This is a genomic window from Streptomyces sp. NPDC039462, assembly GCF_055639375.1.
The window spans coordinates 227,190-450,990 of record NZ_JBVKAO010000006.1 but is presented as its reverse complement, the minus strand read 5'-3'; the positions used below and the strand labels follow the sequence as shown (position 1 = coordinate 450,990).

At 71.5% G+C, this 223,801-nt stretch carries 208 protein-coding genes and 1 tRNA gene (2 of these 209 only partly in view); 75 read left to right on the top strand and 134 right to left on the bottom strand.

Translation table 11 applies throughout. The features are described from left to right. The 3 genes from ACZ7LU_RS30400 to ACZ7LU_RS30390 all read left to right on the top strand — a co-directional run. On the top strand, window positions 1-743 hold the 3' portion of the coding sequence (locus tag ACZ7LU_RS30400; RefSeq protein WP_468560602.1) for a zinc-dependent alcohol dehydrogenase family protein. Its footprint begins 247 nt before the window's first position; 743 of the gene's 990 nt are visible here — the last part of the coding sequence; its start codon lies beyond the left edge, outside the window; its stop codon occupies window positions 741-743. Between the two features lie 54 nt (window positions 744-797). Beyond that, window positions 798-1,019 carry a hypothetical protein gene (locus tag ACZ7LU_RS30395; protein ID WP_471918555.1) on the top strand — a complete coding sequence of 74 codons (222 nt, stop codon included), beginning with the start codon at window positions 798-800 and terminating at the stop codon, window positions 1,017-1,019. An 86-nt stretch (window positions 1,020-1,105) separates the two neighbouring features. Continuing rightward, window positions 1,106-2,326: a TerD family protein gene (locus ACZ7LU_RS30390; protein WP_471918612.1), complete on the top strand. Its 1,221-nt coding sequence runs from the start codon at window positions 1,106-1,108 to the stop codon at window positions 2,324-2,326. Between the two features lie 108 nt (window positions 2,327-2,434). On the opposite strand, the gene ACZ7LU_RS30385 is transcribed toward ACZ7LU_RS30390, so the two are convergent. Together ACZ7LU_RS30385 and ACZ7LU_RS30380 are read right to left on the bottom strand one after the other, a co-directional pair. Beyond that, window positions 2,435-2,662: a CarD family transcriptional regulator gene (locus ACZ7LU_RS30385; protein WP_030784272.1), complete on the bottom strand. Its 228-nt coding sequence runs from the start codon at window positions 2,660-2,662 to the stop codon at window positions 2,435-2,437. A 160-nt stretch (window positions 2,663-2,822) separates the two neighbouring features. Continuing rightward, on the bottom strand, window positions 2,823-4,406 hold the full coding sequence (locus tag ACZ7LU_RS30380) for a TROVE domain-containing protein (protein WP_471145309.1): 1,584 nt from the start codon (window positions 4,404-4,406) through the stop codon (window positions 2,823-2,825). Between the two features lie 625 nt (window positions 4,407-5,031). Between ACZ7LU_RS30380 and ACZ7LU_RS30375 the strand changes: the two genes are divergently transcribed. Then, window positions 5,032-7,284 carry a protein kinase domain-containing protein gene (locus tag ACZ7LU_RS30375; protein ID WP_471918554.1) on the top strand — a complete coding sequence of 751 codons (2,253 nt, stop codon included), beginning with the start codon at window positions 5,032-5,034 and terminating at the stop codon, window positions 7,282-7,284. An 82-nt stretch (window positions 7,285-7,366) separates the two neighbouring features. After that, a complete protein-coding gene (locus ACZ7LU_RS30370) occupies window positions 7,367-9,802 on the top strand; it encodes a protein kinase domain-containing protein (protein ID WP_471918553.1) in 2,436 nt (811 codons plus the stop codon). 21 nt (window positions 9,803-9,823) lie between these two features. Here ACZ7LU_RS30370 and ACZ7LU_RS30365 read toward each other — a convergent pair whose 3' ends face one another. After that, window positions 9,824-11,278, bottom strand: coding sequence for an alkaline phosphatase PhoX (locus ACZ7LU_RS30365; protein WP_471918552.1), 1,455 nt, complete (start codon window positions 11,276-11,278; stop codon window positions 9,824-9,826). Between the two features lie 257 nt (window positions 11,279-11,535). Here ACZ7LU_RS30365 and ACZ7LU_RS30360 point away from each other — a divergent pair, with 257 nt between their 5' ends. The 3 genes from ACZ7LU_RS30360 (at window position 11,536) to ACZ7LU_RS30350 (ending at window position 13,487) form a co-directional block, all read left to right on the top strand. After that, the gene (locus ACZ7LU_RS30360) at window positions 11,536-11,775 is read left to right on the top strand and encodes a hypothetical protein (protein WP_398307586.1); all 240 of its coding nucleotides are present in this window, start codon (window positions 11,536-11,538) and stop codon (window positions 11,773-11,775) included. Between the two features lie 66 nt (window positions 11,776-11,841). Continuing rightward, a complete protein-coding gene (locus ACZ7LU_RS30355; protein WP_468083853.1) occupies window positions 11,842-13,005 on the top strand; it encodes a chymotrypsin family serine protease in 1,164 nt (387 codons plus the stop codon). 26 nt (window positions 13,006-13,031) lie between these two features. Beyond that, window positions 13,032-13,487, top strand: coding sequence for a hypothetical protein (locus ACZ7LU_RS30350; RefSeq protein WP_471918551.1), 456 nt, complete (start codon window positions 13,032-13,034; stop codon window positions 13,485-13,487). A 102-nt stretch (window positions 13,488-13,589) separates the two neighbouring features. On the opposite strand, the gene ACZ7LU_RS30345 is transcribed toward ACZ7LU_RS30350, so the two are convergent. Further along, complete coding sequence (locus ACZ7LU_RS30345) at window positions 13,590-15,047, bottom strand: hypothetical protein (protein WP_470981208.1); 1,458 nt, start codon at window positions 15,045-15,047, stop codon at window positions 13,590-13,592. 248 nt (window positions 15,048-15,295) lie between these two features. Here ACZ7LU_RS30345 and ACZ7LU_RS30340 point away from each other — a divergent pair, with 248 nt between their 5' ends. Continuing rightward, a complete protein-coding gene (locus tag ACZ7LU_RS30340) occupies window positions 15,296-17,140 on the top strand; it encodes an endonuclease/exonuclease/phosphatase family protein (RefSeq protein WP_471918550.1) in 1,845 nt (614 codons plus the stop codon). A gap of 29 nt (window positions 17,141-17,169) precedes the next feature. Here the strand turns inward: ACZ7LU_RS30340 and ACZ7LU_RS30335 are convergent, their stop codons facing one another. From ACZ7LU_RS30335 to ACZ7LU_RS30285, 11 genes are all read right to left on the bottom strand, one after another. Further along, window positions 17,170-18,069 (bottom strand): SRPBCC family protein, encoded by a 900-nt coding sequence (locus ACZ7LU_RS30335; RefSeq protein ID WP_468083846.1) that lies wholly within the window; start codon window positions 18,067-18,069, stop codon window positions 17,170-17,172. Between the two features lie 71 nt (window positions 18,070-18,140). Continuing rightward, window positions 18,141-18,884: an antibiotic biosynthesis monooxygenase gene (locus ACZ7LU_RS30330; protein WP_398307575.1), complete on the bottom strand. Its 744-nt coding sequence runs from the start codon at window positions 18,882-18,884 to the stop codon at window positions 18,141-18,143. Between the two features lie 104 nt (window positions 18,885-18,988). After that, a complete protein-coding gene (locus tag ACZ7LU_RS30325; protein WP_398307573.1) occupies window positions 18,989-19,789 on the bottom strand; it encodes an SGNH/GDSL hydrolase family protein in 801 nt (266 codons plus the stop codon). A 68-nt stretch (window positions 19,790-19,857) separates the two neighbouring features. Beyond that, window positions 19,858-20,670 carry an SDR family NAD(P)-dependent oxidoreductase gene (locus ACZ7LU_RS30320; RefSeq protein ID WP_471918549.1) on the bottom strand — a complete coding sequence of 271 codons (813 nt, stop codon included), beginning with the start codon at window positions 20,668-20,670 and terminating at the stop codon, window positions 19,858-19,860. A gap of 69 nt (window positions 20,671-20,739) precedes the next feature. After that, a complete protein-coding gene (locus tag ACZ7LU_RS30315) occupies window positions 20,740-21,006 on the bottom strand; it encodes a DUF4235 domain-containing protein (RefSeq protein ID WP_398307569.1) in 267 nt (88 codons plus the stop codon). After that, window positions 21,003-21,572 (bottom strand): DUF3618 domain-containing protein, encoded by a 570-nt coding sequence (locus tag ACZ7LU_RS30310; protein WP_468083839.1) that lies wholly within the window; start codon window positions 21,570-21,572, stop codon window positions 21,003-21,005. The genes ACZ7LU_RS30315 and ACZ7LU_RS30310 overlap by 4 nt, the downstream gene beginning before the upstream one ends. After that, window positions 21,569-21,991 (bottom strand): phage holin family protein, encoded by a 423-nt coding sequence (locus ACZ7LU_RS30305; RefSeq protein ID WP_398307565.1) that lies wholly within the window; start codon window positions 21,989-21,991, stop codon window positions 21,569-21,571. Before ACZ7LU_RS30305 ends, ACZ7LU_RS30310 begins: the two co-directional genes overlap by 4 nt. 86 nt (window positions 21,992-22,077) lie before the next feature. After that, window positions 22,078-23,307: a WD40 repeat domain-containing protein gene (locus ACZ7LU_RS30300; protein WP_471918548.1), complete on the bottom strand. Its 1,230-nt coding sequence runs from the start codon at window positions 23,305-23,307 to the stop codon at window positions 22,078-22,080. Continuing rightward, window positions 23,304-23,864 (bottom strand): SigE family RNA polymerase sigma factor, encoded by a 561-nt coding sequence (locus tag ACZ7LU_RS30295; protein ID WP_398307828.1) that lies wholly within the window; start codon window positions 23,862-23,864, stop codon window positions 23,304-23,306. The genes ACZ7LU_RS30300 and ACZ7LU_RS30295 overlap by 4 nt, the downstream gene beginning before the upstream one ends. Window positions 23,865-24,009: 145 nt before the next feature. Further along, window positions 24,010-24,999 (bottom strand): 2,3,4,5-tetrahydropyridine-2,6-dicarboxylate N-succinyltransferase, encoded by a 990-nt coding sequence (gene dapD, locus ACZ7LU_RS30290; RefSeq protein WP_471918547.1) that lies wholly within the window; start codon window positions 24,997-24,999, stop codon window positions 24,010-24,012. A 9-nt stretch (window positions 25,000-25,008) separates the two neighbouring features. Continuing rightward, on the bottom strand, window positions 25,009-26,280 hold the full coding sequence (locus ACZ7LU_RS30285; RefSeq protein WP_471918546.1) for an MFS transporter: 1,272 nt from the start codon (window positions 26,278-26,280) through the stop codon (window positions 25,009-25,011). A gap of 55 nt (window positions 26,281-26,335) precedes the next feature. Between ACZ7LU_RS30285 and ACZ7LU_RS30280 the strand changes: the two genes are divergently transcribed. Further along, complete coding sequence (locus tag ACZ7LU_RS30280) at window positions 26,336-27,226, top strand: winged helix-turn-helix transcriptional regulator (protein ID WP_471918545.1); 891 nt, start codon at window positions 26,336-26,338, stop codon at window positions 27,224-27,226. A gap of 243 nt (window positions 27,227-27,469) precedes the next feature. Here the strand turns inward: ACZ7LU_RS30280 and ACZ7LU_RS30275 are convergent, their stop codons facing one another. The 3 genes from ACZ7LU_RS30275 to ACZ7LU_RS30265 all read right to left on the bottom strand — a co-directional run bounded on the left by ACZ7LU_RS30275 (window position 27,470) and on the right by ACZ7LU_RS30265 (window position 28,990). Beyond that, window positions 27,470-27,970 carry a hypothetical protein gene (locus tag ACZ7LU_RS30275; RefSeq protein ID WP_471918611.1) on the bottom strand — a complete coding sequence of 167 codons (501 nt, stop codon included), beginning with the start codon at window positions 27,968-27,970 and terminating at the stop codon, window positions 27,470-27,472. 154 nt (window positions 27,971-28,124) lie between these two features. Then, complete coding sequence (locus tag ACZ7LU_RS30270; protein WP_398307555.1) at window positions 28,125-28,670, bottom strand: TetR/AcrR family transcriptional regulator; 546 nt, start codon at window positions 28,668-28,670, stop codon at window positions 28,125-28,127. Next, window positions 28,670-28,990 (bottom strand): DMT family transporter, encoded by a 321-nt coding sequence (locus tag ACZ7LU_RS30265; RefSeq protein WP_398307553.1) that lies wholly within the window; start codon window positions 28,988-28,990, stop codon window positions 28,670-28,672. Before ACZ7LU_RS30265 ends, ACZ7LU_RS30270 begins: the two co-directional genes overlap by 1 nt. Window positions 28,991-29,110: 120 nt before the next feature. Between ACZ7LU_RS30265 and ACZ7LU_RS30260 the strand changes: the two genes are divergently transcribed. The 3 genes from ACZ7LU_RS30260 (at window position 29,111) to ACZ7LU_RS30250 (ending at window position 31,910) form a co-directional block, all read left to right on the top strand. After that, window positions 29,111-29,251 (top strand): hypothetical protein, encoded by a 141-nt coding sequence (locus ACZ7LU_RS30260; protein ID WP_471918544.1) that lies wholly within the window; start codon window positions 29,111-29,113, stop codon window positions 29,249-29,251. Between the two features lie 31 nt (window positions 29,252-29,282). Beyond that, window positions 29,283-31,601 carry a tetratricopeptide repeat protein gene (locus tag ACZ7LU_RS30255; protein ID WP_471918543.1) on the top strand — a complete coding sequence of 773 codons (2,319 nt, stop codon included), beginning with the start codon at window positions 29,283-29,285 and terminating at the stop codon, window positions 31,599-31,601. 150 nt (window positions 31,602-31,751) lie between these two features. Then, window positions 31,752-31,910 carry a hypothetical protein gene (locus ACZ7LU_RS30250; protein WP_470981182.1) on the top strand — a complete coding sequence of 53 codons (159 nt, stop codon included), beginning with the start codon at window positions 31,752-31,754 and terminating at the stop codon, window positions 31,908-31,910. 53 nt (window positions 31,911-31,963) lie between these two features. Here ACZ7LU_RS30250 and ACZ7LU_RS30245 read toward each other — a convergent pair whose 3' ends face one another. From ACZ7LU_RS30245 to ACZ7LU_RS30210, 8 genes are all read right to left on the bottom strand, one after another. Beyond that, window positions 31,964-32,302 carry a metal-sulfur cluster assembly factor gene (locus ACZ7LU_RS30245; protein WP_030358830.1) on the bottom strand — a complete coding sequence of 113 codons (339 nt, stop codon included), beginning with the start codon at window positions 32,300-32,302 and terminating at the stop codon, window positions 31,964-31,966. Further along, entirely contained in the window at window positions 32,299-32,772 is a 474-nt protein-coding gene (gene sufU / locus ACZ7LU_RS30240) for a Fe-S cluster assembly sulfur transfer protein SufU (RefSeq protein WP_398307551.1), read from the bottom strand. The genes ACZ7LU_RS30245 and sufU overlap by 4 nt, the downstream gene beginning before the upstream one ends. A gap of 15 nt (window positions 32,773-32,787) precedes the next feature. Beyond that, on the bottom strand, window positions 32,788-34,056 hold the full coding sequence (locus tag ACZ7LU_RS30235; RefSeq protein ID WP_468311197.1) for a cysteine desulfurase: 1,269 nt from the start codon (window positions 34,054-34,056) through the stop codon (window positions 32,788-32,790). Continuing rightward, entirely contained in the window at window positions 34,053-34,817 is a 765-nt protein-coding gene (gene sufC, locus ACZ7LU_RS30230) for a Fe-S cluster assembly ATPase SufC (RefSeq protein WP_362995453.1), read from the bottom strand. The genes ACZ7LU_RS30235 and sufC overlap by 4 nt, the downstream gene beginning before the upstream one ends. Window positions 34,818-34,824: 7 nt before the next feature. Continuing rightward, on the bottom strand, window positions 34,825-35,142 hold the full coding sequence (locus tag ACZ7LU_RS30225; RefSeq protein ID WP_362995455.1) for a bifunctional 3-phenylpropionate/cinnamic acid dioxygenase ferredoxin subunit: 318 nt from the start codon (window positions 35,140-35,142) through the stop codon (window positions 34,825-34,827). After that, window positions 35,139-36,320, bottom strand: a complete 1,182-nt coding sequence (gene sufD / locus ACZ7LU_RS30220) for a Fe-S cluster assembly protein SufD (protein ID WP_468083828.1) — start codon at window positions 36,318-36,320, stop codon at window positions 35,139-35,141. The genes ACZ7LU_RS30225 and sufD overlap by 4 nt, the downstream gene beginning before the upstream one ends. Window positions 36,321-36,381: 61 nt before the next feature. Then, the gene (sufB, locus tag ACZ7LU_RS30215; RefSeq protein ID WP_471918542.1) at window positions 36,382-37,803 is read right to left on the bottom strand and encodes a Fe-S cluster assembly protein SufB; all 1,422 of its coding nucleotides are present in this window, start codon (window positions 37,801-37,803) and stop codon (window positions 36,382-36,384) included. Continuing rightward, window positions 37,800-38,549, bottom strand: a complete 750-nt coding sequence (locus ACZ7LU_RS30210) for a helix-turn-helix transcriptional regulator (RefSeq protein ID WP_471918541.1) — start codon at window positions 38,547-38,549, stop codon at window positions 37,800-37,802. The genes sufB and ACZ7LU_RS30210 overlap by 4 nt, the downstream gene beginning before the upstream one ends. A gap of 173 nt (window positions 38,550-38,722) precedes the next feature. Here ACZ7LU_RS30210 and ACZ7LU_RS30205 point away from each other — a divergent pair, with 173 nt between their 5' ends. The 3 genes from ACZ7LU_RS30205 (at window position 38,723) to ACZ7LU_RS30195 (ending at window position 41,521) form a co-directional block, all read left to right on the top strand. Beyond that, a complete protein-coding gene (locus ACZ7LU_RS30205; RefSeq protein WP_471918540.1) occupies window positions 38,723-39,646 on the top strand; it encodes an ABC transporter ATP-binding protein in 924 nt (307 codons plus the stop codon). Next, a complete protein-coding gene (locus ACZ7LU_RS30200; protein WP_471918539.1) occupies window positions 39,643-40,413 on the top strand; it encodes an ABC transporter permease in 771 nt (256 codons plus the stop codon). The genes ACZ7LU_RS30205 and ACZ7LU_RS30200 overlap by 4 nt, the downstream gene beginning before the upstream one ends. 79 nt (window positions 40,414-40,492) lie before the next feature. Beyond that, a complete protein-coding gene (locus ACZ7LU_RS30195) occupies window positions 40,493-41,521 on the top strand; it encodes a COX15/CtaA family protein (protein WP_468560631.1) in 1,029 nt (342 codons plus the stop codon). Here ACZ7LU_RS30195 and ACZ7LU_RS30190 read toward each other — a convergent pair. The 3 genes from ACZ7LU_RS30190 to ACZ7LU_RS30180 all read right to left on the bottom strand — a co-directional run bounded on the left by ACZ7LU_RS30190 (window position 41,501) and on the right by ACZ7LU_RS30180 (window position 44,081). After that, window positions 41,501-42,598, bottom strand: coding sequence for an amidohydrolase family protein (locus ACZ7LU_RS30190; protein ID WP_398307536.1), 1,098 nt, complete (start codon window positions 42,596-42,598; stop codon window positions 41,501-41,503). The genes ACZ7LU_RS30195 and ACZ7LU_RS30190 overlap by 21 nt on opposite strands. Window positions 42,599-42,701: 103 nt before the next feature. Beyond that, a complete protein-coding gene (locus tag ACZ7LU_RS30185; protein WP_471918538.1) occupies window positions 42,702-43,049 on the bottom strand; it encodes a hypothetical protein in 348 nt (115 codons plus the stop codon). A 78-nt stretch (window positions 43,050-43,127) separates the two neighbouring features. Beyond that, on the bottom strand, window positions 43,128-44,081 hold the full coding sequence (locus tag ACZ7LU_RS30180; RefSeq protein ID WP_362995607.1) for a heme o synthase: 954 nt from the start codon (window positions 44,079-44,081) through the stop codon (window positions 43,128-43,130). Window positions 44,082-44,500: 419 nt separating this feature from the next. Here ACZ7LU_RS30180 and tkt point away from each other — a divergent pair, with 419 nt between their 5' ends. From tkt to pgl, 5 genes are read left to right on the top strand one after another with little or no spacing between them, the layout of a single operon-like run. Continuing rightward, window positions 44,501-46,588 carry a transketolase gene (gene tkt, locus ACZ7LU_RS30175; RefSeq protein ID WP_471918537.1) on the top strand — a complete coding sequence of 696 codons (2,088 nt, stop codon included), beginning with the start codon at window positions 44,501-44,503 and terminating at the stop codon, window positions 46,586-46,588. 34 nt (window positions 46,589-46,622) lie between these two features. Then, window positions 46,623-47,741, top strand: a complete 1,119-nt coding sequence (gene tal / locus ACZ7LU_RS30170; protein ID WP_398307530.1) for a transaldolase — start codon at window positions 46,623-46,625, stop codon at window positions 47,739-47,741. Between the two features lie 6 nt (window positions 47,742-47,747). Beyond that, window positions 47,748-49,271: a glucose-6-phosphate dehydrogenase gene (gene zwf / locus ACZ7LU_RS30165; RefSeq protein ID WP_398307528.1), complete on the top strand. Its 1,524-nt coding sequence runs from the start codon at window positions 47,748-47,750 to the stop codon at window positions 49,269-49,271. Beyond that, window positions 49,268-50,317: a glucose-6-phosphate dehydrogenase assembly protein OpcA gene (gene opcA / locus ACZ7LU_RS30160; RefSeq protein ID WP_468083818.1), complete on the top strand. Its 1,050-nt coding sequence runs from the start codon at window positions 49,268-49,270 to the stop codon at window positions 50,315-50,317. Before zwf ends, opcA begins: the two co-directional genes overlap by 4 nt. Continuing rightward, window positions 50,314-51,093 carry a 6-phosphogluconolactonase gene (pgl, locus tag ACZ7LU_RS30155; protein WP_471918536.1) on the top strand — a complete coding sequence of 260 codons (780 nt, stop codon included), beginning with the start codon at window positions 50,314-50,316 and terminating at the stop codon, window positions 51,091-51,093. Before opcA ends, pgl begins: the two co-directional genes overlap by 4 nt. A gap of 52 nt (window positions 51,094-51,145) precedes the next feature. On the opposite strand, the gene ACZ7LU_RS30150 is transcribed toward pgl, so the two are convergent. From ACZ7LU_RS30150 to ACZ7LU_RS30085, 14 genes are all read right to left on the bottom strand, one after another. Further along, entirely contained in the window at window positions 51,146-51,634 is a 489-nt protein-coding gene (locus ACZ7LU_RS30150; RefSeq protein WP_398307522.1) for a DUF2087 domain-containing protein, read from the bottom strand. An 88-nt stretch (window positions 51,635-51,722) separates the two neighbouring features. Then, complete coding sequence (gene pgi / locus ACZ7LU_RS30145) at window positions 51,723-53,375, bottom strand: glucose-6-phosphate isomerase (protein ID WP_398307520.1); 1,653 nt, start codon at window positions 53,373-53,375, stop codon at window positions 51,723-51,725. A gap of 169 nt (window positions 53,376-53,544) precedes the next feature. Further along, window positions 53,545-53,880, bottom strand: a complete 336-nt coding sequence (locus ACZ7LU_RS30140; RefSeq protein WP_329389108.1) for an RNA polymerase-binding protein RbpA — start codon at window positions 53,878-53,880, stop codon at window positions 53,545-53,547. 159 nt (window positions 53,881-54,039) lie between these two features. Further along, entirely contained in the window at window positions 54,040-54,270 is a 231-nt protein-coding gene (gene secG / locus ACZ7LU_RS30135) for a preprotein translocase subunit SecG (protein ID WP_055702100.1), read from the bottom strand. 101 nt (window positions 54,271-54,371) lie between these two features. Further along, entirely contained in the window at window positions 54,372-55,148 is a 777-nt protein-coding gene (gene tpiA, locus ACZ7LU_RS30130; protein ID WP_398307518.1) for a triose-phosphate isomerase, read from the bottom strand. Between the two features lie 6 nt (window positions 55,149-55,154). Next, window positions 55,155-56,366 (bottom strand): phosphoglycerate kinase, encoded by a 1,212-nt coding sequence (locus ACZ7LU_RS30125; RefSeq protein WP_398307516.1) that lies wholly within the window; start codon window positions 56,364-56,366, stop codon window positions 55,155-55,157. 106 nt (window positions 56,367-56,472) lie between these two features. Then, entirely contained in the window at window positions 56,473-57,483 is a 1,011-nt protein-coding gene (gap, locus tag ACZ7LU_RS30120) for a type I glyceraldehyde-3-phosphate dehydrogenase (RefSeq protein WP_362995487.1), read from the bottom strand. Window positions 57,484-57,672: 189 nt separating this feature from the next. Continuing rightward, window positions 57,673-60,633, bottom strand: a complete 2,961-nt coding sequence (locus ACZ7LU_RS30115) for a M14 family metallopeptidase (protein ID WP_471918535.1) — start codon at window positions 60,631-60,633, stop codon at window positions 57,673-57,675. Window positions 60,634-60,825: 192 nt separating this feature from the next. Beyond that, window positions 60,826-61,830 carry a DNA-binding protein WhiA gene (whiA, locus tag ACZ7LU_RS30110; protein WP_398307512.1) on the bottom strand — a complete coding sequence of 335 codons (1,005 nt, stop codon included), beginning with the start codon at window positions 61,828-61,830 and terminating at the stop codon, window positions 60,826-60,828. Then, complete coding sequence (locus ACZ7LU_RS30105; protein WP_398307510.1) at window positions 61,821-62,843, bottom strand: uridine diphosphate-N-acetylglucosamine-binding protein YvcK; 1,023 nt, start codon at window positions 62,841-62,843, stop codon at window positions 61,821-61,823. Before ACZ7LU_RS30105 ends, whiA begins: the two co-directional genes overlap by 10 nt. After that, complete coding sequence (rapZ, locus tag ACZ7LU_RS30100) at window positions 62,840-63,778, bottom strand: RNase adapter RapZ (protein WP_398307508.1); 939 nt, start codon at window positions 63,776-63,778, stop codon at window positions 62,840-62,842. The genes ACZ7LU_RS30105 and rapZ overlap by 4 nt, the downstream gene beginning before the upstream one ends. Next, window positions 63,775-65,799 carry an excinuclease ABC subunit UvrC gene (uvrC, locus tag ACZ7LU_RS30095; RefSeq protein WP_398307506.1) on the bottom strand — a complete coding sequence of 675 codons (2,025 nt, stop codon included), beginning with the start codon at window positions 65,797-65,799 and terminating at the stop codon, window positions 63,775-63,777. The genes rapZ and uvrC overlap by 4 nt, the downstream gene beginning before the upstream one ends. 96 nt (window positions 65,800-65,895) lie before the next feature. Then, a complete protein-coding gene (locus ACZ7LU_RS30090; RefSeq protein WP_471918534.1) occupies window positions 65,896-66,774 on the bottom strand; it encodes a hypothetical protein in 879 nt (292 codons plus the stop codon). Between the two features lie 5 nt (window positions 66,775-66,779). After that, window positions 66,780-67,421, bottom strand: coding sequence for a papain-like cysteine protease family protein (locus ACZ7LU_RS30085; protein ID WP_468560646.1), 642 nt, complete (start codon window positions 67,419-67,421; stop codon window positions 66,780-66,782). A 226-nt stretch (window positions 67,422-67,647) separates the two neighbouring features. Here ACZ7LU_RS30085 and ACZ7LU_RS30080 point away from each other — a divergent pair, with 226 nt between their 5' ends. Next, entirely contained in the window at window positions 67,648-68,628 is a 981-nt protein-coding gene (locus ACZ7LU_RS30080) for a hypothetical protein (protein WP_468311175.1), read from the top strand. Between the two features lie 37 nt (window positions 68,629-68,665). Here the strand turns inward: ACZ7LU_RS30080 and ACZ7LU_RS30075 are convergent, their stop codons facing one another. Continuing rightward, complete coding sequence (locus tag ACZ7LU_RS30075) at window positions 68,666-69,091, bottom strand: QcrA and Rieske domain-containing protein (protein ID WP_471918533.1); 426 nt, start codon at window positions 69,089-69,091, stop codon at window positions 68,666-68,668. Window positions 69,092-69,268: 177 nt separating this feature from the next. Between ACZ7LU_RS30075 and ACZ7LU_RS30070 the strand changes: the two genes are divergently transcribed. Beyond that, complete coding sequence (locus tag ACZ7LU_RS30070) at window positions 69,269-70,195, top strand: carbohydrate kinase family protein (protein ID WP_471918532.1); 927 nt, start codon at window positions 69,269-69,271, stop codon at window positions 70,193-70,195. Window positions 70,196-70,251: 56 nt separating this feature from the next. Here the strand turns inward: ACZ7LU_RS30070 and ACZ7LU_RS30065 are convergent, their stop codons facing one another. Together ACZ7LU_RS30065 and uvrA are read right to left on the bottom strand one after the other, a co-directional pair. Continuing rightward, window positions 70,252-71,061, bottom strand: coding sequence for a crotonase/enoyl-CoA hydratase family protein (locus ACZ7LU_RS30065; protein WP_471918531.1), 810 nt, complete (start codon window positions 71,059-71,061; stop codon window positions 70,252-70,254). A gap of 189 nt (window positions 71,062-71,250) precedes the next feature. Beyond that, the gene (gene uvrA / locus ACZ7LU_RS30060) at window positions 71,251-74,340 is read right to left on the bottom strand and encodes an excinuclease ABC subunit UvrA (protein ID WP_398307492.1); all 3,090 of its coding nucleotides are present in this window, start codon (window positions 74,338-74,340) and stop codon (window positions 71,251-71,253) included. Between the two features lie 229 nt (window positions 74,341-74,569). On the opposite strand from uvrA, the gene ACZ7LU_RS30055 reads away from it, so the two are divergent. Next, window positions 74,570-75,253 carry a maleylpyruvate isomerase family mycothiol-dependent enzyme gene (locus ACZ7LU_RS30055; RefSeq protein ID WP_471918530.1) on the top strand — a complete coding sequence of 228 codons (684 nt, stop codon included), beginning with the start codon at window positions 74,570-74,572 and terminating at the stop codon, window positions 75,251-75,253. Window positions 75,254-75,263: 10 nt separating this feature from the next. Then, on the top strand, window positions 75,264-75,920 hold the full coding sequence (locus ACZ7LU_RS30050; RefSeq protein WP_468560658.1) for an MBL fold metallo-hydrolase: 657 nt from the start codon (window positions 75,264-75,266) through the stop codon (window positions 75,918-75,920). A gap of 18 nt (window positions 75,921-75,938) precedes the next feature. Here ACZ7LU_RS30050 and aroQ read toward each other — a convergent pair whose 3' ends face one another. Next, entirely contained in the window at window positions 75,939-76,403 is a 465-nt protein-coding gene (gene aroQ, locus ACZ7LU_RS30045; protein WP_398307486.1) for a type II 3-dehydroquinate dehydratase, read from the bottom strand. Between the two features lie 83 nt (window positions 76,404-76,486). Between aroQ and ACZ7LU_RS30040 the strand changes: the two genes are divergently transcribed. Together ACZ7LU_RS30040 and ACZ7LU_RS30035 are read left to right on the top strand one after the other, a co-directional pair. Further along, window positions 76,487-77,536, top strand: coding sequence for a S66 family peptidase (locus tag ACZ7LU_RS30040; protein WP_471918529.1), 1,050 nt, complete (start codon window positions 76,487-76,489; stop codon window positions 77,534-77,536). A 74-nt stretch (window positions 77,537-77,610) separates the two neighbouring features. After that, window positions 77,611-78,921 (top strand): MFS transporter, encoded by a 1,311-nt coding sequence (locus ACZ7LU_RS30035; protein ID WP_468311163.1) that lies wholly within the window; start codon window positions 77,611-77,613, stop codon window positions 78,919-78,921. On the opposite strand, the gene ACZ7LU_RS30030 is transcribed toward ACZ7LU_RS30035, so the two are convergent. The 6 genes from ACZ7LU_RS30030 to ACZ7LU_RS30005 all read right to left on the bottom strand — a co-directional run bounded on the left by ACZ7LU_RS30030 (window position 78,911) and on the right by ACZ7LU_RS30005 (window position 87,234). Further along, window positions 78,911-80,011, bottom strand: a complete 1,101-nt coding sequence (locus tag ACZ7LU_RS30030; protein ID WP_471918528.1) for a calcium:cation antiporter — start codon at window positions 80,009-80,011, stop codon at window positions 78,911-78,913. The genes ACZ7LU_RS30035 and ACZ7LU_RS30030 overlap by 11 nt on opposite strands. An 87-nt stretch (window positions 80,012-80,098) precedes the next feature. Further along, the gene (locus tag ACZ7LU_RS30025) at window positions 80,099-81,097 is read right to left on the bottom strand and encodes a TerC family protein (protein ID WP_398307478.1); all 999 of its coding nucleotides are present in this window, start codon (window positions 81,095-81,097) and stop codon (window positions 80,099-80,101) included. A gap of 251 nt (window positions 81,098-81,348) precedes the next feature. Then, window positions 81,349-83,307: a TerD family protein gene (locus ACZ7LU_RS30020; RefSeq protein ID WP_471918527.1), complete on the bottom strand. Its 1,959-nt coding sequence runs from the start codon at window positions 83,305-83,307 to the stop codon at window positions 81,349-81,351. Between the two features lie 83 nt (window positions 83,308-83,390). Further along, complete coding sequence (locus tag ACZ7LU_RS30015; RefSeq protein ID WP_398307474.1) at window positions 83,391-83,969, bottom strand: TerD family protein; 579 nt, start codon at window positions 83,967-83,969, stop codon at window positions 83,391-83,393. A gap of 155 nt (window positions 83,970-84,124) precedes the next feature. Next, complete coding sequence (uvrB, locus tag ACZ7LU_RS30010; protein ID WP_398307472.1) at window positions 84,125-86,269, bottom strand: excinuclease ABC subunit UvrB; 2,145 nt, start codon at window positions 86,267-86,269, stop codon at window positions 84,125-84,127. Between the two features lie 83 nt (window positions 86,270-86,352). Beyond that, window positions 86,353-87,234 (bottom strand): MHYT domain-containing protein, encoded by an 882-nt coding sequence (locus ACZ7LU_RS30005; RefSeq protein ID WP_398307471.1) that lies wholly within the window; start codon window positions 87,232-87,234, stop codon window positions 86,353-86,355. Between the two features lie 274 nt (window positions 87,235-87,508). Here ACZ7LU_RS30005 and ACZ7LU_RS30000 point away from each other — a divergent pair, with 274 nt between their 5' ends. The 3 genes from ACZ7LU_RS30000 to ACZ7LU_RS29990 all read left to right on the top strand — a co-directional run bounded on the left by ACZ7LU_RS30000 (window position 87,509) and on the right by ACZ7LU_RS29990 (window position 90,353). Beyond that, entirely contained in the window at window positions 87,509-88,411 is a 903-nt protein-coding gene (locus tag ACZ7LU_RS30000) for a glycerophosphodiester phosphodiesterase (protein ID WP_398307469.1), read from the top strand. Between the two features lie 79 nt (window positions 88,412-88,490). After that, a complete protein-coding gene (locus tag ACZ7LU_RS29995) occupies window positions 88,491-89,045 on the top strand; it encodes a methylated-DNA--[protein]-cysteine S-methyltransferase (RefSeq protein WP_471918526.1) in 555 nt (184 codons plus the stop codon). A 45-nt stretch (window positions 89,046-89,090) separates the two neighbouring features. After that, window positions 89,091-90,353 carry an MFS transporter gene (locus tag ACZ7LU_RS29990; RefSeq protein ID WP_471145257.1) on the top strand — a complete coding sequence of 421 codons (1,263 nt, stop codon included), beginning with the start codon at window positions 89,091-89,093 and terminating at the stop codon, window positions 90,351-90,353. 22 nt (window positions 90,354-90,375) lie between these two features. Here ACZ7LU_RS29990 and ACZ7LU_RS29985 read toward each other — a convergent pair whose 3' ends face one another. Beyond that, on the bottom strand, window positions 90,376-90,741 hold the full coding sequence (locus ACZ7LU_RS29985) for a cupin domain-containing protein (RefSeq protein ID WP_398307464.1): 366 nt from the start codon (window positions 90,739-90,741) through the stop codon (window positions 90,376-90,378). A gap of 108 nt (window positions 90,742-90,849) precedes the next feature. Between ACZ7LU_RS29985 and ACZ7LU_RS29980 the strand changes: the two genes are divergently transcribed. Together ACZ7LU_RS29980 and ACZ7LU_RS29975 are read left to right on the top strand one after the other, a co-directional pair. Continuing rightward, complete coding sequence (locus tag ACZ7LU_RS29980; protein WP_471918525.1) at window positions 90,850-91,761, top strand: pseudouridine-5'-phosphate glycosidase; 912 nt, start codon at window positions 90,850-90,852, stop codon at window positions 91,759-91,761. Window positions 91,762-91,796: 35 nt separating this feature from the next. Further along, entirely contained in the window at window positions 91,797-92,720 is a 924-nt protein-coding gene (locus ACZ7LU_RS29975) for a carbohydrate kinase family protein (protein ID WP_471918524.1), read from the top strand. A 369-nt stretch (window positions 92,721-93,089) separates the two neighbouring features. On the opposite strand, the gene ACZ7LU_RS29970 is transcribed toward ACZ7LU_RS29975, so the two are convergent. Beyond that, window positions 93,090-93,938 (bottom strand): class I SAM-dependent methyltransferase, encoded by an 849-nt coding sequence (locus ACZ7LU_RS29970; RefSeq protein WP_468560681.1) that lies wholly within the window; start codon window positions 93,936-93,938, stop codon window positions 93,090-93,092. Window positions 93,939-94,102: 164 nt separating this feature from the next. Here ACZ7LU_RS29970 and ACZ7LU_RS29965 point away from each other — a divergent pair, with 164 nt between their 5' ends. Next, the gene (locus tag ACZ7LU_RS29965; RefSeq protein ID WP_398307824.1) at window positions 94,103-95,230 is read left to right on the top strand and encodes a magnesium and cobalt transport protein CorA; all 1,128 of its coding nucleotides are present in this window, start codon (window positions 94,103-94,105) and stop codon (window positions 95,228-95,230) included. 18 nt (window positions 95,231-95,248) lie between these two features. On the opposite strand, the gene ACZ7LU_RS29960 is transcribed toward ACZ7LU_RS29965, so the two are convergent. From ACZ7LU_RS29960 to ACZ7LU_RS29950, 3 genes are all read right to left on the bottom strand, one after another. After that, on the bottom strand, window positions 95,249-95,668 hold the full coding sequence (locus ACZ7LU_RS29960; protein ID WP_398307456.1) for a CBS domain-containing protein: 420 nt from the start codon (window positions 95,666-95,668) through the stop codon (window positions 95,249-95,251). Window positions 95,669-95,787: 119 nt separating this feature from the next. After that, complete coding sequence (locus ACZ7LU_RS29955; protein ID WP_471918523.1) at window positions 95,788-96,204, bottom strand: PPOX class F420-dependent oxidoreductase; 417 nt, start codon at window positions 96,202-96,204, stop codon at window positions 95,788-95,790. A gap of 62 nt (window positions 96,205-96,266) precedes the next feature. Then, on the bottom strand, window positions 96,267-96,899 hold the full coding sequence (locus ACZ7LU_RS29950; protein WP_471918522.1) for a nucleoside/nucleotide kinase family protein: 633 nt from the start codon (window positions 96,897-96,899) through the stop codon (window positions 96,267-96,269). Window positions 96,900-97,006: 107 nt separating this feature from the next. Between ACZ7LU_RS29950 and ACZ7LU_RS29945 the strand changes: the two genes are divergently transcribed. Both ACZ7LU_RS29945 and ACZ7LU_RS29940 read left to right on the top strand, forming a co-directional pair. Then, a complete protein-coding gene (locus ACZ7LU_RS29945) occupies window positions 97,007-97,723 on the top strand; it encodes a DUF2293 domain-containing protein (RefSeq protein WP_471918521.1) in 717 nt (238 codons plus the stop codon). Window positions 97,724-97,888: 165 nt separating this feature from the next. Further along, entirely contained in the window at window positions 97,889-98,368 is a 480-nt protein-coding gene (locus ACZ7LU_RS29940) for a DUF1772 domain-containing protein (RefSeq protein ID WP_398307449.1), read from the top strand. A gap of 25 nt (window positions 98,369-98,393) precedes the next feature. Here the strand turns inward: ACZ7LU_RS29940 and ACZ7LU_RS29935 are convergent, their stop codons facing one another. The 3 genes from ACZ7LU_RS29935 to ACZ7LU_RS29925 form a co-directional block, all read right to left on the bottom strand. Then, window positions 98,394-99,191: an SAM-dependent methyltransferase gene (locus ACZ7LU_RS29935; RefSeq protein WP_471918520.1), complete on the bottom strand. Its 798-nt coding sequence runs from the start codon at window positions 99,189-99,191 to the stop codon at window positions 98,394-98,396. A gap of 88 nt (window positions 99,192-99,279) precedes the next feature. After that, entirely contained in the window at window positions 99,280-99,495 is a 216-nt protein-coding gene (locus ACZ7LU_RS29930; protein ID WP_362995613.1) for a DUF397 domain-containing protein, read from the bottom strand. Between the two features lie 103 nt (window positions 99,496-99,598). Then, entirely contained in the window at window positions 99,599-100,459 is an 861-nt protein-coding gene (locus ACZ7LU_RS29925) for a helix-turn-helix domain-containing protein (RefSeq protein ID WP_471918519.1), read from the bottom strand. Between the two features lie 158 nt (window positions 100,460-100,617). Here ACZ7LU_RS29925 and ACZ7LU_RS29920 point away from each other — a divergent pair, with 158 nt between their 5' ends. After that, window positions 100,618-101,118: an ATP-binding protein gene (locus tag ACZ7LU_RS29920; protein ID WP_398307443.1), complete on the top strand. Its 501-nt coding sequence runs from the start codon at window positions 100,618-100,620 to the stop codon at window positions 101,116-101,118. 154 nt (window positions 101,119-101,272) lie between these two features. Continuing rightward, complete coding sequence (locus tag ACZ7LU_RS29915) at window positions 101,273-101,701, top strand: hypothetical protein (RefSeq protein WP_471918610.1); 429 nt, start codon at window positions 101,273-101,275, stop codon at window positions 101,699-101,701. A gap of 57 nt (window positions 101,702-101,758) precedes the next feature. Here ACZ7LU_RS29915 and ACZ7LU_RS29910 read toward each other — a convergent pair whose 3' ends face one another. From ACZ7LU_RS29910 to ACZ7LU_RS29900, 3 genes are all read right to left on the bottom strand, one after another. Next, entirely contained in the window at window positions 101,759-101,947 is a 189-nt protein-coding gene (locus tag ACZ7LU_RS29910; protein WP_398307820.1) for a hypothetical protein, read from the bottom strand. Between the two features lie 164 nt (window positions 101,948-102,111). After that, window positions 102,112-102,795, bottom strand: a complete 684-nt coding sequence (locus tag ACZ7LU_RS29905) for a DUF899 domain-containing protein (RefSeq protein WP_468311144.1) — start codon at window positions 102,793-102,795, stop codon at window positions 102,112-102,114. Window positions 102,796-102,891: 96 nt separating this feature from the next. Beyond that, window positions 102,892-104,319, bottom strand: a complete 1,428-nt coding sequence (locus tag ACZ7LU_RS29900; RefSeq protein WP_471918518.1) for an amidohydrolase — start codon at window positions 104,317-104,319, stop codon at window positions 102,892-102,894. A 120-nt stretch (window positions 104,320-104,439) separates the two neighbouring features. Here ACZ7LU_RS29900 and ACZ7LU_RS29895 point away from each other — a divergent pair, with 120 nt between their 5' ends. Beyond that, window positions 104,440-105,396, top strand: coding sequence for an endonuclease/exonuclease/phosphatase family protein (locus tag ACZ7LU_RS29895; protein ID WP_471918517.1), 957 nt, complete (start codon window positions 104,440-104,442; stop codon window positions 105,394-105,396). Window positions 105,397-105,440: 44 nt separating this feature from the next. On the opposite strand, the gene ACZ7LU_RS29890 is transcribed toward ACZ7LU_RS29895, so the two are convergent. Next, window positions 105,441-106,508: a phosphatidylinositol-specific phospholipase C domain-containing protein gene (locus ACZ7LU_RS29890; protein WP_471918516.1), complete on the bottom strand. Its 1,068-nt coding sequence runs from the start codon at window positions 106,506-106,508 to the stop codon at window positions 105,441-105,443. A gap of 221 nt (window positions 106,509-106,729) precedes the next feature. On the opposite strand from ACZ7LU_RS29890, the gene ACZ7LU_RS29885 reads away from it, so the two are divergent. The 3 genes from ACZ7LU_RS29885 to ACZ7LU_RS29875 all read left to right on the top strand — a co-directional run bounded on the left by ACZ7LU_RS29885 (window position 106,730) and on the right by ACZ7LU_RS29875 (window position 108,557). Then, the gene (locus ACZ7LU_RS29885; RefSeq protein WP_471918515.1) at window positions 106,730-107,272 is read left to right on the top strand and encodes a nitrobindin family protein; all 543 of its coding nucleotides are present in this window, start codon (window positions 106,730-106,732) and stop codon (window positions 107,270-107,272) included. Then, window positions 107,269-107,919 (top strand): 2'-5' RNA ligase family protein, encoded by a 651-nt coding sequence (locus ACZ7LU_RS29880; RefSeq protein ID WP_471918514.1) that lies wholly within the window; start codon window positions 107,269-107,271, stop codon window positions 107,917-107,919. Before ACZ7LU_RS29885 ends, ACZ7LU_RS29880 begins: the two co-directional genes overlap by 4 nt. Before the next feature lie 146 nt (window positions 107,920-108,065). Next, entirely contained in the window at window positions 108,066-108,557 is a 492-nt protein-coding gene (locus ACZ7LU_RS29875; protein WP_398307431.1) for a DUF3574 domain-containing protein, read from the top strand. 82 nt (window positions 108,558-108,639) lie between these two features. Here ACZ7LU_RS29875 and ACZ7LU_RS29870 read toward each other — a convergent pair whose 3' ends face one another. Next, window positions 108,640-109,074: a hypothetical protein gene (locus ACZ7LU_RS29870; protein ID WP_471918513.1), complete on the bottom strand. Its 435-nt coding sequence runs from the start codon at window positions 109,072-109,074 to the stop codon at window positions 108,640-108,642. A gap of 95 nt (window positions 109,075-109,169) precedes the next feature. Here ACZ7LU_RS29870 and ACZ7LU_RS29865 point away from each other — a divergent pair, with 95 nt between their 5' ends. Beyond that, complete coding sequence (locus tag ACZ7LU_RS29865; RefSeq protein ID WP_471918512.1) at window positions 109,170-109,757, top strand: DUF4291 domain-containing protein; 588 nt, start codon at window positions 109,170-109,172, stop codon at window positions 109,755-109,757. An 18-nt stretch (window positions 109,758-109,775) separates the two neighbouring features. Here ACZ7LU_RS29865 and ACZ7LU_RS29860 read toward each other — a convergent pair whose 3' ends face one another. Next, the gene (locus ACZ7LU_RS29860; RefSeq protein WP_471918511.1) at window positions 109,776-111,170 is read right to left on the bottom strand and encodes an SWIM zinc finger family protein; all 1,395 of its coding nucleotides are present in this window, start codon (window positions 111,168-111,170) and stop codon (window positions 109,776-109,778) included. Further along, the gene (locus ACZ7LU_RS29855) at window positions 111,167-114,316 is read right to left on the bottom strand and encodes a DEAD/DEAH box helicase (RefSeq protein WP_471918510.1); all 3,150 of its coding nucleotides are present in this window, start codon (window positions 114,314-114,316) and stop codon (window positions 111,167-111,169) included. The genes ACZ7LU_RS29860 and ACZ7LU_RS29855 overlap by 4 nt, the downstream gene beginning before the upstream one ends. Before the next feature lie 199 nt (window positions 114,317-114,515). Here ACZ7LU_RS29855 and ACZ7LU_RS29850 point away from each other — a divergent pair, with 199 nt between their 5' ends. The 4 genes from ACZ7LU_RS29850 (at window position 114,516) to ACZ7LU_RS29835 (ending at window position 118,366) form a co-directional block, all read left to right on the top strand. Continuing rightward, entirely contained in the window at window positions 114,516-115,487 is a 972-nt protein-coding gene (locus ACZ7LU_RS29850; protein WP_471918509.1) for a metallophosphoesterase family protein, read from the top strand. A gap of 10 nt (window positions 115,488-115,497) precedes the next feature. Beyond that, entirely contained in the window at window positions 115,498-116,778 is a 1,281-nt protein-coding gene (locus tag ACZ7LU_RS29845) for an MFS transporter (RefSeq protein ID WP_398307421.1), read from the top strand. Beyond that, complete coding sequence (locus ACZ7LU_RS29840; RefSeq protein ID WP_471918508.1) at window positions 116,762-117,820, top strand: TolB-like translocation protein; 1,059 nt, start codon at window positions 116,762-116,764, stop codon at window positions 117,818-117,820. The genes ACZ7LU_RS29845 and ACZ7LU_RS29840 overlap by 17 nt, the downstream gene beginning before the upstream one ends. A gap of 66 nt (window positions 117,821-117,886) precedes the next feature. Next, window positions 117,887-118,366, top strand: a complete 480-nt coding sequence (locus ACZ7LU_RS29835; RefSeq protein WP_471918507.1) for a RidA family protein — start codon at window positions 117,887-117,889, stop codon at window positions 118,364-118,366. On the opposite strand, the gene ACZ7LU_RS29830 is transcribed toward ACZ7LU_RS29835, so the two are convergent. The 6 genes from ACZ7LU_RS29830 to ACZ7LU_RS29805 all read right to left on the bottom strand — a co-directional run bounded on the left by ACZ7LU_RS29830 (window position 118,363) and on the right by ACZ7LU_RS29805 (window position 125,571). Next, window positions 118,363-119,421, bottom strand: a complete 1,059-nt coding sequence (locus tag ACZ7LU_RS29830; protein WP_471918506.1) for a glycoside hydrolase family 6 protein — start codon at window positions 119,419-119,421, stop codon at window positions 118,363-118,365. The genes ACZ7LU_RS29835 and ACZ7LU_RS29830 overlap by 4 nt on opposite strands. A 140-nt stretch (window positions 119,422-119,561) precedes the next feature. Further along, entirely contained in the window at window positions 119,562-120,515 is a 954-nt protein-coding gene (gene pip / locus ACZ7LU_RS29825) for a prolyl aminopeptidase (protein WP_471918505.1), read from the bottom strand. 25 nt (window positions 120,516-120,540) lie between these two features. Next, a complete protein-coding gene (locus tag ACZ7LU_RS29820; protein ID WP_471918609.1) occupies window positions 120,541-121,683 on the bottom strand; it encodes a nitrate/nitrite transporter in 1,143 nt (380 codons plus the stop codon). Window positions 121,684-121,836: 153 nt separating this feature from the next. Beyond that, a complete protein-coding gene (locus ACZ7LU_RS29815) occupies window positions 121,837-122,559 on the bottom strand; it encodes a uracil-DNA glycosylase (RefSeq protein WP_398307813.1) in 723 nt (240 codons plus the stop codon). 94 nt (window positions 122,560-122,653) lie between these two features. After that, window positions 122,654-124,126: a YfcC family protein gene (locus ACZ7LU_RS29810; protein ID WP_471918608.1), complete on the bottom strand. Its 1,473-nt coding sequence runs from the start codon at window positions 124,124-124,126 to the stop codon at window positions 122,654-122,656. 86 nt (window positions 124,127-124,212) lie between these two features. Then, window positions 124,213-125,571: a M20/M25/M40 family metallo-hydrolase gene (locus ACZ7LU_RS29805; RefSeq protein WP_471918504.1), complete on the bottom strand. Its 1,359-nt coding sequence runs from the start codon at window positions 125,569-125,571 to the stop codon at window positions 124,213-124,215. A 142-nt stretch (window positions 125,572-125,713) separates the two neighbouring features. Between ACZ7LU_RS29805 and ACZ7LU_RS29800 the strand changes: the two genes are divergently transcribed. Beyond that, the gene (locus ACZ7LU_RS29800; RefSeq protein ID WP_471918503.1) at window positions 125,714-126,202 is read left to right on the top strand and encodes an RNA-binding S4 domain-containing protein; all 489 of its coding nucleotides are present in this window, start codon (window positions 125,714-125,716) and stop codon (window positions 126,200-126,202) included. Between the two features lie 120 nt (window positions 126,203-126,322). Here ACZ7LU_RS29800 and ACZ7LU_RS29795 read toward each other — a convergent pair whose 3' ends face one another. The 3 genes from ACZ7LU_RS29795 to ACZ7LU_RS29785 all read right to left on the bottom strand — a co-directional run bounded on the left by ACZ7LU_RS29795 (window position 126,323) and on the right by ACZ7LU_RS29785 (window position 128,562). Continuing rightward, window positions 126,323-126,778 carry a DoxX family protein gene (locus ACZ7LU_RS29795; RefSeq protein WP_471918502.1) on the bottom strand — a complete coding sequence of 152 codons (456 nt, stop codon included), beginning with the start codon at window positions 126,776-126,778 and terminating at the stop codon, window positions 126,323-126,325. 119 nt (window positions 126,779-126,897) lie between these two features. Beyond that, window positions 126,898-127,602: a class I SAM-dependent methyltransferase gene (locus ACZ7LU_RS29790; protein WP_470981064.1), complete on the bottom strand. Its 705-nt coding sequence runs from the start codon at window positions 127,600-127,602 to the stop codon at window positions 126,898-126,900. Between the two features lie 42 nt (window positions 127,603-127,644). Then, complete coding sequence (locus ACZ7LU_RS29785; protein ID WP_471918607.1) at window positions 127,645-128,562, bottom strand: acyltransferase domain-containing protein; 918 nt, start codon at window positions 128,560-128,562, stop codon at window positions 127,645-127,647. A gap of 129 nt (window positions 128,563-128,691) precedes the next feature. On the opposite strand from ACZ7LU_RS29785, the gene ACZ7LU_RS29780 reads away from it, so the two are divergent. Next, window positions 128,692-128,952 (top strand): DUF6343 family protein, encoded by a 261-nt coding sequence (locus ACZ7LU_RS29780; RefSeq protein ID WP_471918606.1) that lies wholly within the window; start codon window positions 128,692-128,694, stop codon window positions 128,950-128,952. A 43-nt stretch (window positions 128,953-128,995) separates the two neighbouring features. Here ACZ7LU_RS29780 and ACZ7LU_RS29775 read toward each other — a convergent pair whose 3' ends face one another. The 3 genes from ACZ7LU_RS29775 to ACZ7LU_RS29765 all read right to left on the bottom strand — a co-directional run bounded on the left by ACZ7LU_RS29775 (window position 128,996) and on the right by ACZ7LU_RS29765 (window position 131,180). Further along, the gene (locus tag ACZ7LU_RS29775; protein WP_398307407.1) at window positions 128,996-129,358 is read right to left on the bottom strand and encodes a tetratricopeptide repeat protein; all 363 of its coding nucleotides are present in this window, start codon (window positions 129,356-129,358) and stop codon (window positions 128,996-128,998) included. Window positions 129,359-129,590: 232 nt separating this feature from the next. Continuing rightward, a complete protein-coding gene (coaE, locus tag ACZ7LU_RS29770) occupies window positions 129,591-130,190 on the bottom strand; it encodes a dephospho-CoA kinase (RefSeq protein ID WP_471918501.1) in 600 nt (199 codons plus the stop codon). 51 nt (window positions 130,191-130,241) lie between these two features. Beyond that, window positions 130,242-131,180, bottom strand: coding sequence for a PAC2 family protein (locus ACZ7LU_RS29765; protein ID WP_398307403.1), 939 nt, complete (start codon window positions 131,178-131,180; stop codon window positions 130,242-130,244). A 224-nt stretch (window positions 131,181-131,404) separates the two neighbouring features. Here ACZ7LU_RS29765 and ACZ7LU_RS29760 point away from each other — a divergent pair, with 224 nt between their 5' ends. Beyond that, on the top strand, window positions 131,405-132,373 hold the full coding sequence (locus ACZ7LU_RS29760) for a right-handed parallel beta-helix repeat-containing protein (RefSeq protein WP_471918500.1): 969 nt from the start codon (window positions 131,405-131,407) through the stop codon (window positions 132,371-132,373). 231 nt (window positions 132,374-132,604) lie between these two features. On the opposite strand, the gene rpsA is transcribed toward ACZ7LU_RS29760, so the two are convergent. Then, the gene (gene rpsA / locus ACZ7LU_RS29755) at window positions 132,605-134,116 is read right to left on the bottom strand and encodes a 30S ribosomal protein S1 (protein ID WP_358588030.1); all 1,512 of its coding nucleotides are present in this window, start codon (window positions 134,114-134,116) and stop codon (window positions 132,605-132,607) included. Between the two features lie 364 nt (window positions 134,117-134,480). On the opposite strand from rpsA, the gene ACZ7LU_RS29750 reads away from it, so the two are divergent. Both ACZ7LU_RS29750 and hrpB read left to right on the top strand, forming a co-directional pair. Next, window positions 134,481-135,305 carry a class I SAM-dependent methyltransferase gene (locus tag ACZ7LU_RS29750; protein ID WP_468311111.1) on the top strand — a complete coding sequence of 275 codons (825 nt, stop codon included), beginning with the start codon at window positions 134,481-134,483 and terminating at the stop codon, window positions 135,303-135,305. Between the two features lie 4 nt (window positions 135,306-135,309). Beyond that, window positions 135,310-137,847 (top strand): ATP-dependent helicase HrpB, encoded by a 2,538-nt coding sequence (gene hrpB / locus ACZ7LU_RS29745; RefSeq protein WP_471918499.1) that lies wholly within the window; start codon window positions 135,310-135,312, stop codon window positions 137,845-137,847. 17 nt (window positions 137,848-137,864) lie between these two features. Here the strand turns inward: hrpB and pgfA are convergent, their stop codons facing one another. The 5 genes from pgfA to polA form a co-directional block, all read right to left on the bottom strand. Then, window positions 137,865-138,872 carry a cell envelope lipid trafficking protein PgfA gene (gene pgfA / locus ACZ7LU_RS29740; protein ID WP_471918498.1) on the bottom strand — a complete coding sequence of 336 codons (1,008 nt, stop codon included), beginning with the start codon at window positions 138,870-138,872 and terminating at the stop codon, window positions 137,865-137,867. A gap of 45 nt (window positions 138,873-138,917) precedes the next feature. After that, window positions 138,918-139,052 (bottom strand): SPW_0924 family protein, encoded by a 135-nt coding sequence (locus tag ACZ7LU_RS29735; RefSeq protein WP_468717418.1) that lies wholly within the window; start codon window positions 139,050-139,052, stop codon window positions 138,918-138,920. A gap of 155 nt (window positions 139,053-139,207) precedes the next feature. Next, a complete protein-coding gene (locus ACZ7LU_RS29730) occupies window positions 139,208-140,974 on the bottom strand; it encodes a lytic transglycosylase domain-containing protein (protein WP_471918497.1) in 1,767 nt (588 codons plus the stop codon). A 200-nt stretch (window positions 140,975-141,174) separates the two neighbouring features. Further along, window positions 141,175-142,170 (bottom strand): serine hydrolase, encoded by a 996-nt coding sequence (locus ACZ7LU_RS29725; RefSeq protein ID WP_471918496.1) that lies wholly within the window; start codon window positions 142,168-142,170, stop codon window positions 141,175-141,177. A 458-nt stretch (window positions 142,171-142,628) separates the two neighbouring features. Then, window positions 142,629-145,382, bottom strand: a complete 2,754-nt coding sequence (polA, locus tag ACZ7LU_RS29720; protein WP_398307383.1) for a DNA polymerase I — start codon at window positions 145,380-145,382, stop codon at window positions 142,629-142,631. Between the two features lie 124 nt (window positions 145,383-145,506). On the opposite strand from polA, the gene ACZ7LU_RS29715 reads away from it, so the two are divergent. The 3 genes from ACZ7LU_RS29715 to ACZ7LU_RS29705 all read left to right on the top strand — a co-directional run bounded on the left by ACZ7LU_RS29715 (window position 145,507) and on the right by ACZ7LU_RS29705 (window position 148,990). After that, window positions 145,507-147,786 (top strand): FdhF/YdeP family oxidoreductase, encoded by a 2,280-nt coding sequence (locus tag ACZ7LU_RS29715; RefSeq protein WP_471918495.1) that lies wholly within the window; start codon window positions 145,507-145,509, stop codon window positions 147,784-147,786. A 56-nt stretch (window positions 147,787-147,842) separates the two neighbouring features. Further along, window positions 147,843-148,334 carry a PaaI family thioesterase gene (locus ACZ7LU_RS29710; RefSeq protein ID WP_468560727.1) on the top strand — a complete coding sequence of 164 codons (492 nt, stop codon included), beginning with the start codon at window positions 147,843-147,845 and terminating at the stop codon, window positions 148,332-148,334. A 248-nt stretch (window positions 148,335-148,582) separates the two neighbouring features. Next, a complete protein-coding gene (locus tag ACZ7LU_RS29705; RefSeq protein WP_471918494.1) occupies window positions 148,583-148,990 on the top strand; it encodes a hypothetical protein in 408 nt (135 codons plus the stop codon). 154 nt (window positions 148,991-149,144) lie between these two features. On the opposite strand, the gene ACZ7LU_RS29700 is transcribed toward ACZ7LU_RS29705, so the two are convergent. Next, complete coding sequence (locus ACZ7LU_RS29700) at window positions 149,145-149,384, bottom strand: hypothetical protein (protein WP_471918493.1); 240 nt, start codon at window positions 149,382-149,384, stop codon at window positions 149,145-149,147. Between the two features lie 496 nt (window positions 149,385-149,880). Between ACZ7LU_RS29700 and ACZ7LU_RS29695 the strand changes: the two genes are divergently transcribed. From ACZ7LU_RS29695 to ACZ7LU_RS29675, 5 genes are all read left to right on the top strand, one after another. Further along, entirely contained in the window at window positions 149,881-151,131 is a 1,251-nt protein-coding gene (locus tag ACZ7LU_RS29695; RefSeq protein ID WP_470981026.1) for a branched-chain amino acid ABC transporter substrate-binding protein, read from the top strand. Between the two features lie 102 nt (window positions 151,132-151,233). Beyond that, a complete protein-coding gene (locus ACZ7LU_RS29690; protein ID WP_398307372.1) occupies window positions 151,234-152,163 on the top strand; it encodes a branched-chain amino acid ABC transporter permease in 930 nt (309 codons plus the stop codon). 5 nt (window positions 152,164-152,168) lie between these two features. Further along, window positions 152,169-154,013 carry a branched-chain amino acid ABC transporter permease gene (locus ACZ7LU_RS29685; protein WP_471918492.1) on the top strand — a complete coding sequence of 615 codons (1,845 nt, stop codon included), beginning with the start codon at window positions 152,169-152,171 and terminating at the stop codon, window positions 154,011-154,013. Window positions 154,014-154,016: 3 nt separating this feature from the next. Further along, complete coding sequence (locus tag ACZ7LU_RS29680; protein ID WP_468560731.1) at window positions 154,017-154,841, top strand: ABC transporter ATP-binding protein; 825 nt, start codon at window positions 154,017-154,019, stop codon at window positions 154,839-154,841. Then, entirely contained in the window at window positions 154,838-155,554 is a 717-nt protein-coding gene (locus tag ACZ7LU_RS29675) for an ABC transporter ATP-binding protein (RefSeq protein WP_468311083.1), read from the top strand. The genes ACZ7LU_RS29680 and ACZ7LU_RS29675 overlap by 4 nt, the downstream gene beginning before the upstream one ends. A gap of 85 nt (window positions 155,555-155,639) precedes the next feature. Here ACZ7LU_RS29675 and ACZ7LU_RS29670 read toward each other — a convergent pair whose 3' ends face one another. Further along, window positions 155,640-156,299: an ANTAR domain-containing response regulator gene (locus ACZ7LU_RS29670; protein WP_365356649.1), complete on the bottom strand. Its 660-nt coding sequence runs from the start codon at window positions 156,297-156,299 to the stop codon at window positions 155,640-155,642. 104 nt (window positions 156,300-156,403) lie between these two features. Between ACZ7LU_RS29670 and ACZ7LU_RS29665 the strand changes: the two genes are divergently transcribed. Continuing rightward, window positions 156,404-156,476 (top strand) — tRNA-Leu (locus ACZ7LU_RS29665). Between the two features lie 79 nt (window positions 156,477-156,555). On the opposite strand, the gene pyk is transcribed toward ACZ7LU_RS29665, so the two are convergent. Both pyk and ACZ7LU_RS29655 read right to left on the bottom strand, forming a co-directional pair. Further along, a complete protein-coding gene (gene pyk, locus ACZ7LU_RS29660) occupies window positions 156,556-157,989 on the bottom strand; it encodes a pyruvate kinase (RefSeq protein ID WP_398307362.1) in 1,434 nt (477 codons plus the stop codon). A 129-nt stretch (window positions 157,990-158,118) separates the two neighbouring features. Then, the gene (locus ACZ7LU_RS29655) at window positions 158,119-158,979 is read right to left on the bottom strand and encodes a helix-turn-helix transcriptional regulator (RefSeq protein WP_468311075.1); all 861 of its coding nucleotides are present in this window, start codon (window positions 158,977-158,979) and stop codon (window positions 158,119-158,121) included. A gap of 87 nt (window positions 158,980-159,066) precedes the next feature. Between ACZ7LU_RS29655 and ACZ7LU_RS29650 the strand changes: the two genes are divergently transcribed. Next, window positions 159,067-159,915 carry an SDR family NAD(P)-dependent oxidoreductase gene (locus ACZ7LU_RS29650; RefSeq protein ID WP_471918491.1) on the top strand — a complete coding sequence of 283 codons (849 nt, stop codon included), beginning with the start codon at window positions 159,067-159,069 and terminating at the stop codon, window positions 159,913-159,915. A gap of 7 nt (window positions 159,916-159,922) precedes the next feature. Here the strand turns inward: ACZ7LU_RS29650 and ACZ7LU_RS29645 are convergent, their stop codons facing one another. Next, window positions 159,923-160,651 (bottom strand): SIMPL domain-containing protein, encoded by a 729-nt coding sequence (locus ACZ7LU_RS29645; RefSeq protein ID WP_471918490.1) that lies wholly within the window; start codon window positions 160,649-160,651, stop codon window positions 159,923-159,925. Window positions 160,652-160,824: 173 nt separating this feature from the next. On the opposite strand from ACZ7LU_RS29645, the gene ACZ7LU_RS29640 reads away from it, so the two are divergent. Beyond that, the gene (locus ACZ7LU_RS29640; protein WP_468560737.1) at window positions 160,825-162,630 is read left to right on the top strand and encodes a bifunctional metallophosphatase/5'-nucleotidase; all 1,806 of its coding nucleotides are present in this window, start codon (window positions 160,825-160,827) and stop codon (window positions 162,628-162,630) included. On the opposite strand, the gene ACZ7LU_RS29635 is transcribed toward ACZ7LU_RS29640, so the two are convergent. After that, window positions 162,627-163,808, bottom strand: coding sequence for a GDSL-type esterase/lipase family protein (locus ACZ7LU_RS29635; RefSeq protein ID WP_471918489.1), 1,182 nt, complete (start codon window positions 163,806-163,808; stop codon window positions 162,627-162,629). The genes ACZ7LU_RS29640 and ACZ7LU_RS29635 overlap by 4 nt on opposite strands. A 116-nt stretch (window positions 163,809-163,924) precedes the next feature. Between ACZ7LU_RS29635 and ACZ7LU_RS29630 the strand changes: the two genes are divergently transcribed. Further along, complete coding sequence (locus ACZ7LU_RS29630; protein ID WP_471918488.1) at window positions 163,925-164,317, top strand: hypothetical protein; 393 nt, start codon at window positions 163,925-163,927, stop codon at window positions 164,315-164,317. A 29-nt stretch (window positions 164,318-164,346) separates the two neighbouring features. On the opposite strand, the gene ACZ7LU_RS29625 is transcribed toward ACZ7LU_RS29630, so the two are convergent. From ACZ7LU_RS29625 to ACZ7LU_RS29605, 5 genes are all read right to left on the bottom strand, one after another. Next, window positions 164,347-165,795 carry a lysine N(6)-hydroxylase/L-ornithine N(5)-oxygenase family protein gene (locus ACZ7LU_RS29625; RefSeq protein WP_471918487.1) on the bottom strand — a complete coding sequence of 483 codons (1,449 nt, stop codon included), beginning with the start codon at window positions 165,793-165,795 and terminating at the stop codon, window positions 164,347-164,349. Next, window positions 165,792-167,192 carry a pyridoxal phosphate-dependent decarboxylase family protein gene (locus ACZ7LU_RS29620; protein WP_471918486.1) on the bottom strand — a complete coding sequence of 467 codons (1,401 nt, stop codon included), beginning with the start codon at window positions 167,190-167,192 and terminating at the stop codon, window positions 165,792-165,794. Before ACZ7LU_RS29620 ends, ACZ7LU_RS29625 begins: the two co-directional genes overlap by 4 nt. Before the next feature lie 184 nt (window positions 167,193-167,376). Then, window positions 167,377-169,911 carry an aminopeptidase N gene (gene pepN, locus ACZ7LU_RS29615; protein WP_471918485.1) on the bottom strand — a complete coding sequence of 845 codons (2,535 nt, stop codon included), beginning with the start codon at window positions 169,909-169,911 and terminating at the stop codon, window positions 167,377-167,379. A gap of 93 nt (window positions 169,912-170,004) precedes the next feature. Further along, the gene (locus tag ACZ7LU_RS29610) at window positions 170,005-170,376 is read right to left on the bottom strand and encodes a chorismate mutase (protein ID WP_468083690.1); all 372 of its coding nucleotides are present in this window, start codon (window positions 170,374-170,376) and stop codon (window positions 170,005-170,007) included. 11 nt (window positions 170,377-170,387) lie between these two features. Next, window positions 170,388-171,296 carry a helix-turn-helix domain-containing protein gene (locus ACZ7LU_RS29605; RefSeq protein ID WP_471918484.1) on the bottom strand — a complete coding sequence of 303 codons (909 nt, stop codon included), beginning with the start codon at window positions 171,294-171,296 and terminating at the stop codon, window positions 170,388-170,390. Window positions 171,297-171,452: 156 nt separating this feature from the next. Here ACZ7LU_RS29605 and ACZ7LU_RS29600 point away from each other — a divergent pair, with 156 nt between their 5' ends. Then, window positions 171,453-173,201 carry a glycoside hydrolase family 35 protein gene (locus tag ACZ7LU_RS29600; RefSeq protein WP_471918483.1) on the top strand — a complete coding sequence of 583 codons (1,749 nt, stop codon included), beginning with the start codon at window positions 171,453-171,455 and terminating at the stop codon, window positions 173,199-173,201. Between the two features lie 57 nt (window positions 173,202-173,258). Here the strand turns inward: ACZ7LU_RS29600 and ACZ7LU_RS29595 are convergent, their stop codons facing one another. Together ACZ7LU_RS29595 and ACZ7LU_RS29590 are read right to left on the bottom strand one after the other, a co-directional pair. After that, window positions 173,259-176,354 carry an endo-alpha-N-acetylgalactosaminidase family protein gene (locus ACZ7LU_RS29595; protein WP_471918482.1) on the bottom strand — a complete coding sequence of 1,032 codons (3,096 nt, stop codon included), beginning with the start codon at window positions 176,352-176,354 and terminating at the stop codon, window positions 173,259-173,261. 200 nt (window positions 176,355-176,554) lie between these two features. Then, entirely contained in the window at window positions 176,555-177,352 is a 798-nt protein-coding gene (locus ACZ7LU_RS29590; protein WP_471918481.1) for a S1 family peptidase, read from the bottom strand. A gap of 238 nt (window positions 177,353-177,590) precedes the next feature. Between ACZ7LU_RS29590 and ACZ7LU_RS29585 the strand changes: the two genes are divergently transcribed. Next, complete coding sequence (locus ACZ7LU_RS29585; protein WP_398307335.1) at window positions 177,591-178,484, top strand: hypothetical protein; 894 nt, start codon at window positions 177,591-177,593, stop codon at window positions 178,482-178,484. Window positions 178,485-178,511: 27 nt separating this feature from the next. Here the strand turns inward: ACZ7LU_RS29585 and ACZ7LU_RS29580 are convergent, their stop codons facing one another. The 3 genes from ACZ7LU_RS29580 to ACZ7LU_RS29570 form a co-directional block, all read right to left on the bottom strand. Further along, window positions 178,512-179,408: a pentapeptide repeat-containing protein gene (locus tag ACZ7LU_RS29580; protein ID WP_471918480.1), complete on the bottom strand. Its 897-nt coding sequence runs from the start codon at window positions 179,406-179,408 to the stop codon at window positions 178,512-178,514. 444 nt (window positions 179,409-179,852) lie between these two features. Beyond that, the gene (locus tag ACZ7LU_RS29575) at window positions 179,853-181,475 is read right to left on the bottom strand and encodes a DEAD/DEAH box helicase (protein ID WP_468083679.1); all 1,623 of its coding nucleotides are present in this window, start codon (window positions 181,473-181,475) and stop codon (window positions 179,853-179,855) included. A 142-nt stretch (window positions 181,476-181,617) separates the two neighbouring features. After that, complete coding sequence (locus ACZ7LU_RS29570) at window positions 181,618-181,821, bottom strand: cold-shock protein (RefSeq protein ID WP_030362889.1); 204 nt, start codon at window positions 181,819-181,821, stop codon at window positions 181,618-181,620. A 344-nt stretch (window positions 181,822-182,165) separates the two neighbouring features. Here ACZ7LU_RS29570 and ACZ7LU_RS29565 point away from each other — a divergent pair, with 344 nt between their 5' ends. Then, on the top strand, window positions 182,166-183,098 hold the full coding sequence (locus tag ACZ7LU_RS29565; protein ID WP_471918479.1) for a tyrosine-protein phosphatase: 933 nt from the start codon (window positions 182,166-182,168) through the stop codon (window positions 183,096-183,098). 16 nt (window positions 183,099-183,114) lie between these two features. Here ACZ7LU_RS29565 and ACZ7LU_RS29560 read toward each other — a convergent pair whose 3' ends face one another. Beyond that, complete coding sequence (locus ACZ7LU_RS29560) at window positions 183,115-183,846, bottom strand: VWA domain-containing protein (protein ID WP_471918478.1); 732 nt, start codon at window positions 183,844-183,846, stop codon at window positions 183,115-183,117. Window positions 183,847-183,927: 81 nt separating this feature from the next. Between ACZ7LU_RS29560 and ACZ7LU_RS29555 the strand changes: the two genes are divergently transcribed. Next, entirely contained in the window at window positions 183,928-184,659 is a 732-nt protein-coding gene (locus ACZ7LU_RS29555) for a glucose 1-dehydrogenase (protein WP_468560757.1), read from the top strand. A 48-nt stretch (window positions 184,660-184,707) separates the two neighbouring features. Here ACZ7LU_RS29555 and ACZ7LU_RS29550 read toward each other — a convergent pair whose 3' ends face one another. The 10 genes from ACZ7LU_RS29550 to ACZ7LU_RS29505 all read right to left on the bottom strand — a co-directional run bounded on the left by ACZ7LU_RS29550 (window position 184,708) and on the right by ACZ7LU_RS29505 (window position 199,038). Then, on the bottom strand, window positions 184,708-185,061 hold the full coding sequence (locus tag ACZ7LU_RS29550) for a hypothetical protein (protein WP_398307323.1): 354 nt from the start codon (window positions 185,059-185,061) through the stop codon (window positions 184,708-184,710). Window positions 185,062-185,238: 177 nt separating this feature from the next. After that, entirely contained in the window at window positions 185,239-186,348 is a 1,110-nt protein-coding gene (locus tag ACZ7LU_RS29545) for a hypothetical protein (RefSeq protein ID WP_471918477.1), read from the bottom strand. A 22-nt stretch (window positions 186,349-186,370) separates the two neighbouring features. Next, entirely contained in the window at window positions 186,371-186,598 is a 228-nt protein-coding gene (locus ACZ7LU_RS29540) for a hypothetical protein (protein ID WP_468083671.1), read from the bottom strand. A gap of 63 nt (window positions 186,599-186,661) precedes the next feature. After that, entirely contained in the window at window positions 186,662-188,233 is a 1,572-nt protein-coding gene (locus ACZ7LU_RS29535) for an MFS transporter (RefSeq protein WP_471918476.1), read from the bottom strand. Window positions 188,234-188,477: 244 nt separating this feature from the next. Beyond that, entirely contained in the window at window positions 188,478-189,311 is an 834-nt protein-coding gene (locus ACZ7LU_RS29530) for a carbohydrate ABC transporter permease (RefSeq protein ID WP_398307315.1), read from the bottom strand. Next, window positions 189,308-190,300: a carbohydrate ABC transporter permease gene (locus ACZ7LU_RS29525; RefSeq protein ID WP_468717470.1), complete on the bottom strand. Its 993-nt coding sequence runs from the start codon at window positions 190,298-190,300 to the stop codon at window positions 189,308-189,310. Before ACZ7LU_RS29525 ends, ACZ7LU_RS29530 begins: the two co-directional genes overlap by 4 nt. A gap of 62 nt (window positions 190,301-190,362) precedes the next feature. Further along, on the bottom strand, window positions 190,363-191,664 hold the full coding sequence (locus tag ACZ7LU_RS29520) for a sugar ABC transporter substrate-binding protein (protein ID WP_471918475.1): 1,302 nt from the start codon (window positions 191,662-191,664) through the stop codon (window positions 190,363-190,365). Between the two features lie 278 nt (window positions 191,665-191,942). Next, window positions 191,943-193,403: a glutamate synthase subunit beta gene (locus tag ACZ7LU_RS29515; protein WP_468083666.1), complete on the bottom strand. Its 1,461-nt coding sequence runs from the start codon at window positions 193,401-193,403 to the stop codon at window positions 191,943-191,945. Then, on the bottom strand, window positions 193,396-197,967 hold the full coding sequence (gene gltB, locus ACZ7LU_RS29510) for a glutamate synthase large subunit (protein WP_471918474.1): 4,572 nt from the start codon (window positions 197,965-197,967) through the stop codon (window positions 193,396-193,398). Before gltB ends, ACZ7LU_RS29515 begins: the two co-directional genes overlap by 8 nt. A gap of 339 nt (window positions 197,968-198,306) precedes the next feature. Further along, a complete protein-coding gene (locus tag ACZ7LU_RS29505) occupies window positions 198,307-199,038 on the bottom strand; it encodes a VIT1/CCC1 transporter family protein (RefSeq protein ID WP_398307306.1) in 732 nt (243 codons plus the stop codon). Window positions 199,039-199,299: 261 nt separating this feature from the next. Here ACZ7LU_RS29505 and ACZ7LU_RS29500 point away from each other — a divergent pair, with 261 nt between their 5' ends. Genes ACZ7LU_RS29500 through ACZ7LU_RS29470 form a run of 7 tightly spaced genes read left to right on the top strand, consistent with a single transcriptional unit; the run spans window position 199,300 to window position 207,053 of the window. Next, the gene (locus tag ACZ7LU_RS29500; protein ID WP_471918473.1) at window positions 199,300-200,304 is read left to right on the top strand and encodes an ADP-ribosylglycohydrolase family protein; all 1,005 of its coding nucleotides are present in this window, start codon (window positions 199,300-199,302) and stop codon (window positions 200,302-200,304) included. Further along, entirely contained in the window at window positions 200,304-201,620 is a 1,317-nt protein-coding gene (locus ACZ7LU_RS29495) for an ADP-ribosylglycohydrolase family protein (protein WP_471918472.1), read from the top strand. Before ACZ7LU_RS29500 ends, ACZ7LU_RS29495 begins: the two co-directional genes overlap by 1 nt. After that, window positions 201,604-202,779: an ADP-ribosylglycohydrolase family protein gene (locus ACZ7LU_RS29490; RefSeq protein ID WP_471918605.1), complete on the top strand. Its 1,176-nt coding sequence runs from the start codon at window positions 201,604-201,606 to the stop codon at window positions 202,777-202,779. Before ACZ7LU_RS29495 ends, ACZ7LU_RS29490 begins: the two co-directional genes overlap by 17 nt. After that, the gene (locus ACZ7LU_RS29485) at window positions 202,776-204,116 is read left to right on the top strand and encodes an ADP-ribosylglycohydrolase family protein (RefSeq protein WP_471918471.1); all 1,341 of its coding nucleotides are present in this window, start codon (window positions 202,776-202,778) and stop codon (window positions 204,114-204,116) included. The genes ACZ7LU_RS29490 and ACZ7LU_RS29485 overlap by 4 nt, the downstream gene beginning before the upstream one ends. Next, window positions 204,113-205,033: a ribokinase gene (gene rbsK, locus ACZ7LU_RS29480; RefSeq protein WP_471918470.1), complete on the top strand. Its 921-nt coding sequence runs from the start codon at window positions 204,113-204,115 to the stop codon at window positions 205,031-205,033. The genes ACZ7LU_RS29485 and rbsK overlap by 4 nt, the downstream gene beginning before the upstream one ends. Further along, the gene (locus ACZ7LU_RS29475) at window positions 205,030-206,217 is read left to right on the top strand and encodes a CaiB/BaiF CoA transferase family protein (RefSeq protein ID WP_471918469.1); all 1,188 of its coding nucleotides are present in this window, start codon (window positions 205,030-205,032) and stop codon (window positions 206,215-206,217) included. Before rbsK ends, ACZ7LU_RS29475 begins: the two co-directional genes overlap by 4 nt. Then, window positions 206,214-207,053 carry an HpcH/HpaI aldolase/citrate lyase family protein gene (locus ACZ7LU_RS29470; RefSeq protein ID WP_471116075.1) on the top strand — a complete coding sequence of 280 codons (840 nt, stop codon included), beginning with the start codon at window positions 206,214-206,216 and terminating at the stop codon, window positions 207,051-207,053. Before ACZ7LU_RS29475 ends, ACZ7LU_RS29470 begins: the two co-directional genes overlap by 4 nt. A gap of 75 nt (window positions 207,054-207,128) precedes the next feature. Here the strand turns inward: ACZ7LU_RS29470 and lgt are convergent, their stop codons facing one another. The 11 genes from lgt to hisI all read right to left on the bottom strand — a co-directional run bounded on the left by lgt (window position 207,129) and on the right by hisI (window position 215,879). Continuing rightward, on the bottom strand, window positions 207,129-208,088 hold the full coding sequence (gene lgt, locus ACZ7LU_RS29465; protein WP_398307293.1) for a prolipoprotein diacylglyceryl transferase: 960 nt from the start codon (window positions 208,086-208,088) through the stop codon (window positions 207,129-207,131). Window positions 208,089-208,176: 88 nt separating this feature from the next. Next, window positions 208,177-208,956: a DsbA family protein gene (locus tag ACZ7LU_RS29460; RefSeq protein WP_398307291.1), complete on the bottom strand. Its 780-nt coding sequence runs from the start codon at window positions 208,954-208,956 to the stop codon at window positions 208,177-208,179. A gap of 63 nt (window positions 208,957-209,019) precedes the next feature. Beyond that, a complete protein-coding gene (gene trpA / locus ACZ7LU_RS29455; protein ID WP_471918468.1) occupies window positions 209,020-209,835 on the bottom strand; it encodes a tryptophan synthase subunit alpha in 816 nt (271 codons plus the stop codon). Then, the gene (gene trpB, locus ACZ7LU_RS29450) at window positions 209,832-211,118 is read right to left on the bottom strand and encodes a tryptophan synthase subunit beta (protein WP_398307287.1); all 1,287 of its coding nucleotides are present in this window, start codon (window positions 211,116-211,118) and stop codon (window positions 209,832-209,834) included. Before trpB ends, trpA begins: the two co-directional genes overlap by 4 nt. Window positions 211,119-211,258: 140 nt before the next feature. Further along, window positions 211,259-211,405, bottom strand: a complete 147-nt coding sequence (gene trpM, locus ACZ7LU_RS29445; RefSeq protein WP_398307285.1) for a tryptophan biosynthesis modulator TrpM — start codon at window positions 211,403-211,405, stop codon at window positions 211,259-211,261. 9 nt (window positions 211,406-211,414) lie between these two features. Next, window positions 211,415-212,224: an indole-3-glycerol phosphate synthase TrpC gene (trpC, locus tag ACZ7LU_RS29440; RefSeq protein WP_398307283.1), complete on the bottom strand. Its 810-nt coding sequence runs from the start codon at window positions 212,222-212,224 to the stop codon at window positions 211,415-211,417. A 140-nt stretch (window positions 212,225-212,364) separates the two neighbouring features. Next, window positions 212,365-212,790, bottom strand: a complete 426-nt coding sequence (locus ACZ7LU_RS29435) for a DUF2752 domain-containing protein (RefSeq protein WP_471918467.1) — start codon at window positions 212,788-212,790, stop codon at window positions 212,365-212,367. A 148-nt stretch (window positions 212,791-212,938) separates the two neighbouring features. Beyond that, complete coding sequence (locus ACZ7LU_RS29430; protein ID WP_398307279.1) at window positions 212,939-213,163, bottom strand: HGxxPAAW family protein; 225 nt, start codon at window positions 213,161-213,163, stop codon at window positions 212,939-212,941. A 132-nt stretch (window positions 213,164-213,295) separates the two neighbouring features. Continuing rightward, the gene (locus ACZ7LU_RS29425; protein ID WP_471145188.1) at window positions 213,296-213,943 is read right to left on the bottom strand and encodes a TIGR02234 family membrane protein; all 648 of its coding nucleotides are present in this window, start codon (window positions 213,941-213,943) and stop codon (window positions 213,296-213,298) included. A gap of 7 nt (window positions 213,944-213,950) precedes the next feature. Further along, the gene (locus ACZ7LU_RS29420) at window positions 213,951-215,474 is read right to left on the bottom strand and encodes an anthranilate synthase component I (protein WP_398307275.1); all 1,524 of its coding nucleotides are present in this window, start codon (window positions 215,472-215,474) and stop codon (window positions 213,951-213,953) included. 9 nt (window positions 215,475-215,483) lie between these two features. After that, a complete protein-coding gene (gene hisI, locus ACZ7LU_RS29415) occupies window positions 215,484-215,879 on the bottom strand; it encodes a phosphoribosyl-AMP cyclohydrolase (protein ID WP_398307273.1) in 396 nt (131 codons plus the stop codon). Window positions 215,880-215,961: 82 nt separating this feature from the next. On the opposite strand from hisI, the gene ACZ7LU_RS29410 reads away from it, so the two are divergent. After that, window positions 215,962-216,597 (top strand): TIGR03085 family metal-binding protein, encoded by a 636-nt coding sequence (locus tag ACZ7LU_RS29410; RefSeq protein WP_398307271.1) that lies wholly within the window; start codon window positions 215,962-215,964, stop codon window positions 216,595-216,597. A gap of 46 nt (window positions 216,598-216,643) precedes the next feature. Here ACZ7LU_RS29410 and ACZ7LU_RS29405 read toward each other — a convergent pair whose 3' ends face one another. The 10 genes from ACZ7LU_RS29405 to hisD form a co-directional block, all read right to left on the bottom strand. Continuing rightward, complete coding sequence (locus ACZ7LU_RS29405; RefSeq protein ID WP_471918466.1) at window positions 216,644-217,891, bottom strand: MFS transporter; 1,248 nt, start codon at window positions 217,889-217,891, stop codon at window positions 216,644-216,646. A gap of 11 nt (window positions 217,892-217,902) precedes the next feature. Next, the gene (locus ACZ7LU_RS29400; protein ID WP_471145185.1) at window positions 217,903-218,484 is read right to left on the bottom strand and encodes an ArsR/SmtB family transcription factor; all 582 of its coding nucleotides are present in this window, start codon (window positions 218,482-218,484) and stop codon (window positions 217,903-217,905) included. 156 nt (window positions 218,485-218,640) lie between these two features. After that, the gene (hisF, locus tag ACZ7LU_RS29395; protein ID WP_468560793.1) at window positions 218,641-219,396 is read right to left on the bottom strand and encodes an imidazole glycerol phosphate synthase subunit HisF; all 756 of its coding nucleotides are present in this window, start codon (window positions 219,394-219,396) and stop codon (window positions 218,641-218,643) included. Then, the gene (locus ACZ7LU_RS29390; RefSeq protein WP_468083648.1) at window positions 219,393-219,788 is read right to left on the bottom strand and encodes a RidA family protein; all 396 of its coding nucleotides are present in this window, start codon (window positions 219,786-219,788) and stop codon (window positions 219,393-219,395) included. Before ACZ7LU_RS29390 ends, hisF begins: the two co-directional genes overlap by 4 nt. After that, a complete protein-coding gene (gene priA / locus ACZ7LU_RS29385; RefSeq protein WP_398307261.1) occupies window positions 219,785-220,510 on the bottom strand; it encodes a bifunctional 1-(5-phosphoribosyl)-5-((5-phosphoribosylamino)methylideneamino)imidazole-4-carboxamide isomerase/phosphoribosylanthranilate isomerase PriA in 726 nt (241 codons plus the stop codon). The genes ACZ7LU_RS29390 and priA overlap by 4 nt, the downstream gene beginning before the upstream one ends. Continuing rightward, window positions 220,507-221,148 (bottom strand): imidazole glycerol phosphate synthase subunit HisH, encoded by a 642-nt coding sequence (gene hisH / locus ACZ7LU_RS29380; RefSeq protein WP_398307259.1) that lies wholly within the window; start codon window positions 221,146-221,148, stop codon window positions 220,507-220,509. The genes priA and hisH overlap by 4 nt, the downstream gene beginning before the upstream one ends. 17 nt (window positions 221,149-221,165) lie before the next feature. Beyond that, entirely contained in the window at window positions 221,166-221,330 is a 165-nt protein-coding gene (locus ACZ7LU_RS29375; RefSeq protein WP_055563286.1) for a hypothetical protein, read from the bottom strand. Window positions 221,331-221,334: 4 nt separating this feature from the next. Then, on the bottom strand, window positions 221,335-221,928 hold the full coding sequence (gene hisB, locus ACZ7LU_RS29370; RefSeq protein ID WP_362992372.1) for an imidazoleglycerol-phosphate dehydratase HisB: 594 nt from the start codon (window positions 221,926-221,928) through the stop codon (window positions 221,335-221,337). After that, window positions 221,925-223,055 (bottom strand): histidinol-phosphate transaminase, encoded by a 1,131-nt coding sequence (locus tag ACZ7LU_RS29365; protein WP_471918465.1) that lies wholly within the window; start codon window positions 223,053-223,055, stop codon window positions 221,925-221,927. The genes hisB and ACZ7LU_RS29365 overlap by 4 nt, the downstream gene beginning before the upstream one ends. Further along, window positions 223,034-223,801: the 3' portion of a histidinol dehydrogenase gene (gene hisD / locus ACZ7LU_RS29360; protein WP_398307256.1), read on the bottom strand. Its footprint extends 564 nt past the window's final position; the window shows 768 of its 1,332 coding nt (coding positions 565-1,332); the start codon falls outside the window, past its right edge — the gene reads right to left on this strand; it ends in the stop codon at window positions 223,034-223,036. Before hisD ends, ACZ7LU_RS29365 begins: the two co-directional genes overlap by 22 nt.

Here is a 223,801-nt window from a genome sequence, read left to right as displayed (position 1 = left end):
ACCCCTCGCTGCACTGCCACGAGTGCCGCTACTGCCGCGACGGCCGGGGCAACCTCTGCGAACGGTGGGCGGCGATCGGCGTGACCACCGCGGGCGGCGCCGCCCAGTACGCGGTGGCGCCCGCCGCCAACTGCGTACGCCTCCCCGACCACGTCCGCACCGAGGACGCCGCCCTCATCGAACCGCTGTCCTGCGCCGTCCGCGGCTACGACGTGCTGCGGGCGCGGCTCGGCGCGCACGTGCTGATCTACGGCTCGGGGACGATGGGCCTGATGATGCTGGAGCTCGCCAAGCGCACCGGCGCGGCGAGCGTCGACGTCGTGGACCTGAACGCGGACCGGCTCGCCACCGCGCGGCTCCTCGGCGTCTCCGGCTCGGCGGCGAACGCGGACGACCTTGACCGGCCGCGGGGCTGGGACGTCGTCATCGACGCGACGGGCAACGCCGCCGCGATCCAGGACGGCCTCGAACGGGTCGCCAAAGCGGGCACGTTCCTCCAGTTCGGCGTCGCCGACTACGCCACGCGGGTGAACATCGACCCGTACCGGATCTACAACCAGGAGATCACGATCACCGGTTCGATGGCGGTCCTGCACAGCTACGAACGGGCCGCGGAACTGTTCGCGAACGGCGTGCTCGACCCGGACGTGTTCATCAGCGACCGGCTGCCGCTGGCGGAGTACCCGCAGGCGCTCGACCGGTTCGCCGCCGGGAAGGGCCGCAAGATCGTCGTGGTGCCGTGACGGCGGGGCCGTAATTCGGTACCGGCGCGGCATGGCCGGACGTACGCTCCGGCCATGCCGAGACCTCATGGATTCACCTACGAACAGCGCGCGGACGGCACTCTCGTGATCACCCACGGCGGACGTGCCGCGGGGACGCTCCGCGCCGCCCGCGCCGAACAGTTCCTCGCCGAGGTGGCGAGCGGCGACCCGCAGCTGGTGATGGCCCGCTGGACCGGCAACTACAAGCACGGCAACGAACGCGCCGCCCGCGCCCACCCGCGCAACCGCGGCTGACACCCTCGCGCACCGGCCCTGGAAAATCCCCGCCCGGGTAAGGGAACGGCAAAGCGGGATCGTTCGTTACCCCTGGCATGACAGCTATGACCCCCGGCTCGAACATCCCGCTGACCGCCGCCCGCGTGGCGGTGGACGTCGCCGCTCCGGTGCGGCTCGACGTATCGGGCCTGCTGCTCACCGCCGACGGCAAGGTGCGCTCCGACGACGACTTCATCTTCTTCAACCAGCCCTCCGGCCCCGGCGTGACCTACCAGTCGGGTGGCGGTACGACCCCCGACAAGGTCACCGTCGACACGGCCGCCGTGCCGCCCGGCATCGAGAAGATCGTCGTGACCGCGAGCCCGGACGCGGCGGGCCAGACCTTCCAGGGCATCGAGCCCACCGCCACGATCCGCAACGCCGACGACGGCTCGGTCCTCGCCACCTTCACGCCCCCGCAGCTCGGCTCCGAGACGGCCCTGGTGATCGTCGAGATCTACCTGCGCAACGGCGCCTGGAAGGCCCGCGCGGTCGGCCAGGGGTACTCCAACGGCCTCGCGGGCATCGCGACGGACTTCGGCGTCTCGGTGGAGGAGCCCGCGCCGGCCCCGGCCGCGCCCGCCGCCGCCCCTGCCGCCCCCGCGGCTCCGGCCGCTCCGATGGCGCCCCCGGTGGGGCAGCCGGTGCAGGGCCCGCCCCCGCCGGCCGCCGCCGCTGCGGCGCCCGCCGCCCCCGCGCCCGGCGCCGGGAAGATCAACCTCGACAAGGGCCGCGTCAGCCTCCAGAAGAACCAGACGGTGTCCCTGGTCAAGGGCGGCAAGCCGCTGCTCTCGCAGGTCAAGATGGGTCTCGGCTGGGAGCCGGCGTTCCGCGGCAAGGACATCGACCTGGATGCCTCCGTCATCGCCTACGGCCCGCAGCGCAACCACGTCGACAGCTGCTACTTCGGCAAGCTCTCGATCGTGAACGGCGCGATCAAGCACTCCGGCGACAACCTCACGGGCGAGGGCGGCGGTGACGACGAGGTGATCGTCGTGGACCTCGGCCGCCTCCCGCAGGACGTCACGGGCCTGGTCTTCACGGTGAACTCGTTCTCCGGCCAGAAGTTCACGGAGGTCGCGAAGGCCTACTGCCGCCTGATCGACGCGGCGACGGGCGAGGAGCTGGTCCGCTTCGACCTGACCAACGCCGAGGCGCAGACCGGCGTGATGATGGCCAAGCTGATCAAGCAGTTCACCGGCGAGTGGGAAATGACCGGAATGGGACAGTTCGTAAAGTCCCGGACGGTGCGTGGCATGGTGAAGCCCGCGGCGCAGGCGCTGTAGGCGCGGCGGATGCGGGGCTGAGCAGGAGTGAGCAGGGATGAGTGAGGGGCGGCGGACCGCGTGTGCGGTCCGCCGCCCCTCAGCCGTGTCAGGTCAGGATGCCGGGTGTCAGAGCTTGGCCAGCTTCGGGTAGGGACTCAGGAACCGTCCCTGACGGCCCGCGAAGTCGATGACGACCGCGTCCTCTCCCTCGACGCCGACGATCCTCCCGAGGCCGTACTGGTCGTGGGAGACACGGTCACCCACGGCGAACTGCTCTACGGGTGGGGCGGGCGGAGCGGGCACATTGAAGGGACTGTTCGGCAGGTGGCGGCGCGAGCCGGCGGGCCTCGTCATATCTGAAGTATGCGCCCCCGGACACCCGACGCACCATGCTCTGAGCTCACACCGCTTTCACATCGGTATGGAACAGACACACAAACCCCCGCTGCGGACGACCCGAACGGGGTACGGCCGTGACGGCCCGCACCCCTACGGAAACGTACGGTGACGCATCTCAGGCGGCTGCCCACGGCCAGTCGGCGTCCGCCCCCGCCTCCAGCAGCCCCACCGTGCGGAACGCCGCGTCGGAGAGGCCGCCGAAGACGTGCCGGTTGCCCTCTCCGGAGGCGCCGTGGCCCGCGCGGTAGCCCGCCAGGTTCCAGGTGTAGACGGGGACGTCCGCAGGCACCTGCTCGGTCGGGTCGCCGTGGTAGCTGTACGCCGCCTGCTCGTCTGTGACGATCAGCACCCGGTCGTGCTTCTTGTAGAAGCGGCGCACCGCCTCGGTGGTGTTCGTGCCGCCGAGGTCGCCGAAGCGGCCGAGGATCTTCAGGACGGACTCGCCCGCGCGGTACTTCACCCGCGCGCTGCTGCTGCCGAACTGGACCAGGTCCGCGTCGGCGGCCCGCAGCGCGAGCGCCGTGCCGAAGATCGCGGCCGCGTCGGCACGGTTGAGCTGCGAGCGGTCGGACAGCGGCGACCACATCGAACCGGACCGGTCGACCAGGATCAGCGTCCGGCCCGGCAGCGACGGCACGTTCCCGAGGGAGTGGCCGAGGGCCTGCTCCAGCGGGTACGACCAGCGCAGCGACGGCGCGTGCTGGTACGCCGCGAGGTAGCGGAAGGGAAACTGCCGCGACTTCGCGACGGCTTCGGGGTCGGCGAGCCTGGCCGCGACGGTCGCCGCGACCTCGTCCGAGACGCCCGCCTCGTCGAAGTTCCGCAGGTTGCGGACGAGCGCCATGGTGCCCATCGACGGGATCACGGCCTCCCAGGCCGCCTTGTCCATGGGCCCCTGCAGCCATCCCGCGAGCGCCTCCCAGGTGATGCCCGCGGCGGCGAGCCGCTCGGCGCCGCCCTCGCCGGTGACCACGGCGCGCCGCTCCGCGACGGGCAGCGCCATCAGCTCGCGGTGCGCGGCGAGGACACGCGCGCCCTCGGGCGGCACCGCGGTCTCCGGGTGGTGACGGCGGTCGAGCGCATACCGGAACAGGGGGCCCTGCCAGGGCTTGGCCGGGTCGGGCGCCGCGTGCACGAGGTTGAGGATGTCGCCGAAGCGGTAGCCCTTGGCCGCCGTGTCGTACTTCAGCAGGGCCTTCTCGTTGTAGAGGCGGCGCACGGCGTCGGCGATGCCGCGCTTGACGGGCTTGGGGATCGCGCGGCCGTACGTCGACGTCCAGTAGCCGAGGAGCTCGCCGGGCTCGTCGGGCCGGCGCAGGACGGACGCGACGACCTGGCGGCCCGTGGGGCCGTCGGTGGCGTGCGCGTCGAGGCGCGCCTTCACGTACTCGGCGGCGCCGACGATCGAGGCCGTCCGCATGTTGCCGTCGCCGCGCAGCCAGCCGAGCAGGCCCGCGGTCCACTGCGGGTCCTCGACGGCGAGGCGGCGGACGAGCGCGGCGAAGCGGTCGTCGCGGCGGTCGCCGGTCTCGTAGAAGGTCTGCTGGGAGACGAAGTTCGCGACCGCGAGCAGGAAAAGCTCGGAGCGTGCGTCGCGGAGGTGTCCGCGGCCGCCCTGGTGCGTGCGGGTGGTGCGGCCGGTCGACTTCACCGGAGAAGTCACCGCCGCCTTGACGGACTTGGTGTTGAAACGCGCCATGAGAATTCCCCCGAATTCATTGCGTACGAATGCGCGCACGTGCGCACAAAGAGATGAGGGGGAGACAGACGGCAGGAGTGTGCCCGAGTTCAGAAGCGGCGACGGACTTGTGTCGGATGCTCTACCCGATTGAGCTACACCGACCCGAAGTCGATGACGGGACTCGAACCCGCAACCGTCTGATCCATGAAGTAACCGTTGCCTGCGCACCGGGCACACACCAGCTGCTGCCTCCCGAGATCAGAGTGGCGGTGGCGTGATTTCTTGAAAGGAAGTAGCCATTGCCTGCGCACCGGGAGGTGCAGGAAAACGTATGAAGTTGTGGTGTCCAGAGTTCATTTCGGCGGAACCGACGATGGTGCTCTGCCACTGAGCTACACCGGCCTGTCGGTGCCGGCGGCGGGAATCGAACCCGCGGCCTCCCCATTAGGAGTGGAAGTAGGTCCTGCCTTCGCACCTGGACGTGCATCACTTTAGGAGAGTGAACCTGCGGGGCGCCAAAGGTTTTTCACGCCCTCTGATCTCCCGGCGGCCGCAACCGTACGATGCCCCACAGGCGTCGCACAGTCCGTCAGCTCGTCCTGTCGTCCCAAGGGCCCGCGCGGGGCCGCCGGAAGGAGCGTTCGTGGAGGTCGGCGGGTACAGGATCGTCGCGCTGCTCGGTGAGGGCGGCATGGGCCGCGTCCACCTCGCCCGGTCCGCGTCCGGGCGGCCTGTCGCCGTCAAGACGGTCCACGCGCACCTCGCCGCGGAGCCGGAGTTCCGTGAGCGCTTCCGCCGTGAGACGGCCGCCGTGCGTGCGGTCACGGGGCCGTACACCGCCGCGGTGCTCGACGCCGACCCGGACGCCGAACAGCCCTGGCTGGCCATCGAGTTCTGCGCGGGCCCCACCCTGCCGAAGGCGGTGGCCGCGCACGGCCCGCTCGGGCCCGCCGAGCTCGCCGCGCTGGGGGCCGCGCTCGCCGAGGCGCTGGCGGCGGTGCACGCGGCGGGGCTCGTGCACCGCGACGTGAAGCCGTCCAACGTCGTCGTCACCCGCGACGGCCCCAAGGTCATCGACTTCGGGATCGCCAAGAGCGCGGCCGACGAGAGCCTCACCGCCAGTGGCGAGGCCATCGGCTCCCCCGGCTTCATCGCCCCCGAGCAGCTGGCGCCGGACGCCCGGCCGCCGGGGCCCGCCGCCGACGTGTTCGCACTCGGCGCGGTCCTCGCGGTGGCGGCGACCGGGCGCGGCCCCTTCGGTTCGGGCGGCGCCCCCGAGGTCCTCCACCGCACGCTGCACGAGGCCCCGGACCTGCTGGGCGTGCCGGACGAGGAGTGGGAGGACTTCCTCGCCCGGTGCCTGACCCGCACGCCGGCGGACCGCCCGTCGGTCGCGGAGATACTCACCTGGTGCGCCGACCGCGCCCCGGCCGAGCCCTGGTGGGAACAGGAACCGGTGGCCGGCCTGATCCGCCGCCAGGAGGACGAGGTCGCGGAGCTGATGGGCCCCGCGGGTGACGGTTCGCCTCCTTCCGGCGGCGACGAGCCGCTGCCCCCCGACCCCGGCGACGGGCCCGGCCCCACCGACTCGTCGCCGCCGCCGCGCCGTAGCTCCCGGCGGCGGTTTCTCGTCTGGGGTGGTGGGGTGCTCGCGGCCGTGGGCGGTACGACGGCGGCCGTCCTGCTGAACGGTGAGGGGGACAGTGCGGGCGGCACGTCCGGTGCCGGGCGTCGTGGCGAGCCCCGCCCGCCCGCCGGTGAGGTGATCTGGAGCCGTGAGATCGGTGAAGTGGAGTACGGCGGCGCCCTGTTGCGCAGCGGCAAGGATCTCTACGTACTCGACGACAAGGGGCTCGTCCGGCTGGAGGCCGAGACCAACACGCTCCGCTGGACCTACCCGGAGGAGAACCTGCGGAGCGTCGACGCGCGCGGTGACCTGGTCTACGTACTCCGGGACAGCCTCTTCGAACCCGAGTTGATCGCGCTGCGCGTGGCCGGCGGCCGGGAGGCGTGGGCCTCGGGCGTCCTGACGCGCAACCCGCACCGGCCACCCCGCCCCCTCGACCCGCCCCCGAGCGAACTGGAGGGCGGCAACGGCCTGTTCGCCCTCGCGGACGGCGTCGCCTGCCTCCTCACCTACGCCTCGTACGACACGCTGCAGGAGCGGCGCGGCACGCTGGAGCGGCCCTGGCGGGCGTACGGGTTCGACGCGCGCACGGGGGACGAGCTGTGGTTCCACGAAGGGCGCGCCGCGGGGGTGATCGGCGTGGACGACGCGGGCGGCCGGATAGCGGTGGCCACGGCGTCCCGGAGCTCCGGGTCCCCCGGCACGGACCGGTACGCGCGGCACGATCCGCTGGTCGTCCTCAAGGCGTCCGACGGCACGGTGGAGCGGGAGGTCGCGAACGGCGCCCGCCGCCCGCAGGCCCACCCCGGCGCCGAGGGAGTCGGCTACTTCGCGTCGGAGGCGCGGATCGAGGCGGTCGACCTGGCGACCCGCCGCACCGTGTGGGACCGGCCCGCGGGCGCGGTCACGGCCGTCGCGGCGCGGGCCACGGGCGGCGTGGTGCTCGCCTCCTCGCCGGACGGCGTCGAGGCGCTGGACGCCCGTACGGGCAGGAGGCGGTGGTCCCGGCCCGGGTTCCGGGACGTGGAGGACGGTGTGCCGGTCGTGTCGGGCGGCCTGCTGCTGGTCTCGGGGCCGGAGCCGGGCGGCTCGGGCGAGGGAATGTGGGGGGTGTACGCACTGGACGTACGGACGGGTGACGCCTCCTGGGCGGCGCCGATCGCCCCCGCGTCCGACATGAAGCTGGCGGCCGCGCACGACGGCCTGTTCCACGTCTGCGCGGGCCGCACCCTGCACACACTCCGCGGCCCGAAGGCCACCCGGACATGACCCCGCCCGGCGTCGCCCTGTCCTACGCCCCCACAATCCGCCCGCCCCGCGGCGGCGGTGCCGTATGAGCGGGGCGGCCCCCATGCCGGGCACCCCGCTGCTCGACGGTGATCCCCGCCGGCTCGGAGGGCACCGGATCGTGCGGCGGCTCGGGGCCGGGGGGATGGGGCAGGTCTATCTGGGCCGCAGCCCTGGCGGGCGGCTCGTCGCGGTGAAGACCGTGCACGAGCACCTCGCCGCCGACCCGGTCTACCGCGAGCGGTTCCGGCGCGAGGCGACCGCGGCGCGCGCCGTCACGGGCGCGCACACCGCCGCCGTGCTCGACGCCGACCCGGACTCCCCCGTGCCCTGGCTCGCCACGGCGTTCCTGCCGGGGGTCACCCTGCGCCGCGCGGTCGCCGCGGGCGAGCCGTTGGGCGCGGCGGCCGTGCGGTCGCTCGGAGCGTGTCTCGCCGAGGCCCTGGCGAGCATTCACGCGGCGGGCATCGTGCACCGCGACCTCAAGCCGTCCAACGTGCTGGTGACCGCCGACGGCCCGCGCGTCATCGACTTCGGCATCGCCCGCGCCGCCGGGGACCTCGGTCTCACCCAGGCCGGATCGATGCTCGGGACGCCCGGGTTCATGGCGCCGGAGCAGGTCGCCGGGGGCGATGTCGGGCCCGCCGCCGACGTGTTCGCGCTGGGCGCGGTGCTCGCCTTCGCCGCGACGGGCGAGCAGCCCTTCGGCTCGGGCCCCGTCGCGGTGCTGCTCTACCGCGCCACGCACGAGGAGCCACGCCTCGCCGGCGTCCCGGAGTCGTCGGGCCTGCGCGCACTCGTCGCCGCCTGCCTGCACAAGGCCCCCCACCGACGCCCGTCGGTGGCACAGATCCTGAACCTCACCGCCGCCGCGGACGGGCCCCTGTGGTGGCGGGAGGAACCACTGCGTTCCCTGATCGCGGGCGAGACGAGCAACGGCGCCGAGAAGGGTGACGGAACCGGCAGCAGCGACGCGACCGCCGGCGGCAGCCGTACCGAACCCATCCGGCACCCCACCCCGCCGCCCACCACCCCGCAGAAGACCCCACCGCCACCCACCTCCCCCTTCACCGAACGCCACCGCACCCTCGCCCGCCGGACCCTCCTCACCGCCGGTGGCGCCGGGCTCGTGGGGGTCGCCGGCTGGGCCGTTGTCCGGGCGCCGAAGGCTCCGGGTGAGGGCGCGGAGGAGGGTGGGCCCGTGTTGCGGAAGGGGTCGGCGCGGGCCGGGCGGGAGCGCTGGGTGCTGAGCGGGGCGGAGGGCGGTACGGACGGCGTCGAGTCCGCCCTGCTCGTCGGGGACACCGTCCTGGTGCACGGGTCGAGGAGCGGCCTCACCACGCAGGGGCTGGTGCGCGCCGTCGACGCCGCGGACGGGACGAGTCGCTGGCAGTACGACAAGGCTCCCGCGGCCGCCGCCCGCGAACCGCTCTGGGGCGTCGTGAGCGGTTTGCTGATCGCCCCCGAACTCATGGGGCGGGCGTACGAGTTGGGGACGGGCGATCCGTGGGGGCCGGAGCGCCCGTGGCACGGTGCCGTGAAGTGGTTCGCCGTCGCGGACGGGCGGCTCGTCACACTGGACGACGACGGTGGCGGCGGGTCGTCGCGGGACCGGGTGCTGCGCATTCGTACGCTGCCCTCGGGCGGCTCCCCCCGCACGCGCGGCAAGGAGGACACGCGCGACTGGCGGGCGCCCGCGGTCTCGGGCAGCAGGGTGTTCCTCGTACCGGACACCGGCGCCCTGGACCCCCGCGTGTTCTGCCTCGACGCGGCGACGGGCCGCGAACCGTGGACGTACACCGCGTTCGGGAAGGACGAGCAGGCGCGCACGGCACCGGTCACGCTGCCCGCGCCGAGCGGCCGCGGCGGCCCCGGCGGCCACAGCGGCGCTCGTTTCGCTCTGCTGAGCGAGACCGACGAGCTGCACCTCATCGACGTACGGACCGGCGAGCAGCTGCGCAGGGAACCGCTCGGGCTGACCGCGGGGAGCGGCGCCACGGCCCTCGGGCACGCCTCCGGCACGGGGCTGCTGCTCGCCGCCGGGGAGGACCTGATCGGGTTCAGTCCCGAGAGCGGCAAGCGGCTGTGGAGCCACCCCACCGCAGGGCTCGACACCGGCTGGCCGACGCTGCCGGGCGGCGGCCGGCGCGGCCCGGTCGCCCGGGACGGCGTCTTGCTGAACTGGCTGGACGCCAGGACCTTGCAGGCCATCGACCTCACCGACGGCGACGGCGGTAGCGGTGGTGACGGCCGCGGCGGGCGGCAGCTGTGGCGGACGTCGTTCGACGCCATCGCGCGCTGCCCGCCCGCCATCGGCGGCGGCACGGCCTACGTGACCGCCGGGCAGGTGTGCCGGGCGCTGAGTCTGCGTACGGGCAGGACGCTGGAGGAGTGGCCGGTCGACGAGCCCGTCACCTGGCTCGCCGCCGACGCCGACGGCTGGTACGCCAGGGTCGGCGCCTCGTCCCTGCGGGCGGTCAACGCGCCACGGAACGCGTGACGCCGGTCATGGCCCGGGCCCTCAGCGCCGCTGCCGCTTCCACGGGCCCGTGATGGCGAGCAGGATGCCCGGCGTCTGGATGCTCGCGAACAGGGTCCTGCCGTCGGGTGAGAACGTGACGCCGGTGAACTCGCTGTACTCCGGCTCCTCCTCGGTGCCCGCGTTGAGTTCGTTGCGGGCGATGGGGTACGTGCGGCCGCTCTCCGTCGCCCCGAAGAGATGCTGGATGCCGTCGCCGTCCTCCGCGATGACGAGGCCGCCGTAGGGCGAGACGGTGATGTTGTCGGGGCCGTCGAAGGCGCCGTCCTTGTCGGGGTCCCTGTTGACTCCGAGCAGCACCTTCAGGGTCAGGGTGCGGCGGCCGGGGTGGTAGAACCACACCTGTCCGTCGTGCGGGACGGGGCTCTCGTCGCGGGCGAAGGAGGCGACGATGTAGACGCCGCCGTCGCCCCACCACATGCCTTCGAGCTTGCGGGCGCGGGTGATGTCGCCGTCGTCGAACTGCTCGCGCACGGGCACGGTCCGCGCGTCGCGGTCGGGGACCTCGACCCAGTCGACGCCGTAGACCGTGCCGATCTTCGTGGCGCGGGACAGGTCGTCGACGAAGCGGCCGCCGGAGTCGTAGCACTTGGGGGCCTTCAGGACGCCCGCGTCGTCGGCGAGGGTGCGGAGCTTGCCGCGGCCGTGGGCGAAGCCGCGGGGCGGGGTCCAGCGGTAGAGGAGGCCGTTCGGCCTGGAGGCGTCCTCGGTGAGGTAGAGGTGGCCCCGCTTGGGGTCGACGACGACGGCCTCGTGGGCGTAGCGGCCCAGCGCCTTGATGGGCTTGGGGGCGCGGTTGGCGCGCCGGTCCAGGGGATCGACCTCGAAGACGTAGCCGTGGTCCTTGGTCATGCCGTTCTGGCCGGCCCTGTCCTCGGTCTCCTCACAGGTGAGCCAGGTGCCCCAAGGGGTGCTGCCGCCCGCGCAGTTGGTGGCGGTGCCCGCGATGCCGACCCACTCGGCGACCCGCCCGTCGGGGCGGACCTCGACGACGGTGCAGCCGCCGGCCGCCGCGGGGTCGTAGACGAGGCCGTCGGTGAGCGGTACGGGGTGCTTCCACTTGCTGCGGGGGCCGCCGAGCTCGTGGTTGTTGACGAGGAGTGTCGTGCCGCGCGGGCCCCGGAACGTGGCGGTGCCGTCGTGGTTCGACGGCGTGAACTCGCCGCTCTCCAGCTTGGTCCTGCCGCTGTGCGTGAGGACGCGGTAGGAGAATCCGGCGGGCAGCGCGAGGAGGCCGTCGGGGTCGGGCAGGAGGGGGCCGTAGCCGGGGCCGTGGTGGCCTCCGTGGCCGTGGCCCGCGGTGTCCGCCGCCTCCTCGACCTCCGTCGCGGCGAGGGCGCCGGGCGCGGTGGCGAGCGCGCCGACGCTGCCGGCCAGGGCGACTCCCGCACCGGTGAGCGCGGAGCGTCTGGCGAAATCCCTGCGGGTGAGCGACATCGTTTCTCCTGAGGACGCGAAGGCGGTACGTACGACCGGGCTGCTGTCCGCGCCACCGTCCCGCTCCCGCATAAACGGCGGTTGAACACCGCTCGACGCCGAGGGGCCTCCTTCCTGCCTCCTCTCATGACAAGGTCAACAGGGGCGGATCGCCCGCAAAGCGAAGAATCACCGCGAAACACCTTGACCCGCGATGCACACCGCAATAGACATCACCACGTGCAGAGCTGCACCACCCGCAGGGGGAGGCGAGCCGAGTGGACGCACATCAGGCACGCGGCCTCCATGAGGGCCGGCTGATGAGGCTGGCCAATGTCACCGGAGTCGGCATCGGCAGGGACGAGCACTCGGGTCAGGACGTGATCGTCGTCTTCGTCACCCACCGGGTGCCCCGCGACCGCCTCCGTGACGAAGACGTGGTTCCGGACACGCTCGACGGTGTCCCCGTACGCGTACTCGCCATCGGCGAGGTCGACGCGCAGGACGGCGGGACGTAGCGGGAGCGATGCCCCCGGCGCAGCCCGGAACCCCACCCTTCAAAGGGGAAGAGGTGGTCTGGCGTGGTGAGCCGACCCGAACTGATGCGAGGTCCCACCGGCGGTCAGCTGAGCGACAGCTCCCGTCAGCAGGCGATGTCCGACTTCCTGCGGCCCCAGCAGCCGCTGTCCAACGTCGTCGGCTTCGGCCACGGCGTGAAGTGGAGCGACGGGGAGCCCACCGGCGAGCCCGCCGTCGTCGTGTTCGTCACCCAGAAGGTCCCGGAGTCCATGCTCCCGGAGCGGGACGTCGTCCCGCGCCAGATGGACGACGGCACCCCGACCGACGTCGTCGCGGTCGGTCACATCGCGGCGCAGCGCCAGCAGAGCAGGCCCGGCGGCCGGCGCGCCGAGGACCGCGCGCCGGTGGCGTACGGTCCGGAGGGCAGCGTCAGCGAACAGCTCGCGAGCCTCGGACAGCCGCAGCTGGAGGAGCTCGCAGGGCGCGGCGCGTTCGAGCCGCAGCTCCTCAAGCGGCGGATGCGGCCGTGCCCCTCCGGCTTCTCGGTCGGCAACGTGCGGGTGACCGCGGGCACGCTCGGCAGCGTGGTCTACGACTTCCTGCCCGGTGCCTCCGTCGACCCGCCCGGCGCCGGTCTCGGCATACCGTCGAAGTTCTACATCCTCTCCAACAACCACGTGCTCGCCGACTCCAACCGGGCGCAGCTGGGCAGCGCGATCGTGCAGCCGGGCGTCTTCGACGGCGGGCAGGACCCGGCGGACCGCATCGCGACGCTGGAGCGGTTCATCACGATCCAGTTCGCCCCGCAGATCCCGCTGGAGCGGCACAACAACGTGGTGGACGCGGCGCTCGGCGCGGTCGACTTCCAGGACGCGACGCGTGAGCAGTACTTCAGCGGCGCCCCGCGCGCCTGGCGGCGCAAGGCCAACGTGGCCGTCGGCGACCTGGTGAAGAAGTCCGGCAGGACGACGAACATCAGCTTCGGCCGGATCATCGCGGTCGACGCGACGGTCGACGTGAACTACGGCACCGCGGGCACGGCCCGGTTCAAGGACCAGATCGTCACGACGAACATCTCGGCGGGCGGCGACTCCGGTTCGCTGGTGACCTCGCAGGACGACGTCGCGGTGGGGCTGCTCTTCGCCGGTTCGTCGGTCGCGACCATCGTCAACCACATCGAGAACGTCCGCGCGCTGCTCCGCGTGGAGATCGCCGAGCTGCTGGCCTGACGGTCAGGACGGAAGGAGGGTTTTCCATGACCTCTCAGGCACGCAAGCAGAAGGGCGGCCGCTCGCGGACGTCGGAGCACCGCTTCCACAATCCGCAGGGCGCCGAGGTCAAGACGCGCGACGAGGCGTTCGCCGCGCCGGCCGCCGACGTGTCGGCCGAGGCCCTGTCGACGGGGTGCAAGCTGACGCTGCACAGCGGCGCCGTCACGTTCGCCATCGAGGTGACGTACAACCCGACCACCTATCCGCACGTGGTGACGGGCGGGCAGATCAGGTCCGGGATCTGTGGCGCGCCGTGGGACATCACGGGCGGCACGCTCGGCGAGACGATGCGGCTCGACGCGAAGCGCGCCGGGCAGGGCTCGTGCGCGACGACGATCACGATCGTCGGCGAGTACCAGAATCCTCCGGCGTACCGGGGGACGTACGGGTTCGACGGGGCGACGTCGTCGTTCAAGCACACGACGCGGTACGAGTGCTGATGCCTCCGGCGGGATGAACGCATTCCGGGTGGGCCCGTGATGCCGGGCCCACCCGGGGTGCTGTCCATCGCCCTTCGGGCTCGTCCTCGATCGCCGGACGGGCTAGATGTTCCGCGCCTTGAACGCCGCCTTGCGGGCCTCCTTCGCCACCTTCTTGTCGGGGTGCAGGCGGCCCATCGCGTCCAGGACGTCGGCCGTGGCGGGGTGCTCGACCCGCCACGCCGTGGCGAAGAAGCCGCTGTGCTGCTCCGCGAGTCCCTCGACCAGGCCCTGCAGTTCGTCCGAGTTGCCCTCGGCGGCGAGCTGCGCGGCGATCGTGTCGATGGTCAGCCAGAAGATGAGCGCCTCCGACGGCGCGGGCACGTCCGTGGCGCCGTGCTCGGCGAGCCACACCCGGGCCAGGCCGCCGAGCTCCGGGTCGTCGAGGACGTCGCGGAGCGCGGGCTCCGCCTCGTTCCCGACCAGGGAGAGTGCCTGCTGGCAGCGGAGCCTGCGCAGCGGGGCGCCCTCGTCGCCGCCGCGCGCGGCGGCCAGCAGCTCCCGTGCGGCGGCGAGCGGCTCGTGCCGGGCGAGCCACTGCTCGATCTCGGCCTGCGCGGCGTGCTGCGGGAAGCCGGAGGTGCCGTCGAGCAGCGCGTCGGCGCCCTTGTCCGCGAGGTCGCCGACGGCGGGCGCGTCGACCCCGGCGTCCAGCATGCGGGCGCGGACGCCGTACAGGCCGAGGGGGGTGAGCCGGACCATGCCGTAGCGGCTGACGTCCTCCTCGTCGACGGGGCCCGGACCCTCGGTGGTGTCCTCGTCGGCGTCGGCCATGAGCGCCTCGTCGACCGGCTGGTACTCGACGAGTCCGAGCGGCTCGAAGAGCCGGAACTGGTCGTCGAGCTTCATCATCGCGTCCGACACCTGTTCCAGGACGTCGTCGGTGGGCTCGCCCATGTCGTCGGGGACGATCATCGAGGCGGCGAGCGCGGGCAGCGGCACCGGACCCTCGCCGGCCGCGGCGTCGCCCACCGTCAGCAGGTAGAGGTTGCCGAGGACGCCGTCCAGGAAGTCGGCCTCGGCCTGCGGGTCCCAGCCGAGCTCGGCGAAGTCGACCTCGCCCTTCTCCTCCAGGACGTCGAGGAGGTTCTCCATGTCGGGCACGGTGGCGTCCGCGTACACGGTGTCGAGGGCGCCGAGCCAGACGCCGAGGACGTCCTGCGGGCTGCCCGCGGAGAGCAGCGCGAGGTCCTCGCCCTGGGTGACGGTGCCTTCCCCGCCCTCCTCCTCGGCGTCCGTGACCTCGACGAGGCCGGTGTCCACCGCGACCCGCCAGGCCTCGCTCGTGTACGCGGCGGCGTCCGTCTCGTCGATGCCCTCCGCTTCGAGGCCCAGCTCGGCCGCGGCCGCCGGGAGCTGTGCGTCGACGAGCTCGCCGCCCGCGCCGACCCGGGTGTCCGGCCCCGCCCAGCGGGCGAGCCGGACGGCGCGGGACAGCAGCGGTGTGGCGAGCGCGGCCCGCGCGAGTTCCGCTTCGGAGTGCAGCAGCACCGGCGGCAGGGTGGCGGGGCTTACGGACATCGGCTGGTTCTCCTCCGGGGGTGCGGGGCGCCGGGAGTACGGATCGGCAAGGCGCAAGCCTAGACGGATTTGGCCCCATGCCGCCCGGTTCATGTCCCTGTCAGAAGACGTACAGCGAACGGGCACCCGGAGAACCTTGACAACTCCCCTGGTCAGGCAAGAGATTGACGCGCGTAGAGCGTCCGTCCGGGCGCCCGCTGCCCGCTGCTCTTCCTCCCTCACCGTCTTCCCTCATCCGGAGTTCCCTGATGCCCCAGATACCGAGATCCGCCGCCGTCAGTGCCGTCACCGCCATCGCCCTCGCGGCGGGACTGCTCGCGGTCTCGTCCTCCGCCGCCTCCGCCGACGAGGTCCGCGTCCACGACATCCAGGGCACCACCCGCGTCTCGCCCCTCGCGGGACAGCAGGTCACGGACGTCGCGGGCATCGTGACCGGCGTCCGCGGGTACGGCTCCAAGGGCTTCTGGATCCAGTCCGCCGCCGGCACGGCCGACACCGACCCGGCCACCAGTGAGGCGGTCTTCGTCTTCACCGGCTCGGCGGCGCTCACCGTGCGGGCGGGCGACGCGGTCCGGGTCTCCGGCACGGTCTCGGAGTACGTTCCCGGGGGCGCCGGATCCGGCAACCAGTCCCTCACCCAGATCACGAAGCCGACGGTGACCGTCGAGTCGTCCGGCAACCCGCTGCCCGCGCCCGTCACGATCGACGCGAAGTCCGTGCCCGCCGCGTACGCTCCGGCGGGCGACCCCGCGCAGGGCGGCAGCATCAACGCGCTGCCGCTGAAGCCCCGTTCGTACGCCCTGGACCTGTACGAGTCCCTGGAGGGCATGAACGTACGGGTCGGCAGCTCGCGGGTCGTCGGCGCGACCGACGCGTACAACGAGCTGTGGGTGACGGTGAAGAAGCACGAGAACCGGAACCGGCGCGGCGGCACCGTCTACGGCTCGTACGACGCGCAGAACGGCGGGCGGCTGCAGATCCAGCAGCTCGCGCCCGTCTCCGAGAAGCCTTTCCCCAAGGCGAACGTCGGTGACGTGCTGCGCGGCGGCGCCGAAGGGCCCCTGGACTTCAACCAGTTCGGCGGCTACACGCTGGTGGCCCGCGAGCTCGGCGGCGTCGCCGACAAGAGCCTCGCGCGCGAGAAGACGCGGCGGCAGGCCAAGGGCGAGCTCGCCGTGGCCACGTACAACGTCGAGAACCTCGACCCGGGCGACCCGCAGGAGAAGTTCGACGCGCTGGCCGCGGCCGTCGTCTCGAACCTCGCCTCGCCCGACATCCTCGCCCTGGAGGAGATCCAGGACGACAACGGCGCGAAGAACGACGGGACGGTCTCCGCGGACGCCACCCTGAAGAAGTTCACCGACGCGATCGTCGCCGCGGGCGGGCCACGCTACGCGTGGCACTCCGTCGACCCGCAGAACAACAAGGACGGCGGCGAGCCCGGCGGCAACATCCGGCAGGTCTTCCTCCACAACCCCGAGCGCGTCTCCTTCACCGAGCGCGCCCCCGGCGACGCGACGACGCCCACGGAGGTCGTACGGGACAAGGGCCGGCCCGCGCTCAGCCACTCCCCCGGGCGCGTCGACCCGCTGAACGGCGCGTGGGCGGACAGCCGCAAGCCGCTGGCCGGTGAGTTCGTCTTCCGCGGCCGCACGGTCTTCGTGATCGCCAACCACTTCGGTTCCAAGGGCGGCGACGAGGGGCTGACCTCGCACCACCAGCCGCCGGTCCGCTCCTCCGAGGCCAAGCGGCTCAAGCAGGCGCAGGCCGTGAACGGTTTCGTGAAGGACATCCGCAAGGTCCAGCGGAACGCCGACGTCGTCGTGCTCGGGGACATCAACGACTTCGAGTTCTCGGCGACCACCAAGGCCCTGGAGGACGGCGGCGCGCTGCGGGCGGCCATCAAGTCGCTGCCGAGGAGCGAGCGCTACTCGTACGTCTACCAGGGCAACTCCCAGGTCCTCGACCAGATCCTGACCAGCCCGGGAGTGGGGGACGCGGACGACTTCAGCTACGACAGCGTGCACATCAACGCGGAGTTCGCGGAGCAGAACAGCGACCACGACCCGCAGGTGCTGCGCTTCCGCCCCTGACCGGTGACGGACGGCCGGTGACCGCCGGTTCAGCCGTAGAGGTGGTCCAGCCAGTCCTGCCACGCCAGTTCGGTGCGCTTGGCGTCCGCGTGCGCGCCGAAGTCGTGGACGCTGACGCCGACCCGGTCACCGAAGCGGCCGCGGCCGAAGAAGCGGTGCAGCGTCTCGTCCGCGCGCAGGCCGATGAAGTGCGGGCTGCGGAAGTCGATCACCGCGTCCAGTTCCCCGCCGGGGGCCTGGACGCGGACGCGGGCCCCGTCCATCGCGTCGTCGGGCAGGCCGAGGGCGCGGGCGAGTCTGCCGAAGGCGTCCGGGGCGCCGGAGGCGGGCGGGCCGCTGACGGCGGAGAAGGTGACGGGGCGGCCCTCGAAGTACGCCATGTACTGGCCGAGGGTGTGCAGGTGGAAGTCGGTCCGCTGGACCATGCCGTCGTACCGCGCGTCCCGGTCGCCGGTGAAGACGCCGCTGTGGACGTGGCGCAGCCAGGAGCGGCGCCCGCCGTCGCGCGGCTCGATGAGGTGGTCGAGCTCGTCGAGGCTCTGGCCCGGCACGCGGTCCGGGTCCTCGACGCGGGCGGTGAGGCGGTGGGGCGGGTCCCAGCGGGTGACGGTGCCGCCGGAGGGGGCGGCGCCGCCCTCGCGCGGCTCGTACTCCACCGGCCACAGCCAGCCGCCGGTGCCGGTGGTGAGGGCGGCCCAGAGCCGGGCCGGGGAACCCTCGACCTCCAGCTCCCGGACGATCTCGAACGCCATGCCGGTGCGGGCCGCCTCGTCGGCCTCGACAGCATCGGCGGCCTCGGCGGCACGGGTGGCTCCGGCTGCTTCGGCGGCGTCGGTGGGCCCGCCGGCGGACTGCGCGCGGTCGGCCCGTGCCCTGCCGGGCCTGCGCCGGCCCAGCCTGTTCCGGTCCGGCCTTCCGCCGCCACTCATGCTCCCACCGTCCCGCCGACACCTCACGCTGTCCAGGCAGGCGGAGCCGTCGGCGGGACGGCACCGGGAAACTACGCCTTGCTCGGTACGAAGCCGTACGCGAACCGGTACCGGGCCACTGCCGAATCGTCCCGTACGCCGGGGAACTCCCGCACCCGCCGCCACTCGGGCGTGGGCGAGCCGACCCCGTCGCCCGCCGAGGCGAGCGCGTCGATGTGGGCCTGCTCGCTCTCCCACTCCGCGTAGTTGACGACCCGCCTGCCGTCCGTGCTGAGGTGGAAGTGCGCGGCGTACAGCCCGAAACCGTCGGTACCGGCGGGCCCGCTGTCCAGGGCCTCGACCACCCCGTCCACCCAGGCGCGCTGCCGGTCGGCGTCGGGGCCCTCGAAGTCGACCTGCACGATCACGATCGCGCCCGGCTCGCGCCCCTCGCGCCCGCGCCCGTCGGTCCAGCTCCGGTACAGCCGCGTCTTGTTCAGGCCGAGCCGCTCGATGCCCGGGACGGCCGCGTCGATGTCGGCGTTCCTGGCGTCCCTGCCGTTCCCCGCGCTCGCGAAGAAGTCCTGGTAGGCCTCCTCGTCGCGCCACTGCGAGTGGTGCAGGACCGTCGAGCCGTCGGAGCCTGCGTACACCGTGTACGAGAGGAGGCCTTCGTGCGGCCACGGGCGGGTCTCCCAGGCCTTGGCGATGGCGTCGAGGGTGGCCCGCTGCCGCTCGGGCGAGCCGGTGCTCCACGTACTGATGAAGGTGAGTCCGCCGTCGCGGCGGGTGGGGTCGGGGAGGGTTCCGGTGCTGAGGGTGGAGGTCGCGGGCATGGCGGGCCGTCCGTCTCGGTCGAGGTGGATGCTGCTGTTCGATCCCCGCCCGGCCGGGCCCGGCAGGAACAAGGACAACGCTCCAACCTCAACCGAACTTGAAGTCAAGCCCCGCGGTGGCCGCTCGCCGACACCTCCGCGAGCGCCGGGCGCTTCGCCTGCCGCCCGTCGCCCGACGAGCGCCCCCGCGCCCGCCGCCACAGCCAGGGCCCCATGAACCCCGCGAACCAGCGCGCCTCCGCCGTCACCGCCCCGAGCACGGACACCGGGGCCAGCGGCGGCAGCGGGCTCAGCCAGCTCTCGTGCCCGGTGACCCCGAGGACGTCCGCCATCCCCGCGGCGATCCGGGCGTGCCCGAGCGGGCTGGCGTGCATGCGGTCCCTGCTCCACAGCCGCGGATCGGTGGTGATGCGGTACGGGAACGTGTCGAACACGAGCACGCCGTGGCGGTCGGCGGCCGCGCGGATCCGGGCGTTCAACTCCAGGACGCGGGGCAGCGCGCGCCGTGCGAGCGGCGAGACCCGCCCGATGTCCGGGAAGGTCACCGTGGCCACCCGCGCGCCCGCCGCGGTGAGTTCGGTGAACATCTCCTCGATGTCGGCGGCGACGTGCGCGGCGTCGAAGTCCGGCCGCACCAGGTCGTTCATGCCCGCCATGACGGTCACGAGGTCCGGCTTCAGCGCGAGGGCGGGCGCCAGCTGCTCCGCCTTGATCCGCGCGGTCCGGCGGCCGCGCACGGCGAGGTTGGCGTACATGAGGCCGGGGTTCCGGGCGGCGAGGAGCTCGGCGAGCCGGTCGGCCCAGCCGCGGTAGCCGTGCTCCTCGTCGCCGTCCCCGAGCCCCTCCGTCTGGCTGTCGCCGATCGCGACGTAGCGCGCGTACGGCTGGTGCTGCGTCGTGGCCATGCGCCGAGCTTCCTCCGGGCGCCGGGCCCCGTCAACGCGGGCTCCGCGGCGCCGACTGGGGAAGGCGGCTAGAGAAGGTGGCCGCCGCCGTCGACGAGGAGTACCTCGCCGGTGATGTACGCGGAGTTGGTCAGGTCGACCACCGCGCCCGCGATGTCCTCGGGCCGGCCGACGCGGCCCAGCGGCAGCCGTGCCGCCACCGCCTCCATGGAGGCCTCGATGCCCTCGACACCGTCGAACCACGGGGTGTCGATCATGCCGGGCGCCACCGCGTTGACGCGCACGGCGGGGCCGAGCGTCTTGGCGAGCAGCTTGGTCATGTGGTTCACGGCTGCCTTGCTGACCGCGTACGGGATGGAGCTGCCGTTCGGGCGGACGCCCGCCTGCGAGGAGATGTTGACGATGCTGCCCGCGCCGCTCGCCCGCAGGTGCGGGACGGCCGCGGTGATGGTCTGCCACACGCCGATCACGTTGACGTCGTACAGCTCGCGCCACACGTCAGGGCTCGCGGCCGCGAGGTCGTCGTGGTCGATGAAGCGGGTGGTCCCCGCGCAGTTGACCAGGATGTCCAGGCGGCCGTACGTGTCGACGGCCGCCTGGACCAGCCGTGCCGCGTCGCCCTCGTCGGCGACGTTCGCCCGCACGTAGACGGCGTCGGGCAGTTCGGCCGCCAGCTTCTCGCCCGCCTCCGAGGAGCGGGCGGAGTTGACGACCACGCGGACGCCGGTGGCGGCGAGGCGGCGGGCGACGGCGGCCCCGATGCCGGACGAGGAGCCCGTCACCAGGGCGACACGCCGCTCGCCCCGCCCCGCGCCGTCACCGGCGCCGGTGGTGTCGTCTTCGGTGGTGCTGGTGGTGCCTCCGGTGGTGCTGTCGTTCATCGTGCCTCAAGCCTCTGTGTCGTCCGGCCTGTCGGCGCCCGCGCCGATCATGCCAGACGACCGTCGGCGTCAGCCCGGCCAGCGGCCCGTCACGCGCCGCACACCGATGGCGCCGCCGCGGTCCACCGCGGCCCTGACCACGGCGAAGATCGCGCCCTGCAGCGCGGCCGCGGCGAGGATCTCGCCCCAGTCGCGTTCCTCGTCGTGCGCGTCCGGCGCGTCGTCCTCGCCCGCCACCGCCTTCCAGGCGCGCTGGAACAGCGCGCCCGCGACCGCGCCGCCGGCCATGCCGAAGGCCATGCCGAGCGGCTTGTAGAGGACCTGGATCCCGCTCATGACCGGCCCGCCCCCTTGCGGCGGCGCAGCAGCATGTAGGCGAGCAGGACGCCGGCGCCCGCCGCGGCGAACGCACCGGGGCGGCGGCGCCCGCTGCTCACGAGGCCGTTCGCGACGGCCCGTACGGGCTCGGGCGTGCCGTCCTGCACCCGGCGCGCGGCCTCGGCCACCTTCTCCTCGGCCTGGACCACGGCGGGGTGCTGTTCCGCGCGCGCCTTGCCGTCGAGCACGGCTTCCTTGGCGCGGGCCGCGCCCTCGACCGCTTTGTCCTTGGCGCGGGCCGCGCTCTCGGCCGTCACGGTCTTCGCGTGTCCCGCCTCGTCGGCGGCCTTGCCCTTGGCGCGCGCCGCCTGTTCCGTCACCTTGTCCTTCACCTGTGCCGCCGTTCCTTGTACCTGATCCTTGACCACCGCGGCCCGTTCCCGGGCGCGGGTCTTCACGTCCGCCTTCGCCGCCAGCTCCTCGACGGTCTCGCCCAGGTTGCTGCGGGTCTCGTCGATCTGCCGGCGCAGTTCGTCCGGCCCCTTCGCACCCGTGCTCGTGGAGTCCTTCGGGGTGTCCGTCATCGGTGGGCCCTTTCCTTGATCTCGTCGACATCCGCCCGGACGCTGTCCATCGCCTCCTGCGGCACGGGGGGTACCGCGCGGGCCAGTTGCTTGCGCCCCAGCGCGGCGAGCACCCCGGCCACGGCGAACAGCACGCCGGTGACGATGAGGGTGGCGGCCCACACGGGCATGGTCAGTGAGAGTGCCGCGGCCGCTGTGGCCGCCAGCGCCATGAGCCCGATGTAGGAGATCGCGCCGGCCGCTCCGAGGAGCCCTCCACCGCGGCCCGCGCGTTTGCCCTTCTCGGCCATCTCCTGGCCGGCGAGCCGCATTTCCTGACGTACGAGTTCCGAAAGCTGTGCGGTGGCCTGCTCGACGAGCTCTCCCACCGAGTGCTGCGGGTGATCGCGCGTCGGCTGCTCGCCCATGGTCCCGGTCACGGGGTTCGCCTCCCTTCTGGCTGGGAGGGCCGAGTACCCGGACCGGGCCACGCTATCCATACCGCGGGGTGATCAGCGCCTTTTGTTCAGCGCCGGGCGAAGACCGGCAGCCAGCGTCCGGCGGCGTCGGCCTTCGACGACTGGAAGCCGCTGAGCGGGACGGTCTTCTTGCTGCCGATGGTGACGAGGACGAGACGGCTGCGGTATTCGCTCGTGCCGGGCGCGATGTCCCAGGCGATGAGCCGCTTGTCGTCGGCCCAGGCGAGGAGCTGCTGGCCGGGGAGCTTGGCGACCCGCTTGCCTGTGAGGGCGTCGTTGACCTCGGTGGCGGTGGTCTTCTCGCCGCCCACGTAGTCACCGGCGGCGAGCTTTCCGTTCGGGGAGAGCCTGGCGTCGACGATCCAGGCCAGGTGCCTCTCCTTCGCGGGTGTGCGCTTCTTGTGCCCCTCGAAGTCGTAGTACTGCTGGTCGGGATGGCGGATGCGGCCGGTGTAGACCAGGGAGCCGTCGTGGCTGAAGTCGAAGTCCTGGCGCGCGTTGATGTCCGACATGCCGAACCCCTTGCCGGCCTTGGTCTTCACCTCGCTCCAACCGCCGTTCCCGGAGGCCACGTCGAGGACGTAGAAGCCGGTCCTGCTCGGATCGGCGGGCCCCGGCTCCGTGTGCTTGCCGTCGCTCATCGGCCGGTCCTTGTCGAGCCGGTCCGGGTCCTTCGCGTACGTGGTCGCGACGAGCTTCCTGCCGTCGGGCGAGAACTCCACGCCCCCGACGCCGCGCCGCACGGGGATCCAGCGCTCGACCTCACCGGTCATCAGGTTCAGCAGGCCGATCCGGTGGGCCGGCAGGCCGCGCTCCAGGACGGCGGCGGTCCGCATGCCGGGCGCGATGTCGAGCCAGGACCAGCGGGGCGCCTTGCGGTAGGTGCCGGTCTTCTGGTCGAGGATCCGGTAGGTGCGGGTGATGACGGCGTCGCCGTCGGGCTGCTTGACGCGTTCGATCGTGCTGTAGGCGGCGAGCGCGGTGCCGCCCGCGGCGATCAGTTCGCGGGGCGGTGTCTGGCCGGGGTGCGCGAGGACGTCGCCGTTCCGCAGCTCACTGGCCGGGCGCGGGCCCCCGTCCGCGGAGTTCTCGCCGATCCCCGGTACGGCCACCGCCACGACGGTCGCCGTCACCACCGCGAGGGAGGCGCCCACCATCGTGCGGGTCCTGCGCCGCCTGCGCACGGCAAGCACCCGGTCGGCGAAGTCCCCCGGCACGGGCGCCCCTCGGTCCGCCTGCTCCCGCAGCGACTCACGGACCAGATCTGTCACCTTCACGGTCGTACCTCCATCGGCGAGAAGTCGGGGGACGCGGTCGTGGTCCGGTCGTCCGGTCCTTCGAGCCGCGCCAGCTCGGGCGCGAGGCCCCGCAGCCGGGCCAGGGAGCGGTGTGTCGTGCTGCGCACGGTGCCGACGGAGCAGCCCAGGATGGCGGCCACCTCCGCCTCCGGCAGGTCCTCGAAGTAGCGCAGGACGAGCACGGTCCGCTGCCGCGTGGTGAGCCGGGCGAGCGCCCCGCGCATCACGACGCGCAGCTCCGCCGCGGAGGTGCCGTCGCCGGACGCGGCGCGCTCCGGCGGCTCGGCGACGGCCTGTTCGCGCCGCGGCCACTTCAGCCGCCAGCGGCTGACCTGCTGGCGGTACAGGATCCGCCGGACGTACGCCTCCGGCTCGTCGATCCGCTGCCACCGCCCCGCCGCCTTGACGAGCGCGTTCTGCAGCAGGTCCTCCCCCGCGTGCCGGTCGCCCCCGCTGAGCAGTACGGCGGTCTTCAGCAACGCCGACGATCTGCTCTCCACGAACTCCCGGAACCTCTCCTGCTCCTGGGCATCCATCGTCACCTTCACTCCCTGGTGGGCCTGTTGCCCTCCCGCATGGATGAGGACGGGTCCGGGGGCCCGCCGCTATGCCTGTGCACGGAAAAAACACCAAAGCGCCCTCCGGCGTCCGAGGACGGCCGGAGGGCGCTTCTGGCGGTGATCAGTTGTGGCTGTGCAGCACGTCGTTCAGGCCGCCCCACACCGCGTTGTTCGGGCGGGCCTCGACGGCGCCGGTGACCGAGTTGCGGCGGAAGAGGATGTTCGAGGCGCCGGAGAGCTCGCGGGCCTTGACGATCTGTCCGTCGGGCATGGTGACGCGCGTGCCCGCGGTGACGTACAGGCCGGCCTCGACGACGCACTCGTCGCCCAGCGCGATACCGACCCCGGCCTCGGCGCCGATCAGGCACCGCTCGCCGATGACGATCCGTACGTTGCCGCCGCCGGACAGCGTGCCCATGGTGGAGGCGCCGCCGCCGATGTCCGAGCCGTCGCCGACGACGACGCCCGCGGAGATCCGCCCCTCGACCATCGAGGTGCCGAGGGTCCCCGAGTTGAAGTTCACGAAGCCCTCGTGCATGACCGTGGTGCCCTCGGCGAGGTGCGCGCCGAGGCGGACCCGGTCGGCGTCGGCGATGCGGACGCCCTTCGGCGTGACGTAGTCCGTCATGCGCGGGAACTTGTCGACGGAGGTCACCGCGAGGTGCAGGCCCTCGGCGCGGGCGTTGAGCCGGACCTTCTCGACGTCGTCCACGGCGACCGGGCCGAGCGAGGTCCAGGCAACGTTGGCGAGGAAGGCGAACTGGCCGTCGAGGTTCACGCCGTGCGGCTTGACCAGGCGGTGCGAGAGCAGGTGCAGGCGCAGGTAGACGTCGTGGGCGTCCAGCGGCTTGTCGTCGAGGGACGCGATGACCGTACGGACCGCGATGACCTCCACGCCACGGCGGGCGTCCGGCCCGATGGCCTTCGCGGCACCCTCACCGAGCAGCTCCACGGCGCGCTCGGCGCTCAGCCGCTCGCTGCCGGCGGGTCCGGGCTCGTCGGCGAGCTCGGGGGCGGGGAACCAGGTGTCGAGAACGGTGCCGTCGGCGGCGACGGTGGCGAGGCCTGCGGCGACGGCGCCGGTGGTGCGGGAAGCATTCGTGTCGGTCATGGGTGAAACCTAACCGGAGGTGCCTCGCGCGGGCGAACCGGTCTCAGGGTCCGGGCTCGCGGCGGCCCCGCCCGCGGTGACCGCGGCGGACCGCCCGCGGCCCCGGCCCCGGCCCGCCGCGAGGACGAGGCCCCCCGCGGCCCCGGCGAGCACCGCGCAGACCGGCCACAACAGCCCCGGCGCGGCGGTGTACAGCGCCCCGCCGAGCGGCGCCGACAGCACGACGCCGCTGACGGAGACGCCCGAGTACAGGCTCTGGAAGCGGCCCTGCACGTGCGCGGGCGCGTGGTCGGCGACGTACGCGGTGGCCGGTGTCTTGTAGAGGATCTCGCCCGCGGTGAGCAGCAGCATCATGGCCACGGCGGTGGCGAGCCCGGTGCCGAGGGCGAGCACGGCGTAGCCCGCGCCGACGAGCAGCAGTCCGGCGCCGATGATCCGCAGCGGGGCGCGGTGGCGCAGGGCGAGGGTGGCGGGGAGTTCCAGGAGCAGGATGACGCCGCCGTTGATCGCGAGGAGCCAGCCGTAGACGCCGGTGTCCAGGCCGTGCCGGTCGAGGTCGACGGGGAGCGTCGAGTACTGCTGGCGGTAGACGAGGTCGGTGACGAGGATCGCGCCGAGGAGGACGAGGACGGTGGGGCGCTGCCGCAGCGCGGCGAGGACTCCGGGGCCGGGGCCGGCCGCCTTGGCGCGCACCGCGCCGTGTGCGGGCAGGACCCGCCAGGCGTAGGCGGCGAAGACGAGGGTGCCGAGCCCATCGACGACGAAGAGCCAGCCGTACGAGACGTGGGCGATGAGCAGCGCGCCGAGCGGCGGCCCGACGGTGAAGCCCGCGTTGGCCGCGAACCGTGTCACGGCGAAGCCTTGGCGGCGCGCGCCCTCGGGCACGGTGACGGCGACGAGGGCACCGTTGGCGGCGCGTGCACAGCCTCCGGCGTACTGGCTCAGCGCCGGTACGACGTACAGCAGGGCGTCCGGCAGGGCGGGCAGCGCGAGCACGCCCACGCCGCTGAGCAGGGATCCGGCGAGCAGGACGCGGCGGTGGCCGTACCTGTCCCCGAACCAGCCGCCGCTGAAGTTGCCCGCGACCATGCCGGCGCCGCCGATGCCGCTGATCAGCCCCGCCCGGACCACGGAGAGGCCCCGCTCGTCCGTCAGGTAGACGAAGAAGTAGATGAAGGTGAAGGCGACGACCATGTTGAAGAACTGGCCGGCGGCGAGCAGCCACACGGTCCTCGGTACGTCCCGCAGGCCACCTGGCTTGCCGCTCCCCGACACCGACACATCGCCCCCCAGCAGTCAGTTCCTTTTGGGAACGGACTATGTCAGCATGAGGACCATGGTGCAACGGACCCGGCTCGACGACGATCACTGCGCCATCGCGCAGGCGCTGGACGTCGTCGGCGACTGGTGGACCCTGCTGATCGTGCGGGACGCCGCGCGCGGGGTGCACCGCTTCGACGAGCTGCAGCGCGAACTGGGCGTGTCCCGGAAGGTGTTGACCGAGCGACTGCGGCTCCTGGTGGAGGCGGACGTGCTCACGCGCGTCCCCTACCAGGACCGCCCGGTGCGCCACGAGTACCGCTTGACGCCGCGTGGCCGCGCGCTGCTCCCCGTCCTGGTCGCACTCCAGGACTGGGGCGACACCTGGGTGCTGGGAGAGGGAGAGACGATGGCGACCGCGACGGAGGCGTCACTGGAGGCCCAGCGGGTCCACGAGTTGCTCGGCACCCGGGTGCCGGAGCTCCGGCTCGTCGGCCACGACGGGGAGCCGCGCGACCCGGTGGCCGAGGGCACCCCCTGCACGGTCCTGTACTGCTTCCCCGGCGCGTACGCCCGCAAGGACGCCTATCCGCCCGGCTGGGCCGGCATTCCCGGTGCGCGCGGCTGCACCCTGGAGTCCTGCTCCTACCGCGACCAGCTCGCCGAGTTCACGGCGGCGGGCGCGACGGTGCACGGCGTATCGACCCAGCGCCCCGACGAGCAGCGGGCGTTCGCCGAGAAGGAGAACCTGCGCTTCCCGCTCCTGTCCGACGGCGAACTGGCCCTGACGGCGGCCCTGCGCCTGCCGACGTTCCGCGCGGCGGGTGTGACCCGGCTGAAGCGGCTGACGCTGGTGGTGGACCGTGACCGGGTGGTGCGGGACGTGCAGTACCCGGTCACGGACATCACGGCGAGCGTCTCGGCGGCGCTGCGGACGGCGAGGAGCCTGACGCCGCGCACCGCCTGAGCGTACGCCCATGACGCATCAGCCGAATACGTCGACTATGAGGCTGAACTCACTGCGCATTTCCGCGCGCCCGCAGGTGGCGTCGGCCGAAGTAAAGCATTCCCGCCGCTCCGCCCACCGCACCGACAGCGCACAGGACAATTGCCCACTGAGCCATTTCCCGTGTCATCCACAGCAAGCTCACCGCGAGCAATGCCAGAGAGAGCAGAAAACGCTCCCCATATCCCGGCCGCCGGTTTCCCATCAGTCCCTGCTGGCGGTGCACGAGTACTTGACGCCCTTCATTTTGATGGTCCGCCATCCTGCCATCACCCCTACCGTCGTATTCATGGGGGCGACATCGGTTCCACCACCACCGCCGCCGCCTTCCTTCCGGCAGTAATAGCCGAGGGCGTCGAGCTTCTTGATGTCACTCATGGCCTGGTACTTCTTGTACGACTCGATCATGGCTGCCCGCTTCTGCGCGGGCGTCGCCTGCTTGGCCTTCGTGTACGCGTAGCACCCGACGCTCGCGCCGATCCCCACCCACGATGCCCCCTTGGCCAGAGCCTTGGCAAGGCCCGCCGCCCCACTGCCGATCCCCAGGACGGCACAGATCTCATCCGCGCCGAGAGCCTGTCGGCCCGCCGCGGACGACGCGGGCACCGCATTTTCCTCGCGATGCGCCGAATCCGCATACGCGGCACTGCCCGCCACCCCGGTCAAGGCGCAGGCAATGACGACGGAAATCCCTTTATTACGCATGCTCACGGAGTTGTTCCCCCAACTTTCCGCAACTGCTTGGTCAATGCACCCAGGACGCTACCAGCGCGTACTCGGCGCACGCAATGACCTTGATCGCACAGCGGGATTCCTTAACGGAATCCCTCCGCAAAACCCACAGAAGGAAAACGCGCGGTCAGTCGCCGGAGACCACAAGCCGACGGAGCATGCCCCGCGCGTACTCCTCGTCGTACTCGCCTCCCGTGAGCAGCACCTGCAGGCTGATCCCGTCCATCAGGGCGACGAGGGCACGCGCGGTCACCGGACCGGTGCGCGGTTCCAGCACCTCGGTGAGCCCCTGGCACCACTCGGCAGCCACGGGACGCAGCGCGGGCCTGCGCAGCGCGGCGAGATAGAGCTCGTACTCCAGCTCGACCCCGGACCGCTCCCCCGCGAACCAGTCGCCGAGCAGCCGCGCCAGCTCCGCCGCGACATCGGCGTCCGGGTCCTCGAAGGCGCCACTGGCGGCCATCACCTTCGCGAACCCCTCGTTGCTCTGCCGCAGCGCGGCGACCAGCAGCTCGTCGAGCGTCTTGAAGTGGTACGTGGTCGAGCCGAGCGGCACGTCGGCCTCGGCGGCGACCGAACGGTGGCTGAGCCCGCCGATACCCTTCTGCCCCACCACGCGGATCGCGGCGTCGATGATCCGCTGACGGCGCTCGGGGTCGTAGCGACGGGGCATCAGTGCGCCCCGCCGAGATTGAGCACGACGACGCCCGCGATCACCAGGCCGATACCCGCGATCTTGACGAGGTTGGCCGACTCCCCCAGAAAGATCATGCCGATCGCGGCGACGGCGGCGGTGCCGATGCCGGCCCAGATGGCATAGGCGGTGCCCACGGACAGCGTCTTGAGGGTCTGCGCGAGCAGCGTGAAGGCGAGCAGATAGCCCGCGACGGTGATGAGGGAGGGCACCAGCCTGCTGAAGCCCTCGCTGTACTTCATGGCCGTCGTCCCGGCCACTTCCGCCGCGATGGCCGCGGCCAGCAGTGCGTATCCCATGCGTACGAGTGTACATATCGATGCGTACGGGCGTACGCAATGCAGTCGTGGGAGCCCCCCGCACACACCCGGAACCCGCCGGGACGGCCCGATCAGGGACGCACGCCGTCAGTAATGGCCGTGACGGCACTGAGCCGCTCGGTGCGCCTCGTAGGCGGCGCCTGGTGGCGCACGTTCGGCATCTCACTGCTCGCCGGGGCGATGGTGGTGATCGTGTCGCCGGCATCCCGGCCGCCTGTCGCACACCCGGCCCCGCACTGAACTGTCAGTGGCGTTTGGCACCATCCCCGCCATGGAACACGCGACATTCGGGGATGGGGCTCGCGACGAGTTCGCCCGGGCCATCGGATCAGTGATGGAAGAAGCGGCACGCGCGGGTGCGACGAAGCCCACCTTGGCCCGCATCGCCAGAGCGTCCCAGCGGGAGGGGCGGCCCAGGTGCAGCACTACGGCGATCAGTGCCTGGAAGAAGGGGGAGCGGATCCCCGCCTCATGGTCCGTGGTGGAGTCGTTCCTCGCCGCCCTGGAGACCACGGCTTCACTGGGCCAGGGAAAGTTCGACCGTCAGGAGTGGCGCCGCCTCTTCAAACGGGCGCAGGGAGCGCCCGTGTCAGCTTCGGGCTCACGCGTCGCGACACTCCTCGTACGGGACGCGAACCCGTTGGAACTGAAAGTCCATCGGGCGCGCACCACCGCGGACGGTAACGCCGTACCGGACTACATCCCGCGGGACGTCGACACCTCCGTCCGCGACGCGCTGGCCCGCGTGGGCGATGACGGAGGTGTGATCCTGCTCGTCGGAGCCTCCACAGCGGGCAAGACGAGATGCGCCTACGAGGCGATGCGCGCGGTCCTGCCCGACCACCTGCTCATCGTCCCGCGTCATGTCACGGAGTTGCCGGACGCGGTCACCGAGGCGGTCCGGGCCGCCAAGGCCCACACGCGATGTGTCCTCTGGCTGAACGACATGGAGCAGTTCCTGGGGCTCGGCGGCCTGAGCTTGCAGGACATCCGGGCGCTGCGCAGAGCCGGAACCGTACTGCTGGGCACGATGCGCTCCCGAATCCTCGCGGACCTGCCGTCCAACGAACTGGTGCGGCTCGCCGAGCAGTTCGAGGTGCCACGCCTGTGGTCGGCCCCGGAGCTCGAACGGGCCAGGGAGCACCTGCGATCCCGCCACGACGAGCGGTTGCGCCTCGCCCTCGAGCAAGCAGAGGACTTCGGAGTCGCCGAAACCCTTGCCGCGGGCCCTCAGCTCTGGCGCGAGCTGATCGGCGCCTCCGTCGTGGAGGGCCACCCCAGAGGCGCCGCACTCGTATGGGCCGCCATCGATGTGGCCCTGGCAGGGCTGGTCGAGCCGGTGCCCGTGGAGCTTCTCACCGAGCTGCACGAGGCATATCTTCCGGGCCGCAACAAGCAGTTGATCGGTCCTGAACCGCTGGACGAAGCTCTCTCCTGGGCCGGCAGCCCGCACGACGGAGGTGTCACGCGCCTGCTGGTCCCCGACGGTGAGGGTGTCCGGCCCTTCGACTATCTGCTCGACGCCCACCTGCGAAACCGGGGCCCCTCCCCCGAGCTGATCCCGGAGAGGATCTGGGAAGTCGTTCTGGCCCGGGGCTCCCACCGCCACCAGCGCTTCAGCATCGCCCTGGCCGCCCACGCCAACGACCGCATGGACGTGGGCCGACGAGCCCTCCTGCCGCTGACGGAGTCGAACGACGTGGATGCCATGCGCACCCTGGGACTCCTCTACGAACGAAGTGACACAGAAGAGGCGGTGCGGTGGCTCCGACTCGCCATCGACGCGGGCGATGTCCTGGCACTGCGGCTCATGGGAAACCTGCACTTCCGCAACCAGGACGGGCGCGCCGCGAGCGACTGGTACTGGAGGGCGGCGGAAGCGGGGGACGAGGTATCGGAGTCCTACTACAACGAGCCGAGAGCCAACCCGGGACCGGTCCCGGAATGCCTGGTGCCACCGCCCCCGCCCGGCGAGGAAAACGTCACGGAGGACGGCGAGGAGGCCTGGGAGGACGAGGAGGACTGCTACGGCCCGACCGCCCGCACGCTGCGAGTCCTGGAAGCGGCACTGGAGATCGCCTCGGACATGGCCTACGACGTGCTGGAGGAGATCGGCGACAAGCGGATCGACCTCCGGAACAAGTACGCCTACATCTTCAGCGATCTGCCGGTGCTGACGTGGTCCATGGACGCTCGGTGGCGCCGGCAAATGGCACGCTGCTTCCACGACTTGGCGTCGGACATCAAAGCGGGAAACTGGCCGCGCCCCACGTGCACGGGCGAGGAGATGGCCTTGCACATCGCCATCGAGCACGCCTCGAACATGGTGGTGGACGAGCCGGAACTCTTATCGCCGTGGGTGGCGGAGATTCCCCCGCACCACGACGACTGGGACTGGGACCTCTGCGTGGACGTGCTGTTCGAGGACACCGACGTCTTGTTCCTGTACGAGCCCTGGTCCCAGGGCATCGAGGATTCCGGCAACCTCGTCAACCAACGACTCGGCATAGCCAACCTGGAGGCGGAGGACTGGTTCAAGCCCTTCCGCGCCGACGATGCCCGCGATCCCGAGAGGGGTTTCCCGCGGTGAGCCCCATCCCGCCGGGAAATCCCGGATACCCGCCGTGACCTGCGGCCCTTCATTCGAAGGTCGAGCGGGCGATGGACTCGGCTGCGTGCGTGCGGGTTTCGTGAGGCCAAGCGATCGCCACGCCCACTCTCCGTCGAAAGGCCAGGACCCATGTCACTCACTCACGAACTCCTGCTGCTGGCAGGACTGCCGCTGACGGTGGTCCTCACCCTGTTCGTGGGCCACCTCGCCACGCTCCGGGGTCTGCGCGGCGATCAGCGCATCGCCGCTTTCCGTGTCTTCGCGGATGCGGTGAAGCGGCGCCGGTAACGAGACGAGGGCCCCGGCACAGTGCCCGGGGCCCTCATATGGATCAAGCAGAATCAGACGTTGAACCCGAGCGCCCGCAGCTGCTCGCGCCCGTCGTCCGTGATCTTGTCCGGGCCCCACGGCGGCATCCAGACCCAGTTGATCCGGAGCTCGTTGACGATGCCCTCCGTGGCGGACTTCGCCTGGTCCTCGATGACGTCCGTCAGCGGGCAGGCCGCCGACGTCAGCGTCATGTCGATCGTGGCGATGTTGGCGTCGTCGATGTGGACGCCGTAGATCAGGCCCAGATTGACGACGTCGATGCCCAGCTCGGGGTCGACGACGTCGTACAGCGCCTCGCGGACCTCTTCCTCCGAAGCGGGCTTCGTCGTGAGTGTCTCGTTCTCGCTCATGCCGTCTTCCTTTCAGCGGCCCCGTCGTTCTCGCCCAGTGCCTGGGCCGTCGCGTCCTTCCACGCCATCCAGCTCAGCAGAGCACACTTGACGCGCGCGGGGTACTTGGAGACACCGGCGAACGCGACCGCGTCCTCCAGGACCTCCTCCATCGCGTCGTCGGGCTCCAGCTTGCCCTTGGACTGCATCAGCTCCAGGAACACCGCCTGGATCTTCTGCGCCTCGGCGAGCTCCTTGCCGACCAGCAGGTCGTTCAGGACGGACGCGCTGGCCTGGCTGATGGAGCAGCCCTGGCCCTCGTACGACACGTCGGCGATCGTCGACCCGTCGTACTTCACGCGCAGCGTGATCTCGTCGCCGCACGTCGGGTTGACGTGGTGCACCTCGGCGTCGCCATCGCGCAGACCACGCCCGTGCGGGTGCTTGTAGTGGTCCAGGATGACTTCCTGGTACATCGAATCCAGCTTCACGTCCCGGTCAGCCCCTCAGCCGAAGAAGTTCCGTACGTGCTCCAGGCCGTCGACGAGGGCGTCGATCTCGCCGGGCGTGGAGTACAGATAGAACGACGCTCGCGTGGTCGCAGGAATTCCGTAGCGGAGGCAGACGGGGCGCGCGCAGTGGTGACCCACGCGGACTGCGATGCCCTGCTCGTCGAGCACCTGGCCCACGTCGTGCGGGTGGATGTCACCGAGGGTGAAGGAGATCGCGGCACCGCGCTCCTCGGCCGTCGTCGGACCGATGATGCGCAGGTCCGGGACTTCCAGGAGGCGCTTGACCGCGTACTCCGTGATCGCGTGCTCGTGGGCGGCGATCTTGTCCATGCCGATGGCCGAGAGGTAGTCCACGGCCGCGCCCAGGCCGACGGCCTGGGAGACCGGGGGCGTACCCGCCTCGAACTTGTGCGGCGCGGGAGCGTACGTCGACGAGTTCATCGACACGGTCTCGATCATCTCGCCGCCGCCGAGGAAGGGCGGGAGGTCCTCGAGGAGCTCCTGCCGTCCCCACAGGACGCCGATGCCGGTCGGACCGCACATCTTGTGGCCGGTGAAGGCCACGAAGTCGGCCTGCAGCGCCTGCACGTCCAGCGGCATGTGCGGGGCGGCCTGCGAGGCGTCGATCAGGACGAGCGCGCCGACCTCCTGGGCGCGGCGCACGATGGCCTCGACCGGGTTGTGCGTGCCCAGGATGTTCGACACAAGCACGAAGGAGACGATCTTCGTCTTCTCCGTGATGATCTCGTCCATGTTGGACAGGTCGAGGCGGCCGTCGTCCGTGAGGCCGAACCACTTCAGCTTCGCGCCGGTGCGCTGCGAGAGCAGCTGCCACGGCACGATGTTGGAGTGGTGCTCCATCTCCGTGATGACGATCTCGGTCTCGTGGTCCACGCGGTAGGGCTCGTCGGCCCAACCGAGCATGTTGGCCACGAGGTTGAGCGATTCGGAGGCGTTCTTCGTGAAGATGACCTCGTCACGGCTGGGCGCGTTGATGAACTCCGCGACCTTGTCACGAGCACCCTCGTAGAGCGCCGTGGCCTCCTCGGCGAGGACGTGCACGCCGCGGTGAACGTTGGCGTTGTGCTGCTCGTAGTACTCGTTCAGTACGTCGAGGACCTGGCGCGGCGTCTGCGACGTCGCCGCGTTGTCCAGGTACACGAGCTTCTTGCCGTCGTGGATCGTGCGATCCAGGATCGGGAAGTCCTTGCGGATCGCCTCGGTGTCGAGGAGGCCGGAAAGCCCCTGGTGGGCCACTGTCACGCGGATGCGCCACCCTTCGTGTAGGCCTCGTAGCCCTCGGCCTCGAGCTTGTCGGCGAGCTCGGCGCCGCCGGACTCGGCGATCCGGCCGTTCGCGAAGACGTGCACGAAGTCGGGCTTGATGTAGCGCAGGATGCGCGTGTAGTGCGTGATGAGGAGCGTGCCGACCTCACCGGTCTCGCGGACGCGGTTCACGCCGTCGGAGACCTGGCGCAGCGCGTCGACGTCCAGACCGGAGTCCGTCTCGTCGAGGATCGCGATCTTCGGCTTCAGAAGCTCCATCTGGAGGATCTCGTGGCGCTTCTTCTCACCGCCGGAGAAGCCCTCGTTGACGTTGCGCTCGGCGAAGGCCGGGTCCATCTGGAGCTGCTCCATCGCGGACTTGACCTCCTTCACCCAGGTGCGCAGCTTGGGGGCCTCGCCGCGGATCGCCGTCGCCGACGTGCGCAGGAAGTTGGAGACCGAGACGCCGGGGACCTCGACCGGGTACTGCATGGCGAGGAACATGCCGGCGCGGGCGCGCTCGTCGACGGACATCTCGAGGACGTCCTCGCCGTCGAGGGTCACGCTGCCCTGGGTGATCGTGTACTTGGGGTGACCCGCGACCGAGTAGGCGAGCGTCGACTTGCCGGAGCCGTTCGGGCCCATGATGGCGTGGGTCTCGCCCTGCTTCACGGTCAGATCGACGCCCTTGAGGATCTCCTTGGTGGAGTTGTCGGCCTCGACGGTGACGTGCAGGTCCTTGATTTCAAGCGTTGCCATGGGTGCCTCAGGACTCCTGGGAAAGGGAGACGAGCACGTCATCCCCTTCGATCTTTACGGGGTATACGGGGACGGGGCGCGTCGCGGGAAGGCCGGACGGCTTGCCGGTGCGGAGGTCGAAGCTGGAGCCGTGCAGCCAGCACTCGATCTGGCAGTCCTCCACCTCGCCCTCGGAGAGGGAGACGTTCGCGTGCGAGCAGATGTCGTGGATCGCGAACACCTCGCCCTCGGTGTGGACGACCGAGACCGGCGTGCCGTCGAGCTCCACCCGCTTCGGGGTGTCCTTCTCCAGCTCGCTCAGTCCGCAGGCGCGTACGAACGTCATGCGACCGTCGCCTCCAGCTCCTCTTCGATCTTCGCGATGAGGCGCTCCTCCACGTCCGGCAGACCGATCTGCTGGACGAGCTCGGCGAAGAAGCCGCGGACGACCAGGCGGCGCGCCTCGTCCTCCGGGATGCCGCGCGACTGGAGGTAGAAGAGCTGCTCGTCGTCGAAGCGGCCGGTCGCCGAGGCGTGGCCCGCGCCGACGATCTCGCCGGTCTCGATCTCGAGGTTCGGCACGGAGTCGACCCGGGCGCCGTCGGTCAGCACGAGGTTGCGGTTCATCTCGTACGTGTCGGTGCCCTCGGCGGCGGCCTCGATGAGGACGTCGCCGATCCACACGGCGTGCGCGTCGTCGCCCTGGAGCGCGCCCTTGTAGACGACGTTCGACTTGCAGTGCGGGGTGTTGTGGTCGACCAGGAGGCGGTGCTCCTGGTGCTGGCCCGCGTCCGTGACGTACAGGCCGAAGAGCTCGGCCTCGCCGCCGGGGCCCGCGTAGGTGACACGCGGGTGCAGGCGGACCAGGTCGCCGCCGAAGGTGACGACGACGGACTTGAAGGAGGCGTCGCGGCCGACCAGCGCGTTGTGCTGGGCGACGTGCACCGCCTTGTCGTCCCAGTCCTGGACGGAGACCACGGTGAGCTTCGCGCCGTCGCCGACGACGAAGTCGACGTTGGCGGCGAGCACGGCGTCACCGGTGTGGTCGATGACGACGAGGGCCTCGGCGAACGCGCCCAGCTCGATCACCTGGTGCGCGAAGGCGGTGCCGCCCTCGCCGTGCACGGCGATCCGGATCGGCTCGGTGAGCACCGTCTCCTTGGGGACGGTCACGACCGAGGCCTTCTCGAAGGACGAGTACGCCTGGGCGGCGATGCGGTCGACGGGCTTGCCCGCCTTGCCGACGCGCGCGTCGTCCCGGCCCACCGTCTCCTGGGTGACGCCCTCGGGGGCGCTCACCTCGACGCGGATGCCGCCGTCGGCGACAGCGGTGCCGTCGTGCAGCCCGCGAAGGCGCTCCAGCGGCGTGAACCGCCACTCCTCCTCGCGGCCGTGGGGGACCGGGAAGTCCGCCACGTCGAAGGACGGGGGCGCGCTCATACGGGTGGCGACGGTGGACTCGGCGGCCACCGCGATCGATCCGGCGGTGGTGCTTCCCACCGGGATGTTCTGAGCCTCAGCCATGGCTGTCGTCGTGCTCTCTCTCTGCGTAAGAAATCTGCTCGCTGCGGGACGGTGTCCGGTCTTAACCGACCGAACCCTCCATCTGCAGCTCGATCAGCCGGTTCAGCTCCAGGGCGTACTCCATGGGCAGCTCCTTGGCGATCGGCTCGACGAAGCCGCGCACGATCATCGCCATGGCCTCGAACTCCGTCATGCCGCGGCTCATCAGGTAGAAGAGCTGATCGTCGGAGACCTTGGAGACCGTCGCCTCGTGGCCCATCGACACGTCGTCCTCGCGGACGTCGACGTACGGGTACGTGTCGGAGCGGGAGATCGTGTCGACGAGCAGCGCGTCGCACAGCACGTTCGACTTCGAGCCTGCGGCGCCCTCACCGATCTCGACGAGGCCGCGGTACGACGTACGACCGCCGCCGCGGGCCACCGACTTGGAGACGATGTTCGACGAGGTGTTCGGCGCCATGTGGACCATCTTGGAGCCGGCGTCCTGGTGCTGGCCCTCGCCCGCGAAGGCGATGGACAGCGTCTCGCCCTTGGCGTGCTCGCCCATGAGGTAGACGGCGGGGTACTTCATCGTGACCTTGGAACCGATGTTGCCGTCGATCCACTCCATGGTCGCGCCCTCGTACGCCACGGCGCGCTTGGTGACCAGGTTGTAGACGTTGTTCGACCAGTTCTGGATCGTCGTGTAGCGGCAGCGGCCGCCCTTCTTGACGATGATCTCGACGACGGCGGAGTGCAGCGAGTCCGACTTGTAGATCGGCGCGGTGCAGCCCTCGACGTAGTGGACGTAGGCGTCCTCGTCCACGATGATCAGGGTCCGCTCGAACTGGCCCATGTTCTCCGTGTTGATGCGGAAGTAGGCCTGGAGCGGGATCTCGACGTGCACGCCCTTGGGGACGTAGATGAACGAGCCGCCGGACCAGACGGCGCTGTTCAGCGAGGCGAACTTGTTGTCACCGACGGGGATGACGGTTCCGAAGTACTTCTTGAAGAGCTCCGGGTGCTCCTTCAGCGCCGTGTCGGTGTCCAGGAAGATGACGCCCTGCTCCTCCAGGTCCTCACGGATCTGGTGGTAGACGACCTCGGACTCGTACTGGGCCGCGACACCGGCGACGAGGCGCTGCTTCTCCGCCTCGGGGATGCCGAGCTTGTCGTACGTGTTCTTGATGTCCTCGGGCAGGTCCTCCCAGGACTCCGCCTGCTTCTCCGTGGAGCGCACGAAGTACTTGATGTTGTCGAAGTCGATGCCGGAGAGGTCCGAGCCCCAGTTCGGCATGGGCTTCTTGTCGAAGAGGCGCAGGCCCTTGAGGCGGAGCTTGGTCATCCACTCCGGCTCGTTCTTCTTCGCCGAGATGTCGCGGACGACGTCCTCGTTGATGCCGCGCTTGGCAGAGGCACCGGCGACGTCGGAGTCGGCCCAGCCGTATTCGTAGTTGCCCAGGCCCTCGAGTTCGGGGTGGGCAGTCTCCGTGGGGAGCGTCATGCGGGGTTCCTCCCGGCCGTGCTTGCTGATGCTGATGGGGTGATCCGTGTGGTGCTGCTACCGCTGTCGCTGCCGCCGCCACTGCGCGGGATGAACGTCGTGCAGACGCCGTCTCCGTGGGCGATGGTGGCGAGGCGCTGCACATGCGTGCCGAGCAGCGTGGAGAACATTTCCGTCTCCGCCTCGCACAGCTGCGGAAACTGTTCGGCGACGTGGGCGACCGGGCAGTGGTGCTGGCAGAGCTGCTCGCCGACCGGTGCGCTGCGCGCCGTAGCAGCGTACCCGTCGGCGGTCAACGCCTTCGCGAGAGCCTCGGTGCGCCGATCGGGCGGCGCGGCGTCCATCGCCTTCTTGTACGTCTCGGCCTGGGCGGCGATCCGCGCCCGGGCGAAATCGACGACCGCTCCTTCGCCGTGGCGCTCGGTGATCCACCGGAGCGCGTCCGCGGCCAGCTTGTCGTACGACTGGTCGAAGGCGTCGCGTCCGCAGTCGGTCAGGGCGAACACCTTGGCGGGCCGGCCGCGGGTCCGTGCGCCGTAGACCCGCTGTTCGCGGGGCTCCACGACGTTCTCGTGCGCGAGGGCGTCCAGGTGCCGGCGGACCGCCGCCTGGGTGAGGCCGAGGCGCTTCGCGAGATCGGCGACGGTGGACGGGCCGTGGTCCAGGATGGAGCGCGCGACCCGGTTGCGGGTGGACCGCTCTCCGGTCGCGAGTTCCTCCTGCGGAGCCTCGCCAACGTTTTTCACAACGCCATTGTTGCGTAATTCCTCAGAGCCTGACAACCCACGCCGTGATCACCGCGCGGTGCGCTGCATCACTTAGGTAAACCTAAGCTGACCTGCGGAAACGATCATCCGCACCCCGGACGACCGCGCCCCGGCCGCCCGGCCCCTCCGGCCCGTCCCTAGACTGGCTCACCATGCGAAACGAGCCCGTCCTCCAGATCGAGCGTCTGGTCAAGCGGTACGGAACCAAGACCGCGGTCGACGGTCTCGACCTGACGGCCGGGGCGGGCATCACCGCCGTCCTCGGCCCCAACGGCGCGGGCAAGACCACCACGATCGAGACCTGCGAGGGCTACCGGAAGCCGGACTCCGGCACCGTCCGCGTCCTCGGCCTCGACCCGGTCCGCCAGGCCGACGCCCTGCGGCCCCGGATAGGCGTCATGCTCCAGTCCGGCGGCGTCTACTCCGGCGCCCGCGCCGACGAGATGCTCCACCACGTCGCCAAGCTGCACGCGCACCCGCTCGACGTGAACGCGCTCATCGAACGCCTCGGCCTCGGCAGCTGCGGCCGCACCACCTACCGGCGCCTCTCCGGCGGCCAGCAGCAGCGCCTCGCGCTCGCCATGGCCGTGGTCGGCAGGCCGGAACTGGTCTTCCTCGACGAGCCGACCGCGGGGCTCGACCCGCAGGCGCGCCGGGCGACCTGGGAGCTCGTCCGCGACCTGCGCCGCGACGGCGTCTCCGTCATCCTCACCACGCACCACATGGACGAGGCCGAGGAGCTCTCCGACGACGTCGCGATCGTCGACGCGGGCAAGGTCATCGCCCAGGGCAGCCCCGACGAGCTGTGCCGCGGCGGCGCCGAGAACACCCTGCGCTTCACCGGCCGCCCCGGCCTCGACGTCGCCTCGCTGCTCAAGGCGCTCCCGCCGGACTCGGCCGCCGCCGAGCTCACCCCCGGCTCCTACCGCGTCAGCGGCACGGTCGACCCGCAGCTGCTCGCCACCGTCACTTCCTGGTGCGCCCAGCACGGGGTCATGCCGGACAGGATCTCCGTCGAACGCCACACTCTGGAAGACGTCTTCCTGGAGCTGACCGGTAAGGAGCTGCGCGGATGAGCGCCGCCGGAACGTACACGCCGAAGCCGGGCGCCGCCCCGCTGTCCCGCATGATCGCGGCGCAGGCGGCCCTGGAGACGAAGATGCTGCTGCGCAACGGCGAGCAGCTGCTCCTCACCGTCGTCATCCCGACCCTCCTGCTCGTCCTCTTCAGCGCGGTCGACATCGTCGACACCGGCGACGGCGAGGCCGTGGACTTCCTCGCGCCCGGCATCCTCGCGCTCGCCGTGATGTCGACGGCCTTCACCGGCCAGGCCATCGCGACCGGCTTCGAGCGGCGCTACGGCGTGCTCAAGCGGCTCGGCGCCTCGCCGCTCCCCCGCTGGGGCCTGATGGCGGCCAAGACCCTCTCCGTGCTGGTCACGGAGGTGCTCCAGATCGTGCTGCTCACGGTCATCGCGTTCGCGCTCGGCTGGTCGCCGCACGGCAACCCCGTCTCCATACTGCTCCTCCTGGTGCTCGGCACGGCCGCCTTCTCCGGTCTCGGCCTGCTGATGGCGGGCACGCTCAAGGCCGAGGCGACGCTCGCCGCCGCGAACCTCGTCTTCCTGCTCCTCCTCATGGGCGGCGGCGTGATCGTCCCGCTCGACAAGTTCCCCGACGCGGCCCAGACGGTGCTCGGCCTGCTGCCCATCTCGGCGCTCTCGGACGGGCTGCGCGACGTCCTGCAGCACGGCGCGGGCATGCCGTGGGGGGACCTCGGGATCCTCGCGGTGTGGGCGGTGCTCGGACTCGGCGCGGCGGCGAAGTTCTTCCGCTGGGAGTAGAGAGCGGCGGGAGCGTCAAGGGCGGCCAGGGGCGTAACCGGCGTCACAGATTTCCCGCATACGTCCCCCTCGTGAAGACATGCACAAGCGGCCCCCTACGATGGGGCGCGTGCCAAACGTGACCCGAGCCGACATCGCTCAAGCCGTGCGGAACCCGCTCGCCTTCATCGCCGAGCGCTGGACCCCCACCCAGCGGACCGTCCAGCAGGCGGCCCTGATCTCCCTCGTCATGACGGTGGTCATCGTGGTGACGGGCGGCGCCGTCCGGCTGACCGGCTCGGGGCTCGGCTGCCCCACCTGGCCCAAGTGCACGGACGACTCGCTGACCGCGACCCACGAGATGGGATTCCACGGCTACATCGAGTTCGGCAACCGCCTGCTGACGTACGTGCTGTGCGCGGCCGTCGGCTGGGCGATCATCACGGCCCGCTCCCAGAAGCCGATGCGGCGCAGCCTCACCCTGCTCGGCTGGGCGCAGTTCTGGCTGGTGATGGGCAATGCCGTCCTCGGCGGCATCGTGGTCCTCGTGGGCCTGAACCCGTACACGGTCGCGGCGCACTTCCTGCTCTCCTCCGCCCTGATCGCCGTCGCCATCACGATGTGGCAGCGGACCCGCGAGGGCGACGGCGAGCCGCGTCCACTGGTCGGCAAGGCCGTGGTGCAGCTCGTGTGGTCCCTGGTCGCGGCCTCCGCGGTGCTGATCGCCGTGGGCACGATCGTGACGGGCTCCGGGCCGCACGCCGGCGACTCCAGCGAAGTGCCGCGGATGGGCTTCGACTGGGAGGCGGTCAGCAAGCTGCACGCGGTCCTCGCCTGGATCGTGGTGACGCTGACGTTCGCCCTCTGGTTCGTCCTGAAGGCGGTCGACGCCCCGCGCGGCCCGCTCGGCCGCACCCGTGACCTCTTCCTGATCCTCCTCGCGCAGGGCGCGATCGGTTACGTCCAGTACTTCACGGACCTGCCCGAGCTCCTGGTCGGCCTGCATATGTTCGGCTCCTGCCTGGTGTGGATCGCCGTGATGCGCGTGCTGCTCTCGCTGCGGGAGCGGCCGCTCACGACGGCCGACGTGCCCGCCCAGGCGGACGACTCACGCCTCTCGGCCGTCTGAGAGCCCGTACACCCGCCGGGCGTTGCCGGCGGCGATCAGCCCGGCCACGCGCTGCGCGTCGGTGAGCGACCAGGCGCCCTCGGCGACCCAGGTGCCGAGCACCCGTCCGAGGGCCTCCCTGAACAGGTGTGCCCCGACGACGTGCAGCTCGGGCAGCCCGTGCGCGCCGCTGGAGAACAGCAGTTTCCCGAAGGGCGCGAGCTCCAGGATCTCGGCGAGCACGGCCGCCGCGCGCGCCCCGGTGCGGACGAGCGCGGGGCCGAGGTCGGCGTACACGTGCGGGAAGACGGCCGCGAGATGCGCGGCACTGCGGTGGTACGGATAGCCGTGCAGCAGCACCAGGTCGGTGCCGAGGCCCGCGGTGGCGCGCGCGAAGTCCCCGAAGTACGTCTGCGGGTCCCCGGCGCCCGCGTGCAGTTGCAGCGGCCGGCCCGAGGCCACCGCGATCCACAGCAGGTGCCGCAGCAGCACGGGATCGGTGAGCGCCCCGCCCACCTGCCGCCCCGCCAGCCAGCGCCCCACCGCGCCCCGCACCTCGCCCGGCCCGGGCGGTTCCGCGGCGAGCGCGAGCGGCTGCCGTACGCCCGCGACCGAGGTGAAGGCGACGGCTCCCGCGGCGGCGGCGTGCACGGACTCGGCGAGATTGGCGAGGAACGAGTCGGCGGTGCCCGAGGTGTCGGCGACCTGCTCGGCCAGTAACTCCAGGCGGACGATCTCGTGGGCCGCCGCGTCGCCGGTGGAGGCCATCTCGCCGGGGCCCGTCAGATCCCCGGGCAGTCCCGTGTCGACGAGGTAGGTGGTGATGCCGCTGCCCCGGAGCAGACGCCGGCCCGTTGCCAGTACGCCCAGTTCGCGGCGGCGGGCGAGATAGCGGGCCGGCGGGCAGTGCGGCTCCAGGCCGAGCAGCGGCGGGCACCAGCGGCGCACCGCGAAGCCGGTCTGGGTGTCGAAGAAGGTGGTGCCGGGGGCGGGCGGTCCCTCGCCCCGGCCGAGGTGGGCCTCGAAGGTGCCGAGACCCAGCTCCGTACGGAGGACGCCATGGCAGTACTGGTCCACCAGGGACGGCGTTTCGATCATCCGGGCTCCCGAGGGTGGACCGTGCTCCTACGGTCCTAACGGGTGACCCGGGTGTCAGGTGTTGCTTTCGGCCGGTCTCGCACTCACGGGGCGAAACAACCAGTCAGTCGTTCTTCGGGCCGCCGAGCTGGATGCCCGCCATTCGCGTCCATTCGTAGGGACCGGTCTTCACCTTGGCGGCGAATTCACCGTCGAACTCCTCGTGGACGGTGATTCCGGCCTTCGCCACGGCGCTCTGCGCGATGGCGTAGGTGGGCGCCACCAGGTCGCCCCAGTTGCCGTCGCCGCCGACGAGGACGATCCGGGTGCCTTCGTGACCGATGTACGCGATCTGCCCCTCGGCCCCGCCGTGCGCCTGCGCGAAGGTGCCGATCTCCTTGGCCAGTTTGGCGGCCCTGCGCTCGGCGCGAGCGGCCTGCTTGCTGTCGTCCACCTGCTGCGTGTCTGCCATGAGCAGGATGCTACCGACGGGTAGATCACCTGGCGACAGGCGGGCGGCGTGGCATCGGCCACGCCGCGGGCGGCGCCCCTACCGCAGGAAGGGGTCCACCGCCACGGCGACGAAGAGCAGCGAGACGTACGTGATCGACCAGTGGAAGAGCCGCATCTCCTTGAGCTTGCCGCCCGTGACCTCGGCCTTGGCGCGGCTCTGCAGCCCGTGCGCCTCCCACAGCCAGAAGCCGCCGGTGACCAGCGCGACCGCGGTGTAGAACCAGCCGGTGTAGCCGAGCGGCTGGAGCAGCAGCGAGACGGCGACCATCACCCAGGAGTAGAGGACGATCTGGCGGGCGACCACCTTGTTGGAGGCGATGACCGGCAGCATCGGCACGCCCACGCGCGCGTAGTCGTCCTTGACCTTCATGGACAGCGGCCAGTAGTGCGGCGGCGTCCAGAAGAACATGACGAGGAAGAGGACGACCGGCGCCCACGACATGGAGTTGGTGACCGAGGACCAGCCGATGAGGACCGGCAGGCAGCCCGCGATGCCGCCCCAGACGATGTTCTGCGAGGTGCGGCGCTTCAGGATCATCGTGTAGACGACCACGTAGAAGAGCAGCGCGCCGAGCGAGAGCCAGGCGGAGAGCCAGTTGACGGCGAAGCCGAACAACAGGGTGGAGACGATCGCGAGGGTGATGCCGAAGACGAGGCACTCGCGCGGGCTGACCATGCCGGTCACCAGGGGCCGCTGCGACGTGCGGTCCATGAGGGCGTCGATGTCGCGGTCGATGTACATGTTGAGGGCGTTGGCGCCCCCCGCGGAGAGGTAGCCGCCGAGGCAGGTCACGAAGACCAGCCAGAGGTCGGGCACTCCTTGTTCGGCGAGGAACATCACCGGAACGGTGGTGATGAGCAGCAGCTCGATGATCCGCGGCTTGGTCAGCGCCACGAACGCCTTGACACGAGCCCCGAACGGCCGATGGCTCGGGCTAAGGTCCGTCCCGGAAACCCCCGCTGGACGGGATTCAACGGCCGTCACGCACACCCCTGACAGAGACATCCCAGCAGGCCGACCAGCACCTTCAGACATGAAGATCCGGTAAAGGCCCGCGCGTACCACGCCACTGTAGACGTTGCCCATACCCCGCTCTTCGCGGGGGTCGGGTCGTGTTGGGCGACCGGCCGAACGGCGTCCGCGGCGGACCGCGTCGTCACATGAGCGGAACCGGGCGTTCATTGAGCGGACAAATGGGCGATACCGGTGGCCTTTTGAGCGGACATATGAGCGAGCCCATATTCACTTGCGGAATGCCTCCGCTTTCCTTTCGACAGGCGGATCCTCGCATGTCACTGCAGTCTGGAATGACTCGAAAAAATGAGCGTTCTAGCAGCGGTAGGCTCGACATCGGCCGGTGGGATCTACGCCGCCGGCATTCGACATGTGGAGAGGAGCCCTGACTCAGGGTGAGCACCAAGCCGACCACCACAGACCTCGAGTGGACCGAACTGGACCAGCGGGCCGTTGACACCGCCCGCGTCCTGGCCATGGATTCCGTACAGAAGGTCGGCAACGGCCATCCCGGTACGGCCATGAGCCTCGCGCCCGCCGCGTACACCCTCTTCCAGAAGGTGATGCGCCACGATCCGGCGGACGCCGACTGGACCGGCCGCGACCGGTTCGTCCTCTCTGCGGGCCACTCGTCCCTGACCCTCTACATCCAGCTCTACCTGGCCGGCTTCGGCCTGGAGCTGGACGACCTGAAGGCCTTCCGCACCTGGGGCTCGAAGACCCCGGGCCACCCGGAGTACGGCCACACGGTCGGCGTGGAGACGACCACGGGCCCGCTGGGGCAGGGCGTCGCCAATGCCGTGGGCATGGCGATGGCCGCCCGCTACGAGCGCGGTCTGTTCGACCCGGAGACGACCGACGGCTCGTCCCCGTTCGACCACTTCATCTACGCCATCGCCGGCGACGGCTGCCTCCAGGAGGGCATCTCCGGCGAGGCCTCGTCGCTGGCCGGGCACCAGAAGCTCGGCAACCTGATCCTGCTGTGGGACGACAACCACATCTCGATCGAGGGCGACACCGAGACCGCGGTCTCCGAGGACACCCTCAAGCGGTACGAGGCGTACGGCTGGCACGTCCAGCGCGTGGCGCCCAAGGAGAACGGCGACCTCGACCCCGCCGCCCTCTACGCCGCGATCCAGGCCGCCAAGGCCGAGACCGAGCGCCCCTCCTTCATCGCGATGCGCTCGATCATCGCCTGGCCCGCCCCGAACGCGCAGAACACCGAGGCCGCGCACGGCTCGGCGCTCGGCGACGAGGAAGTGGCCGCCACCAAGCGCGTCCTCGGCTTCGACCCCGAGCAGACCTTCGAGGTCTCCGACGAGGTCCTCGCGCACACCCGCAAGGCGCTCGACCGCGGCCGCGAGGCCAAGGCCGAGTGGGAGAAGGGCTTCGCCGCCTGGCGCACCGCCAACTCCGAGCGCGCCGCCGAGTTCGACCGCGTCGCCAAGGGCGAGCTGCCCGAGGGCTGGGAGGAGAAGCTCCCGGAGTTCGAGACCGGCAAGGCCGTCGCCACGCGCGCCGCCTCCGGCAAGGTCCTCCAGGCGCTCGGCGCGGTCATTCCCGAGCTGTGGGGCGGCTCCGCCGACCTCGCGGGCTCGAACAACACGACGATCGACAAGACGTCGTCGTTCCTGCCCACGGGCAACCCCCTGCCCGGCGCCGACCCGTACGGCCGCACGATCCACTACGGCATCCGCGAGCACTCCATGGCCGCGGAGATGAACGGCATCGCGCTGCACGGCAACACCCGCATCTACGGCGGCACCTTCCTGGTGTTCTCCGACTACATGCGCAACGCCGTCCGCCTGTCCGCGCTGATGCACCTGCCGGTGACGTACGTGTGGACGCACGACTCCATCGGTCTCGGCGAGGACGGCCCGACCCACCAGCCGGTCGAGCACCTGGCCTCGCTGCGCGCCATCCCGGGCCTGAACGTCGTGCGCCCGGCCGACGCCAACGAGACCGCCATCGCGTGGCGCGAGATCCTCAAGCGCTACACCAAGGAGTTCGGCAAGGGCGCCCCGCACGGCCTCGCGCTGACCCGCCAGGGCGTGCCGACGTACGAGCGCAACGAGGACGCCGCCAAGGGCGGCTACGTCCTCTTCGAGGCCGAGGGCGGCGCGCCGGAGGTCATCCTCATCGGCACCGGCTCCGAGGTCCAGCTCGCCGTCGAGGCGCGCGAGCAGCTGCAGGCCGCGGGTGTCCCGACGCGCGTCGTCTCGATGCCGTCGGTCGAGTGGTTCGAGGAGCAGGACCAGGGGTACCGCGACAGCGTGCTGCCGCCGTCGGTGAAGGCGCGCGTGGCGGTCGAGGCGGGCGTCGGTCTGACCTGGCACCGCTTCGTGGGCGACGCCGGACGCATCGTCTCGCTGGAGCACTTCGGTGCCTCGGCGGACGCCAAGGTGCTGTTCCGCGAGTTCGGTTTCACCGCCGACGCGGTGGCGCAGGCGGCCCGGGAATCGATCGCCGCCGCTCAGCGCTGACGCCCATATACGACCAAGTAGGAGATGTAATTCCATGACAGACGCACTCAAGCGCCTTTCAGAAGAAGGCGTCGCGATCTGGCTGGACGACCTGTCGCGCAAGCGGATCACGTCCGGCAACCTCGCCGAACTGATCGACCAGCAGCACGTCGTGGGCGTCACCACCAACCCCTCGATCTTCCAGAAGGCCATCTCGCAGGGCGACGGTTACGACCAGCAGCTCTCGGACCTCGCCGCCCGCGAGGTCACCGTCGAGGAAGCCATCCGGATGATCACGACGGCGGACGTCCGTGACGCCGCCGACATCCTGCGGCCGGTCTTCGACGCGACGGGCGGCCAGGACGGCCGCGTGTCCATCGAGGTCGACCCGCGCCTGGCGCACAACACCAAGGCCACGACGGCCGAGGCCAAGCAGCTCGCCTGGCTTGTGGACCGTCCGAACGCGCTCATCAAGATCCCGGCCACCCAGGCGGGCATCCCGGCGATCACCGAGGTCATCGGCCTCGGCATCAGCGTCAACGTCACGCTGATCTTCTCGCTGGAGCGCTACCGCATGGTCATGGACGCGTACCTCGCGGGCCTGGAGAAGGCCAAGGAGCGCGGCCTGGACCTCTCGAAGATCCACTCCGTGGCGTCCTTCTTCGTGTCCCGCGTGGACACCGAGATCGACAAGCGCCTGGACGGCATCGGCACGGACGAGGCCAAGTCCCTCAAGGGCAAGGCCGCGCTCGCCAACGCCCGGCTCGCCTACGAAGCGTACGAGGAGGTCTTCTCCTCCGACCGCTGGGCCGCGCTCGACAAGGCGCAGGCCAACAAGCAGCGTCCGCTGTGGGCCTCGACCGGCGTCAAGGACCCCGCGTACAAGGACACCCTGTACGTCGACGAGCTCGTCGCGCCCAACACGGTGAACACCATGCCCGAGGCGACCCTGGAAGCCACCGGCGACCACGGCCAGATCACCGGCAACACCATCGCGGGCACCTACGACCAGGCTCGCGCCGAGATCGCCGCCGTGGAGAAGCTCGGCATCTCGTACGACGAGGTCGTGCAGCTGCTCGAGGACGAGGGCGTCGAGAAGTTCGAGGCGTCCTGGACCGACCTGCTCAAGTCGACTGAGGCCGAGCTCAAGCGCCTCGCTCCCGCGAAGGGCTGACCCATTTTGTCAAGCAGCAATCCGCTGCGTGACGCCGCAGACCGACGGCTCCCGCGTATCGCGGGGCCGTCGGGCCTGGTCATCTTTGGCGTCACGGGCGATTTGTCCCGTAAAAAGCTGATGCCTGCCGTCTACGACCTCGCCAACCGAGGCCTGTTGCCGCCGGGCTTTTCCCTCATTGGTTTCGCCCGCCGCGACTGGGAGGACGAGGACTTCGCCCAGGTCGTCCACGACGCGGTCAAGGAGCACTCCCGCACGCCGTTCCGCGAGGAAGTCTGGCAGCAGCTCATCCAGGGCATGCGCTTCGTCCAGGGCAACTTCGACGACGACGACGCCTTCGAGCAGCTCAAGGCCACCATCCAGGAGCTCGACAAGGCACAGGGGACGGGCGGCAACTTCGCCTTCTACCTCTCCGTGCCCCCGAAGTTCTTCCCGCAGGTCGTCCAGCAGCTCAAGAAGCACGAGCTCGCGGACGCCCCGAAGGGGTGCTGGCGCCGCGCGGTCATCGAGAAGCCGTTCGGCCACGACCTCGCGTCGGCCCAGGAGCTGAACGCGATCGTGCACGAGGTGTTCGCCCCGGACCAGGTGTTCCGGATCGACCACTACCTCGGCAAGGAGACCGTCCAGAACATCCTGGCGCTGCGCTTCGCCAACCAGATGTTCGAGCCGATCTGGAACCGGTCGTATGTGGACCACATCCAGATCACGATGGCCGAGGACATCGGCATCGGCGGCCGCGCCGGCTACTACGACGGCATCGGCGCCGCCCGTGACGTCATCCAGAACCACCTGCTCCAGCTGATGGCACTGACCGCGATGGAGGAGCCCGCCTCCTTCGAGGCGGACGCGCTGGTCGCCGAGAAGGCGAAGGTGCTCGGCGCCGTCCGGCTGCCGAAGGACCTCGGCAGGAACACGGTCCGCGGGCAGTACGCCGCGGGGTGGCAGGGCGGCGAGAAGGCCGTCGGCTACCTCCAGGAAGACGGCATCGACCCCAAGTCGAAGACCGACACCTACGCGGCGATCAAGCTGGAGGTGGACAACCGCCGCTGGGCGGGCGTCCCCTTCTACCTGCGCACCGGCAAGCGGCTCGGCCGTCGGGTCACGGAGATCGCGGTGGTCTTCCAGCGCGCTCCCCACTCCCCCTTCGACCACACCGCCACCGAGGAGCTCGGGCAGAACGCGATCGTCATCCGCGTCCAGCCGGACGAGGGCATCACGGTCCGGTTCGGCTCGAAGGTGCCCGGCACCTCCATGGAGATCCGGGACGTCTCGATGGACTTCGCGTACGGCGAGTCCTTCACCGAGTCCAGCCCCGAGGCGTACGAGCGCCTGATCCTCGACGTCCTGCTCGGCGACGCCAACCTCTTCCCGCGCACGGAGGAGGTCGAGCTGTCCTGGAACATCCTCGACCCGATCGAGGAGTACTGGGACAAGCACGGCAAGCCCGCGCAGTACCCGGCAGGCACCTGGGGCCCGACCGAGGCGGACGAAATGCTCGCACGAGACGGACGGAGCTGGCGTCGGCCATGAAGATCGACCTTACGGACACCACGTCCAGCAAGATCAACAAGGCGCTCGTGCAGGGCCGCAGGGCGATCGGCACCCCGGCCGTCGGCATGGTCCTGACCCTCGTCATCGTCACCGACGAGGAGAACGCCTACGACTCCCTGAAGGCCGCCAACGACGCGTCGCGCGAGCACCCCTCGCGCACCCTCGTGGTCATCAAGCGGGCCGCGCGCTCGCCCCGTGACCGCACCTCCTCGCGCCTCGACGCCGAGGTGCGGGTCGGCGTGGAGGCGGGCACCGGCGAGACGGTGGTCCTGCGGCTGTACGGCGAGGTCATCGACCACGCCCAGTCGGTCGTGCTGCCACTGCTGCTGCCCGACGCCCCCGTGGTCGTCTGGTGGCCGGTGAACGCCCCGCTGGACCCGGCCAACGACCCGCTCGGCGCCCTGGCCCAGCGGCGCGTCACGGACACGTACGCGGCCGAGCACCCCATCGAGGAGCTGACCGCCCGCGCCGCGGCCTACCACCCCGGCGACACGGACCTGTCCTGGACGCGCATCACCCCCTGGCGCTCGATGCTCGCGGCCGCCCTGGACCAGATCGCCTGCAAGGTGAAGTCGGTGCAGGTCGACGGCGAGGAGTTCAACCCGAGCTGCGAGCTGCTCGCCATGTGGCTCGCGGACCGGCTCGACGTGCCGGTGAAGCGGGCGCTCTCGCCCGGCCCCGGTCTGACCGGTGTGCGCATGGAGACCGACTGCGGCCCCATCGTGCTCGACCGGGCCGACGGCTCGCTCGCCACGCTGCACATCGAGGGCCAGCCCAACCGCGCGGTGGCGCTCAAGCGCCGCGAGACGGCCGAGCTGATCGCCGAGGAGCTGCGGCGCCTGGACCCGGACGACACCTACGCCTCCGCACTGAAGTACGGCGTGGACCGGCTGGCGCAGACGCCCACCGAGCGGGTGACCGAGACGGCCGAGGAGGCCCGGGAGTCCGGTGGCTCCGAGGCCGCTCCCGAGCCGAAGAAGGCGCCGGCGAAGAAGGCCGCCGCCAAGAAGGCGGCCGCCAAGTGAGCGCGGCCCCGCAGCTCGTCGTCCACCGCGACAAGGAGCTGATGGCGCAGGCCGCGGCGGCCCGCCTCATCACGAAGATCGTCGACGCGCAGGCCGCCCGCGGCCACGCGTCGGTGGTCCTCACCGGCGGCCGCAACGGCAACGGCCTGCTCGCGGCGCTGGGTGCGTCCCCGGCGAAGGACGCGATCGACTGGTCGCGGCTCGACCTGTGGTGGGGCGATGAGCGGTTCCTGCCGGACGGCGACCCGGAGCGCAACTACACCCAGGCCAAGGAGGCGCTGCTCGACTCGGTGCCGGTCAATCCGGCCCAGGTGCACCCGATGCCCGCGTCTGACGGTCCGTACGAGGTCGACGCGGCGGCGGAGCACTACGCCGCCGAGCTGGCCGCGGCCGCGGGCCCCGAGGACCACGGCCCCGTGCCGTCCTTCGACGTCCTGATGCTCGGCGTCGGCCCGGACACGCATGTCGCGTCGCTCTTCCCGGAGCTCCCCGCGGTGCGCGAGACGGAGCGCTCGGTGGTCGGCGTGCACGGCGCGCCGAAGCCCCCGCCGACCCGCATCTCGCTCACGCTCCCGGCGATCCGGGCGGCCCGCGAGGTGTGGCTGCTCGCGGCGGGCGAGGACAAGGCGAACGCCGCGGCGATCGCCCTGTCGGGCGCCGGCGAGGTGCAGGCCCCGGCGGCCGGTGCCTACGGCCGCTCGCGCACGCTATGGCTGCTCGACGCCGCGGCGGCCTCGCAGCTCCCGCCGGAGCTGTATCCGCCGGCCGTGGCGTAGCGGCCTCCGGTCGTACGTGCAAGAGGGCCCCGCACCACCCGGTGCGGGGCCCTCAGGCGTGGGCAGGGACGCGGCGGTAGCTGCTCCCGTCCTGGTCGCGGACGAGGAGGCCGTCGGTGACGCAGTACCTCCGCAGCGCCGCGGTGTCGTCGTGGACGGTGCGGAACGCGTCGTTGACCTCGCGTTCGCTGTAGACGCGGCCGGTGTCGAACAGGGTGTCCGTGAGATGGACGAGGAGTTCGTGGCGCACGACGGGGCGCACGGGAATGGCCGTGAGGCGGCCGTGCGCGAAGAAGCCGGTGAGCCGGCGCGGGACGGCGGGATGGATGTCCACGGGGAGCGGCGAGCGCCGGAAGACGGCCGGATCGGCCCGCAGCGACCCGTCGGGCAGCCGCTCCACGAGCCCACTGGCGAGCAGGCGTCCCAGGTGCCTGCGGGCGACGGCGGAGTCGGCCTCGCGCGGCGGCAGGTCGTCGAGGACGATGCGCGCGTACAGCCGGAGTCTCTCGGGGTCGGCGAGCGCGGCGAGCAGCTGGTCCATGACGGGGTTCCCTCCCGGCGGGTGACAGAGCCGAAGCAGTGTCACCCGCCGGGCGGGGCACCCGCATCCGATTAACTCATGATGAGACTCAACGGCCGCGCAGATCGCGGTACTTGGCGACCAGCGCCGTCGTCGACCCGTCCAGGTCCGGCACCTCGGCGCCCTCGGTCAGGGCGGGCTCGACGCGCTTGGCGAGGACCTTGCCGAGCTCGACGCCCCACTGGTCGAAGGAGTCGATGTTCCAGACGGCGCCCTGGACGAAGACCTTGTGTTCGTAGAGCGCGATGAGCTGGCCGAGGACCGAGGGGGTCAGCTCCTTGGCGAGGATCGTCGTCGTCGGGTGGTTGCCCTTGAACGTCTTGTGCGGGACCAGCTCCTCCGCGACGCCCTCGGCACGCACCTCGTCGGGCGTCTTGCCGAACGCCAGCGCCTGGGTCTGCGCGAAGAAGTTGGCCATCAGCAGGTCGTGCTGGGCGACCAGGCCCGGCAGCAGGTCGGCGACCGGCTCGGCGAAGCCGATGAAGTCCGCCGGGATCAACTTCGTGCCCTGGTGGATGAGTTGGTAGTAGGCGTGCTGGCCGTTGGTGCCGGGCGTGCCCCAGACGACCGGGCCCGTCTGCCAGTCGACCTCCTTGCCGTCCCGGTCGACGTACTTTCCGTTGGACTCCATGTCCAGCTGCTGGAGGTACGCGGTGAACTTGGAGAGGTAGTGCGAGTACGGCAGGACGGCGTGCGACTGCGCGTCGTGGAAGTTGCCGTACCAGATGCCCAACAGGCCCATCAGCAACGGCACGTTGGACTCGGCGGGCGCGGTGCGGAAGTGCTCGTCGACGAGGTGGAAGCCGTCGAGCATCTCGCGGAAGCGGTCGGGCCCGATGGCGATCATCAGGGAGAGACCGATCGCGGAGTCGTACGAGTAGCGGCCGCCGACCCAGTCCCAGAACTCGAACATGTTGGCCGTGTCGATGCCGAACTCCGACACCTTCTCGGCGTTCGTCGACAGGGCCACGAAGTGCTTGGCGACGGCGTCCTGGCCGGCCTTCAGCTCGGTCAGCAGCCAGTCACGCGCCGATGTGGCGTTCGTGATCGTCTCGATGGTGGTGAACGTCTTCGAGGCGATGATGAACAGCGTCTCGGCGGCGTCCAGGTCCCGCACGGCCTCGTGCAGGTCGGCGCCGTCCACGTTCGACACGAAGCGGACCGTGAGGCCGCGGTCGGTGAAGGAGCGCAGCGCCTCGTACGCCATCGCGGGGCCGAGGTCGGAGCCGCCGATGCCGATGTTGACGACGTTCTTGATGCGCTTGCCGGTGTGACCGGTCCACTCGCCGGAGCGGACCTTCTCCGAGAAGGCGCTCATCTTGTCGAGGACGGCGTGCACCGCGGGGACGACGTTCTCGCCGTCGACCTCGATGACGGCGTCCCGCGGGGCGCGCAGCGCGGTGTGCAGGACCGCGCGGTCCTCGGTGGTGTTGATCTTCTCGCCGCGGAACATGGCGTCCCGCAGGCCGAAGACGTCGGTCGCGGCGGCGAGCTCGCGCAGCAGCGTCAGCGTCTCGGCGGTGACGAGGTGCTTGGAATAGTCGATGTGCAGGTCGCCGACCTGGAGGGTGTACGCCGTGCCACGGGCCGGGTCAGCGGCGAACAGCTCGCGCAGCTGCACCTCCCCCAGCCGCTCACGGTGCTCGGCGAGCGCCGTCCATTCGGGAGTCTGATCGAGCCTGGCGCGGCTTTCTGCGTTCATCTCGGACTTCAGCCTTCTCTCGTACGCGCGTACGTCCATGTGCCCCGCTGCATCCTCCAACCTAATCGATCAGAGAGCGGGATGAGATGTCCGAAACTGTCTGTCCGCACACGTGCCGGGAGAAAGAAACCGGCCGGACACCTCTCGGTGCCCGGCCGGCTCTCAAGTGCTAGATCTCGCCCCGCAGTTTGGCGAGCGCTTCCGCGAGGATGGCCTCGCCGTCGGCGTCGCTGCGCCGCTCCCGCACGTACGCCAGGTGCGTCTTGTACGGCTCGGTGCGCGGCGGGTCCGGCGGGTTGTCCCGGTCCTGACCTGCCGGGAAGCCGCAGCGGGGACAGTCCCACGTGTCGGGGATCTGCGCGTCGCTGGCGAAGCTCGGCTGCGTCTCGTGCCCGTTGGAGCACCAGAAGGAGATGCGCGCACGCGGCGCGGACTCACCGCGCTCGGCCTCGCCCATCGGCCCCGCCCCGACCCGACTTCCTCGGATCGCGTTGCCACTTGCCACGGTCGTAACTCCCTGCGTGATGGTGCTGCTGCGGGCGCCTCAGTTTACGTAAGGCCCAACGCGCGTCCAGTGTTGGGAGTTACACCCCTCCCCCGGACGCAAGCCCCATGATAAGCCGCGCACGCTGGGCTGCACCGGACAAGCGGGCAGCGGGCGGCGCTAGTTGTTCGCCTTCATCAGCAGGCCGAGCGCGACAATGCAGGCGAACCAGAGCAGACCGACCACGACCGTGATGCGGTCGAGGTTGCGCTCCGCGACGGAGGAGCCGCCGACGGACGACTGCATGCCGCCACCGAACATGTCGGAGAGACCGCCGCCCTTGCCCTTGTGCATCAGCACCAGCAGCATCATCAGCAGGCTGAAGACGATCAGGGCGATCGAGAACCCCATAACCACGGCTGGACCAACTTCCTCGGATCTGAAACGACGACGGGGGCCGAAGGCAGGCTTCAGCCCCCGTCAGGGTACGACGTAACGCCGCTAGCGCATACTCACTGGTCGCCGAAGCGAACGATCTTGACGAACTCGTCGGAGTCCAGCGCGGCGCCGCCGACCAGCGCGCCGTCCACGTCGGGCTGCGCCATGATGTCGGCGACGTTCTTCGCCTTGACGGAGCCGCCGTACTGGATGCGCACCTTGTCGGCGAGCTCCTGGGAGTACAGCTCGGCGAGGCGGGCGCGGATCGCGCCGCAGACCTCCTGCGCGTCCTCGGGGGTCGCGACCTCGCCGGTGCCGATCGCCCAGACCGGCTCGTAGGCGATCACGATGGTCTCGGCCTGCTCGGCCGGGATGTCCTTCAGGCCGCCGTCGAGCTGGTTCAGCGTGTACTGGACCTGCTGACCCGCCTTGCGGATGTCCAGGCCCTCGCCGACGCAGAGGATCGGGGTCAGGCCGTGCTTGAAGGCGGCCTTCACCTTGGCGTTGCAGATCTGGTCGGTCTCGTTGTGGTACTGGCGGCGCTCGGAGTGGCCCACGGCGACGTAGGTGCACTTCAGCTTGGCCAGCATCGGGCCCGAGATCTCGCCGGTGTAGGCGCCGGAGTCGTGCGCCGAGATGTCCTGGGCGCCGTACTTGATCTTGAGCTTGTCGCCGTCGACGAGGGTCTGCACGGAGCGCAGGTCGGTGAAGGGCGGCAGGACGGCGACCTCGCAGGCCTCGTAGTCCTTGTCCGCCAGGGCGAAGGCGAGCTTCTGCACGTGGGCGATGGCCTCGAGGTGGTTGAGGTTCATCTTCCAGTTGCCCGCCATCAGCGGGGTGCGCTTAGTCATCAGGTGTCAGTTCTCCAGTGCCGCGAGGCCGGGGAGCGTCTTGCCCTCGAGGTATTCGAGGGAGGCGCCACCACCGGTGGAAATGTGGCCGAATGCGTTCTCGTCGAAGCCCAGCGTCCGCACGGCCGCGGCGCTGTCGCCGCCGCCGACGACCGTGAAGGCCGGGGAGTCGAGGAGCGCCTGGGCGACCGCCTTGGTGCCCTCGGCGTAGTCGGGGTGCTCGAAGACGCCCATCGGGCCGTTCCAGAAGACGGTGGCCGCGTCGGAGAGCTTCGAGGCGTAGAGCTTACGGGTCTCGGGGCCGATGTCGAGACCCTCCTGGTCGGCCGGGATGGCGTCGGCGGCGACCGTCGTGGGGTTGGCCGGGGCCTTGGTCTTCAGGTCGGGGAACTCGGCGGAGACCAGCACGTCGACGGGGAAGACGAATTCGACGCCCTTCTCCTCGGCGCGCTTCATGTACTCCTTCACCGCCGGGATCTGGTCCTCCTGGAGGAGGGAGATGCCGACCTCGTGGCCCTGCGCCTTGAGGAAGGTGTAGGCCATGCCGCCGCCGATGAGGATGCGGTCGGCCTTCTCCAGGAGGTGGTCGATCACGCCGAGCTTGTCGGAGACCTTGGCGCCGCCGAGGACCACGGCGTAGGGCCGCTTGACGTCGTCGGTGAGCTTCTTGAGGACGCCGACCTCGGTGGCGATGAGGTAGCCGGCGTAGTGCGGCAGGCGGGCCGGCAGGTCGAAGACGGAGGCGTGCTTGCGGTGCACGGCGCCGAAGCCGTCGCCCACGTAGACGTCCGCGAGGGCGGCGAGCTGGTCGGCGAACTCGCCGCGCTCGGTGTCGTCCTTGCTGGTCTCGCCCGCGTTGAAGCGGAGGTTCTCGATGACGGCGACCTGGCCGGGCTGCAGGCCGTTCACCGCGTCGTGCGCGGCCGGGCCGACGGTGTCCTGCGCGAACGCGACGGACCCGCCCAGGAGTTCACCGAGCCGCTCGGCGGCCGGCAGCAGCGAGAAGGCCGGGTCCGGGGCGCCCTTGGGGCGGCCCAGGTGCGAGGCCACGACGACCTTGGCGCCCGCGTCGGCGAGGGCCTTGACGGTCGGCAGGACGGCGCGGATGCGGCCGTCGTCGGTGATGGTGCCGTCGGCGAGCGGCACATTGAGGTCGGCGCGGACGAAGACCCGCTTGCCTTCGACCCCTTCGGCGAGAAGTTCGTCGATCGTCTTCACTACTGGACTCCTTGGGAGGGCTGACGCTGACGTGCAACAGGGCCCGTCCTGCGCATCATCGCGCGGGACGAACCCTGTGCTCACATCGAGGTGCCTGCTCTGATGGTTAGAGCTGACCGCCGACGAAGACCGTGAGGTCGACGAGACGGTTGGAGTAACCCCACTCGTTGTCGTACCAGCCGAGGATCTTCACCGACTTGCCGTCCTGGACCATCGTCATCGACGAGTCGAAGGTGCAGGAGGCCGGGTCGCTGACGATGTCGGACGACACGATCGGGTCCTCGGTGTAGAAGAGGTAGCCCTTCAGGTCGCCGTCGTCGGCGGCCTTCTTGAACGCGGCGTTGACCTCGTCCTTCGTGACCTCGCGGGAGACCTCGACGACCAGGTCGGTGGCGGAGCCGGTCGGGACCGGGACGCGCATCGCGATGCCGTCGAGCTTGCCCTTGAGCTGCGGCAGGACCAGCGCGGTGGCCTTGGCGGCACCGGTGGTGGTCGGGATGATGTTCTCGGCGGCGGCGCGGGCGCGGCGCAGGTCCTTGTGCGGGAAGTCCAGGATGCGCTGGTCGTTGGTGTACGCGTGCACCGTGGTCATCAGGCCCTTGACGATGCCGAAGTTCTCGTCGAGAACCTTGGCCATCGGCGCCACGCAGTTGGTGGTGCAGGAGGCGTTGGAGATGACGTGGTGGTTGGCCGCGTCGTACTTGTCCTGGTTGACGCCCATCACGATGGTGATGTCCTCGTCCTTGGCCGGAGCCGAGATGAGGACCTTCTTGGCGCCACCGGCGATGTGCTTCTCGGCGTCGGCCTTCTTGGTGAAGATGCCCGTGGACTCGATCACGATGTCGACGCCCAGCTGGCCCCACGGGATGTCGGCGGGGTTGCGCTCGGACAGCACCTTGATGGTGTGGCCGTCGACCGTGATGGTGTCCTCGGTGTGCGACACCTCGGCCTTGAGGCGGCCCAGGATGGTGTCGTACTTCAGCAGGTGGGCCGTGGTCGCGGTGTCACCCAGGTCGTTGACAGCCACGACTTCGATGTCCGCACCCTGCTCGAGCAGCGCGCGGAAGTAGTTGCGACCGATGCGGCCAAAGCCGTTGATGCCTACGCGGATCGTCACGAAACCGATCTCCTCGTTGGTACGCCGGTTTTAGACGCCGGCGAGTTGTATGGGATGTCCCCGACCGCCTCCGACCCTACCTCTCTGAAGCCTCTGAGGTGACATCGAGAGGGGCCGTAAGCGGCACAAAGGCCCGTACCCCGCAGTAGGGGTACGGGCCACCGGGACCTTGGTCCCGATTACGCACTGTCAGCTGCGCAGATGTGCCAGGGAGGCGCCCATAAGAGCGGCCCTCTCGGCACTTCCGGGCACATGCTCGAACCCGAAGCCGAGCAGCACGCTGTCACGCGCTGTGACCGCCGCGAAGGATCGGTAGAGCTCCCCGGTCCGCGTCCAGTCTCCTGTGATATTGGGGCTGCCGGCCGGGGGCGGCGCGGCGCTCCAGGAGCCGAGCGACGTCTCGAATCCCTCGGTCTCCGTGGCGGTGCCGCCGACGACCAGTTGCGCGTTGTCCGCGAAGAGGCCGCGGCCTCCGCTGGAGGGGTCGGTGACGGCGCTGAGCGAGACCTCGACCTTCTTGCCCGCGTAGGCGCTGAGGTCGAAGGCGACGGGCTTCCAGCCGCCGGAGGAGCCGGTGAAGCTGTTCCAGGCGCCGCTGGTGCCGGAGGCCGTGCAGGCGTCGGCGCCCACCGTCAGGTAGTGGCGCAGGAAGGGGTGGCCGTTGACGAAGAAGCCGGCCGCGCACTCGGCGGGCACGGTGGTGGACGTATTGCCGTTCTTGTCGGGCAGCGTGGTCCAGTCGTCGGCGCCCGCGGTGTGGGCTTCGAGCAGCCCGTGGTCGTAGCCGGGCTCCAGGTTCCAGTTGAGCGCGAACCGCAGTTCGGGGCGGTCGGCGGCCGTGACGCCGGTCAGGTCGATGGTGCGGGTCAGCCGCTTCCAGTCCTGGTCGGCGTGGGTGGCCGAGGCCATGCCCTGGCCCGCGAAGGGCGCGTAGGGGTTGCTGAGGCCGGGGTAGGAGCCCGCTGCCGCGCTCCTGAACTGCGGGAACTTCTCGGGCGGCAGGCTGTCGGAGGTGACGGTGAAGCGGCCCGCCTTGTCGAGCGGGTTGGCGCCGGCGGCGGCGAGCGGGGTGCTCACTCCGTCGAGCGCGCCGCTGCCCTTGAAGCTCGTGGCGCCGGGCGCGGAGAGGCGTTCGTAGGCGCCGAGGTAGTACTGCGCGAAGTCGTCGGTGAGGGCGTCGCCGAGGTCGACGGCGCCGCCGGCGCGCTCGCCGGACTCGATGAGCTTGCCGCCCTCGTTGAGGTAGTCGCGCAGGGCGAGTTGGGTGGGTGCGCCGGGGACGGGGTCGCCGGTGTAGTGGACGACGGCGGAGAAGTGCGACAGGACGCCGAGCGGGTGCGGGACGCCTTGTTTCGCGACGTCCCAGACGGCGGCCGAGCGGCCGTTGGCCTTGACCGCGTCGACGTACTTCTGGGTCTGGGTGGCCGTCGCGCCCTCTTCGGCGACGACGAGCGTGCCGGCCCTGGGGCGTTCGGCGACGGTGTAGGTGAAGTGCTTGCTCTCGGTGCGGCCCTTCTTGGTGCGGCCGGTGAACCACACCTCGACCTTGTCGCCCACGCGCGCGTCCTCGACCTCGGCGCGGTACTCGTCGAAGTAGAGGTTGTCCTCGCCGCCGTAGGTCTCGCCGCCCTTCCAGGCCCGCAGATCCTCCTCGTGCGTACGGCCGCCGTTGACGCGGTACTTGAGTTCCTTGTCGCGTACGGACTTGCGGGCGGTGACGGCGACTTCCTGGTCACCGCCGCGCGCGTACGACGTGGTGAAGGTGTCAGGGCTGAAGTCGGGGGCCTCGATGTCGGTGACGGAGACCGGCTGGTCCGGGTGGAGCGCCGTCTCGGCGACGGCGAGCGCGAACGGGACGTTCTTGGCGAACTCCTGCTGGATCAGCTTCTCGTCGTCGGGGAAGGTGAAGATGGACGCGCAGTCCTCCGGCTTCCAGGCGTCGTTCGGGTCGACGTTCGAGGCGGTCTGGCAGGTGGACATCTCCGGGGTGAACATCGGGATGCCGTTGATGTTGCCCGCGTGTCCGTCGGCCTCGCCGTTGGTGGTGTAGAGCTCGGAGGCGACCTGCGGGTGGTAGCCGGCGATCGCGGGCTTCTCGGGCGTGCCGGCCAGCGCCCGGTAGAGCACGTCGTCCGGGGTCGGCGTGGCGACCTGCCAGCCCACTCCGTAGAGGATCAGTTCGGCCGCGGAGTGGTAGTTGATGCCGTACGTGAAGCCGATGCGCTTCTGGAAGCGGTCGAGCGCCTTCGTCTCCGGCTCGGACATCGGGCCCGTGCCGCGGTAGGTCTCGGAGGACGGGTTCGGCGACGAGCCCTCATTGTCGTAGCCCCACTTGTAGGCGAAGTTGCGGTTGAGGTCGACGCCGTCGCCCGGGGCGATCTTCCCGTTACCGTCGATGTCGCGGAGGTTCTTGCGCCACTGGCGGTTGCCGTCGGCGGCGTGCGTGTAGTCGTAGCCGTCGGGGTTGGCGGAGAGCACGAACCACAGCTCGGTGGAGTTCACGAGCTTGGTGATGCGCTTGTCCTTGCCGTAGTTGTCCAGGTAGTGGTGCATCAGGCGGCGGGTCATCTCGGGGGTGATCCACTCGCGCGCGTGCTGGTTGGACAGGTAGAGCGTGGACGGCTTGGAGCCGTCCTTGGACTTCTTGGCGTTCTTGGAGAGCTTCAGGGCGAGGATGTCCTTGCCCTGGAGGCTCTTGCCGATGGAGACGACCTTGGTGAGGCCGGGGTGGGCCTGCCCGGTCCTGACGATCTCCTCCTGGAGACCGCCCTTTCCGCTGTACGGCCGGTAGACGCCGTCCCCCGCGGCCTTGAGCCACTGCTGCGTCGCCGCCGACACCTTGTGCTCGCTGAGCTCGATGCCCTTGCGCTCGATGGCCTTCGCCTGGCGCTCGGTCAGATACAGCTCGACGCGGCCGGTGCCGCGCTCGGGCGCCTGTCCGGCGAGTTCGTGGGCGTCCTGGCCCGCCGCGACGAGGATCGGGATCTGCTTCTTGGTGACCTCGGCCTGGTAGACGCCGATGGCTGCCGGGTCGTCGGCGGCCGGGGCCTTCGCGGGCCCGTCGGCCTGGGCGTGCGGGGCGGTGACAAGTCCGCCGACGATCAGTGCGCTCGCGGCGAGAACCGATCTCGCGCTCGCTCTTCGTCTCATGAGCCCCCCCTTGCGGTTGTCCGGCACGGGTGTGCGGGATGCCAGGCTCGTGACAGTGCATGATCATGTCAATACGGTGGGTGAAGGCGTGCGGCGCGGGCACACGAAAGCCGCTGGCGCCCGGTGGGGCGCCAGCGGCTCAGGAGACGTGCGGGAGGAGACGCGCGAGAGGAGACGCGTGCGGGGCGCGCGTCAGACCGCCATGTTCTCCGCGAGCATGTTGTCCGCGATCTCCTCGGTGAGGTTGGACTCCGTGCCCGGGATGCCGAGGTCCTGGGCCCGCTTGTCGGCCATGGCGAGCAGCCGTCGGATGCGGCCCGCGACGGCGTCCTTGGTCAGCGGCGGGTCGGCGAGCGCGCCCAGCTCCTCCAGCGACGCCTGCTTGTGCTCCATGCGCAGGCGTCCGGCGGCCGCGAGGTGCTCAGGGACCTCGTCGGCGAGGATCTCCAGGGCGCGCTGCACCCGGGCGCCCGCGGCGACGGCCGCGCGGGCCGAGCGGCGCAGGTTCGCGTCGTCGAAGTTGGCCAGGCGGTTGGCGGTGGCGCGCACCTCGCGCCGCATCCGCCGCTCCTCCCAGGCGAGGACCGACTCGTGCGCCCCGAGGCGGGTCAGGAGCGCGCCGATCGCGTCGCCGTCGCGGACGACCACGCGGTCCACGCCGCGCACCTCGCGGGCCTTGCTCGCGATCTGGAGCCTGCGGGCGGCGCCGACCAGGGCGAGCGCGGCCTCCGGGCCGGGGCACGTCACCTCCAGGGAGGAGGAGCGGCCGGGCTCGGTGAGCGAGCCGTGCGCGAGGAACGCCCCGCGCCAGGCCGCCTCCGCGTCGCAGGTGGCCCCCGAGACCACCTGCGGCGGCAGGCCCCGGATGGGGCGGCCGCGGCCGTCCACGAGGCCCGTCTGGCGGGCCAGCTGATCGCCGCCCGCGACCACCCGGACGACGTAACGCGAGCCGCGTCGCAGGCCGCCGGGGGCCATCACGATCAGCTCCGAGCTGTGTCCGAAGATCTCCAGGATGTCCCGCTTGAGCCGCCGGGCGGCCATCGCGGTGTCCAGCTCCGCCTCGATCACGATGCGGCCGCTCACCAGGTGCAGGCCGCCCGCGAACCGCAGGATCGCCGAGACCTCTGCTTTTCTGCAGCAGGTCCGGGTGACGGGGAGCCGGGAGATCTCGTCCTTCACCGCTGCCGTCATCGCCATGGGCCGATCCTTCCATGCATCCGAAAAATACGGTCGTACGCGGCTGCCAGGAGCTCCGGGTCGTGCCTCGGAGTCCCGTCGGGCCGGGCCACCGGCGCCAGCTCGACCGTGGCGCCGAGCCGCTTGGCGGCATCGGTGAGCGACTCACGGTCGGGCACGGCGGCCTCGTCGGCCAGCACCACGTCCAGGGCGAGTTTAGGGGCGTGTCGGGCCAAAACCTCCAAATGACGCTGCGGAGAGAAGCCATCGGTTTCTCCCGGTTGCGGCGCCAGGTTGAGGGAGAGGACCTTGCGGGCCTTCGTCGCGGTGAGCGCGTCGAGCAGTTCGGGCACGAGGAGATGCGGGATCACAGAGGAGAACCAGGAGCCCGGACCGAGCACCACCCAGTCCGCGTCGAGGACGGCGGCGACCGCTTCGGGGACGGCCGGCGGGTCGTGCGGGACGACGTGCACGGACTGGACCTCGCCGGGCGTGAGCGCGACGGTGGCCTGCCCCCGCACGGTGTCCACGTCGTCGGGCCGGTCCGGGTCGTGGCCCTTGACGAGGGCCTGGAGCTCCAGCGGCACGGCCGACATGGGCAGGACGCGGCCCTGCGCACCGAGCAGCCGGCCGACCAGGTCCAGGGCCTGCACATGGTCGCCGAGCTGCTCCCACAGGGCGACGATCAGCAGATTGCCGACCGCGTGCTCGTGCAGGTCGCCCTTGGACTGGAAGCGGTGCTGGATGACGCGGGACCACGTCTGGCCCCAGTCGTCGTCGCCGCACAGCGCGGCGAGGGCCTTGCGCAGATCGCCGGGCGGCAGCACGCCGAGCTCGTCGCGCAGGCGGCCGCTGGAGCCGCCGTCGTCGGCGACCGTGACGACGGCGGTGAGGTCTCCGGCTCCGGTGATGCGGCGCAGCGCGGCGAGCGAGGCGGACAGTCCCATGCCCCCGCCGAGCGCGACCACCTTCGGCTGGGTGCCCCGCTTGCGGCCCAGTCGGCTCAGGCGGACGGTCCGGCGGGTCGGCTTCACTCGCGCCCCATGTCCCGGTGGACCAAGACGGTCTCCACGCCCTCGGACGCCAGGCGCGCCGCGAGCTTCTCGGACATGGCGACGGAGCGGTGCTTGCCGCCCGTGCAGCCGACGGCGATCGTCACGTACCGCTTGCCCTCGCGGCGGTAGCCCGCGGCGATGAGCTGGAGCAGTTCGGCGTACCGGTCGAGGAACTCCTTGGCGCCGGGCTGGTTGAAGACGTACGCGGCGACCTCCTCGTTCTGGCCGGTGTACTGGCGCAGCTCGGGGACCCAGTGCGGGTTGGGCAGGAAGCGCATGTCCACGACGAGGTCGGCGTCGACCGGCAGGCCGTACTTGAAGCCGAAGGACATGACGGTGGCCCGCAGCTCGGGCTCCTCCTCGCCCGCGAACGAGGCGTCCATCTTGGCGCGCAGCTCGTGCACGTTCAGGCTGGAGGTGTCGATGACCAGGTCGGCGTCGCCGCGCAGCTCGCGCAGGAGGTCGCGCTCGGCCGCGATGCCGTCGACGATGCGGCCGTCGCCCTGCAGCGGGTGCGGGCGGCGGACCGACTCGAAACGGCGGACCAGGGCCTCGTCCGAGGACTCCAGGAAGACGATGCGCCGCGTGACGTTCTTCGCCTCCAGCTCGGCGAGGGACTCGCGGAGGTTGTCGAAGAAGCGCCTGCCGCGCACGTCGACGACGACCGCGATGCGGGCGACGTTGCCCTGCGAGCGGGCGCCGAGCTCCACCATGGTGGGGATCAGGGCGGGCGGGAGGTTGTCGACCACGAACCAGCCGAGGTCCTCCAGACACTTGGCCGCCGTGCTGCGTCCGGCGCCGGACATCCCGGAGATGATCACCAGCTCGGGGATCGCGGCGTCGGGGACTCCCGGTGTCTCGATGATGGGCGTGCCCGCACTCACTTGCTCTTCACCTTCGTCGTGCTCGCTCATGTCTCCTGCCCCCGTCGTTCTTCCGAGGCGCCCGCGGTCACGGGCTCCTCCTCTTCCATGATCTCTCCGGTCGCCGTGTTGACGGCGGGGCCGGCGGGAACCGCCCCGGCGAGGGCCGCGAGGACGGCCTCGGCCGTCTTGCGGCCCACTCCCGGGACCTCGCAGATCTGGTCGATTGTCGCGGATCGGAGCCTCTTCACCGAACCGAAGTGCTTGATCAGCGTCTGCTTGCGGGCCTCGCCGAGGCCCGGCACGGCGTCCAGCGGCCCGGCGCGGAAGCGCTTGGACCGCTTGTTGCGCTGGTAGGTGATGGCGAAGCGGTGGGCTTCGTCACGTACCCGCTGGAGGAGGTAGAGGCCCTCGCTGGTGCGCGGCAGGATCACCGGGTCGTCCTCGTCGGGGACCCAGACCTCCTCCAGGCGCTTGGCGAGGCCGCAGACCGCGATGTCGTCGATGCCGAGCTCGTCCAGGGCCCTCTTGGCGGCCGCGACCTGCGGCTGCCCGCCGTCCACGACGACGAGCTGCGGCGGATACGCGAACCGCTTGGGGCGGCCGTCCTCCTCGGTGGGCCCGAGGTCGGCGACCTCCCCCGTCTCCTCGTCGACCCACTCCCCGCTCCGCTCCTTCTCGGCGAGATAGCGCTTGAAGCGGCGCGTGATCACCTCGTGCATGGAGCGGACGTCGTCCTGGCCCTCGAAGCCCTTGATCTGGAAGCGGCGGTACTCGCTCTTCCTGGCGAGGCCGTCCTCGAAGACGACCATGGACGCCACGACGTCGTCGCCCTGGAGGTGCGAGATGTCGTAGCACTCGACGCGCAGGGGGACGCTGTCCAGCTCCAGGGCGGCGGCGATCTCCTCCAGGGCGCGCGAGCGCGTGGTGAGGTCGGAGGCGCGCTTGGTCTTGTGCAGGACGAGGGACTGCTGCGCGTTGCGCGCGACGGTCTCCATGAGGGCCTTCTTGTCGCCGCGCTGCGGAATGCGCAGCGAGACGCTCGCGCCGCGGCGCTCGGTCAGCCACTCCTGGACCGGTTCTATCGGGTCGGGCAGCGCGGGGACGAGCACCTCCTTGGGGACGGCGTCGCCGCTCTCCTCCCCGTACAGCTGCTGGAGGGCGTGCTCGACGAGGTCGCCGCTGGTGACGGCCTCGACCTTGTCGGTGACCCAGCCGCGCTGTCCGCGGACCCGGCCGCCGCGGACGTGGAAGATCTGCACGGCGGCTTCGAGCTCGTCCTCGGCGAGGGCGATGAGGTCGGCGTCCGTGGCGTCCGCGAGGACGACGGCGCTCTTCTCCATCGCCTTCTTCAGGGCTTCGATGTCGTCGCGCAAGCGGGCCGCGCGCTCGTACTCCATCTCCTCGGCGGCGTCCGCCATCTGCCGCTCGAGCCGGCGGATGTACGTGCCCGTGCGGCCGGCCATGAAGTCGCAGAAGTCCTCGGCGAGTTCACGGTGGGCATCGGGTGTGACGCGCTCCACACAGGGCGCCGAGCACTTGCCGATGTAGCCGAGGAGGCAGGGGCGGCCGGTGCGGGTGGCGTTCTTGAACACGCCGGCGGAGCAGGTGCGGACGGGGAAGGCGCGCAGGAGGAGGTCGACGGTGTCGCGGATCGCCCACGCGTGGCCGTACGGCCCGAAGTAGCGCACGCCCTTCTTCTTGGCGCCGCGCATCACCTGCACGCGCGGGAACTGTTCGTTCATCGTCACGGCGAGGTACGGATAGCTCTTGTCGTCGCGGTACTTGACGTTGAACCGGGGGTCGAACTCCTTGATCCAGGTGTACTCCAGCTGGAGCGCCTCGACCTCGTTGGTCACCACGGTCCACTCGACGGAGGCGGCCGTCGTCACCATGGAGCGGGTGCGCGGGTGGAGCCCGGCCAGGTCCTGGAAGTAGTTGGCCAGGCGCTGGCGCAGGCTCTTGGCCTTCCCGACGTAGATCACCCGGCGGTGCTCGTCGCGGAATTTGTAGACCCCCGGGGCGTCGGGGATCTGTCCCGGCTTGGGGCGGTAGCTGGAAGGGTCGGCCATGTCGGACAGCCTACTGGCGGGCACCGACAGTCCGGGGCGGCGTACGGCTCCGCCGGTGGGAGCGGCGGCCGGTGGTCCGGCCGCCGCTCGCGGGGGTCAGCCCTCCTGCCGGGCGGCGCGGCGCCGGACGAGCGCCGCTCCGGAGAGGCCGAGGGCGAGCAGGGCGCCCGCGCCCGCTATCGAGGAGGCCACCGTGACCGGGCCGTCGTCCTGGCCGGAGGCCTGCGCCGGGGCCTCGGCGGAGGTCCGCGCGGGCTTGTCGGTGTCGTAGCCGCCCGCCTTGCCGGACTTCTCGTACGCGGAGCCGGGCAGCTTGTCGGCGTACGCCTTCCGGACACGCTCTCGGTAGGCGGCGACCGTGGTCCCCTCGGCGCCGACAGCGCGCACCGCGTCCTTGTCGAGGGGCAGCACGCGCGCGTGGTCACCGTCCCGGTCGTCCCGGACGTACCAGGCGTTGATCTGCGGCTCGTGGAAGACGGTGCCTCCGGGTGCCTTCTTCGCGCCCACGCGCGCGTAGTGGGTCTCGTCGTCCCCGGTGGCGATGTTCACGACCTGCCACGAGCCGCCTCGCTTCACTGTCCAGAGGGAGGCTTCCTGGCCGTCGGAGGAGACGGCCTTGCTGGCGAGGAACTCCAGGCGGGCGATCGGCGCGTCCTTCTTGCCCGCGACGAAGTCCGCCGAGAGGTAGTACACGGGCACGGTCCTGCCCTCCACCCGCGGGTCGGCGGCGGACCTGGTGACCGCTCCCTCCCGGGAGAAGAAGCGGGAGAGCGTGTCGAGGGTCTTCGGCGCCTCGGCCGCGCGGTGTGCCGCGTCGCGGGACGCGGCTGAGGGCGCAGGCGGGCCGGAGTCGGCGGAGGCGGCCGGGGCCGCGAGGCCGAGGAGCAGGGTGGTGGCGGCCGTGCCCGCGAGCGCGGTCCCTGCCAGGCGGCCGGGGAGGTGACGGGCCAGGCGGCTGGAAAGGTGACGGGTCATCGCTCTCACGCCCCGATCCGGTACAGCGAGTGGGTCCAGGAGAAGGTGTTGTTGTCGACGTACCAGGCGTGCGAGGCCCAGTTGTAGCGGTCGCTGGAGGGCCACGGGTCGCCCCAGTAGACCCAGCTGCTGGCGTCGTCGTAGCCGTAGATGACGTGCATGTGGCCGCCGCCGTTGGACCACTGGATGCGGGTCTCGACCGGGCGGTTCGCGTTGATCTCGGTCTGCACGGTCGAGTAGCGCAGCCAGCCGGTGACGTACGAGCCGGGGTTGATGCCCGCCCAGCGCAGGCCGTTCTGCACGTTGCCGAGCGTGGCCTGGTTGTTGGGGCACTCGGTGTTCTGGCTGCGCCCGAACGCGGCGTTGCAGAACTGGTTCTGGCTGTAGTTGCGGCCCATGAAGGCCGCGATGGTGTTGCCGCCCGCGGCCCAGCACCAGTTGGTCTTCTGCTGTGCCTGCATGGTGATGTTCAGCCGCTTGGCGGCGAGCACGGAGGGGTCTGCGGCGGACGTGGCCGACGTGGCGGGGGCCGGGGCCGGGGCAGCCGTGGCCGTGGGTGCGGCGGTCAGGAGCGCCGCTGCGACGGCGGCGAGCACGCAGAGACGTCTGCGTCTGCCTGTGCTGTTCCTGCTGATCGGTGAGCGCATCGCGTTCCTCCCGAGCGGGATGTGGGGTGTGGAGGAGCGCGTCCGGACGCTGCGATTGAGCATCGAGTGTTGTCGGGTGCAGGTCAACACGCTTCAATGCGGAATCAAATGGGCCGTGAACGGCGGCGTACGGATGTGAACGGACCTCGTACGCCGACCTGGTGGCCCGCTCCGACCGGCGCGAACGCCGGGCGGCTGGAGTGAACGTTCACAGATAGGGGCCCCCATGCGGCACGGCACCCGGTTCGCGCAGGACGCGCCCGCGGACGCGGCAGGGACGGCGGACGACGAGCCCGCGGAGCTGGCGGCCGCCCTGCGCACCGGCCCGTTCCACCTCGCACTGCGCACCGCCATCGCCACCCGGCGGCTGCCCCTGCAGCGCCTACGCCACCACCTGATCCGGCACGGCGTCAACGTCGGCGTGACGAGCCTGAGTTACTGGCAGCAGGGCGCCCGGCGCCCGCAGCGCGCCGAGTCCCTGCGCGCCGTGCGGGCCCTGGAGGAGATCCTCCAGCTCCCGGAGGAGTCCCTGATCCGGCTGCTCGTCCGGCCGGCCGAGCGCGCCGACCGGACCCGGCCCGCCGCCCGCTCGTACCGCTCCCTGGTGGAGGCCTCCGACGTGCTGCGCTCGCTCCTGGCCGAGCTCGGCTCCCCGGTCGACGGCGGGCTGCACACCATCGGCCACCACGAGCGGGTGCGGATCGGCGCCGGCCGTGAGCTGGTCGGCCGCGAGTCGCAGCACATCGTGCGGGCCCACCGGGACGGCGTGGACCGCTATGTGGCCATCCACCACGGCGATCCCGGGTGCGCTCCCGACCGCGTCCGCGTGCGCGCCCTGGAGAACTGCCGCACGGGCCGCGTGCGATGGCACCAGGGGACGGGGGTGCTGGTCGCCGAGCTGCTCTTCGACGCCCGCCTGCGCGCGGGCGACACCCATCTGTTCGGCTACGGATTCGAGGACGGCACGGCCGGAGAGGCCACCGAGTACCAGCGCGGCTTCACCTACGCGGGCGGCCAGTACGCGCTGCAGATCCGCTACGACGACGCCGCTCTGCCCGTACGCTGCCACCGCTTCACCCAGCACTCCGCCGCCGCCCCGCGCGGCGGCCGCCAGGAGCTGACGCTGAACGGCAGCCACCGCTCGGTGCACGTGGTCGAACCGCAGGTGCGGGCCGGGATCCTGGGGATCGCGTGGGACTGGGAGTGAGGGCCCGTGTGCCCTCCGGAGAGGGCTACAGCGTGTCCTAGGCCTTCTTCGCCGGGCCCGCGACGATCTTGCCGTTCGCCACCTTCACCGGCAGCTCGACGAGCGGCTCGACGGCCGGTTCCTTCAGCACCTTGCCGTTCGTGGCGTCGAACTGGCTGCCGTGGCACTGGCAGACCAGCTTGTGCCCCTCCAGGTTCTGGATGGGGCAGCGCGCGTGGGTGCAGATCGTGCTGTACGCCTTGTACTCGTCGTCGGAGATCCGGCTGACCACGACCTTCTGGTCCGTGTACAGCTTCGACGCACCCACCTTCACGGCGTCGGCCTTCCCGAGATCCACCGGCGCGGTCGGGGCCGACCGGTTCGACCCGTCGCCGGACGAACAGGCGGTGAGCCCGAGTCCGACGGCCGGGGCGAGAGCGGCGGCCCGCAGCACGGTGCGGCGGGCGGGGGGCGAGCCGGACATGGTGTCTCCACAGGTCAGGGACGTGATCAGTGACGGATCAGACCATACCGGTGCACAGCGCTCCGACCGTGTCGGGCACGGGCGTGCCCGAGTGCTGCCCGCTTCCCTGCGCGGGCCCGCGCACGGCCTAGCCTGAGCGGGCGATACGGCCCAGACAGCGCCCGAGAGGAACCACCCGTGATTGTCGTCGCAGGAGAGGCCCTGATCGACCTCGTGCCGCAAGGGGCGGGCGGCGACGCGGGACTGCCCGTGCTCGCGCCGCGGCTCGGCGGCGGCCCGTACAACACCGCCGTGGCGCTCGGCCGGCTCGGCTCCCCCGTCGCCTTCTGCTCGCGCGTCTCGCGGGACGCGTTCGGCGAGGCGCTGCTCGGCGGGTTGCGGGCGGCAGGGGTGGAGGTCGCCGCCGACGGGCTGCCGGTGCAGCGCGGCCCGGAACCGACGACGCTCGCCGTCGCCTCGATCGGCGCGGACGGCTCGGCCGGGTACTCCTTCTACGTCGAGGGCACGGCCGACCGGCTCTTCGAGGCCCCCGACCGGCTCCCCGACGGCGTACGGGCGATGTCGTTCGGCACCTGCTCGCTCGTCCTGGAGCCGGGCGCGAGCGCCTACGAGAAGCTGATGCGCCGGGCGGCGGCGCGCGGCGTCTTCACCGCCCTCGACCCCAACGTACGGGCCGGTCTGATCCCGGACGCGGACGCCTATCGGGCACGGTTCAAGAGCTGGCTGCCGTCGCTCTCGCTCCTCAAGCTGTCGCAGGAGGACGCCGACTGGCTCGGCGGCACCCCGCACGAGTGGCTGGCCGCGGGGCCCGCCGCCGTGGTCGTCACCCGCGGCGGGGACGGCCTGTCGCTGTACACGCGGGACGGCACGGAGCTGCACGTGCCCGGCGAGCCGGTCGACGTGGTCGACACGATCGGCGCGGGCGACACCGTCAACGCCGCGCTGCTGCACGGCCTTTCGGCACGGGACGCGCTGTCGGCGCGGGCGCTGGGCCGTCTCGGCGCCGAGGGCTGGACCGACGTACTGCGGTTCGCGGCCCGCGCGGCGGCCCTGACCTGCTCGCGAGCGGGGGCGGAGCCGCCGTACGCGGCGGAACTGGCCTGACCGGCGCTGCCGTGCGTCGTGCGGTCGTGCGGTCGTGCGGTCGTGCGGGGGTGCCCTCAGCGATCCGTGGGCGCGGGGTCCGTGGGTACGTGGCCCTTGGGCGCGTGGTCCGTGAACGCCCCGTGCCGGCCCGCTCCCGCGGCGAAGCGCGCCGCTCCCTCGGCCGCCTCGGCCAGGGAGTGCAGGCCGTGGCGCAGCTCGCCGGCCATCGCCTCCCGTTCGGGCAGGCCGCTCTGTTCGAGCAGGGAGAGCCGGTCGTGCCGCAGGCAGGTCTGCGGGAACGCGGCGATCTCGGCGGCGAGGCGCTCGGCCGCGGCGCGCGCGGTACCGACGGGGACGGTCCGGTTCACCAGCCCCATGCCGAGCGCCTCCGCGGCGCCGACGGGGCGGCCGGTCAGGACGAGATCCAGGGCGCGGCCCTCCCCGATGAGGCGGGGCAGCCGGACCGTCCCGCCGTCGATGAGCGGGACACCCCAGCGGCGGCAGAACACCCCGAGGACGGCGTCCTCCTCGGCGACGCGCAGGTCGCACCAGAGGGCGAGTTCGAGGCCTCCCGCGACGGCGTGGCCGGAGATCGCCGCGATCACCGGTTTGGACAGGTGCATGCGGGTGGGCCCCATGGGGCCGTCACCGTCCTCGGACACCTCGTTGCCGTCGGGGGTTCCGATGGCCTTGAGGTCCGCGCCGGCGCAGAAGGTGCCGCCCTCGCCCCACAGCACGGCGACGGAGGCGTCCGGGTCGGCTTCGAAGGCACGGAAGGCGTCGGCGAGGGCACGGGCGGTGGGCCCGTCGACGGCGTTCCGCGCGGCGGGGCGGGACAGCACGACGGTGGTGACGGGACCTGCGCGTTCGCTGCGTACGGACATGGGCTCAAGCCGACCACGGGAGCGCGGCGCCCGACAAGACACTCGGGCACCCCGTGCCCCGCTAGGACAGCGCGAAGCGCCCCGCCCCCGATGGGGGGACGGAGCGCTTCAACCGGTCCAGCGGACCGGACCAACCCTCGCGGGTTCAGCCCCCAGCCTTGCGGAGGCAGCCCGACCCGCGGGGCCCGGTCAGGCCTTGCGGGCCCGCGTCGTCTTCTTCGCCGCGGCCTTCTTGGGGGTGGCGGCCGCCTTCTTCGGAGCGGCCGTCTTCTTCGCGGAGGCGGCCGTCCTGGCCGTGGCCGTCCTCTTCGAAGCCGTGGCGCTCGCGGCCACCGTCTTCTTGGCCGCCGTCTTCTTGACGGCCTTCTTCGCGGAGGACTTCTTCGCCGCGGCCTTGCCGGCCCCGCGTCCCCGCGAGGGCACCGCGTCGCTGATGCGATCCGCCGAGAGGATCTCGCGCAGGAACTTGCCGGTGTGGCTGGCCGGCACGCCCGCGACCTCCTCGGGGGTGCCCTCGGCGACGACCAGACCGCCGCCGTTGCCCCCCTCGGGGCCCATGTCGACGACCCAGTCCGCGGTCTTGATCACGTCGAGGTTGTGCTCGATGACGATGACCGTGTTGCCCTTGTCGACCAGCCCGGAGAGGACCGTGATCAGCTTGCTGATGTCCTCGAAGTGCAGACCGGTGGTCGGCTCGTCCAACACGTACACGGTCCGGCCCGTGGAGCGCTTCTGGAGCTCGGAGGCCAGCTTCACGCGCTGGGCCTCGCCTCCGGAGAGCGTGGGCGCCGACTGGCCGAGGCGCACGTAACCGAGGCCGACGTCGTTGAGCGTCCTCAGGTGGCGGGCGATGGCGGGCACGGCCTCGAAGAAGTCGAGCGCCTCCTCGATCGGCATGTCGAGGACCTCGGCGATGGACTTGCCCTTGTAGTGCACGTCCAGCGTCTCGCGGTTGTACCGCGCGCCGTGGCAGACCTCGCACGGGACGTACACATCCGGGAGGAAGTTCATCTCGATCTTGATGGTGCCGTCACCGGAGCAGTTCTCGCAGCGACCGCCCTTGACGTTGAAGGAGAAGCGCCCGGGGAGGTATCCCCGCACCTTCGCCTCCATGGTCTCCGCGAAGAGCTTGCGGACGTGGTCGAAGACTCCGGTGTACGTCGCCGGGTTCGACCGCGGGGTGCGGCCGATGGGCGACTGGTCGACGTGGACGACCTTGTCGACGAGGTCGTCGCCCTCCACGCGCGTGTGGCGGCCGGGGACGGACCTGGCGCCGTTCAGCTCGCGGGCGAGGTGGGTGTAGAGGATGTCGTTGACCAGCGTCGACTTGCCGGAACCGGAGACGCCGGTGACCGCCGTGAGGACGCCGAGCGGGAAGGAGACGTCGATGTCCTGGAGGTTGTTCTCCCGGGCGCCGTGCACCGTCAGCTGCCGGGACGGGTCGGCCGGGCGGCGCATGTCCGGCACCGGGATGGCCTTCTTGCCCGACAGGTACTGACCGGTGATCGACTTGTCGTTGGCGAGGAGGTCCTTCATCGAGCCGCTGTGCACGACCTTTCCGCCGTGCTCGCCCGCGCCGGGACCGATGTCGACGACCCAGTCGGCGACCTTGATCGTGTCCTCGTCGTGCTCGACGACGATGAGGGTGTTGCCCATGTCGCGCAGGCGGACGAGGGTCTCGATCAGGCGGTGGTTGTCGCGCTGGTGGAGGCCGATGGACGGCTCGTCCAGGACGTAGAGCACACCGACCAGGCCGGAGCCGATCTGGGTGGCCAGGCGGATGCGCTGGGCCTCGCCTCCGGAGAGGGTGCCCGCGGCGCGGTTCAGCGAGAGGTAGTCCAGGCCGACGTCGACCAGGAAGCGCAGCCGCTCGTTGACCTCCTTGAGGACCCGCTCGGCGATCTTCTTGTCACGGGCGCCGAGGCGCAGCTCGGCGAGGAAGTCCGCGCAGTCGCTGATGGACATCGCGGAGACCTCGGCGATCGACTTCCCCATGACCGTGACGGCCAGGACGATCGGCTTGAGGCGGGTGCCCTCACAGGTGGGGCAGGGCACCTCGCGCATGTAGCCCTCGAAGCGCTCGCGGCTGGCGTCGCTCTCGGCCTCGCTGTGGCGGCGCTTGACGAAGGGGACGGCGCCTTCGAAGGCGGTGGTGTAGACCCGCTCGCGGCCGTACCGGTTCCGGTAGCGGACCTCGATCTGGGTCTTGTGGCCGTACAGAAGGGCCTTCTTGGCGCGCTGCGGGAGTCCGGCCCAGGGCATGTCCGTGGCGAAGCCGAGGGCGTCGGAGAGGGCTCCGACGAGCCGGCCGAAGTATTCCTTGGTGTGGCCGTGCGACCAGGGGTGGATGGCGCCCTCGTCGAGCGACTTGTCCTCGTCCGGGACGATCAGCTCGGGGTCGACCTCCATGCGCGTGCCGATGCCGGTGCAGTCGGGGCAGGCGCCGAAGGGCGAGTTGAAGGAGAAGGAGCGGGGCTCAAGCTCTTCGAAGGACAGGTCGTCGTACGGGCAGTAGAGGTGCTCCGAGTACATGCGCTCGCGCTCGGGGTCGTCCTCGGGGAGGTCGACGAAGTCGAGCACGACCATGCCGCCGGAGAGGCCGAGGGCGGTCTCCACGGAGTCGGTCAGGCGGCGCTTGGCGGAGTCCTTCACCGTGAGGCGGTCGACGACCACCTCGATGGTGTGCTTCTCCTGCTTCTTGAGCGTGGGCGGCTCGGAGAGCTGGATGGTCTGCCCGTCGACCCGCGCGCGGGAGTACCCCTTCGTCTGGAGGTCGGCGAAGAGGTCGACGAACTCGCCCTTGCGCTCGCGGACCAGCGGGGACAGGACCTGGAAACGGCTGCCCTCGGGCAGCTCCAGGACCTTGTCGACGATGGCCTGCGGCGACTGGCGGGAGATGGGGCGGCCGCACTCGGGACAGTGCGGCTTGCCGATGCGCGCGAAGAGCAGGCGCAGATAGTCATAGACCTCGGTGATCGTGCCGACCGTCGAGCGCGGGTTGCGCGAGGTCGACTTCTGGTCGATGGAGACCGCCGGGGAGAGACCCTCGATGAAGTCGACGTCGGGCTTGTCCATCTGACCGAGGAACTGCCGGGCGTACGAGGAGAGGGACTCGACGTACCGCCGCTGGCCCTCGGCGAAGATCGTGTCGAACGCGAGCGAGGACTTGCCCGACCCGGAGAGTCCGGTGAAGACGATGAGGGAGTCACGCGGGAGGTCGAGCGAGACGTTCTTGAGATTGTGCTCGCGCGCGCCACGGACGATGAGACGGTCGGCCACGCCGGTCCGCACCTTTCTTGAGAGTGGTGACAGGGGCAGAACCCCGGTCGTTCACAGACTAGGGCGAGCCACTGACAACGCCGGGCTGCTTCCCTGGTTCCACGTACACAACAAACCCGGACCTTCAAGAATGCCCGATGCCACTCCCGACCATATAGCACGTGTATTCGATTTACGGTCGGATGCCGAGCCCTTCACCCGTCCGTGTGACGCGGCTATCGTCGTCCGCATGATTGATCATGTGCGCGACCTGGCGTCTGTACGTGACGCGACGGAACGGCTGCTCAGCGCAGCGGCGAAATTGGACAGCGGCGCGACCGCCGAGCCGTCGCGGCTCCCGGGCTGGACCCGCGGTCACGTCCTCGCGCACCTCGCGCGGAACGCGGACGCCCTGGTGAACGTCCTGGCAGGACGGCCGATGTACGTCAGCGCGGAGGCCCGGGACACGGACATCGCACGCGACGCCCCGCGGCCGCTGGGCGCGCAGCTCGACGACGTGCGGGAGAGCGCGGGCCGCTTCGAGGCGCAGGCCGCGCTCCCCGCCGACTGGTCCCGGACGATCACCATGCGCAATGGAGTGACCGACTCCGCGTCGCGGGTGCCGTTCCGGCGGTGGGTGGAGGTCGAGCTGCACCACGTCGACCTCGGCATCGGCTACGAGCTGGAGGACCTGCCGGAGGAGTTCGTGCAGCGGGAGATCACGTTCCTGACGGCCCGCTTCTCGGGGAACCCCGACGTGCCCCCCACCTGGATCACCAACGGCACGCACACCTGGAGCACCGGCCGCCCCGGCGACGCCGAGGTCACCGTCTCCGGGTCCGCTCCCGACCTGGTCGGCTGGCTCGCCGGCCGTCGCGACGGCTCCGCACTCACGGCCGAAGGCGGCCTCCTGCCCGCCCTGCCCCCGCTATAGGCTGACGAACATGACGTACAGCGGAGCGGTGAAGGTCGGCGGGCCCGCGGATGTGCACGAGCTGCCGGACCTGATGATTTCGAAGGTCGCGGTCGGGCCGATGGACAACAACGCCTACCTGCTGCGCTGCCGGGCCACCGGCGAGCAGCTGCTGATCGACGCGGCGAACGACGCCGAGACACTGCTGACGCTGATCGGTGACGACGGCATCGCGTCCGTCGTCACCACGCATCAGCACGGCGACCACTGGCAGGCCCTCGCCGCCGTCGTCTCGGCGACCCGCGCGCGGACGTACGCGGGCCGCGAGGACGCCGCGGGCATTCCCGTCCCGACGGACGTCCTGGTCGACGACGGCGACACCATCACGGTCGGCCGGGTCACGCTGACCGCGCGCCACCTGGTGGGCCACACCCCGGGCTCGATCGCCCTCGTGTACGACGACCCGCACGGCCACGCGCACGTGTTCACCGGCGACTGCCTCTTCCCGGGCGGCGTCGGCAACACGTGGAAGGACCCGAAGGCCTTCGCGAGCCTCATCGACGACGTCGAGACGAAGATCTTCGGGACGCTCTCGGACGAGACGTGGGTCTATCCCGGCCACGGCGGCGACACGACGCTCGGCGCCGAGCGGCCGCATCTCGCCGAGTGGCGCGCGCGGGGCTGGTGACCCCGAGGGTGCCGCGCGTCAGGAGCGGGCGGCGACCAGCGCCGCCACCCGCTCCACCGCGAACGCGTACCCCTGCACACCGCAGCCCGCGATGACACCGTCGGCGCGCTGCGAGACGTAACTGTGGTGCCGGAACGCCTCCCGCTGATGGATGTTGGAGATGTGCACCTCCAACACCGGCATCCCGTCACAGGTGTTGAGCGCGTCCAGGATCGCGACGGACGTGTGGGAGTAGGCCGCGGGGTTGATGACGATGCCCACGTGGTGCTCGCGCGCCTCGTGGATCCAGTCGACCAACTCGCCCTCGTGGTTGCTCTGCCGCAGGTCCACGGTCCCGCCGTGCGCGGCCGCCGCCTTGGCGCACAGCACCTCGACGTCGGCGAGGGTGTCCGTGCCGTAGATCTCGGGCTGGCGGAGGCCGAGGAGGTTCAGGTTCGGGCCGTTCAGGACCATGATCGGGGCGGTGGCGAGGCTGCGCGTCATAAGGGAGGTCTATCACGCCTCCCGCGCGCGGGAGGGGCCCTAAGTCGGATGCGCTCTCCGTAGTGCCCGCCTACGCTCCCGTCATGATCGTCGAACCCGTGTACCCGCCGAAGCCCTCGCCGGGCGACCGCGTCGCCGTGCTCTCCCCCTCCAGTGGACTGCCCGAACTCTTCCCGCTCCCCTACGAACTGGGCCTGAAGCGCCTCCGCGAGGAGTTCGGCCTGGAGCCCGTCGAGTACCCGACGACCCGGAAGATGGGCTCGACGCCGCGGGAGCGGGCCGACGACCTCCACGCGGCGTTCGCCGATCCGACCGTCAAGGCCGTCATCGCGAGCATCGGCGGCGACGACCAGATCACCGTCCTGCCGTACCTGGACCGGGAGTTGATCCGCGCGCACCCGAAGCCGTTCTTCGGCTGGAGCGACAACACCAATCTGCTCATCTACCTGTGGCAGTGCGGCATCGTCGGCTATCACGGCGCGTCCGTCATGTGCGAACTCGGCCGCCCCGGCGCCATGGCACCGCAGACCGCCGACTCGCTGCGCGCCGCGCTCTTCACCCCGGGGCCCTACGAACTGCGCCCCGCCGAGCGCTACCGCGACGTCGACCTGCCCTGGGAGGACCCCGCGCTCCTCCTGGAGGAACCGCCCACGGAGCCGGGCGGCGGCTGGCTCTGGCACGGGCCCGCGCGGGTCGTGGAGGGCCGCTCCTGGGGCGGCAACCTGGAGATACTCTCCTGGCTCCTGATGGCGGACCGCGAGATCCAGCGGGACCTGTCCGCGTACGACGGCTGCGTCCTGTTCCTGGAGACCTCGGAGGAACTGCCGGGCGCCGACGAGGTGTTCCGCATCCTGCGCAACATGGGCGAGCGCGGCCTGCTGCACCGCTTCCCCGCCCTCCTGATGGGCCGCGCCAAGGCCTGGTCCTTCCAGCGCCCCTCGGACGCCGACGAGAAGGCGGCGTACGCCCGCGAGCAGCGCGAGGCCGTCCTGAAGGCGCTCGCCACCTACGCGCCCGAGACCATGGCGGTCTTCGACGTGGACCTCGGCCACACCGATCCGCAAGTCGTCATCCCCTACGGGGGAACAGTGCGGGTCGACGGCCCGGCACGCCGCATCACCGTGACCTATTAGCCGGCCACATCGGCCGGCCACCGCGAGGCGGTCGCCATGCGTTACTGGTGGTGACTGTGGGTAGTTGATCCGGCATGCGCAAAACGAAGCCCCCACGCCGGACCGCACCACCGTCACTGCCGCGGCTCGCGGCCGCCTCGCTCGCCGGGACCGCCATCGAGTTCTACGACTTCTTCATCTACGGAACGGCCGCCGCCCTGGTCCTCGGCCCGCTGTTCTTCCCCACCTTCTCGCCGCTCGCGGGCACGCTCGCCGCCTTCGCGACCTTCGGAGTGGGCTTCGTCGCGCGGCCCCTGGGCTCCGTCCTCTTCGGGCACATCGGCGACCGGCACGGGCGGCGGCCCGTGCTCATCGTGTCGCTGCTGCTCACCGGAGTCGCCACGGTCGCGGTCGGCTGCGTACCGACGTACGGGTCGATCGGCGCCGCCGCTCCCCTGCTGCTCCTCGTGCTGCGGTTCCTTCAGGGGCTCGGCCTCGGGGGCGAGTGGGGCGGTGCCGTGCTGCTGACCGCGGAGCACGCGCCGCCCGAGCGGCGCGGCCTGTGGGCGAGCTTCCCGCAGGTCGGCCCCTCGATCGGGTTCCTGCTGGCCAACGGCGTCATGCTCGCCCTGTCGGCGACGCTCACCGACGCGCAGTTCGCGGCCTGGGGGTGGCGCGTGCCGTTCTGGGCGGCGGGGCTGCTCGTGGTGGCGGGCCTCGCGCTGCGCTCCTCGCTCGCGGAGAGCCCTGACTTCCTGCGGCTGCGCGAGCACGCGCGCGTGCCGCTCGCCGAAGTGGTGCGCGGACACTGGCGGCTCGTGCTCCTGACGGCGGGTGCGCTCGCCGTCGGGTACGCGGTGTTCTACGCCGTGACGACCTGGTCCCTCTCGTACGGCGTGGAGCGGCTCGGCGTCAGCCGCACGGTCATGCTGGCCTGTGTCATGGCGGCGGTCCTCGTGAAGGGCGCCCTGACGCCGGTGGTGGCCGTGCTCGGCGACCGGTACGGGCGGCGGCCGCTGTGCCTGCTCGGATGCGCCGCGTCGGCCCTGTGGATGTTCCCGATGGTCGCGCTGCTCTCGACCGGGGAGCCGCTGCTGATGTTCACCGGATTCCTCGTGGCGATGCTCGCGTTCATCACGATGTTCGCGGTGATCGGCGCGTACCTGCCGGAGCTGTACGAGCCCAGGGTGCGCTGCACGGGCGCCGCGGTCGGCTACAACCTCGGCGGGGTGCTCGGGGGCGCGCTCACCCCGATCGTGGCGACGGCCGCGGCGCAGGGGGACGGGAAGCCGTGGGGCGTGGCCGCGTATCTGTCGGGCATCGCGCTGCTGAGCCTCGGCTGTTTCGCGCTGCTTCCGGAGACACGGCCGGTCGTGCGCCCCGAGCCGGCGGCCGCTACGGGGTGACCGCGAGCTCCAGGAACGCCGCGAACAGCACCAGGTGGACACCGCCCTGCAGCGGCGTGGCGCGCCCCGGCACGACCGTGAGCGTTCCGACGATCACGGTGAGCGCGAGCAGCACCATATGGGTCGAGCTCAGCCCCAGCACGAGCGGGCCCGACAGCCACACGGAGGCGACGGCGACGGCCGGGATGGTCAGCCCGATGCTGGCCATTGCCGACCCGAGGGCGAGGTTCAGGCTGGTCTGCACGCGGTCGCGACGGGTGGCGCGCACGGCCGCGATGGTCTCCGGGAGCAGCACGAGCAGCGCGATGATCACGCCGACGACGGCGTGCGGCATGCCGGCGCTCTCCACGCCGGACTCGATCGTCGGGGAGACGCCCTTGGCCAGACCGACCACCCCGATCAGCGCCAGTGCGAGCAGCCCGAGGCTGATCAGCGCCGCCCGGGAGGAGGGGCCGCCGGTGTGGCCGTCGGTGTCGATGACCTCGCCCTGCTTGGTGAGGGGCAGGAAGTATTCGCGGTGCCGCACGGTCTGGGTGGTGACGAAGATGCCGTAGAGGACGAGCGAGGCGATCGCGGCGAAGGTCAGCTGGGCCGTGGAGAACTCGGGGCCCTGCTTGGTGGTGGTGAAGGTCGGCAGGACCAGGCAGAGCGTGGCCAGGGTGGCGACGGTCGCGAGGGCGGCGCCGGTGCCCTCGGGGTTGAAGACGGCGGTGCGGTGGCGCAGCGCGCCGACCAGGAGACAGAGTCCGACGATGCCGTTGCAGGTGATCATCACGGCGGCGAAGACGGTGTCGCGGGCGAGTGTGGAGCTCTTGTCGCCGCCGTCGGCCATGAGGGTGACGATGAGCGCCACCTCGATGATCGTCACCGCGACCGCGAGGACGAGGGAACCGAAGGGCTCGCCGACGCGGTGCGCGATCACTTCGGCGTGGTGGACGGCGGCGAGCACCGCCCCGGCGAGGACCAGGGTGACCACGGCGACGACCGGTCCTGGCAGGTCCCTCCCCCAGGTGAGGGCGAGAAGAACGATCGCGAGGACCGGCACCACGGCCGTCCACTGCATGCCGAGCGCCCGGAGCCGAGTGACCATGACTCGATGCTGCCCCGGGCGCCTGGGTGTCGCTACTCGGTGTCTCCCGCCCGGTGCCGGGCGGGAGAGGTGACCGTCAGGCCGTGATCAGGCCTCGATGCTGTCCTTCCGGGCGTCGTCCGCGGCCTCGGCCGCGGCCTGCTGCTCCTGCTTCTTGGAGGCGATGAGGCTGGTGATCGTCGTGATCACCAGGACGCCGCAGATGACGCCGAGCGAGACGGGGATGGAGATCTCGGGGACATGCACCCCGTTCTCGTGGAGGGCGTGCAGCACGAGCTTCACACCGATGAAGCCGAGGATCACCGACAGGCCGTAGCTGAGGTGGACCAGCTTCCTGAGGAGGCCGCCGATGAGGAAGTACAGCTGCCGCAGTCCCATGAGGGCGAAGGCGTTGGCCGTGAAGACGATGTACGGGTCCTGGGTGAGGCCGAAGATCGCGGGGATGGAGTCCATCGCGAAGAGCACGTCGGTGGTGCCGATGGCGAGCATGACGACCATGAGGGGCGTCATGATCTTCTTGCCGTTCTTCCGGATGAACAGCTTGGTGCCCTCGTACCGGTCGGAGACGCCGAACTTCTTCTCGATGGACTTCAGGAGGCGGTTCTCCTCCCAGTCCTCTTCCTCCTCGTCGGCACGCGCTTCCTGGATGAGCTTCCAGGCGGTGTAGATCAGGAACGCGCCGAAGATGTAGAAGACCCAGGAGAAGTTGGCGATGACCGCGGCGCCGGCGGCGATGAAGATCGCTCGCAGGACCAGCGCTATCAGCACACCGAACAGCAGCACGCGCTGCTGGAGGTGGCTCGGCACCGAGAACTTCGCCATGATCAGGATGAAGACGAAGAGGTTGTCGACGGAGAGCGACTTCTCGGTGATGAAGCCCGCGAAGAACTCGCCGGACGCCTGGCTCTCGCCCGCGACCAGCAGGCCGACACCGAAGAGTGCCGCGAGGACGATCCAGACGATCGTCCAGATTCCGGCTTCCTTGATCGACACGTCATGGGGCTTGCGCCCGATGAAGAAGTCGACCGCGATGAGGGCACACAGACCGAGAACGGTCGTCACCCACATGGTCATTGAAACGTCCACTGCGCCTCCGGCTTCGTACGGCTACTGATCAGCGTCGTCGCTGCCGGAGGTCTCTTCCACCCGAGGCGGTCACCGCCATGAATCGGGCCGACGCCCCGGGACCGATGGCGGTCCGTATTGACGGGTACGTCGCAGCCGGGAGTACTCCCCTCCGCTGATAGAAGAGTACGCGAAACACCAAGCATTGGTAAAGGAGATGGCAAACAGAAACCAAAACGCCTGGTCAGCGCGGTACAAAAGTCGCTTTGCCGTCAACGCCCGCCGTTGCGCCGGGCCGTGGCGACCTGCTCGAGGAGCCGCCGCAGGATCTGGCTGCCGTGCGGGACGACCGGTGGTTCGTACGTCCACGCGTGACCGACCCACGGGTCGGCGAGGTGGTCGTCGGGCACCGGCGTCAGGCGCAGGAGCGCGCGCCACAGGGGATCGAGCAGCGGGCCGTACTCCGCGGCGTCCTCACGGTCGGCGACCATCATGAGGTGCACGCCGACGGCCGGGCCCTCGTCCGCGAGATAGCGCAACTGAGTCACGGCACGGTCGTCGAAGCCGTGCGGGAAGTCGTTGACGATCAGGAGCTGCTCGGCGGTGTCCAGGTCCGGGGGCAGCGCGTCGGCGGCACCGCCGCGGACCGCCATCTGCACCAGGTCGACGCGCTGGGTGAGCTTGGCGAGCACCTCGGAGACGCCGACCGCGCCGGAGGCCGGGGGCGCGGCGAGCACCCCGGCCGTCACGAGCGGCGCGAGAGCGGGCGCGGCGGCTCCGGCGGCGTCGATCACGTGCACCTGGAATTCGTTCGCCGGATAGGCCGCGAGCAGCCGGGCCGCGTGCGCGACCGCGGTGTCGACGGCCAGCCGCCGCAGCTCGGTCGAGTCGGTGGCGTGGTTGGTCAGGGCCTTGCCGCTGTCGATCCACAGGCCCCGCTCCAGCGGCAGCCGGACGAGGAGCGGGATGCGCAGGCTGACGCGCTCGGGGAGGTGCAGATCGCCGAGGCGCAGCGCCATCGGGATCTCCATGGGCGCGCGGTAGGCCTGCCAGACGGGGCTGTGCCACGCCGCGTACGCCGGGGGGAGGGCGGGCTCGACGACCTCGGCCTCGGCGGCGAGCTGGGCGAGGTCGCGGTCGAGGGCGGCCCTGGCCCGGTCGACGAGGTCGGCGTGCTTGGCGCGGGCGGCCTCCCGGGCGGGGTCGGCCGCGCCGCCGATGCGGCTGCGCGGGTCGGAGAGGACCTTGTCGAGCTCCTGCTCCATGCGGGAGTCGGCGAAGTCGACGGCACTGCGGTACGCCGCCGTGGTGCGGGCCAGATCTTCGAACATGCCCCACACCTGGTTGTAGAGCCGCTCCTCCGGTGACCAGCCGGTGGCGTCACCGGCAACGGGCCGGGCGGCCTGCCCGGGCTGGGCCTGCGGGGCGCTGGGCGGTGGCGGCGGGGGCGCGGTGGTCGGCCGTCGTCCCGGGTGGGTGTAGTCGACGGGGCCGCCGGCGCTCGGCGGGTCGGCCGGTGTGGCGGCAGGGGTCGCCGGGCCTTGCGGCGCGGCAGCCCGGTCGGTGGTGGCCTGGCCCTGGGGAGCCGGGGCCGGGTCGGTGGCGGTCCGGCCCTGGGGTCCGGTGCGCACCCGGGTGTCGTCGGTGGGGCGGGGCGGCGGCACCGCCACGGAGCGGGCCGAACCCTGTGCCACGGCGTCGTTGATGGCGCCCGCCAGCTCGTGGGCCTGGGGCAGGCCCTGGTCGGTGAGCATCTCCGCGAGGCCCGCCGCGTACCCCTGGCCGACGGCGCGGACCTTCCAGGCGGCTTGGCGGCGGTACAGCTCCAGGGCGACGACGGCGGACTCGGCGTCCAGGTCGGTGATGGTGTAGCTGGCGATCTCGGTGCCGTCGAGCCCGGTGACCGCCACGAAGGGAGCGGCGAGGGCGCGGAAGCTGCTCGGGGCGTCGGCGCCGACGGGCAGCGCCAGCAGGACGCTGACCCGGTGGACGGTGTCCGGCAGGGCGTCGAGGTCCACGGCGAGGCGGTGGTCGGCCGCCGCCTGCTTCGACACCTCGAGGCCCGGCAGGGTGGGCGAGCCCGGGTGGGCCACCCACTCCACGCCGCGGACCCTGCCCCGGTCGTCGCCGAGCGTGGCGCCCGCCACGATCGGCCGGCCGGCCGATACGCGGATCTCCAGGCGGGTCGCGGGAAGCGGGTGGTTCTGCCCCCGCACCAGCTCGGCCGTCATCGCGTTCGTTCCCCCTTGTACGTACGGATGGTGCTCACATGCGGTCGTGCCTACATGCGGTCGTGCCTACATGCGGATGGTGCCTACAGGTGCGGCAGGATTGACGGCATCAGGTCCTGGAAGGTGCGGCCGTTGGCCGGGTTGCCGATGGCCGTCATCTGCCAGCCCGCGCCCGCGCGGTGCACCTTCGCCATGATCTGCGCGGTGTACTGACCGCCGCCGTCGAGGGTGTAGCGGGCGAGCTCCTGGCCGTTGGTCTCGTCGACGAGGCGGCAGAAAGCGTTCTGCACCTCTTGGAAGGTCTGGCCGGTGAAGGAGTTCACCGTGAAGACGATCTGGTCGATGTGGACGGGGACCCGCTGGAGGTCGACGAGGATCGCCTCGTCGTCGCCGCCCTGGCCGACGCCGCCCACGAGGTTGTCCCCGGTGTGCCGCACGGAGCCGTCGTCGCTGACCAGATGGCGGAAGAACACGACGTCGACCGGCTGCTTGTCCGCGAACAGCACCGCCGAGGCGTCCAGGTCGACCTCGCGGGTGCGCGAGCCGAACAGGCCGCGGCGCGGGGCCGCCTGCCACCCGAGTCCCATGCGCACCGCGGACAGGGCGCCCCCGTCGTCCTTCTGCAGGCTGATGGCCTGACCCTTGGTCATGTTGACCGTCACGCGCTGTCCCCTCTCGAACTGCCTGGGCAACCGCCTCTTGCGGTTGCCCAGCACCCTATGCAGTGCGACCTGCGGAGCAGCACCGCGGGACGCACTTTGTGGCGGTCTTGCAACAGACCGGGCAGTACGCCGAATCCCCTCCCCCGGGCGGCTCTCTAGGCCTGTCCCGCCTCCCTCATCTGGCGCAGTTCCTTCTTCATCTCGGACACCTCGTCGCGCAGCCGGGCGGCGATCTCGAACTGGAGGTCGGCGGCGGCCGCGCGCATGCGCTCGGTCATCTCCTCGATCTGCTGGGCCAGCTCGGCCGCGGGGCGGTCGGTCGGGACGGTGTCCGCGCCCTTCTTGCCCTTGGCCTTCGCCTTTGCGGCCGTGGCCGCCTCGCCGCCGAGCGAGGGCACCGGGGCCTTGGCGCCCTTGCCCGCCTTCGGCTTGCGGTAGTCGGAGCCGAGGAGCTGCTCGGTGTCGACCTCTTCGCGCGCGATCGCCGACACGATGTCGTTGATCTTCTTGCGGAGCGGCTGCGGGTCGATGCCCCTCTCGGTGTTGTACGCGATCTGCTTCTCCCGGCGACGGTTGGTCTCGTCGATGGCCTTCTCCATGGCCGGGGTGATCTTGTCGGCGTACATGTGGACCTGGCCCGAGACGTTGCGCGCGGCGCGGCCGATGGTCTGGATCAGGGAGGTCCCGGAGCGCAGGAAGCCCTCCTTGTCGGCGTCGAGGATCGCCACCAAGGAGACCTCGGGCAGGTCGAGGCCTTCGCGCAGGAGGTTGATGCCGACCAGGACGTCGTACTCACCGGCGCGGAGCTCGCGCAGGAGCTCGACGCGGCGCAGCGTGTCGACGTCGCTGTGGAGATAGCGGACCTGGATGCCCAGCTCGAGGAAGTAGTCGGTGAGGTCCTCGGCCATCTTCTTGGTGAGCGTGGTGACGAGGACGCGCTCGTCCTTCTCGGTGCGAAGACGGATCTCGTGCACCAGGTCGTCGATCTGGCCCTCGGTGGGCTTGACGACGACCTCGGGGTCGACGAGGCCGGTGGGGCGGATGATCTGCTCGACGAAGCCGTCGCCGCGCGAGAGCTCGTACTTCCCCGGGGTGGCGGAGAGGTAGACCGTCTGGCCGATGCGGCCGAGGAACTCCTCCCACTTCAGCGGGCGGTTGTCCAGCGCGGAGGGCAGCCGGAAGCCGTGGTCGACGAGGGTGCGCTTGCGGGAGGCGTCGCCCTCGTACATCGCGCCGATCTGCGGGACCGTGACGTGCGACTCGTCCAGGACGAGGAGGAAGTCCTCGGGGAAGTAGTCCAGGAGGGTGTTGGGGGCGGTGCCGGGGGCGCGGTCGTCGAAGTGCATCGAGTAGTTCTCGACGCCGGAGCAGGAGCCGATCTGGCGGAGCATCTCCAGGTCGTACGTCGTGCGCATGCGCAGGCGCTGGGCCTCCAGCATCTTGCCCTGCTTCTCCAGCTCGGCGAGGCGCTCGGTGAGCTCCTTCTCGATGCCGTTGACCGCCTTCTCCAGGCGCTCGGGTCCCGCTACGTAGTGCGAGGCCGGGAAGACGTACAGGTGGTCGTCGTCGCTGATGACCTCGCCGGTGAGCGGGTGGAGGGTGGAGAGCGCCTCGATCTCGTCGCCGAACATCTCGATGCGGACGGCGAGCTCCTCGTAGACCGGGAAGATCTCGATGGTGTCGCCGCGCACGCGGAAGGTGCCGCGGGTGAACGCGAGGTCGTTGCGCGTGTACTGGATGTCGACGAAGCGGCGCAGGAGCTGGTCGCGGTCGATCTCGTCGCCGACCTTGAGGGGGACCATCCGGTCCACGTACTCCTGCGGGGTGCCGAGGCCGTAGATGCAGGAGACCGAGGCGACCACGACCACGTCACGGCGGGTCAGCAGCGAGTTCGTCGCGGAGTGGCGCAGGCGCTCGACCTCCTCGTTGATCGAGGAGTCCTTTTCGATGTAGGTGTCGGACTGCGGGACGTACGCCTCGGGCTGGTAGTAGTCGTAGTACGAGACGAAGTACTCCACCGCGTTGTTCGGGAGGAGCTCGCGGAATTCGTTCGCGAGCTGGGCGGCCAGTGTTTTGTTCGGCGCCATGACGAGGGTGGGGCGCTGGAGCTTCTCGATCATCCACGCGGTGGTGGCCGACTTGCCGGTGCCGGTCGCGCCGAGGAGGACGACATCCTTCTCACCTGCGCGGATGCGTCGCTCCAGCTCGGCGATGGCCGCCGGCTGGTCACCGCTGGGCTGGTACGGACTGACGACCTCGAAAGGTGCCACCGTGCGTTCGATCTTGGATACGGGCCGCATGGAATCAACCGTACGACCCCGCACTGACAACCGGGCCGGATCGGCCGCCCGGCGCCGGCCGGGTCACCGGTGGCGCGGCCTGCTCACCAGTTCTGCGGGGAGCGGGAGCCGGGGCGGGTGCGGGGCCTCGGCCGGGTCCGGCGGCGGGCGGGCACGTGCCGGTCGCCGGAGCGCGGGACGGGGTAGGACTGCCGGGCGCGGCCGCCGTTCGCGGGTTTCCTGACGTCCGCCTGGCCGCCCATCACCATGAGCGGGTCGAACATCACGATCACGCCCGCGAGGAGCAGGAAGGCGAGCGGCCCGATCATCATGGGCGCGAGGATCTCGGCGGGCGAGTCGCCCGGCGGCGTGGCGCCCGACTCGTGCAGGTGGACGCTGAGCCCCGCCATTCCCATGTAGTGCATGCCGCTCACGGCCAGGCCCATGACGAGGCTGGCGCCGAGGCTCCACAGGATTCCCCTGACCTGTCCCGCCGCCCAGAGCGCGGCGGTCGCGGCGGCCATGGCGATCACCACGGAGGCGGCGACGGTCAGGGTGTCGTACTCCAGCGTCCCGCGAAGACGCATACCGGCCATTCCCAGGTAGTGCATCGAGGCGATGCCGAGGCCCGTGATCGTTCCGCCGGTGAAGAGGGCGGTGCCCGTGGCGCCGCGGTAGCCGACGATGAAGATGCCGATACCGACCATGACGATGGCGACGGCGAGACTCGCGAAGGTCAGCGCCTTGTCGTAGTGGATCGGGGCCTCCTCCACGGTGAAGCCCATCATCGCCACGAAGTGCATGGTCCAGATGCCGGACCCGATCGCGGCCGAGCCGAGCGCGAGCCAGCCGGGCCGCCAGGAGTGCGCGACGAGCAGCGATCTGGTCGTGCAGCGCAGGCCGAGCGCGCCCCCGAGGCAGGCCATGAGATAGGCCACCACCGGTGTGACGACTCCGTAGCTGAACCCGTCGACCGTGCCCTGCATGCGCGGTAGCCCTTCCGCTTTTCGTGCCCAAATGCCATGAAACGTGCCATATACCCCCTACCGTCGGTCATATGAAAGACCGTCGGCTGAGGCAGAGAGTAAAGCTCACGCCGGGACGTTCGAACGATTTTCCGGCAAAGAATCGCTTTCCCCACGCGCGGGGTCCTCGTCTTTGATGACTCCGTTCAACCTGTGGCCATCCTGCACCTGTTTCCCGTTGGCAGAGGACTGTCACTCTCGACCGGTCCGCGATCACACGACGCGAGGAGTACCCGTGTACGCACGTGCTGCCGCCACCACCGTCGCCCTCCTTGGAGCCGGTGCACTCGTCCTCCCCACCGCCACCGCCACCGCGCAGCCCCACACGGCCCCCACGGCATCGAGCTCCGCCCGGCACGACAGGCCGCTGATCGTCGCCCACCGGGGTGCCTCCGCGTACGCTCCGGAGAACACCCTCGCGGCCATCGACAAGGCCCGCGCCATGGGGTTCCGCTGGGTCGAGAACGACGTCCAGCGGACCAAGGACGGCGAGCTGGTGATCATGCACGACGACACCCTGAAGCGGACGACGAACGTCGAGGAGCTCTTCCCCGACCGCGCTCCGTGGAAGGTCGCGGACTTCACGGCGGCGGAGATAGCGACACTCGACGCGGGCAGCTGGTTCGGCCCGGAGTTCGCCGGTGAGCGCGTGCCGACCCTGAAGCAGTACATGCGGCGGGTGTCGCACAACCACCAGAAGCTGGTCTTCGAGTTCAAGAAGCCCGAGCTGTACCCGGGGATCGAGAAGCAGGGCCTTCAGGTACTGCGCAACGAGGGCTGGCTCGACCGGCGCCACGTCAAGAGCAGGCTGGTCATCCAGAGCTTCAGCGCGGACAGCGTGAAGACGGTGCACAAGCTGCGGCCCGATGTGAAGACCGGCTTCCTCGGCACCCCCGCGGTCGCCGACCTGCCCGCCTACGCGCGGTTCGCCGACCAGATCAACTCGACACACACGTCCATCTCGGCCGACTACGTCTCCGCGATCCACGATCTCAAGGGCCCGCACGGCAAGCCGCTGGAGATCTTCACGTGGACCGTCAACGACGCGCCGAGCGCGGTGCGCGTGGCGGGCTTCGGTGTGGACGGCATCATCACCAACAAGCCCGACGTCGTGCGCAAGGCACTGCGCGACGACTGACGGGCGCCCCTGCCGCCGACAGGCGCCCGACCGCCGTCGTCCGGCCGCGTTGTCAGTGGCCGGTCGTACGGTGGTGGACATGAACGCCACTGCGCAGGACCGGCGTGCGGCCGTGTGGGCCGTCGTCGACAGCGACATCGGTCCGCTGCTGCTCGCCGCGACCGGCGAAGGGCTCGTCACCGTGGCCTTCCACGCCACTGAGGCGGTGCGCGACACGACCCTGGACCGGCTCGGCTCCCGCCTCGGCGCCGAGCCGGTCCACGCGCCGGACTCCCCCCTGCTCGCCGAGCCGATACGCCGGCTCGCGGCCTACTTCGCCGGCGAGCGGCGCGACTTCGAGCTGCCGCTCGACTGGTCGCTGATATCCGGCTTCAACCGCCAGGTGCTGCGCGAGCTCGCCACCACCGTGCCGTACGGCACGGTGGTGGGGTACGGCGACCTCGCCCGCCGGGTCGGCAGCCCCCGCGCGGCCCAGGCCGTGGGCCTCGCGATGGGCGCCAACCCGCTGCCGGTCGTGGTGCCGTGCCACCGCGTGGTGGAGAGCGACGGCGGCATCGGCGGTTTCGGCGGCGGCCTGGAGACCAAGCGGCAGCTGCTGGCCCTGGAGGGCGTGCTGCCGCAGCCGCTGTTCTGACAACTCCCCGTTTCCTGTAAGGGAACGTCCTGGCACACTGCGTCAGTGACCTCGACCCTCGACGCCCCTGACATACCCGGGCCGGAGGCGCTGCCCGCCCTCCGCCGCCGTACGAACGCGGTACTGATCGCCAGTCAGATACTGGGCGGGCTCGGGGTGCCGATCGGCATCGCCCTGGCTCCGATGCTGGCCACCGACGTGAGCGGCACGGAGGCGCTGTCCGGTCTCGCGTCGACCGCTTCCGTGGCGGGCTCGGCCCTGCTCTCGCTGCCGCTCGCCGCGGTGATGAACGCGCGCGGGCGGCGGGCCGGACTCGTCCTCGCGTACGTGATCGGCGCGCTGGGCGCCGGGATCGTCGTGCTCGCCTCGGTCGTCGAGAACTTCACCCTGCTGCTGCTCGGCATGGCGGCCTTCGGGTCGGGTTCGCTGGCCACCCTGCAGGCGCGGTTCGCCGCGGCCGACCTCGCCGAGCCCGACCGGCGCGGCCGGGCGATCTCCCACGTCATCTGGGCCACCACCATCGGCTCGGTGCTCGGCCCGAACATCTCCGCGCCCGCGAGCCGGTTCTTCACCGGCACCTCCATTCCCGAGGCGGCGGGACCCTTCCTCGTCGCCGCCGGGATCTTCGCGGCCGCCGCACTGGTGGTGGCGGTGCTGCTGCGTCCCGACCCGCTGCTCACCGCCCGCGCGCTGGCCCCGCAGGACAGCGGGACCGCGCAGAGCCGCTCGCTGAAGGCAGGCCTCGCCGCGGTGGCCGCGTCGCCGATGGCCCGGCTCGCCCTGGTGACGGTGGCCGTGTCGCACACGGTGATGGTCTCGATCATGGTGATGACGCCGGTCGACCTGGGGCACCACGGCGCGAGCCTGCAGCTGGTCGGCCTGGTCATCAGCGGCCACATCGCGGGCATGTACGCGTTCTCGCCGGTGATGGGCTGGCTCGCGGACCGGTTCGGCAGGCTCTCCGTGATCGGGCTCGCGGTGGGGCTGCTGTGCTGTGCCGCGCTGCTCGCCGGCACGGCGGGGCCGAGCCACGGCCAGACCGCCGCCGGGCTCTTCCTGCTGGGCCTCGGCTGGTCCGCGGGGCTGGTCTCCGGCTCCGCGCTGCTCACCGACTCGGTGCCGCAGCCCGCCCGGGCCGCGGTGCAGGGCCTGTCGGACCTGACGATGAACGCGGCGGCGGGCATCGGTGGCGCCGCCGCCGGTCTCGTCGTGGCACGGGCGAGCTACGGCTGGCTCAACCTCCTCGGCGTCTGCGTACTGCTGCCGATGGCCGCGCTCGCCGTCCGCAGGGCGGTCAAGAAGGCCTGACCGCGCACCGCGGTGCCGGTGGTCACGGGAGCGTGATGTGGTACGCCTTCCGCAGCGTCTCGTGCACGGTCCAGGTGGTGCGGTCGCCCTCGCGCAGCACGGCGGCGTCGCCCGGGCCGACCTCCAGGGTGTCGCCGCCCTCCACCTCGACGGTGGCGCGGCCGCTGACGACCACGAACAGCTCGTTGGCCTCGGTGTCGGTGACCACGCCCGGCGTGATCTGCCAGATGCCGCGCAGCTGCTTGCCGTCGGCGGACTCCCACAGCACCTTGCCGGTCACCACCGGGTCGCCGGAGACGATCTGCGCCGGGTCGAGCGGCTCGGCCTCCAGTTCGACATCCGGAATGTGCACGGCAAAAGACGCAACAGTCTGATCATTCGTGGTCATGGCCGGTCACCCTAGCCGGGGGCCGGGAGGCCGCTCGCGGGCGGGGGTTTGACGGCAGGCGCCGCCCGCCAGGGATGAGGGGAGACCCGACAGGCAGGAGGCAGGCCCGTGCTGGTGGTGTCCGACGAGGTGCAGACGGCTGTCGCGGAGCGACGCCCCGTGGTGGCCCTGGAGTCCACGATCATCGCGCACGGCCTGCCACGCCCGCGCAATCTCCAGGTGGCAGGGGAACTCGAAGCGGTCGTACGGGAGGAGGGCGCCGTCCCCGCGACGATCGCCGTGCTGGACGGGAAGCCCCGGGTCGGCCTGGACAAGGGGCAGTTGGACCGGGTCGCGAACGAGGACGGCATCCGCAAGCTGGGCCACCGGGATCTGCCGCTCGCCGTCGCGACGGGCGCGAGCGGGGCGACGACGGTGTCGGCGACGGCGCTGCTCGCCGCGCGCGCGGGCGTGCGGGTGTTCGCCACGGGCGGGCTCGGCGGCGTGCACCGGCAGTGGACGCAGTCGCAGGACGAGTCGGCCGATCTGGGCCTGCTCGCCCGCACGCGGCTCACGGTGGTGTGCGCGGGCGTGAAGTCGATATTGGACGTGGCCGCGACGCTGGAGCGCCTGGAGACGCTGGGCGTCGCGGTGGCGGGGTTCGGGACCGACCGCTTTCCGGGCTTCTATCTCGCCGACTCCGGGCACCCGGTGGACTGGACGCTGCACACACCCCGGGAGGTCGCCGAGGTGATGCGGGCTCAGGACGCGCTGGGCGGGCCGGAGTCGGCGCTGATCGTCGCCAACCCGGTGCCTCGCGACGAGCAGCTCGATCCGTCGCTCCACGCGCGCGTGCTCACCGAGGCACTGGAGGCGTGCGAGGAGCGGGGCATCACGGGGCAGGCGGTCACGCCGTTCCTGCTGGGCGAGTTGGTGCGGCGCACCGGGGGCGCGTCCCTGGAGGCCAACCTCGCGGCCGTCCGCGGCAACGTCCGGCTCGCGGGGCGGATCGCGACTGCGTGGGCCGGGCGGGCCCGGTGAGGAAGCGGGCGGAGCCGGTGAGGGAGCGGGCGACCGTGCCCTCGGGCTCCGGTGGCCTGCTGGTCGTCGGGGACGTCGTCACGGACATCGTGGCCCGGCACCGTACGGCGTTGGCGCCCGGCACCGACACGGCCGCGGACATCCGCACCGTGCCCGGCGGCGCGGGCGCCAACGTCGCCTGCTGGGCGGCGTATCGGGGCTGCCCCGACGTACGGCTCCTCGGGCGGGTCGGCGCCGACGCGGCGGCGTGGCACGAGGCCGCGCTCACGCGCGCGGGGGTGCGGCCTCGGCTCGTCGTCGATCCGGGGGCGCCCACGGGGACGGTGATCTGCCTGGTGGACGGCGGCGCCGGGGGTGAGCGGACGTTCCTCACGGACAGCGGCGCCGCGCTGCGACTCTCCCCCGCCGACTGGTCCCCCGGCCTCCTCGACGGCGTGGCCCTGCTGCACCTGTCCGGCTACCTGTTCTTCGCCGAACCCGGCCGGGCGGCGGCCCGCGCGGCCCTCGCCGCCGCCCACGCGCGCGGGGTGCCGGTGACCGTGGACCCCGCGTCGGCGGGGTTCCTCGCGGAGTCGGGCGTGGAGCGGTTCCTCTCGGCGGTGGACGGGGTGGCCGTGCTGCTGCCGAGCCGGGACGAGGCCGAGCTGCTCACCGGGCTCCCCGACCCGGCGGAAGCGGCATCGAAGCTGAGCCACCGGTTTCCGGCCGTGGTGGTCAAGCTGGGCGCCGACGGGGCGCTGGTGGCGCGGGACGGACGGGTGCTGGTCCGCGTTCCCGCGGTGCCCGCGCGCGTGTGCGACTCGACGGGGGCCGGCGACGCGTTCACCGGCGCGTTCCTCGCCGCGCGGCTCGCCGGGGCGGAGCTGGGCGAGGCGGCGGCGGAGGGGTGCGGGGCCGGGGCGCGGGCGGTGGCACTGGTCGGCGGCAGGCCTCCGGACCCGACGTCGTCGACAACCTGAGGGCCTGTGCCGTCCCTCGGACCGGGCGGCCGCCGCCTGGCACACCGCCGTCCCGGCCGAGTGGCCGCCACCTGACACACCGCCGTCCCAGCCGGGCGGCCGCCGCCTGGCACGCCGCTGTCCCGGGCGGGTGGCCGCCGCCTGACACACCGCTGTCCCGGCCGAGTGGCCGCCGCCTGACACACCGCCGTCCCGGCCGAGTGGCCGCCGCCTGACACACCGCCGTCCCGGCCGGATGGCCGCCGCCCGGCACACCGCCGCCCCGGCCGAGTAGCCGCCACCTGACACACCGCCATCCCGGCCGGGTTCATGACACAGGCTCGGGCAACCGCCGCGCCCTCCGCAGGCCTTGTTCCGCCCGTGCGCCGGTTACGCCTTCCTCCCCCACGCCGAGATCAGGGGCGGGGCCGCCAGATCCAGGGCGCCTGTCGCGATGTCGGTGAGGTGCTGGTCGATGTCCTCGGGCGTGGCCAGGCCCGCGGCGGTCAGTTCGGGGCGGAGTTGCTGGAGCGTGGCGGTCTCCAGGGCCGCCGAGGCCGGTGAGGCGAGCGGGAAGTACGCGTCGGCCTCCACCCGGCGCAGGCCCGCCTCGCGCAGCAGCCGGGGCAGCCCGCGCCCGTACGCCACGTCGGCGCCGCGCTCCGCGAGCAGTGCGCACACCGCGCGGCGCAACCGGTTCGCCGACTCCTGGGCGGGTCCGTACTCGTCGGGGCAGGCCAGCGGCTGGAGCGCCGGGTCGGGCTCCTCGATGAGGAGTCTGCCGCCGGGCCGCAGCGCCCTGTGCATCGACGCAAGGGCCCGCTCCCGGTCGGCGACGTCGGCCAGGACGAGCCGGGCATGCACGAGGTCGAAGCCCCCCGCGGGCGGCGGATCGGCGGCGACGTCGTGGATCCGCACGTCGAGGGGCGCGCGCGCCGCCCGCGTCTGCCACGACGTGTCGATGTCGGTCGCGAGGACCCGGCCGGTGGGACCGACCCGCCTGGCGAGCCAGGAGATCACGGAGGTGCCGCCCGCCCCGACCTCCCAGCAGCGCCACCCCGGGCCGATGCCGAGGCGTTCGATGTGCGCGAAGGTCGTGGGGTCGAAGAGGGCGGCGAAGGCGTCGGAGCGCGACCGCGCCTCGGACTGGCGGGAGGCGGAGAGCTGCCGGTGCTCGGCGAGCTGCTGGGGGCCGGGGTACCGCCGGGGGTCGAGAAGATGACCGTCGATGTGCGTCATGCCGCGATCATCCCAGTTGTCCCGCTTGGTCCCGGGAGGCAGAACCGGGCAATCCGGAACGGAGCACTCCGTTCCCACAGGGCTTGGCGGGCGGTCGGACCGTGCTGTCAGACTGGCACGCCAAGTCGTCACTGCGAGGAGCCCCTATGTCGATGGCAGGCAATCTGCGAAAGGTCGGGAACCTGCGCAAGGTCGGTGGCCTGCGCAGAGTCGGTGGCCTGCGGAAGGTCGCGCGCCTGGCCCGCCGCGGGACCCGCGTCGACCTGAGCCACCCGGCCCGCTCCCCGCTGGGCTCCTCGGTGGTGAACTGCGTGACGTACCGGGAAGGGGTGCGCGAGCCGCAGGGCCGTGATCTGGTCGAGTCGGTGGAGCGGATCCGCAAGTCCGGGGACGGCTTCGTCTGGCTGGGGCTGCACGAGCCGACGGAGGACGAGTTCGCCGACATCGCCGACCTCTTCGGGCTGCACCCGCTCGCGGTGGAGGACGCGGTGCACGCGCACCAGCGGCCCAAGGTGGAGCGGTACGACCAGACGCTGTTCGCCGTGTTCAAGACCGTCTGCTACGTGGAACACGGCGAGCTGACCGCGACCAGCGAGGTGGTGGACACCGGCGAGATCATGGTCTTCGTGGGCAGGGACTTCGTCATCACGGTCCGGCACGGCCGGCACGGTTCGCTCGGGCCGCTGCGCGAGGAGCTGGAGGCCTCGCCCGAGCAGCTCGCGCAGGGCCCGGCCGCCGTGCTGCACGCCATCGCCGACCAGGTCGTGGACGACTATCTCGCGTCGACCGACGCGGTGCAGTCGGACATCGACCAGGTCGAGACGGACGTGTTCGCCCCGGACGGCGCGCGGGCCGACCCGGGCCGGATCTACCAGCTCAAGCGCGAACTGCTCGAGCTGAAGCGGGCGGTGGTGCCGCTCGGCCGTCCGCTCCAGGTGCTCGCCACCGAGCCGATGCGGATCATCGCCCCGGAGATACAGGCGTACTTCAGGGATGTCGACGACCACCTGAAGCGGGCCACGGAACAGATCGCCGCGTTCGACGAGTTGCTGAACTCGATTCTTCAGGCCCACCTGGCGCAGGTGACGGTCGCGCAGAACGAGGACATGCGGAAGATCACCGCATGGGCGGCGGTCATCGCGGTGCCGACGATGGTCTGCGGCATGTACGGCATGAACTTCGATCACATGCCGGAGCTGCGCTGGCGGTTCGGCTATCCGCTCGTCATGTCCGTGATCGTGACGGCCTGTGTGCTGCTGTACCGGGGGTTCCGGCGGAACGGCTGGCTGTGAACCGGCACGCCGCCCCGGTCACCCCTTGGCGTACACGCTCTCGACCCAGCCCGCGAGCTGGTCGTCGGTGAGGTGGGTGGCGAGGTCGGCCTCGCTGATCATGCCGACGAGCCGCTTGTTCTCGATCACCGGCAGCCGGCGGATCTGGTGGCCCTGCATCTCCCGCAGGACCTCGTCGACGTCGGCGCCCGCGTCGATCCAGCGCGGCGTGCCCTTGGCCATCTCACCCGCCGTGACCTCGGCGGGGTCGTGCCCCATGGCCACGCAGCCGACGACGATGTCGCGGTCGGTGAGGATGCCGCAGAGCCGTTCGTTCTCGTCGCTGATGGGCAGCGCGCCCACGTCCAGTTGACGCATCAGCTGGGCCGCGCGGTCCAGGGTCTCGTGACTGGGGATCCACTGGGCGCCCCGGTGCATGATGTCTCCGGCGGTGGTCATCACTACCTCCCGTTGCCGGGCAGTGTCCGGAGCGGCGCGGAGGCGCGGCTGGTCCCGGCGCTCCTCATTCTCGCGGCGCCCACGACGGCCCGCATCCGGAGCCCGCCGGGCCGCACCGGTCAGGGCGCGAACGTGACGATCTTGTGCGGGGTCACCCGGACGATCACCCGGACCTCGTCGTCCTTCTCCGCGGGCGGGTCGATGCCGAGGTACTTGTGGGAGAGCTCGTGCGGCAGCCGCTTGCCCTCGTCCGGGAGGATCTCGGCGACACCCCGGATCTCGGCCGAGGAGTACGGGTTCGCGAGGTCGTAGATCGAGAGGCTGATGCGCGGGTCGCGTTCGAGGTTGCGGACCTTCTGCCGGCCCGCGGTGGCGGAGAAGAGCACAGCGTCGCCGTCCCGCTTGACCCACACCACCGAGTTGTGGGGCGCGCCGCCGGGGCCCAGGGTCGCGACACTGGCGAAGTTCTTTCCGTCGAGCAGGGCGCGGACGGAGTCGCCGATGGAAATCGGTCGCACGTGCGAGTTCGTCGTCATGCCCGCACCCTAGACTACATGCACGTGCATATACAGGGTTCGGGACGATCACGCCGAGCGGATCAGCCGCTCCACGCCGGATGCCGGGGATCGTCCGCCCGCACCACCACGTCGGCCGCGGTCACGGGGTCCACCTCCGTCTCGTACCGCTCGAAGGCCGGCAGCGTCCACCGCTCGCCCTCCGGTGTGCGTCGCCTCAGGGCGCCCGGCGAGAGGCGCACGTGCACGGTCAGGTCGAACGGGAACCAGTGGCCGAGGAGCAGGGGACCGTGCAGCAACAGCATTCCGCCGGGCGGGAGTTCGACGTACGGGCTGCGGGTCGCGCGGTCGGTCGCCGGGTCCCACAGATCGGGCAGGACCCGCCCGGTGCCGCCGGGGTCGAGCGGCCCGAAGACCTCACGCCACAGCGCGCCGGTGTCGAACCACCCGCTGTAGTACGCCTCCACGTCCTCGTGGCCGTACTCGAAGCGGAGCGACGCGGGCCGCAGGAAGCCCGCCGTGCCGATGACCAGCGCGCTCCGCCCCCGCGGGCGCAGCGCGTCGCCCACCAGGCGCGCCAGTTCACCGGTGCCGGAGCCCGGCGCCCCGTCGACGGCCACCCGCGTCCACGGACCGCCGTCGGCCGTCTTCAGGTCGAGCAGGCGGTCGGCGAGGGTGTCGGCCAGGCGTTCCCAGGTGATCGGTTCGAGTCGCACGGGCCCATGATGCCCGGTACTCGCACAGGCGCCGCAGGGACAGAGGTACGGAGACGGAGGTACGGAGGCGCCGCTTCGCGGAGAGCGGTCGCGGGGATGAAAGGGGCATGACGAGCTCTCCGGTCATTCCGTCCGCCCGCGCCGGGCTCCTGGTCTTCCAGCCGCTGCGGCGAAGGCACTGCGCGGAGTGCCGTTCCGGGCCGCTCCCGCTGCTCGTCCTGGAGGGCGGCGAGCCGCGCTGCCTGGACTGCGCCGACCTCGGGCACCTCATGTACCTGCCGCGCGGCGACACGGCGCTCACGCGGCGGGCCCGCGAGGGCAGCGGCCTCTCGGCCGTGGTCGTCCGCTTCCACCGCCGCCGCGCCCGCTACGAACGGCAGGGGGTGCTCGTCGAGGAGGCAGCGCTCGCGAGCGCCGAGGAGCGGTGCCTGGCCGACGCGGAGGCACGGGCGCGGCGCCGGGCGCGCGACGCGGCACGGCGGGCCGCGGAGGACGTGCGGTTCACGGAGGCGTTCGCCGCGGAGATACGGCGGATCTTTCCCGGCTGCCCGCAGGACCGGGCCCGCGCCGTCGCCGCCCACGCGTCGGTGCGCGGCAGCGGCCGGGTGGGGCGGAGCGCGGCGGGGCGGGCGCTCTCGGAGGGGGCGGTGACGGCGGCGGTCGTGGCGGCGGTGCGGCACACGGCCACGCCGTACGACCGGTTGCTGATGAGCGGGGTGCCGCGCGGGGAGGCACGGCGGCGGATCGGCGCCGCGGTGCAGGCGACGCTGCGGGAGTGGCGCGAGCCACCGGACGAGGACGGCCTGCGCCGGGCAGGCGTGTGACGCCCCCGAGACGGCGGCGTATGCGGCCGCGGGCGTCGCGTATGGCGGTCGCGGGCCGACGGGAATTGACTTGTGGTGGATCGAGGCCGCACTGCAGGATCACTCGCGCCCGCCGTCCGACGTAGCCTCCTCCGACGTAACCGCCCCAGTCCCACGGGAGTTGTCATGATCGACGGACCGTACTTCGTGCTCACCGTGCTCGGGGCTCTCGCCTGCGGCCTCGTCGCCGGGGTCTTCGCCGCGTTCTCCACCTTCGTGATGAAGGGTCTCGCGGCACTGCCCCCGGCCCAGGGGATCGCCGCGATGAACCGGATCAACGTCACCGCGGTCACCCCGGCCTTCATGGCCGTGTTCCTGGGCGCGACGGGGCTCTGCGCGGTGCTCGCCGTCGTGACGTTCGTGCTCTGGCCGGACGACGGCACGGTCGAGCTGCTGCTCGGCAGCGCGCTGTATCTGGTCGGCTCGTTCGGCGTGACCGTCGTGGCGAACGTCCCGCGCAACGACGCCCTCGCCGAGGTCGACCCGGACAGCGCGGAGGGCGCCGCGTACTGGCGTACGTACGTCAGGGAGTGGACCGTATGGAATCACGTGCGTGGTGTCGCGTCGCTCGCCGCGACGGCGTGCTTCATCCTCGGCGTGACCTGAGGTCCAGTGGTACGACCAGGGACGCTCAGCGCTTGCGCGCCACCCCGCCGTACCCCGGCGTCGGCCCCTCCTCGGGATCGGGCCCCGGCTCGCCCGGCTCCGGCTTCCAGCGGTCGAGGATCTCCACGCCGGGGTCCACCAGTTCGTACCCTTCGAAGAAGCGCTCCACCTCGGCGCGCGTGCGCAGCGCCAGGGTCATGCCGCGCGCCTTGTAGAGCTCCGTGGCCTGCTTGGCGGTGGCCGGGGTGAAGTCGGCCGTGCCGTGCGAGAGGACCAGGTGGCTGCCGGCCGGCAGGGCGCTCATCATCCGGTCCACCAGGTCGTACGCGCCGTCCTCGTCCGCGATGAAGTGCAGCAGCGCGACGAGCGACAGGGCGACGGGCCGGTCGAAATCCAGGACGCGCCCGGCCTCTTCGAGGATCTTCGCCGGCTCGCGGAAGTCCGCCTGGATGTACTCGGTGACGCCCTGCGGCGTCGAGCGCAGCAGCGCCTCGGCGTGGGCCAGGACGATGGGGTCGTTGTCGCAGTAGACGACGCGGGCGTCCGGGGCGATCGCCTGCGCGATCTGATGGAGGTTCGGTTCGGTCGGTATGCCGGTGCCGATGTCCAGGTACTGCCGTACGCCCTGGGTCGCGAGCCAGCGGGTGGCGCGCTGCATGAACGCCCGGTTGGCCCGTGCCGTCGTCAGGACCCGTCCGTCCATGGCGACGAGCTGGCGGCCCATCTCCTCGTCCACCGGGTAGTTGTCCTTGCCGCCGAGGAACCAGTCGTACATCCGTGCGGGGTGCGGCTTGCTGGTGTCGATGTACGACGGGTCGGTCATGCGGACTCCAAGCGTCGACGGCGAACGGCTGGGCGGCGGGCGGAGAGTGACGGGCGGTGAGCGACGGGTAACGGGCGGCGGGCGGCGGTCACGACAGCAGGAAGTCCGCTTCGCCCGCCTTCGCACCCTCGATGAACGCGGTGATCTCCCCGTGCGTGTAGATCAGCGCAGGCCCGTCGGGGTCGGCGGACTGGCGCACGGCGACGCGCCCGTCGGCCAGCTTCATGGCTTCCAGGCAGTTGCCGCCGTTGCCGCCGCTCCAGGGCTTGTGCCAGCCCTCGGTGCCGAGGTCGCGGGCGGGCATGCCGTTGTAGATCCGGGACTCCCTGACCTCGCTGCGCGAGTCGTCGCGGGCTCCGGGTGAACGCGGACCGGCAGGGCGCGTTCCGGCTCGATGTCGGTCCATGTCACAGCTCCTTGCGGAGGTCCCGGAGGATCTCCTTCGTGCGTTGTGCGGTGGCGGCCTGCGCCGCCATGCGGTCCATGACCTCCAGGTGGGTGGCCACCTCTTTGCGCGCGTCCAGGTAGACGGCGCCGGTCAGGTACTCGCTGTAGACCATGTCGGGCAGCTCCGCCATGGCGAAGCGGAAGAGCACGAACGGTCCGTACGTTCCGGGGTGCGGGCCCGCCGCGAAGGTGGCGACCTGCAGGGTCACATGGGGCAGCTCGGCGGCTTCGAGGAGGCGGTCGATCTGCTCCCGCATCACGTCGGCTCCGCCCACGGGCCTGCGCAGCGCGGTCTCGTCCATGACCACCCACAGCCGGGGCGCGTCCTCACGGGCGAGCAGCGACTGGCGTTCCATGCGCAGCGCCACGTACCGCTCGATGTCCGCGGGCCGGGTCTGGCCGATGGCGCCGGACCGCATCACGCCGCGCGCGTACTCCTCGGTCTGCAGGAGGCCCGGCACGAAGTGGGGTTCGTACGACCTGATGAGGCTGGCGGCCCCCTCCAGGCTGACGTACATGCTGAACCAGCCCGGCAGGATGTCGTGGAACCGCTGCCACCAGCCGGGTTTGTTGGCCTCTTCGGCGAGCTGGACGAAGGCGTCGGCCTCGTCCTCCGCGACGCCGTAGGACTTCAGGAGCAGCTGGAGATACGGGATCTTCAGCGCGACCTCGGCCGTCTCCATGCGCCGGACGGTGGCGGGGGCGACGCGGAGGATCTTCGCGGCCTCCTCGCGTTTCAGGCCCGCGCTCTCACGCAGATCCTGCAGGCGACGACCGAGAACGACCTGGCCGACGGTCGGGGCTGACCGCGGTTCGCTCACGTCTCCTACCTCCACCTGACTCCGCGTTGCTTCAACTCACACCGCACCGCGAGCTGTAGCGAGCAGTGTGCCATGCGCCGTCACGGAGGAACACGCCACTGTGCACTTTTCAGAGTGGGTCTTGCCAAGGTGTTCCGGGCGGGGCGATAGTGGAGAGCGTGACTCCGCCCGCGCCGTTACGAACCGACGCCGCTGAAGGCCGACTTGGCGATCTCGCCGAGGCGTGGCCCGAGGCCGCCGAGGTCTGCGTCAGTTTCGCCCTCGCACCGCGTCCGGGCTCCGTCGCACAGGCGAGACGCCTGATGCGCACGCAGCTGGACCGGTGGGCGGTGCGGGACGACGACGCCTGCGACGCGGCGGCACTCGTTCTCTCCGAACTGGTCACCAATGCCGTGGTGCACACCGCGAGCCGGCGGATCATCTGCGAGCTCTGCGCGGATCCGGAGAAGCTGCGAATAGCCGTACGTGACGAGGGGTGCGGTTCAGGGATGCCGCGCCCCGCGCACAGGGGGGCCGACGAGGAGCACGGGAGGGGACTGCTCCTTGTCGACGCGGTGAGCAGCGCGTGGGGCGTCCACGACGCGGGGCCCGGTTTCGGGCTCACGGTGTGGGCGGAGTTGCGGCGGTCGGCGTCCTCGCCGGCGCCGATGTGTGACTGAGGACCGCGTGCGCCGGTGACGGCGCGTGCTGAGAACGGCGTGTGCGCGGACCGGCGTGCACGGAGAACGGCGGGTGCGCGGACCGGCGCACGCGGAGAACGGAACGAACGAGCGTGGCAGTGACACGGGCGGGGGGCATGTGAGCGCGGGTACGGTGCGGCCGTTGGATCTGAACACCTTGGTCGGTCTGTCGCGACGGCGGCAGCGCACCGGGAGACCGACACCACCACCCCTGCGGCTCGATCTGCCCGAGGGGATGACCGAGCCGCTCGGCTGCGACGCGGTGGCGGTGCCCGCGGTGTTCGGCCCCCGGCTGATGTCCAGGCTGCCCCGCGTGGGATGTGTGTACGAGGAGGGGGCGCGCTGGTGGTGGATCGTGCCCGCGGACTCCGACGTCGCGATGGAGTGGCCCTCACCGGTCGCCTACTCGGCGGGCGCGGTGGTGCGGGACGCCGACTGCCGGCCGGTCCTGATCAACCGTCCTGCGGGCGACGTCCCTTACACCCCGCCGATCCCGCTGTATCTGGCGCTGTGCCGGGTCACGGGGACCACACCGGGCTGGTCGCGGGCCCTGAGCGCGTGAGCGCCGGTTTCCGCCGCACGGTGGCCTGAGGCCGCGCTCACGGGTCTGAGGCCGCGCTCACACGGCGGCGAGTTCTCCGGCCTTCTCGGGGACGCGCACGATCACCAGGAAGGCGTCCGACGCGAGGTCCATCACGACCTCCGCGGGCTGCCCTTCCTGCCGACGGGCCCGCGCGAACTCCTCCGCGGGCCACGATCCGCGCGGTCCGCCCGCGGGGAACCGCTCCAACACCACTGGTCCGTTCATCATGATCCTTGTCCCCCGTGCCGTTCTGTCACGTCCGCGGTCCGCGCTCCACGGACTCCGGACTTCTGTACTGAGGAGAACGCGCGGGGCTGCCCCGCGGATGCGCGGCGTGACGCAACTGAGACGGAACGGGGGCGATTCCCAGGGTTCTCCCGGGGCCCGGCTCAGTCCTCGTACTCGTCGTGGTAGCGCACCCGGGCGCTGCCCGCGGGGGCCCCGAACGCCGTCGCCCGCCCCGCGGGCTCCTCCCACTCCTCCTGCCGGCCGAGCGCGGTGAGGTCGAGGAGGCTGGTGGTGGAGCCGATGCCGTCCAGGCCGCGGGCGAACGTCGCGTACGTGTGGAAGACGCGGTCGCCGTACCGCAGGAAGCAGTTGATGGCGGGCACGTCGTGGGGCTCTTCCGGGGACGACGCCTGGAAGTCGTGGTTGAAGTCGCCGCCGTTCGTCGAGTACCAGGGGACTGTCCAGCCCATCCGGGCCTTGAAGGCGAGCAGTTTGGTGAACGGCGCGCGCGACACCGCGACGAAGTTCGTGGAGCGGGCCCGCAGGTGCGCGAGGTGCCCGATCTGGTCGAGGAACCCGGAGCAGCTGCGGCAGCCCGCGTCCCACTCGGGGGCGAACATGAAGTGGTAGACGATCAGTTGGTCCTTGCCGTCGAAGAGGTCGAGCAGCGTCGCCTTTCCGTCGGAGCCGTCGAAGTAGTACTCCTTGTCGACCTCGACCATCGGCAGCCGGCGCCGCTCGGCGTTGAGCGCGTCACGCGCGCGGGTGGCCGCCTTCTCCTTGGCCAGCAGCTCCTCACGCGCGGCGAGCCACTCCTCGCGCGTGACGATGTCCGGAAGTCCCATGGCGTGTCTCCTCCACCCTTCGGGCGTACGTCTGCGAAGGGTGGACCCGCGGGGTTCGCGGAACTCATCGCTCGCGGGCGAAGAATTTCCGAAGGATCATCCCTCGTACTCCTGGATCCGCTTCCCGTGGCTCCGGTCGACGAGTTCCGGCAGCAGGCCGCTCAACTCCCCCACCAGGTGCGGCACATCGAGGGTCAGCAGCTCACGGTCGCGCATCAGGATCCGGCCGGCCACGACCGTGGTGCGCACGTCGCCGGAGCGCGCGCTGTGCACGAGCGTGGCCGCGAGGTCGTGCACGGGCTGGGTGTGCGGTCCGGTCATGTCGACGAGGACGAGGTCGGCGCGCCGCCCTGCGGCGAGGCTGCCGATCTCGTCCCCGAGTCCGACGGCCCGCGCGCTCTGCAGGGTGGCGTGGTCCAGGGCCTGGCGGGCGGTGAGCCAGGTGGGGTCCCGTTCCACGTACTTCTGGACGAGCGCGGTCAGCGTCATGGACTCCCACACGTCGAGGGTGTTGTTGGACGCGGCGCCGTCCGTGGCCAGGCCGACCGGGACGCCCGCCTCGCGCAGCGCCCGTACGGGCGTGGTGTCCCAGCCGAACTTGAGATAGCCGCGCGGCGCGGAGGCGACGGCGACGCGGCCGCCGGAGCGTGCCGCGGCGCGGCGCAGGACGGGCAGGTCGCGGGCGGGGTCGAGGCCGGTGGCGTGGGCGAGGAGGAGGTCGACGTCGAGGAGTCCGGCGCGCTCCAGGATCTCGACGGGGGTGCGGCCGTGGCGGGCCAGGCTGTTGTCGGTCTGCTCGCGGTTCTCGGCGGCGTGGATGTGGACGAGGAGGCCGTGTTCCCCGGCGAGTTCGGCGGTCGCGGCGAGGTCGGGCCCGTCGACGGTGTAGGGGGCGTGCGGGGCGAGGCAGGTGGTGATGCGTCCTTCGGCGGCGCCGCGCTGCCGCAGCGCGAAGTCGAGGGAGGCGGCGCGGCCCGCGGGCCCCTGCGAGCTGAAGTAGGCCTGGCCGAGGACGGCGCGCAGGCCGCTCTCCTCGGTGGCGGCGGCCACCTCGTCCATGGCGAAGTAGTGGTCGGCGAAGGTGGTGACGCCACCGCGGATCAGCTCGGCGCCGGCGAGCCGTGCGCCGAGCCCGACGACGCGTTCGCTCAGGTTGGACTCGACGGGCCAGATCCAGTCGTTGAACCACGCGTGGGCCGGCAGGTCCTCGGCGAGGCCGCGCAGGGCCACCATCGGTGTGTGCGTGTGGCAGTTGACGAGGCCGGGGAGGGCGACGGTGCCGCGGCCGTCGAGGTGCTCGGCCGCCGCGGGAACACCGGCATCGGGGACGCCCGCCGTGACGGAGGCGATGAGTCCGTCACGTACGACGATCGTGGCGTCGTCGACGAAGACGATCTCACCGCGCGGGTCGTGGGTCAGTGCCGTGCAGCCCGTGACGACGAGGTCGGCGGGGGCGTGAGGGGTGGATCCGGCCGGGCCGTGGGGGGTGAGACCGGCGGGGCCCGGCGCGGGAGGCGGCGTCATCTCTTCACGGTAGTGCGAGTGCGCATCCGGCGGCCCTGTCGCGGGGACGGTTTCGCGGGCACGCTGGCCCCACCCGCCGACCGGCCGAGGGGACCGGGTCCGACCGCACGGGAGGCGGACATGATCGTCGGCACGTGGAACCTGGAGAACCTCTACCGCCCCGGCGGGGAGTTCGGCCCCAAGGACAAGGCCGCGTACGAGGCGAAGCTGGCGTCGCTCGCGGCGACGGTCACCGCGCTGGGGCCGAGCGTCCTCGGTGTGCAGGAGGTCGGCGACCGGGCCGCCCTGGAGGATCTGGCGGGCCTGCTGGAGGGCACCTGGCACGTCACGCTCTCCCGGCGCGCGGACGACCGGGGCATCCGGGTCGGCTTCCTCACCAGCCTCCCGGTCTGCGTCGTCGCCGACGAGGACGCCTTTCCGGAACCGGTGCGGCCGGTGCAGACCGACGACACGGGCCGGACGACATCGCGCGCCGGGCGCGGGGCTCTCGCGGTGACGGTGTCGACGCGTGCGTTCTTCTTCGACGTGGTGGTGTGCCACCTCAAGTCGAAGCTGCTGTCCTATCCCGGGCGCCGCTTCCAGCCGCTGGACGAGGGCGAGCGCGCGCGGTACGCGGCGTACGCCCTGCACCGCCGCGCCGCCGAGGCCACCGCGGTGCGCGCGCTCGCCGACCGGCTGCTGCGCGGCGACGGCCGCGAGCACGGGGCCGCCGTGCTCGGGGACCTCAACGACGAGGTCGGCGCCGCGACGACGCAGCTCCTGCTCGGGCCGCCCGGCTCCGAGATCGGCACGCCGGGCTTCGACCGGCCGGACAAGGGCGACGCGACACGGCTGTGGAACGTGGCCCCGCTGATCCCGCCCGACCGGCGCTTCTCCCGCATCCACGCCGGCCGCCGCGAGCTCATCGACCACGTCCTGGTGAGCCGGAGCCTCCTGGACCAGGTGCGGACGGCGGACACGGGCGCGCCGGGCGCCGCGGCCGGCGCGCTGCCGTCGGTGGCGGACGGCGATCCGGCGGTACGGAGGGGCGCGACCGGGTCGGACCACGCGCCGGTGTGGATCCGGATCCAGCCCTGAGCGTGCGCCGTGCCGGGACCCGGCGTCCCGGGCCCTCGGTGGGGTCAGCCGCGCGGGAGCACGGTCGAGAGGACGCCGGGCAGCGGGTACCAGTCGGCGGACACGACGCTGGCGTGCTTCCCCGCGAGCAGCGCGACCCGCTCCCTGGCCTGGGCCTCGGTCGGCCGCGTCCCGTCGATGGCGGGGGCGACGTTGTGGGCGTCGGTCATGACGACGAGGTAGCGCCGGTCGGCGTACCAGCGGGTGTCGATGGCGCCGCCCGCGTACGCGGAGGCGTCCCCGTCGAACAGCACGAACCACGGCCGGAGCGACGCGTCCTGGTACCGCCCGCGCGGATCGCCCGCTTCCGCGCCGAGCACGGCGGGGAAGGCGGCGGCGTCGCCGAGGCGTCCCGCGGCGACGAGGTCGCGCAGGTGGGTGGCGTACTCGCGGTCGGTCCAGAGGGTGTCGGCCGGGTTGCCGCGTTCGACGGTGCCGGGGATCAGTTCGACCACGAACTTGCCGGCGAGGTCGGCGCGTGCGGGCCAGCCCTTGTCCCGTACGGCGTCGTCGAGGGTGGCGTGCCCGGCGGCGAGCTGTCCCGGGCGGTAGAGGGCGTCACCGAGCACGCCGGTGAGGAGCGCGTCCAGGTCGGCGGGGCCGCGCCCCCTTCTGCCCTGGAACCCGTCCTTCAGCTCGACCTTCACGAGGATTGGCCGGTGGCCGGGGTGCGCGTCGTGCCAGCTGCGCATGTCCCTCAGGCACCCCGCGAGGCTCTGGTTGCGCGCCTTGGTGCGCAGCTCGGCCGGGCTCTGGGCGTTCTCGCAGTTGTTGTCGTTGCCGACGGGGTTGTTGTGCGACACTCGCCATCCGCCGCCGAACGCGTTGGTCCACACGTCGAGTTCGAGCATCGCGGCACCGGAGTCGAGGGCGTCGGCGAAGTACGGGTACTTCGCCTTCTCGTAGGCGTTGTGGACGCCGACGCCTGTGGTGGCGGAGTAGGAGGTTCCCGGCGCGGGGTCGTCGGCGCCGCGGGGGTCCGCGGCGGCTCCGGTCCCGGCTCCGGCTCCGCCGAGGGCACACCACCACACGAGGGCCGCCACCAGCAGCCCGCCCGCACTCTTGCGCACCATCACGCCCACCGCCCTCTCCCGCCACGCCTCGGCACGTCCGGGCCTCTCCCGCTGCGCCTCGGCAAGTCCGGGGCAACGTAAGGGAATCGGGTGACGCGTGGGAAGACGGCACGTTACGGCGGCGGAGCACGTGCCGCCCCCGAAGGGCACGCCCCCTAAGCTTCCCCCCGGCACCCGCCCGTTCCCCCGGCACCCGCCCGACCATCCCGAGGAGCCCCACCGTGTTCGAGCCCGCACCGGAGCACCCGTACCCCGACAGCCACCGCCCGGACGAGGCGCCCGCGCCGCACGCGCTGCTCGGCCCCGTGCTCGGGCTCCTGGGCACGTGGCACGGGCGGGGGCGCGGCGAGTATCCGACGCTCCCCGCGGACTTCGCGTACGCGCAGGAGGTGACCTTCAGCCACGACGGCCGGCCCTTCCTCCGTTACGAGGCCCGGGCGTGGCTGCTCGATGCCGACGACGCCCCGCTGCGCCCCGCGGCCCGGGAGAGCGGCTGGTGGCGGCTGCAGCCCGACGGCCGGGTGGAGGCACTGGTCACCCAGCCCACCGGCATCGCGGAGATCGCGGTGGGCCAGGCGGCCGAGGGCGCGGTCGACCTCTCCACCCACGACGTGGCCCTCACCCCCACCGCCAAGGAGGTCACGGCCACCCGCCGCCGCTACACGCTGACCGACGACGACACCCTCACGTTCACCCACGACCTCGCGGCCGTGGGCCAGCCGTTGCAGCACCACCTCTCGGCACGCCTGCACCGCGCGCGATGAGCACCGGGACACGGGAACGGGCGGGGGCGACGGGGGCGGGGATGGAGGCACTCGCGGCGACGGGGACAGGGGCGGGGACTGCAGACGGGGCAGCGGAGGGGGCGGCGGAGCCGGACGGCTGGGCGGACCTTCCCGGCGACACGGCCCTGTCCATCCGCATCCCCGAGGCGAACCCCCTGGTGAGGGCCGGTTTCCCGGCGCACGTGACGGTGCTCTACCCGTTTCTCAACGAGTCCCGCTTCACCGCGTCCACCCACAGGGACCTCGCGGAGATCTTCGCCGCCCACGCCCCCTTCACCCTCACGTTCCGCGAATTCGGCCGCTACCCCGGCGTCCTCCACCTCCCGCCGACCCCCGACACCCCGGTCCGCGCCCTCACCCGCTCCCTCACGGCCCGCTGGCCCGAGGCCGTCCCCTACCGCGGCATCTTCACTCCGCCCCCGGCCCCCCACCTCACCCTCGCGAACCACGAGGGCCCGGCCACTTACGAGGCGGCCTACGACACTCTGGAGACGGCCCTCGCCCCGGCGCTCCCGATCGTCAGCCACGTGGACACCGTCCACCTGATCGTGACGGACGGGGCGGGCAAGGGCTGGCGGGATCTCACGACGTACCGGCTGGGCGGGGGCGCATCCGGGGCCCTGTGACGGGCGTGCCACACGAGCATGAAATCGGCGGGGGCCAATCAGGCCATATCGCCGGATGTCCCCGGCATCGAGGGCGCCGGACGCACGGGGGTCCGCTACGGTTTGCCGCCGTTGTGGACCGTCCCTCCTCGGAAAAGGAACGCCCTGTGGCCCTCACCTTTCCCCGCGTCTCCGGCACCCGGCTCGCCGTGGCCGCCGCTGCCACCACCGTGCTGGCCGTCGGTGCTCCCGCCGCGTACGCCTCGCTGGACGACGACGGCCCGACCGGCGCCGCCGGCCCGGCCGTCACGTCGACCGTCGCCCGCGGCAAGCCGTTCACCGAGACGCGGCTCTTCTTCGGTACCGAACGGCCCGACGGCGGGCCCGCGGTGACCGACAAGCAGTTCATGGCCTTCATCGACAAGGAGGTCACGCCGGGCTTCCCTGACGGGCTGACCATCCAGGACGGGCGCGGGCAGTGGCGCGACTCCAACGGCAGGATCGAGCGGGAGCGTTCGTACGAACTGATCCTGCTGTACCCGACGACCGAGGCGCGCAAGCGGGACACCCAGATCGAGGAGATCCGCAGCGACTACGAAAAGGCGTTCGCGCAGGACTCGGTGGCGCGGCTGGACGAGCGGACGCGGGTCGACTTCTAGACGGGTCGTGCGGCGGTGGCGGGTGAGTGTGTGGTGAGTGTGTGGGTGGGTCGCCGTGCGGGAGCCCGCTACCGCCGCCGCGTCACGGGGTGTTGCCGTTGATGTTCTGGGTGCCGATGGTGCCTGCCTGGATCGATGTGCCGTAGAGCGTGCCGCCGCTGAAGGTGTTGTTCGTGATGGTGACGCGCGGCGCCCGCGCGTCGGGCTCGGGGGACAACTCTTCGAGCAGAGCACGCAGTTCGGCGGCGGCCTCGGGGTCGGCGGCGAGCCTGCGGCGGAGGCGGGAACGCCACTCCGCCTGCACGTCGGCCGCGGTCGCCTCGTCCTCCGCGCCCCGCGCGGCGACGACTTCGATCCGCGCCTCTTCCAGCTCCCCCGCGAGAGCCTCCTCGTCACCGCTGCCCCGCGCGAAGAACCGGGCGACCCGGTCCCGCGCCTGGGCCCAGCTCTCGGTCACCATCTGCTGCACGAGCGCCGTCGCCCCCGCCGCCGCAAGCGCCGTCAACTCAGCGTCCACCGGACCCCCTTCTCCGTACACGAGGCTTTTACGGTAGCGCGCGGCACCGACAATTCGCTGGCGGTCCGCCGTCGCCACGTGCACGCTGGGCGATCATGAACCATCAGATCCGCGCCCTGCACACCGACTCGACCATCACCGTCTACCAGGCGTACGCCCCGGCGCTCGGCGTACCCGCGGCCCGCACCGGGCGCTTTCCCGCCGCCTGGAAGCGGGACCGCATGACGTGGATCAAGCCGTCCTTCCTCTGGATGATGTACCGCTGCGGCTGGGCCACGAAGGAAGGCCAGGAGACCGTTCTGGCGGTCGAGATCACCCGCGAGGGCTTCGACTGGGCCTTGCGCAACGCGTGCCTCTCCCACTACGCCCCCGGTCTCCACCCCGACCAGGCCACCTGGAAACACTCCCTGCGCCGATCCCCCGCCCGAGTCCAGTGGGACCCGGAACGCGACCTCCACCTCAACCCGCTCCCCCATCGCTCCCTCCAACTGGGCCTGTCCGGCGAGGCCTCCCGCCGCTACGCGGACGAGTGGACGGTCTCGATCACGGACGTCACCGACCGCGCGCGGGAGATCCACGCTCTCGTACGGGAGGGGAACGACCTGGAGGCGGCGGCCCGTCTGCTGCCCTCGGAACGGCCCTACCCCGCGGGCGATGACCTCTTGGCGCACCTTCGGGCGTGACGACGGACCCGGGCCGCCCTACGCCTCCGTCACCCCAGCCAGCGCCCCCACCGGATCCACGTCCGCCTCCCCCTCGGGCCACCAGTCGTCCGCGCCCGGCTCGCTTCGGTACGGGTACCAGCGGTTGTCGTGGCCGTAGCGGAGTTGGAGGGTGCCTTCGGGGTTCGTGAGGTGGTTGTGGTGGATCGTCATGCGGGGGAGGTCCGCCGCGGTCAGGGCGCCGCGGGCGCGGTCGAAGTGGCCCGCCGGGGGGTCCCAGGGGGATTCGAGGACCGTCAGGCCCTCTTCGCCGCCCTGGCGCCAGGCCGCCGCCGCCCGGGAGAGGTCGGCGGGGGTGCGCCCCACGGACCTGGCCAGTTCGGCGAATTGGCGGCTGAATGTGCGGCGGCCGGTGAGGCCGGGGTGCGAGGCGGCCAGGCGGACCGCGTCGTGCCAGGGGGACACGGCCGTGAAGGGGTCCGTGCCCGTCGTGAGGAACGCGTGGGCGCGGGCCGCCGCGTCCGTCACCAGGAACTCCAGCGCTGTCGGGTCCGGCGCGCCGGGCATGGATGGGAGGACCGGGGGTTCGCCCGCGTGCGCCGGTGGGGGGAGAGGGGCCGGGAGCGGGGAGCGGTACTCCGTGGCCAGGGCCTCTCGTGCCAGGACGCTCGGGAGCGCGGGGAGGGTGGGGAGGTCGGGGTCGGGGGTGGTCTGGGGCCGGGTGGTCGCGGGTGCGTGTGGGTCGGGCTGCCGGCGTGCCGTCGACTCGTGTTGCTCCGCCGCCGACAACCGCGTGTTCCTGCGCGACAGTTCGTCCAGGAGGTCCTGTTCCTCGCCGCCGCGCAGCAGCAGGAGCACGAAGGGGTCCGCGTCCAGGAGGCGGGCCGTCTGGTAGGCGAGGGCGGCCGCGTGTTTGCAGGGGTGGCCCCGGTCCGGGCAGGTGCAGGCGGGGGCCAGCTCGCGGGCTCCGGGCAGGAGCGGGACGTCGGCCCGGGTCGCCGCGTCGGCCAGGGCGTGCGGCATCTCCTTGTCGAGCAGTGCCGCGATGCGCGCGGGGTCGGTGGCCACGGCGTCGAGGAAGCGGTCCCAGTGCTCGGGCAGCATCGTCCGCAGGCGGATCTCCGCGCGGTACGGACGGGGGCGGCTGCCGTGGACGTACGCGACGATGCGGCCCGGGGCGACGGTGATGGTGTCGACCGCGCCCTCGCGCGCGTACGCCCGGCCGCGGGCGAGGCGGGCCTGGTCCAGGGCGCTGCCCTCCAGCGCGTCGAGCCACGCGTTGCCCCACCAGGAGGTGGCGAAGGGGGCGCCGGGGTCGGGGTTCGCGGGCAGGGCGGGGAAGACGCGGCCGCTGCCCATGCGGCTCGTCTCGCTCATTGCGCTGGCCCGGCCCAGGCCACCGCCGTGTCCTGCCGGTCCGCTCCGCGGCTTCATGCCGTCCTCCTCAGCGCCACGAGGTCCGCGAGCTCCGCGTCGGACAGCTCCGTGAGGGCCGCCTCGCCGCCGTCGCCGAGCACCGCGTCCGCCAATGCCTGCTTCGCCGCGAGGAGTTCGGCGATGCGGTCCTCGACCGTGCCCTCGGTGACCAGGCGGTGGACCTGGACCGGCTGGGTCTGGCCGATGCGGTACGCGCGGTCGGTGGCCTGCTCCTCCACCGCCGGGTTCCACCAGCGGTCGTAGTGGATCACGTGGCCTGCCCGGGTGAGGTTGAGGCCCGTGCCCGCCGCCTTCAGGGAGAGCAGGAAGACCGGGACCTCGCCGGACTGGAAGCGGTCCACCATCTCCTCGCGGCGCGCGACCGGGGTGCCGCCGTGCAGGAGCTGACTGGGGATGCCGCGGGCGGTCAGGTGTGCTTCCAGGAGGCGGGCCATCTGGACGTACTGCGTGAAGATCAGGACCGCGCCCGCGCTCTCCGACTCGGCGAGGATCGTGTCGAGGAGCTCGTCCAGCAACTCCAGCTTGCCCGAGCGGGGGCGGCCGGTGCGCGTCGTGAGCATGCCGTCCTTCAGGTACTGCGCGGGGTGGTTGCAGATCTGCTTGAGCGCCATCAGCAGCTTCATGACCAGGCCGCGGCGCGCCATGCCGTCCGACGCCTCGATGCGGGCCATCGTCTCGCGCACCACCGCCTCGTACAGCGAGGTCTGCTCACGGGTGAGGGTGACCGGGTGGTCGGTCTCGGTCTTCGGAGGCAGCTCCGGGGCGATGCCCGGGTCGGACTTCTTGCGGCGCAGGAGGAAGGGGCGGACCAGCCGGGCCAGGCGCTCCAGCGCCTCGTCGTTCTCAGCCGTCTCACCGCCCTCCACGAGGCGCGCGTGGCGGGCGCGGAACGCCTTCAGGGGGCCGAGCAGCCCCGGCGTCGTCCAGTCGAGGAGCGCCCACAGCTCGGAGAGGTTGTTCTCCACGGGGGTGCCGGTGAGCGCGACCCTGGCCTGCGCGGGGATCGTGCGCAGCGCCTTCGCCGTCGCCGCGTGCGGGTTCTTGACGTGCTGCGCCTCGTCCGCGACGACCAGGCCCCAGGCCTGCCCGGCCAGCTCGGGCGCGCTCGTGCGCATCGTCCCGTACGTGGTGAGGACGAAGCCGCCGGTGGCGTCCAGGCCCGCGAGGGTGCGGCCCGTCCCGTGGAAGCGGCGCACCGGCACGCCCGGCGCGAACCGCTCGATCTCCCGCTGCCAGTTGCCGAGGAGCGACGCGGGGCAGACGACGAGTGTCGGGGCGGGGTGCCTGCGGTGCAGGTGGAGGGCGATGACCGTGATGGTCTTGCCGAGGCCCATGTCGTCGGCGAGGCAGCCGCCGAGGCCCAGGGAGGTCATGCGGTCGAGCCAGGCAAGACCGCGGAGCTGGTAGTCCCGGAGGGTGGCGTGCAGGCCCGGTGGCTGGGCGAGCACGTCGAGGTCGCCCGTCACGCGCTCGCGCAGCCGGGCCAGCGCGCCGAGGGGGACGGCGGGCACGCGCTCGCCGTCCACTTCGGCCGTGCCGGTGAGCGCGACGGACAGGGCGTCGACCGGGTCGAGCAGGCCGAGGTCCCGCTTGCGCGCCTTGCGGACCATTTCGGGGTCGACGACGACCCACTGGTCGCGGAGGCGGACGACCGGGCGGTGCGCCTCCGCCAGCACGTCGAGCTCGGCGTCGGTCAGCGGCTCGGCTTGGTCGCCGAACGCCACCTGCCAGCGGAATTCGAGAAGCTTCTCGGTCTTGAAGAAGTCGAAGTTGTCGGCGGCGGTGCCGGGGGCCGGGCGGACCACGGCGGTGGCGGTGAGGCCACGGGTGAGCTCCCTCGGCCAGTGGACGGCCACGCCGGCCGCGGCGAGCCGTCCTGCCGCCGCGCCCAGGAGGTCGTACAACTCCTCCTCGCTGAGCGGCAGCACGTCGGGGCGCGGCCGCTCCAGGAGTCTGCCGAGCGGCGGCCACACGCGGGCCGCGCGGCGCAGCGCGAGCAGGGTGTCGACGCGGGCGCGCGGGCCGAAGTGGTCGGTGCCCGCCCAGAGTCCCGGCACGTCCGTCACGAGTGCCGGGTCGGCGAGGCTGTGCACCTGGACGACGGCGGCGGCCGGGGAGCCGCCCGCGCCGTCGCCGGTGTCGTCCGTGCCGTCCCGGCAGTACTCGCCCCCGTCGAACACTTCGTGCGCCCGCAGGTCGAGGCGGAGCGAGACCCGCACGCCGGCGTCCATTCCCGCGGCGACCTCGGCGGCCCACTCCCGCGCGCCCGGCAGGTGCTGCGGCGCACGCGCGGCGAAAGGCGCACCGACCGCGTGCGCGGCCGCGGGGGTGCGCGGCAGGGCGTCGACCACCGCGTCGACGAAGGCTCTGACCAGGGCGAACGGCTGCGGCAGCCGCAGCGGCCCGGGTCCCGCGAGCGGCACCGCGTGCGCCTCGGCGGGCAGCGCCGCGGCGATGGCCCGCAGGTGCGCGACGTCGGCCTCGTCCAGCGGCCCCGCCCGCCACGCGTCCATGTCCCCGGCGGTCAGGCCGGGCAGCAGCCTGCCCCGCGCGGCCAGGTGCAGCGCGTGCCGTGCGGCTGCGGCCCAGCAGGCCGCGGCGGGGTGCAGGTCCGCGGTGCGGAGCAGCAGCGACACGGCGTCGGCGACGGGCAGGAACAGGGCGGGGACGGTGCGGGCGCGGGCACCCTTGCCGTGCTTGCGTGCGACGACGAGGTCGCCCCGCGTGGCGCCGCGCAGCCCTTCCCGTACGCCCTCGGGCCCGGCGGCCTCGCCCGACAGCTCACCCTCGGGCCCGGCGGCCTCACCCGACAGCTCACCCTCGGGTCCAGCGGCCTCACCCGACAGCTCGCCCTCGGGCCCGGCAGCCTCGCCCGACAGCCCTCCCCCGCGCCCGGCAGCCTCGCCCGACAGTCCTCCCCCGCGCCCGGCGGTCACGCTCGCCGGCTCCGCCTCGGGCACCGCCTCGCCCGCCAGCTCCCCCTCCGCCACCGCCACGTCCGGAAGCTCTCCGCCGTCCGGCCGCCAGAAGGCGAGCCGTCCCTCCCGGGGCACCTCGGCCGGAAGGAAGACGGCGGCGCAGGAACGCACGAGAAGGGTGCGCCGAAGGGCGTGCCCCTCCTCCGCCGTCATCGCCACCGACATCGCCGCCTCACTCAGCCCCTGCTCACGCCACCTGTCACCCGTGCTCGCCACCCTAGGCGAGGCCACTGACAACGCGGGTCGAGCAGCTGGAAGGAAACTTTCCTAACAATTATCGTCCCGAGTCATTGACGCGCACATGCCGCATCGCCAGGATTCCCCGAGACGGCCCGGCACCCCCACGCCAACCGAGGAGACGGACATGCCTCCCACCCCCCGCGCCATGAACCCCCGCACGAGCAACTCCCGTACGCACAGGGCCCGTTGGGGCATCCCCATCGCCACCGGCGCCTCGCTCGCCCTCGTCGGCGGCGTGCTGCTCTGGTCGCCCGCCGAAGAGGCCGGCGCCTTCCCCGCCGCGGCGCCGAGGGCGGGAGCCTTCACGGCGGTCGCCGCGGGTGACATCGCCGAACAGTGCACCGCGAGCAGCAGCAGCTGCAAGCACCCCAAGACCGCGGCCCTGGTCAAGCAGATCAACCCGTCCTTCGTCATGACCATGGGCGACAACCAGTACGACGACGCGCGCCTGAAGGACTTCAAGAACTACTACGACAAGACCTGGGGCGCCTTCAAGAGCAAGACCCGCCCCGTCCCCGGCAACCACGAGACCTACGACCCGGCGGGCGCGCTCGCCGGCTACAAGTCCTACTTCGGCTCCGTCGCCTACCCCGACGGCAAGAGCTACTACAGCTTCGACCAGGGCAACTGGCACTTCATCGCCCTCGACTCCAACAGCTTCGACGACGACGAGCAGATCGACTGGCTCAAGGACGACCTCGCCGCCAACTCCAAGAAGTGTGTGGCCGCGTACTGGCACCACCCCCTCTTCTCCTCCGGAGGGCACGGCAACGACCCGGTGAGCCGCCCGGTCTGGAAGCTGCTCCAGGCGAACAAGGCCGAGCTCGTCATGAACGGCCACGACCACCACTACGAACGGTTCGCCCCGCAGAACGCCGACGGCAAGGCGGACTCCGAGGGCATCGTCGAGCTGCTCGCCGGCATGGGCGGCGCCAACCCGTACGACATCGAGGAGGTACAGCCCAACAGCCAGAAGCGGATCACCAAGACCTTCGGCGTCATCAAGCTGAACTTCACCGACACCGGGTTCTCCTGGAACCTCGTCGCCACGGACGGCTCGACGAAGGACACCAGCCCGTCGTACACCTGCCGCTGAGACGAGCGCCATGTACCTCGCCTCCACCGACGCGGTCGCCAAGGCCTCGGAGAAGTCCGAGGCCCGGCGCGGCCGCGTCGCGGGCCCCGTCCTCGCGCTCGGCGCGGTCAGCCTGGTCACGGACATCTCCTCGGAGATGGTCACCGCCGTCCTGCCGCTCTACTTCGTCCTCCAACTCGGCCTCTCACCCCTCCAGTTCGGTTTCCTCGACGGGCTCTACAACGGAGTCACGGCCCTGGTGCGGCTGGCCGGCGGCTACGCCGCCGACCGCGGCGGGCGGCACAAGCTGGTGGCGGGCGGCGGCTACGCCCTCTCCGCGCTGTCCCGGCTCGGGCTGCTGCTCGCGGGCGGCGCCACCGCCGGGATCGGCGCGGCGCTCGCCGCCGACCGCATCGGCAAGGGCGTGCGCACCGCGCCGCGCGACGCGCTCATCTCGCTGAGCAGCCCGCCCGACGCGCTGGGCCGCGCCTTCGGCGTGCACCGGGCGATGGACACGACGGGCGCGCTGCTCGGGCCGCTCGCCGCGTTCGCGCTGCTGTGGGCGACCGCCGACGCGTACGACGCCGTGTTCGTGGTCAGCTTCTGCTTCGGGCTGCTCGGGGTGCTGATGCTGATCGCGTTCGTGCCGGGGCACCGGGCACAGGCCGCGATGGAGCCGGTGCCGGGGAAGCCGGCGGCCGGTTCCGGCGCGCGGCGCGCCAAAGCGCTGGACCTGCTCCGCGTTCCCGCCTTCCGGCGCGTCCTCGTCGCCGCCGCGCTGCTCGGCGCGGCCACCATCGGTGACGCGTTCCTCTACCTCCTCCTCCAGCGGCGGCTCGACTTCGCGGTCTCGTGGTTCCCGCTGCTTCCGCTGGGCTCCGCCGCCGTGTACCTGCTGCTCGCCGTGCCGGCCGGGCGGCTCGCCGACCGCACCGGACGCCGCGTGCCGTTCCTCGCGGGGCACGTGGCGCTGCTCGGCGGCTACCTCCTGCTGCTCTCCCCCACCGACGGCTGGCCCCTGCTCATCGGCGTACTGCTGCTGCTCGGTGTCTTCTACGCCGCCACCGACGGCGTCCTGATGGCCCTCGTCGCCCCCGTCGTCGCCCAGGAGCGGCGGGCCAGCGGCATGGCCGTCCTGCAGACCGGACAGGCGCTGGCCCGGCTCCTCGCCGCGGCCGGGTTCGGTGCGGCGTGGACGCTGTGGGGCGTCGGGACCGCGCTGACCTGCGCGGCGCTCGCACTGACCGGGGCGCTCGCCGGGGCGGCCGCCCTGCTCCGTCCTCCGAAAGGCCGACATGACCTCGCCTCCTGACACCGGTGCGACCGGTACCGCCGATACCGCCGACACCGTCGGTACGTTCCGTTCCCTCCGCTCCCGGATCGTGGCCGTCGCCGCGGCCGCCGCCGTGCTCGCGGGCGTCGCCGTCGCCTACACCGTGCACGCGGCGCAGGACGCCCAGTCCGCCGACGCCACGTCGGAGTTCGGCCTCGACCGGGGGAACCTCTACTTCCGCAGCACGGAGGCGGGCGCGGGCCGCGTCGCCCGCCTCCCCGTGTCCGACAAGGCCGTCCCGGACGCGGCCCGCACCACCGGCGGCCCCTCCTGCGAGCGCTTCTACGCCGCCGCGGACACCGGCCTGTGCCTCCAGCGCCGCGCCGGGATCCCGCCCAAGTCGTACGCCGTCGTCCTCGACGCCGAGCTCCGCGAGAAGCGCCGCATCGCGCTCACCGGGATACCCAATCGGGCCCGGGTCTCGGCATCGGGCCGGATGCTGTCCTGGACGATGTTCGCCACCGGCGACTCCTACGCGGGCTCGTCCTTCTCCACCCGCACCTCGATCCTGGACACCCGCACCGGCTACCTGATCAAGAACATGGAGGAGATCCCCCTCACCCTCGACGGCCGCCGCTACCACTCCCCCGACGTCAACTACTGGGGCGTGACCTTCACCAGGGATGACAACGTCTTCTACGCGACCGTCTCGACCAAGGGCAGGACGTACCTCGTGCGCGGCGACATGAAGAAGTGGGCGGCGACCGCCCTGCGTTCGAACGTCGAATGCCCCTCGCTCTCCCCCGACAACACCCGCGTCGCCTTCAAGAAGCGGGTGCGGAAGGGGACCCGGGACCCCTGGCGGCTGTACGTCCTCGACCTCCGGACGATGCGGGAGCGCCCTCTCGCCGAGCGGCGCAACGTCGACGACCAGGCCGCCTGGCTGGACGACGACACCCTCGCGTACGCCCTGCCGGGCGAGGACGGCCGCAAACAGGACATCTGGTCGACCCCCGCGGACGGCTCGGGCAGGCCCACCCTCCGCGTACGGGGCGGAAGTTCACCAGCGGCGGTGCGCTGAGGCGAGGTGAGCGGAGGGCGGGGAAATTCGGATGCGTACGCGACCCAATTCCCGCACGATCGCGGCATGACCTCCCCGGACCGCACCACCACACCCGCCCGGACCACCACACCCACCCGCACCGTCGTCCCCACCCTCTTCCCGCCGCCCGGATACGCCCACGCCGCCGTCGTCGAAGCAGGCACCCGGCTCGCCTTCATGGCGGGCTCCGTCCCGCTGGACCCCGAGGGGAACCTCGTCGGGGAGGGCGACATCGCCCGCCAGACCGAGCAGGTCATCGCCAACCTCGACGAGGCCCTGCGCGCGGTGGGCAGCGACCTGTCGCAGGTGGTGGCCAGCACCGTGTACGTGGTCGGCGACGAACCCGCGGCGCTCAGTACGGCGTGGGACGTCGTCCGCGGCACCGACCTGCACGCGGGCCCGCACACCTCGACGCTGCTCGGCACGTCCTGCCTCGGCTACCGCGGCCAGCTCGTCGAGATCACCGCCACCGCGGTCGTCCCCGACGGCCCCGGTGGTCCCGGTGGCCCCGGTGGCCGGGACTAGCCACGGGACCTGCGTGCCAGGTCGAGTGCGTACTCCGGCCACCACTGGCCCGCCCGCGGCCCGCCCCGGCACGTGCCGTCGGACTCGCCGGGGCGCTTGACCCACAGGTAGGCGTCGAGCAGCGGCGTGCCGGTGCGGGCGGTGGGCGGTGTGCCGAGGGCGCGGCCCGGTGGGTTGCACCACGGCTGGCTGCCCGCGTAGGGGCCGTTGCCGTTGCGGCTGCTGTCGATGACGAAGTGTTTGTCACCGCCGAGTGCCGCGGCGAGCCGGTGGCCGTAGTCCGAACTCACCTGGTCCGTCTGGTGATTGGACACGTTCAGCGCGAAGCCGTCGGCCTCGGCGATCCCGGCGCGGCGCAGCGGGGCGACCAGGCGCTGCTCGTCGGGGATCCAGGCGGCGTTCCCCGCGTCGACGTACACCTTGGTGTTCGGCTGCCGCTTGAGGCGCTGGACCGCGTGGGCGAGCAGCTCGTACCGCTCGTCGGCGTCGGCCTGCGGGCAGCCCGCCACCAGCTGGGCGACGGCGTCCGGTTCCAGGATCACGTACGCGCCCCGGGTGCCGAGTCCGGAGGCGAAGTCGTCGATCCACCGGCGGTAGTGCGCGGCGTCGCGGGCGCCGCCCGCGGAGTGCGCGCCGCAGTCGCGGTGCGGGACGAAGTAGGCGACGAGGACCGCGGTGCGCCCCGCCATCGCCGCCGCCTCGACATGGGTGCGGACGACCGCGCCGGGATCTTCGTCGCTGAGCCAGACGGCCTGGGGGCGGCCCGCGATGCGTTCGATGAGGCGGGCGTCCTCCGTGCGGCCCGCCGCCTGCCACTCCGCGACCTGGCGGACCGCGGCGCTGTGCGGGTCGACCCAGAAGACGGGCTCGGCCGGGACGGGGTCGACCGAGGCGGGCTCGGCCGGGACGGGGTCGGCCGGCTCCGCGGACCCCACTCCGTGTGCCGCCGCGCCGCCGGTCACCGCCGCGCCGAGGAGCAGGGCAGCGGCGAGGGCCGCTCGGGTCAGGGTGCGTCGGGGTCGCGGGCGGGAACGGCGGAAGGGCTGCTGGGACACCGGGCGGCTCCAGTCGTTCGAACTGATCCGGCGCCGGCGGTGGTCGGCGCTTTCCCCGGAGTGTGGGCGATCGATGTGCCGCGGCCGGGGCCCGTCCCCGGCAGTTCACCCGGAAGAGCGGTCCGACGGGGGCCACCGGGTCAGGGCCGCCGGAACCGGTCCGTCGCCGCCGTCAGCGCCTCCGCGATGCCCCGCGCCCCCGCGTTGTGTCCCGCGTCGTCCACGAGGACGAGTTCGCTGCCGGGCCACGCCTGATGGAGCCGCCACGGGACGCCCAGGAGGTTGCCGAAGTCGAGGCTGCCCTGGACCAGTACGCCCGGGATGCCCGCCAGGGAGGGCGCGTCGCGCAGGACGACCTCGTCGCCGCCCAGCCAGTGGTCGTGGGCGAAGTAGTGCGTGACGGTGCGGGCGAAGCGGGCCCGGAAGTCCGCGTCCTCGTAGCGGGGGACGGACCTCGGGGGCGCGGGCACGAACGCCGTCTCCCAGTCCGTCCAGGCCCGCGCGGCGGCGGCCCGCACGGCCGGGTCGGGTGATTCCAGGAGCCGGTTGTAGGCGGCGGCCAGGTCGCCGTCCCGGTCCTTCTCCGGCACCGCGTCGCGGAACGCCCGCCACGCCTCGGGGAAGATCCGGCCGAGCCCCCGTGTCAGGAGCTCCACCTCGGCGCGGCTGCCCGTGGCGATGCCGGTGAGGACCAGTTCCGAGACCCGGTCCGGGTGCGTCTGCGCGTACCGCAGGCCGAGCACACATCCGAATGACACGCCCCACACGAGCCACCGCTCGACGCCCAGGTGGCGCCGCAGCAGCTCCAGGTCGCCGATCAGGTGCTTGATCGTGTTGACGCCCATGTCGGTGGCCGGGTCGCTCGCGGGCGGCGTGGACCGGCCCGCGCCGCGCTGGTCGAGCAGCACGATCCGGTACGCGTCGGGGTCGAAGTACCGGCGGAAGAAGGGCGTGCAGCCGGAGCCGGGGCCGCCGTGCAGGACCACGGCCGGCTTGCCGTGCGGATTGCCGCAGACCTCCCAGTACACGCGGTTGCCGTCACCGACGTCGAGCATGCCGCTGTCGTGGGGTTCGATGTCCGGGTAGAGGCCCATCGGGGCAGCCTAGATGCTGCCCGCCTCACTCCGCACGGGCGTTTCGCATCCGCCCGTACGCGTACACGCAGCCCGCGAGCGCCAGGTCGGAGAGGAGCATGAAGCCGATCGAGTACGAGTCCTTGGCGCTGTAGATGGCGCCCATGACCAGCGGCGGCACGAACCCGCCGAGGCCGCCCACCGCGCCCACGATGCCGGTGACGGAGCCGACCTGGGGCTGCGGGGTCACCTGGGAGACGAGGGCGAAGACGCTGCCGCTCGCGGTGCCGAGGCCCGCCGCCATGACCAGGAAGCAGATCGTGCCCACCGGATACAGGGCCGGATCGAATGCCTGCACGACGGCGAAGAGGGCGACCACCGCGAGGGCGACGGTGGTGACCGTGGCCGGGTGGAGCCGGTCCGAGAGCCAGCCGCCGACCGGCCGGAAGACGACGGTGACGAGCGCGAATCCGGCCGCCTTGGTCCCGGCGTCGGTGGGCGACAGGTCGTACCAGGTCTTCAGATACGTCGGCAGGTACACGCCGAAGGCGACGATCCCGCCGAAGCCGATCGCGTAGAGCGCGGACAGCTCCCAGGTCACGCGGAGCCGCCCGGCCTGCCCGAGGCGGGTGCCGAGGGAGCTGGTGGGCACGGGCCGGTCGGGGCGGTCGCTGATGAGGAACGCGGCGAGCACCGCAAAGGTGGCGAGCGCGATCGCCACGATGAGGTACGGCAGGTTGTCGCCGTGCTCGGCGATGCGCGGCGTGAAGTACCCGGAGAGCGCCACACCGCCCATGCCCATGCCGAAGACGCCGAGCGCGAAGCCCCTGCGGGCGGGCGGGAACCAGGAGTTGACCAGCGGGATGCCGATGGCGAACGTCGTCCCGCCGAGGCCGAGCAGGAAACCGACCGCGAGCATCGCGCCGAAGCTGTTCCTCGCCGGAATGATCAGCAGCACCGGGACGATGGTGAGCGCCGAGACGAGCGGGAACATCAGCCGGGCGCCGTACCGGTCGGTCAGGGCGCCGACCGGCACCCGGCCCAGCGAGCCGACGATCACCGGCACGGCGACCAGGAGGGACTGCTCGAAGGAGCTCAGGCCAAGGCGGTCCTTGAAGTCGCTGCCGAGCGGCGCCACCAGGTCCCAGGCCCAGAAGGTGAGCGTGAAGCCGATGGTCGCCACGGCCAGATTGCGATAGGCGGCGCCGGAGGGCCTGACCCCGAGGGCGTCGGAGGGCTGGGCGGCGGAGGTGCCTGAGGGGCCGGCCCCGGAGGTACCGGCAGGGTTGGCCGCGCGAGTCTCGTCCACGTCCTCACGCTAGGAATCAGTGCCGGGCGCGGCTCACTCTGCTGGGCCGTTCGGGTGCAGGCCCGCCTCGAAGGCCGCCGAGCGCAGCACCTCCCGCAGCATCGCGGGCGTGAGGCGCCCGGTGAACGTGTTGCGCTGGCTGACGTGGAAACAGCCGAAGACGTCGAGCGGCTCCAGCCCGGGGCCGCCCGCCAGCCGCACGTGCGCGCCGTGCCCGAAGGCCGGGCGCGGCTTCGGCACCTGCCAGCCCGCGGCCGCGAAGGCGGGCAGCGCGGCCTGCCAGCCGAAGCCGCCGAGCACGACCACCGACCTGAGCGTCGGCGCGAGCAGTTTCAACTCGCTCACCAGCCAGGAGCGGCAGGTGTCGCGCTCTTCCGTGGTGGGCTTGTTGGCGGGCGGGGCGCAGTGCACGGGCGAGGTGATGCGGGTGCCGTACAGCGTCAGGCCGTCGTCGGCGCTCTCGGCGGTGGGGCGGGAGGCGAGCCCGACGTCGTACAGCGCCGGGTAGAGGAATTCGCCCGAGCGGTCGCCGGTGAACATGCGGCCCGTGCGGTTGGCGCCGTGCGCGGCGGGCGCGAGGCCGACGAGCAGGAGCGCGGCGTCGGACGGGCCGAAGCCCGGCACCGGGCGCCCCCAGTACGTCCAGTCGGCGAAGGCGGCGCGCTTGGTGCGCGCGACCTCCTCGCGCCACTCGACGAGTCGGGGGCAGGCGCGGCACCCGGTGATCCGCTGGTCCAGTTCGCTCAGGCCTTCCATGCCCTCCACCGTACGTATGTCCTGGTCGGCGCCGTGTGCGGCTCTCGCCGTCCGCATGCCCTGGCGTCCGCTGTCCACACGCTCCGGGGCCCTCTCAGGTCAGCGCGGCGCCCAGCGCCAGGAACGCGCAGACGAGGACGGCGAGCACGGCGAGGAGCGGCCACACGAACCGCAGGTACCTGTCGTAGCCGACCTTCGCGAGCGCCACCCCGCCGATGGTCACCGCCGTCGTCGGCACCCACAGGTTCATCCAGCCGCTGGCCGCCTGCCAGGCGGTGACGACGACCGCGCGCGAGACGCCGGCGAAGTCGGCGAGCGGGGCGAGGATCGGCATGGCGAGCGTGGCGTGGCCCGAGGTGGAGGGGATCAGGAAGGCGAGCGGCAGGTTCACGAGGAAGACGATGACCGCGAAGAGCCCCGACGACGTGCCCTTCACCACCCCTTCGATGGAGTGCAGCACGGTGTCCGTGATCTTCGAGTTGTTCATGATCGTCGTGACGCCGCGGGCGAGCAGGATGACCAGGGCGGGCGAGACGAAGTCGGCCGCGCCCTGGACGATCGTGGAGCTGAGCCGCTGCTCCCCCATCCGCGCGACGAGCCCGACGGCGACGGCGGCGCACAGGAAGAGGGCCGCCAACTGCGGGAAGGACCAGCCGAGTTCGAAGCCGTACGGCCGCGCGTCGGCCTTGCCCGTGAGCGCGCTCGACCAGGGCACCACCGAGAAGATCATGAAGGCGAAGACCAGCGCGGTGGCGACGAGGACCGCCTTGTGCAGCCGGGTCAGCTCCGGCACCTCGTCCGCCGCCCGGCTCGTCCCCTCCGCCGTCCGATCGCGGTCCCGGTCGCCCGGCAGGAACCCGGACAGGGACCGCTCCGGATCCCGCCGGACCCGCTGGGCGTAGCGGATGACGTACGCGACCGTGACGCCGGTCAGGACGGCCCACATGGCGAAGCGGAGCACGATGCCGTCGCCCAGCGAGATGCCCGCGGCGGACGAGGCGACGCCCGTCGCGAAGGGGTTGACGGTCGAGCACAGCACGCCGACCCCCGCACCGAGGATGATCACGCCGACTGCGGTCATGCGGTCGTAGCCGAGGGCGAGCATGAGCGGCACGATCAGGCCGTAGAAGCCGAGCGTCTCCTCGGCGAAGCCCTCGACCGTGCCGAGCACGGAGAAGACGGCCATGACACCGGCGATGAGCAGCGCCCCGCGCTCGCGCAGCCGGTGCGCGAGCCGCCCGATGCCGCGGTCGAGGGCGCCGGTCGCGAACACGACGGTGATGAAAGCGCCGATGGCCAGCACGAACAGGAAGACGCCCGCGCTGCCGTACAGCGCGCCGACGTTGTCGGGCGCGACCAGCGAGGTCTTCTCGTCCTGGACTCCGTAGAGTCCGTTGACCGGCGCGAGGAACAGGTCGTTGAGCCGGTCGACGAAGGACTGCCCGGAGTCGACGCGGTGGTAGGTGCCCTCGACGGGCGCGCCGGAACTGTCACGGTCGTACTGCCCGGACGGGACGAGGAAGGCGAGCAGCCAGACGGCGAGGGTGACGACGGCGAGGACGGTCAGGGCGCTGGGGAAGGTGAACGTGCGCTTCCCGCGCTCGCCCGAGGGGCCTTCGGCCGGGTCCCCGCCGACCGGCGCGTGGCTGGTGCTCACGCGGCGCCGCCCGCCGTCCGGAAGTCCGCCGCGTACTCCCGTACGAAGGCGCACAGCGCGACGACGGTGTTGCGCAGCTCCGAGAAGAGGACGCGTTCGTTCGGCGCGTGCAGGTTGCACATGGTGTCCTGGGCGCCGAAGAGCAGGACCTCCGCGCCGGGCGCCGCCTTGGCGAGGCCGTTGACCAGCGGGATGGAACCGCCGGTCGAGACGTACGAGGCCTCGGTGCCCCAGGCCTCCTTCAGGGCGGCGCGTGCGGCACGGTAGGCGGGGCCACCGGTGGCCGCCTGGTAGCCGGGGCCTGCGGCGCCGGGCCTGACGGTGAGCGGGATGCCGAAGGGCTTGAGCGAGCGCAGGTGGGCGACGAGCCGGCCCTGGGCCTCCTTCGGGTCCTGTTGCGGGTGGAAGCGCAGGTTCAGCCTGGCCCTGGCGTACGGCACGACCGCGGACACGCCGTGGTCGACGCTCGGCGCGTCCAGGCCGATCACGGTGATGGCGGGTCCGCTCCACAGCCGCTCGCCGAGACTGCCGCTGCCGATCAGCGGCACCCCCTCGCGCACGCCCGCCAGGGAGCGGAACTCCTCTTCCGTGTACGTCGTGCCGGTCCAGTCCTCGCGTCGCAGCCCCTCGACCGCGACATCCCCGTGTACGTCGTGGAGGGTGCCGAGCGCCTTGAGCAGGACGAGCAGCGCGTCGGGCGCGGCGCCCCCGAACTCGCCGCTGTGGCGCGGCTCGTCGAGGGTGCGGACCTCGACGACCACTTCGCAGGCGCCGCGCAGTCCGGTGGCGAGGGTGGGGGTGCCGGGGCGGATGTTGCCGTGGTCGGCGATCACCATGGCGTCGCAGGCGAACCGCTCGGGGTCGGTGGGCGGGTGGTTCTCGAAGGCGCTGCCGTACTCCTCCTGCCCCTCGATGACCAGCTTGACGCCGACCGGCGGGCGGCCTCCGTAGGCCCGCACCATGCCCAGGTGGGCGATGACGTTGGCCTTGTCGTCCGCGACGCCGCAGCCGCGCAGGCCGCCCTCGACGGGGGTCGGCTCGAAGGGCGGCGACTTCCACAGCGACAGGTCGCCCGGCGGCTGCACGTCGTAGTGGCCGTAGAGCAGGACGGTCGGCGCGCCCGGCTCCGGGGGCGGGATCTCGCCGAGGATCACCGGGGCGGTGTCCGGCAGGTCGAGCCGCTCCACACGCGGGACACCGGCGTCGCGCAACAGCCCGGCCACCAGGTCGTGGGCCTGCTCGACCGGCTCGGGCGGATATCCGGGGAAGGCGATCGAGGGGATCGAGGCGAGCCGTACGAGGTCGGCCCGCAGCCCGTCCATCAGAGCGTCGGCGGTGGCTTCGAAAGACGTCATGAACAGCACCCCTGGGAGTCGTACGTCACGTTCGGACCGATTACCGTGATTCGTCCGGATTATGGGTGGCGGGGTTCAGCGGTTTCCGGACGGCTCGCCGGGAGCCCGGCAGGCCGCGCCGGAGCCGGACTAAGGTCGACACATGGCTTCGGAGACTTCAGCTACAGGGGGCGGCGGGACGGGCGGCGGCCCGGGAGGCGGTCCGGGCGGCGGTTCGGGCGGCGGTTCGGGCGGCGGTTCGGGCGGCGTTTCGGCGGGCGAGGGTTCGGTGCGCGTCGACAGCTGGATCTGGTCGGTCCGTCTCGTCAAGACCCGCTCGGCCGGCGGCGCCGCGTGCAAGGGCGGCCACGTCCGGGTCAACGGCGAGCGCGTCAAGCCCTCGTACGGCGTGCACGTGGGCGACGAGGTGCGGCTGCGGCAGGCGGGCGGCCGGGAGCGCGTCGTGATCGTCAAGCGCCTCATCCGCAAGCGCGTCGGCGCGCCGGTCGCCGTCGAGTGTTACGTCGACAACTCCCCGCCCCCGCCGCCCCGCGAGGCGGTCGCCCCCGCGGGCATCCGTGACCGCGGCACGGGCCGCCCCACGAAGCGGGACCGCCGCGAGATGGAACGCCTCCGGACACCGAAGGCCTGACCGCTCGGGGAACGGGCGCGGAACACGGAGAGGCCTCAGCAACACGCCGCGCACGACGGCGTGTTGCTGAGGCCTCTCCGCAGCTGATGCAGTCGACCCGTACCGCGCCGGCCGGGCACGTCACCGCCACAGGCGGGCGATGAGCTTCGCCGTCTCCTCGCGCCTCGCCCAGGCGATCCACGCCAGCGGCAGGATGAGGACCAGCGGCGTGGCCGCGTTCTCACCGCCGAGCGCGGAGACGGAGACGATGAACGCACCGATCATCAGCCCGATGAACGCCGTGGCGGCGACCGAGGAGAGCAGCGGGAGCAACAGCGCGATCCCGCCGAGCAGTTCCAGCGCCCCGATGGTGTACATCCCCGGTGCGCCCCAGCCGAGCTTGTCGAAGGCCTCGACGGCGGTCGGGTGCGCGATCAGCTTGGGCGCACCGCTCCCGGCACCGAAGAACACGCCGAGCAGCACCTGGAGGGTACGCAGGGTGATGCGGGCGCCACGGCTGCGCGTGGAGGAGGTGGCCGGGGTGCTTGCGGTGCTCGGAGTGTTCGAGGTGTGCAGTGGGGCGGTGGTGGCGGACATCGTGGTCTCCTCGGTGGGCGGGGCCTCAGGCCGTTGCGCTGTCACCGATACAGACCGGCCACCCACGCGAAACTCATCGCTCCACCAGGCACCTCACCGCTCCATCAGGCGGCTCCTCCTCAGCCCGCCGGGACCGCCCGCACCCAAGTGCCGTCCTCCGTGAGGTACTTGTCGACCTTCAGGTCCGCCTCCGCGAGCGCCTCCTCGAACTGTTCCGGAGTGAGCGGGCGGGCGCGGAAAGTCTGGGTCCATACGGCATCCGGGAAGACGTACTCCGCGCGCACCTCGTTCACGCCGTCTCCGACGGGCTCCGCCGAGAGGATCCGGACCGTGTAGCCGCCAGGGTCGACGCGCTCTCTCGGGAGGTTCGTGTGGTAGTCCGCGCCCTCCCGCTGGATCAGGACGCAGCCCTGGTCCGTGACGTGCGCGCGGCAGGCCCGCAGCATGCGGCGCCGCACCGCCGTGTCCCCGGTGTGCACGAGGAACGAGGCGAGCATCACGACCGGGAACTTCTCGTCCAGGTCGAGCCGCTCGATCGGGCTCAGCACCGTCCGCACTCCGCCGTCGAGTGCGGCGACCTTCTCCAGCATCTCGGGGGACTCGTCGACGGCGGTCACCCGGAAGCCGCGCTCCAGGAGCGGGCGGGTCACCCGGCCCGCGCCGCAGCCCAGCTCCAGAATGTGCGCCCCGGCCGGCACCGCGCCCGCGATGACCTCCGGCTCGTCCCCGACGGACAGGCGCGTGTACAGCTCGACCGCGCAGCCGTCCGGCGTGATCGCGCCGGGTCCCGTCCCCTCGTACCCCTCACGCATCTCCACGCTCATGCCCGGCCAACGAAGGCCGCCCCGCCCCCGTTCCCGAACCCCTCACGGCCCCGGCGCCTCCAGCGGGAACCAGCCATGTCCGCCGTACCAGTGGCCGCCCGCCCGCAGATGGTCGCCCACGGCCCTCTCCACCCTGGTCCGCCTGGGGAGTTCGGCCACGGGAAGGTCGCGGTCCCCGAAGACAAAGGCGACGGGATCGCCGTCCGCCGGCTCCGCCGCGCCACCGTCGGTCAGACGGAATCGCCGCTGGAAGCGGACGATGTTCGAATCCTCGGGCAGGTGGTCCCTCAGCTGCGGGTCGAGCAGCCAGGAGTGACAGACGGCTGTCTCATATCGTTCCTCCGGGAAGTGCCGGGCGAAGAACTCCCGCGCCAGGGATATCGACCGGTCGCAGGCCTCAGGCGTCAACGGCCCCCGGAAGTCGGTGATGTGCAGGCTCAGACAGGGGTCGCCCGGGCCCGCCGGATGCCCTGCGGCGGCGGCCGCGGCCCCCATGCGCTCGTCCAGCACGGCACGCTCGAACTGCAGGCGCCCCAACTGATACAGCTCGCCCCGGAAGTGCAGGCTGTGCCACCCCGTCGCGAGAAGGCCGCGGCCGCCGCGCGCCCTGCGGTGCACCGCCATGTGGCGTCCGAGGTCGGCGAGGGTGCGGCGGGAGACGTCGGCGGGGATGCCGCGTTCGCGATGGTACGCACGCACGTGCTCCAGCGCCGCCACGAACACGTACACGTAGAAGCAGCGCCCGAGCTCACCGCACGCCTCGGGCAGCGCCAGGATACGGCCGCTGCGGCCGACCTCCCCCATGTCGCGCACGACGGCGTCCACACAGCGGTCGAGCAGCCACCGCGCCTCCGGGTCGGCCCACAGCCGGCCGCGCAGCGCCACGAGGGGGTTGATGTCCTCGTGCGGCACGGCGAGGTCGAGGAGCACGTCCGGCAGCTCGTCGGCCTCCGGCAGCACCGCCTCGGCGCACGGCTCCCCCGCGCTCTCCAGCTCGCGGAGCCAGGCGGCGAGCCGTTCGTCGGACCTGAGCGCTTCCAGCACGTTCCCACCCTCTTTATCCTGTAAAGGAGGAGATGACCGCTCATGATGCGCACAGGCAGTGAACCGGTGACCGCACGCAGTCCGCTGCGGATGCGCCTGTGGTTCAGCGTATGGGGCCTTGTCTGGGCAGGCTTCGGCACCGTCGCCTTCGCCCTCGCCGGGAGGGCCGGGTGGGCGGTGGCGTGCGGGGTGCTGCTGGTGGTGGTCGCCGCCGATCTGGCGTGGGTCGTGCACCGGATGCGTCAGGGTGCGCACTATCAGCCGGGCAGGGACATCCCGCCCTACGATCCGCCGGACGCCCCCTAGCCCGGCCTTTCAGCCCCTCGCGCCGGGCGGCGCCCCTCCGGTCTCAGTCGTCGAAGCGGGCCGCCGCCAGGTACTCCGGCTGCGGGTCCAGGGCGGCCGCGAGCCGGAAGTGGCGGCGGGCCTGCTCGGGGCGTGAGGCGCGCTCGTAGGTGCGGGCGAGCGCGAAGTGCGCGAAGGCGTTGTCCGGCTCGCGCTCCAGGACGATGCTGAACTCCAGCTCCGCGGCGCGCAGTTGCGCGGCGGCGAAGAAGGCGCGCGCCCGCAGCAGGCGGGCCGCCGTGTTCTCGGGGTGGGCGGCGATGACGGTGTCGAGCAGCTTCACCGCGCCACGCGGGTCCCGGGCGGCGAGGAGCTGCTCCGCCGCACGGAAATCGATGACATGAGTCTCCGGGGTGATTTCGGGCACGCCGGGCTCCTTCCCTCGCTTCCCCGTGTCAACGCCCGCCGCACCCTCGCCTATTCCGCACAGGTGTCCCATGCGCGCAGGTGTCCCACGCGCGCGGCTGTCCCACGCGCGCGGGGCCGTTCTTGGCGCGCCGTGACGCCGCGGACGCGTCTGCCCGCAGCGGTTCGGCGGCGGGTGCGGGTTTGGTTGTGGTTGCTCGCGCAGTTCCCCGCGCCCCTTACGGGGCGCTCTCTCAGTCGTGGGCTCTTCGAGCGAGGTCCGTCCAGACCTCGGCGACCCGCTCCGCGAGGCCGTCCAGCGGGCCGTCGTTGTCGATCACGATGTCCGCGACCTCGAGGCGCTTCTCGCGGGTCGCCTGCGCGGCCATCCGCGCGCGGGCGTCCGCCTCGCTCATGCCGCGCAGCCGCACCAGGCGGTCCAGCTGCGTCTCGGGGCTCGCGTCGACGACGACCACGACGTCGTACAGCGATGCGAGGCCGTTCTCCGTGAGCAGGGGCACGTCGTGGACGACCACCGAGTCATCGGACGCGGACCGTTCGAGCTCGGCGGAGCGGGCGCCCACGAGCGGATGCACGATGGAGTTCAGGACGGCCAGCTTCTCGGCGTCGGCGAAGACGATCGCGCCGATCTTCGGCCGGTCCAGGGAGCCGTCCGGAGCGAGCACCTCCCGCCCGAAGGCCTCGACGACGGCAGCCAGTCCGGCAGTTCCCGGCGCCACCACCTCACGCGCGATCTTGTCCGCGTCGATCAGCACGGCACCGGACGCGACGAGCAGCCGCGACACCTCGCTCTTGCCGGCACCGATTCCGCCGGTCAGGCCTACTTTCAGCATGACCGGCAGCTTAGGGCCTGCCGAGCGGACAGGCCCCGGGCGGGCCTGCCGTCACGCGTCGCCCTCCCGCTCCGCGAGGAAGCGCTCGAATTCGCGGCCGATCTCGTCGGCGGACGGGATGTCCGCCGGCTCGGCGAGCATGTTGCCCCGGTCCTGCGCGCCCGCCGCCGCGTCGTACTGGTGCTCAAGGCCCTGGACGAGCGCCACCAGCTCCTCGTCGCCCTCCTGGATCTGCCGGTCGATCTCGGTCTGGGTGCGGTGCGCCTCGGTGCGCAGTCCGTGCGCGACGGTGGGCAGCACCAGGCCGGTGGCGGCGGTGATCGCCTCCAGGACCGTGAGGGCCGCGTCCGGGTACGTGGAGCGCGCGATGTAGTGCGGGACGTGGGCCGCGACGCCCAGCACGTCGTGACCGGCCTCCAAGAGGCGGTACTCCACCAGGGAGGCCGCGCTGCCCGGCACCTGGGCCTCGTCGAAGGGGCTGCGGTGGCCCGGCACCAGGTCGGTGCGGTTGCCGTGCGGAGTGAGGCCCACGGGGCGGGTGTGCGGGACGCCCATGGGGATGCCGTGGAAGTTCACGGAGAGGCGCACCCCGAGCCGCTCCACGATCTGCTGGACGGCCTTGGCGAAACGCTCCCACTCGACGTCGGGCTCGGGCCCGGAGAGCAGCAGGAAGGGCGCGCCGGTGGCGTCCTGGACGAGGCGGACGTCGAGCGTCGGCTCCTCGTACTCGCTCCAGCGGTCGCGCCGGAAGGTGAGCAGCGGGCGGCGGGCGCGGTAGTCCACGAGCCGGTCGTGGTCGAATCTCGCCACCACCTGCCCGGGGAGGCTGTCCGTGAGCCGCTCGACGATCTGGTCGCCGGTTTCGCCCGCGTCGATGTATCCGTCGAAGTGGTAGAGCATGACCAGTCCGGCCGACTCCTGGGCGAGCGCCATGTCTACGACGGCGAGGCCCTTCGGCTCCCATGCGTACAAACCCTGCGGATCAAGCACTGTGACCGCTCCTCCTCGTGTTCGTAACGGAGAACGCACGCGGAGACACGCGCATTCCCGCCACGCGCCCCGCACCTCCCTCTCGCCGACGGGCCGGCCACCCCTGGTCCATACCTTGACGCGCACATGCCCCGCCTCTACCTTCTCAACGTTCATATGCACACCTTGAGTTCACGTACAAGAACCCTCATGAACGCCACGCTCCCGACGGGAAGGTCACCCCCATGCGCACCCGACGAACCCTGCTGGCGACCGCGACCCTGCTCACGGCGGCGACCGCCTCCGCGACCCTGGCCGTCTCCGCCTCCGCCGCGACGCCCGCGCGGACCATCGAGGTCTCCACGGCCGCCCAGCTGAAGGCGGCGCTCACCGACGCCTCCCCCGGCGACACGATCCACCTCGCCGACGGCACGTACTCCGGGAACTTCAAGACCACCGTGGCCGCGAGCGCCGGCTCCCGCATCACGCTGACCGGCTCGCCGAAGGCGGTGCTCAAGGCGGGCGGCGGCTACGGCCTGCATCTGAACGGCGCCGCGTACTGGACGGTGAAGGGCATCACCGTCACCGGCGGCCAGAAGGGCATCATGATCGACTCCGCAAGGGGCGTCGTCGTGGACACCGTCACGGTCCACGGCCTCGACATGGAGGGCGTCCACTTCCGGAAGTCGAGCAGCGACGGCGTGATCAGGAACTCACGCATCCACGACACGGGGAACGACGGTCGCGGCATGGGAGAGGGCGTCTACGTGGGCACCGCCAACACGCTCTCCGACAAGAGCGACAACGTCCAGATCATCGGCAACACCATCGGCCCGGACGTCGGCGGCGAGGCGATCGACCTCAAGGAGGGCACGACGGGCGGCAAGGTCTCCGGCAACACCTTCGACGGCAGGGGCCTCACCGGCAACCACTACGACGACTCGTGGGTCGACGTGAAGGGCAACAACTACGTCATCGAGAACAACACCGGCAAGAACACCCTCAACAACGGCTACGAGACCCACACCCAGCAGTCCGGCTGGGGCTGCGGCACGGTCTTCCGCGGCAACAAGTCGACCCTGACGGGCGCGACGGGCGACAAACAACTGGCCATCAACGTCACGAACCAGAGCACCAACTGCAGGACGACGGTGTACGCGAGCAACACGGTGACGGGCGGCAGGGGCCTGACCAACATCCCGGTCACGCCATAGGCGGCGGCGCCCTGTCAGGGGCGCGGGGAACTGCGCGATCAGCCCAAGACATGCCGCAGACGCGACGGGACAGCGACCGGGCAGACGCGTCTGCGGCACTTCCGTGGTTGCTCGCGCAGTTCCCCGCGCCCCTGACGGGGCCCGCCGCCGCGACGGGGCAGCACAGCGGGCCCGCACCCCCGAAGGGATGCGGGCCCGCTGTGTTCAGCTACAACCGCCTAGAGGCGAGCCTCAGCTCTGGCCGCCGGCGAGCTTCTCACGAAGCGCGGCGAGCGCCTCGTCCGAAGCCAGCGCACCGGAGTTGTCGTCCGACTCCGAGGAGTACGAACCGCCGCCGCCACCGCTGGACGCGGCCGGAGCGGCGCCGGCCGGAGCCGCCGCACCCTCGGCCTCGGCCTGGGCGTCGGCCTCGCGGGACTTGATGACCTGAGCCTGGTGCTGCTCGAAGCGCTGCTGCGCCTCGGCGTACTGGGTCTCCCAGGCCTCGCGCTGGGTCTCGTAGCCCTCGAGCCAGTCGTTGGTCTCGGGGTCGAAGCCCTCGGGGTAGATGTAGTTGCCCTGGTCGTCGTAGGACGCGGCCATGCCGTACAGGGTCGGGTCGAACTCGACGGCCGACGGGTCGGCGCCGAAGGACTCGTTGGCCTGCTTCAGCGACAGCGAGATCCGGCGACGCTCGAGGTCGATGTCGATGACCTTGACGAAGATCTCGTCGTTGACCTGGACGACCTGCTCCGGGATCTCCACGTGGCGCTCGGCCAGCTCGGAGATGTGGACCAGGCCCTCGATGCCCTCGTCGACGCGCACGAACGCACCGAACGGAACGAGCTTGGTGACCTTACCGGGAACAACCTGCCCGATCTGGTGCGTGCGGGCGAACTGCTGCCACGGGTCTTCCTGCGTCGCCTTGAGCGACAGGGAGACACGCTCGCGGTCCATGTCCACGTCGAGAACCTCGACGGTGACTTCCTGGCCGACCTCGACAACCTCGGAGGGGTGGTCGATGTGCTTCCAGGAGAGCTCGGAGACGTGGACGAGACCGTCGACGCCACCGAGGTCCACGAACGCACCGAAGTTGACGATCGAGGAAACGACGCCGGAGCGGACCTGGCCCTTCTGCAGGGTCGTGAGGAAGGTCTGGCGGACCTCGCTCTGGGTCTGCTCGAGCCAGGCACGGCGGGACAGGACCACGTTGTTGCGGTTCTTGTCCAGCTCGATGATCTTGGCCTCGAGCTCCTTGCCCACGTAGGGCTGGAGGTCGCGGACGCGGCGCATCTCGACGAGGGAGGCCGGCAGGAAGCCACGGAGGCCGATGTCGAGGATGAGACCACCCTTGACGACCTCGATGACGGTACCGGTGACGATGCCGTCTTCTTCCTTGATCTTCTCGATCGTGCCCCAGGCACGCTCGTACTGAGCGCGCTTCTTGGACAGGATGAGACGGCCTTCCTTGTCCTCCTTCTGGAGAACCAGGGCCTCGATCTCGTCGCCGACCTTGACGACCTCGTTCGGGTCGACGTCGTGCTTGATCGAGAGCTCGCGGCTCGGGATGACGCCTTCGGTCTTGTAACCGATGTCGAGCAGGACCTCGTCCCGGTCGACCTTCACGATGACGCCGTCGACGATGTCGCCGTCGTTGAAATACTTGATCGTCTCGTCGATCGCGGCGAGGAAGGCTTCCTCGTTACCGATGTCGTTGACCGCTACCTGCGGGGTGGTGGCGGTGGTCTCGGTGCTGCTCGTCATGTGGGTTAGGGCTCCGGTACGGACATTGAAGTCGTAGGTACTGCAACGCCGGGAGCCGATTTCGCTCTGCAGAAGCCGGACAGCCTAGGAAGCGCGACTTCCGCGAAACGGAAGGCGCCTCGACAACCGAGGGGACATACAACAGACGCGAGCGCAGCCTGCTATGTCTGAGGAGCGCAGGCTCGCAGCGCAACTTGTAGCATACGGGGGCAGCCGGACAGGGTCAATGCGCGAAGGCGCACACCCGGGGCGTAACGCCGCATACCCGGCACAAAACCTGTCGCCTGAGGCCACACGGGCCGCACCGCGCCCCTTCGCGCCGAGATGTCGGCCAGGGCCGCGGAAGATACGGAAGATTACGACGATGGAGCCCATCATCCAAGAGTCCGCACCGCCGCCCGAGCCCGAGGCCACCCGGCGTGACGCCGATGTCACGGAGAGCAGTCGCGCCAACCGCGGCTGGTGGGACCGGAACGCCGACGAGTACCAGATCGAGCACGGCACGTTCCTCGGGGACGACCGCTTCGTGTGGGGTCCCGAGGGGCTCGACGAGGTGGAGGCCGAGCTGCTCGGTCCGCCCGAGGAGCTCAAGGGCAAGGACGTCCTGGAGATCGGCTCCGGTGCCGCGCAGTGCTCGCGCTGGCTGGTCGCGCAGGGCGCCCGCCCGGTCGCCCTCGACCTCTCGCACCGCCAGCTCCAGCACGCGCTGCGGATCGGCGGGAACGTACCGCTGGTCCAGGCCGACGCGGGAGTGCTGCCCTTCAAGGACGGCTCCTTCGACCTCGTCTGCTCCGCCTATGGCGTGATGCCGTTCGTCGCCGACCCCGTGCAGGTCCTCAAGGAGGTGCGCCGGGTGCTGCGGCCCGGCGGCCGGTTCGTCTTCTCGGCGACCCACCCCATCCGCTGGGCGTTCCCGGACGAGCCGGGTCCGGAGGGTCTCTCCGTAGCGGCCTCCTACTTCGACCGCACTCCCTATGTGGAGCAGGACGACGAGGGCAACGCCGTGTACGTGGAGCACCACAGGACGATCGGCGACCGGGTGCGGGACATCGTGGCCGGCGGGTTCCGGCTCGTCGACATCGTGGAGCCGGAGTGGCCCGCCTGGAACACGCAGGAGTGGGGCGGCTGGTCCCCGCTGCGCGGAAACCTGATCCCGGGGACGGCCATCTACGTATGCGTACGAGACTGAGCGGGTGATCCGTAACCACGCAGCCCTGGACCTTCCCGTACGTGACGCGCTGCCCGGTCTCTCCGCCGCTCTGGAGGGGCCGGGCAGCGCGGTGCTCTGCGCGCCGCCCGGCACGGGCAAGACGACGCTGGTGCCGCTGGCGCTCGCGGGCCTGGTCGACGTGCCGGGCGCCCATGACGGCGTACGTCGCGTCGTCGTCGCCGAGCCGCGCCGCATCGCCGCCCGGGCCGCCGCGCGGCGCATGGCGTGGCTGCTCGGCGAGAAGGTGGGCGACAGCGTCGGCTACACGGTGCGCGGTGAGCGCGTCGTGGGCCCGCGCACGCGCGTGGAGGTCGTGACGACGGGTGTGCTGCTGCAGCGGCTGCAGCGGGATCAGGAGCTGGCCGGCGTGGATGTCGTCGTCCTCGACGAGTGCCACGAGCGGCATCTGGACGCGGACACGGTGGCCGCGTTCCTGGTGGACGTGCGGGCCGCGCTGCGGCCCGAGCTGCGTCTGGTGGCGGCGTCGGCGACGACCGACGCGGAGGGCTGGGCGCGGATCCTCGGGGGTGCGCCCGTGGTGGAGGCGCAGGGCGTCGCGCACCCCGTGGAGGTCGTGTGGGCGCCGCCCCCGCGCGCGGTGCGGCCGCCGCACGGGATGCGGGTCGATCCGGCGCTGCTGACCCATGTGGCGTCGGTGGTGCGCAGGGCGCTGGCCGAGCGGGCCGGGGACGTCCTGTGTTTCCTGCCCGGGGTCGGTGAGATCGCGCGGGTGGCGGGGCAGCTGACGGGCCTCGGCGGCGTGGAGGTGCTGCAGGTGCACGGGCGGGCCCCGGCAGCGGTGCAGGACGCGGTGCTCGCCGGGTCGGACGGGCGGCGGGTGGTGCTCGCCACCTCCGTGGCGGAGTCCTCTCTGACGGTGCCGGGGGTGCGGGTCGTCGTGGACTCGGGCCTCGCGCGGGAGCCGCGGGTCGATCACGCGCGCGGGCTGAGCGCGCTGGCGACCGTGCGGGCCTCGCAGGCGGCCGGCCGGCAGCGGGCGGGCCGCGCCGGGCGGGAGGCTCCGGGGGCGGTGTACCGGTGCTGGGCGGAGGCGGAGGACGGGCGTCTGCCGCGCTTTCCCGCACCCGAGATCAAGGTGGCCGACCTCGCGGCGTTCGCGCTGCAGGCGGCGTGCTGGGGCGATCCTGACGCCTCCGGGCTCGCTCTCCTCGATCCCCCGCCGGGCGGCGCGATGGCGGCGGCGCGGGAGGTCCTCGTGGCGGTGGGCGCGGTGGACGCGGAGACGGGCCGGGCGACGGAGCGCGGGGCGCGGATGTCCCGGGTGGGTCTGCACCCGCGCCTCGCGCGTGCCCTGCTGGACGCGGCGCCGCGCGTCGGTGCCCGCCGGGCGGCGGAGGCGGTGGCGCTGCTGAGCGAGGAGCCGCCCCGTGAGTACGGCGACGACCTCGCGGGTGCGTGGCGTGCGGCGCGGCGCGGCCAGGACGCCTATGGGGCGCGGTGGCGGACCGAGGCCCGGCGGCTCGCCTCGGCGGCGCCCGGTGGACCGGCCGAGGTCGGCGGCGACGGGAGCGACGAGTACGTCGCCGGGCTGGTGGCGGCCCTCGCGTTTCCGGAGCGGGTGGCCCGGAGCGTGGGCGGCGGGACGTATCTCATGGCGGGCGGGACGCGGGCGGAGGCGCGGCAGGGGTCCGCGCTGTCCGGTGCGCGGTGGCTCGCCGTGGCCGTGGCCGACCGGCCGGTGGGCGCGGGGCACGCGCGCGTGCTTCTGGCCGGGCACATCGACGAGGACGTGGCCCGTAGCGCCGCCGCACCGCTGTACTCCGAGGGCGACGAGGTGGCCTGGGGCGACGGCGAGCTCGTGGCGCGGCACGTGGAGCGTCTTGGCGCCGTGGAGTTGACGGTGCGTCCTCTGAAGAAGCCCGATCCGCGCCTGGTGCGGGAGGCGCTTCTGACCGGGTTGCGGGAGGAGGGCACCGCACTGTTGAAGTGGTCGCGGGGCGCGCGGGAGCTGCGGGAGCGGCTCGCGTTCCTGCACCGCCATCTCGGGGCGCCCTGGCCGGACGTATCGGAAAACGCCCTCCACGCGCGCGTGGACGAGTGGCTGGAGCCCGAGCTCTCCCGGGCCCGGCGCCGGGCCGACCTGGCGGGGATCGACGCCGGGCAGGCGCTGGGGCGGCTTCTGCCGTGGGCGACGGGTGAGGCAGGGCGCCTGGACGAGCTCGCCCCCGAGCGCCTGGAGGTGCCGAGCGGGTCCAGGATCCGGCTCGACTACTCCGATCCCGAACAGCCGGTGCTCGCCGTCAAGTTGCAGGAGATGTTCGGGCTCGCCGAGACGCCGAGGATCGCGGGCGGCCGCGTACCGGTGCTCGTGCACCTGCTGTCCCCCGCGGGTCGCCCCGCCGCCGTCACCGCCGACCTCGCCTCGTTCTGGGCGTCGGGCTACCGCGCGGTCCGCGCGGACCTGCGCGGCCGCTACCCGAAGCACCCGTGGCCGGAGGACCCGGCGACGGCCGAGCCGACCCGGTACACCAAGGCCCGCCAGGCGGGACGGGCCTCCTAGGGGCGTTGACCGGTCTCCTAGGCGTTGACCGGCTCCGGTTCCGGGTCGTTCTCCGGGGTCGGCGTCGGGTCGCCGGGCCTGCGGCCGCGGGCCTCCAGCCAGAGGGAGAGGGCCAGCAGGAGGATGCCGAGGGTGAGGAAGCCCCAGGGGAGGTACGAGGTCAGCAGGAGGACGAGGACGCGCTGGGACTTGACCAGGTCGACGGTGTCCTTGATGTAGTCCTCGCGCATCTTCACGTGTCCGGAGAAGACGGTGACCTTGTCGCGGTCGCCCAGGAGCGTGCCGCCGCGCAGTTCGTTGTTCTGGATCTCCTCGCCGTAGACGGGCGCCCCGGTGGTCGGCTCGACCCAGAACTTGCGGACCGTGGTGTACCAGCGGGTGGTGCCCGTCTTGGCGAGGGACTCCGGAGTGATGCCTTTGACGGGCATCGTCTTCGGGAAGGGCACTTTGGTCCAGGGGATGGTCTGCTCGAAGTAGTAGACCTTCAGGCCGCGGAAGTCCTGGGTGCCCTTGTAGTGGATGGGCCGGGTGATGCGGGCCTGCGCGTCGAAGTACTCGTAGTCCCGCTTCTCGGTCAGGAAGGGCCACTTGAACTCGATGCCCTCGCGTTTGACCCGGTCTCCGTCGACCGCCTCTCCCGTGGCGTGCACGGGTTCCTGGCTGTGCGCGTCGAAGATGTAGCGCTCGGGGATCTTGGAGACCATCTTGCCCTTGTCGTCCTGGACGTAGGAGAGGGCGTCCCAGACGACGACGTCGCGGGACGAGTCCCCGTCGTTCCTCTCGATCTTCTCGGAGGCCTCCACGTTGCCCTTGAGGGTCTGCACGATGGTGACCTTGTCGATCCTCTTGGCCTTCATGGAGCCGTAGTCGATGAGGGTCGGGTCGTCCGCCTCCAGGACCGTCTCCTGGTACTGGCTCGGCGGGATCTTCGCGAGCCGCGGGAAGGCGTACCAGCGCATGAGCGGGGACAGGGCCGTGAAGAACACGGCGAAGGCGAGCAGGACGAGGCTGGCCTTGCGGCGCATCGCTGCGGCCCTCCCTACGTCTGTGGGTGCTTGGGGACCGTACGTCTAGGGGTGTTCGGGGACGGTGGTGAGGAGCGGCTCGGGGGACGTCTCGCCGGACGGGGCGCCGATCGCCGTGATCGTCAGGACCAGGGCGAGCGCGACGACGAGGCCGGTGGCGGCGGCGATGAGGGCACGCATGCGGGGCCTCCCGGTTCGGCTTGCGGCCAGAACTGATAGGGCGTCAGGGCGGGCACCGTAGCAACGGACGGGCGAGATGAGAACACGTTGCACAAACACCGACCGCCCCTCCGCCGTGGTGGCGGAGGGGCGGTCGGGATGTGCGATACCGGGCCCTAGGCGCTGGGAGACGCGCTCGGGGTGGTGCTCGGCGAGGCGCTCGCCGAGTCCGACGGCGTGGGTGTCGTGTCGGGCTCTGCCGCGTTCACCTTCAGCTCGACGGTGAGTATGCCGCCGCCGGCCGTGGCGATGCGCAGCAGATACGTGCCCGCCGCGTCGTCCGCGTACATCCTCGGCAGCTTCAGCAGGCCGTTCGCGTCGGTCTTCAGGCCCTTGAGCATGCGGATCGGCTTGCCGTCCGCGCCCTTGAAGTAGGGGCCCTTGTCGTTGGCCGTCGCGTCCGACGCCGATGTGACCATCATGGCGGAGGCCGCGACTCCGGCGGCGGCCCTGCCCTTGTACGTCGCCTTGACCTCGACCCGGTCGGCGAACTCCTTGCCCGCCTCGCAGACCAGCGGCTTGTCGCTGGTCCTGGCGAGCGCGTCGGCCTGGCGCGCGGTGACCTCCGCGGTGAAGTCGACGCCGGGCACCGAGCGGCCCACGACCGTGGCCCGCACGGTGAACTTGCCGGTCCTCTCGCCCGCTTCGAGCACCGGGGCGGTGGCCTTGCCGGTGGAGCCCGTGGTGACGGTGACGCTCCTCGCGCCGCCGTCGAAGCGGGTGTCCGTGGCGCCGGCGATCGTGAACTTCACCTTGACCCCGGACACGAACGAACCCGACTTGGACAGCGCGCGCACCTCGACGCGCTCGGCGAAGGCGTCGCCCGCGGTCGCGGTGAGCGTGCCGGTCCCGGCGTTCGCCAGGTCCGCGACGCGGTCGGCCGGCGAGGGGCCGGGGTCGGGGCGGTCGGGATCGCCACCGCCGTTCGGCGGGTTGGGCTTGTTGCTGCCGCTGTTGTTGCCGCCGTTGTTGCCGCCGCCGTTGTTCCCGGGCTTCTCCTTCTCCGGCTTGGACGGCGGCGTGTACGACGGAGTGCTCGGCGTCGTCGGGCTCGGGCTGATGCTCGGGAAGCGGCTGTCGCTGCGCTCGTCGGGCAGCACACCCTTGCCGTCGGGAACCTCGTGGGTGCCCTTGCGGTAGAACTGCAGCCACGACAGGACCGTGTTCAGGTACTCCGTGGAGCGGTTGTAGCTGAGGATCGCCTTGTGCAGGTCGGCCTCGACGGAGAGGTCACGGTCGTTCGCGCACAGGTAGTGGGCGGCGGCGAGCGCCGCGTCGTAGATGTTGTTGGGGTCCTTCTTGCCGTCGTTGTTGCCGTCCCGGCCCGAGGTGGCCCACGTCGACGGGATGAACTGCATCGGCCCGACCGCGCGGTCGTGCGTCACGTCACCGTCGTACGCGCCCTTGTCGGTGTCGGTGATCTTCGCGAAGCCGTTGCCGTTCAGGACCGGGCCGAGGATCGGCTTGAGCGTGGTGCCGCTCGCGTCGACGCGGCCGCCGCGGGCGTGGCCCGACTCGACCTTGCCGATCGCGGCGAGCAGCTGCCAGGGCAGGTTGCAGCCGGGCTTGTCGGTGTTGAGCGCGGTCTCGGCCTTCTTGTACGCGTCGAGGACCGTGGCCGGGACGCCCGCCTCGGCCTTCTTGTCACCGCCGTTCGGCGGGACGGGGCTCTGCAGGGGAGGCAGGTCGGTGTAGTACGGGGAGTCGCCGGTCGCGGAGTCACCGGACGGCGGCGGGGTGTCGGAAGCGCCCGCCGCCTGCCCGTCACGCGGTACGTCCGTCACGCCCGGGGCCTGCGACGCGGCGAGGGCCGCCACCGCCGCCGCGGCCACCGCGGCGGTCACCGTTCCTCTGCGCAGCCGCCTGCCGATTACCGGCGCCATGACCGAGCCACCCCTCCCCTTTTGACGACTGTTGCGCGCCGCCCCCACCCTCGTGCGGGCTTTCCCGCACGGACACGCCTACCTTCGCACGCACGTACACCCAGTGGGTCGGCTCAGGCGACACTACGACAACTTGGCACGACCAGGCACCCGTTCGTGCCCGGTTTTTACCAGTTGGCCAAGACGCCGCGACAGCTCTGTTACGCGGCGGGGTCCGGGTCGTCGTCCTCAGCGGGCGCCGAGCCGTCCGGAACCTCGCTGATCTCGCTCTCCGGGGTCAGCTCCTGGCCGATCGCCCGGCCCTTGTGGAGGCCACGGTGCACGGCCTGCGCGATGCGCTCGATGGTCCGTACGCCGTACGCCATCGTCGGGTTGTCGTGCGAGAGGACGACGATGCGGTAGGTGCGGCCGCCGCCGGTGAAGACGCCGACGCTGTGGACGCGCCAGCCGTGCGTGGCCCGCGGCAGCCAGCCGTTCTTGAGGTGGGCCCGGACGCCGCGGGGCATTCCCGCGGGCACCCCCCAGCGCTGGTCGCGCCGCACTTCGGCCATCTGCCGCAGCCCGTACGCCCGCGCACGCGGGCCGAGAATCCCCCGCACCCCGGTCAACACGTCGAGCAGCCGCGACTGGTCGGCCGCGGTGGTGCCGGTCAGCCCCCAACGGCCGTACGTGCCGAGGGTGGTGGCCGTGGTGCCGACGCGGCGCAGGAAGCGGGAGAGGTAGCGGTAGCCGAGGTCGTTCCACAGGCGCTGCGCCGCGTGGTTGTCCGAGACGGTGATCATGGGGCGGATCCGTCGGCGCTCCCAGCCGGTGAGGCCGCGGCGCCACTCCTGCGCGCGGCGCAGCGCCGCCTCCATCACGAGGAGCTTCGCGACGCTCGCCGCGTCGTAGCGGCGCCGGCTCGCGAGTTCGCAGACGAGGCCGGTGCGGGAGTCGTGGACGGACACCGAAACGGTGCCGGCCCTGGACCACAAAGCCGCCCGGATGTCCTTGGACATCCGGGCGGCGAGGGTGGGGTCACGATCTGCGGTTCCTGCGGTGCCTGCGAGACCTGCGGTGCCTGCGTTGTCTGTCGTGCAGAGGTCCGCGCCCTGCAGGTCGCCGGCTGTGGCGGCGGTCGCCGGTATGGGCACCAGGAGGGCCGTGGTGATCGCCGCGGCGACAGCCGTCCGGCACTTTCGCAGGTGAGAGACCATGCGCTCATCCTGACCCCACGCTCGGCCGGGGGTCGCTTTGCCGGGGGCCACGCGAGTGAGGGGCCGCTGCGCTGGGCTTGAACGGACTCCACTGCGTGGGGGCAGGCCGCGGCGCGAGGCCACGGGGGTTGGACGGTTGTGTTGCGGCTGCGGCGCGTCGGTGGTTGCTCGCGCAGTTCCCCGCGCCCCTAAAAACACCCCCCGCACCCCGGCTCAACCACGAGACCCGGCCCCCGGCTCCCCCAGGGGCGCGGGGAACTGCACGACCAGCCACCGGCAACCCGCAGACACACACCGGCAGCCCCACGCACTCCCCCAGGGGCGCGGGGAACTGCGCGACCAGCCACCGCGCACCCGCAGGCGCACACCCACAAGGCCCGGCACTCTCGAGGGCGCAGGGAACAAGAGGGTGGCACCCGGCACCCGCCGGGTGAGCCCCGTTTCGCCGCCCGTCAGGGCTAGTGGGCCGCGGACTCCCAGTCGCGTCCCACGCCCACCGACACATCCAGCGGCGCCCGCAGGGCCACCGCCCCCGCCATTTCCCTGCGGACCAGCTCCTCCACCCGGTCCCGCTCCCCCGGAGCGATCTCCAGGACGATTTCGTCGTGGACCTGCAGCAGCATGCGGGAGTCGAGCTTCGCCGCGGTGAGCGCCCCGTGCACGTTCAGCATGGCGATCTTGACGATGTCCGCCGCCGTGCCCTGGATCGGCGCGTTCAGAGCCATGCGCTCGGCCATCTCGCGGCGCTGCCGGTTGTCGCTGTTGAGGTCGGGGAGATAGCGGCGGCGACCGAGCATCGTCTCGGTGTAACCCGTGGCGCGGGCCTCGTCGACCGCGCGGCGGAGGTAGTCCCGGACTCCGCCGAACCGCTCGAAGTACGTGTCCATCAGCGCGCGCGCCTCGCCCGCCTCGATGTTCAGCTGCTGGGAGAGGCCGAACGCGGACAAGCCGTACGCCAGCCCGTACGACATGGCCTTGATCTTGCGGCGCATCTCCGCGTCGACGGCGGAACCGTCGACGTTGAACACCTGGGAGGCGACCGTCGTGTGCAGGTCCTCGCCGGAGGTGAAGGCCTCCAGGAGGCCCTCGTCCTCGGAGAGGTGCGCCATCACGCGCAGCTCGATCTGGCTGTAGTCCGCGGTCATGAGGGACTCGAAGCCCTCGCCGACGACGAAGCCTCGGCGGATCGCGCGGCCCTCGTCCGTGCGGACGGGGATGTTCTGCAGGTTCGGGTCGGTGGAGGAGAGCCGGCCCGTCGCCGCCACCGTCTGGTTGAAGGTGGTGTGGATGCGGCCGTCCGCGGCGATCGCCTTGATCAGGCCCTCGACGGTGACGCGCAGCTTCGCCTGCTCGCGGTGGCGGAGCATGATGACCGGCAGCTCGTTCTCCGTCTGGGCGGCGAGCCAGGCCAACGCGTCCGCGTCCGTGGTGTACCCGGTCTTCGTCTTCTTCGTCTTGGGGAGGTTCAGCTCGCCGAAGAGGACTTCCTGGAGCTGCTTGGGCGAGCCCAGGTTGAACTCGTGGCCCGCGGCCGCGTGCGCCTCCTTCACGGCCTGCTGCACCGCGCCCGCGAACTGCTGCTCCATCGCCTCCAGGTGCGCGCGGTCCGCAGCGATGCCGTGCCGCTCCAAGCGGGCCAGGAGCGCGGAGGTGGGCAGCTCGATGTCGGTGAGCAGGTCGCTCGCGCCGACCTCCGTCAGCTTCTCGCCGAAGGCCGTGCCCAGGTCGAGGATGGTGCGGGCCTGCGACATCAGGGAGTCGGCCTCGGCCCGGTCGTCCTCCTCCGTGCCGAAGGCGAGCTGTCCGTCGGCGGCGGAGGCAGGTGCCAGCTCACGGCCCAGGTACTCCAGGGAGAGCGCGTCGAGGGCGAAGGAGCGCCGGCCCGGCTTCACGAGGTACGCGGCGAGGGCCGTGTCCATGGTGACGCCGTCCACCGTCCAGCCGTGCTCCGGGAAGACCCGCATCGCGCCCTTGGCGTTGTGCATGACCTTCGGCTTGGTGGGGTCGGAGATCCAGGCCGCGAAGGCGTTCTCGTCGGCCTCGTCCAGTGTCGCCGGGTCGAACCAGGCGGCCGCCCCGCCGGCGGCGGCCAGCGCGACCTCGGTGACCGTGCCCGTCCCGAGCTGCCAGGTGTCGACCGTGGCGAGACCGAGGACCGCCTTGCCGTGCTCGGCCAGCCACGGCGCGAGCTCGCCCGCGCCCAGCACCGCGCCGTCCAGCTCCACACCGGGCTCGGCCGGGGTCTGCTCGGCCTCCTCCGCGCCCGGGTCGACGGCGAGCAGCCGCTCCCGCAGCGAGGGGTTACGGATCTCCAGGGTGTCCAGGACCATCGCGAGCGCCGTACGGTCGTACGCCGCGCGCTCCAAGTCGGTGACCGTCTTGGGGAGTTCGACGTCGCGCACCATCTCGGTCAGGCGGCGGTTGAGCTTGACCGCCTCCAGGTGGTCGCGGAAGTTCTGCCCGGCCTTGCCCTTGACCTCCTCGGCGCGCTCGACGAGGTCGGCGAACGAACCGAACTGGTTGATCCACTTCGCGGCCGTCTTCTCACCGACGCCGGGGATGCCCGGGAGGTTGTCCGACGGGTCGCCGCGAAGCGCCGCGAAGTCGGGGTACTGGCTGGGGGTGAGGCCGTACTTCTCGAAGACCTTCTCCGGGGTGAAGCGCGTCAGCTCCGAGACGCCCTTCGTCGGATACAGCACCGTCACGTGGTCGGTGATCAGCTGGAAGGAGTCACGGTCGCCCGTGACGATCAGCACGTCGAAGCCGGCCGCCTCCGCCTGCGTGGCCAGCGTCGCGATGACGTCGTCCGCCTCGAAGCCGTCCACCGCGAAGCGCACCGCGTGCATCGCGTCGAGCATCTCGCCGATCAGCTCGACCTGCCCCTTGAACTCGTCCGGGGTCTTGGAGCGATTCGCCTTGTACTCCGGGAACTCCTCGGAGCGCCACGTCTTGCGCGACACGTCGAACGCCACCGCGAAGTGCGTGGGCGCCTCGTCGCGCAGCGTGTTCGCCAGCATCGACGCGAAGCCGTAGATCGCGTTCGTCGGCTGGCCCGTCGCCGTCGTGAAATTCTCCGCGGGCAGCGCGAAGAACGCCCGGTACGCCAAGGAGTGCCCGTCCATGAGCATCAGGCGCGGGCGCTGCTCACCGCCCGCCGTCCTGCCCTTCGTCGCCGCGGTCTCGGACTTCTTCTTCGATGCTGTTTCTGCCACGTCCCCGATCCTGCCACGCCCCACTGACAGTCCGGTCCCACGCGGCCCCACCCCCCGGCGTTGTCACCGTCGCGTGGGAGGATCGGAGACGTAGCTCACGTACGTGCTCGAAGGGGAGCCGACCATGGCAAGCAAGCCGCCCAAGGGCGATCCGGTCCAGGACGCGCCGCAGGTCGCCGAGGTCCAGCACGCGGCCGCGGGACTGCCCGCCATCGGTCACACCCTGCGCGCGGCACAGCAGCAGATGGGCGTGCGCCGCACCGCCCTCACCCTGCTCCGCGTCAATCAGAAGGACGGCTTCGACTGCCCCGGCTGCGCCTGGCCCGAGCCGGACCACCGCCACAAGGCGGAGTTCTGCGAGAACGGCGCGAAGGCCGTCGCCGAGGAAGCCACGCTGCGCCGCGTCACCCCCGACTTCTTCGCCGCGCACCCCGTCGCCGACCTCGCCACCCGCAGTGGGTACTGGCTGGGACAGCAGGGCCGCATCACCCACCCCATGTACCTCGCGGAGGACGCCGAGCGGTACGAGCCGGTCTCCTGGGAGCGCGCCTTCGACATCATCGCCGAGGAGATCGCGGCGCTCGACTCCCCCGACGAGTCCGTCTTCTACACCTCGGGCCGCACCAGCAACGAAGCGGCGTTCCTGTACCAGCTCTTCGCCCGCGAGCTCGGCACGAACAACCTCCCCGACTGTTCGAACATGTGCCACGAGTCGTCCGGCTCGGCGCTCACCGAGACGATCGGTGTCGGCAAGGGCAGCGTCCTCCTGGAGGACCTCTACAAGTCGGACCTGATCATCGTCGCCGGGCAGAATCCGGGCACGAACCACCCGCGCATGCTCTCCGCCCTGGAGAAGGCCAAGAACAACGGCGCGAAGATCATCACGGTCAACCCGCTGCCCGAGGCCGGCCTGGAGCGCTTCAAGAACCCGCAGACCGCACAGGGCATGCTCAAGGGCACCGCCCTCACCGACCTCTTCCTGCAGATCCGCCTCGGCGGCGACCAGGCCCTCTTCCGCCTCCTCAACAAACTCATCCTGGAGACCGAGGGCGCCGTCGACGAGGAGTTCGTCCGCGAACACACCCACGGCTACGAAGAGTTCGTCCGGGCCGCGCGGGACGCCGACTGGGACGACACGCTGAAGGCCACCGGCCTGGAGCGCGACCGCATCGAGGAAGCCCTCGCCATGGTCCTCGCCTCGAAGCGCACCGTCGTGTGCTGGGCGATGGGCCTCACCCAGCACAAGCACGCAGTCCCCACCATCCGCGAAGTCGTCAACTTCCTCCTGCTGCGCGGCAACATCGGCCGCCCCGGCGCCGGCGTCTGCCCCGTGCGCGGCCACTCGAACGTGCAGGGCGACCGCACGATGGGCATCTTCGAGCGCCCCGCGCCCGCCTTCCTCGACGCCCTGGAGAAGGAATTCGGCTTCGCACCGCCCCGCCACCACGGCCTGGACGTCGTCCGCGCCATCAAGGCCCTGCGCGACGGCGAAGCGAAGGTGTTCTTCGCCATGGGCGGCAACTTCGTCGCCGCCTCCCCCGACACGGACGTCACCGAAGCCGCCATGCGCCGCGCGCGCCTCACCGTGCACGTCTCGACGAAGCTCAACCGCTCGCACGCCGTCACCGGCGCCCGCGCCCTGATCCTGCCCACACTCGGCCGCACCGAGCGCGACCTCCAGGACAGCGGCGAGCAGGTCGTCACCGTCGAGGACTCCATGGGCATGGTCCACGCCTCACGCGGCCGCCTGGAGCCCGCGAGCAAGCACCTGCTCTCCGAGCCCGCCATCGTCTGCCGCCTGGCCCGCCGCGTCCTCGGCAGCGCCTCGCGCACGCCCTGGGAGGAGTTCGAGAAGGACTACTCCGCCGTGCGCGACCGCATCGCGCGCGTGGTCCCCGGCTTCGAGGACTTCAACGCGAAGATCGCCCGCCCCGGCGGCTTCACCCTCCCGCACGCCCCGCGCGACGAGCGCCGCTTCCCCACCGCCACCGGCAAGGCCAACTTCACCGCGGCCCCCGTCGAACACCCCGCCGTCCCGAAGGGACGGCTGCTGCTGCAGACCCTGCGCTCCCACGACCAGTACAACACCACGATCTACGGCCTCGACGACCGCTACCGCGGCATCAAGAACGGCCGCCGCGTCGTCCTCGTCCACCCGGACGACGCCGCGGAGCTCGGCCTCGCCGACGGGACGTACGCCGACCTCGTCAGCGAGTGGCAGGACGGCGTGGAGCGCCGCGCCCCGGGCTTCCGCGTCGTGCACTACCCCACAGCCCGCGGCTGCGCCGCCGCGTACTACCCGGAGACCAACGTCCTGGTGCCGCTGGACGCCACCGCGGACACCAGCAACACCCCTGCCAGCAAGTCCGTCGTCGTACGCCTGGAACAATCATCGCTCGACTGAGCGTTTGCTCAGCGACAGGTGACGCGTGTGACGACGAACGAACGGAGCCGGGCCCCATGGGTGAGCAGCACAGCGTGAAGTTCCCGCAGGAGGTCATCGACGAGTACGCCTCGCTCGGGGTCGATCTGCCCTCCCTGTTCTCGGCGGGACACCTCGGCACCCGCATGGGCGTGCAGGTCCTTGAGGCCTCGGCGGAGCGCGTCGTCGGCACCATGCCGGTCGAGGGCAACACCCAGCCGTACGGCCTGCTGCACGGCGGCGCCTCCGCGGTCCTCGCGGAGACCCTCGGCTCGGTCGGCGCGATGCTGCACGGCGGCGTGCACAAGCTCGCCGTCGGCGTCGACCTGAACTGCACGCACCACCGCGGCGCCCGCTCCGGCCTGGTCACCGGCGTGGCCACGCCCGTGCACCGGGGCCGCTCCACGGCGACGTACGAGATCGTCATCAGCGACGAGCAGGGCAAGCGGGTATGCAGCGCGCGCCTGACGTGCATGCTGCGCGACGCCGGCCCGGCGGCCGCGACCGGCTCCGCGGGCGCGGCGGGCTGACCCGGGAGGACCCGGCGAACGGGGCGCCGGCGCGGACGGCGGGCGTGCGGACAAGAGCGCGCGGGCAGGGCAGGCGCACGGACGAGGGGCGTACGAACGACGGGCAGGTGCGCCGACGACGGCCACACGGCCGAGGCGGACGCCCGGCCAAGCCGGACACCCCGACGGCGAGGGCACGGACGAGGGCCGCGCGGACAGGGTGGACGCGGGCACTGTCGGAGCGTGCGGCTCCGGTCTAGCGTCGGCGCATGAGGCACCGGATATCGCTCTGTGCGCTCGCCCTCGCCACCGCCGTCGCCACCGGGTGCGGAAGCTCCGGCCACGACGGCCGTGACGGCCACGACGGCCACGGCCGTTCCGACGCGGCCCCCAGCCCCTCCCCCCGCACCACCTCCCCCGCCGACCTGTGCACCACGATCATCACCAAGTGGGCCCGGCAGATCTACGACTCGGGCGACACGACCTACGGCGATTACCAGTCGATGGGCCTGTCGAACGGGCAGTACATGATCCTGCGCGACATCCTGGACGCCGCACGCGCCGAGCGCAGGCGCGAATCAGCCGCCGCCGGACGGGAATTGATCGCGCATCAGGCCCGCGAGCGGTGCGCGGAGCGCTACCGCCACGGCGGGCCGAGCGGCGGGCCGTGGACGTGAACGCCATCGGCCCCGTCGAGCCGGGCGAGGACACCTACGACCGCGCGTCCGCCCCGCCGCACCCGGCCCGGCCGGACCCGCGCAGGCTCCGCCACCGCCGCACCGCACTCACCGCCGCCGCGGCCGCGGTCGTCGGCGCCGCCGGACTGAGCCTCTACCTCACCCGCCCGGAGCCCCCGCCCGCACCGTCCCCGCCGCCCCCGCCCTGGCCGTCGCAGAGCGTGTCGGTGACGTACACGGGCGAGATGTCGCGCCCCGCGGCCGGGGACCGGAACTTCACTTTCGCCGTGACCTTCACCCAGGAGTCCGGGCCGCCGGTGACCGTCCGCGGGGTCGGCCAGCCGTCCGCGGCCCTCTCGGTCAGCACCTCGCCGCCCGCCCCTTTCGCGGTCAAAACGGGATCACCCCGGAAGTTGATCATCAGGATGCACATTCGCGAATGTGGAGAAGTGCCACGGAATGCCGGACTCCCTTTCCTGGAAGTAACGCTGCGTAATACGCGCGCAAACGAGAAGCAGAGTTACATCCTGGGTCCGGAATACGCGAATGATCTTTCCGGCGCCCTCGCGGCCGCATGCCCTCGAACACCGCTGTCATGAGTGAAACAGCATTACAGTCCTGCAGCTTGCGCTGGGGATTCTCAGCATGCGGATACGTCGAGATCCACCGAACAAGGCCATATTCAGCCCCAACCGCCCCCCGCGTTCCAGCCCGGAATACTCCGTGGCATAACAAGAGCGTCACAGCCTTGGTCCGACCACTCCACCAAGAACAAAGCCGCCCTTAGAGTCACGGCCAGTCACCGCGCCCACCGGATTCCTCTCAGTTCGGTTCCGCGCTCGACTCGGCATCCCAACAAGGGACAGCCGTGCCAGGGGAAAGGACTGATCGTGCGTCAACGTTCGCTCATAGCCATCACCGCTGCACTCACCGCGGGGGCTCTCACCCTCACCGCCTGTGGCTCGCGCGACGACAAGGACGACGGGGACGAGGGTGGCGGCGGCACCACCGTGGTCATCGGCGTCGACGCGCCACTGACCGGCGAGCTCTCCGCGCTGGGCCTCGGCATCCGCAACTCCGTCGACCTCGCCACCAAGCAGGCCAACGAGAAGAACTACGTCGACGGCGTCAAGTTCAAGATCGAAGCCCTCGACGACCAGGGCCAGCCCTCGTCCGGCCAGACGAACGCCACCAAGCTCGTCGCCGACAAGGACGTCCTCGGCGCCGTCGGCCCCCTGAACTCCTCCGTCGCCGAATCGATGCAGAAGGTCTTCGACGACGCGAAGCTCGTCCAGGTCTCGCCCGCCAACACCAACCCCGCCCTCACCCAGGGCCCGGACTGGAACGGCGGCAAGAAGGAACGCCCGTACAAGTCCTACTTCCGTACGGCCACCACCGACGCGATCCAAGGGCCCTTCGCCGCCCAGTACCTGTACAACAAGGCCAAGAAGAAGAAGGTCTTCGTCGTCGACGACAAGAAGACCTACGGCGCCGGACTCGCCGCCACCTTCAAGGACGAGTTCACCAAACTCGGCGGCAAGGTCGTCGGCACCGAACACATCAATCCGGACACCAAAGACTTCGGCGCCGTCGCCACCAAGATCCGGAACTCGGACGCCGACCTCGTCTACTACGGCGGCGAATACCCGCAGGCCGGACCCCTCAGCAAGCAGATGAAGCAGGCCGGCTCGAAAGCCCCGCTCGTCGGCGGCGACGGCATCTACAGCGCCGACTTCATCAAACTCTCCGGCAAACAGGGCGTCGGCGACTACGCCACCTCCGTCGGCCAGCCCGTCGAAGAACTCCCCTCGGCCAAGGAGTTCATCGCCAACTACAAGAAAGCCGGCTTCAAGGAAGCCTACGAGGCCTACGGCGGCTACTCCTACGACAGCGCCTGGGCCATCATCGAAGCCGTCAAGAAGGTCGTCGACGACAACGACGGCAAACTTCCCGACGACGCCCGCGCCAAGGTCATCGACGCCATGAAGGGCGTCTCCTTCGACGGCGTCACCGGCAAGGTCTCCTTCGACGAATACGGCGACGCGACCAACAAGCAGCTCACCGTCTACCAGGTCAAGTCCACCGACCCGAAGACCGGCTGGAAGCCCGTCGAATCCGGCACATACACCGGGAGCAACTGACCCTCCCGGCCCGTAGCCCACACGACAACCCGCGCGGGGCGCCGCAGACAAGCGCCCCGCGCGGCGTCGCATCCGTCGCTCGAAAGACTCGGAGGACCTGCGGTGCACGAACTGCCGCAACAGCTGGTCAACGGCCTGCTACTGGGATCCATGTACGGCCTCATCGCCATCGGCTACACAATGGTCTACGGCATCGTCCAGCTCATCAACTTCGCCCACGGCGAGATCTTCATGACCGGCGGATTCGGCGCCCTCACCGTCTGGATCTGGCTCCCCGCCGACACCAGCATGTGGGCCGCCGTCCCCCTCATGCTCATAGGCGCCATCTTCGTCTCCACCACCATCGCGGTCGGCGCCGAACGCTTCGCCTACCGACCCCTGCGCGAAGCCCCCCGCCTCGCCCCGCTCATCACCGCCATCGGACTCTCCCTCGCCCTCCAGCAAGCCGTCTGGGCCTGGTACCCCGAGGCGAAGTCCGCCCGCTCCTTCCCCGAACTGCCCGGCGGTTCCATCCACATCGGCTCCGTCACCATGCAGCCCGGCGACGTCTTCCTGCTCATCGCCGCACCCATCTGCATGGTCGCCCTCGGCTACTTCGTCATGAAGACCCGCATCGGCCGCGGCATGCAGGCCACCGCACAGGACCCCGACACCGCCAAGCTCATGGGGATCAACACCGACCGTGTCATCGTCGTCGCCTTCGCCATCGGCGCCGCCTTCGCCGGCATCGCCGCCGTCGCCCGCGGACTGAAATACGGCCAGATCGACTTCCGCATGGGATTCATCCTCGGCCTCAAGGCCTTCACCGCGGCCGTCCTCGGCGGCATCGGCAACATCTACGGCGCCATGATCGGCGGCGTCGTCCTCGGACTCGCCGAATCCATGGCCACCGCCTACATCAACGACGTACCCGGCATGGACAAGCTCGGCGGCCAGTCCTGGGCCGACGTCTGGGCGTTCGTACTCCTCATCGTCGTCCTCCTCGTCAGGCCCCAAGGCCTCCTCGGCGAGCGCGTCGCGGACAGGGCGTGACAACCATGACCACACAGACCACCGCAGCCGACAGCCCCCGTCCGCACAAGGACAAGCCGGCCACCGGGCTCATCCCCCTCCCCGTCGGCCCCGCCCGCGCCCTCGCCACCGGCGGCGGCGTCCTCACCATCGTCTCCGCCTTCCTCGCCTGGACCTGGACCGCCCGGTTCCCCGGCGACCTCACCGTCTACGGCTACCCCGGCGGCCTCCAGTGGCTCGTCCTCATCGCCGGCGCCCTCACCACCCTCTACGGCCTCGCCTCCTACGGCACCAAGGGCCTGCGCGCCCTCGCCCCCGCCGGAGCCGACGCCGCCCTCAAATACGCCGCACTCGCCGCCTTCGCCACCACCTGGTACACGATCTTCGCCATCGCCAAGAAGCTCGGCGGACTCGCCAACCTCGAACCCGGCGGCTGGATCGCGGGCATCGCCACCCTCATCGCCCTCACCGGCGCCCTCGCACTGCCCTTCCAGCGACCGCACACCTACCCGGTCGACGAGGAGGACAGCTCCTGGGAACAGTTCAAGCACCGCGCGCGCAACACCAAGACGATCATCAAGGGCGCCTTCGCCGCGGACACCCCAGCCCCGCCCCGCAAGCTCAACTCGTACCTCGAGATCCTGATCATCATCGCGGCCCTCGCCACCGGCCTGCTCGTCTTCACCTACGGCATCGGCACCGAGTACGACGAACTCTTCATCGGGTTCCTCATCACCGTCGGCCTCGGCTTCGCCGCACTCGCCAAGGCGGGGCTCGTCGCACAGGTCTCCACGTACACCGCACGGCACCGCAACATCACCCTCATCGGCGCGTTCCTCGCCGCCGCCGCGTTCCCCTTCACCCAGAGCGACGACCAGTACGCCACCATCGGCGTCTACATCCTCATCTTCGCCACCGTCGCCCTCGGCCTGAACATCGTCGTCGGCCTCGCGGGCCTCCTCGACCTCGGATACGTCGCCTTCCTCGGCGTCGGCGCCTACGCCGCGTCCATGGTCTCCGGATCCCCCGCCTCACCCTTCGACGTCCACCTGCCGTTCTGGGCCGCCATCCTCGTCGGCGCCGGCGCGTCCCTCGTCTTCGGCGTCCTCATCGGCGCCCCCACCCTCCGGCTGCGCGGCGACTACCTCGCCATCGTCACCCTCGGCTTCGGCGAGATCTTCCGCATCGCCGCCAACAACTCCGACGGCTCCTCCGGACCCGACATCACCAACGGCTCCAACGGCATCTCCTCCGTCCCGAACCTGAAGATCTTCGGCTTCGACTTCGGACTCGAACACAGCATCGCGGGCTTCACCATCGGCCGGTTCGCCAACTACTTCTTCCTGATGCTCCTCATCACCCTCGTGGTGGTCCTCGTCTTCCGCCGCAGCGGGGACTCCCGCATCGGCCGCGCCTGGGTCGCCATCCGCGAGGACGAGACCGCCGCACTCGCCATGGGCATCAACGGCTTCCGCGTCAAACTCATCGCCTTCGCCCTCGGCGCCTCCCTCGCCGGACTCGCCGGCACCGTCCAGGCCCACGTGACCTACACCGTCACGCCCGAGCAGTACCAGTTCGCCAACTCCGTACCACCCAACTCCGCCTTCCTCCTGGCGGCCGTCGTCCTCGGCGGCATGGGCACCATCAGCGGACCCCTCGTCGGCGCCGCACTGCTCTACCTCATCCCCAACAAGCTTCAGTTCCTCGGCGACTACCAGCTTTTCGCCTTCGGACTCGCCCTCGCACTCCTCATGCGCTTCCGCCCCGAAGGCCTCATCCCCAACCGCCGCCGCCAGCTCGAATTCCACGAATCCGAGCTCCCGCCCGGCGAGACGCCGCCACCCGCAGTCCTCAGCAAGACGGGGGTCTGACCCATGACCACGGACACGACGAAGAAGGACCCCACACCGGCCGCCCCGGCCGGCGAAACCGTCCTCGACGCCCGCGGCGTCACCATGCGCTTCGGCGGCCTCACCGCCGTACGCTCCGTCGACCTCACCGTCAACACCGGCGAAATCGTCGGCCTCATCGGACCCAACGGAGCCGGCAAGACCACCTTCTTCAACTGCCTCACCGGCCTCTACATCCCCACCGAGGGCGAAGTCCGCTACAAAGGCACCGTCCTGCCCGCGAAATCCTTCAAGGTCACCGCAGCGGGCATCGCCCGCACCTTCCAGAACATCCGCCTCTTCGCCAACATGACGGTCCTGGAGAATGTGCTCGTCGGCCGCCACACGCGGACGAAGGAAGGCCTCTGGTCGGCGCTCCTCCGCGGGCCCGGATTCCACCGCGCGGAAGCCGCGTCCAAGGCCCGCGCCATGGAACTGCTCGAATTCGTCGGCCTCGCCGAGAAAGCCGAGCACCTCTCGCGCAACCTCCCCTACGGAGAACAGCGCAAGCTCGAAATCGCCCGCGCACTGGCGAGCGAGCCAGGACTTCTCCTGCTCGACGAACCCACCGCCGGCATGAACCCCCAGGAAACCCGCGCCACCGAAGAACTCGTCCTCGCCATCCGCGACATGGGCATCGCCGTCCTCGTCATCGAGCACGACATGCGCTTCATCTTCAACCTCTGCGACCGCGTCGCCGTCCTCGTCCAGGGCGAAAAACTCGTCGAAGGATCCAGTGAGACGGTCCAACAGGACGACCGCGTCATCGCCGCCTACCTCGGCGAGCCCTTCGAGGAGAACAACAAATGACCGCACTCCTTGAGGTCGAGGACCTCCGCGTCGCCTACGGCAAGATCGAAGCCGTCAAAGGCATCAGCTTCAAGGTCGAGGCCGGCGAAGTCGTCACCCTCATCGGCACGAACGGCGCGGGCAAGACGACCACGCTCCGGACCCTGTCCGGACTGCTCAAGCCGGTGGGCGGCTCGATCAAGTTCAACGGAAAGCCGCTGCGCAAATACCGGGCCGACCAGATCGTGGCCCAAGGCCTCGCCCACTCCCCCGAAGGCCGCCACATCTTTCCCCGCATGACCATCGAGAACAACCTCCGCCTCGGCGCCTACCTCCGCTCCGACAAAGCAGGCATCGAGAAGGACATCCAGCGGGCCTACGAACTCTTCCCCATCCTCGGAGAACGGAAGAAACAGGCGGCAGGCACGCTGTCGGGCGGCGAGCAGCAAATGCTGGCGATGGGCCGCGCCCTGATGTCCCAGCCCAAGCTGCTCATGCTCGACGAGCCCTCCATGGGCCTCTCACCGATCATGATGCAGAAGATCATGGCCACGATCTCCGAGCTCAAGGCCAACGGCACGACGATCCTCCTCGTCGAGCAGAACGCCCAGGCCGCACTCTCGCTGGCCGACCACGGCCACGTCATGGAGGTCGGCAGGATCGTCCTCTCCGGCACGGGCAGCGACCTGCTGCACGACGAGTCCGTGCGGAAGGCGTACCTGGGCGAGGACTGACCACGCCTTCCTGGGCATACGAGGAGGCCCGCACCCCGATCGCAGGGTGCGGGCCTCCTCGTACTCGTACCACCGTCGCGGGCGGTCAGCCCTTAGACGCCTTCTTCTCCTCGGCGTCCTCGATGACCGCCTCCGCGACCTGCTGCATCGAAAGACGGCGGTCCATCGACGTCTTCTGGATCCACCGGAACGCGGCGGGTTCCGTCAGGCCGTACTCCGTCTGCAGGATCGACTTCGCCCGGTCGACCAGCTTCCGCGTCTCAAGGCGCTGCGAGAGGTCCGCGACCTCCTTCTCCAGCGCCTTCAGCTCCGTGAACCGCGAGACGGCCATCTCAATGGCCGGGACGACGTCGCTCTTGCTGAACGGCTTCACGAGGTACGCCATCGCACCGGCGTCGCGGGCCCGCTCGACGAGGTCGCGCTGCGAGAACGCGGTGAGCATCAGGACGGGGGCGATGGACTCCTCGGCGATCTTCTCCGCCGCGGAGATGCCGTCGAGGACAGGCATCTTCACATCCAGAATCACCAGGTCCGGCCGGTGCTCGCGGGCCAGCTCGACGGCCTTCTCACCGTCACCGGCCTCGCCGACGACGCTGTAGCCCTCTTCTTCCAGCATCTCTTTGAGGTCGAGCCGGATCAGGGCCTCGTCCTCGGCGATGACGACACGGGTCGTCACCGGAGGCACGTGCGACTGGTCGTCGTCGTCCGACGCGTCGGTGGGCTGGGGCGACTCGGGGGCGGTCACGGGGGGCTCCTCGTTGCGGGGCAGGCTACTGCTTGCCCTGAGCCTACCTAGCTCCTGTATGTTTAGGGCACGGCGGCTCCCCGTTAGCCTTCGTTCTGAAGGATGCCCCGGTAGCCCAGCGGTAGAGGCAGTGGTCTCAAACACCATCCAGCGTGGGTTCGAATCCCACCCGGGGCACTTTTCCTACGATTCGAAGGTCACGCTCCGGACCCGGATCCCTTCCTTCTCGTGAAGATCCGCTTGCCGCTGACATCCGTTATTCGCTGTCGTCCTCGCCGATGTGGTGGACGCGTACCAGGTTCGTCGAGCCCGAGACTCCCGGTGGGGAGCCGGCCGTGATGACGACCACGTCGCCCTTTTCGCAGCGGCCGATCTTCAGGAGCAGTTCGTCGACCTGGTCGACCATCGCGTCGGTGGAGTCGACATGCGGGCCGAGGAAGGTTTCCACTCCCCAGGTGAGGTTGAGCTGGGAGCGGGTGGCCTTGTCGGGGGTGAAGGCGAGGAGCGGGATGGGTGAGCGGTAGCGGGAGAGGCGGCGGACCGTGTCGCCGGACTGGGTGAAGGCGACCAGGAACTTCGCGCCGAGGAAGTCGCCCATCTCGGCGGCGGCGCGGGCGACGGCGCCGCCCTGGGTGCGGGGCTTGCTGCGTTCCGTCAGTGGGGGCAGGCCCTTCGCGAGGATGTCCTCTTCCGCCGCTTCGACGATGCGGCCCATCGTCTTGACCGTCTCGATGGGGTACTTGCCGACGCTGGTCTCGCCGGAGAGCATCACGGCGTCGGTGCCGTCGATGACGGCGTTGGCGACGTCGCTCGCCTCGGCCCTGGTGGGGCGGGAGTTGTCGATCATCGAGTCGAGCATCTGCGTGGCGACGATGACGGGTTTGGCGTTGCGCTTGGCGAGTTTGATGGCGCGCTTCTGGACGATCGGGACTTGCTCAAGGGGCATTTCGACGCCGAGGTCGCCGCGGGCGACCATGATGCCGTCGAAGGCGGCGACGATGTCCTCGATGTTGTCGACGGCCTGAGGCTTTTCGACCTTGGCGATGACGGGGAGGCGGCGGCTCTCTTCGTCCATGATGCGGTGGACGTCTTCGATGTCGCGTCCGCTGCGGACGAAGGAGAGGGCGATGACGTCGCATCCTGAACGCAGGGCCCAGCGGAGGTCTTCCTCGTCCTTGTCGGAGAGGGCGGGGACGGAGACGGCGACGCCGGGGAGGTTGAGGCCCTTGTGGTCGGAGACCATGCCGCCTTCGATGACGGTGGTGGTGACGCGGGGCCCGTCGACCGCTGTGACTTCGAGGGTCACTTTGCCGTCGTCGACAAGGATGCGCTCGCCGGTGGTGACGTCGGCCGCGAGGCCGTCGTAGGTGGTGCCGCAGAGGTGGCGGTCGCCTTCGACGCCGTCTTCGACGGTGATGGTGAACTCGTCGCCGCGTTCGAGTAGTACGGGGCCTTCGCGGAAGCGGCCGAGGCGAATCTTCGGGCCTTGAAGGTCGGCGAGAATGCCGACGCTGCGGCCGGTCTCCTCGGAGGCCTTTCGCACGCGCTGGTAGCGCTCCTCGTGTTCGGCGTGGGTGCCGTGGCTGAGGTTGAAGCGGGCGATGTCCATTCCGGCTTCGACCAGTGCCTTGATCTGGTCGTACGAGTCGGTGGCGGGTCCCAGGGTGCAGACGATTTTTGCTCGGCGCATGGTTCGAGCCTAGGGCTTACCGGCGGGTAGAGAATTGGTCGGGGGTGACTACTCAACAACCTTTATATGAAGGGTTATTGACAAGTGTTGAATTGTGCGGGGAGCCGCTCCGATGAGCGGCTCCGGGCGTCACCCGGGTACGTCCATGCGCTGCGTGCCGACGACCGAGAGCAGGCGCAGTGCCTCCTCGGACGGTGAGCCGGGGACTGCGGTGTAGATGACGACGCGCTGGTCCCGGTCGGTGATGTCGAGGACGTCGCATCTGACGGCGACGGTGCCGACCAGGGGGTGTTCGAAGGTCTTGCACAGGGTGGGCCGGTCGGTCACGTCGTGGGCGGCCCACAGCCGGGCGAACTCCTCGCTGCCTGCGAGGAGTTCCTCGACCAGGCCGTTCACCTCCGGGTCGTCGGGGTAGCGGGCCGCGGCCGCGCGCAGGTGCTGTGCGGAGGTCCGGGCGAATTCCTCGGCGTCCGAGACGCCGTACAGCCGCCGGCCCTGCCGGTAGGGGGTGAGGAAGGTGCGCCGGATGAGGTTCCGCTCGCGGGCGGGCAGGGCGGAGAAGTCCTCCATGAGGGCGGCCGCCAGCGGGTTCCAGGCGATGACCTCGTACGTCGCCGACAGGACGACCGCCGCGGCCTCCGGCAGCCGGTGCAGCAGGTCGACGATGCTCTGCCGCACCTCCCTGGAGGGTCCGGGCGGCGGGGCGGGGGAAAGTCCGGCCAAGTGGTTGAGGTGGTCGCGCTCGACGTCCGACAGGCGCAGGGCGCGGCCGATCTGGGCCAGGACCTCGCGGGAGGGGTGCGGGGCGCGGGCCTGTTCCAGGCGTGCGTAGTACTCGGGCGAGATGAAGGCGAGCTGTGCCACCTCCTCGCGGCGCAGGCCGGGGGTGCGGCGGCGCGTCCCTGCGGGCAGTCCCACGTCGGCGGGGGTGATCCGGGCGCGCCTGCTGCGCAGGAAGTCGCCAAGCTCTTCTCGTACTCGTCGGTCCACGGGTCAAGTGTGTACCGGCGCCGCCCCGCCCAGCCAGGCACTGCTGGTGCCTGGCTGGGCGGGGCGGCCGGGCGCAGGCTCGTCGGCATGAACAACGCCAGGAACAACGCCAACGCCGTGGGCCACACCACGAACGACACCATCAAGAACGACTCGTCGGACCCGTCCGCCGCGGCCTCGGGGCTGCTCGCCGGGAAGGTCGCCTTCATCACCGGGGCCGGCCGTGGCATCGGTGCCGCCGCGGCGCGGCTGTTCGCCGCGGAGGGTGCCCGGGTGCTCCTCGCGGCGCGCTCGGAGGACCAGCTGAAGGCGGTGGCCGAGGAGATCCGGGCGTCGGGCGGCGTCGCGGACCACGCGGTGTGCGACCTGGCCGACCCGGCGAGTGTGCGGGGCGCGGTCGACCGCGCCGTGGAGTTGTACGGCCGGCTCGACGTCGCCTTCAACAACGGTGCGACGGGTCAGCCGCCCGGCCCGCTGGACGAGTTGTCGGAGGCCGATTTCGACCATGTGTACGCCGTCAATCTGAAGGGCCCGTGGGTGGCGATGTCCGCGGAGATCGCGGCCATGCGTGCGACGGCGGGACGCGGGGCCATCGTCAACACGTCCAGCGTCGGCGCTCTGATGGCCAATCCGCAGCTGCCCGCGTACGGGGCGTTGAAGCGGGCGTTGAACAGTCTGACGGAGTCGGCGGCGGCCACGTACGGCCCGGAGGGGATCCGGGTGAACGCCGTCGCGCCCGGCACGACGCTCACCGAGTTGCTGTTCGAGTGGGAGGAGCGGTCTCCGGGCACGGTCGACGCGCTCAACGCGCGGACGCCGCTGGGGCGTGCCGCCGAGCCGCGGGAGATCGCCGAGGCCGCCGCGTGGCTGCTGAGCGACCGCGCCTCCTATGTCACCGGCGCGGTCCTGCGGGTCGACGGGGGCATGCTGGCCTGAGGCCCGTTCATGCCAGTCGCGGCGGCACGAGGGTGAAGCGGGCGTTGACCTGTGCGTAGACGTGCTGGCGTTGGGGTTCGAGGTCGAGGGGGGCTGCTTCCTCGGCGAAGTCGGGTGCGCCTCCGTAGGCGGCGGCGGAGCGCATGCCACCCATGGGGCCGCCGTAGCCGTGGACGGGGGCCGGTTGCTCGGCGCCGATGTCGGCGAGTTCGACGAGGGCGGCGAGGTCGGTGCCGAGTGCTTCGGCGTATTCGCGGGCGCGTTGGACGGCTTCGCGGACCGCTTGCCGGCGGGCGTCGCGGTGGGTGGGTGAGTCGGGGCGCAGGGCCCACCAGGGACCTTCGACGCGGGTGAGGTCGAGGTCGGCGAGGCGGGTGGTGAGTTCGCCGAGGGCGGTGAAGTCGGTGAGTTCGGCGGTGGTGTGGACGCGGCCGTGGTAGGCGCGGACGCGTTCGCCGCGGCCGTGTCTGGTGAGTTCGGGGTTGATGGTGAAGGTGCCGGTTTCGAGTGTGGTGACGGCTTCGCCGTAGGTCTTGATGAGGTCGAGGACGGTGGTGTTGCGGCGGGTGAGGTCGTTCAGGGTGTCGCGGCGGTCGGTGCCCCGGGCGGTGACGGTGACGGAGATGCGGGCGATTTCGGGGTCGACTTCGAGGTGCGCTTCGCCGCGGACGGCGAGGCGGGGTGCGTCGGGGGTGCCGTAGGGCGCGGGCGGCGGTGTGGGGGCGGTGGAGTCCATGGCGTCACTTTCGCACCGAGGCGCGGCACCGGACAGTCATCGGATCGAAACCTGGGGGGTCTGTTGCGGGGGTGGTGGCCGGGGTCAGAATCTACGCGCGTTACATGCATCACCCGCGTCGCACGCGTCATGCGCGTCGCACGCGTCGCTTCGGTCGATCGAGGAGTACGGATATGCCGCTGAACCGTCGGAAGTTCCTGGGTACGTCTGCTGTCACGGGTGTGGGGGCGGCGCTGACGGGCGCGGCCGTGGCCCCGGCGGCGCGGGCGAGCGAGTCCGGGAGGGGCGGGCGGCGCGCGAAGCGGTACTCGTTCACGGTGCTCGGCACGACGGATCTGCACGGGAACGTCTTCAACTGGGACTACTTCACGGACAAGGAGTTCGACGACAAGGACCACAACGACGTGGGCCTGGCGAAGATCTCCACGCTGGTGAACCAGGTCCGCAAGGAGAAGGGCCGTGGGAACACCCTGCTCATCGACGCGGGTGACACGATCCAGGGCACGCAGCTTTCGTACTACTACGCCAAGGTGGATCCGATCACGGCGAAGCACGGTCCTGTGCATCCGATGGCGCAGGCGATGAACGCGATCGGATATGACGCGGCGGCGCTGGGCAACCACGAGTTCAATTACGGCATACCGGTGCTGCGGAAGTTCGAGGAGCAGTGCGACTTTCCGCTCCTCGGGGCGAACGCGCTGGACGCGAAGACGCAGAAGCCGGCTTTCCCGCCGTACTTCATGAAGCGGCTGCGCACGCCGCACGGCCGGGATGTGAAGGTGGCGGTGCTGGGTCTCACCAATCCGGGGATCGCGATCTGGGACAAGGCGAATGTCCAGGGGAAGATGACGTTCCCGGGTCTTGAGGAGCAGGCGGCGAAGTGGGTGCCGAAGCTGCGGTCGATGGGTGCGGATGTCGTGATCGTGTCGGCGCACTCCGGCTCCAGCGGCACGTCTTCTTACGGTGACCAGTTGCCGTATGTCGAGAACGCGGCGGGTCTTGTGGCGGAGCAGGTGCCGGGGATCGACGCGATTCTGGTGGGGCACGCGCACACGGAGATTCCCGAGTACTTCGTGGAGAACAAGAAGACCGGCAAGAAGGTCGTGCTGTCGGAGCCGTTGAAGTGGGGTCAGCGGCTCACCCTGTTCGACTTCGACCTGGTGTGGGCGAAGGGCCGCTGGACGGTCGAGAAGGTCGGGGCGAAGGTCCTGAACTCCAACACGGTGGCCGAGGACAAGAAGGTGACGCGGCTCCTCGCGGACGAGCACAGGAAGGTCGTCGCGTACGTCAACCAGGTGATCGGTACGTCGACGCAGGCGATGAGCACGGCCGAGGGCCCGTACAAGGATGTCGCGATCATCGATCTGATCAACCAGGTGCAGAAGGAGACGGTGGCGGAGGCGCTGAAGGGCGGCGCGTACGCGGCGCTGCCGGTGCTCTCGCAGGCCTCCTGCTTCTCCCGCACGGCGCAGATCCCGGCGGGCGACGTGACGATCAGGGACGCGGCGGGCCTCTACCCCTTCGAGAACACCCTGGAGGCGCGGCTGCTCACGGGTGCGCAGCTCAAGGAGTACCTGGAGTTCTCCGCGCGCTACTACGTGCAGACCCCCGCGGGTGGCCCGGTCGACCCGGCGAAGCTGACGAACGCCGGGAACATCCCGGACTACAACTACGACGCGGTGCTCGGTCTGACGTACGAGATCGACATCGCGAAGCCGGCCGGATCGCGCATCACGAAGCTGTCCTTCGAGGGCAAGGAACTCGACCCGAAGGCCGAGTTCGTCCTCGCGGTGAACAACTACCGGGCGAGCGGCGGCGGGAACTTCCCGCACATCGCGGGTGCCAAGCAGCTGTGGGCGAATTCGGAGGAGATCCGGAACACGATCATCGGCTGGGTGAAGGCGAAGGGGACGGTCGACCCGGGCCGGTTCGCGTCGGTGGACTGGAAGCTGACCCGGGACGGCACGCCGGTGTTCTAGAGCCCCAGGCTCGTGAGGTCCACGCTGTCGGCGAGGGCCTGGGCGCCGGCGTCGTTGACGTGGAGGCCGTCGCCGCTGTCGTAGGCGTCGTCGATCCGGTCGGGGTCGGCGGGGTCCGCGACGGCGGCGGCGAAGTCCGCGTAGGAGTCGAAGGGGCTGTCGGTGCCGCGGATCCAGTCGTTGACCTCGCGGGCGACGGCGATGCCTTCGGGGGTGGAGTAGCCCTCGAAGATCGTGTCCTTGTAGGGGCCGACGGTGGTGACGGTCGCGGTGAGGCCCGCGGCGTGGATGCGGTCGGCGAGTGCGGTGAGGCCCGCGATGAGGTCGGCTGCGGTGGGGATGGGCGCCGGGTCGGGGTAGGCCTCCTGGCCGGGGATGCCGAGGTCGTTGAGGCCGAAGTGGATCAGTATGTGGGTGGCGCCTGGGGTGTCGAGGGCGTCGCGGTCGAGGCGGGCGAGGGCGCGTTCACCGATCTCGTCGGTGAGCAGGCGGTTGGCCGAGAGGCCCTGGTTGACGACCCAGCCGTGGTGTCCCGCGGCGCGGAGGCGGTCGTTGAGCAGGTCGGGGAAGCGGTGGTCGGTGTCGGTGGTGGTGCCGGTGCCTTCGAACCAGGAGTCGCCGAATGCGACGGCGATGCGGGTGCCCGCGGGGGCGAGGACGTCGGCGCCGCTGATGAAGTGGCGGGTGACGAGCTCTTCGAGGCCTTCGGCGCCGTCCAGGGTGGGTGCGGTGAGGGCGTTGCCGGGGACGGCGTAGCCGGTGCGCAGGGGGACGGCGGAGTAGGTGGAGAGGCCGGTGTCGTCGGGGAGCCAGAGGGTGAGGGCGAGCTCTTCGCCGGCGGTGACGGCTCGATCGATCGGGTCGCTGACGGCCTCTTCGCCCACGGGGATGGTGAACTCCGCGGCGCCGCCGAGCAGGACCGGTGTGCCGGTGCCGGTGTCGATGCCGCTGCCTTCGGTGCGTCTGGCGAGGTGGGCGCCGCCGATGTGGAGGGGTTCCTTGCCGTAGCGGTTGGTGAGGCGGATGCGGAGGGCGCTGCCGCCGCCGTCGAGGCGGATGATCTGGCGGACGGTGTGTCCGGCGAAGCCGCGGAGTTCGAAGAGGTCGATGGTCTCGTGCGGGCTGACGACGGCGGAGCGGAAGGCTGCGGTCCAGGAGGCCGTGGAGTCTGTGGTCATGGTCCTAACGAACCGAGCTACGGGGGCGGTTATTTCGGCGGACGACGTCTTTTCGCGAACTAATACGAAGGAATATTCGGAGGTGCCGGGGCGCTTGGGGGCGGACAATTCCACTCATGAATGAGGAACTTGCCGCTGCTCTCGCCCCGGTGCTCCGTGATCTCGACGCGACGTGTGCGGTGCGTCCGGTGGTCCGTGAGGAGCAGGACGACGGGATCGGTGAGTACGTGATGCTGTACGCGCCGGACGGCTCGGGCGCGGGGCTGGTGCATCGCTTCGGTGCGAGTGGGGCGGAGCGGACGGCGGACTTCGCGGACCAGGCGCAGGACTGGGCGGTGGAGGCGCTGTGTGCGGAATTGCTGCCCGCGGTGTGGCCGGAGTGTCCCGAGCACCCCGACTCGCATCCGTTGGAGGCCGGGGTGGTGAGGGGGGTGGCTGTGTGGTCGTGTCCGCGGTCGCGGCGGGTGATCGCCGCGGTCGGGGAGCTGGGCGGGCCCGTCAGTTCTTGAGGCGGAGCAGCAGCAGTACTTGAGGCGTATCAGTTCTTGAGGCGTACGAGGTTTCCGCGCTGTTCGCCGATGCGGCCGGCCGTGCCGGTGTGCTGCTCGGGGCCGTGGAGTCCGAAGGTGGTGAACGCGGTGCGGTGCGGCAGGGGGTAGCGGGTCCTACCGGTGAGGGTGTTGAGGATGGTGGCGCTGCGCCAGGCGGCGAGGCCGAGGTCGGGGGCGCCGACGCCGTGGGTGTGGCGTTCGGTGTTCTGTACGTAGATGTTGCTGCCGGCGCCGGTGATGGAGGGGTCGAGGACGAGGCGGTACTGCTCGTCGATGCGGGGGCGGGCGGAGGAGTCCTTGCGGATGTAGGGGTCGAGGGCGGCGATGAGCTGGTCGAGGGGGCGCTCGCGGTAGCCGGTGGCAAGGACGACGGCGTCGGTGGTGAGGCGGGAGCGGGTGCCTTGTTGCAGGTGTTCGAGGTGGAGCTCGACGCGGGTGGTGGCGACGCGTCCCGCGGTGCGGACGGAGACGCCGGGGGTGAGGACGGCGTCGGGCCAGCCGCCGTGCAGGGTGCGGCGGTACAGCTCGTCGTGGATGGCGGCGATGGTGTCGGCGTCGATGCCTTTGTGGAGCTGCCATTGGTGGGGGACGAGGCCGTCGCGTACGGCTTCGGGCAGGGCGTGGAAGTAGCGGGTGTAGTCGGGGGTGAAGTGCTCCAGGCCGAGCTTGGAGTACTCCATGGGGGCGAAGGCCTCGGTGCGGGCGAGCCAGTGGATCTTCTCGTGTCCGACGGGGCGGGCGCGGAGCAGGTCGAGGAAGATCTCGGCGCCGGACTGGCCCGAGCCGATGACGGTGATGTGGTCGGCGGTGAGCAGGGTCTCGCGGTGGTCGAGGTAGTCGGCGGAGTGGATGACGGGGACGGTGGGGGCTTCGGCGAGGGGTTTGAGGGGTTCGGGGATGTGGGGGGCGGTGCCGATGCCGAGGACGATGTTCTTGGTGTAGGTGCGGCCGAGGGCTTCGGCTTCGCCGTCGGAGTCGAGTTGGGTGTAGTCGACTTCGAAGAGGTCGCGTTCGGGGTTCCAGCGGACGGCGTCGATCTGGTGTCCGAAGTGGAGGGTGGGGAGGTTCTCGCTGACCCAGCGGCAGTAGGCGTCGTATTCGGCGCGCTGGATGTGGAAGCGCTCGGCGAAGTAGAAGGGGAAGAGCCGCTCGCGGGTCTTGAGGTAGTTGAGGAAGGACCAGGGGTTGGCGGGGTCGGCGAGGGTGACGAGGTCGGCGAGGAAGGGGACTTGGAGGGTGGCGCCGTCGATGAGGAGTCCGGGGTGCCAGTGGAAGGCGGGCTGTTGTTCGTAGAAGGCGGTGTCGAGGTCGCCCAGGGGGTGGGCGAGGGCGGCGAGGGAGAGGTTGAAGGGGCCGATGCCGATGCCGACGAGGTCGCGGGGGTCTTCGGGGGTGGTGAGCGGCCGGGGGCCGGGGTGGTCGGGGGTGCCGGTCATCGGGGGGTGGTTCCTTCCACGAGCTTGAGGAGCGCGGTCAGGTCTTCGGGCCGGGTGTGCGGGTTGAGGAGGGTGGCCTTGAGCCAGCGGCGGCCGTCGAGGTCGGCGCGGCCGAGTACGGCGGTGCCTTCGGTGAGCAGCCGCCTTCGTACGTGGGCGATGTGGTCGTCGGTGGCGTCCGCGGGGCGGAACAGGACGGTGCTGATGGTGGGGGTGTCGTAGAGCTCGAAGGTGGGGTGCGCCCGGATCCGGTCGGCGAACTCGCGCGCCAGGTCGCAGACTTGGTCGACGAGGGCGCCGAGCCCGGTGCGGCCGAGGGTTCTGAGGGTGACGGCGATCTTGAGTACGTCGGGGCGTCGGGTGGTGCGCAGGGAGCGGCCGAGGAGGTCGGGGAGGCCGGCTTCGGTGTCGTCGTCGGCGTTGAGGTAGTCGGCGCGGTGGTCGAGGGCGCGGAGGCCGTCCGGGTCGCGGACGGCGATGAGCCCTGCGGCGGCGGGTTGCCAGCCCAGTTTGTGCAGGTCGAGGGTGACGGTGTCGGCGCGGTGGAGGCCGTGGAGCTGTTCTCTGCGGGTGTCGCTGAAGAGGAGGCCTCCGCCGTACGCGGCGTCGACGTGGAGGCGGGCGCCGTGGGTGGCGCAGATGTCGGCGATCTCGTCGAGGGGGTCGATGAGGCCGGCGTCGGTGGTGCCCGCGGTGGCGGCGACGAGGTGGGTGCCCGGTGGGCCGCCGAGTGCGGTGAGGGCGGCGTCGAGTGCCGTGGGGTCGAGGGTGCCTGCGGGGGCGGGCACGGTGACCGGTTCGGGCAGGCCGAGGAGCCAGGCGGCGCGGGTCAGGGAGTGGTGGGCGTTCTCGCCGGTGATGAGGCGTACGGGGCCGCGAGGGGTGGCTTCCCGGGCAAGGAGGACGGCGAGCTGGTTGGCCTCGGTGCCGCCGGTGGTGACGAGGGCGTCGCCGCCGTCGTGGATCTCGGCGGCGAGTGCGCGGGTGACGAGGGCTTCGAGTGCGGTCGCGGCGGGTGCCTGGTCCCAGGAGTCCATGGAGGGGTTGAGGGCGGACGCGGCCAGGTCGGCGGCGACGGCGACGGCGAGGGGCGGGCAGTGCAGGTGGGCGGCGCACAGGGGGTCCGCGGGGTCGGCGGCGCCTTCGGTGAGGGCGCGGACGACGGCGCGCAGGGCCGTTTCGGGGTCGGTGCCGTGTTCGGGGAGGACCGGGTCGGCGGCGGCGCGGACGCGGTCGGTGACCGCGCCGGGGCCGCCGGCGGGGAGGGGGCCGCCGCGGGCGGCGGTTCCTTCGCGGAGGGCGTCGAGCGCGGCGGCGAGCAACGGCCGCAGGGCGTCGGGGCCTTGGGCGCCTCCGGAGAGGGGCGGCGGGGTGCTCGGCGTGCTCGGGTTGCTCATTGGCGAGGGGGTCCTTCGGGTGCGCGCGTACAGGGGCACCAGCCTGTATGGCGCGCGGACGGCGCGTCCGAATACCTCGGCGAACCGAACCCGAAAGTGGTACTGCCGTGCGGAGAAAACGTGTGGGGGTGGCCTCGGGTGCTAGAGGGGCCCCGCAACGGGAGGGGCCCCTCTGGCTGCCCCGTCAGTCCTGGTGTGTGCCCTGGCGGACGCGCAGGGCCCGTGCCAGGTCGTCGAGTTGGTCGATGAGCTTGCGGCGCAGGGCCGGGGTGGGTTCGGCGTCGCGCAGGCAGCGTTCACCGAGGCGGAGCGTCTCGGCGTCCACGAAGGGCGCGGGGAAGGCGTAGCGGCCCGCGGCTTCGGCCATGGCGGGTCCGCGGCGTGCGGCGAGGGCCACGGCGTCTTCGTAGTAGCGGGGGACGTACTCCCTGACGAGGTCGGCCTGTTCGGGCTGCCAGAAGCCCTGGGCGGTGGCGGTGAAGAGGTAGTTGGACAGGTCGTCGGAGCCGAACATGGCGTCCCAGGCGGCCCGTTTGGCGGCGGCGTCGGGCAGCGCGGCGCGGCAGCGTGCGGCGCCTTCCTGGCCGGTGGCGCTCGGGTCCCGCGCCAGTTCGGCGGCGATGGCGTCCTCGTCGGTGGCGTCGAGGACGGCGAGCCTGGCGAGGATGCGCCAGCGCAGCTCGGGGTCGAGTTCGGGGCCGCCGGGCACGGTGCCCTCGGCGAGCCAGGCCTGGAGGGGTGCCTCCTGGGTGGCGACGTCGATGAAGCCGCGGACGGCGGTGAGGCGCAGGCCGGGGTTGGAGCCGTCCTCGGTGCGGCGGATCAGGTCGCGGCAGAGTTCGCCGAGGAGGGCGAGGGCGGCGGGCCGCTGGTCGGGGGTGGTGTAGCGGTCGGCGATGTGGAGGGTGGCGAAGCCGAGGACGCCCTGGACGAGGGCGAGGTCGCTCTCCTCGGGGAGGTGGGTGCGGGCGGCCCCGAGGTAGGTGGTGCCGTCGAGCTCGCCGTCGCGGACCATGTCGCGGAGGCTGTTCCACAGGACGGCGCGGGTGAGGGCGTCGGGGACGCCGGAGAGGCCGCGCAGGGCGGTTTCCCTGGAGTGGTCGTCGAGGCGGATCTTGGCGTAGGTGAGGTCCTGGTCGTTGGGGACGATCAGGGCGGGGCGGCCGCCGTCGCGCGGGGTGTCGGGTCCGGTGGCGGGGACGTCCGTCTCGAAGCGTTCGCGCAGGACGAGGCCGGGGGCGCCGGACAGGTCGCGGTCGTAGACGCCGACGGCGATGCGGTGGGGGCGCCCGCTCTCCCGGCCCCGGCCGCCGTCCCCGTCGACGGTGAGGGTCCATTCGCGTCCGGCGTGGGCGACCTTGGAGGTGAGGGTGTCGACGCCGGTGGTGCGCAGCCAGGCCGCGGCCCAGGCGTGGACGTCGCGGTCGGTGGCGTGGGCGAGGGAGTCGATGAAGTCGGCGAGGGTGGCGTTGCCGAACTTGTGGCGGGCGAAGTGGGTGTTGATGCCGGCGAGGAAGTCCTTCTCGCCGAGCCAGGCGACGAGCTGGCGCAGGGCGCTGGCCCCCTTGGCGTACGAGATGCCGTCGAAGTTGAGCATCGCGGACGCGGTGTCGGGCACGGCGTCGGGGTCGGGGGCGACGGGGTGGGTGGAGGGGCGCTGGTCGGCGTCGTATCCCCAGGACTTGCGGGCGACGCCGAAGTCGGTCCAGGGGTCCTTGAAGCGGGTGGCTTCGGCGGTGGTCTGGAAGCCCATGTACTCGGCGAAGGACTCGTTGAGCCAGATGTCGTCCCACCAGCGCAGCGTGACGAGGTCGCCGAACCACATGTGGGCCATCTCGTGGGCGATGACCATGGCGCGGGTCTGCCGCTCGGTGTCGGTGACCGCGGAGCGGTAGACGAACTCGTCGCGGAAGGTGACGAGTCCGGGGTTCTCCATCGCGCCCGCGTTGAATTCGGGGACGAACGCCTGGTCGTAGGAGTCGAAGGGGTAGGGCTCCTCGAACTTCTCGTGGTAGCGGTCGTAGCAGGCGCGGGTGATGTCGAGGATCTCGTCGGCGTCGGCGTCCATGGCGGGGCCGAGGGAGCGGCGGCAGTGGATGCCGAAGGGCAGCCCGCGGTGTTCGGTGCGGACCGAGTGCCAGGGGCCCGCGGCGACGGCGACGAGGTAGGTGGAGATGAGCGGGGTCGCCGCGGCCCGCCAGGTGCCGCCGCCGGTGTGTTCGGTGATGCCGTTGGCGAGGACGGTCCAGCTCTCGGGGGCGGTGACGGTCAGCTCGAAGACGGCCTTCAGGTCGGGCTGGTCGAAGGCGGCGAAGACGCGCTGCACGTCTTCCATGAAGAGCTGGGTGTACGTGTACGTCTCGCCGTCGGTGGGGTCGGTGAAGCGGTGCATGCCCTCGCCGGTGCGGGAGTAGCGCATCGCGGCGTCGACGCGGAGTTCGTGTTCGCCGGCGGTGAGGCCGTCGAGCGCGAGGCGGTTGCCGGTCAGGCCCGCCGGGTCGAGCGGGTGCCCGTCGAGGGTGACGGAGCGCAGCTCGGCGGGCTTGAGCTCGACGAAGGTGGCGCCTTCGGTGCGGGCGCTGAACCGGATGACGGTCCGGGAGTCGAAGGTGTCGTGGGCGGGGTCGGCCGCCCGGGACAGATCGAGCTCGACCGTGTACCGGTGGACGTCGATGAGCTGGGCACGGGTCTGCGCTTCGTCGCGCGTCAGTACGGGCATGGGCCCATGCTGCCCGATGCCGTGAGGATCGGCGTAGGACTCACATCTCAGGCACGCACCGCCGGCCGGACCCGCCGGGCCGCGGGACGGGCCCTAGGCGGACTTGGCGATCGTCTCGTGGTGGCGGATGACCTCGGCGATGATGAAGTTGAGCAGCTTCTCGGCGAAGGCGGGGTCGAGCTTGGCGCTCTCGGCGAGTTCTCGCAGGCGGGCGATCTGGCGGGACTCGCGGCCGGGGTCGGCGGGCGGCAGGTGGTGCTGGGCCTTGAGGTGGCCGACCTGCTGGGTGCACTTGAAGCGTTCGGCGAGCATGTGGACGACGGCGGCGTCGATGTTGTCGATGCTGTCGCGCAGCCGGGACAGCTCGGCGCGCACGGCGTCGTCCGGGGCGGTGGCGGGGTCCGGGGCCGCGGCGGGGTGCGTGCCGTTCGTGCTGTTGTCGTCACTGGTGTGGCTGGTGGTCATGGTCCACGAGCCTACGTTGCCGCTCCGGGGCCGCCACCGGCGGAAGAGCGCAAAACGGGTGGGTGGTCGGGGTCGGGTATCCGGTGCGACCAGCCGCCGGGGACGGCCCTTCCCTGCTGGTCGCGGAAGCGGACGGGGGCCATGCCGACACGGCGGGTGAAAAGGCGTGAAAAGTACGCCGGGTCGTCGTAGCCGACGCGGCGGGCGACGGCGGCGACGGGCAGCTCGGTGGCGGCGAGGAGTTCCTTGGCGCGGCCCAGGCGGATGCCGAGGAGGTAGTCCTTGGGGCTGCACCCGGCGCCGCGCCGCACGGCGGTGCGCAGTTCGGCGGGGGTCATGCCGTGCCGGGCGGCGTGCTCGGCGACGGACAGGGGCTGGAAGGCGTCGCGGGCGAGGGACTGGAGGACGGGGTCGCCGTCGGGGGCGATGTCGGCGCGGGCGCGGCGCAGCGCGACGAGGAGTTCGTGGACGGCGGCGCCGGTCTCCACTTCGAGGAGGGGGTTGCCGCGGCGGGCCGCGCGGGCGATGCGGGCGACGACGCCGCGGGCGCCCGCGGCGTCGGAGAGCGGGACGACGGGGCGGGTGGGTTCGATGTAGCCGAGTTCGGTGTACGTGGCGGTGGCGGGTCCTGTGAAGTCGACGAAGCACTCGTCCCAGCCGGTGTCGGGGTCGGGTCCGTAGTGGTGGCGTACGCCCGGGGTGAGCCAGATCAGGGCGGGCGCGGTCACGGTGGTGCGGTGTCCGTCGGGGCCGCGGAACCAGCCGCCGCCGGCGCTGATGACGACGGCGACGTGGTGGTCGAGGGTGCGGGGGCCGACGGTGGGCAGGAGCCCGTGCTGGAGGCCGACGCCGAGGCAGGCGAGGCCGAGTCTGTGGTGGGCCGGGCTCGGGGTGAAATACCGCATCCACGTGTGGTACATCCGCTTCCGCCCCTTTCGTCCGGGCGCCGGCCCGCTCCTTGGGTCTTTCGTACGGGCGCCGGCCCGCTCCTTGCGTCCAACCGGGCTCGATCTTTGTCCATGGACCCCGTCCCCCGCCAGAGGTGATCGTGGGCGGGACGTGAGCGAGGGGACGCGATGAACGGGTTCAGGGTCGGCGAGGACGATTTCGAGCTGGACGGGCGGCCGGTGCGGCTGCTCTCCGGCGCGCTGCACTACTTCCGGGTGCACGAGGCGCAGTGGGGTCACCGTCTCGCGATGCTGCGGGCGATGGGGCTCAACTGCGTGGAGACGTACGTCCCGTGGAACCTGCACGAGCCGCGTCCGGGCACGTACCGCGACGTGGAGGCGGTGGGCCGGTTCCTGGACGCGGTGCGCGAGGCGGGCCTGTGGGCGATCGTCCGGCCCGGCCCCTACGTCTGCGCGGAGTGGGAGAACGGCGGTCTGCCGCACTGGCTGACGGGTGCGGTGGGGGCCCGCGCGCGGACCCGGGACGAGGAGTACCTCGGGCACGTGAACCGCTGGTTCCACCGGTTGCTGCCGCAGGTCGTGGCGCGCCAGGAGAGCCGCGGCGGCCCCGTGATCATGGTGCAGGTCGAGAACGAGTACGGCAGCTACGGCTCGGACCGGGTTTACCTGCGCCACCTGGCCGACCTGCTGCGCTCCGAGGGCGTGAGCGTCCCGCTGTTCACCTCGGACGGTCCCGAGGACCACATGCTGACCGGCGGCTCGATCCCGGGTGTCCTGGCGACCGCCAACTTCGGGTCCGGGGCGCGCGCGGCCTTCGACAAGCTGCGCGCGCACCGCCCCCGGGGGCCGCTGATGTGCATGGAGTTCTGGTGCGGCTGGTTCGACCACTGGGGCGCGGAGCACGTCGTACGGGATGCCGACGACGCGGCGGCGGCGCTGCGCGAGATCCTGGAGTGCGGGGCGTCGGTGAACCTGTACATGGCGCACGGCGGCACGAACTTCGCGGGCTGGGCGGGTGCCAACCGGGGCGGCGGCCCGCTGCACGACGGGGAGCTGCAGCCGGACGTCACGTCGTACGACTACGACGCGCCCGTCGACGAGTCCGGCCGTGCCACGCCGAAGTTCTGGGCGTTCAGGAAGGTCCTCGCCCGGTACGCGGCCACTCCCCTGCCGGAGCCGCCCCCGCCACCGCCGTCGCTGGGCGCGCCCGCGTCGGCGACTCTCGCGACCTGGTCCTCCCTGGACGCGGTCCTGGACTTCCTGGGCTCCCCGGAGTCGGAGCACGCGGTCCCGCCCACGTTCGAGGAGCTGGACGTGGACCGCGGCCTGGTCCGCTACACGGTGACGGTGCCGGGCCCGCGCGAGCCGTACCCGCTGAGTGTGCGGGGCCTTCGGGACCGGGCGGTGGTGTACGTCGACGGCGACCGGGCGGGCGTCCTCACGGAGGGCACCCCGACGCTGCCCGTCCCGGTCGCCGGGCACGCGCGCGTGGAGCTGTGGGTGGAGTCGCTCGGCCGGGTCAACTACGGCCCGCGCACGGGCGAGCCGAAGGGCATCACCGGGGGCATCCTGCACGAGCGGCAGTACCTGCACGGGGTGCGGGCCCGCACGCTGCGCCTCGACGCGTTCGACGTGCCGTCGGCGGTACGGGGCGTCCCGGCCGCGGGGGAAGCGGGCTCGGGACGCCCCGGCCTGTACCGGGGCGTCATCGAGGTCGGGCCCCCCGGTGACGCCTTCCTGGACCTGCCCGGCTGGACGCGTGGCTTCGTCTGGGTGAACGGCTTCAACCTGGGCCGCTACTGGTCGGCGGGCCCGCAGACGTCGCTGTACGTACCCGGGCCGGTGCTCCGGGAGGGGGCGAACGAGGTGTGGGTGCTGGAGTTGGAGGAGGGCGGGGAGCGGGTGGGGCTGGCGTGAGGGGATCCCAGGAGTTCCAGGAGTTCCAGGAGTTCCCATGAGATCCCAGGAGGTCCCTCACACCTCGCTGACTTCGAAGGCGTCGAGGACGAACTCCGCCTTTCCGTCGTCGCCGGTCTTGCGCAGGCCGACCCAGGCCTCGCCCTCGGCGGGGGCGGTGAACTCGTAGGTGAGGGTGGTGGGTTCGGTGGCGACCGGGAGGTTCTTGCGGTCGAGTTCGCGGGGTGCGGGTTCGTCGACCGCGGTGATCCAGGCGTACTGGTCCGCCTTCTCGTTCTCGTAGCGGAAGGAGACGCGGTACCGCTTGCCGGGGGTGAAGCGGACGGTGTGCGGGACCGTGCGGTGGACGAGGCCCTTGTTCTCGCCGCGGGACTTGAGAGAGTTCGTGCCGTCGATGACGTCGTCGATCGCCTTGCCGTTCCAGCCGCGCTGGGTGTACGGGGCGTGGCGCTGGGCGATGTGGGTGCGCGGGTCGGTGACGCCGCCTGCGTCGCCCTTCACGAAGGGGCCCCAGCCCTGGGGGACGTGCTCGAAGTCCTCGTGGACGAGGGTGGCGCGGGGGCGCCTGGCGGGGCGGCGGGCCGCGACGACGCGTACGTTGTCGAAGCGCACGCGCGCGTCCCCCGGCCCGGCGCGCAGGGTCAGTTCGGCCGTGCCGCCGCCGTCGGGGACGGTGAAGTACGTGAACATGCGCTGGAAGCGGGTGCCGTGCTTGCGGTCGGCGGCCACGTGATTGCCCGCGGTGGACGTCTCGGTGAAGTTGGCGGCGGTGATGCCGTCGGCGGTGCGCACCTCCAGGGAGGCCCTGCGCCGCTCCCCCGGTTTCTCGCCGACCTCCACCTGTACGGACGCGACATACGTGCCGGCCTTCAGGCGGGCGAGGCGCTGCCCGACGGACGCGGCGCCGCCCGCGCCGATGACCAGCTCGTGGTCGCCGAGTGCGCTGAGCTTCACTGCGGCGGGACCGCTGACCTGCCAGCCCTTGAGGGAGCCGGAGTGGAAGCCCGGGTCGTGCAGCGGGGTGCCCTGGCCCCACTTCGGGTCCGGCAGGGACGCGGCGCGCTCGCGGTAGAGGACGTAGGGCTGCTTCGGCTCCGCCTTGAGGATGACTTTTCCGCCCACTACGGAGACGTACGACTCGAAGACCCTGCCCTGGTCGGTGAGCCGGTGGAGCGCCACCCGGGAGCGGCGTGCCCACGCGCGCGGCAGCCGCCAACTGCTGGTGCCGCCCGCCGGGTTGTAGTGGTACAGCTTGGCGGGATCGTGTGCCTTGCGGGGCTCCCACGGGAGGAGGTAACGGCCGTCTTCGTAGACGACGTTTCCGTCGGTGGTGATGCGCCGCGTGCCTGAGGCGTCGGACACCGTCGTCGGCGTCCGTCCGAAGAACGTGATCTCGTGCTCGCCCCAGCTCTTGATGGGGTGCGCCTGGAGGTACTTGGCGGGCAGGGAGTGGGTCCAGATGAGGTCGTAGAAGGCGTGCCAGTCGGTCTTGCCGACCCAGCCCTCGAAGTTGCCCATCCGGGCGATGCCGAGGAGGGTGGGCCACTTGTCGGCGAAGACGTCCTTCTGGTGGTTGCGGACGAAGCGGATGAGGCGGGAGTTGATGCCGCGCGAGGTGTCGCCGCCGTAGTCGGGCTCGGTGGCCCAGTGCGACCAGACCGCCGACCGCTCGAAGCCGTGGCCCCACTCCGTGGTGACCGTCCAGCCCTGTTCCCGCAGGGCGCGCTGGAGCCTGTCGGAGGTCCAGCCGGACTCGCGGAACACGTCGATGTAGAGGGCGTTCAGGCCGTCGTCGGTCTGGGCGCGCAGGTCCGCGAAGCGTTGGACGATGTCTCCGGAGACCAGGTCGCGGCGCTGGTCGATGCGGTAGCTCTGGTCGAGCCAGTCCCACTGTTCGTTGCTCTTGTCGACGAGCTTCTCGGAGAAGGCGTTCGCGACGGGGTAGGACTCGGTGGCGTTGACATGCACGCCGAAGTCGCTGTTCCACTTCTTGCCCTCGCGGACCAGGGTGTTGAGGTCGTCGAGGCCGCCCGCGCGCGTGTTGTAGTTGTCCGCGTAGTCGGGGTGGGCGGAGTCGTGGCCCTCGGACTGGTAGCCCTTGAGGAGGGTGTACTGGCGCAGGCCGTCGGTCGCCAGGTGGATCCGCTTGACGTTGTCGAGCGTGGCGAGGAAGGGGTTGGTGGCCTGTGAGGCGAAGTTGAAGGGGATGTGCGGGACGACCCGCAGATGCTGCTCGTCGGCGCCGAGCGGGGTCACCATGATGTCGCGGAAGGCGATCGCCGCGTCCTGCCAGTCGACCTTGCCGTCGCCGTTGCGGTCGCCGGTGATGACGACGGTGGCGTACGGGAGGGGTTCGGTGGCGTCGACGGGTGAGGTCGCGGCGCGGTGGGTCCACTGTCCGGGCGACAACCGGGCCTCTACGTAGTCGCCCGTTCGCACCGTCTCGCGCCACAGGCGGCCGTTCTCCCAGGTGGTGCCCGACTCCGAGGTGGGCTTGTCGTAGACGGTGTTCGTCTCGACGGCGCCGCCGAGCCCGTCGTGTGCGACGACGGCGTACGCGCAGCCGGTGGGCCGCTCGGCCGGGGTGTCGGCGGCCGGCCGGACGAGGGTGTCGCCGCTCTTGGCCTTGTCCAGCTGCACCTTCGCGGCGAGGAGAGCGGCGCCGGGCTGGTCGCTGCGTACGGAGAGAAGGGCGAGCCCGGGGACGCGCAGGGTGCCGACCCGCAGCGCGGCGGTGTCCGCGATCTTCGTGACGCGCCAGTGGACCTGCCGGCCCTCGACGGAGATCTCGACGTCGATCCGGGTGCCGCCGTCGAAGGCGAGGACGTACGCGACGCGCCTCCTGCCCGCCGTGGCGGTGACCTTCGGCGTGTGCTCGGTCTCGTCGATCAGGACGGTGGTGACGGCGTCCGCGCGGCCGTGCAGCACGGCGCCGCTCGCGCGGTCGGTGTACGAGACGACGCGCGGGAAGGCGGTGGCGACGCGCACGTCCAGGTCGGCCGAGCGCAGGACCACCTCGCCGGCGCGGGGCCCGGCCGGGGCGCTCGTGGCGAAGGCGCTGCCGCCCGCCCCCACCGCGACCCCCAACCCGGCGATCGCGCCCGTCGCGACCACTGCTCTGCGGCTCGGCCCGGATGTCTCTGACGGCAGCATGGGGCACCCCTCCATGGGACGGACGGCGGACGGAATTCGTGCCGCTCACCATGCGCCCCGCGGTGCGAACGCGCCCATGGACAAAGGAGGGACAGGTGTTGGACTAACCGCCGGACGGCGCCGCCGGTGCCACCGCATGCCGCAGCGGGGCGCCCGCGACCGCGGGCCCCCCGCCGGAACGTCACGGCATCAGCTCCGGATCAGAGCTCCGACGCCGCCTTCTCTATGTCGCCCGCGAAGGTCGACACCTCGGTGTAGACACCGGGGTACTTCGGCTGCGCGCAGCCGTTGCCCCAGCTGACGATGCCGACCTGGACAAACTCGCCGGCCTCGTCCTTGCGGAACATGGGGCCGCCGGAGTCACCCTGGCAGGTGTCCGTGCCGCCCACGTTCAGCTTGCCTGCGCAGAGCTCCTCGCCGGGCGTGAGGTCGGCGCCGTACGCAGCCTCGCAGTCGGCGTCGCTGACGAACGGGACCTTCGCCTTGAGGAGGTGGCGCTGCTGGTCGCCGCCTTCCTTGTCGGCGCCCCAGCCGGCGATGTCGAACTCGCCCTCGTTGTACTTGGTGTCCTTGGCGATCTTCAGCGTGGGCTGGTCGATCGGCTTCTGGAGCTTGATGAGCGCCCAGTCCTTGCCCTTGCCGTTGTAGCCGGGGGCCTGGAGGACCTTGGCGGACTTCACCTCGATCGCGTCGGGGCTCTCCAGGTCCACGACGCCCGCGGTGGCGGTGATGCCGGTGTTGTCACCGGAGCCGTCCACGCAGTGGGCGGCGGTCAGCACGATGTCCTTGGCGTACAGCGCACCGCCGCAGCCCATCGAGAGACGGACCATGAACGGGAACTCGCCCTGCTCGGCGGGGGTGCCGCCGACAACGCGCTCTCCCGGCTTCGGGCCCGGGTGGGGAGCCGCCTGAGCGGCCACGGGCTGAAGGCTGACGGTGGCCAGAGCGATGGCGCCGAGGGTGGCGGCTCTCTTCACTCCACGCAGCTTGGTCTTCAACTGACTTCCCTTCGTGGGGGGTTCGTGGGGGGATTCACGCATGGCTGGCATGAGCCCGCCAAAGCGTTGCCCCGGATTATGGAGATCGGTGTCCGCTCAGGACAAGGGGCGGTTTCCGGCCACGGCGTGACGCGTCGGCGCGCGTCCGGCCCTCTTCCGGAGCACCCCGGGGGGTGCCGGCGCCCGTACAGTGGAAGGGAGTTGTGCGGCCCGGTGGGTGACGTCAGGAGGTGCGGACGTGACGGTCGGCGGCGGTCCAGTCGTGCACGGCTACCCCCACTTGGAGACCGTGCGCGCCGCCATCACCGCTCTCTACAGACGCCTCTCGTACGACACCGTGCACACCTTCGAGACCAGCGTCACCCCCGCCGACGTGGCCTTCGGCGACGAGGACGACCTGTACCTCGGCGTGCAGCGGGTGGCGCGCGAGATGGTGCGGCACCTGCGCCTCCCCGACGCGCGGATGATCGTCAGCTTCCGCGAGATGGAGCACGCCGCGTACGTCGAACTCGCCGCGGGCCCCGAGTACTTCATCGAGCTGAACGACCGCTTCCGCACCCACCGCAGGGACATCGGCGCGGCCCTCGCCCACGAGGTCATGCACGTGTACCTGCACCGGCTCGACCTGTCGTTCCCCGGCACGCGCGACAACGAGATCCTGACCGACACCGCCACCGCCTACCTGGGCGCGGGCTGGCTGCTGCTCGACGCCTACCGCGAGGACGGTGCCTCGTCGCAGAAGCTCGGCTACCTCACACCGGAGGAGTTCGGCTACGTCTTGGCCAAGCGGGCGCTGGCGTTCGGCGAGGCCCCGGAGACGTGGTTCACCAGCGCGCAGGCGTACACGGCGTACACGAAGGGGCTCGCCCAGGCCCGCCGTGACGAGCAGCAGCCGCCGCTGACGGCCGCGGGGTGGGCGGGGCGGCGGCGGTACGCGAAGGACCGGCGGTACGCGCGGGAGCACCGCGGCGCGGTCGAGGCGGGTGGGTCCTACGCGTTCTCCCTGGACGCCGGGACGCTGCGCGTGACGTTCCCCTGCCCGACCTGCCACCAGCGCATCCGGGTGCCGGTGCGGGGGCGCGTACGGGTGCGGTGCACGCTGTGCCGGACGGTGGCGGAGTGCGATACGTAGCGGACCCGGGCCGGGGCCGCCGTCCCGTCAGCCCTGCGACCAGTGCCCGGGGCGGTTGAGGGAGTCGGACAGCTTCGTGCGGTCGTCGCCCTTGGCCGCGTTGACCTGCGACTGGGTGAGGAAGAGCGCGCCGGTCAGGTCGGCGCCGCGCAGATCCGTGTCGCGGAGGTCCGCGCCGATCAGGTCGGCGGCCCGCAGGTCCGCGTCGCTCAGGTCGGCGCCGATGAGATACGACCCGCGCAGATCGGCGCCCTTGAGGTCGGCGCCCCGGAGCCGCGCGCCGATGAGGTCGGCGCCACGGCGGTCCTTCTTCGCGCCGCCCTTGCCCCGCTTGCCGCCCTTGCCCTTGCTCCTCTCCTGGCCGAGGTGCTCGGCGCGGACGAGTTCGCTGGTGCGCAGGAGGAGGAGGTTGACGTTCTGGCGGTGGCCGGCCACGTCCGTCCCGGCGACGGCGTCAGGGGTGCCCGTGGCCAGCCGCTCCGTCTCGGCGAGCGCGCGCTCCAGGTCGTCGGCGATCGGCCGGGTCTGCGGGAAGGACAGCGCCTCCGTCAGGTACCAGAGCAGTTCGTGGAGCTGCCGCATCACCGGGAAGACCTCGAACATCTGACGCGCGGTGGCCGGATCCCGACGCCAGTCGCGGCCCTCGAAGGTGCCCTGCGAGACGCGCTGCCCCGCCCCGAGGCAGTCGTACACCGTGCAGCCCCGGTAGCCCTTGTCCCGGAGGTCGCGGTGGATGCCGCAACGGAAGTCCGCCTGGAGGTTGGTGCACGGCTTGCCCGCGTCCTTGTTCACGGGAAAGTCCGAGGACGCGGAGAAGGTGAGCGCCACACAGCACAACCCGAAACAACTGCCGCAGTCGGCACGCAGCGCGGCACGGTCGTCTTCGAGCAGGGGCAGGGCGACACGGTCGCGCTCCGATGCCATCGGGCGGGCTCCTTTGGGCCGGGTGGTGCTGGTGGTGCTGGTGGTGCGGGGAGTTGATGGTGCTGGTGATGCGGGTGGTGCGAGGGGGGGCGGGTGGTGGCCCGAGCAGGTGCCGGGCCACTGATGCGGCAGTCCGTGAACGCGCAGTCCATGAACGCGCAGTCCGCGGACGCGGCGGTCCATTCTGCCGCGCCCCACCGCCGCACGCCGGAGCCGCCCCCGCGTCACGCCGTGGAGCAGCGGCCCAGTCCGCCGCGCCCCACCGCGCCACACGCGCCGGGGCGATGCCTCCGGGCGGCTGCGGCGGGCGCGGCCGCCCGGAGGTGCCGCTCGCTACTCCAGCGGAACCGCCCCGCATCACGCATCACGCGGCAGGCATCACGCGGCAGGCATCACGCGGCGGCGGTCCGCCGCCGCGCCCCGCGCCAGGCCCACGCCTCGGCGTCACGCCGCCGAGCGGCGGCCCCCCTGTTCCCCGCCGCTGGGGCGGCTGCGGCGGGTGCGGGCGCCGGTGGGGCCGCCTGCGGCTCCGCCGGATCCGCCCCTGCCCTGGCCGCCCTGGCCCTGACCCTGGCGGGGGGCACGCCGCTGACCCTGGCCGCCACCCTGCGCCTGCGCACCCGCGCCCGCGCCACCACGCGGACGACGGCGTCGCTGCGCGGGCGTCTTGGCCTGCGGCTGCTGCGGCTGCGGCGTCTCGATGACGACCGGCACGCCCGACGGCTCCCGCGCGCCGGTGATCCGCGCCAGCTCCTCGTCGGAGGAGGAGACGCGCGCCGTGTTCGGCCGGATCTCCGCGTCGGTCATGAGGCGCGTCATGTCGCGCTTCTCCTCGGGGAGCACGAGGGTGACGACGCTGCCCGACTCCCCCGCGCGTGCGGTGCGCCCGCCGCGGTGGAGGTAGTCCTTGTGGTCGGCCGGCGGGTCGATGTTGACGACCAGGTCGAGGTCGTCGACGTGGATGCCGCGCGCCGCGACGTTCGTCGCGATCAACGCGGTGACCTGCCCGTTCTTGAACTGGTCGAGCGTCCGGTTGCGCTGCGGCTGCGAGCGTCCGCCGTGCAGTCCGGAGGCGCGCACGCCGTTGGCGAGCAGCCGCTTGGTGAAGCGGTCCACGGCCCTCTTGGTGTCCAGGAACATGATCACGCGGCCCTCACGGGCGGCGATCCGCATGGCCACGGCCTTCTTGTCCGTCTCGTCGGCGACGTACAGCACGTGGTGCTCCATCGTCGTCACCGCGCCCGCCGACGGGTCGACGGAGTGCACGACGGGGTCGGTCAGGAACATCCGTACGAGCCGGTCGATGTTCTTGTCGAGCGTCGCCGAGAAGAGCATCGTCTGGCCGCGCTGGTCGACCTGCTTGAGCAGCGCCGTGACCTGCGGCATGAAGCCCATGTCGGCCATCTGGTCGGCCTCGTCGAGGACCGTCGTGCGCACCTGCGACAGATCGCAGTCGCCGCGCTCGATCAGGTCCTTGAGGCGGCCGGGGGTGGCCACCAGGACCTCGGCGCCGCGGCGCAGCGTCCCGGACTGCCGGCTGATCGACATGCCGCCGACGACCGTGGCCATGCGGAGGTTCACCGACGTCGCGTACGGCGTGAGGGCATCCGTCACCTGCTGGGCCAGCTCGCGCGTGGGGACGAGGACCATGGCGAGCGGGGACTTCGACTCGGCGCGCTGTCCTGCCGTGCGGGCCAGCAGGGCGAGGCCGAAGGCGAGGGTCTTGCCGGAGCCCGTGCGGCCGCGGCCGAGGATGTCGCGCCCGGCGAGGGAGTTGGGGAGAGTGGCCGCCTGGATCGGGAAGGGGTCCGTGACGCCCTGGGCGGCCAGCGTCTTCAGGAGGGCCTCGGGCATGTCCAGGTCGCCGAAGGTCTCGACGGCCGGCAGCGCGGGCGTGATGCTCTCGGGCAGCGCGAACTCGCCGCCCTGGACGGGCCTCGGCTTACGGCTTCCGGAATTCCTCCCGGAATTCGCGGAGCCCTTTGCCTGGCCGTTCGGCCTGCCCTTTCCTGCTGCGTTGGCGGGACGCTTGCGCGCGGGGCGTGCCGGGCGTTCGGGGCGGTTCATGCAGTAGTGCCTTCCTGGTCGCTGGACTTCCGGACCTCTGAGCCGGTGCGGCTCTGGGCCCGGTCGGGCCCGATGACAGCGCAAGCCGAGGCCCGCACCTTCCGGTGCGGGCCTCGGCTGTGAGGTTCGCGCGCTGCGACGATCAGGCAGGAACGATGTTCTCGGCCTGCAGGCCCTTCTGGCCCTGCGTCACCTCGAAGGAGACCTTCTGGCCCTCGAGGAGCTCGCGGAAGCCGGAGGACGCGATGTTCGAGTAGTGGGCGAAGACGTCGGGGCCGCCGCCGTCCTGCTCGATGAAGCCGAAGCCCTTTTCCGAATTGAACCACTTAACGGTGCCGGTTGCCATGTCAATCTCCTCAACAGGGGCAGTGAATGGGGAACCACGGTATTGCGATTCTCCAGCGCTGCAATGAACCCCATCCGGAGAGAACCGGAAAAAACAATAATGCGCCCTCGGAGCATTCCCGTCAGGCGCACATAAAGTTCATGGGTACCAAAACTGCAACACATAACTTTAACACGCCCCCGGGACCGGTTGTTCCCGGCCCCGTGAGACGTACGTCGCGTCCGGGCGGCGTACGCCCCCGCATGCCCCTTCCCCCTTCGGGAGGCCCTCGCTACCTTCTACCAAACAATCGCTTGGTTGAGCCGAAGAGCGACCGGCACCCCTGCCGGTGGGAAGGCGGACCGATGCGCATCTCCCGTACCCGTACCGCGACCGGACTGGCGATCTCCGCGCTCGCCCTGGGCACGCTGCCCGCCTGGGCGGCCCCCGCCGAACCCGTCGCGCCCAGGGCGCTCGCGGCCCCCGCCGCACCCCGGTACGCCTCCGACACCGTCCGTCACATCCCGCTCCAGGGCGCGGTCAACGTACGTGACGTGGGCGGCCACCGGACCTACGACGGCGAGCGGGTCCGCCACGGCCGGGTCTTCCGTGCCGACGCCCTCAGCGACCTCACCGACGCCGACCTCGTGAAGGTCGCCGAGCTCGGCCTGAAGACGGTCATCGACTTCCGGGTGCCCGCCGAGGTGCAGTACGACGGCCCCGACCGGCTGCCCGCCGGGCTCTCCCCCACCTCCAGGCCGATCACCGACAACGGCCTGTTCACCCAGCTCATCACCGCGATCGGCTCCCGGGACCCGGTCCGGCAGGAGGAGATGCTGGGCAACGGAAAGGCGGCCGCGTTCATGCGCGGCGTCTACCGCACGTTCGTCAGCGACTCCGCCAACCGCGCCCAGTTCGCGGCCACCCTGCGCGACATCGCCGGCAGCCGCTCGCCGCTGCTCTACCACTGCACGGCGGGCAAGGACCGCACCGGCTGGACGACCTACCTCCTGCTGCGCCTGGTCGGCGTGCCCGGGCAGACCGCCGTCGGTGACTACCTGGCCTCCAACACCTACCGGGCCGCGCACGACGCGAGGCTCCGCGAGCAGCTCAAGCAGGGCGGCCTGATGCAGAACCCGGACCTGATCATCCCCCTCCAGGAGGTCCGCACCGAGTACCTCGACACGGCACTCGACGAGGCGGCACAGCGGTACGGCGGCCTGCAGGGCTATCTGACCAAGGGGCTCGGGCTCGACGCGGGCACGATCCTGAAGCTGCGCGAGCGTCTGGTCGACTAGGGGCCGTACCGGCGGATCACGCGACGATCCCGTGCGCCCGCGCCGCCGCGAGCCACGCGGGGAATTCCCCCACGAGCCGGTCATAGAGCACGTCGTCCGGCACGGCCAGCGGGTCCTCCCCCGCGTGGAAGAAGCCCGCGTTGTCGACCGGACGCCGGGCGGGCACGGCGAGCTCGTCGAGCTTTCTGAGGTAGTCGAACTGCTTGCTCGCCGGGTCGCCGAAGCCGATGAACTGCCAGAACAGCGGCAGCTTCGCCGCCTTGCACAGATAGCGCTCGGCGGCGAGCTTGTTGATGGGGCCGCCGTCGGTCTGGAAGACGACGAGGGCGGGCGCCGTGGCACCGGCGGCGCAGCTGTCGACGTAGTGGTCGATGACGGCATCCATCGCCAGGTGGTAGCTGGTCTTGCCCATGTGCCCGAGCCCGGCGACGATCTCGTCGACCCGCCCGCGGTGGTTGTCCAGCGCGATGTCCGTCACCGCGTCGACGTCGGTCGAGAAGAAGACGGTGGGCACGACTCCGTCGTCGTCCAGGTGCGCGGAGAGGCCGAGGACGCGGTCGGCGAGCGCCTGCACGCTGCCGTCCTTGTAGTAGGGCCGCATGGAACCGGAGTAGTCCACGACCAGGTAGACGGCGGCCCGCGCCCCGTCCAGGCCGTATTTGCGCAGGGAGACCCCGGCGCTCTTGTACAGGCTGACCAGCGCCGGCGCCGAGTCCTCCACCTTGCGCAGACTGATCGCGGATCCCATGTCCCGCCCCGCCCTTCCACCTTGCGCATATGACTGCTAGACACATGCCGATTCGCCACGTACGGACGTACGGAGGATGGCATGAACCACGGCCTGGACGGCAAGGTCGTCATCGTCACCGGGGCGGGCCGCGGTCAGGGCGCGGCGGAGGCACGGCTCTTCGCGGCGGCCGGGGCGCGGGTCGTGGTCACGGACGTGCGGGAGGAGGAGGGCCGCGAGGTGGCCCGTTCGCTGGGCGACCAGGGGCTGTTCGTACGCCACGACGTCACCGGGGCGGAGAGCTGGGCGGCGGCCGTGGCCGGCGGGCTCGGCGCCTTCGGGCGGCTCGACGTCCTGGTGAACAACGCCGCGCTGTGGCGGACGGCGTCCGTGGAGGACGAGACGTACGAGAACTTCGAGGCCCTGGTCCGGGTGAATCTCCTGGGGCCCTTCCTGGGCATCCAGGCGGTGCTGCCCGCGCTGAAGGAGGCGGGCGGCGGCTCGGTGGTGAACGTGTCGTCGACGGCGGGCCTGGTCGGCATCCCGGGCCACGCGGCGTACGGCTCGACGAAGTTCGGCCTGCGGGGGCTGACCCGGTCGGCGGCGCTGGATCTGGCGAAGTACCGGGTGCGGGTGAACTCCGTGCACCCCGGGGCGGTCGACACCCCGATGATCTCCGCGGCCTCCGCCGGGCGGGACTGGTCGCATCTGCCGCTGGGCAGGATGGGCCGCCCGGAGGAGGTCGGCGAACTGGTGCTGTTCCTGGCGTCGGACGCGTCGTCGTACGTCACGGGAGCGGAGTTCACCGTGGACGGCGGTTCGACGACGGGATGAGCGCCTTCCCGGTCCTGTGGGTCCTGTGGGTCCTGTGGGTCCTGTGGGTCAGACGCGGTCGTAGAAGTAGACCGAGCGGAGCTTGAGGCGGTCCTTGGCGGGCTTGCCGTGCGGCCTCAGGGTCCAGTGGTCGCCGCCGCAGTCGGCGTCCTCGAACACGATCGCCGTGGCGTCGGTGTCGTTGTAGGGGGCGAACGCGGGCTTGGACATGTCCTCGTCCGCGACCTCGGGGAGGGTGATGCAGGCGGGGCTCGCCGGGTGGTGGAGGGTGGCGTACCGGACCGAGCCGTCCTCGACGAACTTGTAGTGGAAGGCGCCGCCGGTGGCGCTCGCGGAGGTCGGCAGGGTGACGGTGAGGGCGAGCGCGCCGAGGACGGCGGCGACGGTGTGGCGAGGGCGCATGTGACCTTTTTCCGTACGGGCGCCGGGCGGGGGCCCGGCGGCTGGGAGGGGTGGCCGGACCCGTACGGGAGTTGACGGGTCCGGCTGCGCCTTCCCCGGTCCGCGGCCCGTTTATGCGGGGTGTCACCCGCGCGGGGCCGCCACACCGGTCCCGCGTCCGCCGTGTGGGCGTACCCCTCAGGCCTGGCGTCCGGTCTGCTCCTGGAACGCCGGCAGCGCGAAGATCCGCGTCTTCGCCTCGTCGTCCATCAGCTCGACGAGCGGCATGACCAGTTCCCACAGGTCCTGCTTGTCGACCTCCCTGGCGAGCGCGTCGAGGTCGGGTTCGGGCAGGGCTCCCGCGGCGTCGGCGACGGTCTTGCGGGACGCGGCGGGGAGCGCGTCCACGAGCGGCAGGAACTCGGCCCACAGGCCGGTGGCGACGACCGCGCGCACCACCGCGGCGAGCACGTCCGCGCCGCGCAGGGACGGCAGTTCGGCCACCCTGCGGCGCTCCGCCTCGCTCAGCAGCGCGACCAGGGGCAGCAGGGACTCCCACAGGTCCTGCTCCGCCACCGTCGCGACGAGCGGGTCGAGCCGGTCCTGCGGCTGTCCGGCGGCGAGTGAGGCGATGCGGCCCCGCTGTTCGCCGGTCACCATGCCGGCGACGGCCAGCGCCTCGGGCCACAGGCCCTCGGCGGACGCCGAGCCGATGACCGACGCGAGCCGGTCCGCGCCCATCAGGTCGATGATGTGGCCGAGCCGTTCGGGCACGTCGATCGCGAAGCCCGTCCTGAGGACGGCGGCGTCGTCGACCTGCGGCAGGATGCGGCGCAGCGCGGAGTCCGACAGGTGGCCGACGAAGCGGCCCATGGTGAGGTGGTCGCCGCGCTCGGCGAGTGCGACGGCGATGCGTACGACGAGGTCTTCGTCGAGCCGGTCGACGATGCCCTTGATCCGGCGCGGGTCGAGGTGCGCGCAGGACAGGGCGGTGAAGGAGACCGGCAGTTTCTCGATGATGTCGGCGGCCCGCGCGGGTTCGAGCCGTCCGGCGACGGCGGCGGCCAGGCGCGGGCCGAGTGCCTTCTGGGAGATGGCGGCGGCGACTCCGGTGGGCACCAGTCTGGTCGCGGCGGCGATCCGGTCGAGCATGTCGGGTGACCGGTCGAAGAGGGCCGTGACGGTCTGGGTGCGGAAGCGGCGTACGTCCTCGACGGGCAGGTCCTGAAGGAAGGCGAGCGTGTCGGGTTCGACGTCGAGCAGGTGGGCGATCTTGCGGGTCTCTGCTCTGCCGCGCAGCTTGTCCATGCTGACTCCTCGCTCCTGTCGGCTAGCGGAAGAGAATCCGGCGGACGGGGCCGCGGGCCAGGGCGGGCACGAGTTTCAGTGCCTCCTCGGCGGCCTCGGTCAGTCCCGCGGCCCGGCTCTCGCGCTGCCGCTCCAGCGCGTCGGCGAGATCCGCCAGCTGTTCCGGCGTCAGACGGTCGAAGGACTGAGGTGGTTCGTCGCGCAGCTCGGTGGCGAGCCGTTCGCGCTGCTGCCGTGCTTCGGTGCCCACGTCGCCTCCCGGGGGACGGCTCTCGGCTGGATCCGGGTCCCGAGAGTGGCGCCGAATTGACTTTTAGTCAATACAGACGGAGTCGCGGGCCTCTTCGCGGTCCGGATCCGGTGCCGGGTCCTTCTTCTTGCCGACGGCGGGCAGGGCGATCAGCAGCACGGCCGCTCCGAGGAGTGCGATGCCCGCGATCCAACCCGCGCCGACGTGCATGGCATGGATGAACGCGTCGTCGGCGGCCCGGGCCAGAGCGGGCCGGTCGACAGCGGTGGCGACGTGGCGGGCCTGCTCGGCGGAGACCCGCGCCTGATCCCGCACCGGGCCGGGCGCACCCGCCAGCGAGGGTTCGATCGCATTGCGGTACACGATCGACATGATCGTGCCGCCCACCGCGATGCCGATCACGCTGCCGGTCTGGCGCACGGTGTTGGTGACGGCCGATCCCGCGCCGGCCTGTTCCAACGGCAGGTTGCTGAGCAGCGCGGCGGTGACCGGGCCGATCACCATGCCGATCGAGAGGCCCTGTATCAACAGCAGGATCTCGATCCATACGAGCGGGGTGTGCAGTCCGAGGACCCCGTACCCGCCCATGGTCAGCGCGGCCACGGCCAGCGCCGGCACGGCGACCGGGCGCAGTGACAGACGGCGGACCAGGCGCGAGGCGAGGGGCGCCGCCACGAGGGCGCCGACTGCGGTCGGGACATTGGCCAGACCCGCCTTCATCGGCGAAAAGCCGAGCGCGCCCTGGAGATAGAAGGCGTTGTAGAACGTAATGGCGGCCACACCGAAGAGCAGCAGTCCGAGGGCCACATTGCCGCCACCGAATGTGCGGTGCGCGAGCAGTCGCGGGTCGAAGCTGGGCACCTTGACGCGCAATTCGACGAGTACGAAAACGGCCAGCAGAACGACACCGACGACAATCGGGCCCCAGACGTCGGTACGACTCCACGCCGCCACCTGACCCGCCCGGATCAGCCCGTAGGCCAATGCCACGAGTCCGCTGATCGACAGCAGCATTCCGGCGGGGTCAAGTGGCCGCGGAGTGGGGCTGCGGAAATTCGGCACCAGCACGGCGAGCCCGACCAATGCCAATGCCGCGACCGGGACATTGATCAGAAAGACGGAGCCCCACCAGAAATGGTCGAGCAGGAATCCCGCGAGGACCGGTCCTGCGGCCATTCCGACACCGGCCGACGTGGAGAAGATACCGATCGCGGCAGCCCGCGCCGGGCCGGTGAAGGTCCACATGAGGATGGCCATCATGGCGGGCGTGATCAGTGCGCTGCCCGTTCCCATCACGGCCCTGGCCGCGATCAGCTGGCCCACACCGCTTGCGTACGCCGCCCACAGCGAGGACCCGGCGAAGATCACAAGTCCGCCGAGGAACACGGTCCGGTGACCGAAGCGGTCGCCCAACGCGCCCGCGGTGAACATCAAGGTGGCGAAGGCCAGGGTGTACGCACCGGTCGCCCATTGCAGCTCACCGGGATCCGCCCCGAGCCCGCGGTCCGGGTCCGCAAGGGTTTCCAGCGTGGTGCTGAGGACAGTATTTTCCAGCCAGATAAGCAGGGAACACACCATGAGAGCGGCAAGAATCAACCGTTGCCTGGATTTCGGCAACGCGGGAGGCGGGGTCATGCACACCTTCGGATATCGATTGACGGGATCTCGAACGACTGGACCATAAGCAAACTCCACGACGCCGTCAAGCTTGGAGTTTCCCGCCAAAAGCGTTGCGTCCGAAGGGTCTTTATGCCCTCTGCATAATCTCTGCGGAATTTGCGGCCTGATTGATTTTGTGCCCTACGGCGAAAAAGAAGAAGGTGTACGGGGGGGTCCCCGTACACCTTCCGCGCCGTGGTCCGGCGGCAGCCGTCAGTCGTCAGCCCTTGACGGCACCCGCCGCCAGGCCCGAGCCCAGCTTCCTGTGCACGATCACGAAGAAGATCATCACCGGCACGGTGACCAGCGTGGAGCTGGCCATGACCGGGCCCCATGCCGTGGAGTTCTCCCCGAAGAACTGGTAGATGCCCACGGCCGCCGTGTACTTGTCGCTGCCCTTCATGAACGTGTACGCGAAGACGAACTCGTTCCACGCCGTGATGAAGGCGAAGATCGAGGTGGCGACGAGACCCGGCGCGACCAGCGGGAGCAGCACCGACCAGAACATCCGCGGCCAGGACGCCCCGTCGATGTAGGCGGCCTCCTCGACCTCCTTGGGGACGGTGGCGACGAAGCCGCGCAGCGTCCAGATGGCGAAGGGCAGCGAGAGGGCGATGTAGACGATGCTCAGGCCGAGCAGGGAGTTGAGCATCTCGTAGTCCCGCATCTGGATGAAGAGCGGGATGACGAGGGCCTCCAGCGGCACCATCTGCACGATCAGGATCATGATCAGCACGGAGGTGCGGAAGCGGAACTTGAACCGTGCCACCGCGATGGCCGCGAAGAGCGAGAGCAGCCCGGCCGCGACGATCGTGGCGAGGCCGACGAGCGCCGAGTTCAGCAGGTACGTACCGAAGTTGCCCTTGTCGAAGACGAACTCGAAGTGTTCGAGGCTGATGCCGCTCGGCAGGACGTCCGAGCCGCGCAGGGTGGCCTTCGGGTCGAGCGCCGTGGAGATCATCCAGTAGACGGGGAAGAGCGTGAAGAGGAGGAGCCCGACGACCGCGGCCGGCAGGCCGATGCGTGCGGCGAGCGTGGTGCGGCGGTTGGTCACAGTTCCTCGTCCCCCTGCCGGAACAGTGTGCGGATGTAGACGACGGTGATGACGAGGAGCAGCACGGTGAGCAGGACCGCGGCCGCGGCGCCCGTGCCGTAGTCGTTCTTGGCGAAGGCCTGGATGTAGGAGAAGACGCCGAGGTTGTAGACGTCCTCGTTGGAGCCGTCGCCGCCGGGTTGCAGATAGACCTGGGTGAAGACCTTGAAGTCCCAGATGGTGGAGAGGATGGTCACCACGAGGAAGACGGGCTTGATGGTCGGCACGGTGATGTTCCAGAACCGCTGCCAGGCGTTGGCGCCGTCCAGCTCTCCCGCTTCGTAGAGCTCCTTGGGGATCGTCATGAGTCCCGCGAGGACGGTGATGGCGACGAACGGGAAGCCGTGGTGGATGACGTTGAGCGTGGCGATCGCGTAGAACGGGCCGCGCTCGGTGAACCAGTTGGTGGTCTCGGGGTCGATGAGGCCGACCGAGCCCGCGATCTGGCTGACCATGCCGTCCTGCGGCTGGAAGAGCCAGATCCAGACGTACGTGCCCGTCACCGCGGGCATCGCCCAGGCCGCGAGGATCGCGATGGAGCAGATCATCCGCCAGGTGGCGCCGAGCCGGTTGAGCAGCAGCGCCACGAGGGTGCCGAGCGCGACGGTGAGGCCGACGCAGGCGAAGGCGAAGAAGACGGTGTTGGGCAGGACCGTCTTCCACAGGAGGCTGCTGGAGAGCAGGTCGGTGTAGTGGTCGAAGCCGGTGAACGTCCCTGTGCCGCCGCCGAACTTGACCTCGTAGTCCTGCAGGGAGAGCTTGCCGACCTGGATCAGCGGCCAGAGCAGCAGGCCCGCGAGGACCACGAGGGAGGGTGCGAGGAGGAGCCAGGGACGGGTGAGGGTGATCAGTTTCTTGCGACGGAGAGCCGCCTCGGCCGCGCCGTCCGGCTGCCGGGGGGCGCGGCGGACCGGGGTCTCCGGTCCGCCGCTGACGAGCGTGTCTTTCACGGTAAGTCCTTCACAGTGCCGAACTCGCCCTTGCCTAGGCGCACTTGCCTACCCGTCCTTGCCTACTCGTCCTTGGCGAAGATGGCGTCCATGTCCTTGGCGGCCTTGTCCGCGGCTTCCTTGACGGACGCCTTGCCGGTGAGGATCGACTGGATCATGCCGGGGATGACCTTGGAGGCCTGGATCTCGCCGTACGCCTCGGTCTTGGGGACGGTCGCGCCGGCCTCCAGCATCTGCTTGGCGAACGGCTCGACCAGCGGGTCCTTCTTCGCCTCGATCTTCTTCAGCTCGGAGTTCTGGCCGGGGAAGTAGTTCGTCTGCTCGGCCCACTTGGCGGCGAACTCGCCGGTGGTCACCAGCTTCACGAACTCCCAGGCGAGGGCCTGCTTGTCGGTCTTGAACGTGGAGAGGTAGGAGCCGCCGAGGAAGGACTTGCTCATGCCGCCGTTCTGGCCGGGGATCGGGACGGCGGCGAGCTTGCCCTTGAGGTCGGGGTTCTCGTCGACGATGGCCTTCGGGGTCCAGTTGCCGCCGATGGCCATGGCGACCTCGCCCTTGTTCCAGGCGTCGCCGACCTCCTTCTCGGTCCAGGTGTTGACCTTGGCCGGGGAGACCTTGTCCTTGGTGGCGAGGCCGGTGTAGAACTCGATGCCCTTGACGGCCTCGGGCGAGTTGATGCCGGACTTCCACTTGCCGCCGGACTCGGTGGCCAGTTCACCGCCCGCGCCCCAGACGAAGGGGGCAGCGAACATCTCCGCGCCGCCCGCCACCGGGAAGGAGACGAGCTTCGGCTCCTTCTCCTTGAGCTTCCTGGCGGTCGCCCGGAGCTCCTGCCACGTGGTCGGTGCCTTCAGGCCGTGCTTCTCGAAGATGTCCTTGCGGTACACGATCGAGCGGACGCCCGCGTACCAGGGCATGCCGTACTGCTTGCCGTCGAGCGTGCCCGCGTCCTTGAGGCCCTCGACGAGGTCGTCACCGAGACCCGACTTCTTCACCTCGTCGGTGACGTCGATGAGCGCGCCCGTCTTCGCGAACTGCGGCACCCAGGTGGTGCCGACCTCGGCGACGTCGGGCACCTGGTCCTCGCCGCCCTCGATGGCGGTCGTGAACTTCTTCTGCGCGGTGGCCCACTGCTGGTACTCGACCTTGATCTTGGCGCCGGTCTTCTTCTCGAAGGCGTCCCCGGCCTCCTTGAAGAACGGCCGCGCGTCGGGGTTGGTCCCCTCCATGATCCATACGGTGAGGGTCTTGCCCTTGCCGTCGGTGGCCTTGCCGCCCTCGTCGCCGTCATCGCCGCCGCATGCCGTGGCGGTCAGTCCGAGACTCATGGCGATACAACCAGCGGCGATGACACGTCGATTCATGCCGGCCCCTCCAGATTCCGATTGGTGGGAGCGATTGTGGTCACACCGGGTGGAGGCGGTCTAGACCCATTGGGATAAGCGGCCGAACCGTGATGAGGGTTGCGGGTGACGCAACATACGCTCATAGCATTGCGCCCCATGCAACGCTCTGGCCCCAGAACCGGGCGCGGACGCAACGACGCCCGCCCAGGTCCGGTCGGGGACGAGGCGGGCGTCGCTCAGTTCCGTACGCCGTTGTACGGGACGTATGAGGGGTCGTACGGCCGAAACCGTACGGGTCAGACCGTCAGGGAGCGGTCCGTCGGGCGGATCGGGGCGGGAAGATCACTCGCACCGGTGAGGAAGCGGTCCACACCGCGGGCGGCCGAGCGGCCCTCGGCGATCGCCCACACGATGAGCGACTGGCCGCGGCCCGCGTCACCGGCGACGAAGACACCGGGGACGTTCGTCTGGAAGTCGGCGTCGCGCGCGACGTTCCCGCGCTCGTCGAGCTCCAGGGCGAACTGGTCCACGAGGCCGTTCTCGCGGTCCGTGCCGGTGAAGCCCATCGCGAGGGTGACGAGCTGGGCGGGGATCTTCCGCTCGGTGCCCGGCTTCTGCGTCAGCTTGCCGTCGACGAACTCCACCTCGACGAGGTGCAGGAACTGGACGTTGCCGTCCTCGTCGCCCTCGAAGTGCGTGGTCGAGACGGAGTAGACCCGCTCGCCGCCCTCCTCGTGCGCGGAGGTGACCTTGTACAGCATCGGGAAGGTCGGCCACGGCTGGTGCGGGGCGCGGTCCTCGCCCGGCCTCGGCATGATCTCCAGCTGGGTCACGGAGGCCGCGCCCTGGCGGTGGGCGGTGCCCACGCAGTCCGCGCCGGTGTCGCCGCCGCCGATGACGACGACGTGCTTGCCCTCGGCGGAGACGGGCGTGGTGACGTAGTCGCCCTCCTGGACCTTGTTGGCCAGGGGCAGGTACTCCATCGCCTGGTAGATCCCCTTGAGCTCGCGGCCGGGGACGGGCAGGTCGCGGGCGGTGGTGGCACCGGCGGCGATGACGACGGCGTCGTAGCGCCTGCGCAGCTTCGCCGCGTCGATGTCGCGGCCGATCTCCACGCCGGTGCGGAACTTGGTGCCCTCCGCGCGCATCTGCTCGATGCGGCGGTTGATGTGCCGCTTCTCCATCTTGAACTCGGGGATGCCGTAGCGCAGCAGTCCGCCGATGCGGTCGGCGCGCTCGTACACGGCGACCGTGTGGCCTGCCCGGGTCAGCTGCTGGGCGGCGGCCAGGCCCGCCGGGCCCGAGCCGATGACCGCGACGGTCTTGCCGGAGAGGCGCTCCGGGGCCTGGGGCGCGACGTCGCCGCGGTCCCAGGCCTGGTCGATGATCGAGACCTCGACGTTCTTGATGGTGACGGCGGGCTGGTTGATGCCGAGCACGCACGCCGACTCGCACGGGGCCGGGCACAGGCGGCCCGTGAACTCCGGGAAGTTGTTGGTGGCGTGCAGCCGCTCCTGCGCGGCCGACCAGTCCTCGCGGTAGGCGTAGTCGTTCCACTCCGGGATCAGGTTTCCGAGCGGACAGCCGTTGTGGCAGAACGGGATGCCGCAGTCCATGCAGCGCGACGCCTGCTTGGAGATGATCGGGAGGAGGGAGCCGGGAACGTAGACCTCGTTCCAGTCGCGGACGCGCTCCTCGACCGGGCGGGTCTTCGCGACCTCGCGGCCGTGGTTCAGAAAGCCCTTGGGATCAGCCATTGGTCGCCGCCTCCATCATCTTCTCGGTGATCTCGGTCTCGGAGAGACCCGCTCGCTCGGCGGCGTCCTTGGCGGCGAGCACTGCCTTGTACGTCCTGGGGATGATCCTGCTGAAGCGCTCCACGGCGGTGTCCCACTCGGCGAGCAGCTTCTCGGCGACGGTCGAGCCCGTCTCCTCCTGGTGGCGGCGCACGACGTCGTGCAGCCACTTCTTGTCGGTGTCGTCGAGGGGTTCGACGGCCGCGAGGTTCCCGGCGTTGACGTTGTCGCGGTCGAGGTCGATGACGTACGCGATGCCGCCGGACATGCCGGCCGCGAAGTTGCGGCCCGTCTCGCCGAGGACGACCGCGTGGCCGCCGGTCATGTACTCGCAGCCGTGGTCGCCCACGCCCTCGGAGACCACCGTCGCGCCGGAGTTGCGGACGCAGAAGCGCTCGCCGGTGCGGCCGCGCAGGAACAGCTCGCCGCCGGTCGCGCCGTACGCGATGGTGTTGCCCGCGATGGTCGAGTACTCGGCGAGGTGGTCGGCGCCGCGGTCCGGGCGGACGATGATCCGGCCGCCGGAGAGGCCCTTGCCGACGTAGTCGTTGGCGTCGCCCTCCAGGCGCAGCGTCACACCGCGCGGCACGAACGCGCCGAAGGACTGGCCCGCCGAGCCGGTGAAGGTGATGTCGATGGTGTCGTCGGGCAGACCCGCGCCGCCGAACTTCTTCGTCACCTCGTGGCCGAGCATGGTGCCGACCGTGCGGTTGATGTTGCGGATGGCGACCTGCGCGCGGACCGGGTGGGCGTCCGTGGCGCTGTTCGCGGCGAGCGCGTCGGCGGCGAGCTTGATCAGCTCGTTGTCGAGCGCCTTCTCCAGGCCGTGGTCCTGGACCGTGATCTGGTGCCGGACGGCGCCCGCGGGCAGCGACGGCACGTGGAACAGCGGCTCCAGGTCGAGGCCCTGCGCCTTCCAGTGGCTGACGGCCTTGTCGGTGTCGAGCAGCTCGGCGTGGCCGACGGCCTCCTCGATGGAGCGGAAGCCGAGCTCGGCGAGGAGCTCGCGGACCTCTTCGGCGATGAACTCGAAGAAGTTGACGATGTACTCGGCCTTGCCGGAGAAGCGGTCGCGCAGCTCCGGGTTCTGCGTGGCGATGCCGACCGGGCAGGTGTCCAGGTGGCAGACGCGCATCATGACGCAGCCGGAGACGACGAGCGGCGCGGTCGCGAAACCGAACTCCTCGGCGCCGAGCAGCGCGGCGATGACGACGTCGCGGCCGGTCTTCAGCTGGCCGTCGGTCTGGACGACGATGCGGTCGCGCAGACCGTTGAGCAGCAGGGTCTGCTGGGTCTCGGCGAGGCCGAGCTCCCAGGGGCCGCCCGCGTGCTTGAGGGAGGTCAGCGGGGAGGCGCCGGTGCCGCCGTCGTGGCCGGAGATGAGGACGACGTCCGCGTGGGCCTTCGACACACCGGCGGCCACGGTCCCGACGCCGACCTCGGAGACCAGCTTCACGTGGATGCGGGCCTGCGGGTTGGCGTTCTTGAGGTCGTGGATCAGCTGGGCGAGGTCCTCGATGGAGTAGATGTCGTGGTGCGGCGGCGGCGAGATGAGGCCGACGCCGGGCGTCGAGTGCCGCGTCTTGGCGACCCACGGGTACACCTTGTGGCCGGGCAGCTGGCCGCCCTCGCCGGGCTTGGCGCCCTGCGCCATCTTGATCTGGATGTCGTCGGCGTTGACGAGGTACTCGCTGGTCACGCCGAAGCGGCCGGACGCCACCTGCTTGATGGAGGAGCGGCGCGCGGGGTCGTACAGGCGCTCGGCGTCCTCGCCGCCCTCACCGGTGTTGGACTTGCCGCCCAGCTGGTTCATGGCGATGGCGAGGGTCTCGTGCGCCTCCTTGGAGATGGAGCCGTACGACATGGCGCCGGTGGAGAACCGCTTGACGATCTCGGAGGCGGGCTCGACCTCGTCGATGGAGATCGGCTGCCGGCCGCTCTTGAAGCCGAAGAGGCCGCGCAGCGTCATCAGGCGCTCGGACTGCTCGTTCACGCGGCCCGTGTACTGCTTGAAGATGTCGTAGCGGCGGTTGCGCGTCGAGTGCTGGAGGCGGAACACCGTCTCCGGGTCGAACAGGTGCGGCTCGCCCTCGCGGCGCCACTGGTACTCGCCGCCGATGTCGAGGGCGCGGTGCGCCGAGGGGATGCCGGAGGCCGGGTAGGCCTTGGCGTGCCGGGCGGCGACCTCCTGGGCGATGACGTCGAGGCCGGCGCCGCCGATCTTCGTGGTCGTCCCGCTGAAGTACCGCTCCACGAAGGCCTGGTCGAGACCGATGGCCTCGAAGACCTGGGCGCCGCGGTAGGAGGCGACGGTGGAGATGCCCATCTTGGACATGACCTTCAGGACGCCCTTGCCGAGGGCGTAGATCAGGTTGCGGATGGCCTGCTCGGGCTCGATGCCGGGCAGGAACGTTCCGGCGCGGACGAGGTCCTCGACGGACTCCATCGCGAGGTACGGGTTGACTGCCGCGGCGCCGTAGCCGATGAGGAGGGCCACGTGGTGGACCTCGCGGACGTCGCCCGCCTCGACCAGCAGGCCCACCTGGGTGCGCTGCTTGGTGCGGATGAGGTGGTGGTGGACGGCCGAGGTGAGCAGCAGCGAGGGGATCGGCGCGTGCTCGGCGTCGGAGTGCCGGTCGGAGAGCACGATCAGGCGGGCGCCGGCCTCGATGGCGGCGTCGGCCTCGGCGCAGATCTCGTCGATGCGGGCGGCGAGCGCGGTGCCGCCACCGCCGACGCGGTAGAGGCCGGAGAGCGTGGCGGCCTTCATGCCGGGCATGTCGCCGTCGGCGTTGATGTGGATGAGCTTGGCCAGCTCGTCGTTGTCGATCACCGGGAAGGGCAGGGTGACGCTGCGGCACGACGCGGCGGTCGGGTCGAGCAGGTTGCCCTGCGGGCCCAACGAGCTGTGCAGCGAGGTGACGAGCTCTTCACGGATGGCGTCCAGCGGCGGGTTGGTGACCTGCGCGAACAGCTGCGTGAAGTAGTCGAAGATGAGGCGCGGGCGCTCGGAGAGGGCCGCGATGGGCGTGTCCGTGCCCATGGAGCCGAGCGGTTCGCCGCCGGTCTTGGCCATCGGCGCGAGGATGATGCGCAGCTCTTCCTCGGTGTAGCCGAAGGTCTGCTGGCGGCGCGTGACGGAGGCGTGCGTGTGCACGATGTGCTCGCGCTCGGGCAGGTCGGACAACTCGATCTCGCCGGCCTCCAGCCACTCCTGGTACGGCTTCTCGGCGGCGAGGGCGGCCTTGATCTCGTCGTCCTCGACGATGCGGTGCTCGGCGGTGTCGACGAGGAACATCCGGCCGGGCTGGAGGCGGCCCTTGCGGACGACCTTCGCGGGGTCGATGTCGAGGACGCCGACCTCGGAGCCGAGGACGACGAGGCCGTCGTCGGTGACCCAGTAGCGGCCGGGGCGCAGGCCGTTGCGGTCGAGGACCGCGCCGACCTGGGTGCCGTCGGTGAAGGTGACGCAGGCCGGGCCGTCCCAGGGCTCCATCATCGTGGAGTGGTACTGGTAGAAGGCGCGGCGTGCCGGGTCCATGGAGGCGTGGTTCTCCCAGGCCTCCGGGATCATCATCAGCACGGAGTGCGGCAGGGAGCGGCCGCCGAGGTGCAGGAGTTCGAGGACCTCGTCGAAGGACGCGGAGTCGGAGGCGTCCGGCGTACAGACGGGGAAGATCCGGTCCAGCTTCTCCTGGCTCCCGAAGAGGTCGGAGGCGAGCTGCGACTCGCGGGCGCGCATCCAGTTGCGGTTGCCCTTGACCGTGTTGATCTCGCCGTTGTGCGCGACGAAGCGGTACGGGTGCGCGAGCGGCCAGCTCGGGAACGTGTTCGTCGAGAAGCGGGAGTGGACGAGCGCGACGGCCGTGGCGAAGCGGCGGTCGGACAGGTCCGGGAAGAAGGGCTCCAGCTGGCCGGTGGTCAGCATGCCCTTGTAGACGATGGTGCGGGACGAGAGCGAGGGGAAGTACGTCCCGGCCTCGCGCTCGGCGCGCTTGCGGAGCAGGAACGCCTTGCGGTCCAGCTCGAGACCGGTGGTCTCGCCGTCGGCGACGAAGATCTGCCGGAAGACGGGCATCGTCGAGCGGGCGGTGGCGCCGAGCAGCTCGGGGGCGACGGGGACGTCGCGCCAGCCGAGGACGGTGAGGCCCTCTTCGGAGGCGATCGTCTCGATCTGTGAGACGGCTCCGTCGGTGGTGCCGGCGGTGTCCACGGGCAGGAAGGCGATGCCGACGGCGTAGGCACCGGCCTCGGGGAGCTGGAATCCGGCCACTTCGCGGAGGAAGGCGTCCGGGACCTGGAGCAGGATGCCCGCACCGTCACCCGAGTCCGGCTCGGAGCCGGTGGCGCCGCGGTGCTCGAGATTGCGCAGTACGGTCAGCGCCTGTTCGACCAGTTCATGGCTGGCCACACCGGTGAGGGTGGCCACGAAACCGACGCCGCAGGCGTCGTGTTCGTTGCGGGGGTCGTACAGCCCCTGGGGGGCGGGGCGACCGTCCATGGGCGACCAGGCGTGGGTACGCATCGGCACTCCCGTCGTCGTCGAGGCAACTACATGTGGCAAGGGACGACGTTGGCCCTGGCAAAATTTCGTGCAGATTACATGATGGAACGCTTCTCGAAAAGCGGATAGTTCATTCCATCATGTGGACACCGCTCGCGGAGGTGTGGAGCGGTTCGGAGGGGTACCCGCTCGTTCCGGAGGGGGACCCTCGGGACCATTGCGGACAGATCCATGACCGAAGGTCCGTAGCGACACAGGCCTCATTGCCCGCAGCGCTTACGGCTCATGCCCAGTGGTCACGGTGTCGAAACCGCCGAGTAACGGCTACTTATGCAAGGTCCCGTATAGACCTGCAGCGGCTCATCCTACGGCGGTACCGAACAAGCTGCCCAGGGCGTACGTCACACCGGCCGCCGCTCCACCGAGCGCGAGCTGCCGCAGACCGCTGAACCACCAGGACCTCGCGGTCACCTTGGCCACCACCGCGCCACAGGCGAAGAGCCCGATGAGCGCGAGCAGCAGGGCGGGCCACAGCACGGTGGCGCCGAGCAGATACGGCAGTACGGGGAGCAGGGCGCCCAGCGCGAAGGAGCCGAAGGACGACACCGCGGCGACGGCCGGCGAGGGCAGGTCGCCGGGGTCGATGCCGAGCTCCTCGCGGGCGTGGATCTCCAGGGCCTGCTCGGGGTCCTTGGAGAGCTGCCGGGCGACCTCGCGGGCCAGCTCGGGCTCGACGCCGCGCGACGCGTACAGCTCGGCGAGCTCCTTCTCCTCGTCCGCGGGGTGCTTGCGCAGCTCGCGCCGCTCCACGTCCAGCTCGGCCTCGACGAGCTCGCGCTGGGAGGCCACGGAGGTGTACTCACCGGCCGCCATGGAGAAGGCACCGGCGGCGAGCCCCGCCAGGCCGGTGATGACGATGGTCTCCCGCGAGACCGCGCCGCCCGCGACACCGGTCATCAGCGCGAGGTTGGAGACGAGTCCGTCCATCGCCCCGAAGACCGCCGGACGCAGCCAGCCACCGTTCACGTCGCGGTGGGTGTGGTTGTCGCGGTGCGCCTCGTGCAGCGTCGCCTCGGTCTCGATGATCGCCATGGTGGACCCCCTCTTTCGTGCGTGGACGATCTCGAAAGTACGCGCGAAAAAAATCTCTCGCCAGCAAGGAAGGCCGTACTTACCTGCGAAAACGCACCCTTCGAAGGCTCCTGCGGGAAGTCGGCGAAGGAGTGATCTGAGCCCGCACATGCTCGTGTGAGCACCCCGCGTGGCAGAGATGCACCAAGCAACCGCATCCAGCGGTTCACGCTCCGTCCGCGGTCCGCGCGCAGCCGGCGGCCCGCACAAGGGAGGCTCGGCATGGCGTCCACCGCATGCGTTCCCTCGGTCCCGGCGCCCGGCGACGCCGACGACCTCCGCGAGCGGGCGCGCGGCGCCCTGCTCGGCCTCGCGGTCGGCGACGCGCTCGGCGCCCCCGCCGAGAACATGAAGCCGTCCGAGATCCGCCGCCGCTGGGGCCGCATCACGGGTTACGTCGCCGAACACCCGGCCGGCACCGACGACACCGAGTACGCGATCTTCTCCGGGCTCCTGCTCGCCCGGCACGGCTCGGCACTGACGGTCGCCCACGTCGAGACGGCCTGGCACCAGTGGATCGCCGACCTCGACGAAGGCCCGTTCCGGGGCGCGGGCTTCAGCGAGCGCGGCACCCTGGAGAACCTGCGCAGGGGCCTCGCCGCCCCCATCTCCGCCCAGCACAGGCACGCGTGGAGCGACGGCCTCGCGATGCGGGCCGCGCCCTTCGGCGTCTTCGCGGCGGGCCGCCCGGACGAGGCGGCCCGCCTCGTCGCGATCGACGGCTCCGTCAGCCATGACGGCGAGGGCATCCACGGCGGCCGGGCGGTGGCGGCGGGCGTCGCGGCGGCCATGGCGGGAGCGCGCGTGGACGCCGTGGTGACGGCGGCTCTCTCCGTCATCCCGGACGACAGCTGGACGGCCCGCTCGCTGCGCCGCGCGGTGGCGGTCGCGCACCGCGGCGAGCGGGCGGTCCGTTCGGCGGTGGTCATCGGCGGCTACCCCTGGACGGACCTCGCGCCGGAAGCGGTCGGCCTCGCGTTCGGGGCGTACGCGGCGGCGCGCGGCGACTTCCGCTGCGCGGTGCTCACGGCGGTGAACATGGGCCGCGACGCCGACACGACGGCGGCGGTCGCGGGCGCGCTCGCGGGCGCGACGTGCGGCGCAGCGGCGATCCCCCAGCCCTGGTCCGCCGCGATCGTCCCGGCCCGCGGCACCTGCCTCCCTTCCATACGGGGCCACCACGTACTGGACGTGGCAGACCTGCTGACACCGAACGGGGAAACGTGATGAGTACCGTCCCCGCTGCGGGCAAGCCCGCCGCTCCCGCTGTGGGCAGGCGTTCCGCACGGCGATGGGGGTCCCCCCTGGTCGAGCGCAGCCGAGAGCTTGGGGGAGGGTGGGCACAGCCCCCGGTGCCGAGCGCCGATGACGGAGGCCCCAACCGAAGCGAGGCGCCCCCCGCCGAAGCGCTCCTGCTGGGCCTCGCGGCAGGCGACGCCGCAGGGTGGCCCGCCGCCAGACACCGCGCCGCGCGCATGCCGGAGTGGACACGAAGACTCACCCGCGAACTCGACACCTTCGCCGAGCAGAACGCCACGACCACCCTCCCCGTCCCCATCGCCCTGAACCAGTCCCCCGAACCCCTCCGCCTCGGCCCCTCGGACGACGCCGAATGGGCGGCCTTCACCGCCGAGTCCCTGCTCCGCGCCGCGGACGGCACCCTCAGCGCCGCCCTGAGCCCGGACCGCCGCGTCCGCGCAGCGCTCGACCTCTCCTGGAACACCCTCGCGGCCGAGATCGCCGCCGCCGCGGCCCGCGCCCCCGAGGTCGAGTCCGCGGTCCTCCCGCTGCGCGCCCGCATCTCCGTCCGCGCGGGCCTCGGCAACCTCGCCGCGGGCCTGCGCCCGCCCGCCACCGGCCACGACAACCCGCACTACTTCGACGACGCGGCCTGCGTACGCGCCTGCGTGCTGGCCCTTGTCCACCCCGGCGACCCCGAACGGGCCGCCGCGCTCGCGGAGTTCGACGCCCGCTACACCCAGGACGGCGACGGCACGCACGGCGCCCGCGCGATGGCCGCCGCGCTCTCCGCCGCGCTCGCGGGGGCCGACGTCGACGCCGCGGTGGAGTGCGCGCTCGACCAGCTCCCGGAGCACACGGAGATCGGCAGGAACGCCCGGCACGCCGTGAAGACGGCCCGCGCCCAGGCGGACGACGGCGCCTTCGCCCTCGTACCGCTCCTGGAGCACCAGATCGTCGACCACGTCTACAGCTACGGCATCGCCGCGGCCGAGACCGTGCCGGTCGCCCTCGCCCTGGCCACCGCCGCGCGCGGCCGCATCCGGGAGGCGGTACCCGCCGCCGCGTGCCTGTCGCGCGTCGCGGACTCGGCGCCCGCGCTCGCGGGGGCGCTCACCGGCGTCCTCGGCACGGCGGCCGCGATCCCCGGGGCCTGGCGGGACGCCTGCCGCACCCTCTCGGGCTGTGCGCTGCCCCGTCTCGCGGGCACCGACCTGGTGGAACTCGCCGGTCACCTGGCAGACACGGAACTGGCCACTCCAGGTGGACAATTCCGGCATGACGACCATGACGCCACGTCCTGAGACGCCACGAACCGAGCTGTCCCTGTCCGACCGCATCGCGGGCAGCCTCGTCGGAGCCGCGGTCGGCGACGCGCTCGGCGGGCCCGTCGAGGGGTACGCGCCCGAACAGATCACCGAGCGGCACGGGGGCCGCGTGCACGGCATCGTCGGCCCCTGGAACGGCGACGACTGGCGTACGGCCCGCCCCATCGCGCCGTACCACAAGGGCGACGGACACGTCACCGACGACACCCTCATGACGCACGCGCTCGTCCGCGTGTACGCGGCGGTCCGCGACCACCTCGACGCGTACGCCGTGGCCGACCACCTCGTCCCCGACCTGATGACGACCCCGCGCTGGATCCCCGAGCTGGAGGCCGACGCGCTCCCCCTGCACCGGATCTTCCTCGCCGAGAAGTGGCTCGTCGCCCGTCTCCACTACGGCCACGTCGACCCGCGCGAGGCCGGTGCGGGGAACATCGTCAACTGCGGCGCGGCGATGTACATGGCGCCGGTCGGCCTGGTCAACGCCGCGAACCCGCAGGCCGCGTACGCCGAGGCCATCGACATCGCGGGCGCCCACCAGTCCTCGTACGGCAGGGAGGCCGCGGGTGTCTTCGCGGCGGCCGTGGCGGCGGCCTGCGCGCCCGGCGCCACCGCGGACTCCGTGGTCGCAACCTGCCTGTCCCTGGCGAAGGACGGGACGCGCGCGGCGATCGAGGCGGTGGCCGAAGTCGCCGCGCAGCACCGGGACTTCGAGACGGCCCTGGCTCCGGTCCGGGCCGCCGTCGCCCCCTTCGACACGGTCGGCCCGGACTACCGCGCCCCGTCCCTGAGCGCCCGCCGCCCCTCCCGCCTGCACTCCGTCGAAGAGCTCCCCGTGGCCCTCGGCATGCTCCTGGTCGGCGAGGCCGACTACCGCCGCACCGTGCTCGGGTCGGTCAACTACGGCCGCGACTGCGACTCCATCGCGACGATGAGCGGCGCGATCGTCGGCGCGCTGCGCGGCGCGGAGGCGGTCCCCGCCGACTGGGCCAAGCGCGTCGCCGAGGCCAGCCGCCTCGACCTGCACGCCCCGGCGACCGTGCTCACGGCGGTGGCCGAGGAGGTCTTCGCCCGTGACGTACGCCGGCGCCGCGCCCACGAGTCCGCGTTCGCGGCCCTGACGGCCGACCGGTGATCCGCCTGACGTGGGTCCAGCCGGAGGACCTGATCGGCCACGAACTCCGCCAGGCGGAACAGGACGGCCGCGACATCACGGCGGTCCGCGCCCGCTGGCTCGCCGCAGGCGGCCACCTGCCCCCACCCCGCGCGGGCGCGTCCCCCTCCCCCGCCCCGCCTCACCTCCGCGCACTCGCGTACCAACTCCTCGACGAGCTGGACCGGTTGGCCCCGGCGGAGGCAGACGTGCCACGCCGAGCACCTGTCAGTGACGCTCCCGCCCCGGCCGACCTGCGGTCCCGCCTCCACGCCGCCTGGCTCGGCAGAGCCGCGGGCTGCCTCCTCGGCAAACCGGTGGAGAAACTCCCCCTGGAAGGCATCCGGAGCCTCGCCCGGGCAGCGGGCAACTGGCCCCTGCACACCTGGTTCACCGAACGGGGCGTGCCGCCCGGGCTCAGGGCGGCGTACCCCTGGAACAGGCGTTCCGCGCCGACCTCCCTCGCCGAGAACATCGACGGCATGCCCGAGGACGACGACCTCAACTACCCCCTCCTGAACCTGCTCCTCATCCAGCGCCACGGAAAGGACTTCACCACCGAGGACGTGGCACGGCTCTGGCTCGACGAGCTCCCCGCCGGCCGCACCTTCACCGCCGAGCGCGTCGCCTACCGCAACCTCCTCCAGGGCATCGAACCCCCGCACACCGCCACCCACCACAACCCGTTCCGCGAGTGGATCGGCGCCCTGATCCGGGCCGACATGCACGGCTGGACCAACCCCGGGGCCCCCGGCGCGGCCGCCGCACAGGCCCGCAGGGACGCGGCCCTGACCCACACGGCGAACGGCGTGCACGGCGCCGAGTTCGCGGCGGCCACGATCGCCGCGGCGGCGGGCGGCACCGCCGACGTCCACACCTGTCTGCGGGCCGGCCTGTCCGTCGTACCGGCCGATTCGCGCCTGGCCGAAGCCGTCCGCCATGCCGTTCAACTGGCGTACGACACACGGGAATTCGATGGCGTCGTCGACCACCTCCACGCGCGCTACGCCACCCACCACTGGGTCCACGTCATCCCCAACGCCGCGCTCCTCGCCGCCGCCCTCACCCACGCCGACGGCGACTTCACCGGCTCCATCACCCGTGCCGTCTCCGGCGGCTGGGACACCGACTCCAACGGCGCCACCGCCGGATCGGTCGCGGGCCTGCTCGCCGGCCACCCCGACGCGCTCCCCGACCGCTGGACGGCGCCCCTGAAGAACCGGCTCGCCACGTCCGTGGGCGACTTCGACGGCATCGGCTTCGACACCCTCGCAGACCTCACCACCGCACTCACCGCCCGGGAGGCACCCCGCCCATGAGCCCCACGCCCCACATCGCCGTTCTCGGCAGCGCCAACATGGATCTCGTCGCGTACGTCGCCGAGGCGCCGCGCCGCGGCGAGACCGTGACCGGCCGCGAGTTCCGCACCGCGCCCGGCGGCAAGGGCGCCAACCAGGCCGTCGCGGCGGCCCGCGCGGGCGCCACCGTCACCCTGATCGGCGCGGTCGGCACCGACGCCCACGGCAGCACGATCCGCTCCAGCCTGGAGCACTCCGGCGTCGACACGGACCTCCTGCGCACCGTCGAGACGCCCACCGGCACCGCGCACATCGTCGTCGACGACGAGGGCGGCAACGCGATCGTCGTGATCCCCGGCGCCAACGGCACCGTCACCGCCCTCGGCCCCGGCGACGAGAGCCTGATCGCCTCCGCCGACGCCCTGCTGCTCCAGTTGGAGGTGCCACTGGAAGGGGTCATCGCCGCCGCACGGGCCGCCCGGCGCCACGGCGTCCGCACCGTCCTCACCCCCGCCCCGGCCCAGCCCCTGCCTCCCGAACTCCTCGCCGCCATCGACCTGTTGCTGCCCAACGAACACGAGGCCGCCGCCCTCACCGGCATCGCCGACGACCCGCGGGCCGCCGCCGGGGCCCTGCTCTCCCAGGTGCCCGAGGTCGTCATCACCCTCGGCTCTCGCGGCAGCCTGTACGCGGCGCGCGGCACCGAACCGATCATCGTTCCCGCCCAGCAGGTCACCGCGGTCGACACCACCGGCGCGGGCGACACCTTCGCGGGCACCCTCGCCGTGGCGCTCGCCGAGGGCAACTCACCTCCCGACGCGCTCCGTTGGGCGACATCGGCGGCGGCGCTCGCCGTGCAGCGCCCGGGGGCCTCGTCGTCCATGCCGTACCGCAAGGAGATCGACAGGGCCGCCGGGCAGCCGGGTGCCGCGTCATGACCGCCCCCCTCACCGGCCTCCGCGTCCTCGACCTCGCCACCCTCTTCGCGGGCCCCCTCGCCGCCACGATGCTCGGCGACTTCGGCGCCGAGGTCATCAAGGTCGAGCACCCCTCGCGCCCCGACCCGTCCCGCGGCCACGGCCCGTCGAAGGACGGCGTCGGTCTGTGGTGGAAGCTGCTCGGCCGCAACAAGCGCACGATGACCCTCGACCTGTCGACGCCCGGCGGCCGCGAGACCCTGCTGCGCCTGGCCGCCACCGCCGACGTGATCGTCGAGAACTTCCGCCCCGGCACCCTGGAGAAGTGGGACCTGGGCTGGCCCGAGCTGCACGCCGCCAATCCGTGCCTGGTCCTGACCCGCGTCACCGGCTTCGGCCAGTTCGGGCCGTACTCCCGGCGCCCCGGCTTCGGCACGCTCGCCGAGGCGATGAGCGGCTTCGCCGCGATCACCGGGGAGCCGGAGGGGCCGCCGACCCTGCCGCCGTTCGGCCTCGCCGACTCGATCGCGGGCCTGGCGACGGCGTACGCGGTGATGACGGCCCTCGCGGCCCGCGACCGCACGGGCGAGGGCCAGGTCGTCGACATGGCGATCATCGAGCCGATCCTCACGGTCCTCGGCCCCCAGCCGCTCTGGTACGACCAGCTGGGCCACGTACAGCCCCGCACCGGCAACCGCTCCACGAACAACGCGCCACGCAACACCTACCGCACGGCGGACGGGAGTTGGGTCGCCGTCTCCACCTCCGCCCAGTCGATCGCGGAACGCCTGATGCGCCTGGTCGGCCGCCCCGACCTGATCGCGGAGCCGTGGTTCGCCACCGGCGCGGACCGGGCGCGCCACGCCGACGTCCTCGACGAGGCGGTCGGCGGCTGGATCGCCCGGCACACCCGCGCCGAGGTGATCGAGGCGTTCGAGAAGGCGGAGGCCGCGGTCGCTCCCATCCAGGACGTACGCGACGTCATGACCGATCCCCAGTACGCGGCCCTCTCCACGCTCACCACGGTCGACGACCCGGAACTCGGCCCGCTGCGCATGCAGAACATCCTCTTCCGCCTCTCCGCGACCCCCGGCGCGATCCACTGGGCGGGCCGCCCGCACGGCGCCGACACGGACGCCGTCCTGACCGAACTCGGCCTGACCGAACGGGAGATCACCACCCTGCGCAAGGAGGGCGCGCTGTGACCGTCCACTCCCCCCTGACCTGGCTGTACGTGCCCGGGGACCGGCCCGAGGTGGTCGCCAAGGCCCTGACCGCGGGCGCCGACGCGGTGATCGTCGACCTGGAGGACGCGGTCGCCCCCGACCGCAAGGAGTATGCGAGAGCGGCGACGGCCGAACTGCTCTCCGAGCCCCGGCCGTCCCCTGTCCCCGTCCACGTCCGCGTGAACGCCCTGGACGGCCCGCTCGCCGAGGTCGACCTCCGCGCCCTCGCCCCGCTCCCCGGCCTGGCAGGACTGCGCCTGCCCAAGGTCACCTCGCGCGCCGAGGTCATCCGCGTCGCCGAGCGCGCGGTGCCCGCCGACGGCGGCGCCCTCGCCCTCCACGCGCTCGTCGAGTCGGCGCTCGGCCTGGAGCACGCCTACGCCATCGCCACCGCGCACCCGGCCCTGCGCGGCATCTCCCTCGGCGAGGCCGACCTCCGCGCGGACCTGGGGATGCGCGAGGAGACGGGCCTCGACTGGGCGCGCTCCCGGGTGGTGGTGGCCGCGCGGGCGGCGGGCCTGGCGCCGCCCGCCCAGTCGGTCCACCCGGACATCCGTGACCTGGACGGGCTCGCCGCCTCCTGCGCCCGGGGCCGCGCCCTCGGCTTCCTCGGCCGCGCGGCGATCCACCCCCGTCAGCTCCCGGTCATCGAGCGGGCCTATCTCCCCACCCCGGAGGAGATCGAGCGGGCGGAGGAGATCACCAAGGCGGCCGCGACGGACGAGGGCGCCCTGGCGCTGCCGGACGGCCGCTTCGTGGACAAGGCGGTGGTGGAGGGCGCGCGGCGCGTCCTGGCGCTGGCCCACAGGGTGTGACCGCCCACGCGAAGGGCCGCCGGATCACCCGATCCGACGGCCCTTCACCATGCGTGCGCGTCCGAGGAGCGAGCCTCAGCTCTTCGGCTCGGCCGAGGACTTCGCCCCGTCGGCGGAGTCCTTCTCGCCCTCGGGCTTGCTCTCGGACTCCTTCTCGGCCTCGGCGTCCGTCTCGCCCTTGGTGAGCTTCACGGAGTCACCGCCGTCGACCGCGGGCTCGGCGCCCGGCTCGACGATCTCCTCGCGTCCGGGGCGGGTCTTCGCCGACACCACGAAGTAGACGACCGCCAGGAGGAAGACCACGATGGCGGTCCACACGTTCAGCCGGAGGCCGAGCACGTGGTGCGCGTCGTCGACCCGCATGTACTCGATCCAGCCGCGCCCGGCGCAGTACGAGGCGACGTACAGCGCGAACGCCCGGCCGTGTCCGAGCTTGAAGCGGCGGTCGGCCCAGATGACCAGGACGGCGACGCCGATGCACCACAGCGACTCGTACAGGAAGGTGGGGTGGTACGTGCCGGGGACCCGGCCGTCCTCGGCGGAGGTGATCTTCAGCGCCCAGGGCACGTCCGTGGGCTTGCCGTACAGCTCCTGGTTGAACCAGTTGCCCCAGCGGCCGATGGCCTGCGCGAGGGCGATGCCGGGGGCCAGCGCGTCGGCCCAGGCCGGCAGCGGGATGCCGCGGCGGCGGCAGCCGATCCAGGCGCCGACGGCACCGAGCGCGATCGCGCCCCAGATGCCGAGGCCGCCCTCCCAGATCTTGAAGGCGTCCACCCAGTCACGGCCGTCGCTGAAGTACAGCTGGTAGTCCGTGATCACGTGGTAGAGACGCCCGCCGACGAGGCCGAACGGCACGGCCCACACGGCGATGTCGGCCACGGTGCCTGACCGGCCCCCGCGAGCGATCCACCGCTTGTTGCCGAGCCAGACGGCTACGAAGACGCCGATGATGATGCAGAACGCGTAGCCGCGCAACGGGATGGGTCCTAGTTCGACCACACCGCGCGACGGACTGGGAATGAAGGCAAGGTCCATGACACGACCGACGCTATCGTGCCGGGCGTCGGGGGCGGCAACCGGTCCGGCTACGGGTGCATAACAGGAGGGCCGCCGCCCCCGGGCGTCACGAGCGGTTCGCCGCTTCCACCAGTTGCTTCAGCTTCTGGGGCGTCAGCGGCTTCTGCGGGTCCCCGAAGATGTCCTTGCCGTCGAGCTTCACGGTGGGGGTGCCGCGCAGCTTCGCGTCCTGGAAGGCCTTGTTGGACTTGTCGACCCAGCTGTCGTGCGTGCCGTCCTCGACGCACTTCTTGAAGGAGTCGGTCACCAGTCCGTCGACCTCACCGGCGAGCTCGATCAGCCTGCTGTTCTTGCCGAACGCGTCGTCGGGCTCCGGGGGCTGGTTCTTGAAGAGCACGTCGTGGTACGGGGTGAACTTGCCGGCGTCCTGGGCGCAGGCCGCGGCGTTGGCCGAGCGGCGGGAGCCGCTGCCTCCCATGTTCCCGTCGATGAGGGTGGCCAGGTGGTACTCCACCTTGAGCTGCCCCTTGTCGGCGAGCTCGTGGATCGTCGAGCGGAAGCCGTCCTCGAACTGCTTGCAGGCCGGGCAGCGGAAGTCCTCCCAGATGGTGAGGGTCGACTTGGCGCTGTCCTTGCCGACGGGGATCGTCGGCCCGTCCTTGTCGCCCGCGCCCTTGGGCGCGACCACCGGCCCCGCCGCGTCGCTCTTGTCGTCGCCGGCATTGGCGGCGAGCAGCCCCACCACGGCGGCGAGGCCGAGGACACCGACCACCGCGGCGCTCACGATCAGCGCCCTGCGCCGCTTGTCGCGGGCCTTCTGCCGCTCTCGCTCTGCCGCCATCCGCGCGCGGGCCGATCGCTTTTCCTCACGGTTCTTCTCGCTCACACCCCGCCAAACGAACCGGGGAGGCGCGAGCGCGCCTCCCCGGTCCAGGTCCACCCGTACGAGTTACGCCTTGCCGCGGACCCCGTCGGCGAGCTCACCGGCGAGGGCACGCACGGCGGCCAGGCCCGCGGCCTCGTCCGGCGCGTCGAGCATCCGCTGCACGAAGGCGGAGCCGACGATCACTCCGTCGGCGAAGCCCGCGACCTCGGCGGCCTGGCGGGCGTTGGAGACGCCGAGGCCGACGCAGACCGGCAGGTCCGTGGTGGCCTTGGTGCGCCGCACCAGGTCCTGCGCCTGCTCGCCGACGGACTCGCGGGTGCCGGTGACACCCATCAGCGAGGCCGCGTAGACGAAGCCGGAGCCCGCCGCGGTGATCGTGGCGAGCCGCTCGTCCTTGCTGCTCGGCGCGACGACGAAGACCGTCGCCAGGTCGTGCTTCGCGGCGTGCTCCCGCCACAGCGCCGACTCCTGGACGGGCAGGTCGGGCAGGATGCAGCCCGCGCCGCCCGCCTCGGCGAGCTCGGCCGTGAAGCGCTCCACGCCGTAGCGGTCGATCGGGTTCCAGTACGTCATGACGAGGACCGGCCTGCCGGTCGCCTCGTGGGCCTCGCGGACGGTGCGCATGACGTCGCGGATCTTGAGGCCGCCGCGCAGCGCGATGTCGTCGGCGGTCTGGATGACCGGGCCGTCGAGCACCGGGTCGGAGTGCGGCAGGCCGACCTCGACGACGTCCGCGCCGCCCTCGAAGACCGCCTTGACGGCCGCGATGCCGCCGTCGACGGTGGGGAAGCCCGCGGGCAGGTAGGCGATGAGGGCGGACCGGCCCTCGGCCTTCGCGGCCGCGAGGGTCTCGTCCAGCAGTTTGACGTTGCCGCTCACTTGGCGTCCCCCTCGATCTCCGCGCCGGTGCCGGCCTCGTCGGCCTCGACGGCGGCGTCCGTGTCGTACAGGCCGAAGTAGCGTGCGGCCGTGTCCATGTCCTTGTCGCCGCGCCCGGAGAGGTTGACGACGATCAGCCCGTCCCTGCCGAGCTCCTTGCCGACCTCCAGGGCCCCGGCGAGCGCGTGGGCGCTCTCGATGGCGGGGATGATGCCCTCGGTCCTGGAGAGCAGCCGCAGGGCCTGCATGGCCGCGTCGTCGGTGACCGCGCGGTACTCGCCGCGGCCGCTGTCCTTGAGATAGGCGTGCTCGGGGCCGATGCCGGGGTAGTCCAGGCCCGCCGAGATCGAGTAGGGCTCGGTGATCTGGCCCTCCTCGTCCTGGAGGACGTAGGAGCGGGAGCCGTGCAGGATGCCCGGCTCGCCCGCGGTCAGGGTGGCCGCGTGCTCGCCGGTCTCGATGCCGTGTCCCGCGGGCTCGCAGCCGATGAGGCGCACGTCCGCGTCCGGGATGAAGGCGTGGAAGAGGCCGATGGCGTTGGAGCCGCCGCCGACGCAGGCGACGGCCGCGTCGGGCAGGCGCCCGGCGCGCTCCAGGATCTGGCGGCGGGCCTCGACGCCGATGACGCGGTGGAAGTCGCGGACCATGGCGGGGAAGGGGTGCGGTCCCGCGACGGTCCCGAAGAGGTAGTGGGTCCTGTCCACGTTGGCCACCCAGTCGCGGAACGCTTCGTTGATGGCGTCCTTCAGGGTGCGGCTGCCGGACTTCACGGCGACGACCTCGGCGCCGAGCATCCGCATGCGGGCCACGTTCAGGGCCTGGCGCTCGGTGTCGATCTCACCCATGTAGATCGTGCATTCGAGGCCGAAGAGCGCGCAGGCGGTGGCCGTGGCGACGCCGTGCTGTCCCGCGCCGGTCTCGGCGATGACGCGGGTCTTGCCCATGCGCTTGGTGAGCAGGGCCTGCCCGAGCACGTTGTTGATCTTGTGCGAGCCGGTGTGGTTCAGGTCCTCGCGCTTGAGGAAGACGCGGGCGCCGCCGGCGTGTTCGGCGAAGCGGGGCACCTCGGTGAGGCTGCTGGGCCGCCCTGTGTAGTTGACGAGCAGGTCGTCGAGCTCGCGGGCGAACTCCGGGTCGCTCTTCGCCTTGTCGTACTCGACGGCGACCTCGTCCACGGCGGCGACGAGGGCCTCCGGGATGAATTTCCCGCCGAAGGCGCCGAAGTACCCTTCGGCGCTGGGGATGTGACCCTCCGGGTCGGGGATGAAGTACTCGCTGGGCATGGCTGGATCCTTGTCAAGAACGGCGATGACAACGGGTGCTGGCGCGCCCCGTCAGGGGCGCGGGGAACTGCGCGACAAGCCCACGACGGGCCGCGGTCGCGACGAAACCCTGGCCGGCAACGGCGCGAGGGCTCTTCAGCTCAGGCGCCGCCCTGCCATCGCATCCCAGGAATCTGCCCCGGCTCCGAGCCGATGTGATACCGCACGCGCCTGCCCCGCACGCGGCGTGCGGGAGCCCGGCAGCCGCGGGGGCGGCAGCCGGGTGCGAGGCGGGCGGAGATCGGCATGGGGAGGAGTCAGCTCCGCCCGTGCCGGAGCGCCGGGTGCGTGCCCGCGGCGACCAGGTCGGAGACCGCGCCCTTCGGGTCGCGGCCGGTCACCAGGGACTCGCCCACGAGCACCGCGTCGGCGCCCGCGTTGGCGAAGGCGATCAGGTCGTGCGGTCCGCGCACACCGGACTCGGCGATCTTGACGACGCTGTCCGGCAGCTCGGGGGCGACCCGCTCGAAGGTGGAGCGGTCGACCTTGAGGGTCTTGAGGTCGCGGTTGTTGACGCCGATGACCCGCGCGCCCGCGTCCACGGCACGCTCCGCCTCGTCCTCGTCGTGCACCTCGACGATCGGCGTGAGGCCGATCGATTCGGCACGCTCGATCAGGGACTCCAGGGCGGGCTGCTCCAGGGCGGCCACGATCAGGAGCGCGAGGTCGGCGCCGTACGCCCGGGCCTCCCACAGCTGGTACGAGGTGACGATGAAGTCCTTGCGGAGCACCGGGATGTCGACCTTGGCGCGGACGGCCTCCAGGTCGGCAAGCGAGCCGCCGAAGCGGCGCTCCTCGGTGAGCACGGAGATGACGGCCGCGCCGCCCGCCTCGTAGTCGGCGGCGAGACCCGCCGGGTCGGCGATCGCGGCGAGCGCGCCCTTGGAGGGGCTGGAGCGCTTCACCTCGCAGATGACCTTGACGCCGTCGCCGCGCAGGGCCGCCGCGCCGTCCTTGGCCGCGGGAGCCTTGGCCGCACGCTCCTTGAGCTCGTCGAGGCTGACGCGTGCCTGCCGCTCCGCGAGGTCGGCACGGACTCCGTCGATGATCTCGTCGAGCACACTCACGCGAGCGGCCCCCTTCCCTGACGGTTGAGCTGACGTTCAAGCTGGTCACTGCGATGGTATCCGCAGGAGGGCGAAGGCCTCGCATCCGGTTGACAGGCGTCCCACGACCTGGACACGCACCACCCGTCCGGCCTGCACTTTCAGGGATGCAGCCAGGACCCGAACGGCAGATTCCGTACGACGGTGAAGAGCGCCACCAGGACGCCGACGCCCCACAGCTGCAGCGGCCCCGGCTCGATCCGCACGGGCCGCCCGCGCACCGTCCTGACCACCCACACGGTCCACACCACGGCGAAGAGGACGTATCCGGCGACGGCCAGCGCGTTGGCGCCGAGGGCCGCAGCGAGGTCACCGTGGACGAAGGCGTGGGCGCTGCGCAGGCCGCCGCAGCCGGGGCAGTAGATGCCGGTGAGGCGCAGCAGCGGGCAGGCGGGGTAGTGGCCGGGTTCGTTCGGGTCGACGGCGCCGACGTACGCGAAGGCGGCGGCGACGGAGGCGAGCACGCCGGCCGGCACGAGCAGGCGGGTCAGGACGGCGGGCGCGGCGCTTCCGGGTTCGGCGGTCACCCGTGCATTCTGCCGCGTGCCCGGGTGCGGCGCCCGGTCGCCCGGCCGGGGTGTCCGGGCCCGGACATGCGAAAGAGGCGGTTCCGGCACCTGCCGGACCGCCTCTTCTCGTACAGCTCGTACAGCTCGTATGCCCCGTACGGCGAGGTCAGCTCTTGGCGCCCGCGGCCTGGCGGTGCGGACGCTTCTGCGAGCCCAGGCCCATGAGGTGCATGACGCCGCCCACGAGGCCGCCGATCGCGATGATGGCCATGCCGGCCCAGAAGCCGGGCACGTTGGCCATCACCATGAAGGCGCCCGCGACGCAGAAACCGACGAAGGCGATGATGGAACCGGTCCAGGCGGCCGGGGTGTGTCCGTGGCCTGTCGCCATGAAAATGCTCCTTGTTGCTGTGTGCGCGGTGGTGGCTGCGGCGCCCACCGCGCGGCGGACGCTCGCTGACATTGTCCCGTACCCGCGCGTATGCCCCGAGCGCGGGGGGTCATGTTCGGTGGGAGCGGTGGCTCACGTTCCGCGGGTGGGGTCCTCGCCGCGGTCGAGGGCCTTCCACAGCTCCTCGGGGCGCTCGGGGTCCGCGACGCGGCGCGTCTTGCGGGGGCTCGGCGAGCCGTCGCGTTCGTAGCGTCCGGACATCGCGGGCCAGGAACGGCCGTACGTGAGGGCGAGGAGCCCGGCGAGCAGGATGAAGACGCCCGCGGCGGCCGCGGCGTACGGCCAGCCGGTGTGGCTCAGGTCGCCGATGGTGGCGGCGGCGTCACCGGAGGCCGTGGCGGCCTTCTCGTCGAGCGCGTCCTTGTCGTCGGCGCCGAGCAGGGCGGCGGCGACGATGCCGCCGCCGCTGAGCGTGAGCAGCAGGGAGACGAGGAAGCGTCCGGCGCGGCGGACCGCGAAGACCGCGACGAGCGCGGCGAGGCCCACTATGGCGAGGGCCGCGGGCACGCCGGTGACGTCGCTGCCCTTGGCGGTCAGCGGCAGCTCGCCGCCGGCCACCGACGCGGTGCCGTGGGCCCAGTCCTGGCGGGAGGCGAGCAGGGCGAGGGCCGCGCCGACGGCGCCGAGCAGCAGCGCGGCGGCGATGCTGCGCCGGCTGCTGCGCTGGGCGCGGCTCTCGGACGCGGCCTCGGTACGGGGCGGAGGTACGGCAGAAGTCACCCGTCCACTATCCCTCACGGCTCGAACGGTCGTGCAGCCGGTTCGCCGTGTGGATGGCGCGCAGCACGGCGGCGGCCTTGTTCCGGCACTCGGTGTCCTCGGCGACGGGGTCGGAGTCGGCGACGACCCCGGCTCCGGCCTGCACGTATGCCGTGCCGTCGCGGAGGAGGGCGGTGCGGATGGCGATGGCGGTGTCGGAGTCGCCCGCGAAGTCGAGGTAGCCGACGCAGCCGCCGTACAGGCCGCGCCGGGACGGTTCGAGCTCGTCGATGATCTGCATCGCGCGGGGCTTGGGGGCGCCGGAGAGGGTGCCCGCCGGGAAGCAGGCGGTGAGGACGTCGAAGGCGGTGCGGCCCCCGGCGACCTGTCCGGTGACCGTCGACACGATGTGCATGACGTGGGAGTACTTCTCGATGGACATGAAGTCGACGACCTCGACGGAGCCCGGTTCGCAGACCCGGCCCAGGTCGTTGCGGCCCAGGTCGACGAGCATCAGGTGCTCGGCGCGCTCCTTGGGGTCGGCGAGCAGTTCGTCGGCGAGGGCCTGGTCCTCCTGCGGGGTGGCGCCGCGGTGCCGGGTCCCGGCGATGGGGTGGACCATGGCGCGCCCGTCCTCGACCTTGACGAGAGCCTCGGGCGAGGAGCCGACCACGTCGAACGCCTCCCCGTCCCCGTGGGGGAACCGGAAGAGGTACATGTACGGCGACGGGTTGGTGGCGCGCAGCACGCGGTAGACGTCCAGCGCCGTCGCGGTGCAGGGGGTCTCGAAGCGCTGCGAGGGCACGACCTGGAAGGCCTCGCCGGCCCGGATGCGTTCCTTGATGTCCTCGACGGCTTCCTGGTACTGCTCGCCGCCCCACAGGGCGGTGTACTCGGGGAGCTCGGAGGGCGGCAGGGCGGCCGGGGGCTGGGAGACCGGCCGGGAGAGGTCGGCCTCCATGGCGTCGAGGCGGGCGACCGCGTCGGCGTACGCCTCGTCGACCCCGGTCTCCAGGTCGTTGTGGTTGATCGCGTTGGCGATCAGCAGGACCGAGCCGTCCCAGTGGTCGAGGACGGCGAGGTCGCTGGTGAGGAGCATGGTCAGCTCGGGCAGGTTCAGGTCGTCGCGGTCGCCGGGGCCGATCTTCTCCAGGCGGCGCACGATGTCGTAGCCGAGGTAGCCGACCATGCCGCCGGTGAAGGGCGGCAGGCCGTGGGCGCTGACGACGTCGCGCGGGGTGTGCAGTATCCCGATGGTGGCGCGCAGCGCGGCGAGCGGGTCGCCGGAGGTGGGCACGCCGACGGGCGGGGTGCCGAGCCAGTGGGCCTCGCCGTCGCGGACGGTGAGGGCGGCGGCGCTGCGGACGCCGACGAAGGAGTAGCGGGACCACGACCGGCCGTTCTCCGCGGATTCGAGGAGGAACGTGCCGGGGCGTTCGGCGGCGAGCTTGCGGTAGAGCCCGACAGGGGTGTCGCCGTCCGCGAGGAGCTTGCGGCTGACGGGGATGACGCGGCGGTCGGTCGCGAGCTTGCGGAAGGTCTCGAGGTCCATGGCAGGACCCTACTGACCGGGCGCGGGCGCGCCGGGCACGGGAAGCACGGGCAGCACGTCGGTGTCGAAGCAGGTGCGGGTGCCGGTGTGGCAGGCCGCGCCGACCTGGTCGACCTGGACGAGGACGGTGTCCGCGTCGCAGTCGAGCGCCACCTCCTTGACGTACTGGAAGTGGCCGGACGTGTCGCCCTTGACCCAGTACTCCTGGCGGCTGCGCGACCAGTAGGTGCAGCGCCCGGTGGTGAGGGTGCGGTGCAGCGCCTCGTCGTCCATCCAGCCGAGCATCAGCACCTCACCGGTGTCGTACTGCTGGGCGATGGCGGGGACGAGGCCGTCGGCGCTGCGCCTGAGGCGCGCGGCGATCTCCGGGTCGAGGCTGCTGCTGGGCGGGGGCACGCTGGTCATGGGCCCATTGTGCCGCCCTTCCCGGCCCCTTCGGCCGGGCGTCCACTGTGCGGACCGGTGGCGCGGTCGTAGGCTGGCTGGTATGTCGACCCATGCGAAGCGTGAACGACTTCTTCTCGCCGACCTGTTGGAGGCGGAGGGGCCCGAGGCGGCCACTCTGTGCGAGGGCTGGAAGACCCGTGACCTCGCGGCCCACGTGGTGGTGCGCGAGCGCCGCGCGGACGCGGCGGGCGGGCTGCTGATCAAGCAGCTGGCCGGGCGCCTGGAGCGGGTGCAGGCCGAGTTCGCCGCGAAGCCGTACGAGGAGCTGATCCAGCTCATCCGGACGGGTCCGCCGCGTTTCTCGCCCTTCGCCCTGAAGCAGGTGGACGAGGCGTCGAACGCCGTCGAGTTCTACATCCACACCGAGGACGTGCGCCGCGCGCAGCCCGACTGGACGCCGCGCGAGCTCGACCCGGTCTTCCAGGACGCCCTGTGGTCCCGTCTTGAACGCACGGCCCGCCTGGTGGGCCGCAAGTCACCGGTGGGCCTGGTCCTGCGCCGCCCGGACGGCCGGACGGCGGTGGCGCACCGGGGCGTGCCGGTGGTGACGGTGACCGGTGAGCCGTCCGAGCTGCTGCTGTTCGCGTACGGCAGGCAGGAGGTCGCCGACGTCGGTCTCGACGGCGACAAGGAGGCGATCGCCACGCTGCACGAATCGAAGCAGCTGGGCCTTTGAGCGGTGCTGTTCGGCTGAATGGTGCTGTTCGGCTGAACAGCACTGCTCAGCGCGGGAGTTCGGCGCGGCGCAGGGAGCGGGCGCAGAGGCCGATGACGCCTCCGGCCGCACTCAGCGCCGCGCTCGCGGCGAACACGGGTCCGGCGCCCCAGGCGCCGATCGCCGCGCCCGCGACGGGGTAGCTCAGCGGGGCGACGCCCACGGTGAAGAACGTGAACACGGACGTGACGCGGCCCAGGTAGGCGGGGTCCGTCACCGTCTGGACCAGGGTGCCGATGACAGCGCCGCCGAGGCCGGTGAGCAGGCCGACGCAGAGCCCGGCCGCCGTCGCGGTCACGACGGAGGGGACGAAGGCGATCGCGCCCAGGGCGACCGAGCCGCCGATCACCGCCCAGGACAGGACGAGCCCCGCGCGCGGGACGCGGCCGCGCACGGCGATGAGGAGGGCGGCGCACCCGGCGCCGACGCCGAACCCGGCGAGCATCCAGCCCTGGCCGGTGGCGCCCCAGCCGCGCTCCTCGGCGAGCAGGACGAGCCCGATGTTGGCGGGCCCGGTGAAGCCCAGTTCCACGACCGCGGCCGTGACGACCAGCGGGGCGAGGACGCGGTGCCCGCGGATGTAGCGCAGACCGTCCACGAGCTGACGCCGGGCCGGTTCCGCGCGCCCCGCCGCCTCGTCCGGTGCGAGGTCCCGGACGCGTACGGCGAGGAGCAGCACGAGCGACACGGCGAACAGCGCCCCCGCCGCGCCGAACCCCGCCACCGGCCCGCCCGCCGCCACCGCGAGCCCGCCCAGCGGCGCCCCGGCCACGGTGGCGACGCGCTGTGCGAGCCCCCGCATGCCCTGCACGCGGCCCAGCTGGCCCGGCGCGGTGATGCGCGGGGGCAGCGCGCCGACGCTCGGCAGGAAGAGGGCGTCGACCGCGCCGAAGACGAGGGCGAGGGCCGCGAGCGGCCAGATCCCGGGCGTGGCCACCAGGAGCAGCACGGTCACCGCGAGGATCACCGCACAGCGCACCGCGTCGCTGCCGATGACGACGCGGCGCGGTCCGAAGCGGTCGGCGACGACTCCCCCGCCCAGCATGAGCGCGGCGCGCGGGACGGCCCCGACGGCGAGCACGAGGCCCGCCTGTGCGGGGCTTCCGCTGCGGGTGGCGGCCCAGGACAGCGCGAGGAAGTAGATGCTGTCGCCGACCATCGAGGCGGTGTAGGCGCTCAGCCAGCGCAGGACGTTGCCGTCGCGGTGGGCGGGGCGCTCGGTGACGGGGGGCGCGGTTATCGCGGCGGTGGTCACGGGACGCCCTCTCAGAGCCGGAAGGGGAAGCTGGCCAGGTGCACGGTGACGTTCTCGCGGTTCTCGGTGTCGCCGGCCGCCTCGGCTGCCTTCCCGCGCTCCTCGTACGTCCTGACCAGTGCGTGGATCTCTTCGTTCAGGGCCTTCAGTTCGGCGGGGTTCAGCCGGGCGAGGAAGTCCGACTGGTCGGCCGCTCGGCGCCACTCGGCGCCCCAGGCCGCCTGCTGGTCCAGATAGGTCTCGTACTGCTCCCTGCGGTGGGCGATCAGGCCGCGGACGACGGCCGCGTGGGTGGCCGCTCCTTCCGGCGTGTCCTTGAAGTCCTCGTGGCGGAAGCTGAGGGTGTCCTGCGCGGCCTGCCACCAGCGCTCCCGCGCGTCCTCGCTCTGCGTCTCGGCCTCCTCGATGAGGCCGTGCTCGGCGAGCTTGCGCAGGTGGTAGCTGACGAGGGAGACGGCCTCGTCGACCTGCGCGGCGAGGTGTGAGGCGGTCGCGGGGCCGCCCACGCGCAGCGTGCCGTACAGCTTCATCCGCAGGGGGTGCCCGAAGGCCTTGAGGGTGCCGAGGTCCGTGATCCGGCGACGGTTCTCCATGCGCTCACCCTAGATACGAAAGGAAAGTTGCACAATAATTTTTGCGCAACAAATCTTTCGCATCTCACCAAGACAATGCCGCCACGGCACGAGGCCGTGGCGGCAGAGAGCTTGCCCATCAGGCAGAGGGTTTGTCCATGGGCAGGAAGCGGCTGCCTAGCGAACGGGGTGCCCCGCCTCCCGCAGCGTCTCCTTGACCTCGCCGATCCGCAGATCCCCGAAGTGGAAGACCGAAGCCGCGAGCACCGCGTCCGCGCCCGCCTCGATGGCCGGCGGGAAGTGCTCCAGGCGGCCCGCGCCGCCGGAGGCGATCACCGGGACGGTGACGTGCTTGCGCACCGCCGAGATCATCTCGATGTCGTAGCCGTCCTTCGTGCCGTCGGCGTCCATCGAGTTGAGCAGGATCTCGCCCGCGCCGAGCTCGGCGGCCCGGTGCGCCCACTCGACGGCGTCGATGCCGGCGGACTCGCGGCCGCCGTGGGTGGTGACCTCGAAGCCGCCCGACGCCGTCCTGCGCGCGTCGACCGACAGGACGAGCACCTGGCGTCCGAACCGCTCCGCGATCTCGCGGATCAGGTCGGGCCGTGCGATCGCCGCCGTGTTGACGCCGACCTTGTCCGCGCCCGCGCGCAGCAGCTTGTCCACGTCCTCGGCGGTGCGCACGCCGCCGCCCACCGTGAGCGGGATGAAGACCTGCTCGGCGGTGCGGCGGACCACGTCGTACGTGGTCTCGCGGTTGCCGGACGACGCGGTGATGTCCAGGAAGGTCAGCTCGTCGGCGCCCTCGGCGTCGTACACCTTGGCCATCTCGACGGGGTCGCCCGCGTCGCGCAGGTTCTGGAAGTTGACGCCCTTGACGACGCGGCCGTTGTCCACGTCGAGGCAGGGGATCACGCGTACCGCGAGCGTCATGCGGGGGCTCCTCGGTAGGCTTCCAGTTCCACTTCGACCAGGATGCGCGAGTCGACGAAGCCGGAGACGACCACCATGGTCATCACCGGGCGCACGGAGTCGAAGACCTCCTTGTGCGCACGCCCCACCGCGTCGACGTCCCGCGCGTGGGTGATGAGGAGACGCACGGCGGTCACGGAGTCGGGGCCGAGCCCGAACTCGCCGATCGCCGCCAGCGCGTTGTCGATGGCGACCCGCGTCTGCTCGTAGGGGTCGCCCTCGCCGTAGAGGATGTCGCCCTTGAAGGACGTGGTGCCGCCGACCACCACCCGGTCGCCCGCCTGGACGGCCCTGGCGAAGCCGAAGGCCTCCTCCCAGGGGCTGCCGCTCTGCACTCGTCGTACGCCACTCATCGGGACACGGCCTCCAGCGCTTCCTCCAGCGTGAACGCCTTCGCGTACAGCGCCTTGCCGACGATCGCGCCCTCGACGCCGAGCGGGACGAGCTCGGAGATGGCGCGCAGGTCGTCCAGGCTGCTCACGCCGCCGGAGGCGACCACGGGACGGTCCGTCGCCGCGCACACGTTCTTCAGGAGCTCCAGGTTCGGGCCCTGCAGCGTGCCGTCCTTGGCGATGTCGGTCACCACGTAGCGCGCGCAACCCTCGCCGTTCAGGCGCTCCAGGGTTTCGTAGAGGTCGCCGCCGTCGCGGGTCCAGCCGCGGCCGCGCAGCGTCGTGCCGCGCACGTCGAGGCCGACCGCGATCTTGTCGCCGTGCTCGGCGATGACCTTGGCGACCCACTCGGGGGTCTCCAGGGCGGCGGTGCCGAGGTTGACGCGGGTGCAACCGGTGGCGAGGGCCGCCGCCAGCGAGGCGTCGTCCCGGATGCCGCCGGAGAGTTCCACCTTGATGTCCATGGCTCCCGCGACCTCCGCGATGAGCTCACGGTTGTCGCCGGTGCCGAACGCCGCGTCCAGGTCGACCAGGTGCAGCCACTCGGCGCCCGACCGCTGCCAGGCGAGGGCGGCCTCCAGCGGGGAGCCGTAGGAGGTCTCCGAGCCGGACTCGCCGTGGACGAGGCGTACGGCCTGGCCGTCGCGGACGTCGACGGCGGGAAGGAGTTCGAGGGTGCTCACAGGGTTCCGATCCAGTTGGTGAGGAGCTGGGCGCCGGCGTCGCCGGACTTCTCGGGGTGGAACTGGGTGGCGCTCAGGGCGCCGTTCTCGACGGCCGCCACGAAGGGCTCGCCGTGCGTGGACCAGTGCACGTACGGGGCGCGCATCGCGGGGTTCGCGACTTCCAGGGTCCAGGCGTGCACGGCGTAGGAGTGCACGAAGTAGAAGCGGGCGTCGTCGTCCAGGCCCTTGAAGAGCGGGGATCCGGCGGAGGCCTGGACCGTGTTCCAACCCATGTGCGGGACGATCTCGGCCTTCAGCGGCTCGACCGTGCCCGGCCACTCGTCCAGGCCCTCGGTCTCCACGCCGTGCTCGATGCCGCGCGCGAAGAGGATCTGCATGCCGACGCAGATGCCCATGACAGGACGGCCGCCGGCGAGGCGGCGTCCGACGATCCAGTCGCCGCGCGCCTCCTTCAGGCCCTGCATGCAGGCGGCGAACGCGCCGACGCCGGGCACGAGCAGGCCGTCGGCGTTCATGGCCCTGTCGTAGTCACGGGTGATCTCGACGTCGGCGCCCGCGCGCGCGAGGGCGCGCTCGGCGGAGCGGACGTTTCCGAAGCCGTAGTCGAAGACGACGACCTTCTTGGGAGAGCTCATGTCGCGTACTTCTCCCGTCAGTTCCAGTAGTCGAGCCGCAGGATGCCCGCGGCCAGGCACATCGCGGCGCCGATGGAGAGGAGCGTGATCAGGCTCTTCGGCATGCCCTGCTTGACGAAGGAGATGATGCCGCCGATCAGGAAGAGCCCGACGACGATGAGGATGGTGTTGAGACCGGTCATGGGTTTACAGCGCGCCCTTCGTGGACGGAAGGATGCCGGCCGCGCGCGGGTCGCGCTCGGAGGCGTAGCGCAGCGCGCGGGCCAGGGCCTTGAACTGGCACTCCACGATGTGGTGGGCGTTGCGGCCGTACGGCACGTGGACGTGCAGCGCGATCTGGGCCTGCGCGACGAAGGACTCCAGGATGTGCCGGGTCATCGTCGTGTCGTACTCGCCGATCATCGGCGCCATCTTCTCGGGCTCGGTGTGCACCAGGTACGGACGGCCGGAGAGGTCGACCGTCACCTGGGCGAGCGACTCGTCCAGCGGGACGGTGCAGTTGCCGAAGCGGTAGATGCCGACCTTGTCGCCGAGCGCCTGCTTGAAGGCGGCGCCCAGCGCGAGCGCGGTGTCCTCGATGGTGTGGTGCGAGTCGATGTGCAGGTCGCCCTCGGTCTTGACCGTGAGGTCGAAGAGGCCGTGGCGGCCGAGCTGGTCGAGCATGTGGTCGTAGAAGCCGACGCCGGTCGACACGTCGACCTTGCCGGTGCCGTCGAGATCGATCTCGACGAGGACCGACGTCTCCTTCGTGGTGCGTTGGACCCGTCCTACGCGGCTCATGCGTCCTGCTCCTTCTTGAGTTCGCGTACCGCATCGAGGAACGCGTCGTTTTCGTCGGGGGTTCCGGTGGACACCCGGAGCCGGCCGGGCACTCCGTTGTCGCGGACCAGGACGCCCCGGTCGAGGATCTTCTGCCACACCTCATGAGCATCCGGGAACCGCCCGAACTGCACGAAGTTGGCGTCGGAGTCGGTCACCTCGTAGCCCATCGCGCGCAGCTCGGTGACCAGGCGGTCGCGCTCGGCCTTGAGCTGCTCGACGTATCCCAGGAGGGTGTCCGTGTGCTCCAGGGCGGCCAGCGCGGTGGCCTGCGTGACGGCCGACAGGTGATACGGCAGGCGTACGAGCTGCACCGCGTCGACGACCGCGGGGGCGGCGGCGAGATAGCCGAGGCGCAGCCCGGCGGCGCCGAACGCCTTCGACATGGTGCGCGAGACGACGAGGTGCGGGCGCCCCTCGAGCAGCGGGAGCAGCGAGTCGCCGTGGCTGAACTCGACGTACGCCTCGTCGATCACCACCATGGACGGCTTCGCTGCCTGCGCGGCTTCGTACAGGGCGAGGACCGCCTCGGCCGGGACGGCGTTGCCCGTGGGGTTGTTGGGCGTCGTGATGAAGACGACGTCCGGCTGGTGCTCGGCGATGGCCTTCGTGGCCGCCTCGACGTCGATGCTGAAGTCGTCGTGACGGGGGCCGGAGATCCAGCCGGTGCCGGTGCCGCGCGCGATGAGGCCGTGCATCGAGTACGAGGGCTCGAAGCCGATGGCCGTGCGGCCGGGGCCGCCGAAGGTCTGCAGGAGCTGCTGGATGACTTCGTTCGAGCCGTTGGCCGCCCAGACGTTGGCCACGGTGACCTCGTGCCCGCCGGTGCGGGTGAGGTAGCGCGCCAGCTCGGTGCGGAGCTCCACGGCGTCCCGGTCGGGGTAGCGGTTGAGGTCGCGGGCGGCCTCGCGCACCCGCTCGGCGATGCGCTCGACGAGCGGCTCGGGGAGCGGGTACGGGTTCTCGTTGGTGTTCAGGCGTACGGGCACGTCCAGCTGGGGCGCGCCGTAGGGGGACTTGCCGCGCAGCTCGTCACGGACGGGCAGGTCGTCGATGCGTACGTCGCTCACTGGCCCGGCACCTTCCATCCGAACCTCGCCTTGATCGCCGCGCCGTGCGCGGGCAGGTCCTCCGCCTCGGCGAGCGTCACCACGTGGTGCGCGACGTCCGCGAGGGCCTCGCGGGTGTAGTCCACGATGTGGATGCCGCGCAGGAACGACTGGACGGACAGGCCCGAGGAGTGGCAGGCGCAGCCGCCGGTGGGCAGGACGTGGTTGGAGCCCGCGCAGTAGTCGCCGAGGGAGACGGGCGCCCAGGGGCCGACGAAGATCGCACCCGCGTTCTTGACGCGTCCGGCGACGGCGGTGGCGTCGGCGGTCTGGATCTCCAGGTGCTCGGCGCCGTACGCGTCGACGACGCGCAGGCCCTCCTCCAGGCCGTCGACCAGGACGATCGCGGACTGGCGGCCGCTCAGCGCGGGGACGATCCGGTCCTCGACGTGCTTGGTGGCGGCGACCTGCGGCGCCAGCTCCTTCTCGACCGCGTCCGCGAGCGCCACCGAGTCGGTGACGAGGACGGCGGCCGCGAGCGGGTCGTGCTCGGCCTGGCTGATCAGGTCGGACGCGACGTGCGCCGGGTCGGCGGTGTCGTCGGCGAGGACCGCGATCTCGGTCGGGCCCGCCTCGGTGTCGATGCCGATGCGGCCGGTGAAGTAGCGCTTGGCGGCCGCGACCCAGATGTTGCCCGGGCCGGTGACCATGTTGGCGGCGGCGCAGGTCTCGGTGCCGTACGCGAACATGGCGACGGCCTGGGCGCCGCCGACCGCGTACACCTC

Bases quoted from the DNA above. Each gene is read 5' to 3' on its own strand.
- ACZ7LU_RS29610 (WP_468083690.1), bottom strand. From the start codon at position 170,376: ATGACCACCAGCCACACCAGTGACGACAACAGCACGAACGGCACGCAC.
- ACZ7LU_RS29490 (WP_471918605.1), top strand. From the start codon at position 201,604: ATGACGCCACGTCCTGAGACGCCACGAACCGAGCTGTCCCTGTCCGAC.
- ACZ7LU_RS29900 (WP_471918518.1), bottom strand. From the start codon at position 104,319: ATGACGCCGCCTCCCGCGCCGGGCCCCGCCGGTCTCACCCCCCACGGC.
- sufC (WP_362995453.1), bottom strand. From the start codon at position 34,817: ATGGCAACGCTTGAAATCAAGGACCTGCACGTCACCGTCGAGGCCGAC.
- pgi (WP_398307520.1), bottom strand. From the start codon at position 53,375: ATGAACGCAGAAAGCCGCGCCAGGCTCGATCAGACTCCCGAATGGACG.
- uvrB (WP_398307472.1), bottom strand. From the start codon at position 86,269: ATGCGGCCCGTATCCAAGATCGAACGCACGGTGGCACCTTTCGAGGTC.
- ACZ7LU_RS29520 (WP_471918475.1), bottom strand. From the start codon at position 191,664: ATGAATCGACGTGTCATCGCCGCTGGTTGTATCGCCATGAGTCTCGGA.
- gltB (WP_471918474.1), bottom strand. From the start codon at position 197,967: ATGCGTACCCACGCCTGGTCGCCCATGGACGGTCGCCCCGCCCCCCAG.
- ACZ7LU_RS30265 (WP_398307553.1), bottom strand. From the start codon at position 28,990: ATGGGATACGCACTGCTGGCCGCGGCCATCGCGGCGGAAGTGGCCGGG.
- ACZ7LU_RS29365 (WP_471918465.1), bottom strand. From the start codon at position 223,055: ATGGAAGGTGCCGGGCCAGTGAGCGACGTACGCATCGACGACCTGCCC.
- ACZ7LU_RS29605 (WP_471918484.1), bottom strand. From the start codon at position 171,296: ATGTACCACACGTGGATGCGGTATTTCACCCCGAGCCCGGCCCACCAC.
- coaE (WP_471918501.1), bottom strand. From the start codon at position 130,190: ATGCTGAAAGTAGGCCTGACCGGCGGAATCGGTGCCGGCAAGAGCGAG.
- ACZ7LU_RS29410 (WP_398307271.1), top strand. From the start codon at position 215,962: ATGTCGACCCATGCGAAGCGTGAACGACTTCTTCTCGCCGACCTGTTG.
- ACZ7LU_RS29685 (WP_471918492.1), top strand. From the start codon at position 152,169: ATGACCACACAGACCACCGCAGCCGACAGCCCCCGTCCGCACAAGGAC.
- rpsA (WP_358588030.1), bottom strand. From the start codon at position 134,116: ATGACGAGCAGCACCGAGACCACCGCCACCACCCCGCAGGTAGCGGTC.
- ACZ7LU_RS30225 (WP_362995455.1), bottom strand. From the start codon at position 35,142: ATGACGTTCGTACGCGCCTGCGGACTGAGCGAGCTGGAGAAGGACACC.
- ACZ7LU_RS29955 (WP_471918523.1), bottom strand. From the start codon at position 96,204: ATGACGACGAACTCGCACGTGCGACCGATTTCCATCGGCGACTCCGTC.
- ACZ7LU_RS30350 (WP_471918551.1), top strand. From the start codon at position 13,032: ATGACCTCTCAGGCACGCAAGCAGAAGGGCGGCCGCTCGCGGACGTCG.
- uvrC (WP_398307506.1), bottom strand. From the start codon at position 65,799: ATGGCCGACCCTTCCAGCTACCGCCCCAAGCCGGGACAGATCCCCGAC.
- ACZ7LU_RS29840 (WP_471918508.1), top strand. From the start codon at position 116,762: ATGACCTCGCCTCCTGACACCGGTGCGACCGGTACCGCCGATACCGCC.
- ACZ7LU_RS30085 (WP_468560646.1), bottom strand. From the start codon at position 67,421: ATGCGCTCACCGATCAGCAGGAACAGCACAGGCAGACGCAGACGTCTC.
- ACZ7LU_RS30020 (WP_471918527.1), bottom strand. From the start codon at position 83,307: ATGACGGCCGAGCTGGTGCGGGGGCAGAACCACCCGCTTCCCGCGACC.
- rapZ (WP_398307508.1), bottom strand. From the start codon at position 63,778: ATGAGCGAGCACGACGAAGGTGAAGAGCAAGTGAGTGCGGGCACGCCC.
- hisB (WP_362992372.1), bottom strand. From the start codon at position 221,928: ATGAGCCGCGTAGGACGGGTCCAACGCACCACGAAGGAGACGTCGGTC.
- ACZ7LU_RS29795 (WP_471918502.1), bottom strand. From the start codon at position 126,778: ATGTCCGCCACCACCGCCCCACTGCACACCTCGAACACTCCGAGCACC.
- ACZ7LU_RS29935 (WP_471918520.1), bottom strand. From the start codon at position 99,191: ATGACCGACCCGTCGTACATCGACACCAGCAAGCCGCACCCCGCACGG.
- ACZ7LU_RS29495 (WP_471918472.1), top strand. From the start codon at position 200,304: ATGAGTACCGTCCCCGCTGCGGGCAAGCCCGCCGCTCCCGCTGTGGGC.
- ACZ7LU_RS30195 (WP_468560631.1), top strand. From the start codon at position 40,493: ATGCACAAGCGGCCCCCTACGATGGGGCGCGTGCCAAACGTGACCCGA.
- ACZ7LU_RS30320 (WP_471918549.1), bottom strand. From the start codon at position 20,670: ATGAACGACAGCACCACCGGAGGCACCACCAGCACCACCGAAGACGAC.
- ACZ7LU_RS29960 (WP_398307456.1), bottom strand. From the start codon at position 95,668: ATGACCACCGCCGGAGACATCATGCACCGGGGCGCCCAGTGGATCCCC.
- ACZ7LU_RS30050 (WP_468560658.1), top strand. From the start codon at position 75,264: ATGACGTACAGCGGAGCGGTGAAGGTCGGCGGGCCCGCGGATGTGCAC.
- ACZ7LU_RS29985 (WP_398307464.1), bottom strand. From the start codon at position 90,741: ATGACCACGAATGATCAGACTGTTGCGTCTTTTGCCGTGCACATTCCG.
- ACZ7LU_RS29535 (WP_471918476.1), bottom strand. From the start codon at position 188,233: ATGACCCCGCCTCCCGCGTTGCCGAAATCCAGGCAACGGTTGATTCTT.
- ACZ7LU_RS30040 (WP_471918529.1), top strand. From the start codon at position 76,487: ATGATCGTCGAACCCGTGTACCCGCCGAAGCCCTCGCCGGGCGACCGC.
- trpM (WP_398307285.1), bottom strand. From the start codon at position 211,405: ATGCCGATCTCCGCCCGCCTCGCACCCGGCTGCCGCCCCCGCGGCTGC.
- dapD (WP_471918547.1), bottom strand. From the start codon at position 24,999: ATGACCGACACGAATGCTTCCCGCACCACCGGCGCCGTCGCCGCAGGC.
- ACZ7LU_RS30335 (WP_468083846.1), bottom strand. From the start codon at position 18,069: ATGAGTGGCGGCGGAAGGCCGGACCGGAACAGGCTGGGCCGGCGCAGG.
- ACZ7LU_RS29855 (WP_471918510.1), bottom strand. From the start codon at position 114,316: ATGTCGGTGGCGATGACGGCGGAGGAGGGGCACGCCCTTCGGCGCACC.
- ACZ7LU_RS30255 (WP_471918543.1), top strand. From the start codon at position 29,283: ATGGAACACGCGACATTCGGGGATGGGGCTCGCGACGAGTTCGCCCGG.
- pepN (WP_471918485.1), bottom strand. From the start codon at position 169,911: ATGCCCGTACTGACGCGCGACGAAGCGCAGACCCGTGCCCAGCTCATC.
- ACZ7LU_RS29575 (WP_468083679.1), bottom strand. From the start codon at position 181,475: ATGAACCGCCCCGAACGCCCGGCACGCCCCGCGCGCAAGCGTCCCGCC.
- rbsK (WP_471918470.1), top strand. From the start codon at position 204,113: ATGAGCCCCACGCCCCACATCGCCGTTCTCGGCAGCGCCAACATGGAT.
- ACZ7LU_RS30275 (WP_471918611.1), bottom strand. From the start codon at position 27,970: ATGCGTAATAAAGGGATTTCCGTCGTCATTGCCTGCGCCTTGACCGGG.
- ACZ7LU_RS30055 (WP_471918530.1), top strand. From the start codon at position 74,570: ATGATTGATCATGTGCGCGACCTGGCGTCTGTACGTGACGCGACGGAA.
- ACZ7LU_RS29750 (WP_468311111.1), top strand. From the start codon at position 134,481: ATGGAGCCCATCATCCAAGAGTCCGCACCGCCGCCCGAGCCCGAGGCC.
- ACZ7LU_RS29845 (WP_398307421.1), top strand. From the start codon at position 115,498: ATGTACCTCGCCTCCACCGACGCGGTCGCCAAGGCCTCGGAGAAGTCC.
- sufD (WP_468083828.1), bottom strand. From the start codon at position 36,320: ATGGCTGAGGCTCAGAACATCCCGGTGGGAAGCACCACCGCCGGATCG.
- ACZ7LU_RS30185 (WP_471918538.1), bottom strand. From the start codon at position 43,049: ATGGCAGACACGCAGCAGGTGGACGACAGCAAGCAGGCCGCTCGCGCC.
- ACZ7LU_RS29930 (WP_362995613.1), bottom strand. From the start codon at position 99,495: ATGCCCGCCCGCGACCTCGGCACCGAGGGCTGGCACAAGCCCTGGAGC.
- tal (WP_398307530.1), top strand. From the start codon at position 46,623: ATGACAGACGCACTCAAGCGCCTTTCAGAAGAAGGCGTCGCGATCTGG.
- hisI (WP_398307273.1), bottom strand. From the start codon at position 215,879: ATGACCAGCGTGCCCCCGCCCAGCAGCAGCCTCGACCCGGAGATCGCC.
- ACZ7LU_RS30330 (WP_398307575.1), bottom strand. From the start codon at position 18,884: ATGCCCGCGACCTCCACCCTCAGCACCGGAACCCTCCCCGACCCCACC.
- ACZ7LU_RS30325 (WP_398307573.1), bottom strand. From the start codon at position 19,789: ATGGCCACGACGCAGCACCAGCCGTACGCGCGCTACGTCGCGATCGGC.
- ACZ7LU_RS29945 (WP_471918521.1), top strand. From the start codon at position 97,007: ATGACGAGCTCTCCGGTCATTCCGTCCGCCCGCGCCGGGCTCCTGGTC.
- ACZ7LU_RS29390 (WP_468083648.1), bottom strand. From the start codon at position 219,788: ATGAGTGGCGTACGACGAGTGCAGAGCGGCAGCCCCTGGGAGGAGGCC.
- ACZ7LU_RS29515 (WP_468083666.1), bottom strand. From the start codon at position 193,403: ATGGCTGATCCCAAGGGCTTTCTGAACCACGGCCGCGAGGTCGCGAAG.
- ACZ7LU_RS29940 (WP_398307449.1), top strand. From the start codon at position 97,889: ATGATCGACGGACCGTACTTCGTGCTCACCGTGCTCGGGGCTCTCGCC.
- ACZ7LU_RS29635 (WP_471918489.1), bottom strand. From the start codon at position 163,808: ATGACCACAGACTCCACGGCCTCCTGGACCGCAGCCTTCCGCTCCGCC.
- ACZ7LU_RS29905 (WP_468311144.1), bottom strand. From the start codon at position 102,795: ATGGGACTTCCGGACATCGTCACGCGCGAGGAGTGGCTCGCCGCGCGT.
- ACZ7LU_RS29715 (WP_471918495.1), top strand. From the start codon at position 145,507: ATGGCAAGCAAGCCGCCCAAGGGCGATCCGGTCCAGGACGCGCCGCAG.
- ACZ7LU_RS30395 (WP_471918555.1), top strand. From the start codon at position 798: ATGCCGAGACCTCATGGATTCACCTACGAACAGCGCGCGGACGGCACT.
- ACZ7LU_RS29815 (WP_398307813.1), bottom strand. From the start codon at position 122,559: ATGGAAGGCCTGAGCGAACTGGACCAGCGGATCACCGGGTGCCGCGCC.
- ACZ7LU_RS29550 (WP_398307323.1), bottom strand. From the start codon at position 185,061: ATGCGCCCTCGCCACACCGTCGCCGCCGTCCTCGGCGCGCTCGCCCTC.
- ACZ7LU_RS30250 (WP_470981182.1), top strand. From the start codon at position 31,752: ATGTCACTCACTCACGAACTCCTGCTGCTGGCAGGACTGCCGCTGACG.
- lgt (WP_398307293.1), bottom strand. From the start codon at position 208,088: ATGGACCTTGCCTTCATTCCCAGTCCGTCGCGCGGTGTGGTCGAACTA.
- ACZ7LU_RS29680 (WP_468560731.1), top strand. From the start codon at position 154,017: ATGACCACGGACACGACGAAGAAGGACCCCACACCGGCCGCCCCGGCC.
- sufB (WP_471918542.1), bottom strand. From the start codon at position 37,803: ATGACGCTCCCCACGGAGACTGCCCACCCCGAACTCGAGGGCCTGGGC.
- ACZ7LU_RS30030 (WP_471918528.1), bottom strand. From the start codon at position 80,011: ATGGTCACTCGGCTCCGGGCGCTCGGCATGCAGTGGACGGCCGTGGTG.
- secG (WP_055702100.1), bottom strand. From the start codon at position 54,270: ATGGGGTTCTCGATCGCCCTGATCGTCTTCAGCCTGCTGATGATGCTG.
- ACZ7LU_RS30035 (WP_468311163.1), top strand. From the start codon at position 77,611: ATGCGCAAAACGAAGCCCCCACGCCGGACCGCACCACCGTCACTGCCG.
- opcA (WP_468083818.1), top strand. From the start codon at position 49,268: ATGAAGATCGACCTTACGGACACCACGTCCAGCAAGATCAACAAGGCG.
- ACZ7LU_RS29760 (WP_471918500.1), top strand. From the start codon at position 131,405: ATGCGCACCCGACGAACCCTGCTGGCGACCGCGACCCTGCTCACGGCG.
- ACZ7LU_RS29995 (WP_471918526.1), top strand. From the start codon at position 88,491: ATGAACGCCACTGCGCAGGACCGGCGTGCGGCCGTGTGGGCCGTCGTC.
- ACZ7LU_RS29800 (WP_471918503.1), top strand. From the start codon at position 125,714: ATGGCTTCGGAGACTTCAGCTACAGGGGGCGGCGGGACGGGCGGCGGC.
- ACZ7LU_RS30080 (WP_468311175.1), top strand. From the start codon at position 67,648: ATGCGGCACGGCACCCGGTTCGCGCAGGACGCGCCCGCGGACGCGGCA.
- ACZ7LU_RS30280 (WP_471918545.1), top strand. From the start codon at position 26,336: ATGGTGCAACGGACCCGGCTCGACGACGATCACTGCGCCATCGCGCAG.
- hisF (WP_468560793.1), bottom strand. From the start codon at position 219,396: ATGACGCTCGCGGTACGCGTGATCCCCTGCCTCGACGTGGACAACGGC.
- ACZ7LU_RS29725 (WP_471918496.1), bottom strand. From the start codon at position 142,170: ATGGTCTCTCACCTGCGAAAGTGCCGGACGGCTGTCGCCGCGGCGATC.
- hisH (WP_398307259.1), bottom strand. From the start codon at position 221,148: ATGAGCTCTCCCAAGAAGGTCGTCGTCTTCGACTACGGCTTCGGAAAC.
- ACZ7LU_RS29500 (WP_471918473.1), top strand. From the start codon at position 199,300: ATGGCGTCCACCGCATGCGTTCCCTCGGTCCCGGCGCCCGGCGACGCC.
- ACZ7LU_RS30270 (WP_398307555.1), bottom strand. From the start codon at position 28,670: ATGCCCCGTCGCTACGACCCCGAGCGCCGTCAGCGGATCATCGACGCC.
- ACZ7LU_RS30065 (WP_471918531.1), bottom strand. From the start codon at position 71,061: ATGTCCGTACGCAGCGAACGCGCAGGTCCCGTCACCACCGTCGTGCTG.
- ACZ7LU_RS29735 (WP_468717418.1), bottom strand. From the start codon at position 139,052: ATGCGTGCCCTCATCGCCGCCGCCACCGGCCTCGTCGTCGCGCTCGCC.
- ACZ7LU_RS29595 (WP_471918482.1), bottom strand. From the start codon at position 176,354: ATGCTGCCGTCAGAGACATCCGGGCCGAGCCGCAGAGCAGTGGTCGCG.
- ACZ7LU_RS30380 (WP_471145309.1), bottom strand. From the start codon at position 4,406: ATGGCGCGTTTCAACACCAAGTCCGTCAAGGCGGCGGTGACTTCTCCG.
- ACZ7LU_RS29850 (WP_471918509.1), top strand. From the start codon at position 114,516: ATGCCTCCCACCCCCCGCGCCATGAACCCCCGCACGAGCAACTCCCGT.
- aroQ (WP_398307486.1), bottom strand. From the start codon at position 76,403: ATGACGCGCAGCCTCGCCACCGCCCCGATCATGGTCCTGAACGGCCCG.
- ACZ7LU_RS29880 (WP_471918514.1), top strand. From the start codon at position 107,269: ATGAGCACCGGGACACGGGAACGGGCGGGGGCGACGGGGGCGGGGATG.
- ACZ7LU_RS29505 (WP_398307306.1), bottom strand. From the start codon at position 199,038: ATGGCGATCATCGAGACCGAGGCGACGCTGCACGAGGCGCACCGCGAC.
- tpiA (WP_398307518.1), bottom strand. From the start codon at position 55,148: ATGACTAAGCGCACCCCGCTGATGGCGGGCAACTGGAAGATGAACCTC.
- ACZ7LU_RS30090 (WP_471918534.1), bottom strand. From the start codon at position 66,774: ATGACCCGTCACCTTTCCAGCCGCCTGGCCCGTCACCTCCCCGGCCGC.
- ACZ7LU_RS30005 (WP_398307471.1), bottom strand. From the start codon at position 87,234: ATGCAGGGCACGGTCGACGGGTTCAGCTACGGAGTCGTCACACCGGTG.
- ACZ7LU_RS29805 (WP_471918504.1), bottom strand. From the start codon at position 125,571: ATGACGTCTTTCGAAGCCACCGCCGACGCTCTGATGGACGGGCTGCGG.
- pyk (WP_398307362.1), bottom strand. From the start codon at position 157,989: ATGCGCCGAGCAAAAATCGTCTGCACCCTGGGACCCGCCACCGACTCG.
- ACZ7LU_RS29645 (WP_471918490.1), bottom strand. From the start codon at position 160,651: ATGGACTCCACCGCCCCCACACCGCCGCCCGCGCCCTACGGCACCCCC.
- ACZ7LU_RS30190 (WP_398307536.1), bottom strand. From the start codon at position 42,598: ATGATCGAAACGCCGTCCCTGGTGGACCAGTACTGCCATGGCGTCCTC.
- ACZ7LU_RS29580 (WP_471918480.1), bottom strand. From the start codon at position 179,408: ATGGCATCGGAGCGCGACCGTGTCGCCCTGCCCCTGCTCGAAGACGAC.
- ACZ7LU_RS29790 (WP_470981064.1), bottom strand. From the start codon at position 127,602: ATGAGCGTGGAGATGCGTGAGGGGTACGAGGGGACGGGACCCGGCGCG.
- ACZ7LU_RS30370 (WP_471918553.1), top strand. From the start codon at position 7,367: ATGCCGGGCACCCCGCTGCTCGACGGTGATCCCCGCCGGCTCGGAGGG.
- ACZ7LU_RS29625 (WP_471918487.1), bottom strand. From the start codon at position 165,795: ATGACCGGCACCCCCGACCACCCCGGCCCCCGGCCGCTCACCACCCCC.
- ACZ7LU_RS29675 (WP_468311083.1), top strand. From the start codon at position 154,838: ATGACCGCACTCCTTGAGGTCGAGGACCTCCGCGTCGCCTACGGCAAG.
- pgfA (WP_471918498.1), bottom strand. From the start codon at position 138,872: ATGCGCCGCAAGGCCAGCCTCGTCCTGCTCGCCTTCGCCGTGTTCTTC.
- ACZ7LU_RS30345 (WP_470981208.1), bottom strand. From the start codon at position 15,047: ATGTCCGTAAGCCCCGCCACCCTGCCGCCGGTGCTGCTGCACTCCGAA.
- ACZ7LU_RS29545 (WP_471918477.1), bottom strand. From the start codon at position 186,348: ATGGACAAGCTGCGCGGCAGAGCAGAGACCCGCAAGATCGCCCACCTG.
- ACZ7LU_RS29730 (WP_471918497.1), bottom strand. From the start codon at position 140,974: ATGGCGCCGGTAATCGGCAGGCGGCTGCGCAGAGGAACGGTGACCGCC.
- ACZ7LU_RS30200 (WP_471918539.1), top strand. From the start codon at position 39,643: ATGAGCGCCGCCGGAACGTACACGCCGAAGCCGGGCGCCGCCCCGCTG.
- ACZ7LU_RS29910 (WP_398307820.1), bottom strand. From the start codon at position 101,947: ATGAACGGACCAGTGGTGTTGGAGCGGTTCCCCGCGGGCGGACCGCGC.
- trpB (WP_398307287.1), bottom strand. From the start codon at position 211,118: ATGCCCAGCGAGTACTTCATCCCCGACCCGGAGGGTCACATCCCCAGC.
- ACZ7LU_RS30245 (WP_030358830.1), bottom strand. From the start codon at position 32,302: ATGAGCGAGAACGAGACACTCACGACGAAGCCCGCTTCGGAGGAAGAG.
- ACZ7LU_RS29555 (WP_468560757.1), top strand. From the start codon at position 183,928: ATGAACCACGGCCTGGACGGCAAGGTCGTCATCGTCACCGGGGCGGGC.
- ACZ7LU_RS29640 (WP_468560737.1), top strand. From the start codon at position 160,825: ATGCCGCTGAACCGTCGGAAGTTCCTGGGTACGTCTGCTGTCACGGGT.
- ACZ7LU_RS29560 (WP_471918478.1), bottom strand. From the start codon at position 183,846: ATGGGATCCGCGATCAGTCTGCGCAAGGTGGAGGACTCGGCGCCGGCG.
- ACZ7LU_RS29650 (WP_471918491.1), top strand. From the start codon at position 159,067: ATGAACAACGCCAGGAACAACGCCAACGCCGTGGGCCACACCACGAAC.
- ACZ7LU_RS29860 (WP_471918511.1), bottom strand. From the start codon at position 111,170: ATGAAGCCGCGGAGCGGACCGGCAGGACACGGCGGTGGCCTGGGCCGG.
- ACZ7LU_RS29970 (WP_468560681.1), bottom strand. From the start codon at position 93,938: ATGACGCACATCGACGGTCATCTTCTCGACCCCCGGCGGTACCCCGGC.
- ACZ7LU_RS30310 (WP_468083839.1), bottom strand. From the start codon at position 21,572: ATGACGGACACCCCGAAGGACTCCACGAGCACGGGTGCGAAGGGGCCG.
- ACZ7LU_RS29475 (WP_471918469.1), top strand. From the start codon at position 205,030: ATGACCGCCCCCCTCACCGGCCTCCGCGTCCTCGACCTCGCCACCCTC.
- ACZ7LU_RS30315 (WP_398307569.1), bottom strand. From the start codon at position 21,006: ATGAGCGGGATCCAGGTCCTCTACAAGCCGCTCGGCATGGCCTTCGGC.
- ACZ7LU_RS29400 (WP_471145185.1), bottom strand. From the start codon at position 218,484: ATGGAGAACCGTCGCCGGATCACGGACCTCGGCACCCTCAAGGCCTTC.
- ACZ7LU_RS29565 (WP_471918479.1), top strand. From the start codon at position 182,166: ATGCGCATCTCCCGTACCCGTACCGCGACCGGACTGGCGATCTCCGCG.
- ACZ7LU_RS29835 (WP_471918507.1), top strand. From the start codon at position 117,887: ATGACCTCCCCGGACCGCACCACCACACCCGCCCGGACCACCACACCC.
- ACZ7LU_RS30075 (WP_471918533.1), bottom strand. From the start codon at position 69,091: ATGTCCGGCTCGCCCCCCGCCCGCCGCACCGTGCTGCGGGCCGCCGCT.
- ACZ7LU_RS30150 (WP_398307522.1), bottom strand. From the start codon at position 51,634: ATGGACCAGCTGCTCGCCGCGCTCGCCGACCCCGAGAGACTCCGGCTG.
- ACZ7LU_RS29630 (WP_471918488.1), top strand. From the start codon at position 163,925: ATGAATGAGGAACTTGCCGCTGCTCTCGCCCCGGTGCTCCGTGATCTC.
- ACZ7LU_RS29780 (WP_471918606.1), top strand. From the start codon at position 128,692: ATGCGCACAGGCAGTGAACCGGTGACCGCACGCAGTCCGCTGCGGATG.
- whiA (WP_398307512.1), bottom strand. From the start codon at position 61,830: ATGGCGATGACGGCAGCGGTGAAGGACGAGATCTCCCGGCTCCCCGTC.
- ACZ7LU_RS30385 (WP_030784272.1), bottom strand. From the start codon at position 2,662: ATGACGAGGCCCGCCGGCTCGCGCCGCCACCTGCCGAACAGTCCCTTC.
- ACZ7LU_RS29420 (WP_398307275.1), bottom strand. From the start codon at position 215,474: ATGGACCTCGAGACCTTCCGCAAGCTCGCGACCGACCGCCGCGTCATC.
- ACZ7LU_RS29865 (WP_471918512.1), top strand. From the start codon at position 109,170: ATGAACCATCAGATCCGCGCCCTGCACACCGACTCGACCATCACCGTC.
- ACZ7LU_RS30115 (WP_471918535.1), bottom strand. From the start codon at position 60,633: ATGAGACGAAGAGCGAGCGCGAGATCGGTTCTCGCCGCGAGCGCACTG.
- pip (WP_471918505.1), bottom strand. From the start codon at position 120,515: ATGGGCCTCTACCCGGACATCGAACCCCACGACAGCGGCATGCTCGAC.
- ACZ7LU_RS29430 (WP_398307279.1), bottom strand. From the start codon at position 213,163: ATGGCGACAGGCCACGGACACACCCCGGCCGCCTGGACCGGTTCCATC.
- ACZ7LU_RS29890 (WP_471918516.1), bottom strand. From the start codon at position 106,508: ATGGTGCGCAAGAGTGCGGGCGGGCTGCTGGTGGCGGCCCTCGTGTGG.
- ACZ7LU_RS30390 (WP_471918612.1), top strand. From the start codon at position 1,106: ATGACCCCCGGCTCGAACATCCCGCTGACCGCCGCCCGCGTGGCGGTG.
- ACZ7LU_RS30295 (WP_398307828.1), bottom strand. From the start codon at position 23,864: ATGGATGCCCAGGAGCAGGAGAGGTTCCGGGAGTTCGTGGAGAGCAGA.
- ACZ7LU_RS30205 (WP_471918540.1), top strand. From the start codon at position 38,723: ATGCGAAACGAGCCCGTCCTCCAGATCGAGCGTCTGGTCAAGCGGTAC.
- ACZ7LU_RS29895 (WP_471918517.1), top strand. From the start codon at position 104,440: ATGATCGTCGGCACGTGGAACCTGGAGAACCTCTACCGCCCCGGCGGG.
- ACZ7LU_RS29570 (WP_030362889.1), bottom strand. From the start codon at position 181,821: ATGGCAACCGGCACCGTTAAGTGGTTCAATTCGGAAAAGGGCTTCGGC.
- ACZ7LU_RS30340 (WP_471918550.1), top strand. From the start codon at position 15,296: ATGCCCCAGATACCGAGATCCGCCGCCGTCAGTGCCGTCACCGCCATC.
- ACZ7LU_RS29705 (WP_471918494.1), top strand. From the start codon at position 148,583: ATGAGGCACCGGATATCGCTCTGTGCGCTCGCCCTCGCCACCGCCGTC.
- ACZ7LU_RS30365 (WP_471918552.1), bottom strand. From the start codon at position 11,278: ATGTCGCTCACCCGCAGGGATTTCGCCAGACGCTCCGCGCTCACCGGT.
- ACZ7LU_RS29375 (WP_055563286.1), bottom strand. From the start codon at position 221,330: ATGACCGGTCTCAACACCATCCTCATCGTCGTCGGGCTCTTCCTGATC.
- ACZ7LU_RS29620 (WP_471918486.1), bottom strand. From the start codon at position 167,192: ATGAGCAACCCGAGCACGCCGAGCACCCCGCCGCCCCTCTCCGGAGGC.
- ACZ7LU_RS29710 (WP_468560727.1), top strand. From the start codon at position 147,843: ATGGGTGAGCAGCACAGCGTGAAGTTCCCGCAGGAGGTCATCGACGAG.
- ACZ7LU_RS29600 (WP_471918483.1), top strand. From the start codon at position 171,453: ATGAACGGGTTCAGGGTCGGCGAGGACGATTTCGAGCTGGACGGGCGG.